This is a genomic window from Malonomonas rubra DSM 5091 (assembly GCF_900142125.1).
In the GTDB taxonomy this organism is placed as follows: domain Bacteria; phylum Desulfobacterota; class Desulfuromonadia; order Desulfuromonadales; family Geopsychrobacteraceae; genus Malonomonas; species Malonomonas rubra.
Genome location: NZ_FQZT01000001.1, coordinates 402029 through 622975, shown reverse-complemented (window position 1 = coordinate 622975; position 220947 = coordinate 402029). Strand labels below are relative to the sequence as shown.

Here is a 220947-nt window from a genome sequence, read left to right as displayed (position 1 = left end):
TGATCTCAACTCCCGCCGCGGCAAGGTCAACGGTGTTGAACCACAGGCAAACAGCCAGATCATTCGCGCCGAAGTGCCGATGGCTGAAGTGCTGCGCTACGCACCGGAACTGCGTTCCATGACTTCGGACCGGGGGATGTTCTCGATGGAGTTCAGCAAGTACGAGGAAGTTCCTTCGCATCAGACTGCCAAGATTCTGGCGGAGATGGCGGAAGACGCTTAAAATAAAAAAGATCAACGGGGGCGCCTGCAGGCGCCCCCGGCTTTATCGGTTCAGGAGAAAAATTGAATGGCGGATCGGGACGAACTGTCGACGGAAAATGTTGAAAAGACAACTGCAGAGACCCCGGAGGAAACAGCATCAAATATTGCCGAAAACGGGGATATTGCCGGGGATGGTGTCGGCAGCGGGGAAATCCGCGCTGTGCAGAAACAACAACGTTCGGGAAATGCTGCTTTGCTGCTTGGACTGTTGCTGCTAGTCGCCCTGATTGGCGGGGCCTATTTCCTAGTGCAGAGCAATGTCAGCAGTCGAACTCCTCAGTTGAGTGGGGACGGGCCGAAGCGCTACAGTATCGACAAAGTTGAAGAAGAGGTCGTTGATGTCCCGGCTGTGGCTGCTGTTGAGGTTGTCTCGGTTGAGAAACAGCCTGCAGCGGCAAAAGAGCCGAAAAAGGAAGCGAAACCTGAGCCCGTTGCTAAGCCGGTTGTAGCGACAAAACCTGCCACTGAAAAACCTCAGGAAAAAGCTGTGGTCGCCGGTCCTCTGTACCGGGTCCATGTCGGTCCTTTCCTGTATGTTAACGATACGAAAAGGGCTGAAGAAAAGTTACGGAAGCTTGGCTATCAGAGTGAAAAGATCGATGGCCGTGGTAGCGTGACTATGTACCGTTTATTGGAAGGGCGCTATCCAGCGGATGAAGCACGAGCCAAGCTGCCTCAAGTGAAGATGCTGGCAGGGGATGCTTTTTTGCTGCCGGAAGGCGGCAACTTGGCAATTTATGTTGGTTCCTTCAGTGATCAAAAGAGGGCCGAAGAATATCAGAAGTTTTTGCTGAAAAAGGGCTTGAATGTCACGACTGTTGCCAGTGACATCGAAATGAATGGTAAAATGTTTATCGTCGGTGAGGCCGTTCAGGCACAGGCTCGAAAAATAGCAGCCAAACTGACCGATGCCGGTTTTAAAGCTGTGGTGGTGAGCAAATAAGATCAATGCCGTTTTGGGGCGAGAACGGATTGCCGTGACAGAGAAACAACAAGGGCCGGAAAAGGTCCAAATGAAAATACCGGCCGAAGTGGCCAAGATCATGAGTAAGTGGGGCGGGCACAGTGTGCGTCTCGCCGCCGCTCGTGGTGCGTTGCCGATGTCCGGCCCCAACCTAGTCACCGTGCTCTTCATCTTCTACCATGGCGACAATGAAGAACTGAAAAAAGAATCTCTGAGCACCCTGAAGACCCTCCCTGCACAAATTCTTCTCTCTGCACTTGAAAACAGGGATCTGCATTTTTCCATCATTGATCTGATTGCTCGTTGCCGTTTCCGTGATTCGGCTGTGATGGAGAAAGTCCTCTCGCATCCAATGACTGGCCTCCGGACCTATCTTTTCGTCGCCAAGAAGAGCTCAGGCGATGTTCTCGATATGCTTTCGCATAATGATAGGCTGCTGGCGAAGGCGGCCGACCTGCGTCAGGCGATCATAGACAACCCCCATGCCGACAAAGTCATGAAGCTGCGTCTCGGCTGGGTTGAGCCTGAGGCGGAACCGGAACCAGCACCGAAACCGGAACCAAAAGCCAAGGAGGAGGCGAAAGAGGGAGAGAACGAGGAGGAAGGGGACGAAGAAGAGGACAAGGAAGACCTTTCCAAGTATCAGCAGCTGCAGGAGATGGTGGTCGCCGAGAAAATCAAAATGGCGCTGACCGGAGACAAAGAGTGGCGTACATTACTGATCCGCGAGTCCAATAAACTGGTCAGTTCGGCGGTTCTGAAGAATCCCCGGATTACCGATGGCGAGGTGCTCGCCGTAGCCAAGAGCCGGACATCAAGTGAGGAGCTGATCCGAATTATCCTGCTCAATAAGGATTGGGTGAAACTGTACGATATGAAAAAGGCTCTGGTTGAGCATCCACGCACGCCGGTACAGAAAGCGATGCGCTTTATGAATTTCCTTTCTGAAAAGGATATCAGAGAGCTTTCCAAAAGTCGCAACGTTTCCCAAGTGATTGTTAATAACGCGCGCCGTATGCTGATGAGCAAAAAGCGCTGACAAGAGAGGGATGATGATGCAGGAGCATAATTTTCGGATCGGGGTACTGACCTTGTCAGATAAAGGGTCTCGCGGTGAGCGGGAAGACGAAAGCGGTCGTTTGATTGGCGAGATGATTGCTCCATTCGGTAGCGTCGCCCGCTACCAGATTGTGCCGGACGAAGAGAGCAGAATCGTCATGCTGCTGACCAGCTGGTCCGATGAGTTGAAACTGAATCTGATCTTGACAACAGGTGGTACCGGCCTGAGCGAGCGCGATGTCACACCGCAGGCAACCGAGCAGGTGCTCGATTATCAGGTGCCGGGGATGGCGGAAGCTATGCGCAGCACCAGTATGCAGAAAACACCCCATGCCATGATTTCTCGGGCGCTTGTCGGTGTCCGCGGGAAAACCCTGATCGTCAACCTTCCTGGCAGCCCGAAGGGGGTGAAAGAAAACCTGGAGGTTCTGTTGCCGGCATTGCCGCATGCGCTGGCGAAACTGGCCGGCGATGATTCAGACTGTGCTGAGCCGGTTCGTTAACTAAGAAAAAAGTATTAGCTGCTGACGAGAGCTCCCTGCATCTGGTATTATTTCTGTGTTGCCTTGCGGCCTTAACCTAAATGGAAACGTGAAATGAAAACAGTATCAGAAAACAGGTCTATTCTGCTGGTTGATGATGTCGAACTCTTCCTTGAGTTGGAAAGGACCTTTTTTCACCGCGAAGGTTTCGACTTGCTCGTGGCCGTCAACCCACAGGAGATCATGCAGCTGGTTCTTAAGCGCAGACCGGATCTTGTGTTCATGGATACGGAGGTTGCTGAGAAACGTGGTGATGAGATCTGCCGCTGGATGAAGCAGGATGACAGCCTGTGCCGGATCCCGGTTATCATGGTGGTCGATTCCGGTGACAGCGTCACCGAGTCTCTTTGCCGGCAGGCGGGCTGTGATGCTGTTATCCATCGGCCGGTTCGCCGTCAGCAACTGTTATCAGCAGCACGTACTTTTCTTGAGTTGGCGGATCGCCAGATGGGGCGGGTGGATGCCCGCTTGCAAGTAGAGTTCAGCCACGATACGCAGCGTGGAACCAACTACACGGTTAATCTCAGTCCCGGTGGCTTGTTTCTGGCAACGGATGCAATTCTGCCTGTCGATACCCCTCTGTCATTGAAAGTCAAGTTTCCTTCGGCAGGAACAAGTTTGACCTGCCGGGGTCGTGTCGCCTGGTTGAACCGGTCAGAGCAGGGGCGGAAGCAGCCTCATTTGCCCAGTGGTATAGGGATTGAGTTTTCAGGGCTTGACCATGAACAGCGTGGTGTCGTTGAACGCTATCTGGCTGGGGCTGCCTGAGATCTATTTCCCCTCTCTTTTATGCGCTTTTTCAGTGACTGAAAATCTCTGTACACAATTGCTGTGGATAGCTTTGTGAAAAACTGTCGGTACTGCTTTCTCGGGTCCGGAGTTGCGTGATTGTCTCCGCTTTGCCCAAAAAACATGCAAAAATCGTTGAGAAGTTTTGGCGAAAAAAGCAACCTGAAAATGCTCTGAAATGAAATTTTTTCGACCGCCCTGTTTGACCTCTGCATACGTCTGTGGTATCTCCATTTTTCGATTCCAATAGCACTTTTTTCAAAGGATTTCTTCCATGCGTTTTACTCCGGCGACAGAGTTGACCACTCGCTATAAATCCCTGCAAAAACGACTGCAACAACACCAACTGGATGCTGCGCTTCTGGTTCAAAACAGCGACCTGTTCTATTTCACCGGATCGGTTCAGCAGGGGTTTTATTATCTGCCGGCTGAAGGGGAACCGGTTTACCTGGTGCGTAAAGATTTTGGCCGGGCACGTATGGAATGTGGTCTGCAGCATGTGCTGCCGCTGGCGAGCAGCAAGCAGTTATTTGCTATTTTGCGCGAACAGGGGATTGCTCTGCCGCAGAAGATCGCGATGGAACTGGATGTCCTGCCGGTGCGTCAGTACAAGCATTATCAGAAATTACTGGCACCGGCAGATATTGTTGATGCCTCACCGCTGGTCAGAGAGGTCCGTGCAATCAAAAGTGATTACGAAATCAGTATTATGAAAGATTGTGCGTTGATCATGGATAAAGTTTTTCAGCGCGCAAAAGACGTGATAGCAGTCGGCAGAACCGACTGGGAAGTGCTGGCCGAACTGGAGCAGTACGCAAAAGGTGAAGGCCATCAGGGGCTGATCCGCTTTCGCGGTTTCAACGGCGAAGCTGGATTCGGCCATCTTTTTTCCGGCTCCGATGGCGCTGTGCCGACATATTCCGATACGCCGCTTGGTGGCCTGGGGCCGAATCCTGCTGTCGGGCAGGGTGCAAGTTATAAGAAAATAGCTGCTGGAGAGCCGATTATTCTCGACCTGGTGATCGCTTATGAAGGCTACATGGTCGATCAGACCCGCACTTTTTCCATCGGGAAATTGCCCGATCAGCTCAGCGAAGCATATATGGCGATGCTGAAGGTGCAGGAGAAAATGAGTGAAGTTGCCAAACCGGGAGTTGCCTGGGGAACGGTTTACCAGCAGTGCCTGCAGTTAGCCACCGATATGGGGTACAAAGATCATTTTATGGGAGCTTCAGGAGCGCAGGTCAGCTTTATCGGCCATGGTATTGGCATTGAACTGGACGAGTGTCCCTTTATTGCCCGTGGTTTTGATCAGCACCCTCTGGAGGAGAATATGACCTTCGCTTTCGAGCCGAAGGTGGTTTTCCCGGGGCTTGGCGCGCTGGGGGTAGAGAATAGCTGGCGTGTTGCCGCGGAAGGGGTCAAGCGGCTGACCTACAGCGACGAGACCTTGCTTGAACTTTAACGTGCCGCAGAGTAAACAACGCGCATGGCGCGCTTGACCCGGGCTGCCAGCCGGATCGGGTTGATCGGTTTGGGAACAAAGTCGAAGAAGCCCATGTCGAGCAGCTCGTATTCCGCTTCCGGCGTGGCTTTGGCCGACAGTGCGATCACTGGAGTATCGGCGATGTTGCTGTTGCTACGCAGCACTCGAAAGAATTCCATGCCGCCCATGCGGGGCATCAGAACATCAGTAAGGATAACATGAGGACGCAGCTGCAGGGCTGTTTTTAACCCTTCTGCGCCGTTCTCGGCTTTGTAGATGGTGTAGCCCTCTTTTTTCAGCGCCGCTTCGGCAGCGTTGAGGACGATCTCCTGGTCGTCGATTATCAGTACGCTCCAGTGCCGGTCTTTTTCCTCTTTGCCAGACACATCGACCATGTAGCTTGTCCGCAGGCCGGCTTTGATCTCTTCCGGTGAGGTGACGCAGGCAGCGACATTCAGCCCGGTTTTAAAGGCGATATCGTCCTGAAGCTCGATATCAAGAGGGTTGACCATAGCCAGGTGAAGGGTTTTCCCGTCGATTTTCAGCGGAAAAATCAATTTGCTAAGAACGGTTTCTGGATCGATGAGATTTAGAACGTCGGGTGAGAAACGGAATCGGGCGAGCCCTTTGGCATAGCGAAAGCCGAACTGTTTGGCCAGAGCGCGGGCAATGTCCTCCTCGAGCAGGACATCCATGTCTTCCAGCACCTGACCGAGCCGTCGGCTACTGCCTTTCTGCATTGCCAGAGCTTTGTCTAACGTTGCCTGGTCTATAATCCCCATGCCGACCAGAGTTTCACCCAGCCTTTTTCTCGCCATAGGCCTCAGGCTCCTTTGTTCTTCCAGAAAAACAAACTGAAATTATCAAGATATTATTTATTATTGTTAATAAAAAGGCAATTGTTTTCTCGGCTTGGCAGAGGATGACGGGAAAACTGCTACTCTCTCTGCTAAACTTCCAGTGACTCTTAACTCCTTTGTTGACCTGAGGTGAGCCGGATGCGAATCAAACTTAAAGAATATCAGCAGTACCCTTGGTATCTGAAACCTTTTTTCTGGAAACAGAAGCGGACATACGGACAACTGTTGAAACCTGCTTTAGCTTGGGCGCGTGAGCCGAAACTCTTTGCCGCTGTTGCGGCTCTTTATGGAGTACTTGACCGTCGTAGCTCACCGGTCAACCCGATATTGCGCTCGATGATCACGGTGCGGGTGTCGCAGTTGAACTGGTGTAATTTCTGAACCGATATCAACGCGTCCGTGCTGGCGCGTCGATGTGGTTCGATGGAAAAAGTTCAGGCTTTGGAATATTGGCGCCAGAGCGACTTGTTCAGCGATCAGGAAAAAGCGGTGCTTGAGTATACCGAAGCGATGACCCTCTCAGAAAGCCAGGTCAGCGACGAAATGGTCGCTACTTTGCGCAACTGGTTTGACGATGATGGCATCGTCGAGCTGACCGGATTGATCGGTTTTCAGAACCTGTCGAGCAAGTTCAACAGTGCTCTTGGTTTGCCGGCTCAGGGGTTCAGTCAGATTGCGTTGCCTGAAGACTGATGATTGCGAGTGAAGATCCGCTCCAGGCTCTCGTACTGGCTTTCGTTGTTGCACATGTGCCGCTCGATTGCCTTCAGCCTGGCGCGGACTTCGTCTTCCATCTGCTTACGCAGTTCAGCCAGCAGTACACGGTTTTCCCGTTCAAGCTGCTCACGATCCTTCTCGTTTATGCCTGATTCCAACCTTAGGCGTTGCTGGAAAAATTCGTTCTGTCGCTGGCGGAAATTATCGTCGATGTAGAAAACTTCCGGCACCAGTGACGAGAAGCTGGAGACCGCGACCACGTCTTTGCCAATAGAGCGATAGGACGCCAATACCTCGTTGCCCATGTCGTAGTAATTCTTAACCGGCATATACATCCGTTGCAGGTACTGCAGCACTTTTTCCGTCTTTTTGTGGTGACCACCGATGATCACGGAGGCGCCGATTTCGCCACGCCGCGAACCTTTTATCCAAGGGGCGCCAGTGATGCCGAAATCGTTCAGTACCGGCAGGTTGACCAGTACCGACAGGGTGTTGATTGCCAGGGCGAAACCGGCCGATGGCCCGCCGACGTTGTAGGAAGCCGAGAGCATCTGATGATGTACAGAGTAACCGTCGAGGAATTCACCCAGCAGGCGTGAGATGTTGACCTCCGGCAGCAGTGACTGCAGATAGCTTTCCACCAGAGTCATCGCTTCACGCGAACTCTGATGGGTCATCTGCACTGCCAGATCCATCTCCGCACTGGCGGCTGTATTGGAAGAGACTGCACCGGTGACGACGATTTTTTCCGGGAACATGCGATAGACCAGCGCCGATGCGATCGGCAGGATGACGCCGTTGACATCGTTGGCGCCGACACCAACGACAAAGCCGACCTGGGGCTCTTCCGAAAGTTCGGTTTCGAGAAATTCATCAAGCTGCTGTTTGCCTTTGCGAAGAGGACTGTTGGCCAGCTGTTGCAGCGCGTTCTGCAGGTGCCAGCGGGTGATCGGGAAGTCGTTGTCATCCTCGATTTCCGTCAGCTTGGCGACCACTTCATCCAGTCGTTCGAGCAGCTCCTCTTCCCCCCGTCGGGCACTTGTCGTCAGGCTGGAGTCGGGAATCATCCCTTCCAGCAGGCCGAGCAGGATTTTGTAGTTAAAGCGCACAAAACGAGCCTTTTCTTCGCTGCTGAAAGCACTAATCTCTTTTGCTTTGTGGATGACTTCCAATTCGGTAGTGCGCAGTGACCGCACTTTTTCAGCATAGGCGGTGTAGTCGGCGGGGGTTTCGCACAGGGCGTTTGCCTGGCGGGTGATCTCCTCTGCCGTGAGATTTTCCTCCAGCGGGATCCCCTCCAGTTCCTGGGCAACGATGTCGGCACAGTCGTCTTCGCGCAGATGCCCGGTGACGTTGAGCACCTTAAGTCGTTTCGAACGGATCAGAGCCGGATCGATGATGTCGAGCCGGTTCGTGGTGAGCACAGTGAAAACCCGGTGCAGGGGCGTTTCTCCATCGATGATCGAGAGGAACTTGTTGGTGATCTTGTCGTAAGGGCTGCCCCCCTGTTGTGAACGGCGTGGCGCCACTGCGTCGCCTTCATCGAAGAAAACCATCGCCGGGGAAATCATTTTGGCGATGTCGTAAATCCGCTCCAGGTTGGCGACCATCCCTTCCAACGGGTTGTTAACATCGGTCAGGTCGGTCAGGTTTGCGCAGATATCCTGCACATCGTGGTTGTCTCCCAGCCAGGCGCGAACCATGAAAGTTTTCCCTGAACCTGGAGGGCCGGTCAGCACAACCCCTTTTTCGTCGTTGATGTTGTAGAACAGGGCATTGTTGGCCATTTCTGAAAATTCGTTCTTGATTCCGCCGATGTACTCTTTCCAGGCAATGCCACGGTCCATCTGCGCGACCACCTTGTTGTAGATCGAACCGTGAACATTGCGCGCGACCGCCTTCAATGCGTCACGTACCAGCAGCTGGTCATCCAGATATTTCGGTTGGAAGTTGCCTTTGATCGTGATCAGGGAGTCGACCAGGCGACGTACGTAAGCCGGCGTAATCCGCAAACTGCGTTGATGGAAAATCGGGTAGAGCTTTTCCACTGCACGGTCGAGGGCTTCTTCTGGCAGGTGCGGTGGGCGCGGCTCGGTTGGATCTTTCGGGTGGTTTTTTCGGCGCAGTTCCAGGCAGACGACTTCGCGCAGATTGGCCGGATCTTCCCAGATGTCGTTGACATCGATGATCAGGCCACGTTCAACAAAGCGTCGATAGATTGCCGGGTCGAGCTGTTCCGGTTGATCTGTGGTGGCGATCAGGATGCAGTCGCGGCGGCCATGAGCGATTTCGTCGAGGATGATGTTGGCCGTGTCGACCAGTGTCGATTGCTGTGATTTGACCGAGCTGCGTTCGTCCGGCACGCCGAACGCGGAGTGGGCTTCCTCCATGTGGCGCAGGCAGAGTCGTCGCGGATGTCCCATCGCTTTACGCAGGTAGTTGCCCGGTTCGCCGGCCAGCGCTGTCTGATAGTCGTTGGGAGTGATCATGGCATAATCGACCCGTACACCTTCTTCGTCCAGGGTCGACAGGGCTGCGCTGATACGGTTGCGAAAGATATAACGGATCAGTGGCAGGCGTGACAGCAGGCGCAGGGTTGCTCTTTTCCGGCGGTGCTCGATACGCACTGCAAGTTCAGGGTCGACCTCAGCCAGGCTGCGCCAGAACGGCTGATTGGCCATCACTTCATCTTTTTTCGCTTTCAGATCGACCACCGGCGTGACTTCGGAAGAGAAGAATGTTTCTTCGATCGCCTGTTTGATGGTCGCGCTTTTTCCGCTGCCGGAATTGCCGATTACCAGCACCAGCGGTGCGCGCGGCACTTCCGGATCATCGGAATATTCCTTCATGATGAAGGCGTGATAGAGCTTGTCAAAGGTTTCTGCTAGCGAGTGCGGGACAAAGGTGTCGATGGTCTCTTTTTCCAGCAGGTAGGTCAGGTACTGGTGGTCTTGCTGATCCAGCTCCCTGGAAAGAATTCTGTTCCAGGCTGCGGTTGCATCCTGCGAACCGGCTGCCTCGAAGCGGTTGTGCCAGTCGTTCAGTTTGGCGGGGTCCTGCAGCAGGTCGAATTCGCGCTCCTGTTCGTTGACCAGATTGCGCAGAAACAGGAACAGGCGTTTGGCCAGCGAGCGGGATGGCGTATACTGGTGCAAGCGCCTCAACACAAAACGGCGGGTTTCGTTGCTCCAGCTGGAGACCAGCGCTTCAATCTGCCTGATCCGTTCTTCCGACAGGCTGACGTAGATCGGTGCTCTGGTTTTACGGCTTTGGGGCATAAGGAAGTCCTCTGGGGTCTTCTTCCGCCGCTTGCGGCATCGAGGTGACCGCCGATGGTAAGGTCACAGGAACTGCCGTCGCAGTGTTGTTAAGGACGAAAGTGTTTTGCCCTTGTTGATTTTTCTCGTACGCGGCCGCCCACTTCTGCTGATTGAGAAAATCAAAGAGTGACGGGTCGTTTGCGCTGCTGATGCCGAGCGACTGGCGCATCTGCTGGATCGATTCACTGTAGGCGGCGTAAAGCTTGCGGGTTCGGCTTGCTTCGAGGTCGGCGGCATAGTTTTCCGCTTCAGCAATCAGTTCACGGCGTTTCTTCTCCTCACTGGCAGCGGCCAGCTTTTCACCGTAGCGGGTATCGCGCAGGACAAAAGATATCACCTCGATGCCGTATTTCTCTTCCAGGGTCAGGCCGCCTTCGTTGATCGGGGTATCTTTCAGGGTGCGGTAGATTTGTTCCTTTATCCGTACCCGGTCGGAAATCAGTTCGTTGATAGTTTCTCCCTGCATCACGTCTTTCACAATGCCGTCAAAATCGGTCTGCAGCAGGGTTAGGGGGGAGCGATTTTCAATCCCCCAGCGGTGCAGATCGCGAATCCGGTAGGTGAGCATGGCACTGGTCCAGAGAGCAACGTTTCCCCTCGACATGATCCTTTTCGGTTCGATCGAATTGCCGAGGTGCAGCTCCTGGTTCATCAATGGCACTTCAAGCTCCAGTTTGGTGAAGATCGGCAGGCGGATATGCCAACCGACACGGCTGACCGCTTTCCGTTCGCCGCTCAGTGTCTCGAGGATAAAGGCATAATTTTGCCGAACTTTGTAAAAGGTTTTGCTGGCGTAAACCATGGCGATAGCGCTGTAGCAGAGAACGAAGATAAAAATCGTCACGATGATCCGCTTGAAAAGTGCTTTCAGACGGGCGCGGTGCAGCATGCTCGATTGGGCTTCCTGGGTCACAACTAGCCTCCTATGGCGCAGGGCGTTCGTAGTGCCGTCAGTTTTGCGGTTTCAGGGCAGGTTTCTAATGATAGCAGGAATCGAGATGAAATCCAGATTAAAATAGAAAGGTGTTTTACTATTTTCTTTTGGGCTTGTTCGCCGTGCAAATTGCTGAAAGCTAAGCTTTTGAAGTTTTCAAAGTTTTTATTGGATATGCCATTTAAAAACTGATGTACAAGTGTGCTTTTGCAGACCATGAAGAATATTTGAAAAAACTAAACATTGTTTTATAGGCTGGCGAAAATGTCATCTATGCCACTGAGGGCTTTAACGGCTCCACAGGAAAAAGAAAAGTGAGGAGCACCTATCTGTGGTTCTCTCGGGTTGATGCGGATGACGGTCGTCTGGTTGCTGTGTCCGAGTCGCTCGCTTAAATTGCGAATGGTCGGGACGGCGGAACCTGCTCCCATTTCGATGACGACCAATTTGCCGTCGCTGTTTTTCTGCAGAAACGCGTCAAAGTTGTCCTCTTGATCGGAAGTACGTTGATGCAGCCAGGAGTAATCGCCGAACATCAGGATATTGGGGCGGGCCACGCGCCTGCAGCGAGGGCACTCAGGCGCACTTTCTGCGCGCATGACCGACTCATCGATGCTTATCGTCTCGTTGTTAGGCCAGATATCTCTGCAGCAGGGGACAGTGCATTGCAAATGATGGATTGAGCCGTGGACTTCAAGGATGCGGTTTTCCGCGTATCCGGCTTTCTGGAACTGGCCATCGACATTCGATGTGACGACAAAATGATCGAGATCGAACTCTTTGATCCAGTCCTGCAGAATGTGAAAACCACGGTGTGGCACCGTAGCACGGTAAAGGTTGGTGCGGTGGCCATAAAAACCCCAACCGAAGAGTGGATCGCGTTCGAAATGTTCAGGGTTGGCGGCCTGAACAAAGCTCAACCCCAGTCTTTCGTACATCGGGTAGGCATTCCAGAAACCCTGGTTACCGCGAAAATCGGGGAGGCCCGAATCAACCCCCATTCCAGCTCCGGCAGTGATCACCATGGCGGTTGCGTTGCTGATCGCTTCGGCTGCTTCGGTAAATGGGGCGTCGGACATCAGGGCCTCCTGTTTGTTGTTTTATGACTCAAATGGCAACACTGACCGGAGTCGGGTTGAGAATTTTCACCAGCACCTGTGGATCGATTTCGACCAGCAGGCCGCGTTTACCACCGTTGATGCAGAGCGATTCCAGCGACAGGATCGACTCTTCAACGTAGACCGGCAACTGCTGTTTTGTGCCGAAGGGGGAGATGCCGCCAGTCTGGTAGCCGGTCAGCCGATCAGCTTTTTCCGCCGAGCAGGGGGAGATCTGTTTCACTTTCAACTGCCGCGCCAGGTGCTTTTGAGAAACTTCACAACTGCCGTGCATCAGGATAATCAGCGGTTGACCTTTCTCGTCTTCCATCACAAGTGTTTTTATCACGCTGTATTCATCAACACCCAATTCGCGGGCACTGACTTTCGTGCCGCCCTTTTCCTCGTAGTTGTAGAGACGAGGGACGAACTTGACTTTATGTTTTTTCAACTCCCTGATTGCCTGCGTCGCCGGTATTTTGTCTCTCGATTTTGCCATCAGAATACCCTGAGAGCGAGAGTGATGATTACCAGTAGAAGGCTTAGAACCGTCGTCGCAATCAACAGCCAGGCCAGTCCATTGAAAAACGAGTCAGTTTTGCGCTGGGAACGGATCGTGGTCGGAATTAGCCAGCCGAAGGCAGCACCACTGACCAGCCCACCGATGTGAGCTGCATTGTCGGCGCCGATGACGAATCCGAAAACCAGGGCGATGACAATCCACTGAAAAAGAAAGTTGCGGCGTTGAATGCCGATGCTGCCACCGACGCGATGGTAGTAACTGACTGCAAAACCGAAAATGCCGAACAGGGCGCCGGAAGCGCCGACGACGACAACCCGTGGGTGGATGATCAGTCCTGCCAGGGTGGCAAAAATTGCGGTAATCGTGTAGATGACAAAAAAGCGTTGCCAGCCCACCTCCGACTCGATCAGCGGTCCGATCTGGTAGAGGACAACCATATTGAATCCAAGGTGAATAATGCCACCGTGCATGTAGGCGTAAGATATGCAGCGCCACAGCTCACCATTTAGCGCCCAGGGCCAGAATTGTCCACCCCAGTTGGCGAGGAGCTCGATAGGGGGATTGAGGAACAGGGTCATGCCGTATCCAAGCACTGTGCCGTGCAAAACCATCAGGGTAAACATGGCCAGGTTGGCGTAGATGAGGATTTGTACCAGCGAGTGACCGCGCAATGAGCGGGTGATGAAAAAATTTTGACGTTGGTAGGCGTTCAAGTTGTGGCTCCTGTGGCTGAACTGGAAAGAAGAGATAATTGATAAATTAACGCAGAAAAAATCTTCCGGCAAGATTATGTCGGCAGAAATTTGTGGCATAATCAGCCCGCTCGATGATTCTATTTAAAAGGAGACATAATGAAGCGATTGCTTTTTGGGACCAAAGGCTATCAATGGTTCGAGCTGCTGACTGTTGCCGTGTTGACTTTGCTGGTTGCTGTTTCGGTTGTTTTGACCCTGACTCATGCCGGCTACGAGCTGTTTCACAGCATTGGGGCAGGAGTACACAAGTTTGGGCATGATCAGTTCGTGACAGTGTTCGGAGCTTTCATGACGGTACTGATCGCGTTGGAATTCAATCATACGGTGTTGCCGGAAATTTCCAGCGGTACGCCGATCGTCAAAGTGCGTGCGGTTATTCTGGTGGCTTTGTTGGCACTGGCACGGAAGATGGTGCTGGTCGATTATCACAAGGAAGACTGGGCTTCGTTGTTCGGTCTGGCTGCTCTGGTACTGGCGGCGACGGTCGCTTACTGGGTCGTACGCAAGGATGAACTGGAAGGAAAAGCATCCAAAGAACATTGACCTGAAAAAGCAAAGGGCCCGTATGGGCGGGCCCTTTGCGGGGAGGGTTGTTTTCTATTGCGCTTTTTTCAGGTACTTGTAGTAGTCGGAGTCGGTCGAAATAACCAGTTTGCCATTTTTCTGAATCGACTTTTTGTACGATTCCAAAGTACGCAGGAAAGCGTAGAATTCCTTGTCCTGATTGTAGGCATTGGCGTAAATCGCAGCAGCTTCAGCGTCTGCGGCACCGCGGACTTCTAATACTTTACGGTAGGCGCCAGAACTGATTTCCTTTAGCTCGCGTTGCATCTGACCGAGAATTTCAGCTTTTTCGCCTTCACCCTCGGAGCGATACTGGGCGGCAACTTTTTTCCGCTCGTTGATCATCCGCTCGTAAACTCGGGTACGAACCTGCTCGACGTAATTGATCCGTTTGATCTGCACGTCTATCAGTTCGATGCCGTACTCAGGAGTGCTGGCGCGAGCTTTTTCCAAAATTCCGGTCAGGATATCTTCGCGGCCGACCAGCTGGTCTGCCGGGATGGTGACACCGTCAACCTCGAACTTTTCAACATTGCCCTCTTGGGCTTTGTAGTCTTTGCCGCGCACCAATTCGACTAGCAGACGGCCAGATACTGCATCGCGCACCACCGAGTCGATGATGTCATCAAGGCGACTTTGCGCGCCCCGTTCGGTAGCGACGCTGGTGTAGAACAGCAATGGGTCTTTGATCCGCCAGCGAGCAGTAGTATCGACCCAGATGAATTTTTTGTCTTTGGTCGGAATCTGATTCGGGTCGCCGTCCCATTTAAGGATACGCCGTTCGAAGCGGATGACTTTCTGCACGAAAGGAATTTTAAAATGCAGACCTGGATAAATGACATCACCGACAGGTTTACCGAACTGGGTGACAATTGCCTGTTCAGCTTCGTTAACGACATAGAGCCCGCCGCGGCCGAGGAGGACGGCGGCAAAAATCAGAAAGACCAGAAATGGTGTTTTTTTCATTTCACGCCTCCTTCCATCGCTTTTCGCAAGGGAAGCAGCGGCAGCAGCCCGCCGTTTTTATCGTCCATGATGTAAGTCTCCTCCAGTCTCGGTAGGATTTCTTCCATGGTTTCCAGGTGGATGCGACGGCGAGTGACCTCGGGCGCTTTTTTATACTCTGTGAGCAGTGCGATGAAGCGGTTGGTCTCACCCTGAGCCTTGTTGATCCGCTCAACGGCGTAACCTTCCGCTTCCTGCAGGGCGCGTTTTGCTTCACCGCGGGCACGTGGTACTTCGCGGTTGAATTGCTCACGGGCCTGGAAAATCAGACTCTCTTTTTGCTGCTCAGCCTCGTTAACCTCGTTAAAGGCATCTTTGACCGGATCGGGCGGAGTGACATCCTGAAATTTGACGGTGACGATACGTACGCCGATATCGTATTGGTTCAGTGTGTTTTGAAGATCCACCTCAATCTCCCCGGCCAGCGCTGCACGCTCGGTGGTCAGGACCTGGGTGACGTTGGCGTTACCGATCGCTTTGCGTACCATCGCTTCGCAGATGTCGCGGATGGTGCCGACCGGGTCCTGAATCTTGAAGATGTATTTGAAGGGATCGGAAATCTGGAACTGCACGATCCATTCGACGTCAGAAACGTTCAGGTCGCCGGTGAGGGTCAGTGATTCTTCTTCCAAACCGCGCTTACTGAAGCTGGAGCGAACTCCGGGGGTGACGGTGCGGTAGCCGAACTCTTCCTTCAGCACGCGCCCGGTCTGTACCAGGTAGACCTGCTCAATGCCGAAGGGGAGTTTGAAATGCAGCCCCGGATCGGAGAATCCAGCGAACTCGCCGAAACGGAGTACGACACCGGTCTCCTCGGTATCGACTTCATAAAAGCTGCTGTAGCCGCCAATCACAAGCAAAAAGATGATGATTACGACCGGTAGGAAGCCGCGTTGCGGGTTAAACTTTTTTTTGATCTGGTCTGTGATTTCGATGACCTTCTTTTCCAGATCATCGGGAGATGGTCCTTGTCCCCAATCCTGCATCTTAACCTCTTTCGGTATGAAGTTGATGGTGCTGCCAAGTGCAAGTCGGCGTTGTGTTGTCAATTAAGCATATAACAGATTTGCCTGCAGGCGAAATAGCAGCTGGTCTAAAACAGGTTCTTCAGCCAGCCTAAAGCGACAAATGTCCCAAGGGCGGAGCCAATGGACGAAAACAGGAATACCAGCAGCACGCGCGCCAGCCGGTTATGCCACCAGCCTTTCAGTGTCACCAGATCGTCGCCGACATGCTCCATGTCGCGGACCGTTGGTGGGGCGACAATCGCCTGCACGAAACCGGTCACGAAGCCGGCGCCGATGGTCGGGTTAAGCGAGGTCAGCGGGGCGGCAACAAATGCACTGATAATGGTGATCGGGTGCCCCCAGGCGATGAGCGCACCGATTGCTGAGAGCAGCCCGTTGGCCAGCACCCAGGCAGTGGCAACGTCGGCCAGTTGATCCCGGTTGCCGAAAAAGAAGCCGCCGATAAAGAGAACAATGACAATACTTGGGATCAGCCATGGGATCATCTTCGATACTGCGGTTTTTTCTGGAATGGTTGTGATCTCTTCGATCCTCTCCGGCTCAATCTCCTCGCCCTGCAGGTGACGGACAATTCCAGGCAGGTGAGCCGCACCGACAACGGCAAGAACCTTTTCGCCGGGAGCGTTGCGGATGCAAAAAGCCATGTGCTCGTCTCGTTCGTCGACGAGGATCTGTTTGACCGATGGCAGCAGCTTGCCCATTTCATCCAGCATGCTGGAGAGGGTATCACTTTCGCGCAGCTTGGCTAGCTCCGCTTCATCCAATTCCTGCTTCTCGAAGATGCTGCCGAGCAGCGCCGCCATCACCTTCATCTTGTTCCAAAGGCCGGTTTTGCGCCAGACCCGCAGCAAGGTGGTGCGGATGTTACGATCGACCAGTTCTACTTCCATGCCTCGTTCTTCGGCGGTCTGCGCTGCCGCTGCCAGCTCAGCCCCTGGTTTGACACCGGTCTGCAGGCCCATTCGTTTCTGGTAGGAAGAGAGCGCCAGGTTCGCCAGCAGAAAGGGCAGCTGTTTCTTTTTGATGACGTCTTTCAGGTCGAGGTTTTCCCAACCTTTTTGGTTGATCAACGCTTGGTAGCGCTGGTGGTCGAGTTCAACACAGACTGCATCGGGCAGGTACTCGTCGATGGTACCTATAACGGTGTCGACCGATTCTTGGGAAATATGGGCCGTGCCGATCAGGATAATTTCCTTATCATCGACATAGAGTTTTGTGTAATCGTTCTGTTTATCCGGCATCCGGGGATATCCCTCCAGTAGAGTGATTTTTACAGCGCGCAAGTTTAGCATAGGGTTTTGCGGGACGCACGCAAAAGAAAAGGCGCTTCTTGCGAAAGCGCCTTTTTAAGGATTTGCGACTCTCCACTCTGCCGTGGGTCATTGGACTCACATCGAGTTCCAATGAGGTGGGACCATTTGTAAACCCATTAGGCGTCCCGCTACGAGGCGGGCAGGCACACCGGGCTTCTTAAAATGATCCCGAAAATAAAGTATTCCGAGTGGACGTTCTGACCTCACCTGCAGGGCAGAGAGTCGAAGCAAATTGTTGAAGCCATTATAAAGAAATCTTCGCAGATGGTCAGTAAAAAAGAGGAATGAAAAATATTAATTCAGTCAGATGTTTTTTTGTTGAAAAGCTGGTATTATTACCGCTTAAGTAATTGTTTGTCTGGAAGTTGATCTGAACAATAACCAATCATTGAAGGGAGGAGCCTCCGATGTCCAAGCAACTCGAAGTTTACAAATGCCCGATCTGTGGAAATATCGTCGAAGTTATGCATGCTGGCCCTGGCGCGCTGGTGTGCTGCGGCAAAAATATGGATCTGCTGACTGAAAACACCACCGATGCAGCGACAGAAAAACATGTTCCTGTGATCGAAATGGGTGATGGCACGATCACTGTTAAGGTTGGCAGTGTTGCCCATCCGATGGAAGATGCTCACTATATTGAGTGGGTTGAGTTGATCGCGGATGGTGAAGTTTACCGTAAGTATCTGAAGCCGGGTGAGGCGCCTGAAGCAACTTTTAACCTCAGCGCAACTGCGGTGACCGCACGCGAATATTGCAACCTGCATGGGCATTGGGCAGCTAAGGCCTGAGGCTGAAATATTGTTAAACCGAGACGGGCTGTCATTTTTGGCAGCCCGTTTTCGTTTGTGAAGAAAATAAATGACCTTTGTTGTCAACCAATCGCAGCATGGAACGTTTTAAATTGGTAGAAACAGATTTGAGTGAAACGGTGCATGGACAATTTTCTGAAAGCGGTTGAAAAAAAAGCCTACCGAATTGCCTTGCTGGGCTGTGGTCAACCGGAAGATGCTTTGGATATTGTCCAGGAATCGATGATTCGGCTGGTTGCAAAATACAGTGGCAAGCCGGAAGCAGAGTGGAAGCCGCTTTTTTACCGAATCCTGAATAATCAGATTAAGGATTATCAGCGAAGAAGGATAGTTCGTTCGCGGCTCTTTAGCTGGCTGGGCAACGACGATGACGATGACGACCCTCTGCAGAATATGGCAGATCCCGCCGAGTCGGGTGCTGAACATCAGTTGCAGGTCGATGGCGCCTTTGCCGAGCTTGAAACTTCGTTGAAACAGCTGCCTTTCCGTCAGCGGCAGGTTTTTTTACTGCGGAGCTGGGAGGAGTTGAGCGTTGCCGAGACTGCAAAGGTCATGGGCTGTTCTGAAGGCTCGGTAAAAACACATTATTCACGTGCTTTGTCTCGTTTGCGAGAAAAGCTTGGAGAACATTGGCCATGATAGAAAAAGATGATAAATTGATCGAGAAAATTCGTCAGGAATTGGATCGGTCGCTAGAGACTCTGGGCACGAAGACCTGTGTCCGGTTAGCTCAGGCGCGTCATCAGGCCATTACTCAGCCTCGGAAGCGCAGCCTGCCCAAGTTGTATTGGGGGGCAGTTCCGGCAGGTGTTGCAATGCTGCTTATGTTGGCTCTGAATCTTCCCGATCTGCAGAAGGAGGCCTCGTCTGAGCTACAGCTTGGCGATCTCAGTATCCTGACAGCGACAGAACCTCTCGAATTTTATCAGGAAGAGATCGAGTTTTATGAATGGTTGTCTGAAGAGTTTGCGATTGAAGAGGGGGGGGCTGATGGTGGTCGTTCTTCTGTTTCTGTCGGCGACTCCACTTTTGGCACAACAGGACGGCTTGCAGGAGCAGCCCAGTCTCGAACTGCTAGATTTTCTGGGGGAGTTTAGCGATGGTGAGAATGGTTGGGTCGATCCCTTCGAAGTTGTTCCCGAGAATTACGGGGCGCTCAGTGAGCCTGAAGCTGAGGAGCAGGAAGATGAAAAATAATCTTGTGCTTCCGATGGTTCTTGCCGCTCTGCTCTGTGGCTTGATGCTTCTTCCTCTGCAGGTATATGCAGGCCAGTTTGCAGATTTGTCGAACGACCAACAGCAACTTTTACAGCAATATGCTGAAGGCTGGGAGTCCCTGCCGGCGCAAAGACAACAACAACTGCAGAAGGGGGCTGACAGTTGGCTTTCGATGACCCCTCAGCAGCGAGTTAAAGCGCAAGAGCGCCTGCAGCAGTGGCAGAAGCTGGACTCGCAGCAACAGAAGCAGATTCGTTATCGTTTTGAGCTGTATAAAGCTCTTTCACCATCGCAGAAACAAAAACTGCGTGCAGCGAACAAGCAGTACCAGTCGCTTCCGTTTGAGACGCAGAAAAAGCTGAAGCAGCGGTGGCAGAAGTTGACGCCGGAGCAAAAATTTCAAATAACTGAACAACTGAAAGCTGGTGCTAGATCCATTGGTGACACCAGTACCAATTCTGGCAGTGGTGGTTCCAGTGGTGGTTCCAGTGGTGGTTCCAGTGGTGGTTCCAGTGGTGGTTCCAGTGGTGGTTCCAGTGGCGGTTCCGGTGGCGGTTCCGGTGGCCGAAACTAATAATTGAGTAAAGAAAAAAGAGCTGTCGAATGGCAGCTCTTTTTTTGTTTGTTCTTTTGTTCTAGAAATAAAAAGAACTCTTTCTAAAAAAAGGGCCCCGAATCTCTTCGGAGCCCTCTGCTGATAGTTTCTTTGCTTTAACTTTACAGAACTGCTTTTAGGTACTCGCCGGTAATGGCTTGCTTCTGCTTGGCGAGTTCCTTCGGATCGACCTCAACGAATTTCTCGTCCGGGGTGACTTTGAATAGCGGTTGGCCCTTCTGGACGATGGTGCCGTCGCCACCTTCGATGAGGATCTTATCGATGGTGCCGGAGAAGGGTGCCGGAACCTTGTTGAACATCTTCATAACCTCAAGGATGAACAGTGGCTGCCCCTTGTCGAAATGCATGCCTTCAGTAACGAACGGTGGCATGCCCGGTGCTTCCTGGGCGTAGTACATACCACCACCTGGGGTGACGATCTCGTCGGCTTTGGTGGCCGGTGGCGGCACCAGGACTTTCTTCATCGCTGCCTGCAATTCCGGATCATGCAAGTAGTCCGGGATGGTCACTTCCAGGTCCTCTTCAACCTTGAGGTCATAGAAGTCTGTTTTTTCAGCCACCATGCAGAGAAGGCCGAGCAGTTCGTTGCCGATTTCATAGCCGACATGAGCAGCCTGAATTTTGGCCCAGGTGTCTGCATCGTAACCACCCTGTGGTTTGGCTTTGCCGAGGATGTCGTTCAGTTTGACGAACTCTTCTTTCTCGAAACCGAACTTCTCTCGCAACTGAGCGTAGAACTCGAGAGCGTTGTTGAGCAGGTCGCGGTCGTGAGTCCAGATGACCTCAGCAGCCGGAGCGTCTTCGCGCCAGGTCATGTTTAGGTACTCGTAGGTTTCTTCGAGGATGACGAGCGGGTTGCGTAGCCAGACCACCTTTCCATTCTTGATCTCGAAGTTCTTCTTATTCAGGCTCAGCCAGCCGGAGAGCAGGTGCGGATCGTTCAGCAGCTTCTCCATTGGACGGGTCAGCAGGGTGCCTTTTCTGTCGAGGGTTTCTGAAACGGCTTTGGCTGCGTCGGCATCGTCAGCGTACTGCTTGGCATAGTGCTTCTTCATCGACAGGAAAGCAAAAACGATGTCGAGTTTCAGAGCCTCTTCCTTCAGCTTGCCAACCAGAGTCAGGTAAGGAACGACAAAGCGGGTGGTCGGCTTGGCCATGACGTTGTTGCCGATGAACCAGTTGCACAGACCGTAGTGGAACTCCAGGTTGGTCGCCAGGTTGCTGCCGCGCAGGACGGTCCGGCGCAGGACGGTCGACAGGTGATTGTAGCTGTCGATGCGATCCTCACCCTTGGTCAACAGCAGGGCAATGTTGGAGTCGTATGCACCCGCTAAGTGGTAGCGCATGAACTGGTTGGTGTCCGGGTTGGGGATGCAGATTCCCTGGTCATCACGGATTTCGCCTTCGATCGGCTTCGACCAGTAACGGATGTAACCACCGGCACTCGGCGAGAGCGAGCAGTCGGTTGCATTGAGACGAGCCTCGGCGGCGGCACCAAAGCGGGGGATACGCTCAGGCTTCGGCAGCCGCTCTTTGTGCATGGCGAGCAGTGCCATTGCCTCGACCAGCGACTCGACGATGAAGAAATCGTTCTTGTCGTCCGGGTTGACGAACTTGAGGCTGTAGACCAACTCGGTGACACGGTGCTCAACCTGAATCCGGGTGTTGACCTCCATGAAGTAGTGGCGGTCGCCGTCAACAATACACTCGAAGGTTGATGCTGAGTCGAGGCCGACGGCAGCGCCGAAACGCTCCGACTGCTCTTCCATCGCCTTGAGAACCTTCAGGTCGGACTCGAGGGCTTTCTGCTGAGCCTTGTTCTTGGCTTTTTTCGCCTTCTCGATTTCGGCGGTCAGGGCTTCCTGGGTGACCGAGATTTCAAGCAGTTTTTGTTCGTGCATCTGCAGCGAACAGTCACGACCACCAAGGGCGATCGCCCATTTGCCGTTACCGAGCAGCTGGATTTCGTTGTGGCGGGTCTGCTCGATGTTCAACTCGATCAAGACGTTCTTGTTGTCGCCGACGCCGTTAGCCTTAACTTCGTTGAGGATCTCGCGCACCAGGCCGGGAGCGTCAGCAGCCGCTTCAGCAACCTGTTTGTCGCTCGGCTGCTTGTTCATCAGCAGGGAGGCGCCGAGAATACGCTGACCCTTGCCGCCACCGCCGCCGATTGCCTTCAGGCGGATGCGGGCGCCAGGGTAGTTTTTGAACATGTCGGCACACTCAGCTTCGACCTGGGCACAGAGCTCTTCGATGGAGAAGAGGTCGATACCTTTATCGTAGGAGGCAAAGAGGACGACGTCGGCCAATTCTTCCAGCGACATTTTGCCATCGTCATCGACACTCAGGTCTTCAGCCTTGGCCAAGGCCAGCAGTTGGTCACGAGTTTTGTGCTTTTTCAGCAGGGTGCGGGCGGTGACGTTGTCGATACCTGGGGTAACGGAAACGTTTACTTCGAGTGCAGTTCGTTTTGCTTCGTCTTTTTTACCTGCAGCGCGTTGGGTGCCGGAGCAGGGACCGATGAACTTAAGACCAGCATCCTCAATGGCGGCAACAAATTCGTCATCCTCCGCCATGAAACCGTAACCGGCGAAAACCGAGTCGTAGCCGTTGTCGTGAGCAGTGTCGATGATCTGCTGAATCCGCTCAACCCGTTCTTCTTTCGAAGCTCCCGAATAGTCCGGTACCCGGTGAACACGGCTGTTATCTGTCAGCTGCTTCAGCTCCGGTGAGAGGGCGTTCGGGTAAACGATTGAGTCCTTCTCCGAAAGCAGAATGCCATAGTGGGTGATGCCCATCTCTTCGTAGACATCCATCGCTTCTTTGCGGATCGGGCCGCGACAGACGATAAGTGGTTTTAGGTCTTCGCAGCCGAAGGAGCGGACCCATTCGGACGATGCCTGACCGAGGCGGCGGTCCTTGTGAATCAAGGGGTTGTTTGCATAAAGGTCTGTATTTTGTTCCATGGTTTCAATCTCCACGTTTAATTGTGTTGTGCGATTCTTCATCGGTTCGACTCAACTCTTTAATGGAACTCGCGCTGAACGTCCTGCCATGCGGATGGCTGGTAATGGCGCAGGAAGAAGTTGAGGTTTTCGCCGAGGACCTTGCGCAGATCGGTCGGCATGACCAGTGAGGAGATCGAGCCGAGGGCCAGACCTTCTTTCGGGTTCATCAGTTCTTTTTCGTAGCGGGTGTTCAGGGCAGCTTCTTCGTTCTTCAGCCACTCGGCAACCGCCTTCTCAGCATCTTTGGTTGCTGCATCGCCTTCCATGCCGGCCTTGGTACGCTCCTGAACCGCTTCGGCGATCTTCTTCTTGACCGAACCGCGCAGGCCGCGCAGTTCATTTTTGTAAACGAACTCTTTACCGGCCGGGCCCATAACCGCTAGGCGTGTGGTCGGCAGGGCGAGAACAAGATCGGCGCCGGTCGGGTAGTTGTTGTAGGAGGCGTAAGCGCCGCCGTAAGCGTTGCGCAGGATCAGCAGGATGCGTGGGGTACGGACGTCGACGATGGAGTCGAGCATCGAGCGACCGGCCTGAACGATGCCGCGGGCTTCCTGCTCGCGGCCCGGCAGGAAACCGGTGGTGTCTTCCATGAAGATCAATGGAATGTTGTAGATGTTACAGAAGCGGACGAAGCGGGCGATCTTAACTGCTGAGTCGCAGTCGATCTGACCGGAGGCGACAGCCGAGTTGTTGGCGACGAAACCGACGACGTTGCCGCCGAGGCGACCGAATGCGGTAATCGCTTCACGGGCACGGGTCGGCTGAACCTCGAAGTAATCGCCGTGGTCACAGATCTGTTGGATGATGATGGAAACGTCGAACGGGGTGTTGAAGCCGGTCGGCGAGTTGAAGGCTTTCTTTAGCAGCGTGTTGATTTCCCAGGTCTTGCGGTCGAGAGGATCGCTGGTTTCCTGGAACGGCGCCATGCTGTAGTTGTTGTCCGGCAGGTAGCTGAGTAGGCGAACCGCGGTGCGCAGGGCAGCGGTTTCGTCGGCAACGGCCAGATCGGTGACACCTGATGCGCTGTGGACCAGTGGGCCACCCAGTTCTTCCGGGGTGATGTCCTCACCCAGAACTGACTTGACAACGCCCGGACCGGTCAGGCCGAAGAAGGTGTCTTCCGGTTGGATGACGAAGGAGCCCTGACGTGGCAGGTAGGAGCCGCCACCGGCGTTGAAGCCGAACATACACATAACGGTTGGAACCACACCGCTGATTTTGCGTAGGGCGGTGAAGGCTTCGGCGTATCCGTCGAGGCCACCGACACCGGCGGGAACAAAAGCTCCAGCGGAGTCGTTCATGCCGATCAGTGGAATCCCTTTTTCACCAGCCATTTGCATGATCTTGGCCAGCTTCATACCGTTGGTGGCGTCGATGGAACCGGCGCGTACGGTGAAATCATGGCCGTAGAGAGCCACGTCGCGGCCGCCAATGTTGAGAATGCCAGTGACCAGCGAAGCGCCGTCAAGGTTTTTGCCCCAGTTCTGGAAGAGGATGTTCGGGTCGTTGTCGGTGAGGACCTTGATCCGCTCCCAGACGGTCATCCGCTGCTTGAAGTGCTGCTTCTCGATCTGGCCGACGGCAACCGATTTGATCGGTCGCTCGATCAGGTCGTGACCTTCTTTCATAACCTCTTCGTAGCCACCAGTCTGGCCGGCGATTTCACCCGGAATAGTGAATTCTACTTCTTCCGCTGCTGCAAGAGGGTTCTGCAATGAGGGTTTAATCGTAGTCTTTGACATCTCGGACAATCCTTTGCGTCGATTGGAATTAGGCCCGGCTCGGTGAGAAAGCTCTAGAATGAGCCGGATGACTTTTTGATAACAGGTTGACTATTTAAAAAGTAATGATTAATAAAATTCAATTTCAGGCAAACTTAAAACGCTGTTTTTTGCACAGGTAAACAAACAAAAATATGGCTAAATTGTCAAGAGAAATTTTATTTAGGATAAAAAATTACAGGTTTAGTTTAGACTGTTTTGTGTGGTTGTTAGGTGGTTCTAATTCGAGTGTGGGTTTGTCGGCATTTATGGCTAGGAAAATTTCATGTCTCGGTGGTTTTTTTGCTCGTATCTTCTTGAAAATGTTAGAGATCTTTTCCTTTCTTTTGAGAACTTTAAAATTTTATCGAAGAACTGATCTGACCATTTTACCAATAAGTTTTTCTCTGCCTTTTGCTGGGTGCCCGTCGTTAAAAAAATTCTATTTTAAATAAAAGGTCTCGCTTTCTATGCTCTTTGTGTAGATAGACAATGTTTTGCTGACGTGCATTTTTGCTTTCCATTGATGTGGTTTCTTTAGCTCTTAGTCTGCCCTTTTTGTTTTTGTATGTCTCTTCTGCGGAACAGGGTTTTTTTGCTGAGAAAGTGAACGTAGTAACAGGTTAGTCCGGCGAGAACACCACCTGCATGCGTGCTGACGATCGGTTGACCGATATCCCCGAGGTGGAGTTGGTGTAAAAAGACATTGCCGCTTAAAACTTCCCAGCCGGTTTTCAGTAAGAGGAGGGCGAGCAGGAGTCCACCCGTTTTTTTCTCTTTCCCATGCAGAAATTCCAGTGAGCTGATTGCCATCAAGCCGTGAGCAGGCCCGGAAAGGCCGCAAAGGCCGAGTTGGGATATCTGCGGTGAGATGAATATGGGCAGTAGCAGGCTGCCAGCGGCGACGGACAGAATGAAGAAAACTCTGCTTCTGCGACTTTCTTCGCGTAATCCATGATAGAGCATAATAAAGGCGGCTCCATCGATCAGCAGGTGGTAGCGGCTGACATGAACGAAGGGCCAACTGATGACGCGCCACCAATCACCGTCGATGATGCTTTGTGGGTGAAAAACCAGTTTGGTCGCCGGGGCATTGCCGAGCAGTAGGTCAAGATTTGCCAGGATCAGTAATGCCAGCAGGGCGCGGATTTCAACCTGCTTGCTCTCGGATGGTTTTTCCGTGGATAAGATCGGGTTGTTTATAGATAACTGTTCGCTGGCCATGCCTGCCTCCATTTAGAGTCGGGCAGGGCAAAAAGCCCTGCCCTTGATTGCTCGTTATTTCTTTTTCCGGTTCATCCAAGCCAGTAGTGGGATTGTCAACAGGCCGACTGGTCCGGAACCGGAGCCAAAGTTAATGCCGGGTGAGGGGCGGTTGTTGAAGCTACCCGCACCGTTATTCGAACTTTGGTCGATGCGGTGATTCTGTACAGGCGCAGCGGCTTTTTGCTGCTGGGCTATGCGCTCCTTCTGTACCCGATCAGCGTTGCGTCTCTGAATGCCCTGGTTTTCCAGCACGTCAACGGTCACCACCAGCATTGAGGTGTAATCAGTCACCAGTGAGTAGTTCAGACCGTAATCGATTACCTTGTTTTTCAGTGTTTCGATTTCCCCTTTTTCACGAACCTCTTCCATTGTTTGATCGATCTTTGCCAGCGCCCAGAGTCGTTCCAGTTCGGGGTTGTCGGTCGCAGTTTGTGGCAGGTTCGCGGTGGTTTTCCAGCTGTGTGGCTGACCGGAGATCTTCGCCTTCATTTTGATGGTCACTTCACCGTCGCTGTTGTAGCGACCGAACTGGACCAGCTGTTGTCCTGCATAGAGATTGCCGATCTTCTCCGGGGTCAGGTCGGTGACCCGTTCGCCGGAGATGTCGATTTCAACATCGTGCAGGGCCTGGTGGAGAACTTTCGCTTTGGCTTGCAGCAGTCGGCCGCTGATGTCATCGGCATCGGAAATGTTCATGGCGAAGCCGCCGGAATCACGTGCCAGTCGGTCGAGCAGCGGCTGGTTGGCGCTGTTGCCGATGACGAAGGTGAATAAGCGGATATCGTACTTTTGCAGTAGGCGAAGGAAGTCTTTGTGGGCGGTGTTGCCAACATTGGCGACGCCGTCGGTGACCAGGATGATGCTGGACGTGCGGTCCTCATCCAGCTTGCGGTAAGCGGATTCCAGTCCGGCGAACAGGTTGGTGCCGCCACCGGCCTGAATGTTTTTCAGCGCGCTGATCCATTGCTGGACGTTTTCTGTTGTGGCGTTGATGTAGCCGGAGGTCAGTTCCTGTGCACTGTTATTGAAAGTGATGATGCGGAAGCGGTCGTTGGCACGCATCTGGCCCAGCACTCTGTTGACGCCGTCTGTCAAGGTCGAAATTTTGTGCCCTCCCATGCTGCCGGAGTTGTCGAGGACGAAAGTCCAGTCGGTGCCCTCAGAAATCGGTTGTAGGTCAGCGGCCGGAGTGACCACCAGCATGAAGGTGCCTTCGCTGTTTTTATCTGCCTTGTATGGGACCAGTTCAATGCGCGCCGGGACACTGTCGTCGAGGCGGTAGTAGAAGACGATATCTTTATTCAGTTGCGAACCTTCCGGGCGATCAATGGTCACGTCGATAATGTCACCGGCATTTTCTTCACTCATACCGCCGCTACGTTGGATGATCGCTTCCTGGTCCAGTCCAGGCAGGCGTACGTCTTTCACCGGGAAGGCCGATTTCAGTTGCAGGTGAAAGTGGAATGGCCCGGAAACTTTATCGTCGGTCGACCAGAACGAAATTCGTTCTTCATCGACATTGCCCTCGGCCTGCGGGTAGATGTAGCGGCCGATGTTGAGGTCGATTTCCAGCGGTTGGTAGTAAACCAGGCGTACGCGCACATCGCTTTGAGCCGGGATGTTGCCAACCTTCACGTCGTAACTTCTGTAATCATTTTTTTCCGCCAGTGCGGTCTGGTTGCCCTGGGCTTTCTGTTCTTCGTAGATCTGTCGGGCACGTTGCTTTTCCACTACTTCGCCGAGGATTTCCTGCCCGGCGATCCAGAGGGATAATTCCGACAGGCTTGACTGTTTCGGGAGTGGGAAAGAGTAGATGACTTCGGTCGCTGTGCCGCTGCTGTTGGCGAAGGTCTGGTCGACTTCGGTGCGAACGAAGCCGTTGTTGATGGTGACATCGACCTTGTGGCTGCTGATCGCCAGGGCGGCGCTGTCGTTTGCACCGACCGGCTTGAGCAGTCCTGCCGCCATGGCATTGCCGGCGAGTAGCATCAGGGTGAGAAGGAAGATAAGTTTGGCTGCAATCTGTTTGGGTCTCATTTTTTGTCTCCTTTCGGTTGTTGTTTTTCTCCTCTCTTTACAGCTGCTGTGCCAGATTGCGATCTGTCTTCTAAGTTGCTGATACTGCTTTTTTTTGTGTTGATGAAGGATGCCTTGGTGTTTTGTGTTTGTTTGATTTGTCTGGCATGAAATGTACTACTGCTATACATTGTGTGTATGTCTAATTGTCTGAGTTTGACGGTAGAGGATCGCCAGTTCTTCCAGTTGGTCAGTCAAGCGGCGTTCAGCAACCCGTTCAGTGATGAGCGGGATGAGCTGGACCGGTTGCTGGCAGGAATAACCGGCGCAAGTAAAGAAACCTTGCTTCTGGCAGCGGTCGAGTCAGTTCGGGAACGGGTCGGACATCTTCAGGCTGGCGGCAGGGCTAGTTTGTCCCTTTATCGTGGAGAGGATCGTCGCTGCCTGGAATTGGGACTGTTGTTTGAGCAGTTTCATGTCTACCTGTCTGCTTTCGATGAGCTGATTCAGCAGCAGGCGGATGCTGGTGACGAACCCTGTGCAGTTCCTTTTTCGGCGGAGCTGCTGACGCGTTTGCGTGAGTACGGTTTCAAAGCGCAGGAAGCAAGGCACTATCTGGCGTTTTTCTATCAGCTGCGGCGGGCCTTTTTCTTTATCGATAAGCTGGTCGGGCAGAGTCCTTCCATGAGACGTTTGCGCTGCGCTCTGTGGAATAATGTTTTTACCCACGATATCCAGCGCTACGAAGTCAGTCTGTGGAACCGGATGGAAGATTTTTCCACCCTGTTGCTTGGCGAGACCGGCACCGGTAAAGGCGCAGCTGCTGCGGCGATCGGCCGATCTGGCTACATTCCTTTCGATGAAAAACGGGGACGTTTTGCGGAGAGTTTTACCCGTAACTATATTTCCATCAACCTGTCACAGTTTCCTGAGTCGCTGATCGAATCGGAGTTGTTTGGCCATAAAAAGGGCGCCTTTACCGGGGCCGTCGATCAGCATCATGGTGTGCTCGCACGCTGTGTCCCCCACGGTGCCATCTTCCTCGATGAAATCGGCGATGTTTCGGTGCCGGTGCAGATCAAGCTGCTCAAAGTGTTACAGGAGAGAACGTTCAGCCCGGTGGGCAGCCACGAGCTGAAAACCTTTCGCGGTCGGATTATCGCGGCAACCAACCGTTCATTGACCGAATTACGTCGCGACGGGGACTTTCGCGATGACTTCTATTATCGCCTCTGCTCCGATGTTATCGAGGTGCCGACTCTGCGGCAGCAGATGGCGGAAGATGAAAAGTCTCTCGATCTGCTGCTTGAACAGCTGTTGCTGCGGATTCTTGGACGTGTTGAGCCGGGACAAGTCAGCGATGTCGGGCAGACTTTGCGACAAGGATTGCCTGCTGACTATCCCTGGCCTGGAAATGTCCGTGAGCTGGAACAATCGCTGCGGCGGGTGCTGTTGAATGGACACTATGCTGGCGATCCGGCTGCAGCAGGCAGGGAAGTGAACCTGCATGACATGGTTGACACTGGCGAGTTCAGTGCGCAGGAGCTGTTGACGCAATATTGTTGCCAGCTGTACAGGCGATTTGGAACCTACGAAGAAGTCGCGCGACGGGCCCGGCTCGACCGGCGCACGGTGAAAAAATATATTCAGAGCTGATTTCTACATCTGCAGGAAGTGCTTTTGTGGGGCGAGGTCGTATTGGTCTCGCCTTCGCTGTCTTTTGTTGTTAAATTGTTTCTTGATCTTGTTCTTTTATGAGTGTAACATATTGAAATATATAGCTTAATTATTCTCTTCTTGGTTTCATTAAAAAGGTTTTTTGAACTTTTTTTCGGTGATTGCTAAGGGCTTGAAATGATTGTTTGACGATTTTCTCTTTTGCAATCAGCTTGCTGTTTTATTTGCCTATCAGAAAGCCATGAAATGAAAATGCGTAGAAAAGTAAAACTTTTGCTTATTGCTCTGTCGTTGTGCTGTTCTGCTGCCGCGTCTGCTGCCATAACAGGTGATTGTGTTGATTGTCACACCATGCACGACAGCCAGGATGGCAGTGTTATCGCCTCAGGCGGCCCGGTTGGCAAACTGCTGACAAGCGACTGTGTCGGTTGTCACTCCAGTACGACCAGTTCCACGATTGTGACAGTTGGCTCATCCCGGGTGCCGATTGTCTATAATCAGGCAGCCCCAACAAAGCCTCTTGCCGGTGGTAATTTTCACTGGGTGGTCGAAAATGGTGATAACCACGGGCACAATGTTTTCGGTATCGTTGGCCAGGATAGCACCTTGTCTATGGCCCCAGGGGGGGATCCCGGGTTTGCATCACTCGACAATTGCGCTGTTTGCCATGCCGCTCTCGAAAAAGGGTGCGAGAGCTGCCATTGGCCGAGGCACCATGCGACTGGTGATGCTGATGGCATCGCCGGGCAGGCGGATGGCTGGTATCGCTTTCTCGGGAGCGCAATGGATGCTGCTGATCCGACCGATACTGGAACCACTGCTGTGGGTAAGCCCGGTGTGATCGGAGTAGAAGATGCCGACTGGGAGCAGAATCCATCTTCGATTGCTCATAATGTTTACAAAGGTGCGACCAACTATAGTGATGGGGACTCCTATTACCCTTACGAAAACAGTATCGGTTCTCTTTGTACCGGCTGCCATGAAAATTTCCACAACAGTATGATCGTTGGTCCGCTGGGAGTTTGGATTCGCCACCCCTCTGATGTCGTTCTGCCGAATTCAGGTGAGTACGCTGACTACACGACCTATGACCCACTGGCGCCGGTGGCGAAACAGACTCTTGATGGATCTGTTCCATCGACAATTACTCATGACAGTGACGTGGTCACTTGCCTCTCCTGTCATCGTGCGCATGGCTCACCCTATCCGGATATGCTGCGCTGGGATTATGAAAATGAGTGTGTCAGTGGAGGTGATGCCGCTGCCTGTGGTTGCCTGGTTTGTCATACCGCCAAAGACGGCATTTAAAAAGATCTGCAATAAACACAAAAGCGGGATGGACTCTGCCGTTCATCCCGCTTTTTTTATGCTCAGCCCCCCCCCCCCCCCCCGGAATTGTTTAAAGCAGTTTTTCCAGCGGCAGTAATTTCCAGAACCCGAGCTTGATCCGCTTCCAAAGTGGAGCACGGCGATCTGGAGTTTCGGTAGCGCTGTGCCAACTGTTTTCCGGCTGGATATCGCGTTCGATCTGTTTTTCGACGATGCCTGCCAGCTGCATGTTGTCGATAATAACTCCGACTTCTGTGTTCAGGTTGGCGGAGCGAGGATCGAGATTGAATGTGCCGATGTAAAGCTGTTTGCCATCAATCACCAGGGTTTTGGCGTGGATGGCGAAAATCGGCGCCTGTTTTTCCAGTTTGGCGTAGCGCTCGATCAACTCTTTCTGAATAGCCGGCTGTGGTTTGAATTCGAAAATTTCGATGCCTGCTTCAAACAGATCTTTGCGCTGTTTGCTGTAACCGCTGAAAGCCTGCAGATTGTCGGTGGAAAGCAGTGAGTTTGTGCTGATGCGCACCTGCACGCCGCAGGAAATCAATTCCCTGAACAGCTCAAGTCCGCCCTCCGGCAATACCAGGTAGGGCGACTGAATGGTGATCCGTTTCTGTGCGCCACGTAATGCATCGGCCAGTTCGCCGGTAGTGCGACCGCCGCCGCCAAGGCCCTGCTTACCGCTGTTTTTGCCCGGAACGTCGCTGATGAATGCAGGCTGATCCCAAACCAGGTTGTCGATCAGATATTTGAATTTATCCGGCAAGTCTGCAAGAGCCTGTTTCACTTCCGGGGCAAAATTATCCTTGTCCAATGCATAGTCATGCAGCTCTCGGTAAATTTCTTTGATTCTTTTGGGTCCCGGCTGCGTGGAATCCTTCAGTAGTTTTTCCACCGGATGGGCCAGTTCGTTCTGCCAGAATTTTTCAAAGCTGGTTTGAATTTCTCCGGCAACCGGTCCAATCAGCAGGATGTCGCGGTCGCGGAAATTATATTTCTGGTCGTAATCGAAATATTCGTCGGCCATGTTGCGGCCGCCGGTGATGCAGACCTGCCCATCGACGATGAAGGTTTTGTCGTGCATCCGCTGGTTGATGCCGCGAAAATTGGTGAAGATGTTCAGCACCCGTTTCGGTTTCGAGGTGCCGACTTTGTGCTGCGGATTGTAAATACAGATATCGATCTTCGGGTGAGCTGCCAGCGCGAGCAGAAAATCGTCTGGAGCGTCGATCATCAGGTCATCGACCAGCACACGCACCTGTACGCCACGCTCGGCCGCGCGCAACAGGCTCTCGGTGGCCAGTGTGCCGATGTTGTCGTTGCTCCAGATGAAATACTGTACTTCGATGCTCTGTTCAGCACGATCGGCCAGCCATGCCCGTGCCAGTAGTGCCTCCTCCCCCTTTTCGAGCACATAGGCGCCGGACTGCTGCGGATACGCAGACAGTAGCGGAGTGAGAAGTTGTTGCAGCTCACTGCAATAGGCGTGAGGCGGCAGATTGATAAGCAGCAGAAATAGAAAGGTCGATAGCGGGCGCAGGAGCATCATCTTCTCTTTTTCGGCCGGCGAGGTTTGTTGCTGCCGGCATTTTTTCTCGGTGAGCGTTGGTCAAACAGTTCGCCGGCAGCATCCTCCCGGTTACAAAGACGTAGCGCCTCAAGGATGTCTTTTTTGGCATCCGGCTTGTGATACAGCAGCAGGGCTTTCTGCAGCCGCTTCTCTTTGGTCGAGCGCGGGACGTGCAGGTTCCTGCCGCTGAACGGATCTTTGCCGGTGTGGTAGATGCAGGTCGATAAGCTGCCCGGCGTGGGGGTGAAATCCTGCACCTGTTCCACCTGCAGGTTGTGTCGCTTTAGGTAGAGGGCGACGTCGACCATGTCCTCCAAGGTGCAACCGGGGTGGTTGCTGATCAGGTAAGGGACGATTGCCTGGCGCAATCCGAGCTGCTTGCTGCGCCGGCGGAATTTTTCCAGGAAATCGGTGAACAGTTTCACACCCGGTTTGCGCATGATGTCGGTCACCCGGTCGCTGGTCGATTCTGGAGCGACTTTCAGCAGTCCGCTGACGTGGTGCTGCAGCAGATCGTCGAAATAATTCTGCTGGTATTGCAATAAGTCGTAGCGGATACCGGAGGCGACAAAGACGTGCTTGATTTTCTGTCGTTGCCTGATTTTTCGCAGCAGGCGCACGGCACGCTGATCGCCAGTATTCAGGTTCTTGCACACATCCGGGAACAGGCAGCTCTCGCGGCGGCAACTCTTTTCCGCTTCCGGGTTGCCACAGCCGAGGCCGTACATGTTTGCGGTCGGGCCACCGACATCGCTCAGTGTGCCGCGGAAATCCTTCTGTTCGGCCAGTCGGTCGATCTCCTGCAGGATTGACTGTTCGGAGCGTGACTGGATTGTTTTGCCCTGATGATGGGTAATGGCGCAGAAGGCGCAGCCGCCAAAACAGCCGCGGTGACTGGTGATCGAGTTGCGGATCTGTTCAAAGGCCGGGATCTTTTCGGTGTGGTTTGGGTGCGGTCGCCGGGTGAAGGGCAGGGCATAAACCCGGTCGAGCTCGGTTTCCGTCAGGGGTAACGCGGGTGGATTGATCAACAGGGTACGGGTTCCGTGGGCCTGTGTCAGGGGTTTGCCGGAAAACGGGTTCAGCTGCTCGCTTGCCAGTTTGAACATGCGGTTGTAGCTATCAGTGTTTTCGCTAACGTCTTCAAAACTCGGCAGTTCGACAGCATCGGGTGGTGAGGTGTTGCAGAACAAAGCAGTCCCACGGACATCCGTGATCTGCTTGATGTCTTCGCCAGCTGCCAGCCTGCGGGTGATTTCCAGCAGCGCAGTTTCCGCCATGCCGTAGAGCAGCAGATCGGCTTTACTGTCGGCCAGGACCGAGCGGCGCACTTTATCGTCCCAATAGTCATAATGGGCCAGCCTGCGCAAACTGGCTTCGATCCCGCCAATAACTGTCGGCAGCCCTTTAAACGCTCCTTTGGCCGCAGCAGTGTAGGCGATAACGGCTCGATTGGGCCGTTTTCCGGCGCCGCCGCCCGGTGTGTAGGCATCGTCGCGACGGATCTTTTTTGCCGCCGTGTAGTGATTGACCATCGAGTCCATGGCCCCGGCAGAGATTGCGGCAAACAGGCGCGGTCGGCCCATCTCTAGAAAACTGTCCTGGTTTTTCCAGTCGGGCTGGGCGAGGATGCCGACTCGGTAGCCCTCTGCTTCCAGCAGGCGCGCCAGCAGCGGTGTGCCGAACGCCGGGTGGTCGATGTAGGCATCGCCGGTGACGAACAGGACGTCAAGTTCGTCCCAGTTTCGGGCCTGCATCTCCTTGCGACTGGTCGGCAGGTGGCTGTTGTTTGCAGTTGGTTTTGGCACGTTTGGTAGAGATCCTTCGGCTGAAAAAAGTTATCTCTGTTCAATAGCATATTTGTTTTAGCGAATCCACGCTGCAGCATGGCTAATATTTAAATATCAATATAAACAGGATGTTGGCTTCCGGGTGATATATGACCTGATTGGTGACATTTTGCTTGACATATGGATATTAAGGTGTAAATTCTTACCATGTTAGATATTAATTTGTTGCCGAAATCTTGAACTCGAAATCGGGATGATGAATGTTTAGAAACGTTTTCAGTATGTATTACGACGGTTTTCGTTCCATGGTTGTGGGGCGAACGCTGTGGAAGCTAATTTTTATCAAACTGTTCATCATGTTTGCAATTCTGAAAACCTTCTTTTTCCCGAACTTTCTTGCCACAAATTTTTCCACCGATGCGGAAAGAGCTGATCATGTCCTGCAGAACCTGACACAGGTGCAGGACCGTGCGGACGTGAACAAGCCCTGAAGTCAATCGGTCTTTAACGAATCATTTTTCTCCGGCCGCAGTGCGGCTCAAACATCAACATGGGAGGCAGAGTGTGATTGAGCAAATCGACGTAAGCCAGGTCAACTGGGCACGGGCGACATTTGCCCTGACGGCGATGTATCACTGGATCTTCGTGCCCCTGACCCTGGGGCTATCCTTCCTCTGTGCGTTTTTCGAATCGATTTACGTGCGCACGGGGAACGAAGAGTGGAAACGTTTGACCAAATTCTGGATGACTTTATTCGGGATCAATTTCGCGATCGGTGTTGCGACCGGGATCATCCTTGAGTTCGAATTCGGAACCAACTGGTCGAATTATTCCTGGATGGTCGGCGATATCTTCGGCGCGCCGCTGGCGATTGAAGGCATTTTTGCATTCTTCCTCGAAGCGACATTCTTTGCTGTCATGTTTTTCGGCTGGGATCGGGTGACGAAAAAATTCCACCTGTTCTCGACCTGGATGGTTGCGGTCGGTTCCAACTTGTCGGCGCTCTGGATTCTTGTTGCTAACGGCTGGATGCAGAACCCGGTCGGCATGAAGTTCAACGTTGATATGGCGCGGTTTGAAATGCAGGACCTCTGGGCGGTGATCTCCTCCCCGGTTGCGATCGGCCATTTTACTCACGCCACCAGTTCCGGTTTTCTGCTTGCCTCGCTTTTCGTCGTCGCGATTTCAAGCTGGTACCTGATCCGTAAAGAACACATTCTCTTCGCCAAGCGTTCAATTGCCGTTGCCGCTGTTTTCGGGTTGTTCAGTTCGTTGTTCGTTGCTTTCTCCGGTGATGAGCACGCCTACGTGACTGCCAGCACTCAACCGATGAAGCTGGCGGCGATGGAGGCTCTTTGGGAAGGAGAGACTGGCGCCGGACTGGTTGTTGCCGGTGTGCCGAACCCGATGAAAGAACTGGATAACGACGAGGAGGCTTTCATTTTTGATATCCAGGTTCCGGGTGTGTTGTCGGTTCTCGCGACCCGTTCGATGGATGGGTTTGTTCCCGGGATTAAAGACCTGGCTTACGGGAACAGTGAACAGAATATTGTCGGGGTTGACGAGAAGATTACCCGCGGTCAGGCTGCAATCAGCAGCTTGGCAGCGTACAAGGCGGCGAAGAAAGCTGGCGATGAGCCGGGTGCGGCAACTGCTTTGACCGAGTTTGACAAGAACCGCGATTTCCTCGGTTACGGTTACCTGCAATCGGTTGATCAGGCGGTGCCGCCGGTTTCTCTGGTTTTCTATGCTTTCCGCGTCATGGTCGGCCTGGGAACCTTCTTTATTGTGTTGTTCCTGGCTTACCTCTACTTTGCCTATAAAAACAAACTTGAGAGCATGTGGGGGCTGCACGTCGCCGGTATCGTTTCGGTTTTCCTCGGTTATATCGCTCAGCAGGCAGGCTGGATTGTCAGCGAGGTGGGACGTCAGCCGTGGGCGATTCAGGATATGTTGCCGGTTACGGTTGCGCGGTCCAATCTGGATACCGGAACTGTCGTTGTGACCTTCTTTATGTTCCTACTCCTTTTTACTGCTCTGCTGATCGCAGAATTAAAGATTATGGCCAAGCAGATTTCGCTCGGTCCCAAAGGAGGTGACGTATGATTGGCAGCCTTGATTGGTCGACCCTGCAGCAGCTCTGGTGGCTGATTGTTTCTGTTGTCGGTTCCCTGTTTGTTTTCCTGACCTTCGTCCAGGGCGGGCAGACACTGCTTCTGACCCTGACTGACGATGAAGACGAAAAAACCCTGATGGTCAATTCCCTCGGCCGGAAATGGGAGCTGACGTTCACCACGCTGGTTCTGTTCGGTGGTGCTTTCTACGCCTCTTTCCCACTGTTTTATGCGTCCAGCTTCGGTGGTGCTTACTGGGTCTGGATTGCGATTCTGTTTACTTTCATTATTCAGGCGGTCAGTTACGAGTACCGTCGTAAGCCGAATAACTTTCTCGGTCAGGCGGTGTACGAAAAGTTCATGTTCATCAACGGTTCGATCGGTGTGCTGCTGATCGGCGCTGCTGTTGGAACCTTCTTTACCGGTTCCAACTTCGTGCTCAACGATTACAACCTGGTGCAGTGGACCAATCCACTGCGTGGTTTGGAAGCCGCATTCAACGTTTTCAACCTCAGCTTTGGCCTGTTCCTGGTTTTCCTGGCACGGGTTCTCGGCGCACTCTATCTGGCCAACAACCTCGACCACGACAGCCTGGTCGAGCGGCTTAAGAAGTCGAGTTTCAACAATCTGCTCTGCGCGCTGCCGTTTCTGCTTTACCTGCTCTACAGCTTCGTCACCATGGATGGCTACGCTGTTGATCCGGCCAACGGTATGGTCGGCATGGAGCCGGGCAAATACCTGAATAATCTGCTTGAAATGCCGCTGGTACTGATTATGCTGCTGGCTGGCTTGGTTCTGGTGGTTGCCGGTGTTGTGATCAATCGCTTTACCGCATCGGTCAGGGGTATCTGGTTCGCCGGTCTCGGTACCGTGTTGACCTGCTTGGCAATCTTTTCTATGGCCGGCTATAACAACACCTCTTTCTATCCGTCTAAAGTTGACCTCGCCAGCAGCCTGACGATCTACAATGCATCGAGCAGTCATTACACCCTGACAATGATGTCCTACGTGGCTCTTGGCGTGCCCTTTGTTCTGGCTTACATCGCCTGGGTCTGGCGTCAGATGGACAGTAAAAAGCTGAGCATTGATGAACTTGCTGCTGATGATAAGAGCTACTGATCAGATGAAGGAGATTTAGATTATGCTGTTAATTCTATGGATAATTATGCTGACTGCCTCTTACTTTGCGTCAGTCAAGATTTTGGAAAAGATTGACCTGCTGTAAACCTATATATTTGAAAAAAATAAAAAAAGGGCGCCGCGTTGATTAGCTACGCGGCGCCCTTAATTGTTTCTGAATCTAAAAATCAGCAGCCGTAGCTGGGAACAATGGCAAAGCCTTGTCCGTGGGCGTTGCTGATGTAGTCGATTTTACAATCTTTGGTGTACGGCAAAATATGATCGGCAATAGCCAGGTCGATGCCATTTACTTCTACAGTGCTTTCTTCTTCTTTTAGTTCGTCCAGAACTAATCCCAGGCTGGGACCACCTCAGCCAAAGCCTTCAAATACGACCCGCAGCGATTTACCCGGATTTTCCGCCAGGATCTGCTTGAAATTCTCGCAGGCGGTATCAGTTATTGTGAGCATAGTACTTTCCTCCTCTGCTTAAAATGTTGGGAGCATTGTGAAATACATATATATGAAAGTCAACTTTTATTTTGCATAGAATTCTCGGACAATCATCAAGTTTAATTATTGACTGCATTCAAACGGAGTCTTCTCACTCCAGTTACGAGTACGAGCAATCCACCGTAAGGCTTGGCCGGCCTGAGCAGCAGTCATTTATATGGGTGCATTTGCGAGCATCGGAGAAAGGGTTGGTTAATGCTTGCTAAAAAAAGGAATGTTAGGATAGTATCAACCATTGCTAATATCATAGTTGCTGCCACATTTACTGTCGACATCGATACTTTATGAAAAAAATTCAGCTTTTTGTCCTGACGCTTCTTTTTTTGCTGCTGGCGACGCCGCTACTGGCTTTCGATCTTGCGGAATCACTACAGATTCATGGTTTTGTTTCGCAAGGTTACATGAGCAGCAGCAACAACAATTTTCTCACCGAAAGCCGCAGTGGCAGCTATGAATTTACAGATCTTGGCCTGAACCTCAACTGGATGGCTCTGGATAATTTGCGTCTCGGCGGTCAGGCTTTCTACCGGAACCTTGGTAATTACTCCGAAGATAATATAACCCTTGACTGGGCGCTGGTTGATTATCAGCCCTCTGATTGGCTTGGTGTGCGGCTTGGTAAAGTTAAAATGCCGCTTGGCCTCTATAACGAAACCCGTGATAGCGATTTTCTGCAGCCGATGATTTTTCTGCCGCAGAGCATTTATGATGAAAGTCGGCGTGATACCAACCTGGCCTACATTGGCGGAGGATTGTACGGTAACCTTCCAGTCGGATCCTGGGGCGATATCGACTACCACGTCTTCACTGGTGAATCGACCTATCCTGACGATAGTATTCTGACGCAGAGCACGAATAACTCTATCAGCGAGAGCATTCGCAAAAACAAAACAAATCCACTTCTGCCTGACAGCTTCGAGTCGAGCGAGCGCAAAAGTGACGGCCTTTACGGCGGCGCTATTGTTTTTAACAGCGCAGCGCATGATTTGCGTCTCGGTTTCAGTCTTTTTCGTTCGAAAAACAACGTGTATGTCAACGGCTCTTCGACACCGCTGATGGAGAATACAGTCAAGCGGAAGTTTGTTTTCTCCCTTGAATATCTGTGGCGCGACTGGATGTTTGTTTCAGAGTACGGAGAGACTGACAGGAAAACCTCTCAGGCGGGCAAGGTAACCATGGATGGTCCTTCGCAATCCTGGTACGTAATGCTCAGCTATGCGCCTTTTGAGCGCTGGACTTTTACTGTTCTTTACGATGAGTTCTATCGTTTGAAATACGACCGCGATGGGAGTACCAAGCCGCAGTCGCCTTCTTATACCGCCTGGCGGAAAGATCTTGGGGGCGCGATTCGCTACGAAATTAACGATGACTGGGTGCTCAAGGCGGAATATCACTATATCGATGGTAGCGCCATGCAGCTTAATGTCGTTAATCCGGACAAGGCTTACCCCGATCGTTACTGGAGCTATTTCGCAGCTAAATTATCTTACAGTTTTTGATTCAGAGGTCGACTTTGCTGGTGAGATTCTTCGTCATATTCCTGCTTTGTTTTGCGCTGCTGAGGCCTGATGTCTCCGCTGCGCCCGCGCAGGAGTTTGTTGTTGTCGTGCATAAAGACAGGCAGCTTGGTGCTGTGACTGCCCACGACGTCAGACGGATGTTCCTCGGCAAAATCAGCAAGTGGCCGGATGGGCAGAGAGTGCTGCCGGTTTACAACACCAAGGATGGTGCACACAAGGGATTCAGCCGCAGCCTGCTGAATAAGTCGGCTGCACAGCTGAAAACCTATTGGCGCAAGCGTCTGTTCAGTGGGCAGAGCATGATGCCATACATGGCTGACAACAGTGCCGAGGTGGTTGCTTATTTGACAGAGCATCCCAACGCGATCAGCTATCTGCCGCTGGATGCCGTAGTTGAGCCACTTAAACCACTGAGTGTTGGTAAATAATGGCAAGGTTCAGCAGTATTCGCTCGAAAATCTGGCTCTGTGTTCTGACCGCTCTCGGTGGGTTTTTCGTTTCAGTCGTTGTCGGTTTTTACGTCAATATTTCTCAATATTCTCACCTGTCCCACCTGCAGACCAGTTACTGGCCGTTAGTGAGTGGTAGCGAAAAGCTGCACGATATTATCAAGCGTCAGAATAATCGCTATGAAGATGCTTTCCTGTTTGGCGAGCAGGACCTGGCGCAACAGTCGATTGCCATGCAGGTCTCTTTTGTCGATCTGCTCGATGACCTGATGATCTGGGTGCAGAGCATTGATAACAGCCCGGTGACAGTGAAAAACCTGCTGATGCTCAAGCGCGACTATATTCGTGTGATGCGACTGGCGGTTGAACTGCGTCCGACAATCGTTATTGAAGATCTGTCCCTGGAGCAGCAGCGAAGAATACAGGAATTTGGCCAACTGCAGCACGATTTACAGGCACGGGTCGAAGAGATCTCCCTGGTTCTGAATAACGAGATGATCAAGGTGATTGAGGGTGATAAAAAGCGAGTTCTTTCCCACCTTATGGTTTTGGGCGTGCTGTTCCTGCTGGGGTTCGCAGCAGCCATTCTGACCGTAAACCGGGTGGCCAGTACCCTGCTCGTGGCACCATTGTCGCGGGTGCTGGCGAACGTCCGCCGCCTCGAGTCTGGCTACGAACTGGAACCGCCGACTCTAACCGCTGACAACGACGAGATCGCTCAACTGGCTATCGCCTTCTGGGGCATGGGCGAAAAGCTCAAACGCACCACGGTTTCCAAGCGCTATGTCGACAATATCATCAGCAACATGTCGGGCGGCCTTGTCGTCCTCAAGCCGGACCTGACGATCGACAAAGTCAGCCAACAGACGTTGAAGCTATTCGGATACAGCGAAGATGAGTTGATCGGCCAGCCCGCCGATCTGTTGAGTGCACTGGATGATGATTCGATTTTGAGCCCGGAGCGACTTGAAGAACTGCTCAACGTCGGCCTGGTCAAACAGGCGGAGATGACATGTGTCGGCCGCGATGGCTTGACTTTCCCAGCTCATTTCTCCGGCTCCGCCATGTACGGCGAAGATGGTGAGCTGATCGGCATCATTGGGATCCTCAATGATATTACCGAGCTGAAGAAGGCACAGAACGAACTGATCCAGATGGCCCACCATGACTCTTTAACCGGGCTGCCGAACCGTAATCTGCTGTTCGACCGGCTGGAGCGAACGCTTCAGGATGCCAAACGGCACAACCGTACCTTTGCGCTGCTGTATCTCGACCTTGATAGATTCAAGGAGATTAACGACACCATGGGCCATGATGTGGGTGATATGGTTCTCAAGGAGGTCAGTAACCGGCTGCTGCAACTTCTTCGTGCTGACGATACCGTTGCCCGCATGGGGGGTGACGAGTTTCTGATTATTCTCAATGCGCTGCAATCTCCGGAGGACGCCGGCGTCCTGGCAAAAAAAGTGGTGGAAGGGCTTTGCGAGCCTTTCTCTTTCGGTACGATCGAGCATCGTCTTGGTGTCAGCGCCGGTATCAGTATCTTTCCGCAAGATGGAACCGCCATTGAGACCCTGATTAAAAAGAGCGACTCTGCCATGTATGTTTCCAAAAATAGTGGTGGCAGTTGTTTTAACTTCAGCTGATTCTTCTTCTCATCCTTTTCACTTTCCTGTCACAAGCCCCGGATTCGTTGTCCGGGGCTTTTTTTATCTGTTTTTATTTTTTCGCCTTTTCAAAACAGTGCAACTTTAGTTGCGGCTGCAACCTGGGTAGCATCCGCTGCGCGATTGCCGTTTTTTAGTGGTTTGTACCTATTTTCCTCTTAGTGGTGCAACTTTAGTTGCGTAGTTGTGTTTTCTGTGTCTATTCCCTACTTGGCAGCTATTGTTATTGAAAACAGTAGGTTATGAATTTTGTATAAGTTGGCATTGCCCTTGCCTATAAAAGAAATCGAAATTGATCAGCACGACAAGTTGTTTCGAGCAGATGGCTAAAGCCCAATGTTTGTTTGCCAGTTCGAATGATTTTAAGACAACTGAGATCGGCTACCCGGGAGGGGATAGCCGATCCCAAAGATTGGTTAAGAAAGGAGGCTAAGTTTTTCCCGGAGGCATCATCACTCTGATGATCGACAAAACTTAAGTTTCGCAAAAATGTCTAACGCACGTAACTGATGAAGGAGAATGAAGAATGAAATTGAAAAAAGTTGCCACATTTATCGCAGGTATGACTCTGGTTGCCGGTATGGCTAACGCTGGTACCATCGATGGTTGGGACGAGTCGACTTACGCAGTTCCAGCAGGCCCGTACACCGAGTACGAAACTTACGGCACTGCCATCTACAATGCTGACGGCCTCAGCAACGGTGTCATGATCTGGAAAGAGTCCGACGTTCAGAATCCGGGTATGAAGGTTGTTCACAATGATGACGTTGACGGTTCCAACTGCCTGATGGTGACCGGCTACAATCCTTACGATCTGTCCGACAAGCAGTGCTCCGACGATCTGAAATCTTCCAAGCGCTGGAAGATCAAGCACTACACCAACGGTAACATCGATGTGAAACTGAATGTTACTCCGGGTTCGACCAAGACCGTTTACCGTTCCTACCAGAAGATCACTGACGGCACCGATGTTAAGTGGGCCGGTTTCACCGCACAACTCGGTTACATGGATGGTGGCACTTTCGTTCCTTCGACTGCTGGCGACGGCCTCGGTTTCGTAGATCGCAAGAACAACTTCATCACCAGTACCTCCAGCGCTGTTCAGCCTGACGTCGTTCTCTCGGCGAACTTCGCTCAAGGCCTGGCTGGCCCGGCTGACAAGTACCACCCGGAACCGGGCTACTTTGACCCGTTTGCACGTTTCGTTTTCGAACTGAACGCAACTGAAGATAGCCTGGCAACCGGCGCCCAGTCGACCAACTACACCGACCTGGTCGGTCCTTGGAACAACACCGATTCCGTTCCTTTCGCATACTTCTACGATGATGACCAGGATCCGAACACCGATAACCTGCTGATGGCTAACTGCGAAGGCCCGTACACCGTCATCAACGAAGAGACTGAAGAAATCATCTGTGATGGTGAGTGGGTAACCTACCGCAGCCAGGAAGGCCTGGACGCAAACGGCGCTCCTTACGAGTCTGACGGTGTGAGAAAAGTTGTCTCCGCTGCGACCGTTGCTGCATGGCAAGCTGACCAGTGGTACAACACCGGTTCCATTGATGACCTGGCGAACCTTGGTCTGAACTACTCCCTGGCCATCGACTCGAACTACGACAAAGACAACTTCGTCATCCGCTTTACTCCGATTCCGGCTGAGTAAAGCAATGAAGAAAAACAATCGTTAATTCGCGGCAGAACTAACGATGGAAAAACCGCGGGGCATCGGGCTCCGCGGTTTTTTTTATTTGACGAGTTGTGTCGTTTTTTTCGATCAAATATTCTGCAAGCGCTTCGGGTTCCTTTGGCAGTGAGCGAGTATTTGAAACTTATGTAGATTTTCATTTGACTGTATGTGGTCACAGATATTAAAAATAGGGGTCATTTTCCATTTTACATTGATATTTAATTCTTAAACGTTGAGAGCTATGCATAAACTGGAAGATAAAAGAGAAGATACGACTGCCAAGAAGGTGAAAAGGCCCCGGCCGCGCAAGCCGAGTGGCCCTGTCGGAGTGGCTGCGACTTTTGACAGTAAGGGGCTGAATAACTTTTTCGTCAACTACCTGACAACCATGCTCGTGATCGAAGGGCTGATCTTTTTCGTTTGCTTCGTTAATCACCTTGCAACAGAGGGTTCCGAGTTTCCCTGGAAACCTTACCTGTTTGCCACCTTCATCACCCCAATCGCTATCACCTTCGTTTTCGGTCTGATCATCCTGACATTTAACAGGTATTTTTTCCGTGATGCTGTCGAACCGACACCGCCCGGTGGGATGGATTATTCCACCATCAGTTGGCGTAAGGGAGACCGGTTGGGGGCTTTCTTTCATATCGTTCATCGTTTGCCCTTTCTGTTCAGCCTGCTGCTGCTGATTGCGGCAACGGCCATCGCTTACAAGATGGACGCCATTGCCCTGTACGCGGCCCAGGCTGGTGCAGCGACGGCAGAATACCTGTTTATCTCACTGGTCGCGATTCTGGTCGTCATCGCCCTGGGTTTGGCAATCTGGATGATTCTCAGTTATCGTCTGCGGCAAAAGAAGCTGGCCACCAGCCATGAATATAAAATGCAGCTGATGGACCAGTTCGGTATGGTGCTTATGGACGATGGGACCATGCTCAACAAAGAGGGAGAGGTTGTCTACCAGCAGGAAGAATACACCGCTCTTGGCTACGACGATGACTCGCAGCAGGATGTCCAGTTGATCGAGGAGATCAAAAAAGACTGATTTTTACCCAGCCAGATAACTAAAAGCCTGCCCTGTCAACGGGTGGGCTTTTTTTGTCATGAAATTGTTACCATAATGGTAGACATTGTTCTTGTCGAAACAAAAATAACAGCTATACTGATTGTGATTCGTTACATGGCTGGTCGATGTTTTTTTCAAACAAAGGAGGTTTTATGACGCTGCAACAAAAGTTTCTTTGCTGTTCGATTGTGATTTTCTCGCTTGCCCTCGCCGGCGTTGTTTTCGCTGCTGGAAATCAGCCTTTACCCGGAGAGCGCCTGAGTAAAACCTGTGCCAGCTGCCACGGTACCGACGGAGCGTCCCCAGGCAAACTGATTCCCATTATCGGTGGCCAGAAGAAGGGCTATCTGCAGACTGTGATGAAGGAATATGCCAGTGGCGTACGCCCCGGCAGCGTCATGGCGAACTTGGCGAAAGGCTACGATGCCAAGGAGCAGAAGCAGATTGCGGAATTCTTTTTTACCAAGCCATGGGTCAATACTCCCCACGCTGCAGCGTCCACGGCAAAGGCTACCCTGGTGAAGAGTTGTCAAGGCTGCCATGGCAAGAACGGTGAGGGTAAAGGCAATTTCCCGCGTATTGGCGGTCAGCACCCTGAATACCTGTTGGAAGCGCTGCTTGAGTACAAAAACGGTGAGCGCAAAGCCGGCACCATGATGCTGGTGAAAGGGATCGATGAAGCAACTTTGAAGCAGATGGCCGATTACTACTCGAGTCTGAAATAGGGGAGGGCGCGATGAAACGCAGGGATTTTATCAAATACGGAACTATCGGGCTTGGCGTCGTTACTCTGTGCGGGCCGAACGCCTTTGCCTCCAGTCACGGCGGGCATAAGCGGGTTGTTGTGATCGGTGGTGGCTACGGCGGGGCAACGGCAGCCAAGTACCTGAAAATGGGGAACCCGGCGCTGGACGTTGTTTTGGTGGAAAAGGAGCAGAATTTTGTCTCCTGCCCGATCAGTAACTGGGTGATCGCTGGAATGAAGAAGATGGATGATATCACCATCGGCTACCAGGGACTGGAGGCGCGCGGTATCAAAGTTGTGCATGACGAGATCATCGGTATCGACGCCAAGGCAGGATATGTTCAGGGCAAAAAAGGCAAGCTGGAGTACGACCGGCTGATTGTTTCACCCGGCATCGATTTCCGCTACGATGGTATCGAAGGCTTTGATGCGGCGGCGAAAAAGCTGATGCCGCACGCTTACAAAGCTGGTCCGCAGACCGTACAGCTGCAGCAGGAACTGGCCGCCCTTCCTGCCGGTGGGACGGTGTTGATGCGTGTGCCTGATGGTTTCTATCGCTGTCCGCCGGGGCCTTACGAGCGTGCCAGCCTGATTGCGGATTACCTGAAGAAAAACAAAAAAGGCTCCAAGCTGGTTATCCTTGATCCGCATAAAAAGATCGCCTCGAAAGGTAAGCTGTTCAAGCAGGCGTGGGATGACTACTATACCGATGTTATCGATTTCCGTACCGAGCAGGTGATCGCCTCGGTTAGCGCGGCGAATAAATCTGTATCGACCTATGAAGAGGAATTCAAGGCGGACATTATCAACTTTATCCCCGATCAGAAAGCCGGAGACCTCGCCTTTGCACTCGGGTTGGTACCGGAGAAGAAGCACTGGGCACCGGTCAAGCCGATTACCCTGGAATCGACCCTGGTGCCGGGTGTACATGTTATCGGTGACGCCACTGACCCGAAAACCAGTGGGCCGATGCCGAAATCCGGTTTTGTCGCCAGCTCGATGGGTAAAGTCGCTGCAGCCGCAGTTATTGCTGAACTGGCCGGTAAAACAGCGCCGATGCCATCCTTTGCCAACACCTGCTACAGCATGGTCAACGCAACCGAGGCAATTTACGTCACCGGTGTTTACAAGCACGATGCTGCCGCTGGAGAAAATATCAAAATCGCTGAAGCTTCGAAAACTTCATCTGGCCGCTCAGAACGTTACGGCCGGCACGCAGAAGACTGGGCCGCGGGGATCTGGTCGGATATGCTGACCTGATCGCTGAGTGCACACCACGAAAGCCCCTGTCTGTTTGGACGGGGGCTTTTTTACGGCATATACGGTTGCATTTCCGTCAAATACTGCCAGTACATTTTCGGCATGAACTGTTGGCGTAACTTTGGGTTGTGCCGGCCTGGGTTGCTGATGTTGTGGTAAAAGCAGCGCCACAGATCGGCAACTTTTTGCTCGTTGTCGTGCAAAGTCAATTCTTCAGAGATGGCAATATTCTCCACCACCGACCACTTTCTTTTCTCCCCCCAGATGCCGAGTTTGCGTTTTTCATCAACAATCAACCAGCGCTGATCACCGAGTCGCTTGGCGAAGTGGCTGCCGAGCAGAGGAACGACGTTGCAGCGCGGGCTGGTGCGAGCCAGGTAGCTGCCGTCGGTTAACTGCTGAAAACGCAGCAGTCCGAGCAGGCGATGGCGTTCGCGGTTGCTCTTCTGGGCGACAAAATGGACCCAGCCGACAGGATGTTCGGCCAGATGATTCATGATGCTGGCTCCCTCACGCAAAGCGCGCCGGGTCACTGCCAACAGGTCACTTTCAACCCCCTCTTCTTCGCTGTAGAACGCTTGGGCGAAAGTGATCATGAAGCCTCTTCCCAATTTCGATTCCAGCCCTGAAGCGACCTTTGCTGCCCATTCGGGGTCGTTGTGAATACGTTGTTCCTGGTCAAAAAGATCGGCCGTGCCAGGTTGTGTGCGGCGCTGGATATCACTGACATCGATCCGCTCTTTGATCGCGCGACCGAGCAGGCAGAGGAATCCGCACAGGGAACCGTCGTAGGTCAGGATCATCACAGCTCTCCAGTGATGGCTGAAGTCGCTGTTTCGACCCTGGTTTCGAAATTGAAGCTGAGTTGTCGGTTCGCCTGTTTTCGTGTTTCCGAGGTCAGCGCCCGGCGGATGAAATCTTCTTGCTGGGGGACATCTCCGAGGTAGTGACGGCCATCGTGCAGGAAATAGCGCGCGCGTTTCATGACGATGCCGAGTTTTTTCAGGTCGTTCGCCTGTAACCGCGTATGGCGGCGGGCCTTGAGGATGCGCAGGGTTGAGCGCACGCCGATGCCGGGAACCCGCAGCAGTTCCTCCTTGCTGGCCCGGTTGATGTCGAGGGGGAAGTGCTGTAGGTGCCGCAGCGCCCAGGCGGCTTTTGGGTCGAGATCGGTCTCAAGCTGCGGATGCGCCGGATCGATAATTTCATCCAAACGGAAATCGTAAAAACGCAGCAGCCAGTCGGCCTGGTAAAGCCGGTGTTCACGCAGCAGCGGCGGGGTGGTCGAGACCGTTGGCAGGCGGTTGTCGGCATTGACCGGGATATAGGCCGAGTAATAAACCCGTTTCAAACCCGGGCCGCGATAGAGCAGGTCGGCACGCTGCAGAATGGTGAAATCGGTCTCCGGGGTGGCGCCGACAATCATCTGCGTGCTCATGCCGGCCGGGTTGATGCCGTCCTTTTTTTGCCGCCTGGCAGGCAGACGGTGGTCACCTGTCAACTGGTGGACATGGTGAAAAACCTGCAGAATCTCCCTCTCATCCTTTTCCGGGGCCAACTGGCGCAAGCTCTGTTCGCTTGGCAACTCGATGTTGGCGCTCATCCGGTCGGCCAACCTGGCCGCTTCAGCGAGCAACTCAGGACTGCAGCCGGGTATGATTTTCAGATGGATGTAACCGTGAAAGCGGTAATTTTGCCGCAGCAGGCGCAACGTCTGCAAAAGAGGCTGCATGCTGTCATCCGGATTGCTGAACACGGCCGAACTGAGGAAGAGGCCTTCGATATAGTTTCGACGATAAAATTCGCTGGTCAACTGTGCCAGTTCCTGCGGGGTAAAGCTGGTGCGTCGGTGATCGTTGGAGCGGCGATTGACACAGTAGGCGCAGTCGTAGCGGCAGTTGTTACTGTAGAGAACTTTGAGCAGCGAGATGCAGCGACCATCGGCTGACCAGGAATGACAGATGCCACTGTTGTGGGCTGCACCGAATCCTTCTCCGCTGTTCTGCCGGGTGCTGCCGCTGGACGCGCAGGCGGCATCGTAGCGAGCGGCTGTTGAGAGCAGTTGCAGTTTTTCCATCACATCAAGCGATTTATGCACGGCAGGCGCAGTCGTTGCTGGGATTTGCTTTGCAGGTAACATCAATTGCTCTCCGGTTCAGTTTCTGTTTATCCGTAGATAGCCGACAACTGTGACAATAAAAGACACAAGGCGGATCTTTACCGAGAAAATCATTCCATAAAACTGCGCAACTATAGTTGCGGGTGCAACTTTTTTCGATTCAGAGAAAGTTCATTTAAATCATATGTTTATCCTGATATGTCGGTGAACGAGAAACTTTGGTTGCTTTCGTCTGCTATTTCGGTACACTTCCTTTTTTTAGTGATTTCCCTGTAAAAACATATTGTTATGAATTTTTCCCGGTTGGCATTTCTTTTGCGACAGATACTGAGAAATCAAAAGCTGCTTGTTGAGGAAAAAATGTCGCTAAAACTCAAAATGATTTTGATTCTGAGCTTGATCAGCGTGGTCCTTGGAACCGCGGTCTGGCACGAAATGAGTTCTGCGTTCCGGGTGGAAAAGAAGGTCAATCTGTTTGTGCCCGCCACCGGCTACCTGCTCGGTATAGCTGAAGTGAATACCGGTTTGGCCAGGCAGGCGAAAGAGGCATTCGATTATCTGGTGACCGGTGATCTGACCGACCGGCAAGAGTTTAACCAGTTGACCGAAGAGGTCGAGCGCGGATTTGAGTTGTGGATCGACTCGGCACAAACTCAAAAGTTACTGGGGGTGCAGGGGGACCTGATCAGCGCTGGTGAGGCCGAGGAACTGCGTAAGATTTATTTTCGTTGGGTCGATTACGTGCTGGGCAGTTTCGATCTGATCGACATGGGACAACGTTCGCTTGCTCTGAAACAGTTTGAATATGGGTCCTGGGCGCTGCTGGAGCAGGAGATTTTCAGCAGCATCGATGCCGCGATGCAGAATGGCTTCAACGATGTGGAGGATGCCTATCACGAGTTGTTGCTGGCAATTGGTAACCGTGTCTGGAAGCCGGGCGACAACTCTGAAATTCTCGATACAACGCATGCGGCGATTCATAATGTTATTGCCGGTTGCCGGGTTAATTCTACCAGCAGTCGACAGTTTTCTGCCCTCGCCACTTATCTGCTTACGGGGAACAGGCAAAGTCTGCAACGCTACGAGGAACTGAAAGTCGAGGTCCGTGGTGCCATCAACGACTGGTTCCTGGCGGCTTTTGACCAGTCGCTTGGTTCCGAGCCGCAGTTGTCGATGTCGGTCTCCAGCGTCAGCAAGATTGTGACTTCGCTGGATGACTTGATGCGGGCCGAGGACGAGGCTGTGCGTATCAGGCAGGAGGGGATGCCACGCAAGGCCCTGTTGATGATGGTTCAAGGGTCGCTGGAGAACCCGCTCGGTGATCATCTGCCTCTGCTGGTTTTTTCCACCTTGAAATCGGGCAGTGAAGAGCTGCTGATGCTGGCGTCACGTGCCAGCCGGCAGGGGGTTATTCTGCTCAGCATCGCTTTTCTCTTCCTGTTGTTGCTGATCTTGCGCATGAGCCAGAAAATTCTGCTTTCGCTGCAGCTGCTCAAAGACGGTATGGACGCTGTCAGCCGGGGTGATCTGCAGCAACAAGTCGCCCTGGAAGGCAATGATGAGCTGGCGCAGCTGGCACGTCATTTTAACCAGATGTCGAATAACCTGCTAGCTTCACGTCAGGAGGTTGATGAACTGAATGCCGGGCTGGAGCAGCGGGTCGCAGAGCGCACGCGTGAACTGGCAAAAGCCAATCAGGAGCTGGATGCTTTTAACTCGGCGGTGTCACACGATTTACGCAACCCCCTGTCTCTGATCACCGGATATGCAGAGATGATGCTGGCGGAAGAATCCCCTCCTGAAGTTCAGGAAGAATACCTGAAGGCGATTATCTACGCGGGTGAGAAGATGGATAACATTATCGGCACGCTGATGGATCTGTCGCGTATGAGTTCGGCCGATCTGGAGCGATCCCGGGTTGATATGTCCGCTTTGGCTCAGGACATCTTTGAGCGATTCAAACAGCGGGAACCGAACAGGAAGGTCGAGGTTTCATTGGCGGGCAACCTGTCGGTCGATGCTGATTTCGATATGATGACGATTGTGTTGGAAAACCTGCTTGGCAACGCCTGGAAATATACCAATCAGACTCAACTGGCCAGTATCGAGCTTGGAGCAGCGAGCGACAGGGAAAAGTCGTATTTCTACGTTCGCGACAACGGGGCGGGGTTCGACATGAAAAACGCGGATATGCTGTTCAAGCCGTTCAAGCGATTGCACACACAATCTGAATTCGACGGTACCGGCGTCGGGCTTGCCACCGTGCAGCGGATTATCCAGTGTCACGGTGGCGATATCTGGGCCGAAAGTGAAGTCGGCAGTGGTTCGACGTTCTACTTCTCCTTCGGCTAAATCAGCTTAAGCGAAGTACGTGATCTCGATTTCCAGAGATGCGTAAACCCATCCTTGAGACTTAACTGGCGTTCTCCGGGCGTCAGTTAAGTCCTCCAATTGATTTACCCCTACAGTCTTTAACTCTTTTTACTCGTACTCGCTCGGCACCATGCACATGAACACCAGCGGGCTATCGCCGGTATTGCGGTACTGGTGTTTCTCGTGCGGCACCACCAGGACGAAATCTCCCTGTTTGATCGGGCGCGGAGTGTCGCCTTCCATCGCCACACCTTCACCGGCAATAACGTAGTTGAGATGTTCGCTCTCGTGAATATGGTGCGGCGTGTGCCCTCCTGGCTCCAGGGTGAAAACCCGGATCGAAAAATTCGGCGCCCCATCCGCTTTGCCGATTGGCAGCTGACGGCTCGCACCCTTGGCGCCTTCCATGGCAACCGCCATGCTTTCACATTCCTGCAGGTTGGTAATCTTCATCTTTCTTCTCCCTAGAGAAATAATTTATAGGCCGGGTCGTCGGTCTGTTCTTCGTAACGATAGCCGAGCTTGTTGAGGAATGGCTGCAGTTTCTTCTCTTCAGCCGATGGGATTTCCAGCCCGATCAGTACACGCCCGAACTGTCCACCCTGGTTGCGATAGTGAAACAACGAAATGTTCCAGTCGGCGCCCATATCGGCGAGAAATTGGGTCAGAGCACCGGGACGCTCCGGAAACCAGAAGCGGAACAGGCGTTCGCGGGTCGCTTCAGCAGAACGGCCGCCGATCATGTAGCGCAGGTGGGTTTTTGCCAATTCGTTGTTGGTCAGGTCGATGTTGCGAAAACCCTGCCCGGTCAAGCGCGCGGAAAAGTTATCCCGATCCTCTTCGCTGTTGACCGAGATCCCCAGGAAAAGCTGTGCTTCGCTGCGATCGGCGAGGCGGTAGCTGAATTCAGTGATGTTCGCTTCAGCCAGAACATGTTCGCAGAAGTAGCGCAGCGCGCCCGGTTTCTCCGGGATCGACACGGCAAACAGCGATTCGCGGCCTTCGCCGGTCAGGGTGCGTTCGGACACATAGCGCAGGCGCTCGAAGTTCATGTTTGCGCCGGAGTTGATGGCGATCAGCGTCTGGCCGTTGATTTTGTGCTTCTGCACGTACTGTTTCAGCCCGGCGGTGGCCAGCGCCCCGGCCGGTTCGACGATGGAGCGGGTTGCCTGATAGACTGATTTTATGGCCCCGCACAGCTCGTCGGTGCTGACGCGGATAATCTCGTCGACATGCTGACGGCAGAGGTCGAACGTGAGTTTGCCGATTTTGCGCACAGCAACACCATCAGCGAAAATACCGACAGAATCGAGGGTGATCCGTTTGCCTGCCTCCAGCGAACGGTACATGGCATCGCTGTCATAGGGTTCGACGCCGATTACCTTTACTTCCGGGCAGAGTGCTTTGAAGTAAGCGGCGATACCGGCGATCAGTCCGCCACCGCCGACCGGTACGAAAACCGCGTCGATTTTGCCGGCGCTCTGGCGCAGCAGCTCGTCGGCAACTGTTCCCTGGCCGGCAATCACCAGTTCATCATCGAACGGGTGGATGTAAGTCATGCCGGTTTCCGCGACCAGCTCCTGGCAGCGATCGGCAGCTTCGGAATAGTTATCACCGTGCAGGATGACTTTCGCTCCCAAACTTTTGACTGCGTCCACTTTGATCAGCGGGGTGGTGGCGGGCATAACGATCAGCACTTTCAGGCCGAGTTGACGGGCGGAATAGGCGACCCCCTGGGCGTGGTTGCCGGCCGAGGCCGCGATGACGCCGGCCTGTTTTTCCTGGTCAGAGAGGTGGGCGATTTTGTTGTATGCGCCGCGCAGTTTGAAAGAAAAGACCGGCTGCAGGTCTTCCCGTTTCAGCAGGATATTATTGTTCAGCTCACGTGAAAGCCCAATCGCAGGCTCCAAGGGAGTTTCGTGGGCGGCTTCGTAAACTTTTGAAGTTAGGATCTGACGGATCAGCTTCTGCATTATTGCTCCTTGCTGAGTCGTTGGCTGGCCGCTGTTCTGTTCATTGATTCAGACATTTGGAAAAGTCCCGAACTAATAGCATATATTGGCTTGAATGTCAGTTTATGATCTTCTATCCCGCTTGCTGAAATAAATATAACCAAAATGGTCATTGTTTTTCGGCGTGATTGTTTTTATAATGTTTGAAAGTGGAAAAGAGATTGTTTCTCCGTAGGTTTAAATAACCTGCTTACGTAAATGATGAACGCAGGGGGTGCTTATGAGGTTCATATTCGTACTGATTGCACTGTTCGTTTCGACAACCGCTATGGCTTGGTCGCTTTCAGATGGTGGCTGGCAAGGGAAGAGCGCTGTTACTTCGGCTTACATCATCACAACCCCGTCCGGCCAATCGTTCCTGATGGTGATGGATGGGAATGCGGGGCAGACGTGCCCGTTCTCATCTCTGCATCCGCAGATTGATCGTTCGATGAAATCTCCTGTGCAAAAGAAAAATTATCACAGCAAGGAGTTTCATGAGAAATTTAGGAAGTTCCACAAGGATGTGCGTCCGACCCCGGAACAGAGCCCGATGAAGGCCACCCCGTTGCCGGTCGCCGTTTAGACTTTTCGCTTATTAAAAAGAAACTATTTGAGCCCTGCCCCGTAGTGATCAATACTGCGGGGCAGATTCAGTTTCTGGTCGACGAAAGTTTGCCGCTTTCGATTCGATTATGTTTGTTTTCGGCAGTTTAGAGATACCTCAATGTACACAGTAATCGTGCACCCCGGAAGTGCGCACAAAGATGATTTTCTTTCCGTCGCTGTTCTGCTTTCGAATCTCGACGTTGATGCGGTTTACCGCCGGGAAGCGACCCCGCAGGACCTGGCCGACCCGATGACATATGTTGTCGATGTCGGCATGGAGTATAACGAGGATCTGCATAACTTCGATCATCATCAGGATCCGCTTCTGCCCTGTGCTTTTCACTTGGTTATGAAGCACTTTGGTCAGCACGAGCGGGCGATGTTGATGTTCGAGTGGTACAGCCACATGAGCATGATGGATGTGCGTGGACCTTACCGCACGGCGCAGCAGCTTGGCATCGATTCGAGTGTGCTGTTCGCTGCATCGTCTCCCATCGACGGTTATATTCTCTCCCGTTTCTCTACGTTGCAAGAGCTACGCAAAGGCGACCTTTTTTACGCCCTGATCAGGGACCTCGGCCGTGATTTATTGGCGATGATTGATCGGAAAATGACCCGACTGGAGCGGCTGAAGGCAGAAGCTCAGGTGGTTCCGGTGAAGCATCTGAAGGCGATTGTCAGTACCATTGCTGATGATCCGAAACTGTCGATGGATCGTTTCCTGCGCTTTCTCAACGATGAGCAGGTGGCGATGAGCATTACCCCGTCGACACGGGGTGAGGGCTGGGAATTGCTGCGGCTGGCCGACCACCACAGTGTCGATTTCCGCGCTGTCGCGGATAATCCGGAAATTCGCTTTGTTCACGCCAACGGTTTTGTTGCCAAAACCCAGACTCTCTTGCCGTTGGATCAGGCTCTGGCGTTGGCGATGCAAGCAGTCGTGGCCGATGCCGCTGTAGTTTAACGACCGATTTTACTCGCTGGGGTCCCCGTCTTTTGCTGTATGGCAGGCGAAGCAGCCGCAGTCGGTGTTGACCTGATTAGCGCTGCAATCATTGAGGTAGTCCCAACGTAACATGTCCGGGTAGTCGCTGGCGTGAGCCATGTGACAGGACATACAGACGACGGCATCCGACCCCGGTGTAACTGAGGCACTTGCTACATCAGGAACTGCTGTGGTACGTGCGACCGGAGCATCAAGATTGTATGCTGTGTAAAGTGCATATTCGCCGTCAGCTGGCAGGATAATGTCGGTCGGGTGGCGGATAAACGGTGAACTGGCAACACTGCCGATGCCGGTCGAGGCAGTTGTTTCTATGGTGTGAAAATTGCCGTGGCAGGTGGCGCAATACTGGCTGATGGTGCCATCTGGCGCTTTAACCCCGCCGGTGGCGTGACAGCTGGTGGTGCCACCGGAGCAGCCAAGCTTGATCGGCTCCGCCATGGCAAAGTACTCGTTATGGTCGTTGCTTGCTCTGGTGTATTGCCAATCGTCATCTTCCAGCCCGACGATGCCGGTGAGGAAACGGTAGCTGTTGCCTATCGTGTCAGCCGTTGTCAGTTTGCCATCTACATTGTTGTGATGCGCTCCCGTGATTCCCTCAGGAAAGCTATCTCCCGCATAGCGATAACCATGACAACCATTGGTGCCTGCACAGGTCAAGTTGCTGGTGTTAACGATCTGGTCTTCGTGAAAAGACTGCTGAATTCCGCCTGGCAGAGCAGAAACGGTACCATCCTCACCCGTTAATGCCGCAATATTGTGCCCCTTGTTGTCGTCGGCGCCAGACCCTTTCATGCCAGTGATAAAACCAAAGTTTCCACCTGCGAGATCGGTCGCTTCCGAATGCATGACTTGCGGAATCATATCCGAACCAGTATCGACCAGAGCGCTGGTACTACCTTGGGCATGACAGCCGAGGCAGCTTCCTTTCAGCAGGGCAGCATTGGGTGTAGCTGAATCATCGAAGTTCATGCTGGCACCGTTCTGGCTGTTGTGCATGGTGTGGCAGTCGACACAGCTGCCATTGATCGTCGCTTTTGCTTGGGAGAGAGTAATGAGCAGGCCGATTGCGGTAAGAAGGAAAAGTATGCCTGCCATTCTGGCGTTTCTGGGGAAAGCTGTTACTGCCATGTTCGTCCCTCCACGTGGAGCTGAGTGCGCAAGTCGGAATTGAATTCCAGAACACCAGTCGTCTACTGTGGATAATATGGCATTTGTCGTTCTGGTGCAATATAATTTTAATGAGCTTGGTATTGTGGCTCTGGATTGGCAGGAGGGGTTTGTTGCTGGCGGGCCCGGACATTGCCCGGACCCGCTAGCTGTTACTCGACACCGACAAATAGTTTGATGTATTGCAGGCGTTCGTAGTCGGATGGATTTTCACTGTTGATCTGGCTCATTTTGCCACGGAAGTCGGACAGCTCCTGAAACCCTTGTACCTGCATCCAGTCTTTGACTTCTGCTTCAATCTGACTGATCTGTTCAACCCCGTTGAGGTAGAGACTGGAACAGAGCTGGGTCACCTTGGCGCCGGCCAGCAGCGCTTTGATCACGTCTCGGCCGTTGTGGATGCCGGTGCTGGCACAGAGGTCGGCCGGAATTTTGCCGTTCAGCAGCGACAGCCAGCGCAGCGTGTAGTGAATCTCCTGCTGGGTGCTGTACGGGTTGCCGTGCACCAGCTCCAGCTTGTCGATATCGATATCGAATTTGTAGAAGCGGTTGAAGATGACCAGGGCATCGGCGCCGTGCCAGGTGATTTTGCCGACATCCTTGTTTTTGCCAAACCAGCCGACACTGTAGGCCGGGGCTTCGGCACGGTCGCGGGTGAGGCGATCAGCAATGTTGGCGAATGAGGTAAAGTAGGGGCCGACTTTCATCGCCACTGGAATTTTTACCCGACTCTTCACGCTGTGCAGGATGCGCAGGTGCTGGTCGACGATGGTCGGACCTTCCTCTTTTGCCAAAGTCGGCATCAGGCCGACGTTCAGTTCGATCGCATCGGCTCCGGCTTTCTCCAGTTGTCCGGCATATTCGGCCCAACGCTCGGTACTGATACAATTGAGGCTGGCGATGATCGGGATATCGAGCTCCTTTTTTGCATCCACGATCAGCTGCAGATAATCTTTCGGGCCGAGGTCCATGCCGTAGCCCTGAATGTAGTGGTAAGCTTCGCCGTAGCCTGAATAATCATCCGCATGTTTGCTCAGTTCACTTGTTTCGGCAGCAATCTGTTCTTCGAATAACGATTTAAGGACAACGGCGCCGGCACCGGCTTCGGCACAACGGCGAACACCATCCAGGGTTTTTGTTAGGCTGCTGCTGGCAACAATAAAGGGGTTGCGTAGCGGAATGCCCATATAAGTGGTCGATAGATCGGCCATGAACTCCTCCTTGTGAAAAATACCTTTGTCTCCATATTTTAACAGAGAATCAGAATTCTCCCATAACTGTTCTCTTTTGTAAGCTGTTATAATTACAGTCATGAAAAGACTTCATCAGTTTCAGCTTTGGGAGGGACCGCAGGCAGCAATGTACCGCGAATTGCTGGCACGTGAGGGGGTAGAGTGCCTGCTGAAGAATGATCAGCTTTTTTCTGCCATTGGCGAAATTCCTTTTGTCGAGTGTTATCCGGAACTCTGGGTTGTTGATGATGAAGTTTACCCTCGGGCACAGCTGCTGCTTGACGGTTGGTTGCGGCAGAGTCTATCGAATAAACAGGGATGGCGTTGCCCCGACTGTGGGGAGTTGTGTGACCCGCAGTTCGAACAATGCTGGAACTGCCTTTCCCCGCGTGATTAAGGGGAGGTGTTTTTTATCTCGTAGCTTGACCCCGCAGTTGGGTTTCTCTAGGATGAGTTTTCAATCTTACGTCCGAGGAGAATTTCGCTTATGAAAATCGTTGTCGACCACGCATTGTGTTGTGGCAGTGGTGAATGCATCAAAGTTTGCCCGGAGAAAGCAATCAGCCTTGTTGACGGCAAGGCTGTTATCGATATGAAACTCTGTGATCTTGACGGTATCTGTATCCCCGCCTGCCCGGTCAGCGCGATCGGTTATGACGAGGGCGAGCTTGGCGGTTGTGGGTTTTAGATCGATCGTAGCAAAAGTTTGTAAGGCATTTGAGGGCCGGTGAGCGCTAATAAGCTTGCCGGCTTTTCTATTTATGAGCAGAAGAACATCGATCTAAAAAATTTCACACGGAAAAATAATCGTTATCCATTTCGTTAAAATAGAAAGCCTTGTTCTTCTTGGCCGAGATTTGATTCATCTTCTGATGCTAGTAATTACGGTATGTTGTGCACAGTTAGCTGGTTTCTGTGCAAGTATTTGATCTGGTAAATGACCTTTGTGCTTACCGTATACGTTTTTATGCCAGGCAAACCCCCGTTCTAGTTGATATTGCAATGAAAAAATGAATTGACTCGAACCCCAGTTGTGATATATGAAAAAAAATAACACTAAAGGTATTTGCTGCTAATGCTGATACCGTCTCAACTGGAAGGAGTCTTGTAAATGGAAGCCCATAGTCACAACATCGCTGTTCCCTGCCGCTGCGGAGGCCAGGCAAAAATTTTTGGCCCCTGTGAGTTTGCCCCGTCCAGTCACTGGGGTGTCTACTGTTCGAAGAACGATTGCGATAAGATGGCATCTGCCGACAGTATGGAAGAAGCGATCGAGATCTGGAACGAAGAGCAGGCGATCGAGTTTCATTGATCACCAGTAACAGCTAGATGTCGAAGAAACGGGCGGCCGAATTGGTCGCCTTTTCTTTTGCCTGAATTGGCGCATGAATCGTGCTCACCCACTGCACCAGGTTTTTTACCGGAAAAGTCATAAAATCTTAAAATCGTCTTGACTTGCCCCGGCTTTTCCGGTTCAATCACTTTTCACATCGAAAAGCGATGAAGAGGAGTAGTAGGTAAGTTGTTCGTCTCAGAGAGCCGGCGGCCGCTGCAAGCCGGTACGAAGAACTGCTGAACTCGCCTTGGAGCTGCGGGAATGAAACTTAAAGGTTAGTTTCCGTCGTGAGCCTGCGTAAAAGGAAATGAAGGGTTTTGCAGCAGAATTGCAAAATCGAATCAGGGTGGTACCGCGAAGCATTCGAGCTCTCGCCCCTGTATTTAACGATACAGGAGCGGGAGCTTTTTTATTTTTCGCAAATAACCGAATTGCTGAAAGGGGGTGGTTCTTAAGTGGAATCCGACCTAAGTGACCTGGCACTGAACGACCGAAAAACTTTTACCACGAATAACAAGAACTGCCCCGGTATTGACCGATGGGCACCACGACAGAAGGGGATGAAACCATGAGTCAAAAAGAAGAAATTATTATTTTCGATACCACGTTGCGTGACGGCGAGCAGTCTCCAGGCGCAAGTATGAATATTGAGGAAAAACTCCGCATTGCTCACCAGTTGGAGCGGTTAAACGTCGATGTTATGGAGGCCGGTTTCCCGATCGCCTCCGAAGGCGATTTCGAGGCGGTCAAAAAGATTGCCCAGACCATCAAAAGGACGCAGATTGCCGGCCTTTCCCGTGCCAACGATAAAGATATCGACCGTGCCTGGGAGGCACTTAAGTATGCTGGCGATCGCGGCCGCATCCATACTTTTATCGCCACCAGCGATATTCACATGGAGCACAAATTGAAGATGAGCGAGCAGCAGGTCATCGATACCGCTGTTGCTGCGGTCAAGCGTGCTGCTGGTTACACGCCGAATGTTGAGTTCTCCTGCGAGGATGCTGCGCGCACCCGTCTGCCGTTCATGGCACAGGTGGTCAAGGCGGTTATTGAAGCGGGTGCAACGACGGTTAATATTCCGGATACCGTCGGTTACACGATTCCTTCAGAGTTCACCAAGATCATCAGTTACCTGAAAGAAAACGTGTCGAATATCGATGATGCGATTATCTCGGTTCACTGTCATAACGACCTGGGGCTCGCTGTTGCCAATTCTCTGGCAGCGGTTCAAGCCGGTGCACGGCAGGTGGAGTGTACTATCAATGGCATCGGTGAGCGGGCCGGTAACTGCTCGCTGGAAGAGGTCGTAATGAGTGTCCGGACCCGGCAGGACCTCCTGCCTTACAGCTGCGGTGTGGTCACCGAGCAGATCGTTCCGTCGAGCAAGCTTTTGACCACCATCACAGGTATCCAGGTGCAGCAGAACAAGGCGATCGTCGGTGCCAACGCATTTGCTCATGAGGCGGGTATCCATCAGCATGGCGTGCTGATGAATAAAGAAACTTACGAAATCATGACTCCCGAGTCGGTCGGCCTCAACGCCAATAAGCTGGTGCTTGGCAAGCACTCCGGTCGTCATGCTTTTATTGATCGTCTCAAAGAGCTCGGTTACGACCTCAACAAAGAAGAGATCGAGAAGGCGTTTGTTCGTTTCAAGTCGCTTGCCGACATGAAAAAAGAGATTTTCGATGAAGATCTCGATGCCATCGTAGCCGATGAGGTCTTGCGCGTCACGGAAACCTACAAACTGCTGCAGATGAATGTCAGTTCCGGCTCTTTTGCTGCTCCGACCGCGACCGTGCAGTTGGATGTCGAGGGCGAAGTGAAGAAAGCTGCGGTAATGGGCGACGGCCCGGTCGATGCCAGCTTCAAGGCGATCAAAGAGATCACCGGGACCGATTACCCCTTGCTCAACTTCTCGGTTGGTGCTATCACCGGCGGAACCGACGCGCAGGGTGAATGTGCGGTTCGCCTGAAGAATGCCGAAGGGCGAGAAGTGCTGGGTCAGGGTGCTCACCCGGACATTATCGTTGCCAGCGCCAAGGCCTATATCAATGCGTTGAATAAGATTGCCAGCATCGCCAAGCGTACGCGTGGCGATGTCTGAGATTTGTTATTGCTTCAAAAACAGGAGAACTGAAACTCATGGGTAAGACGTTAGCGGAAAAGATTTTTGATGCCCATCTCAAAGATGAGCCGTTCGAGGGGACCAAGGTCTTAAGCCTCGACCGGGTCCTCTGCCACGAGATCACCACCCCGGTGGCGATCGCCGATCTGGAGTGGCGGGGGAAGGACCGGGTGTTTGATAAGGACAAAATCAAGGTGGTTATTGATCATGTGACCCCGGCCAAGGATAGCAAGACAGCAACCCAGGCGTTGATTCTGCGCGAGTGGGCGCGTCGTCACGATATCCCCGATTTCTTCGATGTCGGCCGTAACGGCGTCTGCCATGCCATCTTCCCGGAGAAGGGCTACATCCGTCCCGGTTTCACCGTCATCATGGGTGACAGTCACACCTGTACCCACGGAGCCTTCGGTGCTTTCGCTGCCGGTGTCGGGACCACTGATTTGGAGGTCGGTATTCTCAAGGGGGTCTGCTCCTTCCGTGAGCCGAAATCTCTTCGCGTCAACCTGAACGGTTCGCTACCGCAAGGCGTTTTCGCCAAGGACGTCATTCTCTACGTCATTGGTCAACTCGGTGTGAATGGTGCTACCGATCGGGTCATCGAGTTCCGTGGGCCGATCGTTGACCAGATGAGCATGGAAGCGCGCATGACCTTGTGCAACATGGCGATTGAAGCGGGCGGTACTTCAGGTGTTTGCATGCCGGACATGACCACTGTTGAGTACCTCTGGCCGTTCATTCAGGACGAGTTTGCCAGCAAGGAAGCAGCACTGGAAGAATACAGCAAGTGGATCTCTGACGACGACGCCAGTTACGACAAGGTTGTCGACATCGATGTCTCCAGCATGGAGCCGATGGTCACTTTCGACTACAAACCGGACTGCGTCAAAACAGTGCCGGAAATGGCTGGCACCAAAGTCGATCAGATTTATATCGGCAGTTGCACCAACGGTCGGATCGAGGACCTGCGCGAAGCGGCTGCGGTCCTCAAAGGCAAGACAGTTGCTGATTCGGTGCGGGGTATCGTTTCCCCGGCGACACCGAAAATTTTCCAGGAAGCCTTGGCCGAAGGAATTATCCAGGTTTTCATGGATGCGGGGTTCTGCGTCACCAACCCGACCTGCGGCGCCTGTCTCGGCATGAGCAACGGCGTGCTGGCTGAGGGCGAAGTCTGCGCCTCGACGACCAACCGTAACTTCAGCGGTCGGATGGGCAAGGGCGGCATGGTTCACTTGATGAGCCCGGCCACCGCTGCGGCAACTGCAATCACTGGCGTCATCACCGACGCCCGTACGTTGTAATCGGAACGAGGAGAATAAACGATGCAGAAGAAATTTGGTGGATCGGCAATCTTTCTCGACCGGTCCGACATCAATACCGATGAAATTATCCCGGCCAAGTACCTCACTGAGGTGACTAAGGAGGCCCTGAAACCCTACATTTTGGAAGACCTGATGCTGGAAGGTTTCGACCCGAAAGGGGAGATACTGGCGAAGGCGACCGTTGTGGTCTCGCGCGAAAACTTCGGTTGCGGCTCCTCCCGCGAGCATGCTCCCTGGGTCTTCGAGGTCAACGACGTTCACACCGTTATTGCCGAAAGTTACGCCCGCATTTTCCGCCAGAACATGTTCAATGGTGGCATGCTGGCAATCGAACTACCGAAGGCTGATATCGATCAGCTGATGGCGCTGCAACAGCAGGGCGAAGTCGAAATCGCCGTCGATCTGAAGGCCCAAACCGTCACAGCCAAAGCTGGCAGTGAAGAGAAAAGCTTCAGCTTCGAAATCAGCAAGTTCGACAAGGCGCTGGTCGAATCCGGCGGTTGGGTCGAGTTTGCCGACGCGCGTTATTGATTGACGGCAATAGCTTTTTTTGTCATGAAAAGCCGGTGATTTATTTCATCGGCTTTTCTTTTTTGTGATGACGCCAGTAATATCGAGTCGGGTGGGAGGAGTTTATGTCGCTTTACAATATTTACACAATCTGCTTCTTGGTTTCGCTGCTTCTTGGAGCAGTTTGGTCATTCCTGGATAAAAATAAACCATCGAAAATTTTAGAGTTTATCGCCAAGTGGCTGGCCCGGTCATTAGTCCTGTTTGTTCTGCTGGTTATTATTGTAGGTTTTTTTGCTCTCGTTTCTGCCGGCTTGTCTGCTAAGTCCTGACGGGTTGCATTTCGATTTTACGATCCTGCACATTTCCACTCTTGTTACGTTGCAATCTCATTAGTCTCTGATATAGACTAGCGGTGCCTGGATGGTTTGTCCTGTGTGGACTCGTTTTGTCTTTATTATATTTCTACTCCGAAGGAGGTTTTATGAAGCGTTTCGCTCTGTTTGCTCTTTTCGTTCTTGTGGCTGCTGTTTTGACCAGCTGTGGACTTTATAATTCGAAGATGGCCTCCGATCCGGCAGACGTTGAGACCGTTGCTGTTGTGGAAGACGCAGCAACAGAGCAGGCCGAGGAAACTGCCGAGCCGGTCGTCGCTGCAACCGAAGAGGTCGTCGAGGAAGCGAAACCGGCGGAGCCGCAAATTTTTGAACCAGGCTCATTTGAAAGCCCAGACCGTTGTAAAAACTGTCACCGTGATATTTACAATGACTGGAAAGAGTCGATGCACGCACACGCCTGGACAGAAAAGTGGTATCAGCAGGATTTCATGATGGCGCATCATGAAACCGATGGCGCAACCGATTTGCTCTGTGGTGCCTGCCATGCGCCGATCGCCGCCCGTACCGGACAGCTGCCTCCTGCTGACGGCAGCATGTTTGACGAGACCGCCAAGCGCGGCATCTCCTGCGATTTCTGTCACACCGTCACCGGGCTCGACCAGATGTATAACATGGGACACGTTTCTGAGCCGGGCAACGAGAAAAAGGGTCCACGCGGCGATGGTCGTTCGCTCTATCACGGCGTCAAGTTCAACGAAAATCACACCAAGGCTGACTTTTGCGGATCCTGCCACATGGTCATCCACCCGGCCAACGGGACCCACATTATCGATACCTGGCAGGATTGGAAAACCAACTGGTATGGCGAGCAGAATATCACCTGTCAGGATTGCCACATGACGCCGACTCCGGGAGTGCAGGAGACTCCGGGGCGGGCAGCATTGCTCGGCAAGTGGCGCGACAACATGCCGTACCATGGTTTTGTTGGTGCCAGTTCCTATGTGCAGGACGCGATGGGCAACAAGAAGCAAGCCGAGATGGCGCGTGAGTACCTGAAGTCTGCGGCGGAAATGAAGTTGGCCGAGACCGTTGCCGGCGACGGTAACCTCGCCCTGACGGTCGAGGTTCACAATGTTGGAGCCGGGCACAAAATCCCGACCGGAACAACCTATATTCGCATCATGTGGCTGGAAGTCATCGTGACCGATGCGACTGGCAAAGTTGTTTACAGCTCCGGCCTTGTTGATGAGAAAAACCATGTCGATCCTGATGCCGTTTTCTTCCGCGTTCAGTTCCGCGATGCTGATGGCAACTTGACCGGTAAAAGCTGGCGGGCTCAGGGGATCGGGTATGATCGCCGCATTCCAGCCAAGGGGATGGATAGCGAGACTTACCAGATCGCTCTTCCTGCGAAAGGTGAGTATCAGGTGAGCACACGGCTGATGTACCGCTCATTCACCCAGGCAACGCTGGACGAAGCTGCTGAGCGGACCGGTGAGGAGTATCCTCCGGTTGAAAGTGTCGAGATGGCAGCCGCGCAGACCAGGGTTGTCTTCTGATTCGATTTTGCAAAGATAAAATTTAATTCGGCCGGGCTCTTTTGAGTCCGGCTTTTTTCATTGTCGACGATACCGGCGAAACAAAAAATTTGACAAAAAAACAGCCCCTTCCTATAGTCTTGTTCGCCTGAGTCGGGGGCGGTTCCGGCGCAACAAAATCGGTTGTGAGCAAACTGAAAAGCGGTTTGTTTTTATAAATATTTATCAGGAGAGATGAGAATGGGAGCGACCTACAAAGTAGCAGTTCTGCCCGGTGACGGTATCGGGCCTGAAGTTATGGCCGAAGCACTCAAGGTGCTCGATGCCATCGAAAAAAAATACGATGTCAGCTTCGAGCGGACGACCGCAAATGTCGGTGGCGCTGGTATCGATAACGAAGGCAAGGCGCTGCCCGACAGCACTGTTGAAATCTGTAAAGCATCCGACGCCATCCTGTTCGGTAGCGTTGGTGGGCCCAAGTGGGAAAGCCTGCCGCCGGATGAGCAACCGGAGCGCGGCGCGCTACTGCCGCTGCGTAAAATCTTCGGCCTGTTCTGCAACCTGCGGCCGGCGATCATTTTTCCGGCCCTGACTGGTGCGTCCAGCCTGAAGGAAGAAGTTATTGAGGGCGGGTTCGACCTGCTGGTCGTGCGTGAGCTGACCGGTGGCATCTACTTCGCTGAGCCTAAGGGTATCGAAGGCGAAGGTGCTGCCCGTACCGGTTTCGACACCATGAAGTATTCTGACGCCGAAGTTGAGCGCATCACTCACGTTGCTTTTGAGGCGGCCCGCAAACGCGGCAAGAAGGTTTGTTCCATCGACAAGGCGAACGTGCTGTCGACTTCGGTGCTCTGGCGCGAAGTGGTTGAGCGCGTTGCCAAAGAGTACCCGGATGTTGAGTTGTCCCACATGTACGTTGACAACGCTGCCATGCAGTTGGTCAAGTGGCCGAAGCAGTTCGACGTGATGCTTTGTGGCAACATGTTCGGTGATATCATCTCCGACGAGGCGGCCATGCTGACCGGCTCTCTCGGCATGCTGCCATCTGCGTCGCTGGCGGAAGGTTCCTTCGGCATGTACGAGCCGTCCGGTGGCAGCGCCCCGGATATCGCTGGTCAGGGTATCGCCAACCCGATCGCCCAGATCCTCTCGGCATCGATGATGCTGCGTTACTCCTTCGGCATGATCGAAGCGGCAGACGCCATCGACGCTGCTGTTGAGAAAACCCTGAACGACGGCTATCGTACCGGTGATATCTACCAGGGGACTGCTAGTGAGAAGAAGGTCAACACCGCCGAAATCGGTGATGCCATTATCGCTCGCCTGTAAATAGTCAAATAGGCCGAGCGGAAAATTCGTTCGATTTTTACCTGAGGCAGGGGGCGGTTACCGCCCCCTGTTTTGTTTTGCTGAAACGTGCCTTATGCCAACAGCGGAAAAAACATATCCCGGTGTTTACTGCGACGGCGACAGCTGGCTGCATCGGTTCGATGCGCGCTTGAAGCTGCTGCTGTTGTTGGTTGTGGTAGTCAGCCTGTTTTCAGCCAGTTCCGGCTGGCGCCTGTTGCCGCTGCTGCTGCTCTGGTTACTGGCGGCACGCGGCTGCTCTCGGGGGTGGCGGAATGGTTTGCGTGTGGTCGCTATGCTGCGCTGGTTGTTGCTGTTCACGCTGCTGATGCATCTTTTCTTTACCCCCGGTCGTACCCTGTTCGGCACCAGTTGGTTGTCTCTGGATGGTTTGCTGCGAGGTTTACTGATCGACGGTCAACTGTTACTGGCGGTATTATTTTCCATGCTGCTGGCGTGGACTACCCGGCCGGAACGATTGGCCTGGGCGTTGACCTCTTTACTGTCTCCGCTGCAACGTTTGCGCGTGCCGGTGCGTGAAGCTGGTGGTATGCTGGTTCTGGTCCTGCAATTTTTTCCGTTGATCCGTGAAGAAGTTGCCGTTTTGCAGCCCGAGGCGCCAGCGGAAAAAGGTTTGGCGGGGATAAAAGCGCGGGCAGGGCTGGTTGCGCCGCTGTTGTTGCGCCTTGTCGACCGGGCCGATCAATTGGCTGTCGAGATGACTGCGACTGAAAACAATCAGCCGGGTGTCTCGGTTCATGATCGTCGACTGACCCGTTTTGACTGGTTGCTGTTCGCCGCAGGGGCCATTTTTCTTATTGTGCTTTGGACGCTGTAATATGGCAAGAATCAAGCTGACGATAGAATATGATGGCACCGACTATGTCGGCTGGCAGGTGCAACCGAATGGAGTTTCTGTGCAGCAGCAGGTCGAATCGGCTTTGCAGCAACTGCTCGGTAGTCCTGTTCGCGTGCACTCATCCGGTCGCACCGATGCCGGAGTACATGCTCTGGGTATGGTCTGTCATCTCGATACGCAGCGAGACTTGCCGCTGTCAGCCTGGCGGGATGGGCTGAACCGGTTCCTGCCCATAGCGATCGCTGTTCGCCAGGCAGAGTTTGCCGCCGATGATTTTCATGCCCGCTATTCGGCCAAGGGTAAACGTTATCGTTACACTTTGTTGCGCGATGATGTACGTTCGCCGTTGCAACGCCGGACCAGTTGGCAGGTTCGGCAATCTCTCGATCTTCAGTTGATGACGTTGGCGGCGCAGACGTTTGTCGGTGTCCATGATTTCGCCGCCTTTCGCACCAGTGGTTGTGCTGCAGAGACAACGCAGCGGGAAGTTTTTGCTGTTGAGATGATCGAAGAGGGCAGGCTGTTGCATATCGATATCAGCGGTTCCGGTTTTTTGAAGAACATGGTGCGCATGATGGTCGGTACCCTGGTCGAGGTCGGGCGCGGTAAGCGGCCGCCGGAAGACGTGGCTAAGTTGTTGAAAAACGACCGACAAATCAAGCCTGCCCTGACGGCTCCGGCACAGGGATTGTGTCTGCTTGAGGTGTGGTATTAAGCGCTTGAAATAGTGTTGAAATTTTCTGCGATTCAGGCTGCAGAATTCCCTTGACAGCAGCAGGTCTTTCGGATAGGTTTACCGCTTTGTGAGCCCCACAACCCCTAAAGTACGTAAAATCTGGAGAGGAACGCGATGAGCACTCAAATCGCTAAAGAGCAAGATATTAACAGAGAATGGTATGTAGTCGACCTGGAGGACGTAGTTCTCGGTCGTGCTGCAACTGAGATTGCCCGTGTTCTGCGTGGCAAGCATAAGCCGATTTACTCCCCGAGTGTTGACACTGGTGATTTCGTTGTTGTGCTGAATGCCGACAAAGTCAAACTGACCGGCAACAAGCTGGCTGACAAGAAATACTACCATCACACTGGCTACCCAGGCGGTATCCGTGAGATCAACGCTGAGAAGCTGCTGGCCAAGAAGCCTGAAATGGTTCTGCAGTCCGCAGTCAAGGGAATGCTGCCCAAGAATCCCCTGGGTCGCAAGATGTTTAAGAAACTCAAGGTCTACGCCGGTGGCGAACATCCTCATGCCGCCCAGCAGCCTAAAGAACTGAAGATTTAGGAGATAGCTAGATGGCTGAGCAGAAGTTTTACGCAACTGGTAAAAAGAAAACCTCGATTGCCCGCGTCTGGATGAAGCCGGGTAATGGTGAGATTGTTGTCAACAAGCGCAGCATCGATGAGTACTTCGGTCGCGCAACCTCGAAGATGGTGGTTCGCCAACCGCTCGAGCTGACCGACAACGTGGGCAAGTACGACATTTACGTCAACGTTTGTGGCGGTGGTGCTTCCGGTCAGGCTGGTGCGATCAAGCACGGCATTACTCGTGCCCTGCTCGAGATCGACCCTGAGCTGCGCGGTACCTTGAAAAAAGCTGGTTTCATTACCCGCGACAGCCGCGTCAAGGAACGTAAAAAATACGGTCGCCGCGGTGCACGCCGGAGCTTCCAGTTCTCCAAACGTTAAACGCGACGGACTGTTTCGACAGTCGCATTGTTCGATCAAAGAGGGAAGCCGTTACCGGTTTCCCTCTTTTTTTATCTGTTGTCGACAATGTTCTTTGCTGGCGTTATTATGCCTATCACTTTTTCTGTAAATCCCTTTTTGACATAGACAGGAGGCAGCTATGTTGAGGGTTGCTGTAGTTGGTGCCAGTGGTTACACCGGCGTTGAGTTGATCCGGCTGCTGGTCGGTCATCCTGAAATTGAAATATCCTCTGTTACCTCCCGGCAGCACGAGGGTTTGCTGATCAGCCAAGTGTTCCCTTCTCTGGCCGGGTTCTGCGATCTGATCTGCGAGCCGGTCGATATTGCTGCAATTGCAGCCAAGTCCGATCTGGTGTTCACCGCGTTGCCGCATAAGTCGGCGATGGAAGTTATTCCCGGATTTCTCGAGGCGGGTTGCAAAGTTGTGGACCTGTCGGCCGATTACCGGCTGAAGGATCAGGCAGTTTACGAGCAGTGGTACCAGGAACACAGTAGCCCGGAGTTGCTCGCTGAGGCTGTTTATGGCCTGCCGGAGCTTTTCCGTTCCGAGCTGGCAGGTGCGCGACTCGTGGCGAATCCTGGCTGTTATCCGACCAGTGTCGCTCTTGGCCTGGCGCCTTTGCTGAAAAACGATCTGATCGACCCGGCAACCTTGATCATCGACAGTAAGTCGGGCACGAGTGGCGCCGGGCGTTCTGCCAAGCAGGGCAGTCTTTACTGTGAGGTCAATGAAGGGTTTAAGGCCTACGGTGTTGCTGCCCATCGGCACACTCCCGAGATCGAGCAGACTCTTTCGACCTTGGCTGGATGTGATGTCGCTGTGAACTTCACCCCGCATCTGCTGCCGATCAACCGCGGCATCCTCTCCACCATGTACGCGACACTGCGTAAAGATCAAACGAGCGAGGACTTGATCAACCTCTACCGGCAGACTTACGCCGACGAGCATTTCGTGCGGGTCACGCCAGGTGGTGAGCTACCAAATGTCGCTTATGTTCGCGGGACTAACTTCTGTGATGTCGGCTTGGTCAGTGATCAGCGTACCGGGCGGGTGGTCGTGGTTTCGGCCATCGATAACTTGGTGAAAGGTGCTGCCGGGCAGGCTATTCAGAATATGAACCTGATCTGTGGTTTTACGGAGCAGCTTGGACTGGGAATCGTGCCGCTTTTCCCCTAGTGTTTTTTAACGAATAATCGTAATATTATCAGTTAATTTTATTCGTGTACGAAAAGCGGAGGAACCCCTATGCTGACTAGCGGCCATACTGTTGGCGACTACCGGATTGTCAAGCCGCTCGAAGAAAATCAGCTTTTCACCACCTATCAGGTGACCGGCCCGGTTGTCGAGACGGCCAAGCTGTTGCTGCTCGATGTTGAGCAGCTGGTTGATAAAAAGTCGCGCCAAGCTTTTATTGCCCAGGCGCAGCGTCTCTGTGGTCAGTCATTTCCCGGTATCTGCAGCCTGCTGGCAGCTGACAGCAATGATGAATACAGTTACTGTGTTTATCCGCTGGCAAAAGGCACCTCTGTAAACGAGTGGCTGGAAAAAGGTTTTTCGCTTCGCGAGTCTCTGGAGCTGGTGCGGGCGACCGCCAATTCGCTCAGCCCGGCGCACGAATCGGGTCTCTGGCATGGTGCGCTCTCACCGGCAACCATCCTTCTTGATCAGCAAGGTGTTTATTTAGACCAGTTTGCCCTTGCCAGCCTGCTGCAGCTTGATTTCAACTCGGGGATAGATCCCCGCTACAGCAGCCCGGAGTTGGTGCGCGGTGAGCCGTTGAGCCCTGCGGCGGATCTTTATAGCCTGGGAATCCTGCTTTGTCGGCTGCTGACAGGCAGTGAGCCGTTTGTTGGTGACGAGCCCTTTGCGACTGCCATGTTGCACCTGCAGCAGCAGGCAGAGCCGTTGCCGACAGAGTTGGCCTTGCTGCAGCCGTTACTTGATAACCTGCTGCTGCCGGTTCCCGGAGATCGCTGGAATGCCGATCGACTGATCGCTGAAATTGATCAATTGCTGCAACTGCCGGAAATCGATCTTCTTTCTTGCCCGCAGCCTGCGACCGAGAATGAATCGGTCGAGCAACCAGCAGAGGACAAAGATTTGCTGGCGCCGCAGGAGGAGATCGAGCAGACAGTGATTGAAGCGGTCTCCGAACAGTCGGATATGGCCGCCCGGATAGAACAGCGCCTGCAGCAAAGGGCCGAGGCATTGCAGCAAAGCGCAGATTTGACGCCTGACAATAAACGGGCCAGCAGCGCACGGATGTCAGCTATCGGCCAACAAAGTTATCGGAAGTCGCAAAATATGAATTCATATCAGACGCAGAAAACTGGCGGTCTCAGCCGATTTGTCCTGCTCGTTGCTCTTGGTATTGCAGTTGGAGTTGCGATCTATCTGCTGCTCTTCTCTCCGCAGAATAAACAGGCACAAGTAGATGGTGCCGAGCAACAGGCGTTGCTGGATGGTTTACAGCAGGGTAGCCTACAGCTTGCCGTTGGCGATACCACCACTGCAGAGCAGACCTTTGTCGCTCTCGCGCAGGACTATCCCATGGCTCCGCAGCCTTATAACAATCTGGCTGCGATCGCTGCTTCGAGTGGAAACCTGGAGCAGGCTCGCGAATTGTTGGAGCGGGCGATGGCGACGGACCAGGCGTATGCCACTGTTTACCGCAACCTGGGAACGGTTTATTCCGAAATGGCACGCGATTCCTATGGTCGTGCACTGCAGTTGGAAAAAGGCGAGCAGGTCGTCAGCCTGCAGCTGTTCGGTGGTGATCAGCTGATGACATTCAATGCAACTGCAACAACGACGGAAAAGGGAGAGCCGGCAGAAGAATCTCAAATTGTCGCAGCTGTTAAGCCCGAGGTTGTGCCACCGGCACCGGTGGTTGATGAACAATCTTCTGCTGTTACCGAGGTTCCAGAAGAAGAACCGGAACCGGTAGTTGAACAGGCTGAAACCGTTGTTGTCGAATCGATTGATGTTGCCGCAGAAGAGGTTGTGGCCGTATCGCGAGAGTCTGCTGAGGAGTTTCTTCAGCGTTGGGCGCTGGCCTGGTCGAATCAGGATGTTTCCTCCTATCTGGCTTTTTACTCCGACCAATTTTTACCCTCTTCCGGTATCGGCCTGGAGGAGTGGGAGCTGCAACGGCAGACGCGCCTGACTCGACCGAAGACGATTGAAGTGACCCTGAGCGATTTTTCTCTGCTCCGTGAGAGCGGCGATCAACAGCAGATTGAAGTGACCCAGGAGTATCGCAGCGATCGTTATCAGGATCGGACACGTAAGCGTTTTGACCTGGTACAGACTGAAGACAGCTGGTTGATTGTCCGTGAACGATCTCTGGGGAGAGCGCGTTAATGATCAAGCGGTTTTCCATCACGCTTCTGATTCTTATCTTACTCGGTTTTACCGGGGTGAAGGTTGGTGCGCTTTGGTCGGACAAGTCCCTGCCGCCGGATGAGTCTGTTGAGCTTCCTGTCGTCAGCGTCGTCGATGAGCAGCAACGCTGGATCGATTCACTAGATGCACAGCAAGGAGCTCTGCTGCAGCGCCTCGAGAGTCGCTTGCAGCGCAACCAGGATGATTTTGAGGCCAGATTGTTGAAAGCGCTGCTGTATTTCCAGACCGGTCGGCTGGAAACGGCGATCAGCGAGTTACAACAGTTGACCGAAAATGCTCCGAAGTTTCAGCTTGCTCACCTGGTTCTGGGTGACCTGCTGCTGGCCCGCTTCGATCAGGTTGGGTCGATCGGCGCAAGTTCGCTGTTACAGGACATCGGCAGCGATAAGGAAGCACGTATTGAACAATTGCGCCGTGAAGCTCGTGCCCGCTTGAAAGGCTATCTTTCCCTTGTCCAGGGGGTTGAGGTTCCATCGGCTCTTTTGACCTTAAGCAATCAGACCGAATATGCGCTGGTTGTCGATAAAAGCCGGAACCGTCTTTATATCTATCGCAACATAGGTCCCGGGCTGCCGCCGGAACTGGTGGATGATTTCTACATTGTGCTGGGGAAAAAGAGTGGTGACAAGTATCACGAAGGCGACCTGCGAACACCGAACGGGGTCTATTTTGTCACCAGCTACCTGCCGGATGAAAAGTTGCCGCCGCTTTATGGGAGCGGAGCTTTTCCGGTCAATTATCCGAACGAGTTTGACCGACGCCTGCGCAAGACCGGCAACGGCATCTGGTTGCACGGCACCGACAAATCCCTTTACAGCCGGCCGCCCCTCGACAGTGAAGGCTGTGTGGTGTTGACCAACGAAGAGTTCACCCGCATCGAGCAATATGTCGAAATCGGCCGGACGCCAGTGATTATCAGCGAAGAGGTGCAGTGGTGTGACAGCCGCGAGTGGCTTGATCTCAATATCGAAATCCAGGCGACCCTTGAGCGTTGGCGGCAGAGCTGGGAGGAGACGGATATCGAGAACTACCTGTCCATGTATTCCGATTCCTTCTGGACTGGTCATCATGACATCGATAGTTGGCAACGCTATAAAAGACAGGTTTTTGCCGGGAAAACCTTTCAGAAAATTGATTTGAGCGATATTTCTCTGCTCGGCTATCCGAAAGTGGCTGATGCCAAACCGATGGTAGTGGCCAACTTTCGGCAAGGCTATCGCTCCAATAATTACAACGGTGAAATGCGAAAGCGATTGTATATGATTAAGGACCAGGGGCGCTGGAAGGTACTTTACGAAGGTCGCCAGTAGGGTCCAACGAGGAGGAGTGTGATATGCGTAGCCCGATGTTATTGGTTGTCCTGGCTTTGTTGTTTGCCACAGGCAACAGCAGCGCAGCCAGTTTTAACATCCGCAATGATGGCACGGTTCTGGACCGTGAAAGTGGCCTGATCTGGCAGCAGCAGAGTTCGGAGAAGATGCCCTGGCTGGAAGCAGTCCGCTACTGCAACCAGCTGGAACTGGCCGATTCACGGGGCTGGCGTCTGCCCTTTCGTGACGAGTTGGTATCGCTGGTCAACAACGTCGGTGCTGGACAGTATCTCGATAATTCTGCTTTTGCTGATATGGCTGCCGAAGTCTACTGGTCCCTCAGCCGCGAGGAGCAGCAGCCGGACCAGGTCTGGGGTGTCAGCTTTGCCGACGGCAAGGCCTACATGTTTGATCGTCACGATTTCAGCTTCAGTGCCCGTTGCCTGATTGAAACGGCCGAAGCAGTCTATCTGCCGTTACTCAATAAGTGGCGGGGGGCCTGGTCGGCGCAGGATGTCGAAGGTTATCTTTCCTGTTACGGCCAGGAGTTTGCTCCAGAAAAAGGGACGCGGGAAGAATGGGCCGAACAACGTCGTAACCGCCTGCTGAAACCGAAGTCGATCGAGGTGACGGTATCGAATATCAAGGTGCTGTCGGAGCAAGGCAACCGGGCAGAGATCCGTTTCCGCCAGAGATACAAGTCGGACAATTATGCCGATGAAGTTGTCAAGGTGCTGACTCTCGGACTCGAGCGGGGCGAACTGGTGATTGTTGCTGAGCGGACCATCTCGAAAGTGAAATAGTTTTTTCTGCAGAAATGCTGACGAAAGGCTGGATCCCGTGGGATTCAGCCTTTTTTTGTGCTCTGGCTCTGTTGCTGCTGTAGCTCCGGTGACCAGCCGACGCAGGTGTTGCGCCCCAGTTTTTTGGCTGCGTAGAGCGCCGTGTCAGCGAGGTTCATCAAATCGTAGATGTCACTGCTGTCACCGGGGAAGTGAGAAATGCCGATAGAAATTGTCAGGCGCTGGCCTGGTTGGCTCTGGTCGGCCCCGGGGAAGAACTCTTTTTCAATGCAGACACGCAGCTTCTCGGCGACCGAAAGGCTGCTTTCTTTATCGCTTTTCGGTAGTAGCAGGACAAATTCTTCACCACCGAAACGTGCGACCAGGTCGACGCCGCGGGTGTTCTGCATCAGCAGCGTGGCAACCTTTTTCAGCACGATGTCGCCCTTCAGGTGACCATGAAAATCGTTGTAGCGTTTGAAATGATCGATGTCGATCATCAGGATGCTGAAGGGGTTGTGCTGGCGGCGTGACTGGGCCAGTTCTCGTAAGAGGAATTCCTGGAACTGGCGTCGGTTGGCCAAGCCGGTCAACTCGTCTGTTGCTGAGAGAGTTTTGGTTTTTTCGTACAGACGGGCGTTTTCGATGGCGATCGCGGCCTGACTGGCAATCGCCTGGGCAATCTGTTGTGAGGTGCTGCTGAACCCGTTGACTTCATTCTGGTGCAGATTCAGGACGCCGATCAGGCGATTCTGCACTGTCAGTGGCACCGAAAGCAGTGAGCCGGAGCTGATAACCTCATTGCCGTACAGCGGCTTGTTCGCTTCCTTGTCGATGTCAGCTATATAACAGGTTTGCTGCTGTAGGGCGGCGCGGCCTGCATGCCCCTCTCCCAGTTCGGCACGAATCGATTTCAGGTCGATGCCGTACAGCCCCTGTATTTTGACTGCCGTCAGCTTGTCGTCTGCCGGTTTGAAAATATAGAGCACGCAGAGGGAGCAATCGAGCGTGTCTTTCAACGCCTGGATAATGCGTTCGTAGAGCAACTGTTGATCAAGAGATGAGACCAGCGATTGGGCAATCTTGAACAAGCCGGAAAACTGCTGGTTCTGCTCTTTCAGGCTGACAGAGCGGCTCTCCAGCTCAAGGTTACTTTTCCGCAGGTGACGGTTGTGTTCTTTGAGTTCCTCATGTTGTTTAAGCTGCTCGTTCAGATCGGTAATCTGCTGTTTTTGTCCACTGATACGGTCGAGCAGGTGGTTGCAGGCGTGGCAGAGCATGGTCAACTGTGAATGGTTATGCTTTTCAATCGGCACCCGGTAGTCGTCGTCACCTTGACTGACTTTTTCATGGGTTGTGACAAGTGCCTGCAACGGGCTGAAAAGGCGGATCAACAGAGAGCGGAACAGGGTGATGCAGACCAATAAACTGAGGCCGATGATTGCCAATAAATAGATACGGTGCTTGCTGATCAACAGGTCGATGGCCGAAAGCGATTGACTGGTTGCCAGCAGGAAGACACTGTCGTGACCGAGCGGGAGTGCCGTGTAGTTGATCAAGGTTGCCTGCGGATATTCGCTGAACGCTGCGTGGGACGTGCCGGAAAGGATTTTGTTCAGAATCGGTTCCGAGAGTGCCGGTAACTCGATCTCTGTACCACTGCTTTTTGCCAGTAACCGCCCTTGGCGATCAAGCAGCATAAAGTTCCCCTCATACCGCTCGGCCAGTAAGTCGAGATGTTGTGAGTCTAATGGGTGTTGAAGAAAGAGAAAAAAGTTTTCCGTTAACCGCCTGGCCGCTGCCAGCATCAAACCTTGACCGGGGGCCGGCAGAACGCTGATATAGGTGGAGTGGTTGTGCAGGCTTTTCTCCAGCAGAATGCGTTGGCTTTGTGGCAGGTCGGGATCATCAAAACGGATCAGGCTGACGTGAAAATGTTGATCGTATGGCGCCAGAGCTTTTTCGATGATTGTGGAGGCCTCTTGCGGAGGTTCGATCTGCGCTTCGCTGTTGAAAACGAGCAGGTGCTCAATGTTTTTAAAATCTGCGTAGGCCTGCTGCTGAATATGTTGCAGTCGTTGTTTGCTGATGTCGATCAGGCCGCCATGCAACAGCATGCTGGAACCGAAAGATATTGCCATCGCCAGTGTCAACAGGAGCAGGATGTAGGGCAGCAGCACCTTCTTCAATAAAGAAAGATTCGCGTAGCGGATTTTTTCAAACACGATATCTCTCCATTACAGCTGGTTTGTTTTGACCAGTTCCACGAAAGCTTTTGCCACTTCCGGATCAAACTGAGTCCCGCTGTTGGCTTCAATCTCGCTGATTGCAACACTGGTCGGCATGGCGTTGCGGTAAGGGCGATCTGATGTCATGGCGTCGAAGCTGTCCGCAACCGCCAGAATGCGCGATTCCAGCAGGAGGTGCTGGCCAGTGATACCGAGTGGGTAACCGCTGCCATCGAAGCGTTCGTGATGCTGACCGATAACTTCCCGCACCCGCGCCATGAAATGGATTGGTTCAAGGATCCGCATGCCGATCAGGGGGTGCTGACGGAGACGGTCGACATCATCCAGTGACAGGGTTTCGACTTTGTGCAGCAAGGAATCATCGATGCCGATCTTGCCGATATCGTGCAGAATTGCGGCCTGTTCCAGGTCGCGGAAGGCGCTTTCGTTCAGGTTGAGCTTATGGGCGAGGGCAACCGAGTAGCGGGTGACCCGTTCTGAATGGCCGCGGGTGTAAGGATCGCTCGCTTCGATGGCAGAAACCAAGGCCTGAACCGTGCTTAAATAAGTACTCTGCTGCTCTTCGTAAAGGCGGGCGTTTTTGATTGCGACGCTCGCCTGTGCAGCAATCGTCGAGAGAATTTCAAGATCCTCTTCATAGAAAAGAGATTCATCCCTCCGGTTGGCGATGGTGATGGTGCCGATGACCTCATCCTGGGTAAACAGCGGCGCACAGATGACAGTGTCGCGAGCGAAGCCGAGCTTACTCATACGGGAGAACTCGCGTGCGTCCTCGATCCGTTTGATCAGCAGCGGTTCGCGATTTTCGATCACCCAGTGAGAGACACCTCCCTGGATCAGCTTGATACTCATTTCCGGGTCGAAGAAGCCGATCGGAACGCCGATGACATCTCCGATGCGCAGAGTGTTGTTGACTTTGTCGTAAAGCAGGATGTAGCCAACGTCTGCGTGCAGTGATTCCAGTGCCTTTTCCAGTAGCAGGTGAAACAGGTTTTTTAGTTCCATGGTCGAATTAATGACCAGTCCCATTTCGTACAGAGTTGACAGCCGGTTGACCGCTTTGGCCAGGGTTGTGTTGCGGTCTTCGAGGTTGGCTGCCAGGTCTGAGATGCGGAAGTTGGCGTCCTCGACTTCGTGGACCCGCTCTTCAAGTGTACTGTTCAGGTTTTCTATCTCGTTGAGGCGCTCTTCCAGTGTCATATGCATGCTGTCGATTTTGTCTTTATGCCGTAATTTTTCCTGATCGGCAGCGCGTTCTCGTTCAGACAAGACTGTAGTATTCAGCAGATGCTTCAACCCCTCAACCATCCGGTTGAATTTGTTGGAGAGAAGTGCCATTTCGCGCGAACTGTGGATGCTGGTTGAGGCAGCGTCAAAGTTACCCTGTTCCAAGTGGGTCATGGCGGCAGTCAGTTTGCGGATAGGAGTGTCGACATAATAGAGAACGAATCCGACCAAGCAGATGATCATGACCAGCAGCAAAGAGACAGACGTGAAAAAGCTGGCTTGCTTCCCCTGTTGCTGTAACGACAGCAGGGATTCGAGGCCGAGGTGGGCGCTGAAAATTCCGAGCAGCTCCTTCTCGGCTGGATGGCACTGCCTGCATTCGGCAGTGTTGCGAATCGGCAGGGTGGTGACGAAGTGAGTTCCATCGGTTTCTGCCAGCCCGAAATCGCTGGGATTGTTGCGGAAAGTTATCAGGTCGATGACAGGAACAGTGCGGCCTATCTCGGTTTCGTTGGCGGAGAAAAGGATGCGCCCGCTCTGGTCGAAAATTCGCGGCTCATGGACGGTTGGCTCTGTGGCTATTTTCTGTAACGCCACAATGACATCCTGGTTCCGTCCGGAGAGCATGGCGCTGGTCAGGCTGTTATGGATAGTGCGCGCCAGAATGCGGCTGTTCTGGCCTACCATCTGTTTGACCATCAAACTCTGGGTCTGCACATTATGCCAGGTTGCGACGGTTACGGCAGCAATAGTGATCAGGATCGTGATCCCGAGGATTTTGATTTTAAGCGAATTCATAAAGGCAGTGACAATCCAAAATCAAACAACTGGAAGGGAGCTATAAGCAACATTATAAGTGTTGATAATACGTTATTTATATCGCAAAAAACATCATTTTTAACGCATCGTCCAAGCCAGCGGAGCTGCGACCGAAAGCGATTGACATCGGTTTTTGATTATGATTTTCTAGGTCGCTGGTTTTTAACGTTCGGATCATTAGAATGCAGCTGACAGATTTCGATTTTTTACTCCCGGAAGAGCTGATTGCTCAACAACCTGCTGCGCGGCGCGATGCGTCGCGTTTGATGTCTTTAGAGCGGCAAACCGGGCAGGTGACCTGTGGTGATTTCAGCGATTTGCCGAGTTTTTTTCGCCCCGGCGACCTGCTGGTCTTAAACGACACCCAGGTGATTCCTGCGCGACTGCTCGGGCAGAAACTGACCGGTGGCAAAATTGAGATTTTCCTCGTCCGGCGGGATATGCAGGCAGAAACCGAGGACTGGTTCTGCCTGACGAAAAGCTCGCGTGCGCCGAAGCCGGGCGCCGAGGTTTTGCTGGGTGACAAATTGCGGGCAACCGTGCTGGAAGAAGCGGAAGAGCCCTATCGCCGGGTGCGCTTTGAGTGCGATGGCGATTTTATGCAGCAGGTCGAAGCGATCGGCCATCTGCCGCTGCCGCCATACATCAAGCGTGAGGATGATCAGAACGACCGCTCCCGCTATCAGACCGTGTTCGCGCGGGAAAAAGGGGCTGTTGCAGCGCCAACCGCCGGGTTGCATTTTACCCCGGAGGTGCTCGACAAATTGCGGGCAGGTGGCGTCGAGATTCATTCGCTGACCCTGCATGTCGGCCTCGGCACCTTTTTGCCGGTGCGGGTCGATGATGTCACTGAGCACAAGATGCACAGCGAGTTTTATAACGTGCCGCAAGAAACTGCAGACGCTGTCAATAAGGCAAAACTGGAGGGGCGACGGGTCTTCGCTCTCGGTACTACCAGTGCACGGACTTTGGAAACTGCAGCGACCGATGAAGGGATGTTGCAGGCCGGTTGTGGGGAAAGTGATATTTTTATCTATCCCGGCTATCGCTTTAAAATTATCGATGCACTGATCACCAATTTTCACCTGCCGAAATCGACCCTGCTGATGCTGGTGTCGGCTTTCGCCGGGCGTGAGTTTATACTTTCAGCCTATCGTCGTGCCGTTGAAGAGCGTTTCCGCTTTTTCAGTTACGGCGATTGCATGCTGATTTATTAAAAGTGAAGGAGCGGCAGGAACTTTGTCCGCATTCAAATACGATCTTTTAAAACAGGACGAAGGCTCGCAGGCCCGGCGCGGCCGCATTACCACTGCGCGTGGTGTCATCGAGACGCCGGTGTTTATGCCGGTCGGGACTGCCGGAACGGTAAAGGGGTTGCTGCCGGAAGCGCTCAAGGAGATCGGCGCACAGATCATTCTCGGCAACACCTATCATCTCTATTTGCGTCCCGGTCACAAGCTGATCCAACAGCTCGGCGGACTGCATAAGTTCATGAACTGGGACCGGCCGATTCTGACTGATAGCGGTGGTTTTCAGGTTTTCAGTCTCGGCGAACTGCGTAAGATTACGGAAGAGGGCGCGTCTTTTCAGTCGCATATCGATGGTAGCAAACACATGCTGACGCCGGAGCTGTCGATCGAGATCCAGCAGGCGCTCGGGGCCGACATCATCATGGTGTTCGACGAATGCATCCCGCACCCGGCCGAACGCAAATACGTGGCCGACTCGACCAACCTGTCAGCGCGCTGGGCCAAACGCTGCCGCGAGGCGATGCCGGCAGGGTCAAGCGATTCGGCGCTGTTCGGGATCGTGCAGGGCGGAATGCACACAGACCTACGCAAACAGAGCGCGGAGCAGTTGCAGGAGATCGGCTTTGAGGGCTACGCTCTCGGCGGCTTGTCGGTCGGTGAAGAAACTTCACTGATGTACGAGATGATGGAATTTAGCCTGCCGCTGCTGCCAGCTGACAAGCCGCGCTACGTCATGGGCGTCGGCACACCGGAGAATTTGGTCGAAGGGGTGGCGCGCGGTTGTGATATGTTCGATTGCGTTATGCCGACGCGCAACGCCCGCAACGGCAACCTGTTCTCCAGTTTCGGCAAGATCAGCATCAAACAGGCGCAGTATCGTGATGACGAGACGCCGATCGATCCGGATTGCGATTGCTACGTTTGCCGCAATTATAGCCGGGCTTATCTGCGACATTTGTTCATGAGCAGAGAAATTCTTTCATCAGTACTTAACACGCACCACAATCTTTACTATTATCAGCAGCTCATGGCTGGAATCCGGACCGCTCTCGAAGAAGGGCGGTTTCATGAGTTCCGCGCAGAGTTTTATCGAAAAAGAAACCAATAAACGTTTTTTTAAACAATCACTGTCTTTTTTGGCACTGAACAAGCAAAGGGAGGAACCCGAATTATGGTATCTGAAGCTTACGCAATGGCAGGTGGAGCAGCTCAAGGTGGTCAGCAAGGTTACGAAGGCCTGATCATGCTGGTCGCGATGTTCGCGATTTTCTACTTCCTGTTGATCCGTCCGCAGCAGAAGCGGGCCAAGCAACACAAGGAGTTGATCGGTAATTTGAAGCAAGGTGACACCATCGTTACTGCTGGTGGTATTCACGGCAAGGTTGCTTCGGTTGAAGAGACCACCGTGACCATCGAAGTTGCCACCGGTGTAAAAATCAAGATGAACCGTTCGTCCGTCACCGAGGTCAAGCAGTAGCCTTTTGCCCGATCGGACGATACACAGAATGGTCTTTTGACCAAAGCCGACAATTGATGTCTAAAGGGAGAAACGACTCAGATGTCTAATAGTCTAAAACTCAGGGGTGGCCTGGTAGTCTTCTGCCTGCTCCTGTCACTCTTCGCCATGGCTCCGACCTTGATGCGGGATAGCCTTCCGCAGTGGTGGCTCGACACCTTTGACCCGATCCATCTCGGCCTCGATTTGCAGGGCGGGATGCATCTGGTGCTGGGAGTTGATGTCGACAAGGCGGTCGAGAGCCGGATCGATACCGTCATCGATCAGACCGAAACCCAGTTGCGCGAGAAGGACATCATCTTCAAGCGGATCGAGCGTCGTCAGGGCGACCGTATGGTCGTGTTGATTTACGATGAAGAGGAGGGTGTCAAGGTCGATAACCTGATGGCCGAGAGCTATCCTTCGCTGGAAGCGGAAACGATCACCGGTGTCGGTGGCTACATCGAAAAACACTACCGCCTGGGTGATAACGAGATCGCCAACGTCAAGGATTACGCCGTGCGCCAGGCGCTCGAAACCATGCGTAACCGGGTCGATCAGTTCGGTGTCAGTGAGCCGACCCTGCAGCGACAGAGTGGCAACCGCATCCTGATCCAGCTGCCGGGTGTTAAAGATCCGGACCGGGCGATCTCCCTGCTCGGCAAGACTGCACGTCTTGAGTTTAAAATTGTCGCGGAAGATGTCAACGTGCAGGATGCCATCGCCGGCAAGCTGACCGATGGCACGCAGCTGCTCTACGAGCGCAACACCAACCGTGCCACCGGTGCTGTCACTGAGACCCCGCTGGTGGTTTATGACAAGACGGTGTTGACCGGTGACCTGCTTTCGGACGCCAACGTTCGCATCGATACCCGTTTCAACGAGCCTTATGTTGCCATCGACTTCAACGCTGTTGGGGCCAAGCGCTTCGATCAGATTACCGCTGCCAACGTTGGCAATCGGATGGCGATCGTGTTGGACGACACGGTTTATTCTGCCCCGGTCATTCGTGAGCGGATCGCTGGTGGTAGCGCCCAGATCTCCGGTGCTTTCTCTTCGCAGGAAGCGACCGACCTGGCGATCGTGCTGCGTGCTGGCTCTCTGCCAGCACCGGTCAAGATCCTGGAAAACCGGACCGTCGGCCCGTCCCTCGGTCAGGATTCCATCGATAAAGGGATCAAGTCGATCCTGATCGGTGGCCTGCTGGTCATCGTTGCCATCGCGGTCTACTATCAACTCTCCGGTGTTGTTGCCATTACTGCGCTGGTGCTGAACCTGGTGTTCATTTCGGCGATGCTGTCGATGTTCGGCGCAACCCTGACCCTGCCCGGTCTGGCCGGTATCGTTCTCACCGTCGGTATGGCGGTTGATGCCAACGTGCTGATCTTCGAGCGTGTCCGTGAAGAGTTGCGGCTCGGCAAAGCCCCGAAGCTGGCACTGGAGGCAGGTTACGGAAAAGCATTTTTGACCATCATCGATGCCAACCTGACAACCTTACTGGCAGCCCTGGTTCTGTTCCAGTTTGGGACCGGTCCTGTGCGTGGTTTTGCCGTGACCCTGTCGATCGGTATCATCGCATCGCTGTTCACCGCGATCTTCGTGTCGCGCGTCATTTTCGACTTTTTCCTGCAAGGCCGCAACGTCAAGCGGCTGAGTATTTAAGGAGGCTTTTGCGGCATGCAGCTGATCAAGCCTGATACAAATATCGATTTTGTTGGCAAGCGTAAACTGGCGCTGATTGTCTCTGCGGTTCTGATCCTGATCGGACTCGCCTCTCTGACCATCAAAGGCGGTCCCGATTACGGTATCGACTTCGCTGGTGGTACCCTGGTGCAGGTGCAGTTTACCGAAGACACAGATCCGGCAGCGATAAAGAGTGCTCTCTCCGGGATCGATCTGGGCAGTCTGGTGGTGCAGTCGTTCGGTGATAACCAGAATGAGTTCCTGATCCGGGTTGAGAATACCTCGGCTGAATTACAAGGTTTGTCGGCGCAGATTCAGTCTGCGCTGGAGGCAACCTATAACGAGGGCAGTGTCGACATCCGCCGGGTGGAGATGGTTGGCCCGCAGGTCGGTAAAGATCTGCGCGGCAAGGGGTTGAAGGCAATCTTCTACGCCATGCTCGGTATTCTGGTTTATATCTCCTGGCGTTTCGAGTTCCGTTTTGCCGTCGGCGCTATTATCGCTCTTTGTCACGATGTGTTGATCACCCTCGGGGCATTCAGCGTTTTCGGCAAAGAGATCGACCTGCCGATCATCGCGGCGTTTCTGGCGATTATCGGTTACTCGCTGAACGATACCATCATCGTTTATGACCGTATCCGCGAGAATCTCGGCAAACACCACAAGGAGAGCTTCACCTTCATTGTTAACCGCAGCATCAACGAGACCCTGTCACGGACACTGCTGACATCCGGAACTACTCTGTTGGTTGTCCTGACACTGTTTATTCTCGGTGGGGGTGTTATTCACAACTTCGCTTTTGCTATGCTGGTAGGTGTGTTGATCGGTACTTATTCATCGATATTCGTCGCCAGTCCGGTACTGATCCTCTGGGAACAGCGCAAGAAAGCGGCGGCGACCGAGGAGTAAACCACAGCGAGTGGAGGTGTGTGGATGAAAAAAGAGACGATCCTACTGGTTGTTATCTCTTTGATTGTCGGCGGCCTGATTGCCGTGATTATCACCAACATGCAGGACCGTAAAGCCCAGAATGTTTCGACTGGTGCCCCGGCTTCGGCTCCGGCGGTCAATCACCAGCAGCAGATCACTATGCTGGAAGGGATTGTCGCCAAGGAACCGTCTAATCGAAATGCCTGGGTACAGTTGGGACACAGCTTCTTCGACGCTGATCAGCCGATGAAAGCTATCGAAGCTTACGCGAAAGCGTTGGAGCTGCAGGGTGATGATCCGAACGTGCTGACCGACCAGGGTGTCATGTATCGTCGCCTTGGCTGGTTCGACAAGGCGATCAAGAACTTCGAGGCCGCCAACAAGCTCAATCCGAATCATCAGCAGAGCCTGTATAACCTGGGGATCGTCTATCGCTATGACCTGCAGGACTTTCCAAGTGCTATCAAGGTCTGGGAGAAGTTCATCTCCATCAATCCCGCTGGCCCGGGAGCTGCCCAGGTGAGGGCGGAATTGGAGTTTCTCAAAAAGCATGAATCGCTGCCGATGCCCAGCCCGATTCCACAGCCCCAATAAGCAAGTTTACGGGCCGGAGATAACTCCGGCCCGTTTTTTGTTCTGTTCTCCATTATTCCCATCTGCTAGCATTCGGTCGGACGAACTTCCCGCAAGGATAAGATGAAACCGGTCAGTGAAAAAAAATGGCTTCTGCGAACTGATGCCCCGGGCAACGCTCAGGTTCTGCACCTGGCGCAGCAACTCGGTGTGCTGCCGCTGACGGCGCGGGCGCTTCTGCTGCGCGGCGTAGAGACGGCGGAGCAGGGAGAGATCTTTCTGCGCGCGCGCCTTGCCGCCTTGCCTGATCCTGATTTGTTGCCCGATATGGTGATTGCCTGCGGTCGTATTGAACAGGCGCTGCTGCGCGGTGAAAAAATTGCCGTTCACGGCGATTACGATGTCGACGGTATCACCGGTTGCAGTTTGCTGGTGGAGACCTTGCGTAAACTTGGCGGTCGGGTCGAATATCACATCCCACTCCGAATGAAAGACGGCTACGGTCTCTCCGCTGATGCTATTCGCAAGTCAGCCGAAAATGGCTGTGAGCTGATTATCTCCGTCGATTGTGGTGTATCCGCCCACGCCGAAGCTGACCTGGTGTCCGAGCTGGGGCTTGATCTGATCATCACTGATCACCACCAGCCGCCGGAAGAACTGCCGATTTGCCTCGCTCTGATTAATCCGCACCTGGCGAATAACAAGTTTCCCTGGAAAGAGCTGGCCGGGGTTGGCGTCGCTTTCTTTCTGCTGGTCGGACTGCGCCGCCGCTTGCGGGAGAACGGTTATTTCAATGATCGGCCCGAACCTGATCTGCGCAATGGACTCGATCTTGTCGCTCTCGGTACCATCGCTGATATTGTCCCGCTCGGTGGCGTCAACCGAATTCTGGTACGGGCCGGACTGCAACTGCTCGAGCAGGGAGTGCGGCCGGGGATCGCGGCGCTGAAAAAGGTTGCCGAGGTCAAGCAGGTCAGCTGCGGTGTGGTCGGCTTTCGACTCGCGCCAAGGTTGAATGCTGCCGGGCGATTAGAAGATGCCGCCCTCGGTGTCAAGTTACTGCTTGGTGATGAGCCTGACCTGCAGGGCTTGGCTGAATTGCTTGATTGCTTCAATAGTGAACGGCAACAGATCGAACAGCGGACTCTGGAGCAGGCGATCACCGCCCTGGGAAAGCTGCCGGAGCACATGCACAGTATTGTGCTGGCGGATGACCGCTGGCACTCCGGGGTGATTGGCATCGTCGCCAGTCGGCTGGTCGAACGTTATCACCGGCCGACGGCGCTGATCGCCATCGAGAACGGGCAGGGCAAAGGCTCCTGCCGTTCGATTAAGGGCTTCAATATTTATCAGGGGTTACAGAAAAGCGCAGAGCCGCTCAGTGGTTTTGGTGGTCACGCGATGGCTGCGGGTCTGTCGCTGGTCGAAGAGAACCTGGACGCGTTTCGCCAGCAGTTTGAGCAGGTAGCGCAAGCGGAGCTTTCTACCGAGGACCTGGTGCCGAGTTTAGCGCACGATGGTGAATGCTCCCTGGCGGAGCTGACGCAACAGCAGGTGGTCGAGCTGGATGGTTTGTCACCCTGTGGTGCGGGGAACCCGCAGCCTGCATTCGTTTGTCGCAGCTGCCGGGTGCTGTCGCCGCGCGTGCTCGGCGAGAAACACCTGAAGTTCGATGTAGAGCAGGAGGGCTGCCGTATCGGCTGTATTGCCTTCGGTATGGCAGAGAAGTACGATCAGCTTGCCGGTCAGGTCGATCTGTTGTTTCGGCCCAGTATCAATAGTTGGCGCGGACAAAATTCTGTCCAATTACAGGTGGTTGATTTCAGACCTGCCGGTTAAACTTTTAAAAAATCAATTGAAGGAGACATAACAATGAGCTTTATCAATCTTATCTTCGCAATCTTTTTACCGCCGGTTGGTGCATTTTTACAGGTCGGTTTGAGTAAACACTTCTTCATCAACATTCTGCTGACTCTGCTGGGCGGCCTGCCCGGAATGGTTCATGCGATCTGGTTGGTTGCTTCACAGAAAAAGGGTTAAGTTTTAGCTGATGTCATCCTTTGTGGAGCGATATTTTTCTTCTCCTGATGCTTCGGAGCGCTACGGTCGTCTGCAGTTTGATGAGCCGTTGGCAAAGCACAACAGCTGGAAAATCGGTGGCCCCGCCGATCTGCTGGTAGAACCGGAGACTGTTGAGCAAGTTGCGGCTGTCTTGGCTCTGGCAAACACTGAAGAAATTCCATTGGTGGTGATCGGGCAGGGAACCAACCTGTTGTTCGATGATGCCGGGGTGCGCGGCATTGTGCTGAAAATCGGGGCGGCGATGGGGACTATCGTTATCGATGGGCAGCGCATTGTCGCCGGGGCTGGTGCCTGGGTGCCGCAGCTCGCTCGATTGTCGATGCGGGCTGGTCTGACCGGACTTGAACACACTATCGGCATCCCCGGCACGGTTGGCGGGCTGGTGATGATGAACGGTGGCAGCCAGCGTAAAGGAATTGGCGAGAATGTTGTTCGGGTTACCGTCGTTGAGGCTGATGGCAGCATTCGCCAGTTGAGCCGGGAGGACTGTGCGTTTTCCTATCGCCACAGCGCTTTGCAGGGCAGCGGCTGCGTTGTTGTTGAAGCTGAACTTGAATGCCCTCAGGCCGATGTTGCTGAGGTGCGCCAGAATATGCTCGACGACCTGCGCACCCGTCGGCAGAAATTTCCCCGTAAAATGCCGAACTGTGGCTCGGTTTTTCTAAGTACCGCTGAAATGCATGCCAGCGTTGGTCCGCCAGGGAAGATCATCGAAGAAGCCGGACTTAAAGGAGTCCAGATCGGCAAAGCGCAAGTTTCTCCGCAGCACGCCAATTTTATCGTCAACCTGGGGGGAGCCTGTTCGGCCGATGTCCTGCGGTTGATCGCTGAGGTGAGGAAGACCGTTTATCAACGGATCGGGTTTGAATTGAAGTGCGAAGTACGCTACGTCAGCCCAAAAGGAAAGTTGATGCCGGCGCACCTGAAAGCTGAGCAGGAAAATCCCAGCGCAACAAACAACGCCCCGAATTAGTGATTCGAAGCGTTGTTTGTTGTTTAGATATGCAACAGGGCCTGCCGCCCGAAAGCTTTTTTCAGGTTTCGGACTCTGCTGACAGCAGTACTGACAACATCGACATGGTTCCACCGTCGAAGCCCTCAACCGGAAAACTCACCGCGTCTTCTGGCGCTTTCAGTGCGGCCAGATACAGCAGCGGGAGATAGTGGTCCGGGGTTGGGGCTGACAGCTGTGCCATTTCTCCCCGGCCAAGATAGTTCGCCAGTTCTTCAGTATTGTCGCTGAGCAACCTGCTTTTGTTCCATGCTTCAAAGTCAACGGCCCAGCTCTGAGGCTCTTTCTCCTGATTCCGCCAGTCGAAGTTCTGCAGGTTGTGAACGATATTTCCACTGCCGACAATCAATACCCCTTCTTTACGTAGAGACGTTAGTTTCTGGCCGATTCGAAAATGCTCCTCCGGGCTTTTCCGCAAGTCGAGGCTCAGCTGTATGACGGGAACCTGGGCGTGCGGGTAGAGGTGGCGGAGTACCGCCCAGGTTCCATGATCAAGACCCCACTGGTGGTCCGCTTCGAACTTGTCAGGCAGTAGCAGGTCCGCGACATGTTCGGCCAGTTCCGGGTTGCCAGTGGCAGGATATTCGACTTGAAACAGCTCGTCCGGGAAACCGTAAAAATCGTGTATTGTTCTCGGCGTCTTCATCGCTGTGACCCGCATTTCCGGAATATACCAGTGGGCGGAAATGGTCAGAATTGCTTTCGGCAGAGGGAGGTTTTGACCAATTTCCGCCCAGCCGCGGACATAGCGATTGTCACCGATGGTCAGCATCGGGTTGCCGTGGCCGATGAAAACAGCCGGCATTGATGCAGGTACGTGGTTCTTCATTGTGGGTTCCTTTGCGTTATCGACAGATCAGCTGGCTTGCTTGATAAATTGAACGTCAAGCTCAATCTGTACGTCTTCCCCGACCAGTACTCCGCCGGTTTCAAGTGCCGCATTCCAGGTCAGGCCAAAATCTTTGCGGTTGATTGTGGTGATCGCTTTGGCGGCTTTTCTCATGTTGCCCCAAGGGTCTTTTGCTTCTGCTGTTGGACCGGTTACTGCCAACGTCACCTCTTTGGTTACGCCATGGATGGTCAGATCACCAACCAGCTTGAATCCCTCTTTCGTGACATCGGTTACCCGTTTCGAAGTAAAGGTCAGGTTCGGATAGTTTGCGACATCAAAAAAATCCGCACTGCGGAGATGATCATCCCTCTTTTTGATGCCGGTATCGATGCTGGCCGCAGCGATCGTTACTTCAACTTTTGAATTTTCCATTTTGCTTTCATCGATGGAGACAGTTCCCTGTAAATCACGGAAGCTGCCGCGCACATCCGAAATCATCATGTGTTTGACTTTAAAGCCCACTGATGAGTGTGCGGGGTCGATCGACCAGCTGGTTGTTGCGGCAATGCTCGAGGTGCTGAACAGCAAACTTGCGATAATGGGAAGAGAAAGTGATTTCATGATTCTGCCCTTTCTACAAAGGTGAGTTTTATGGTCGATTCGGGAAGGAGTGAACGACTTCCCAAATCTTGCTTATGAGTCTACTTTACTGTTTCATCTAGTTTAGATAAACTTGCTGGAAAGAAACTCACTGTTCTTTTTTTAGGGATAATGGATGGATCGCTTTCGAGAAATGGAAACCTTTATGGCGGTTGTCGATGCCGGAAGTTTTGTCGCTGCTGCTGAAAAAATGCGGATTTCAAAATCAGTTGTCTCGCGAGTTATTCAGGAACTGGAAGCTCGTTTGGGGGGGCGTTTGCTCAACCGGACGACCCGACGGCTTTCTTTGACCGATGTTGGACAAGCCTATTACCAGCGCTGCAAACATATTCTTGAAGAAGTTGAAGTGGCGGAAAATGCTGTCGGCAAAGATCGCGAGACCGTTATCGGGATATTGAAGGTCAGTGCGCCGCTGACATTCGGAACCCTGCACTTGGCGCAGCATTGGGGAGCATTTCTCAAACGTCACCCGTTACTTGAGCTCGATATCAATTTGCTCGACAGGCGGGTTGACCTGGTAGGCGAAGGCTACGATCTGGCGATTCGTATTGTTCCGCAGCAGGAGGATTCATCCTTGGTATCGCGCAAGCTGGCCAGTTCCCGAATGGTGACCTGCGCGGCTCCAGAGTACCTGGAAAAGTATGGCACACCACAAACGTTGAATGAGCTGTCCAGGCATGAGCTGATTGGCTACAGCTATCTGCCGACGGGTGATGTCTGGAAGTTTTCGTCGAGCGGAACCAGTGAAGGGATAAGAATCAATCCCCGGTTACGGGTGAATAACGGCGATACCTGCCGGGCCATTGCTTTACAAGGGCTCGGAATTACTGTGCAGCCAAGCTTTATTGTCCAAGAGGACCTTATGCAGGGGCGATTGGTTGAAATTCTACCGGAATGGCAGGTCGAAGAGCGTGGTATTTACGCCGTTTACCCGACACGCCAACACCTTTCAGGCAAGGTTCGGGCGTTGGTCGATTACCTGGCGGATAAATTCAAAGATGCGACGTGGAATACCCTGATGTAGGGCTACTCAGATCCTAGGAACGCCAAAAAAATCACTATTAGCATTACTCGCAGAAGCTGTCGATATTTTTAACAAACAGAGCATTAACTGTTTGTTTTAGAGTAACTAATTGAAAATAGAGGCGTGGTTGATCTGGTTTGGTTTTTGCATCGTTCGAAAAGAAAGTAGCACTCCCGACTCGTTCCAGAAATGAAAAGTATTTTGCTGATAAGTAAGCTTTTCAAGTTTTTGAAGGAGGCCGCCGTGAAATTGTTGTTTTTGGGAATTCTTCTCGTTGTTGCAGTGCCATTTAGTCTCTCTGCTGCAACCTTCACCTTCACCGATGACGCTGATTGGGATCTGGGGCTTTATAGTAGCACCAATAGCGGTCCTCCTGGATCAGACGATCAGCTACAGCTTGATCCAAACATCGTGACTCCATTCAATCATATCTGGGTTGCGCTTTCCGGTCGGGATGGAATCGTCCGAATCAATACCGATCACGAAGAGGCTGACGGGGTTGTAACCTTGGCGGATAGTGCTGCTGGTAACGGAGCGGTCTATGGTGAGTACCTTTCGCGGCCAAATGGCATGCAAGGCAATCCCTCTAGAACAACCGTTGATCAGAATGGCGATGTCTGGGTCGGAAACAGGAATGAGGCAGGCTATGTCGCTGGGGTCGGATATCAGGGATCGGTCGTCAAAATTTCCGCCAACCCGGTAGATTCCACATCCTCATCGACTGGAGAATGGAACGGTTCAACCTTCGACCGGCTCGACTGGACAAATACCGGTGGGGTTGATAGCTATGGTGGAACGACCACGGCAACAGACAGTGCTATTTCTCAATATGTTAGAACCGATGGTACAAATGTGAGGACCATGGCGATTGACGCGGACAATAACCTTTGGGCCGGAGGCTATGGTAACAAAATTCACAACCTTATTGATGGAGATACAGGGGCCAAGTTAGATGTCAACGATGCTGTTGCAGGTGACCAGACCAGCATCAACTTGAGCCCTGGTGGTTATGGTGGACTGGTCGATGGCAATGGCGTTCTGTGGTCTTCAGGATGGAGCACTCCCTATATCGCTAGATATGATCCGGCGACCGGAATAAAAACTAATGTTTATGCCCAATACCCTTCTTACGGATTGGGTATAGATAGCGAGGGCAATATCTGGAACAGCCACTACAATTACAATTCTATTTCAAAGATTTCCAGCGATGGAACTCTGATCGGAACCTATAGTACTTTCGGTTCCTTGTCCAGAGGGGTTGCTGTAACTTCAGATGATGATGTCTGGGTCGCAAACAGTGGTAGTAATACCGTGACCAGATTGAATAACGACGGAACCTGGGCTGCCACGATAAGTGTAGGTGCCTATCCGACAGGTGTGTCGGTCGACAGTAATGGTAAGGTTTGGGTAACCAACTATAATGGCAACAGCGTGATGCGGATCGATCCGAATACCAACCAAGTTGATCTGACTATTGAACTTGGTGCCGGAGCGAATCCGTATAACTATAGCGATATGACCGGAACCGTTGTCACTGGCACAACCAACCCAACCGGTACTTGGCGTTATGTTCAAGATGGCGGGCAGTTCGGGTTGGAGTGGGATCAGATTTTTTGGACTGAGTTGATTCCTGATGGTTCAGGGTTAACAATTCAAGCACGTGCTGCTGATTCAATGGCGGATCTTGATACTATGGCTTACACCACTTACAGTTTGAGTGGTGACCTGATCGGGTTGTTAGGTCGTTATCTTGAAGTTAAGGCGATCTTTACCCGTGATGGAGCCGATGGTTTAAGTCCGATTCTGTATGATTTGTCTTTTACCTCAATAGATGGGAATCAGCCCGTTCCTGAGCCGAGCACGTATATTCTGTTCGGGATAGGTATGTTAGCTTTAGCTGGCACCAGATACCGGAGAAAGAAAAAATAAACGAACAGTTTTCTTTGAAAAAAGCAGGGGTGCTGCCCCTGCTTTTTTTGTCTATAATCTTTTTTTAGCTTAAGTAGCAAATCCCCGAAGCTTGAGGAGATTTTTATGCGTTATTTGATTGTTGCCGTTTTCTGGTTTCTGTTCATTTCAATCGCTCATGCCCTTCCTGTAGATCTTTACTTTACCCCCCAGCCGAGAATGGAAATTCCGAAAAATGTTGCAGGGGCAGGGTTGGAAACGCTCAAGAAGTACGAAATTGAAATGGCCTACCGGATAACAGAATCGAAAAAAAATCTTTTCCTGAATCACCAGCTCGGCTCTATTCTTTTTCATCAAGGACGGGTAGAAGAAGCGAAAAATGTTTGGAGGCGTTCTGCTGAACAGGAACCGAACCTGGCACCGTCAGAATTTATGGTCGATCTGGAAACGATTTACAGCTTATTTGCCCAAGGTAAAGGTTCTGAAGCACAAAAAAAGCTGTCAGCTTTTGAAGAGAAATATTCCCAAAATCCATTTTTTTATCTTGAGCAGGGTGAAAAGGCGATGCAAAGCGGGAACCTAGACGCTGCAAAAGACGCTTATGGAAAAGCCGTTAAATTAAGGCCTGAGTTGTTTGTAACGCATTTGAATTATGCAAGATATCTCGATTTTTCAGGGGATACGGTTTCAGCCGATACTTATTTCCAAAAGGCTGTCAGGTTAGCACCTAAGAATATCGTGCCGGTAAAAAACTATGCTGTTTTTCTGTATAAGCAGGATCGCATTTTGGATGCATTAGAGCACTACAGAAAAGTTTATGCACTTGATCCGCTAGAGCCGCTGCCTGAATTACAGCTGGCACAGCTGAGCTTGAAAATAAAAGATCAAATAGGCGCACGTTATTGGTATAAAGCTGCGCTTTCCTCTGCAAAAGAGAATATTAATGCTATTAAAGTTGCTCTCGGGGATGTGCAGTTGCGACTGGGGCTTTACGATGAAGCCCAGGAGAGTATCAGGGCGGTTTTGGAAAAGGAGAAGCAGCTGCCCCTTTTGATAGCGATGGGCACAATTGCTGAAAACCAGAATGATCTGCAACAGGCGGAAAATTACTATCGAGAGGCTGCCAGCTTCGAGCCGGATAGTATTATCGCCAATAATAACTTGGCGATGCTTTTGATACGGATGAACAAAAATCCCGAGGAGGCGCTGCAGCTAGCAGAAAAGGCATACCAGGCAAAACCGGACAATCCTATTATTCAAGGAACCTATGGCTGCGCCCTGTTTTATAATGGTGCTTTGAAAGAGGCCAAGAAGGTTCTTTCCACAGTGGTTAAAATGAGTCCCGCCGATGCCTGGGCGCGTTATAGTTTAGGAATGATTCTGGCTAAAGAAAAGAATCCAATGGCGAAGATGCACTTGGAAGCGGTACAAATTCTCGAAACAAAGTTTCCTTTTAAGGATGATGTGAAAAAAACTCTGCAAATGCTGTAGGAAAGCAAGTTGTTAAGAAAGCCACCCCGGATTGAGGTGGCTTTCTTGGTAAGGAATGTTTTTACAGTCCCGCCTCTTTCGCCAGTTGCTCCCACAGCGGCAGACTGCGTTCAATCATGTCGTCATCCACACAGTAAGCGATGCGGAAAAATCCGGGTGCGCCGAAGCCGGAGCCGGGAACCAGCAGAATGCGGTATTTCTGCGCCAGCCTGATGAATTCCATTTCGTCGCTCATCGGTGATTTCGGGAACAGGTAGAAGCCACCTCCCGGCTTGATCATCTCGAAGCCGAGCTCAGTCAGCTTGTCGTAGAGCATGTCCCGTTTGCGGCGGTAGATTTCACTGTCGACGCTGCTGCGCTGCAGGTTAGTGACCAGCCGTTGCATCATTGCCGGGGCGTTGACGAAGCCGAGCACCCGGTTGCAGAAGATTGCGCCCTGCATGAACAGGTTGATGTCGTCCATTGCCGGGCTGGCGGCGAGATAGCCGATCCGCTCGCCCGGCAGCGCCAGGTCTTTCGAGTGCGAAGTGACGATGACAGCGTTGTCGATGCAGTTGAAGATGCAGGGCACTTCTTCACCGTAGCTGATCTTGGCGTAAGGTTCGTCGGAGATGACGGTGATGGCGTTGCCGAACTCCTGCTCTTTCTGTTTAAGCATCTCACCCAGATTCTTGAGAGTCGCTTCCGGGTAGATGACGCCGGTCGGATTGTTCGGCGAGTTGACAATAATCGCTTTGGTGCGCGCGGTAATGGCAGCGCCAATCGCTTCGATATCCGGCTGGAAATCATCTTTGCAGGCGACGGTGACCGGGATTCCCTGATGGTTGTCGATGTAGAATTTGTACTCGACGAAAAATGGGGTGAGGATGATGACTTCATCACCCGGGTTGAGCAAGGTCTTCAGCACGACGTTCATCGCCGCGCCAGCGCCACAGGTCATCACGATATGCTCGGCACCGACCGGTTGGTCGCACTGCTCAGCGATCACTTCGGCAACGGCGGCACGGGTGTCGTCGTAGCCGGCATTATTCATGTAGCGGTGCATGCCCGGTTCCGGGTTTTCCGCGATTCGCTTCAGTTCGGCGTGCAACTCCTTCGGCGGTTCGATGGTCGGGTTGCCGAGGGTGAAATCAAAAACCTGGTCGGCGCCGTACTGCTCACGCAGAGCCGCGCCCTCTTCGAACATTTTGCGAATCCAGGAAGCGCGCTCGATACATTCATTGACTTTTGCAGCGATGGTCATTCAATCTATCCTTTCAAAACATGCGGGGTGATCCAATTTGAGAGTGCGCAGTTTAGCTGCCCGTTTACATTGGGGTCAAGGAGGTTCGTTTCACATTATGCAAGCAACACGAAAATCGAGATTTGTCGGTTCTCTGCTCGGTTGCACCTGCGGTGATGTGCTTGGCTCTGCTGTAGAAATGCAGACGCGAGAGCAGATCCTGCAGCACTATCCAGATCTGTTGCGTGACTTTCAACCGGCAGAGCGCAGCATCGGTTTCGGTTGTTACACCGACGACACGGAAATGACCCTGGCGCTGGCGCGCTCGATTTTACGCTATCGTGGGGTGGACGGCGCCGAGTGCGCTGCCGCTTATGCCGAAGCTTTTACACCGGAGCGTGGTTACGGCCGCAGTGCCATAAAAATACTGGAGGCTTTGCAGCAGGGAGCTGACTGGCGCACCTCCGGAACTCTGCTGTTCGCCGATGGCTCTTTCGGCAATGGTGGAGCTATGCGTATCGCCCCGGTCGGTCTGCTCTATGGCCACGGCGATTACCTGCTGCTGTACGAAAAAGTGAAAGCGGCGATCTGGATGACCCACACCCACGCCGAGGCGATCGATGCCGCGCTGCTGCAGGCGCGAGCCATTGGCCTGTTGCTGACGGCAGGGCAGGTTCCCGATTGGCGACAGATTATAGGGCAGCTGCTCTGGTATGTTCCTGAATCGATTCTGAATAGCAGTTTACAGCAGCTGTCCGGTCTGCTGGAGCGGGATGCATCGGCGGATGAGGTAGTGAGCACGTTTGGTTGCGGAGTGCGCAGTGCCGACTCCTGGCCAGCGGCATTGTGGGCCGCGCTGCGTTACATCGACAACCCGCAGGCGGCGATCGTGCAGGCGGTCAACCTGGGGGGAGATACTGACACCATCGGTGCTATGACCGGTGCTCTGGTCGGCGCCTTGCACGGTGATGAGTGGATTCCGCGGAGCTGGTTCGATCAATTGGAAAATGGCGGAAATGGTCGCGATGAATTGATCGCTGTTGCTGAAAGGCTGGCAGCTATTTCAGTACGCTGAACCAAAGTTTTGTCGCTTTTAAATAACGCCGAATGCGTTGATTTTGCATTGTCTTTAGGCTACATTCCTGCATTCATCAATCCCTTTGATTAGAGATAATACTATGGCAAAAGAAGAGTTGAACAAATTACGCGAACAGATCGATGGTATCGATAATCAGATCCTTGATTTGCTGAATAAGCGCGCGGAAATTGTCATTGGCGTTGGTAAGGCAAAGGAGAGTTCCGATGGAACCTTCTACGTACCGAGCCGCGAGAAAGCAATCTACGAGCGCCTGACCGCGCAGAACGCCGGGCCTTTTCCCAACGATGCCGTGGTCAAGGTCTTCCGCGAGATTATTTCCGCTTCGCTGAACATGGAACTGCCAATGCAAGTGGCGTTTCTTGGTCCGCAATCGACCTTTACCCATATGGCGGCGATGCAACAGTTCGGCCTCTCGGCGCAACTGGTACCGCTGAAAAGCATCCCTGCTGTATTCGAAGAGGTGGAACGAGGTCGTGCCCACTATGGCGTTGTGCCGGTGGAAAACTCGACGGAAGGGGTAGTCAATCACACCCTCGATATGTTCAGCGGCTCCGACCTGCAGGTGATCGCTGAGATCATGCTGGAAATCTCCCATAATCTGCTCTCAAAAACCGGCAACATCGAGCAGATCAGCAAGGTGGTCTCCCACCCGCAGGCGCTGGCCCAGTGCCGTCACTGGTTTGAGCAGAACCTGCCCGACGTGCCGCTGGTTGACGTCGCCAGCACTGCCGCAGCTGCCCAGATGGCCGCAGAAGATGAGTCTGCAGCGGCCATCGCCAGTGAGGCTGCTGTTGTTCAGTACGGTTTGAAGGTGGTCAAGGCAAAGATCGAGGATAACCCGAATAATTTCACTCGTTTTCTTATCATCGGCACAAAGACTCCTGAGAAGAGTGGCAACGACAAAACCTCGATCATGTTCAGTATCAAGGACGAGCCGGGGATTCTCTACCGCATGCTGGAGCCGTTCAGCAAGCGGCAGATCAACTTGTCGAAGATCGAAAGCCGACCGATGAAGCATAAGGCTTGGGAATATATCTTCTTCCTCGACCTGATCGGTCATATTGATGATCAGCCGATTTCGGAAGCGGTTGAAGAACTACGTGACTATTGTCATTTCCTCAAGGTTCTCGGATCCTACCCGATCGCCCGGCAGGATAAAGTGAAAGGGGAGGGCAATAATGGCTGATGTACTGATTCCACGCCTGGCGATTATCGGTGTTGGTCTGATTGGCGGCTCCCTTTCTCTGGCTCTGAAAGAGGCGGGCGCGGTTGGCGAAGTTGTCGGTTGCGGCCGTGGCAAACCAAACCTGGAAAAAGCGCTTGAGCTTGGAGTGGTCGACCGCTACAGCCGTGATCCGCTGGACGCTGTAAAGGATGCTGATGTGATCTTCCTGGCAACGCCGGTGAAGACGCTGGCGACGGTGACGGAAGAACTGCTGCCCGCCTGTAAGCCGGGCGCGATCATCACCGATGGTGGCAGCGTGAAAGGGGCGGTTTCCGCAGCGATCGATCCACTGATGCCGGACAACGTCTATTTCGTGCCGGGCCATCCGATTGCCGGTACGGAAAAGAGTGGCGCTGAAGCAGCATTCCCGACTCTCTATCGCGGTAAACGTTGCATCCTCACACCGACGGAAAACACCAATGCAGATGCCTTGGCGCTGGTAGAAAAGATGTGGCAGATCGCCGGGAGTGAGGTGGTCAAAATGTCGCTGGAGAAGCATGACCGGGTGCTGGCTGCGATCAGCCATCTGCCGCACATGGTTGCTTACTCGCTGGTCAACGCGGTCGGTTCTTACGATCACTATGAAGAAAATATCCTTGAATATTCCGCCGGCGGTTTCCGCGATTTTACCCGCATTGCTTCCTCCGATCCGACCATGTGGCGCGATATTGCAGAAACCAACCGTGATGGACTGCTTGAGATGATGGAGCAGTTCGAGAAATTTTTCGCCGAGCTGAAGACTGATATTGCTGAAGGCAGTGGCGAGAAGTTGTTCGAATTTTTCCTTCGTTCGAAGCAGCTGCGGGATGCCATTCTTTAATAAAAATGAAATGAGATTCTGATGCATAAATACGAAACCAGAACCATCGCCCCCGTCACGTCCGTCAAAGGTGAAATCGTCGTGCCTGGCGACAAATCGATTTCCCACCGCTCGATTATGTTCGCTTCGCTGGCCAAGGGGGAAAGCCGGGTCGTCGGTCTGCTACGTGGTGAAGACTGCATGTCGACGCTGAAGATTTTTCAGGCGATGGGCGTTGAAGTCGAAGAGCGCGGCGAGGATGAGTTGATTATCCAGGGCCGCGGCATCGACGGTTTGCTCGAGCCGGACGATGTTCTTGATTGCGGTAACTCCGGCACCACCATGCGCCTGATGAGCGGTATCTTGGCCGCGCAACCTTTTTATTCAGTGATGACCGGCGACCAGTACCTGCGCAAGCGGCCGATGGGACGGGTGATCGATCCGCTGAGGGAGATGGGGGCGAAGATTCTTGGCCGCGATGGAAACAAGAAAGCGCCCTTGACCATTGACGGCGGCGGCCTCAAGCCGGCCGAGTATCATTCCCCAGTCTCCAGTGCCCAGGTCAAGTCGGCCCTGTTGCTGGCCGGGATGCAGATTGAAGGCACAACCACGGTCTACGAGCCACACCTGTCGCGCGATCACAGCGAGCGGATGCTGTGCTATTTCGGCGCCGAGGTCGAATCCTTCGACGGAGGCGCCCGGGTGACCGGCCCGGTGGTGCTGGAAGGGCGCGAGGTCTTTGTGCCGGGCGATATCTCCTCTGCTGCTTTTTTCCTTGTTGCCGGCCTGATTGTTCCCGATTCCGAGCTGTTGCTGAAAAATGTCGGCGTTAATCCGACCCGCAGCGGAATTATCGATATCCTGCAGCAGATGGGCGGTTCCATCGAATTGCTCAACCAGCGCGAACTCTCCGGTGAGCCTGTTGCCGACCTGTTGGTGAAGTCGAGTCAGCTGAAAGGGATTGAGATCGGCGGCGAGCTGGTTCCGCGCGCCATCGACGAATTCCCGGTGGTTAGCGTGGCCGCTGCTTTTGCTGAAGGTGTTACCACCATCCGTGATGCCAAAGAACTGCGAGTGAAGGAGACTGACCGCATCGCCGCGATGTGCGATACCTTGGGTAAAATAGGTGCGCAGATTGAACCTTTGGAAGATGGCATGCGCGTGACCGGCGGTAAATCGCTCAGCGGTGGTACGGTCAACTCTTTCGGCGATCACCGCATCGCCATGAGTATGGCGGTTGCCGCACTTCGTGCATCTGGTGAGGTGACGATTGAAGACACCGGCTGTACCTCAACCTCGTTTCCGAATTTTTGGGAATTGCTTGAGAATATACGCTCTTGATTTAGCCAGTGCAAAGAGAAGCGGCTGTTTGTGATACTGAGAACGCCGCCGGAACGAAATGTTCCGGCGGCGTTTATTTTTTTGTCTATCTGGATGGAAGAAGTCTTAGCGAATCTTGTCGAAGCAGCGTTGCACATGTTGTTCAGGTAAACGTCGGCCCCAGAGATTAAACAGGATCGTTGCCAGGATCGAAGCAGGAAGCGCGATTACCAGCGGATCAACCAGTGCCCATTTGCTGCCCATGGCGAGAGAATCGACACCGAACAGGGCGTTGCAGAGTTGTAGCGGTTTCGACTCCTTCAGGTGCACGAAGAATAACCAGAAAAAGCTGACCAATGTGCCGGAGACCAGTCCGGCATAGGCGGAAAGTTTGGTCATTCCTCTAAAATAGATCGCCCCGAAGTACATCGGCAGGAAGGCGGCAGCGCAGATGCCGAAGAAAATTGCTGTGCCGCGGGCAATGATTGCCGTTCCTCCTTCAAAGAAGTGCGGCAGCCCCCAGGCGAGAAAGTAGCTGAGCATGATGGCGAAAAGGATGCCGATCCGGGTCAGCAGTACCGAGTTGCCGCTGCGACCGAGAGCTTTTTCATAGATGTCGCGGCCAAGGGCGGTGCCCATGGCGTGAAACTGGGAACTTAAAGTACTCATTGCTGCCGATAACATAGTGATCATGAACAGTGCGGTAAACCACTGTGGCATGGAGGTGCTGATATACATGGGGATGATTTGAGCGACGTTCTTGTCGGCTGCCAGCAGGGAAATCTTACCGGCTGTTGCAGGGTTTTCATAGTAGAAGAACACGTTGCTTAAGGGGCCGACAATGAAGGGGACGCCAACCGCAACGAGGATAAAGATCCCACCGATCAAAACGGCACGGTTAAGCTCGCGGGAACTTTTGACCGTCATGAAGCGTACGATCAGCTGCGGCTGGGCCAGAACGCCGATACCGACACCGAGGATGATCGTGGTGACGACGATCAGCCAGTATTCGGAGCCGAGTTCCGGGAAGGCGGTCCAGCCGGTGTGACCTTTAGCGCCGAAGATCTTGACCGCGATCTCCTGCATGTCGGTCAAACGCTGGTGGGCTGTCGTGATGCCGCCGAGCTTGTAATAAGTGAATCCGAGCAAGATCATCAGGCCACTGAACATGATGCTCGCCTGGAATGCATCGGTGTACATCACGGCCTTAAGGCCGCCCATGATGACGTATAATGCAACAATCAGGGTCAAAAAGAAGAGGGCAACGTCGTAGTCGATTGCCATAATTTGCGAAATGAATTTACCGCCACCCATCAAAACGACACTGGCGTAAAGAGGCATTGCTGCGAAGATCAGGAGAGCCGTCATCCCTTGTATGCCGCGTGAATTGAAGCGCCGGCCGAGCAGCTCGGGAAAAGTGTGAGCATTGAGGTTGAGACCCATCAGGCGGGTACGGCGGCCGAAGAATACAAAAGCGATAAAGATGCCGACGATGATTGTCAGAAATGTCAACCACAAGACACTCATGCCGAATACGGCCGCAGCGCCGCCGAAACCGATGATCGCCGAAGTGCTGATAAAGGTTGCACCGTACGACATCGCCATGACAAAGGGATGAATTTCACGGCCCGCAAGCATGTAATCGGCAGCGCTGTTGGTGCCGCGATAGGCCTTGACCGTTAAAAAAGCGACGATCGACAGGTACACCAGCACCACGCTGGTCAGCAACGGAATACTCACAATCTACTCCTTAAATTACAGGGTCTCTTCGACTTTGTGTTCTTCTTGAATCCAGGCTTGCTTCTGGCGGTCCTCCTGTTCAGTGAGGTGACCGACGTTCCAGTTTTTCAGCCCATACCAGATGCAGAGTCCAGCACTGATCAGGGTCAAGGCGAGACCGGCCGGTACGCCGATACCTTCAAGTCCAAACATCGCATACTCCTTTTAATAGATATTTCAGAATGACTGTAAGGGGTCAGAAAAGAAACTAAATGCTATCGGAGGCTGTTTATACGGGAATTGAAAAAGTAAATCCAATCGATCTTTTTTGGAGAAGCGTTCGAAATAATCGAACGGTATTTCGCTGTGAAGGGAGTTTTGAGGGGCTCTCAGGTTTTCTCTGGCGTTTGCTTGTGGACTGAGGCTGCTAAGCTGAGGATTGCCCAGCAGCATTCGAGCTTGATTTTAGCGTACAGAAATCTGCTATAGTATTTTTCCTTCAAAAACAACCGGCATCGGCTGCAAAAGCTTATGCCGGTTTTACTTGTGTATAGGGGAATTGAAATTGGGTACCAAGCTGATTGTTGCGATTGATGGCCCGTCCGGGGCGGGAAAAAGTACGCTGAGTAAAGCATTGGCGAAACACACCGGCTATGTCAATATCGATACCGGGGCGATGTACCGTTCCGTGGCCTTGCTGGCCAATCGACAGCAGGTCGATGTTGCCGACGAACATGCCTTGCAGAGACTGTGTGATGGAATGACTATTGAGTTTGTTCGTGACACGGAGCAGGAACGAGTGATCGTCAATGGAGAAGATGTCTCGCAGCAGATCCGAACTCCGGAGGTCAGCTTGTTGACCTCCAAGGTTGCTGCACAACCGGTGGTGCGTGATGCCATGGTGCGACTGCAGCGCCAGATGGGCGAAGTGGGTGGCGTTGTGTTGGAAGGGCGTGATATTGGCACCGTGGTGTTTCCAAACGCCGATGTGAAGTTTTTTCTTTCTGCAACGGCTGAGGAGCGGGGCCGCCGCCGTTACGAGGAGCTGAAAGCGAAAGGCGTGGAGGTCGATCTGCAGCAGACTATAGCCGAAGTGGAACAACGCGATGCCGCTGACAGCGCCCGAGAGCACGCTCCTCTGAAACGGGCGGATGATGCCATTGATATTGATTCGACCCGCATGGGCATCGACGAAGTTCTCGATTTTATGCTGCAGGAAATTTCTGCGCGGGAAAAACGGGAGAGTTGAACATGGAGATTATCCTGGCGAAAAGTGCCGGTTTCTGTTTCGGCGTTAAGCGAGCGACGCAGATGGCCTTTGACGCTTCCTCGCAGCATGAACAGATTCACTCTCTTGGTCCGCTGATTCACTCGCCGCAGGTGGTCGAGCAGCTGGAGCAGCAGGGGGTGCGGGTCTGCAAACAGGTGGCCGAAATCCCGGGCGGCGCAGTGGTCGTACGCTCGCATGGGATAACTGCGGAAGAAATGCAGGAGATCGAGGATAAGCATCTTCAGGTGATCGATGCGACCTGCCCATTTGTGAAAAAAGCGCAGGATTACGCGGAAAAGCTGAGTGCCGATGGTTACCTGGTGGTGCTGGTCGGCGAGGCGGATCACCCGGAAGTGCAGGGGATTTTTTCCTACGCGAAAGGTGAGGCGGTGGTTGTCACCTGTGCCGATGATGTCAAGACATTGCCGGAAAACCGTAAGATCGGCATCGTTGCCCAGACCACGCAGCCGTTCGAAAACCTGAAGGAAATTGTTGATGCCTGTCTGATTAAGGCGAAGGAGCTGCGCGTTTACAACACTATCTGCGATGCGACCACTTTGCGCCAGCGTGAAGCGCGCCAGATTGCCGCTGAAGTCGACCTGATGCTGGTTGTCGGTGGCTTCAACAGTGCCAATACGTCCCGCCTTGCGCGGCTCTGCAAGGAGCAGCAGCCCTGTACGCATCATATAGAAACGGCGGCACAACTGGAGCAAAGCTGGTTTGTCAACAAGGAAAAAGTTGGCCTGACTGCTGGTGCTTCGACACCCGGCTGGATCATCGACGAAGTTGTTCAGAGACTGAAAAAAATTGCTGCTGCAGGTTAGCTTTCAACTGACGAAAAAAGTCGGATTAAAAAGAATAACTGCTTGAAAAATATTACTTTGTTTTTGTTTGAGGCTGTGTTATCTTCCGCAGTCTCGTAAAGAGTCCGCCGTCGAGAGGCGTCGGGAAATTCGTAAGGGGGTTTCAACCCAATGGTAGAAGACAAAGAACTGCAAGACGAAATGGAAGTAATGGAAGGACTCGAAGGCGAAGAAATGAGCTTCGAGGAACTGCTCAAGGATTATGAGCAGGGCGGCTTCGAATTGAAGCGCAATGATGTTGTCGAAGGCACGATCGTTCAGGTGAATCCTGATTCGGTTGTTGTCGATGTTGGCTACAAGTCGGAAGGGGTTATCCCGATCCGCGAGTTTGCTGATGAAAACGGCGAGATCAATGTAAAAGTTGGTGATGTTTACGACGTCCTGTTTGGTGGTGGCGAGAGCGACAGTGGTCTGATCGTTCTCTCGAAGGAGAAAGCCGATCGTCAGAAGATCTGGAATTCTCTGGAAGAAGGAGCTGTTGTCGAAGGTAAAATCATCAGCCGCATTAAAGGCGGTCTGTCGGTTGATATCGGCGTTAATGCATTCCTGCCCGGTTCTCAAGTTGACCTGCGCCCTGTCCGTAACCTGGACAAGGTGATCGGTGAGTCTTTTGAGTTCAAGATCATCAAGCTGAACAAGCGTCGCGGAAATATTGTTCTCTCCCGCCGTGTCCTGCTCGAAACCGAGCGTGAGTCGCAGCGTGGCGAGACCCTCAAGACTCTGGAAGAAAACCAGGTAGTCGAGGGCGTAGTCAAGAACCTGACCGATTACGGTGCATTTATCGACCTCGGCGGTATCGACGGTCTGCTGCACATCACTGATATGTCCTGGGGCCGGGTCAAGCACCCGTCCGATATTCTGGCAGTCGGTGACAAGATCAACGTCAAGGTTCTCAAGTTCGACAAAGAAAAAGAGCGTGTTTCTCTTGGTCTCAAGCAGATCGCTCCTGATCCATGGCTCGATGTTCAGGCCAAGTACCCGGTCGAGGGCAAGGTCACTGGTAAGGTTGTCAGCCTGACCGATTACGGCGCATTCATTGAGTTGGAAGAGGGCGTCGAAGGCCTGATCCACGTCTCTGAAATGAGCTGGACCAAGCGTGTTAAACACCCGAATAAAGTGCTCAATATCGGTGACGAAGTCGAGTCTGTTGTTCTGGCTCTCGACACCGAAAACCGCCGCATCTCCCTCGGCCTCAAGCAGGTTGAGCCGAACCCCTGGGATGTTATCGGTGAGAAGTTCCCGATCGGTACCATCATCGAAGGTCAAGTCAAGAACATCACTGACTTCGGTATCTTCGTTGGTGTTGACGAGGGCATCGACGGTCTTGTTCACATCTCCGACCTGTCCTGGACCAAGCGGATCAAGCATCCGTCGGAAGCCTATAAGAAAGGTGACCTGGTCAAGGCTGTTGTTCTCAATATCGACCGTGAGAACGAGCGTTTCTCCCTCGGCCTGAAGCAGCTCGCTTCCGATCCGTGGGAAACCGTTCCGACCCGCTATGCTCCGGGTACCATCGTCAGCGGTGTTGTGACTTCGGTGACTGATTTCGGCATCTTCCTTGAACTGGAAGAGGGTATCGAAGGTTTGGTCCACGTGTCCGAACTGAGCAAAGAGAAAATCGACGCACCGAAAGAATTTGCTGCTGTCGGTGATACTCTGGAAGCTGCCGTTCTGCAGGTTGATACCGTTGATCGCAAGATTGCTCTTTCGATCAAGAATATCGACGAGCAGAAGGAAAAAGCTGAAGTCAACGAGTTCATGGGGGCGCAGAAGAGTGCAACCTCGAATCTCGGCGACCTGCTCCAGGGCGCTATGGGCCGCAAGTCCGACGATTAATCCATAATGCGAGAAAACGGGGCTCCGGTGTGTGCCGGAGCCCTTTTTTTGTGTAAAGCTGATGAAAAAACGCCCCTTTTTATTGGCATCGATGACAATCAGCGCGATCTTTCTGTTCTTTCTGCTGGTTGTATTTACTGCCGGAATGTTGAGCGGTGGACGCAGCGTTGTTCCGGTCGGTGAAAAAATCGGCGTGCTGGAAGTTCGCGGCGCTATTTTCGATGCCCGGCAAATGACCGCACAGATTGATGAGTTTCGCGACAACAGCAGTGTGAAAGCCGTTGTCTTGCGGATCGATTCGCCTGGTGGCGGGGTTGCTCCCTCGCAGGAAATTTACGCTGAGCTGAAGCAGCTGGCCAAGGAAAAGCCCCTGATTGTCTCGATGGGGGCCGTGGCGGCGTCAGGGGGGTACTACCTGGCGATTGCCGGCGAACGCCTGTTTGCCAACCCTGGCAGTATCACCGGAAGTATCGGTGTAATCATGTCTTTCCCTGACTATCGGGAGTTGATGGACAAGGTCGGGGTTAAAAATGAAGTTGTCAAAAGCGGCCGCTTCAAAGATATCGGTTCTTCCTATCGCGAGTTTTCTGCGGCGGATCGTGAACTGCTGCAGGAGATGATCGATGATGTGCATGCACAGTTTGTCGATGCTATCAGCGAGGGACGCAATTTGCCGGTAGATCGTTTGCGCCCTTATGTCGATGGTCGGTTGTTCACCGGTCGGCAGGCAAAACAGATTGGTTTGATTGACGAACTGGGTACCTTTAATGATGCCGTCAAATATGCGGCCAAGGTGGCCGGGTTGGGAGCCGATCCCGATCTGGTTTATCCCGAGCCGGAGCGTTTGGATTTTATTGACAGGTTGATGCAGGGGGCGGCCAGCCGCTATTTGGGGATTAGTCTGAAAGAAAGAATGGCGATCGGTCCGCAGTATTTATGGAACAGCTATTAACAGAGAGCTGATTGAGAAAGTTTGGAAGGTGGAAGATGACAAAGAGTGAATTGATTGAGAGGCTTTCCGACGAGCACGACTTGCTTAACAAGAAAGATGCTGAGTCGATTATCAACCTGATTTTCGGGGGAATCGGTAATGCTCTTGCCGACGGTGACCGGGTTGAAATTCGTGGTTTTGGTTCTTTTTCTGTGCGTGAACGTGAAGCACGTGAAGCGAGAAATCCAAAGAGTGGTGAACTGGTGAAGATTCCTTCGCGCAAGACACCGTTCTTTAAAACCGGCAAAGAACTCCGTGAACGGGTTGATGAATAATCAGATTTAGTACGGAAAAAGCCCCGGACGAAAAATCCGGGGCTTTTTTATTGGCTTCGACAATTGGCTTCGACACCTGCGATGCGGGAACTGCAGCGTCCTACTCAGAAGATCCGGGGCAACTGCTATCAGCTGCTGCGAGATCGACGTTTCGGTTGCCAGTTTTACTCAACCGCAAAGACAAGGTCGATGCCAATTGTCAAAAACTATCCGGGATGCCGGTATGGCTCGGGACAAATGACCTGATTACCAATCTGGTCGTCGGGAGCGACTTCAGGCGTCCTGCTCATGGGCAGGCATGCTCACCATCGTTCCACGATCTGACAGGTCAAAACTGAACGTTGGTCAAGGCACCGCAACCGGCCCGTGCATCCCAGAAATCAAAGATCGCTTAAACGTAAATTGATCATAGCAATTTCAGCTTTCTTGTCAAGCAAAAAGCTAAAGTGCTATAAATAGATATATTCTAAAAAACAAATAGTTACGGCTTTTTTCTCTCATGAAATGGACTATTCATCGACTCGAAGCAACGGCTGAAAATGCCGATAAAAGGTTGGATCAATTTCTAGCAGATACAACTGCTGATATATCGCGCAGCTTCGCCAAGAAAATCATAGATCTGGGTGGCGTTCATGTGAACGGGCGTCGTGTCCGCAGTTGTTCGAATACTGTCAGGCCGGGGGATCGGATCGAGGCTTATGTTGATCATCTTCCGCCGACTCCCTACAGAATTGCCGATGATGATATCGTTTATCGTGACAAGTTTCTGCTGGTGTTGAACAAACCAGCCCATATCGACACCCAGCCGACCCATGCTCGTTATAAAGGAACCTTGTACGAAGCTGCCCAGTGGCTGTTGAAAGACCCATTTCGGCAGCATGTCAAGCCGGAACTGGGGATGATCCAGCGGCTCGATCGTGGTACCAGCGGCCTGATTGCTTTTTCTATTCACCAGCGTGCGCACAAAAAAATGACGGAAATTTTTGTGGAACACCGGGTAGAGAAGCGCTATCTTGCTCTGGTTGCTGGGACCCCAGAGAAAAATGAAGGGGAGATCCGATCATTTCTGGCGCGGACACGACAAGCTAACAAAGTGATGTCTGTCTCCAAAGGCGGCAAAGAAGCGATTACCCGGTATAGGGTTGAGAACAGCTGGACCGATGCGAGCCTGCTCGATATCGAGTTGCTTACCGGACGTTCTCATCAGATTCGTGCCCACATGTCGGAGCAGGGGCATCCCTTGCTAGGGGACGAGCGCTATGGCGGGCCGAAGAGTCTGTCCGGGATGGGATTTGACCGACCGCTGCTGCATGCTGCACGGCTGGTGTTTGAGCATCCGGTCAGCGGTGAAACACTCGATCTGCAGGCGCCGCTGCCGGCAGACATGGCGCAGGTTATTGCGGGATTGAAGAACAGATCATGACCTTTCCACAAATCGATCCGGTAATTTTCAGTATTGGACCATTGGCGGTCCGCTGGTACGGCATGATGTATCTGCTCGGTTTTGTTGGTGGCTATCTCATGATGAACCATGTCGCCAGGTTGCGCGAGTATCCGCTCGGTAAAGAGCAGGTTTCCGACTTGCTGTTTTACGGGGTTATTGGCGTCGTTGCCGGCGGTCGCATCGGCTATACCCTTTTTTATAATTCGAGCTACTACCTGCAGCATCCGCTGGAGATATTTTATGTCTGGGAAGGCGGCATGAGTTTCCATGGTGGTTTGCTCGGTGTGCTTGCGGTTTTGTTCTACTACTGCTGGAAGAAGCGGTATTCTCTGCTGATGATTGCCGATCTGGTGGTCGCAGCGGTCCCGATCGGGCTCGGTTTTGGTCGAATCGGCAACTTTATCAACGCAGAACTCTGGGGGCGCGAAACCGATCTGCCCTGGGGGGTGATCTTCCCTGCTGCCGGACCTCAACCGAGGCACCCGAGCCAGTTGTACGAAGCAGCACTGGAAGGGCTGGTATTACTGGTCGTTATTTATCTGCTGCATCGACTGAAAGCGCGTCCCGGTGTTGCCGGTTTCAGTTTTCTGGCACTGTACGGCCTTTTCCGTTTTCTGGCTGAATTCGTGCGTCAGCCGGATGCTCACCTTGGTTTTCTCTGGGGAGGCGCAACTATGGGGCAACTGTTGTCGTTACCGATGCTGCTCATCGGTAGTGCCGGGATTGTTTACTGCTTAAAAAGGGCACAACATGAGTCGGATTGATGGAATTATTTTCGATTGTGATGGCGTTCTGTTCGAAAGCCGCGATGCCAACCTGGCCTATTACAACCAGGTGTTGGAAAAATTTGCTTATCCGCTGGTCAGCCACGAGCAGAAGGAGCGTGCCCACCTCTGTCATACTGCATGTTCAGTTGATGTGTTTGCCGTACTGCTGAAAAAAGAGGATGTGAAGCCCGCTCTCGATTACGCGGCAACGCTCGACTTTCGCGATTTTATACCTTTTATGAAACCGGAGCCGCACCTGCCTGAGGTGCTAGAGCAGCTTGCTGCCGAGTATCCCCTGGCGGTCGCGACCAATCGAGGCACCAGCGTCGAGCCGATTCTCAGTCATTTCGGATTGGAAGCTTACTTTTCCGCCGTTGTTACCAGCAAGGATGTGGCAAAGCCGAAGCCGGCTCCAGATATGTTATTGCTGGCATCACAACGGCTTGGCTTTGCACCGGAAAACTGTCTGTTTATTGGGGATTCGGAGCTGGATCAGATGGCCGCGGCTGGAGCCAACGTCAGGTTTGTCGGTTATGGAGGTTTGGCTGGTGGCGAGGTTGCTGTCAATAGCCACCTGCAGCTTTTGGACTATCTGCCGAAAGGTTAAACAACAACGGGGAGCTATTCGGCTCCCCGTTGTTGTTTTAATGCAGATGTTTGATCATCTCCAGCACGTGACCTGAACCTTTTTTCAGGTACTGAACCTGATCCATCAGTTTGAAGATAATCTGGACACCTCGACCGCCTTCATCTGTGTCTTTGACCTTCTCTTTAGACAGCTGCTGGATGTCAAAGCCCTGACCGTGATCGAATACCCGGATGATCAAACTTTTATCGCTGGCGGAGATTGAAACCTTTACCTCTTTGGTCGGATCGCAGGCGTTAGCGTGGCAGATCGCGTTGGCCATCGCCTCTGTCAGAACCAGATTGAGGTGATAGGCAAGCTCCTCACGGTCCCCTTGGTAGTTGCCCAGGGTGTAGGCCAGGCTCTCACCTATTTTACCGATCATCCCCAGGTATCGGGTTTGGTTCGGTACCGTGATATCGATATCAATCTGGCTAGACATAGTCACTATCCATTCGCCGTCAATGCGAGCGCGTTCTTAGTAGCTTTCCATAGCTTCTTCCACTGTCGTGAAAATCTCGAAGACTCGATGCGGACGGGTCAGCTCAAACATTGAACGCACCTGTGGTTGCAGACAGCAGAGTTTCAGGCTGCCTTCCCGGGCGCTGGCATTTTTAAATCCGGAAACCAGGGCGCCGAGACCGGACGAATCGACAAAGCGGACATCGGAGAGGTCGATGATCAGGTTGCATTTTCCGTCATCGAACAGCTGCAGCATCTTCTCTTTCAGGTCGCCACTGTTGTGGGCATCCATGCGCTCTTCCTGGATTTCAATTTTTACGACTTCACCTTGCTCGACAATATTTAATTGCATGAACTTCTCCTTGGCTCATTGGCATCGTTGTTTTCTGAATTATACCTCATTTTAGCACCTTCATCACCACCAAGGTGATATCGTCTTTAAAATGACGCAATCCGGTAAAAATGCGCACTTGGTTCATGATCCGTTCAATAATCTCTTGCGATGTCAGATTGCCAGCTTCCTGCAACAGTTTGCCGAGCCGCTCCATGCCGAAAAACTCACCACTACTGTCTTCTGCCTCAATGATACCGTCGGTGTAAAGGAGCAGGATATCGCCTTTCCCCAAGGGTGTACTGTTTTGCTCGAAAGCGACATCCGGTTTGATACCGAAGATCAATCCTTCAGCGTCGAGCGGATCGACTTTCTGCTCTTTTTCTCGCCAGAGCAGTGGATGGTTGTGGCCAGCGCTGCTGTAGCTCAGGGTGCGCTTATCCGGGCAGTACTGGACATAGAACATGGTCACGAATAGATCTGAGCAGTCCATGTTGTCGAAGAAGAAACGATTGAGCGAGTGCAGCATATCAGAGGGTTGCCTCAGGCTGTCCGCACGGGCGTGGATGAATGTTCTCGTCTCGGCCATGATCAGGGCAGAGCCGATATTGTGCCCGGAGACATCGGCAATAATCAGGTCGAAGCAGCTGCCGTCGCGCGGTAGGTAGTCGAAATAATCGCCGCCAATCTGGTGGGCCGGGACACAAAGGCCTGCGACGCTGATTTCTTCCATTTCCGGCAATTCGGCAGGCAGTAAGCTGCTTTGAATGTTTTTGGCAATTTGCATCTCCCGTTCCTGCTCGTGGACTTCGAGCAAGCCCTGCAGCTGCTCGTCATTACGCCAAGCCAGGGCGATCTGTCCCGCGAGGTTTTCAAATAGCGCAACGAACTCGTTGGTGAAAATGCCTTTGACTGAACGGGAAAAGGCCGACAGAACCCCGACGGGCTCACCCTCGAGGATGATCGGTGTGTGGGCGAAGCAGGTGATTCCTTCGCGCAGGATGATCTCTGCTGAAGCCGGTTTGTCGAGGAAGTCGGTATCGTTGACAACAGCGGTGACGTTGGAGAGGAACGCCTGACCGATGTAGGTGTCCATGTTCAGGTTGCGTTCCGACTGGCCGAAATGGACGGATGACATCCCTTGCTGACTTTTTACTACCAGGGTCATGCTTTCTTCTTCGAGAAAACGGATAACGCAGAGATCGAATTTGAACTGGGCTGACAGCAGACTGAGGATTTCATCCAGTGTTTTCTGCAGGTCGGCGCCGCTGGCGACGATCTGCGCCGCATCGTAGAGAACGCTCAGCTGCTCGCGGCTGGCAGCGTGGCTGATGGTGACCGAGCCGAAAATGTCGAAGACATCTTCCATCCGGCTGCCTCGGGTCGACAGGTAGTTCTCCAGAATGATGCGCGCCGGTGCTGCACCGACATAACCGGCCAGAGTGCGCTCGGTAAAAGCTTTCAGGTTCGGAATCTCATGGTCAGCCAGCCCGCCGCGTGCATTGATTTCCCGGTTTTCAAGAAACCCGGTAATGGCTGTGTTCGCCTGTTTTTCACCGATAAATTTCGACATCAGGTCGACGAATTCCATGATCGTCGGTGCTTTACTGATCCGTTTCAGTTTGCCGGAAACAGCTTTGTCAGCCCGTAAGACATCGACGAATTTCTCTGCCTGTAGCGCCTCGCTATCGCTCGGGCGGCTAAAGAACGAGATGGTCAGATAGGCAGAAATATTGAACAGCAAGCTCCAGAAGAGAGAGTGGCTGAACATGTCGAAGCCGCGCAGGCCGAACAGCTCCAGTGGCTTCAGCAGCTCGATACCGTAAAGACCATCGTGGAGGATGCTGATGTCGAGCCAGCCGGAACGTACAAAGGAGGGGATCAGTAGCGTGTAAAACCAGAGCGCGAATCCGAGGATCAGGCCGGTGGTCGCGGCTCGGCGGTTGGCTCGTTTCCAGTAGAGGCCGCCGATGACGGCCGGGGCGAATTGGGTTGCTGCCATGAAAGAGATCAGCCCCATATTTACCAGCGCGTATGAGTCGCCGATGATCTTGAAATAGAAGTAGCCGAGAAAGACAACGCCGATGATGCCGAGTCGTTTCAGGTTGATCAGGATGCCGGAAAAGTCTTGCAGATGGATATTCAGCCGCAGGATGAGAGGCATGACCAGATGGTTATGGATCATCGTTGAAATGGTGACTGAAGAAACCATCACCATGCCGGCCGAAGCGGACAACCCGCCGAGAAAAACCAGCAGCGCCAGCCAGGGGTGGCCGGTGGACAGGGGCAGGGTGAGCACGAAGAAATCAGCCTGCGATGTGTCGCCACCGTTGAGAATGAGCCCGCCAAGGGCGATCGGGATGACGAACAGGTTGAGCAGAAACATGTAGGCAGGGAAGCCCCACATCGCTTTTTTGATCTGCGATTCGTCAGCGATCTCGGTCACCATGATGTGGAACTGCCTTGGCAGGAACATGATCGCCATCATTGATAGAAAAATCAGTGAAAACCATTTGGTGTAGGGCGTTCGTTCTGTGCCGAGCTGGAACAGGTCGTGCCGCTCCGGAAACTGGGCGAAGAAGCGGTGAAAGATATCAAGGAAACCGTCGAAGAGGCCGTAGGTGACGAAGATGCCGATAGCGAGAAATGCGATCAGTTTAATCAACGATTCCAGCGCGACCGCTGCAACCAGGCCTTCGTGCCGCTCAGATGAATCGAGATGGCGGGCGCCGAACAGCATGCCGAACAGGCCGAGCACCAGGGTGACAATGAACGCTGTATCGACCTCCGGGGGCAGTTGTGAGACCAGTGCTCCCAAGCCTTTTGGTGGTAATGCAAGCGGGTTGGACAGGATATCCAGTGTGCTCGCCACTGCTTTTAACTGCAAAGCAATGTAAGGCATGATGCCGAACATGGAGAACAGAGTGACGATGGCACCGAGCAGGGCTGAGCGGTCATAGCGGCTGGAGATAAAGTCGGCGATACTGACGATGTTCTGTTCTTTACTGATGCGGACCATCTTGCGCAGCACGAACCACCAAGTAAAAGCCATCAGGGTCGGGCCGAGGTAGATTGGCAGAAACTCAAGTCCGCTGGTGGCAGCTCGGCCGACGCTGCCGTAGAAGGTCCAGCTGGTGCAATAGATCGCCAGTGCCAGTGAATAAACGTGCGGGTTGGACAGGACGCTTTTCCCGCGTTTGCGTTGCCGGTCGGCATAAAAAGCGACGACAAACAGCAGGGCGATATAGAGCAGGGATATGAGCAGGACGACTTGTCCGGATATCATCGTGGCTGATTACTCCATCGTCTCGTCATCGCGGTAGCGGCTTTCCCGGTTCATCTGTCGTACAAACAACCAGGTGACACCGATCGATGCCGGCCAGCCGATATAGAAATAGAGCACCAGCGGCGGGATGCCAAAGATCATTTTCTGGTTGTTGAAAATGTGGATGAAGGGAAAATTGATCAAGATAACGCCGAGGATCAGACAGAGAATCCAGGCTTCTTTTGTGGAATCGCCTTGACGGTCTTTCATAGTCTCCCTCAGCAGCTCGGTCTCATTGGTAACACTGCCCTGTTATCCCGTTTTGTACGTCATCTGTCAACCGGCAGGGCAGCGCGGAAAAAACGTCTTGAGTTGATGTTTTTTGCCGTCGTTATTTTGAAATTTATCAGAGATTTCGCGCCTGTAAAGTAAATAAACAGTGCGGGAAAGGGTTTGACGATTTTTCACCGGTTGTGTTACTTATCAAGAATATCGAATAGTAAAGATCCGGGAAACCGGTTCCTCCCTTCGGACTGTCGCTGCGAATTGGACCCTATCGTTTCCATGACCAATATTATCTCCTTGATTTACAGTCGTTTTTTTCTTCTGCTGTTTGTCGGTATGCTGCCAGCTTGTGCATTACAGAAAGCGCCGCAGCCGCAGCCAGCTGGTTTCGACGGCTATCGTTCCGAATTGGCCGACCCGGAAGCTAAGGCTTTTTACGCTTACGTTGAATTTCGCATGCTGGCGGCCGAGAATCGCTGGGAAGAGGCCATCGCGGCACTACAGCGTGCTGTGACCTTCGATGAGCAGACACCCTACCTGCGGATGAATCTGGCAAAAGCACTGCTGCACAAAGATCAGACTGATGAATCTATTGTTTTGCTGCGGCAGATCCTGGAGCAGCAGCCGGATAACGTGGAAGGGCATGAGCTGCTCGGCGATCTGCTTGGCTATCAGGGGGACAACGAGGCAGCGGTTGAGCATTACCGGCAGGCATTGCAGGTTGATCCGGACAATGAAATGCTGCGCATGCGATTGGCAATGGCTTACGGTCGCCTGGGGCAGAATCTAAAAGCGATCGAGCTGCTGGAGAAAATGATCGCTGAACAGCCGGAAGCTAAACTCGCCCGGTTGTCGCTTGCACGCTTCTATCTGGAAATTAAAGAGACCGATAAAGCGAGTGCCGCGTTTCAGCAACTCGTAGAGCGTTATCCCGATTACCAGCAGGCAGTGCTTGAATTTGGTCAACTGCTGGAACGCCAGAAATTGTTTGCCGAAGCGTTTAGTCTTTACCGGCAGGCGATCAAGGAAAACCCGCGCCTTGTGATGATCCGCCAGCAGTTGGCGATGCTTTACCTGCGGCAGAACCGCAAAGCGGAGGCGTTGGAGCAGCTCCAGTCGGTGCGGCAACTGATGCCGGGAAATCTACAGGTGACCGGCCGCATCGGTCTGCTGCAGCTGGATATGGAGAATTGGGCGGTGGCAGAAGCGGATTTTCGCCAGCTGCTGGAAACGGGCGAAGGTGATGGGCGTAACAGGTATTATTTAGGGCTGGCTCTTCTCGGTCAGCAGAAATACCAGCAGGCGATCGAAGTGATGGCCCCCATCGATGACTCTTCACCGGTTTTTGCCGAGGCGGTGATTCAGCTGGCATATCTTTACCGCCAGTCAGGTGAGCTGGATAAAGCGATCGGCGGCTTGGAGCAGCTGCTGGCGCAGAATATTCAGCGGCCGGAAATCTATTTTTATCTCACCTCTTATTATGCCGATCACGAGCAGCTGGACAACGCCGCTGATGCCGTTTCCCGCGGGCTGAAACAGTTCCCGGATAATATCGATCTGCTTTATCAGTCTGCAGTCGTCCAGGAAAAGAAAGGCAATCGGAAGATGGCCTTGCAGCAGATGGAGCAGATCCTGGCTATCGATCCTGGGCATGCCGAGGCCCTCAATTTTATTGCTTATCACCACGCAGAAAAAGGAACCCGGCTGGAGCTTGCTCTGTCTCAGGCAAAACAGGCGCTCACCAGTAAAAAAACAGGCTATATTGTCGATACCCTGGGTTGGATTTATTTCAAGATGGGGCGTTATCAGGAGAGCAGGCAGCAGCTTGAAGAAGCGACCAGCCTGTTGCCGGAGGACCCTGTGATTCTGGAACACCTCGGCGATCTTTACCGGGCTCTGATGCTTTGGGAGGACGCAGCGGCTGCGTACAGGAAATCTCTGGAGCTTGACCCTCTGGCGGTGGGGGTTGAGGAAAAGCTGGAAGCACTCCCACTGGAGATGGATAAGTGAGACACCTGTTTGCGCTATTCCTGCTGCTGCTGATATCAGCCTGTGCGAAACCGCCACAGCAGATCTGGACCGATCTTCCGAGTAGCGACGAATTGCTGCAACGGATCGAGCAAACGACTGGACAGGTCAATTCTCTTGATGCGGCAGCAAGCGTTGCATTAACCACGGCAGGCAAATTCTTTTCCAGCCAGCAGTTTCTTTTGCTGGAGAGGCCGGAGCGGTTGCGGACAGATATTCTCACCGGTTTCGGGCAGTTGATCCTGCAGTTGACATCAGATGGTGAACAGTTGTCGGTGTTTGTGAATACCAAGGTGCCCGGGCGCTTTTATCGGGGGGAGGCCAGCCCGGATAATCTGGCCCGTTTTACCCGGATTCCACTGCAGCCTCGTGAATTGGTGAAAATTCTGCTGTACTCTCCGCCGATGATTCAGTATCAGCGGCAAGAGGTCAAGCCTGGTGAAAATAATGGCCTGTTGCTGTTGCTGGAAAACAGCGACATGCGGCAGGAAGTTTTGTTCGACGCCGAGTTGCGTGTGATCGGTTGCCGCTATTACAGCGGCAATAATCTTTTTTTGCAGGTTGATTATCAGCGTCTGGATGAAGAGAAACAGTTTCCCCGAACGATCCGTGTGGAGTTGCCGGAACAGCAGAGTCGTGCGACGGTGAAGTTTTCTGATTTAAAATTAAACCTTGAAATCCCTGCCGACAAGTTCCATTTGCAGCCGCCGGACGGTATTCCGGTGGAACCTTTGCCCTGAGGTTTACACTGATGAAAAGATTTTGTTTGCTGAGGTACGTTTTACTCTTTGCTGTTTTGTTGCTGGCTGGCTGCAACAACAATGAACAGGCTAGCCTGCCCGGTGTCGAAGAGTCGCTGACGCCGGAATATGGTGACACATTCATTGAAGCGTCGATCGGTGATGCCAGCGTGCTGCTGCCGGTTCTCGCCTCCGACTCGGCCTCCAGTTCGATCAATAGCATGTTGTACAACGGTCTGGTCCGTTACAACAAAGATCTGGTCATTGAAGGAGAGTTGGCAGAGTCTTGGGAGATTTCCCCAGACAATCTGAGTATTGTTTTCAAATTGCGCAAAAATGTGAAATGGCACGACGGTGAGCCTTTCACCTCGGCTGATGTCAAGTTCAACTACGAGCTTTATGTCGATCCGAAGACGCCGACCGCCTATGCCGAATCCTTCCGCCAGGTGACCCGCGTTGAAGCGCCCGATCCTTACACTTTTATCGCCTATTACGACAAGCCGTATGCGCCGGCGCTGATCAGTTGGGGCATGCCGATCCACCCGAAACATCTGCTCGAAGGGCAGGATGTCACCAAGAGTCCACTAGCGCGCAACCCGGTCGGCACAGGACCTTACACCCTGGTGGAGTGGCAGGCCGGGGAAAAAATTGTTCTCGAATCTAACCCTGATTATTTCGAGGGCCAGCCTTACATCAAACGGGTGGTTTACCGCATCATTCCCGATCAGGCAACGCAGTTCCTCGAGCTACAGACCGGCAGTCTCGACTTCATGGGGCTTTCTCCATTGCAGTATGATCGTCAGACCGATACCCCGGCGTTCCGCCGTCTGTACAACAAGTACCGGTATCTTGCCTTCGGTTACACCTATCTCGGCTACAATCTGCGGCGGCCACTGTTTCAGGACAAGCGGGTGAGGCAGGCGCTCTCCTTTGCGATCAATAAGCAGGAGATTATCGACGGGGTGCTGCTCGGTTACGGAGTCGCTGCGACTGGCCCCTACAAACCGGATACCTGGGTTTATAATCCGGATGTGCCGCGTTACGATTACAACCCGGATAAGGCGCGTGCGCTGTTGGCTGAGGCCGGCTGGGAAGACAGCGACGGCGATGGCATTCTTGATAAAGACGGGCAGAAGTTCTCTTTCGCTATCGTCACCAATCAGGGCAACGACCTGCGTTCGAAGACCGGTGAAATCATCCAGCGTCGCTTTAAGGAGATCGGGGTCGATGTGAAGCTGCGGATTATCGAGTGGGCGACCTTTCTCAAGGAGTTCATCAACCCCGGTAACTTCGACGCCACCATTCTTGGCTGGACCGGCGGGCCGGAACCCGATTCCTACAACGTCTGGCACTCGAGTAAGACTGGGCCGCAGCAGTTGAACTTCATCGGTTTTAAAAACGCCGAGGTCGACCTGGCGCTGGAAAAGGGCCGGCGAGTGTTTGATCTGCAGCAGCGCAAAGCTTTTTATGATAAATTTCAGGAAGTTCTGGCCGAAGAGCAGCCGTACACTTTCCTTTATATTTCAGAAGCATTGCCCGCTGTTTCCAAGCGCTTTCGTGGTGTTGAAGCAGCACCTGCTGGAATCAGGTATAATTTCAACCAGTGGTTTGTGCCGAAATCTGAACAGAAATATACACGCTGATACCGGGATAGTTTGATGCTGCAATATCTTGCCAAACGTCTGCTGCTGCTGATTCCTTTGCTGATCGGGATTACTCTGATTTCTTTTGTCGTCATCCATCTGGCGCCGGGAGAGCCGACCGACATCCAGACGCAGATGAACCCGCAGGCCAGCGCTGAACTGCAGGACCGGTTGCGGGTGCAGTACGGGCTGGATCAGCCGCTCTATGTGCAGTACGGCAGATGGTTGTCGCGGTTGGTGCAACTCGATTTCGGTGAGTCCTTCGCTACCGACCGGCGACCGGTACTCGACAAGGTGCTGGAACGGCTGCCGGTGACCATCCTGCTGAATGTGCTGTCGATTGTGTTGATCCTGGCGATATCGGTGCCTCTCGGGATTGTTTCCGCGGTCAAGAGGAACTCCGGTTTTGATCGTACGACCACGGTGCTGGTTTTTACCGGTTTTGCCATGCCATCTTTCTGGCTGGCATTGTTGATGATGGATTGGTTCGGTGTGCGCCTGGGAGTGTTGCCGATCTCCGGCCTGAAATCGCTCGGTTACGAATATTTGAACTGGGGAGGGCAGATTCTTGACCGCATCTCGCATCTGATCCTGCCTGTGTTCATCTCCGCGATCGGTGGCTTGGCCGGGTTTTCCCGTTACATGCGCTCCAATATGCTGGAAGTGGTACGACAGGATTATATCCTCACGGCACGGGCCAAAGGTTTGTCCGAGCGGGTGGTCATCTACAAGCATGCGCTGCGCAACGCTTTGTTGCCGGTGATTACCATCCTCGGACTTTCGGTGCCGGGGTTGATCGGTGGCAGCGTGATCTTCGAAACTATCTTTGCTATCCCCGGTATGGGCAAGCTGTTTTATGACGGTGTGATGATGCGCGATTATCCGCTGATTATGGGGATTCTGGTGATGGGTGCAGTGCTGACTTTACTCGGCAACCTGTTGGCGGATATTTCTTATGCGCTGGCTGATCCACGTATTCGACAGAGTGGACAGCAGGAGGGCTGAATTTGTTAACGTATGATTTAAAGGGGGAGTTATGAAATTAAAAACCAACCGGTTGGGCGAGATGTTGCTTGAAGCCGGTATGATCGATCAGTTCCAGCTGGAATCAGCGCTGTCGATGCAGCGCAACCTGGGTGGACGTATCGGCAGCGCCATAGTCAAGCTCGGCTATCTGCCGGAAGAAACGATTATGGAGTTTCTCGAGTCGCAGTCCAAGTTTTCCCGTGTCTCGCTGCAGGATTTGGAAATTCCTCTCAGTGTTATCAGTGTTTTGCCTGCAGACAAGCTTAAGCATCTGCTGGTGGCGCCGATTGAGCTGCGACAGAGTGGGCATGAAAAAACACTGCGCATTGCCATGACCGACCCGACCAACCAGAAATTGATTTCCGATCTGCAGTTTGCTACCGGTTGCCGCATTCTGCCTGTGCTGGCCTCGGAGGATGAAATCCGCAGTGCGCTGGAAAATAATCTGCCGGTCGAGCCACCGCAGCCTCCGCCCTCAGAGCCGGTACGGCAGCAGGCGACGCATGATCCAAACATGGTCGATTTCAGCGACCTGCCGGGAGAAGATCCGCGTCTCGACCGGTTGCTGGAAATTCTGAAACAAAAAGGTGTGCTCAGTGCCATCGATGTGGAACGGGTGAAGTTCGATTGATGCTAAGTCGTAGAAGCGCATTCATACGTGATGTCGTCTGGCAGCGCCTGCGGCATAACAGGATGGCCTTGGCTGGTGGCGTGATTGTCCTGCTGATGTTTCTTCTCGCCGCAATTGCATCACTGGTCAGTAGCGATCCGTCTGCCATCGATGTCAGCCAGAGCTTGTTGCCACCGAGCTGGGCGCATCCCCTTGGTACAGACGATCTGGGGCGGGATGTGCTGGTGCGGATGTTGTACGGCGCACGTATCTCCCTGCTGGTCGGTTTCGTCGCTGTCGGTATTTCCTGCCTGATCGGTATCTTCTTCGGTTCGCTGGCTGGCTATTATGGTGGCTGGATCGATTCGCTGATTATGCGCTTTGTTGATATCATGCTCTGCTTCCCGACCTTTTTCCTAATTCTGGCGGTCATCGCATTTCTCGATCCCTCAATCTGGAACATCATGATCGTTATCGGCTTGACCAGCTGGATGGGGGTGGCGCGTCTGATCCGTGCCGAGTTCCTCAGCTTGCGCCAACGCGATTTCGTCCTCGCCGCGCAGGCTTTAGGTGCTTCCGATTTCCGTCTAATTTTCCGCCATATTCTGCCGAATGCCATGTCTCCGGTGCTGGTCTCGGCCACCCTTGGTGTCGCTGGGGCTATTCTGACCGAGAGCGCATTGTCGTTCCTCGGTATTGGCGTGCAGCCGCCGACACCGTCCTGGGGCAACATGTTGATCGTTGGCAAGCAGACTTTGGGGAGCGCCTGGTGGCTGTCGGTTTTTCCTGGGCTGGCGATTCTGATCACCGTGCTCGGGTACAATCTGCTTGGTGAGGGCATCCGTGACGCGCTCGATCCGAGGTTGAAAGAATGACGGCGGACGTGTTGCTGGAGAGACGTTTCGCTGCTTTGGCTGATGGTGATTTTGCTACCGTATACGCGACTTACCACCAAGAATCCCCTTTCATTCAGCAGTTTTCCAGTCGGGGCGAATATGTTCGCTTCGCCAAAGCAAATCTGAGCGCGATTCAGGTGAAGAACTGGCAGGTGCTGAGCTGTCGCGAACTGGATGATAGACAGCAGGAACATCTGTTGGTGATAGAACTTTCTGTCGACGGTTACAGCCAGTTTTTTTACGAACTGGCACTGCTGGTCGATACGGAGGGTGGTTGGCGCTACCACTCTGCGCAGAAACTGGGAGCCGAGGATTATTCGGGTCCGCCCGATCAGATCGATTTCGAGCATTTCGATCGGGTTACTGAAAAAATCCGCTACTGATCTGTTATGCCTGAACTTCCAGAAGTAGAAACCACCTGTCGTGGTATTGCCCCGCTGATCACCGATTGTCAGATTGCCGAGTTGGTGTTGCGCACCGACAAACTGCGCTGGCCACTCGACCGCAGTTTATGCGTGTCTCTGCCTGGGCAAACCATCCGAAAAGTTGAACGCCGCGCCAAGTATCTTTTGCTGCATTGCAATGCCGGGGCGCTGATTCTTCACCTTGGTATGTCGGGCAGCCTGCGTGTGATCGCTGCCGACAGCACCGAAAACAAGCATGATCATGTCGACCTGATTTTCACCAACGGTAGCTGTCTGCGGTTCAACGATCCGCGCAAGTTCGGAGCACTGCTCTGGTGTAATGAGCCGAAAGCGCATCCACTTCTGGTAAAGCTGGGGCCCGAGCCGCTTTCCGCTGGGTTCGATGGCGAATATTTGTGGCAGGCATCGAGGCAGCGCAAAACAGCAATCAAGCCTTTTATCATGGATCAGAAACTGGTGGTTGGGGTTGGAAATATCTATGCTAGTGAATCTTTGTTTCGGGCCGGTATCCGACCCCAGACAGCAGCCGGTAAAGTCAGCCGTGCGCGCTATCAAAAACTGTCTGCTGCAATCAAGGAGATCCTGACAGAGGCAATCGCCGCTGGTGGAACCACTATTGCGGACTTCAAGCAGGCGGATGGCAAGCCTGGCTATTTCGCTCAGCAATTACAGGTTTACGGTCGGGACGGGGAGCCATGCCCACAATGCGGCCAGCCGATCAGCAGCGTCAAGCTGGGGCAGCGGTCGACGTGTTTTTGTCGCAATTGCCAGAAATAAACAATTTCTTAGGCTATACTTAATAACTATTCGTCGTTTCGCTAACGCCCTGACATTGTTTGATTAATGGAGAGACGAAGTGGACAAAAGAAGTCGTCTTCTGATTGTTGATGATGAGTACACTACTCTGCAGATGGTTACAGAAACGCTGAAAACGGATTATGACGTTATCATAGCCCAGGACGGTAATGAAGCTGTACGCAAATGTCGCGAAGAAGAACCAGACCTGATCCTGATGGATGTGATGATGCCAAATAAGGATGGCTATGAAGCCTGCTGGGAAATCAAAAGTGACCCCCAGTTCAGCGATCTTCCGGTTATTTTTCTGACCGCGGCGGATGATCTTAAGAATGAAATTCAGGGATTGGAAGCCGGTGGAATCGATTATTTGACCAAGCCGGTCAATCTGGTTCTGCTTAGCATGCGGGTGGCGAACCATCTGGAGATGAAGAAGAAGGCAGACTTGGTCAAGGCTCAGCGCGATCTGCTGCAGGTGCAGAAGCTGAAACTGGAAGCTGCCTTGGAGCGGATCAAAACTTTGGAAGGAATTATCCCGATCTGCCAGTACTGTAAGAGTATCCGCAACGATCAGGATAGCTGGCAGCGGCTGGAAGAGTATATCGAAAGTAATACCGATGCCCGTTTCAGCCATGGTATTTGCGATACCTGCAAAGAAGAGCATGTTTTGAAAAACAGGAAGAACTGAGCGGTAAAATGGAACAGTTTCCTTTTGTCTTTCCCTATCGTGTCGGTGTTGCCGATATTAACTATGGTGGCCATGTTGCCAATTCGGCGGTGCTGAACATTTTCCAGGATGCGCGCATCGCTTTTTTCGCCAGCCTCGGCCCCTACAGTGAACTCGACCTCGGAGGCTGCGGTATCATCATGCCGGAGGCTCATGTCTACTACCGCAATGAGATGTTCTTGCATGATGAGCTTCAGGTCGCTGTGCGCTGCAAAGATCTGAAGCGTTCCAGCTTTCTGCTGGAATACCGGATTGAGCGTTGTGGAGCAGTAACGGCCGAAGGAGAGACACCAATCGTCTGCTTCGATTACGCTAAACGCAAACCTTGTCGGATTCCTGAAGAATTCAAACAGAAAATCACCGAATCTATGGCGGCTTAAGTTTGCCGACCTGACTGTTTCGCAAATCATTGTCCTGCCAGTATGTCTGTTCCGTAAAAACCGGGCTTTCTCCTTGACGAAACAAGCCGCCAAGGGGTATTGTGCGCAGCAAAAAATTTGACCTTTTTGAGGATTGTAAATATGGAAGAACTGAACGAATTATTGCAACAACGCCGGGCAAAAATTGATACATTTCGTGAGTCCAGCCTCAATCCTTTCGCCAACGATTTTAAAGTAACTCACACCACCGCACAGATTGTCGATATGCACGCAGCAGACGACAAAGAAAAGCTGGAAGAGTGCGAGCAGGAATATCGTATTGGTGGCCGGGTGATGGCACGTCGTGATTTCGGCAAAGCTGCGTTCCTGCAATTGCAGGATGTCGGTGGTCGATTGCAGGTTTACGTGGCGAAAAACCAGGTTGGTGAGGAGGCGTTCGAGCAATTCAAGAAGTTTGATATCGGTGATATCATCGGTGTTTGCGGGACTCCCTTTCGGACCAAAACTGATGAACTGTCGCTACGTGCCAGTGAGATCCGCCTGTTGACAAAGTCTCTGCTGCCGCTGCCGGAGAAGTGGCACGGTCTGACCGATGTTGAGACCCGTTATCGTCAGCGTTACCTCGACCTGATCACCAATCTCGATGTACGGGAAACCTTCCGCAAGCGAAGCGAGATTGTCAGCCTGATCCGTAGTTTCATGATCGATAACGACTATCTTGAAGTGGAAACGCCGATGATGCATCCGGTGGCCGGTGGCGCAACTGCCAAGCCTTTTGTGACGCATCACAATACCCTGAAAATGGACCTGTTCCTGCGTATTGCTCCGGAGCTTTATCTCAAGCGCCTGGTGGTTGGCGGTTTCGACCGGGTCTTTGAGATCAACAGAAACTTCCGTAACGAGGGGATCTCGATTCAGCACAACCCGGAATTCACCATGATGGAGTTCTACCGTGCTTACGCCACCTATCACGATCTGATGGATTTCACTGAAGAGCTGATCTGTCATGTCGCCGATAAGGTTTGCGGTGGGTTGGTGATTCCTTACGGTGATAAAGAGGTCGACCTGACGCCACCATGGGATCGCCTGACTCTGAAGGAATCGATCGTTAAGTACGGCAAGGTTGAGATGACCGTTCTCGAAGATCATCAACAGGCCCTTAACTTCGCCAAATCGGTCGGCATCGAAATCGAAGGTCAGATCGGTCACGGCAAGCTGCTGACGGAGATCTTTGATGAAGTGGTTGAGCCGAACCTCTGGCAGCCGACCTTCATTACCGAATATCCGACCGAGGTTTCGCCGCTGTCGCGTAAAAATGACGAGCGCCCCGAGGTTGTCGATCGCTTTGAGCTGTTTGTTGTCGGTCGTGAACTGGCCAACGCCTTCTCCGAGCTGAATGACCCGATCGATCAGAAAGAACGTTTTGTCCAGCAGCTTGCGGAAAAAGCTGCCGGCGATGAAGAGGCACACGAGATGGATGAAGATTACATCCGTGCCCTTGAGTACGGTCTGCCGCCGACAGCAGGCGAGGGAATCGGCATCGACCGGCTGGTGATGCTACTGACTAACTCGGCGTCGATCCGCGACGTCATCCTGTTTCCGCAACTACGACCGGAAGCCGGTTAACGCCGGCCGAAACGGATACTTAATGGCGTACGAGTGGTTTATCAGCCTCCGCTACCTGCGGGCAAAGCGGAAGCAGACCTTTATCTCGGTCATCTCATTTATCTCCATCGCCGGGGTCACTCTCGGCGTTGCTGCATTGATCTTAGTGCTGGCGGTCATGACCGGTTTTACCGATGGTGTCCGTCAGCAAATTCTCGGCAATGTTCCTCATGTTCTGGTGCAACGTTACGGTGAAGGGCTGTCCAACCCGGACGAAATTGTCGCTGCGGCCGAGCAGGTTGAGCATGTGGTGTCGGCAACGCCGTTCGTTTCGAAAGAAGCGATGCTGCTGTCGCAGGGAAACGTTGCTGCGGTCAGTATCAAAGGGGTTGGTGCGCGGCATAAAGTCTTCGCTCAGGATCTGCTGACAGCTGACGGGCGTCCTCTGGTCGAGAGCTTTTTCGATGAAGAGCTTGATCGACCGGGGATCATCATCGGCATCGATACCGCGACCAGTATCGGTGTTTCGGTTGGTGATTCGATCAATGTCATCCCGCCGATGTTCAGTATCACCCCGTTCGGCATGGTGCCGAAAATGAAACCCTTCCGTGTGGCGGGAATCTTCGAAAAGCAGAGTAGCCTGGTCGACAGTTTTTATGCCTATATTCCGCTGCCGGTCGCGCAGAAGTTTTTCGACTCGGTCGGTGAAGTCAGTGGTGTTGAATTGGAAGTCGAGCGCTTTGATCAGGCACCACAGGTTGCCGCAGAGCTTGCCGAGGCTTACACGTTTCCCTACCTGGTTCGCCCCTGGCAAAGTTTGTACGGCTCTTTTCTCTCTGCATTGAAGCTGGAGAAACTGGGCCTTTTCATCGTTCTCGGCATCATCGTGCTGGTAGCGGCATTCAATATCGCGACGACGCTGATCATGGTGGTGATGGAGAAAAGTCGTGACATCGCTATTTTGCGGGCGATGGGGGCGAACGCGCGTAGCATCATGAAAATTTTCGTGCTGGAAGGTTTTATCATCGGTACTGTCGGCACCGGGCTGGGTACGGCACTCGGCGTCTTTCTGGCGCATTACGCTGATGCGATCATCAAGTTTCTCGAACGCACATTCCAGATCCGTATTTTCGACCAAAGGGTTTACGGTATGGAGCACTTTCCTTCGGACATCGTGCTGACCGATGTGGTTGCCGTGATGGTGATGGCAATGTCTATCTCGCTGCTGGCAACGATTTATCCGGCGTGGCGGGCATCACGCCTCGATCCGGCTGAGGCGTTGCGCTATGAGTAGCCCGGCGTTGATCGAAATCTGTAATCTGCAGAAGCGTTTTTCTACCCCTGGTGGGGAAATTCATGTGCTGCGCCAGGTTGACGCGCAGATTTCCGCCGGTGAGCGGGTCGCCGTTGTTGGAACCTCAGGAGCCGGGAAGACTACTTTGATGCATATCCTCGGGGGGCTGGATCGGCCGAGTGACGGTGAAGTTCGTTTTTCCGGCGAAGATATCTTCGCGTTGCGTGGGGTTGCGCTGGACGAATTTCGTAATCGTACTGTCGGCTTTGTTTTTCAGTTTCATCAGCTGTTGCCGGAATTTACTGCGCTGGAAAATGTAATGATGCCCCTTCTGATTGGTGGTGTTGGTCGGACGGAGGCCGCAGAGAAAGCGACAGAGTTGTTGGGTGAAGTAGGACTTGAGCAGCGCTTGAACCACAAGCCGGGGGCGCTTTCCGGTGGCGAACAGCAACGCGTTGCCATCGCTCGTGCCCTGGTACGACAGCCACAAATTTTGTTGGCCGATGAGCCGACTGGCAATCTCGACAGTGGAACATCCGATGAAATTTTGCAACTTCTCAACCGCATGCATCGAACTCGCGGGTTAACGATGCTCATTGTCACCCACAACCGGGAGCTTGCCGCCAGCCTCGATCGCATATTGCGTATGGAAGATGGCCGTTTGGTCGATGATCAGCTTAACTGATTTCACAATGGATTTACGAACCGGCCGACTCGGGAATTCCGGTTGAACTCATAATGACGTTTTTTTATAATCGCCATTTGGTTTTCTCATAACTGAGGGATGTTGATGTTCAAAAAACTACTGATAACTTTCTGCCTGGTGCTGTTGTCAACAATCGCCGCAGCGGAGGATTTCAAGGTCTCTGCCGTTGAAATCGAGGGAAATCTCCGGATCGAAACGTCGACCATTCTGGCGGCAACACCGATTCGGCCAGGCGATCAGGTTTCAATGGAAGATATCGATGCTGCAATGGCTAACCTCTTCTCTCTCGGACGGTTTGAGGACATCTCTGCACGCTTAACCGAAGTGCAAGGGGCGAAGGTCCTTACTTTCGTTGTCAGTGAGCTGCCATTGGTGCGCACCATCCGGTTCGATGGTCGAGACGAGATTACCGAAGAAACGCTGCGTTCGCGAGTGGTTCAGCCTGTTCCGGCAATGTACAGCCAGGCCAAGGTGCGAGAAAGTATTGTCGCGCTAAAAAACGCTTATGCTGAAGATGGCTATCATGCGGCAAATATTAAGGCGGAACTGGAAACCGACGAACGGAACGAGGCGGTCCTGGTTTTCAATATTGTCGAGGGCGACAAAGTTCTGATTGATGAAATTCGTTTCAGCGGTAACACAGTTATCGAAGCCGATGATCTTAAAGATGTTATGGAAAACCGGGAACGCTGGTGGCTTTCCTGGTTGACCGATCGTGGTGCTTACAATCCGGATGCGTTGGAATTGGATGTCGAGCGGATCAAGGCGGCTTATAAAGATAAAGGCTATATGGACATCAAGGTTCGTCAGCCGAAGGTGTCGCTGATCGATAAAGATCGCTATTTCTTGATTGAGATTGAAGTCGACGAGGGAGATCAGTACAAAGTTGGTACTCTAGGCGTCAAGGGGGATTTGCTGAAATCGGAAGAGGAGTTGTTGGAGAATATCAGCCTGGGGAATGGCGATGTTTTCAATCGTTCCGAACTGCATCGCAGCATCGAGCTTTTGACAGATATCTACGCTGAGGAAGGGTACGCCAACGTCAACGTTGCGCCGCTGAGCAACAAGGACAAGCAGTCTCTGACCATCGATCTGATGTTCGATATCGAGCAGGGAGAGAAGATCTACATCGAGCGAGTCAATGTGCGCGGCAACACCCGCACCCGGGACAAGGTGGTACGGCGTGAGGTGCCGATCGTCGAAGGAGAGACCTACAGCGCCAGCAAAATCAAGGAGGCAAACCGCCGCGTCCGTAACCTCGGTTATTTCGATGAGGTCAACGTGACCAAGGCCCCCGGCAGCGCTGAAAATCAAGCGGTTCTGAATGTCGATGTCAAAGAAAAACCGACCGGAACTTTCTCGATCGGTGCTGGATATTCTTCAGTTGATAGCTTCATTGCTCAGGGTTCCATCACCCAGGATAACTTTCTTGGCCTGGGCTTGAAATTGAGGCTTTCAGCCGCCTTAAGTGGGAGCTCTAATACTTTTTCTTTAGGTGTGACTGATCCATATTTCCTCGATACGGAATGGACTGTTGGCGGGGAAGTTTATAAAACTGAGCGTGAGTATGATGATTACGATGAGAACCGAACCGGTGGAGCACTCAAGGCCGGCCATCGCATCGCGGAATATACCAAGGGCTATCTGACCTATCGCTTTGAACAGAGTGAAATTCTCAATATTGACGAAAGTGTCACCAGTGCTATCGTTTTGGATGCCGAGGGAACTTCGACCCATTCCTCGTTGACAGGCGAAATTGTACGTAACAGCACCGATTATCATCTGGATCCCAGCACCGGCGGTATTTCCAGCATCTCTTTGCAGTATGCCGGCATCGGCGGGACGGAGAATTTCCTTAAGACAATTCTGGAACATCGACATTTCTGGCCATTGTTCTGGGGAACTGTGTTTTCGTTGCATGGTGAAACAGGATCCGTTTTTGAGACACAAAGCGATGGCTTGCCATTGGGTGAAAAGTTTTTTCTCGGCGGTATTCGCAACATGCGAGGTTTTGAGACCCGCGAGGTTGGCCCGCAGGATGAGGGGACATACATCGGCGGTGAAACCATGGCTTATTTTAACTTTGAATTTATTTTTCCCATTTCCAAAAGCATGGGCCTGAAAGGCTTGTTGTTTTACGATATTGGCAACGCCTGGCTGAAACATGAAGATTATGGTTCGGACTGGCGCCACAGTGCTGGAGCCGGTATCCGCTGGAACAGCCCGTTGGGGCCGCTCCGTTTCGAGTGGGGTTACAACCTTGATCCCCGCGATGATGAAGATCAGTCTGTTTTTGAATTTACGATTGGTAAACCTTTTTAAGCGACTTAAAACAGGAGAAAAAGAATGAAGAAAATTATCGTTGCTCTGGTTTCGTTGATGCTATTTGCTGTTCCGGCCATGGCTGAAATGAAAATAGCTTACGTTGATCTGCAGAAAGCATTGAACTTGTCAATGGCAGGTGTGGCTGCAAAGAATGAAATCGCTGCACAGGTAAAAAAATATGAGGACGAATTTAAAGCCAAGCAGGACGATCTGCAAAAGATGAAGGACGAACTTGAGAAGCAGGCGGTGCTTTTGTCCGACAGTGCCAAGGCGCAAAAAGAACGCGAATTCCAGCAGAACATCAAAGAACTGCAGCGTTTCCAGAAGGACGTCAAAGAGGAACTGCAGCAGCGTGATGCCGATGCGACTAAGAAAATTCTGAACCGGTTGTTTGAAATCCTGCAGACGCTTGGAAAAGACGGTGGCTACCAGATGATCCTGGAGAAAAATGAGGGAGCGGTTATTTACGCCGATAAAAGTGTTGACCTGACCGACGAGCTGATCAAAGCGTTTGACGCAGCCCAATAATCATGAGTGCGACTTTACAGCAACTGGCCGAACTGATCGGTGCAGAATTGCAGGGTGACCCGACGTTGGAGATACGTCGGGTTTTCCCGATCGACCAGGCGCAAGCGGGCGATATCACTTTTGTTGCCAATCCCAAGTATCTGTCGAAGCTGAAAGATTGTCAGGCTTCGGCGGTGATTGTTGCTCCTGGGCTTGAAGCGCCAGATATGAACCTGCTAGTTACTGAGAACCCTTATCTGGCATTCGCAAAGATTCTGACTTTTCTGCAGGGTGAGAGCACTGCTCCGAAGGGTATCATGCAGGGTGCGCATGTTGCCGAAACTGCAGAGTTGGGCGACGGTGTTTCAGTTTATCCAGGTGCTGTTATTGGCGAAAATGTGAAAGTTGGTGCAGGGACGGTGCTGCATCCGGGGGTTGTTGTTTATGCTGATGTGGTGATCGGTGAAAACTGCCTGTTGCACGCTGGTGCCATCGTACGGGAAGGTTGTCGTTTGGGCAATCGGGTTATCCTGCAGCCTTCTGCGGTTATCGGTGCAGATGGTTTCGGTTTTGCCCCGGACGGCAGTAGCTATTACAAAATTCCGCAGGTCGGAATTGTTGTTTTGGAAGACGATGTCGAGATCGGTGCTTGCAGCTGTGTTGATCGTGCTGCCATGGGTGTCACCCGCATCGGTCGCGGCACCAAGTTTGATAACCTTGTGCAGATCGGTCACAATGCAGACATCGGTGAAGATTGCCTTCTAGTGTCCCATTGTGGTGTCGCAGGTAGCAGTAAAGTTGGTAATCACTGTACTTTTGGCGGTCAGACAGCAGTCGCCGGCCATGTGACGGTAGGTGATAATGTGACTCTTGGTGGTCGTACTGGGGTTACCGGTAACGTTGATTCTAATCAATTACTTAGCGGCCTGCCGCCGGTTCCTCACAAGGAATGGTTGAAAATGACGATGTCTTTGCCGAAAGTCCCGGAAATGCGCAAAGAATTGCAAAAATTGAAGAAACGCCTGGCTGAGCTTGAAGCCCAGGTGAAGGAGGATTAAAAATGCTGAAGATGAATACGACTGAAATCATGTCTGTTTTGCCCCACCGCTATCCTTTTCTGCTGGTAGACAGCTTGGAGGAGATGGAAGAGGGAAAGCGGGTTTTCGGTTACAAGAACGTCACGATCAACGAACCGTTTTTTCAGGGGCACTTCCCGGAGCACCCGATTATGCCGGGTGTGCTGATTGTTGAGGCTATGGCACAGGTTGGCGGTGCTTATGTTTCAGTTGTCGATGAGGTTGGTGACGACAAGGTGACTTACTTCGTCGGTATTGAAAAAGCACGTTTCCGCAAGCCGGTTCTGCCGGGAGATGTCCTGCGTATGGAACTTGACCTGGTGTCGAAACGCCGGGGAATCTACCAGTTCGAGGGGAAGGCTTATGTTGGCGATACCCTCGTCGCTCAAGCGGAGCTGAAAGCAACTTTCGCGGATAAATAAACAGGATTGGAGTACTCCATGATTCATCCGACAGCAATTATTGCACCCGGAGCTAAACTCGATTCGACCGTAAGCGTTGGCCCTTATGCAGTTATTGGCGAAAATGTTTCGATTGGCGCCGGTACGACCGTTGGGCCGCATGCCGTGATCGAAGGTCGGACCGAAATCGGTGAAGAGAATCAGATTTTTCAGTTTGCTTCTGTCGGCGCCGTTCCGCAAGACCTGAAATTTCATGGGGAAGAATCGACACTGCAGATCGGTGATCGCAACAAAATTCGCGAGTTTGTTACTATTCATCTGGGAACTGAAGATGGTGGCGGTGTAACAACTGTTGGCAGTGACAACCTGCTTATGGCCTATTCCCACGTTGCTCACGACTGCATTGTCAAAGATCACGTTATCCTTGCTAATGGAGCAACTTTGGCCGGTCATGTCGAGGTTGATGAGTTTGCTATTTTAGGAGGTTTGTCAGCAGTTCATCAGTTTACTCGCATCGGCTGTCATGTTATGGCTAGCGGTGGTTCGATGATTGCGCAGGATGTTGCTCCTTACTCCATAGTTCAGGGCGATCGTGCGACAACTGTCGGTGTCAATTTGACCGGTCTGAAACGACGAGGTTACAGCTCCGAGGCGCTGTCCAACATCAAAAAGATGTACAAGCTGGTGTTCCGCTCAAATCTGAAACTGGAAGAGGCGATTGTCCAAATCGAAGCCGATTTGAACACCGATGCCGATGAAGTGGCAACTTATGTCGCCTTCTTGAAAAAGAGTACACGCGGACTGGCGCGCTAGCTTCAGGGCACTGCATTATTAAGTGAAAAAGCGAGAGCCGGTTCGGGTCTCGCCTTTTCTTTTTGTGGCGAAGAAATATGGCAGTGGATCAGCCTTTGAAAGATAAGAAAGTGATGATTGTTGCCGGTGAATCCTCTGGGGATTTGCACGGGAGCAATTTACTTAAATCTGCAGCTAAAGATTATCCGCATTTGAAATTTTTTGGAGTCGGTGGAGAACGGATGCGGGCGACAGGCTGTGAGATTATTTTCCCGTCCGATGACTTGTCGGTTATGGGACTGGTTGAGGTTTTCGGCCAGCTGCCACGTCTGTTTGCGCGTTTTCGTCAGCTGAAACAGCTTATGCAGGGGAAACAACGTCCCGACCTTTTGGTGCTGATCGACTTTCCCGATTTTAACCTGCGTCTTGCCAAGGTGGCAAAGAACCTTGGTGTTCCAGTGCTTTACTACATTAGCCCGAAAGTCTGGGCATGGCGTAAAGGGCGGGCTAAAATTATCGCCGAACGGGTCGATCGGATTGCATTGATTTTCCCCTTCGAACCGGAAATCTATCGGCCTTTTGGATTGCAGGCTGATTATGTTGGGAATCCGCTGCTGGACGAATTTGTCGCTAACGAGCCGGAAGGCACTTTGCGTTCGCAGCTGAACGTTTCAGCACGAGATAAAATTGTCGGGATTTTCCCAGGTAGCCGGCAAAGTGAGATCAAATACATCTTTCCGACTTTGCTCGAAACTGCCAGAAAGCTTGCCGAACTTAAACCGCAGGTGAAGTTTTTGTTGCCTGTCGCTCCATCATTGTCGTTTGAATATTTTGATCGGGAGATTGCTGCTTCAGGTTTGCCGGTGACTGTCGTGAATGAAAATATTTATGAAGTTGCTGCTGCTTGTGACGCTGTGCTGACTGTGTCGGGAACTGTCACGCTGCAGATTGCTTTGGCAGGCACCCCGATGGTCATTCTTTATAAGGTTTCTCCACTTAGTTACGAGATCGGTAGAAGGTTGATCAATGTCGATCATGTTGGTTTGCCGAATATTGTGGCAGGAAAAACAGTTGTCCGCGAGTTGCTGCAAAACGACGCGACACCTGAACGGCTTTGTCGCGAAACGATACGCATCCTTGATGACGCTGCTTATCGGCAGGACCTGCTTGACGGATTGAGCTTGGTGCAAAAGAAAATGGGCGAGCCCGGTTGCTCAGAACGGGTGGCTCGGATAGTGGCGGAATTGGTCGCGCAAAGAGGGAAATAATTTAAGTGGCAAAGCAATCAGTGCAGGTTTATCGTCGCCTGCTGGTTTATTCTAAACCCTATGCTCGCCGTATCGTATTTGCGATGCTTGCATCACTTGGTGTGGCCGGAACCGATGTGGCTGTTGCCAAGTTGGTGCAACCACTGGTCGATTATGTTCTGGCGGCAGAAGATATGGTGCTGGTCAACCTGGTCCCCTTGGTTGTGGTCGGCCTGGCATTGCTGAAAGGGATTTCGAGGTATGTTCAAGAGTACTTCATAAAAACGGCCGGCCAGCTGGTCGTGCAGGATCTGCGCAATGATCTTTACAGCCACTCGGTTGAACTTTCCATGGGATATTTTTCTCGCACCCCCTCTGGAACTCTTGTTTCACGTATTATCAACGATGTCGGCATGTTGCAGAAGTCAGCTGTCGATGAAATCGTCGTGGTGGTGCGCGAAACTCTGACCTTGGTCGGTTTGGTCGGACTGCTGTTTTACAACGACTGGCGTTTGGCGGTCCTCGCTTTTACCGTCTTGCCACTGGCAATTTTTCCTGCAAGCCACATCGGCCGCCAAATTAAAAAATATGTCCGCAAAAGTCTGGCAAATATCGGCGTGCTCACCAGTATCCTGCATGAATCGTTTAGTGGCATCAAAGTGGTGAAAGCTTTTGGTGCTGAAGAGGCTGAAAAAAAGAAATTCTTCGATGAGAACAAGACTTATTATCGGCGAATTAAGAAGATTATCAAATACGATGTAGCGACTGCGCCGATCATGGAAGTGCTGGCCTCTTTCGGTGCTGCAGGTGTGCTCTGGTACGGTATCCAGCGGGTTATGTCGGGGGCTATCACGCAAGGGGAATTGTTATCCTTTATCGCGGCAATGGGGATGATGTACGGGCCAGTCAAACGCCTGGTGAAAACCAACAACGTTATCCAGAAGGCCATCGGAGCGGCTGAACGTGTTTTTGATTTACTTGATCTTCAGGCTGATATCGTCGATGCGGTCGATGCCGAAAAATTACCACTTAGTAAAGGCTATGTTCAGTTTGACCGGGTCGATTTCGGCTACGATGATGAACTGGTATTGAAGAACTTTTCTGTTAGCGTGGAGCCGGGGCAAGTGGTCGCACTGGTCGGACCAAGTGGGGCGGGCAAGTCAACGTTAATTGGTTTGCTGGCGCGCTTTTACGAACCGACACGAGGGAAAATACAGATCGATGGTCAGGATATCTGTGCAGTGACCCAGAACAGCCTCAAAGAGCAACTGGCTCTGGTTGATCAAGAGACCTTCCTGTTTCACGATAGTCTGCTGAATAATATTCGTTATGGCCGGCCGGGTGCTAGTGAAGAAGAGGTCTACGAGGCTGCCAGAATGGCCTATGCAGATGAGTTCATCCAGGAAATGCCGGAAGGCTATGAGACGGTAATTGGTGACCGAGGTGTTCGTCTGTCGGGCGGCCAGCGGCAACGAATCTGTATTGCCCGGGCAATACTGCGAGATGCGCCGATTTTGCTGCTGGATGAGGCCACTAGTGCACTGGACACCGAAAGCGAAGCTGTTGTTCAGCGGGCGCTTTCCAACCTGATGCGAAACAGAACGACTTTTATTATTGCTCACCGTCTTTCGACTGTTATGAATGCCGATCGAATCCTGGTGTTGGAAGCTGGGCAACTCAAGGAGCAGGGTACCCACCAGCAATTACTTGCGCATAACGGTTTATACAAGCGGTTGTACAATATGCAGTTCCAGGAGCAGAACTGATGGGTTTTTCAGATCGTTTGCTGCTCAAACTGGCTCCGCCTTTGGCATCGTTGATTATCCGTTTATTGTACCAGATGAACCGGGTTGAGTTTGTTGGTGAGGAGCATCCAAAGGCAATCTGGAATGCAGGCAAACACCTGATTCTCGCTTTCTGGCACGATCAACTGCTGCTGATGGCGATGGGGTATCGTGGGCCGGGGAGCAAGATACTGATCAGTTCTTCGAAAGATGGTGAGTTGATTGCACGTGTGATGAATTTTTTCGGGCAACAGGCGGTTCGCGGGTCCTCTTCGCGAGGAGCCAAAGCTGCCTTCAAAGAGATGGTTGCTTTGGCCAAGGAAGATGTTGATCTGGTGATCACTCCTGATGGTCCGAAGGGACCGCGCCACGAGCTGAAAGACGGTGTTGTGCAACTCGCGAGGCTCGGAGGGCGACCGGTGGTGCCGATGGCCTTTGCCTGTAGCCGTGGTCATCGCTTTGCATCCTGGGACAAGTTTATTCTCCCTTATCCCTTTGGACGCGTCGTCTATGCTTTTGGCGAGCCGGTGATTTTTGAGCGTGATGAGGGCGTGGATGCTTTTCGTGATCGCTTGATCGCTGCAATGGAAGAGAATCAGTTGCGTGCTAAAGCGTGTTTGGAGGCTCACGGTGTATCTGCTGTATAACGCTCTATTGGTGCTGGTCAGCTTGGTGCTGGTACCCTATTACCTGCTGCGAGGTTTGCGTTATGGCAAGAGTCGGCGTGGTATCAGGGAGCGTTTGGGGCGTTTTTCTCCTGAACAACTGGAATGGCTGCAGGGGAAAAGGATTTTCTGGGTGCATGCCGTTTCGGTTGGCGAAACCCGAGCCGCAGTACCGTTGCTGAAGCAATTGAAACAGAAATATCCAGAACATAAAATCCTGGTGACAAATGTGACAGAAACTGGCCACGCTGTCGCAAAAGGTTTGAGTGAAGTCGATTTTTGTCTGTTTTTTCCCTTCGATTTTTCCTGGGTTGTTCGCAGGGTTTTTCAGCAGGTCAAGCCGGAGTTGGTTGCCATTGTTGAAACGGAAATCTGGCCAAACTTTGTCCGGCAAGCAAATTTGCTGAATATCCCGCTGGTGCTGGTTAATGGCCGTTTGTCCGATCGCTCTTATCCTCGTTACCGTTTTTTCCGGCCTCTATTACGGCCTCTGCTGGAGTGCTTTTCTGCGTTTTGCATGCAGTCACAGGTTGATGCGGAACGGATCAGCCAGTTAGGTGCGGAAACTCGGAGGGTTGAAAATACCGGGAATTTGAAGTACGACCATGAATTGAAAGAGTTAACTGGTGATGATCTGGCAAGGTTGAGACAGGAATATCGCTTGCCGGAAAACTTACCGATTCTTGTTGCCGGCAGCACTCACGCTGGGGAAGAGAAACTTTTGATTTCTCTTTATCGCGAACTGCTCGATGAAAACAGGGAGCTGCTTCTGGTTGTTATCCCGCGGCACCCAGAGCGTTGTCGCGAGGTGCAGGTACTGGTGGATGAGCAAAGGATAGAAAGTCGTTTACGTAGCGCGTTGAGTGAAGATCAGACTGCGTTTGCCAGCGGTCAGGTATTGCTGATAGACACCTTGGGAGAAGTGCTCAATCTCTACGCGGTAGCTGATCTGGTTTTTGTCGGAGGCAGCCTGGTTCCGGTCGGTGGTCACAACCTGCTGGAAGCCTCGCTGTTGTCCAAACCAGTACTATTCGGCAGGCATGTTCAGAATTTCCGCGAAATCTCGGAAAAGTTGATCCGTGCCGGTGCTGGAGTCAAAGTCAATAGCGCTCAGGAGTTAGGCCAACAAGTTCGAAAACTTTTCGATGACCCGATCCGCTGTCGTGCCATGGGACAAGCCGGTCGCTCGCTGATTGCAGAAAATACCGGTGCAACCGAGAGAACTCTGCGACGAATTTCATATTACATTGATTGAATTATGAAGACGTTACTGGCTTTTCACCGTCGCATAGCGACATACGGGGCAAAATCAATCTCCGAGCGAGTTTTGTTTTTTTTGCTTTTGCCAGCGGCCTGGCTTTATGGCGTGATCGGTTTGTTGCGCAACCTGTGTTACGATTTAGGGATATTGAGTAGTTACCGTGCTTCGGTTCCGGTGATTTCTGTCGGCAACCTTGCTGCAGGTGGGACCGGAAAAACGCCAGTGGTTGATTGGCTGGTGAAAGAATTTATCGCCCTCGGTAAGTCGCCAGCGGTTGTCAGCCGTGGTTATGGTGGATCCTTTGCTGGTAAAGTCGGGATCGTTTCTTTATCTGGAGAGATTCGATTGACGGCCAAAGAAGCAGGAGATGAGCCGGTACTGTTGGCGCGACGTAATCCGCAGGCGAATGTATTTATTTCACGGTGTCGAGCTGACGGAGTGCAGGAAGCAATCAACGCTGGAGCTGATGTCATCATTCTCGATGATGGTTTTCAGCATCGTGCTGTGCAAAGAGATGTAGATCTGGTGCTACTTGATGCTACGAATCCGTACGGTAATGAATGGCCGCTGCCAGCGGGGTTTCTGCGTGAATTTCCCGTTGTATTGAAACGGGCGGATCTGTTGCTGTTGACACGCAGTTCGGGGAATGAAATCTCGCCATTTGCCGGCAAGAAGGTTTTTCACAGTCAACACAGTTTAGCGGAAATGGCAGTTTCACTGGATGGGGAAGAGGTAGCACTGAAAACTATGAGACAAAAGAAACTGTTTGCCTTTGCCGGTATTGCTAACCCCGAAAGCTTTTTCGCTGGTTTGGAAAACGCGGGGATACCGATAATTGATACCTTGGCTTTGGGAGATCACTGCGATTTTGATTGTGAAACGATTGCGAAGATACATACGGCGGCGAAAAACTGTGATGCGCTGCTGACCACAGAAAAAGATGCGGTGAAACTGGCTGCCGAAGACTTCCCACTGCCCTGCTATCAGGTGCCATTGTCGCTGGCTTTTTCGGCTGAAGAAGAGTTTAAAAGCGAAATCTTTAACAAGGTTATGGAGTAGATACAATGAGTGTTCGACCAGAGTTGATGGAAATCCTTGCCTGTCCGAAGTGTAAGCAAAAGGTTGAACTGGCTCAAGATAGCCAGTCGATCACTTGTGAGGCGTGCCGTTTGCGTTTTCCGATTCGTGATGACATCCCGGTGATGTTGATCGACGAAGCTGCTGCCTTGGAGCCTTAAGCAGCGTGGCAGCTAAACGGCTAGGACAGCTTCCGTTGAAACGGATCATGGTTCGTGGCGTCAACTGGATCGGCGATGCAGTCATGACGACACCGGCGCTGGCAACGTTGCGCAGTCATTATCCGGATGCTGAGATCGTAATGGTTGCCAATCCTTTGGTCGCCGAGCTTTTTGCCGCTCACCCCAGCGTCGATCGGGTGATGGTTTTTGACAAAAAACGGCGGCACCAAGGAACTTCCGGATTCTGGCAAATGGCATCAGAGCTGCGGAAGCAACGTTTCGATGCTGCTGTGTTGCTGCAGAATGCCATTGAGGCAGCGTTACTTTCAGTGTTGGCGTTGATTCCGCGAAGAGCCGGTTACACGACAGATGGCCGCCGATTGCTGCTTAATCACCCGATCAGCGTAAGTGATGCTGACAAACGCTTGCATCACACCGATTACTATCTGCAGCTTCTTTCCCGCTTGGGAATCGAGGGTGGTGACAGGAAACTGAAGCTTGCCTGCACGAGTGAAGAGCTCGATTGGGCTAAAGAGGTGCTTGCAGAAGAGAACGTTATCGCAATCAATCCGGGGGCCGCTTACGGTTCAGCCAAACGCTGGCTACCGGAGCGTTTTGCTGCAGTTGGAGACGAACTGGCAAAATCTTATGACGCTCGCATTGTACTGACCGGCGGGCCGGGTGAAGTGGAAATCGGCAATGACATCGCTGCTACGATGGCTTGCAACCCATTGAATATGGTTGGCAAAACCTCAGTCCGACAAATGATGGCGCTATTGGCTTCAAGCCGTTTGCTGGTGACCAACGACTCCGGACCAATGCATGTGGCATCTGCTTTTGATATTCCGATTGTGGCAGTGTTCGGTTCAACAGATCACACCACGACCTGTCCGGCATCTGAAAAAGTCGTCATTGTACGAAAGGAGACAGATTGTGCTCCCTGCTTGTTACGGCAGTGCCCGATCGACCATCGTTGCATGACGGCGATTCAAGCTGATGATGTGTTACAGGCTGCATACCAGCTGCTGGACGATCAACCATGAAAGTGTTGATCGTTAAAGTCAGCGCGCTGGGTGATGTGGTGCATGCCCTGCCAGTGCTGGCACATATCAGGGCCGTTCATCCGGATGCCGAGATCGATTGGCTGGTCGAAGAAGCCTTTAGTCCGATTCTGGAAGGCCACCCGCTGATTCAACGCGTTATCAGGCTTCGCACCAAGCGTTGGCGTAAGCAGCCGATATCCTCGATTTTGAAGGAAGTCAGCAACTTTATCCGCGAACTGCGCAGCAGACGTTACGACTTGGTTTTCGATTTGCAGGGGAACAGTAAGAGCGGAGTTTGTACCTTGCTGGCCAGAGGTCAGGATAAATACGGATTTGACAGAGCGAATGTGCGAGAATGGCCGAACCTGCTGGCAACGCGGCATCATGTTCCTCTGGGGGAAAAAGATCACCATATCGCCCAACGGGCTCTGGCTGTGGTGCGCGCTGCTCTGCCATCAGAAAATATAGTTGCGTCCGCTGGGCCTCTGCACGTCGAAGATGCCTCACGGCAAAGAATCGCTGAGCAACTAAAACAGTTTAATATCAGTGGACCTTTGGTTGTCTGTGTGTATGGTACGACTTGGCAGACAAAGCTTTGGGCGCTTGAGTCGTGGAAAGAACTTGTAAAACGCTTATACCAAGAACAGGGGATTCGGCCTGTTTTAACTTGGGGAAATGAAGAGGAAAAAGAAGCAGTAGAGGCGATTGCTGAGGCTTCAGATGAGACTTCTATTGTTTGGCCTCGTGGTTCGTTGCAGGATCTGGTAGCGCTACTTGAGCAGAGTGAGTTGGTCGTGGGATGCGACACCGGTCCTGTTCACATTGCAGCAGCAGTCGGTACCCCAACGGTTTCTCTCTACCGTGTGACCGATGCCACGCGTAACGGACCGGTGGGGGAAATTCACCAGCGTTTACAGGCACCGCTGGAGTGCTCTCCCTGTTTAAGGAAACACTGCGATGATGATGCCGCCTGTAGCTGTTCTATTTCTGTCGATGACGTTTATACTGCAATTGTCGGCCAATTAAAGAAATAAGGTATGGGAAGAGTTATGCAGGATAAGATCCAACACCATTTTGATCGACACCTGGAAACACTCCACTGGGCAAAGGAAAATCTCAGCAGCGATATTCAACGCTGTGTCGAGATGCTTTGTGACGCTTTGCGGCAAGGCAAAAAAATTTTGATCATGGGCAATGGCGGAAGTGCCGCTGATTCGCAGCACTTTGCCGCAGAACTTGTTGGTCGATTTCTGAAAAACAGGGCGGCTTTGCCGGCAATCGCGCTAACGACTGATACTTCTATCCTGACGGCAGTTGGCAATGATTTTGGCTTTGATCAAATTTTTTCCCGTCAGGTTGAGGCACTGGCCGAAGGTGGGGATGTGGTGATTGGCATTTCTACCAGCGGAAATTCGGAAAACGTACGGATTGCTCTGGAGCAGGCTCGTCAGCGAAAGTGCCTTACGGTTGCACTGCTTGGCCGTGACGGCGGAGAAATCGCTGAACTCGCCGATTTGCCCTTAACAGTAAAGGTCCAGGAAACGCCTTTTATCCAGGAAACCCACCTGACTGTCATCCATTTGTTGTGCGATTTGGTTGAGCAGGAACTATTTAGGGCTTAAAGGTTTTGTGGGGGTGGTGGGTATGAAAACTAGTTGGACATTTCTCGGTGAAGAAACAGAATATAACGACTTTGGCTCATTGATGAGAACCGCTGAACTTGACGGGGAGTGTATATCTAAAGATCCGATCAGTTTGGTGAAAAAACTGACGATTCAGAATACTACCTACTATATTAAAGAGTACACTCGAAATGGCAAGGGTGTACGTCACTACTTGGGTCGAGGTCGACTTCAAGGTGAGTGGGAAAATCTGTTTTATTTTTCTCAGCTCGGCATCCCTATTCCTCGTATTGTTGCTTACGGGCAACAGACTCACTTGGGTTTGCTTAAAGTTGGTTTTCTTGTCACTGCAGAAGTGCCTCAGGCCTGGGACCTGAGAGCCCTGTCTATAGCTCGACCACAGTTGTTCAGCAAGGGGCGTTGGTTGGAGGCTGTTATACGGCAAACTGCTGATTATACACGTCGTCTTCATCAGCATGGCTTTGTTCATAGAGATTTAAAGTGGCGAAATGTTCTTGTCTCTGCTGTTGATCACGAGTCACCTAAGGTCTATTTTTTTGATTGCCCTTTAGGGCGTGAATGGTTTGGGTGGCTAAAGCAACGTGGGGCGATTAAGGATCTGGCATGCCTTGATACCATCGGAAAAAAAGTTCTTTCTCGCAGCAGGCGCTTGTATTTTTTTCTCCAGTACAGAAACGTTAAGCGATTGTCTGTAAAAGACAAGGAAATGATTTGCCGGCTTCTTAACTTTTTCCCTGACTGAGTGGTTTGCTTTTTCTGATAATCTTCGAAGTTTCGAGAGTTTTAGAAAATAAAATGGTATGAAACTCGCTTTTTCCCTTTTCAAATATTTCCCTTACGGGGGGTTGCAGCGTGATTGTGTAAAAATTGCTGAGGAAGCTATATCGCGCGGTCATAGTGTTGATATTTTTGCTCTGCAGGCCGAAGGCAATGTCCCTTCAGGGATTAACCTTCATGTTTTGCCACAACGAGCCAGCCGTAATTATAAACGCTATGAAACATTTGCTGATCAGTTTCAGCTAATTGCAGACGAGGGTGGTTACGATGGGCTTGTTGGCTTCAATAAGATGCCTGGCCTCGATATTTATTATGCTGCTGATCCTTGTTTTGCAGCAAAAGCTGCCGAGCGAAGTTTTTTTTATCGCTGGGCAGGGCGCACTCGCAGCTTTCTTTCCAGTGAACGGAAGGTATTCGGGCCCGATTCGAATACTGAGATCCTCTTGATTTCTCCACGTGAGGAAGACATTTTTTCCCAAATATATGGAACAGATGCTTCCAGGATGCATCAACTGCCTCCTGGAATCCAAAAGGACAGGCAAGCTGGAGAAGATTATCCGCTGCTGAGAGAACAGAAGCGGAGTCAGTTAGGGCTCCAAGATAAAAAAATGTTGCTGATGGTTGGCTCTGGATTCAAGACAAAAGGGTTAGATCGTAGTTTGAGAGCTGTGGCGTCATTGCCTGAACGTTTGCGTGAGCAGGTAATGCTCTATGTGGTTGGGAAGGATAATGTCAAGCCATTCCAGCGGCAGGCAAATTCTTTAGGAATTGAGAAGCAGTTTGTTTTTATGGGGGGGCGTGACGATGTCGCGGACCTGCTGTTTGCTGCAGATTTGTTGCTGCATCCAGCGTACCGTGAAAATACAGGAACCGTACTTTTAGAGGCAGTTGCTGCTACGTTGCCTCTTCTTGTGTCGGACGTGTGTGGATATAGTTTTCATGTGAAGGCGGCACAATGTGGGGAAGTTTTGACAGAGCCCTTTTCTCAGGATGAAATGAATGCAAAGTTAAGGCTGATGCTTGAGCAACCCAAACGCGAACTATGGCAAGAAAATGCTCGCAGATACATCAAGTTTAACGATATTTTCAGTATGCCGCAGCGGGCTGTGGATGTTATTGAGCGGGTACTGTCATGATCCTTCTTCCTGAGGAGTGGAAAGAACGATGGAAGAACAAAGATCTTTTTGAACAGGTCCTCGGACTGCAGGGAGAAGAGTATCGAAATATGGATGGCCGCAAGACTTTGCGGTTTGAGATGGACGGCAAAGGGTATTTTGCGAAGCTCTATCCTGGAATCGGTTGGCCACGTATATTTAAAAGTCTGTTGAAGCTGCAGAAACCACCTGTTTTGTCTGCCGCCAACGAATGTCAGGCGATTCATAAATTAGAAGAACTCGGGGTTGAAACCATGACCTTGATTGGTTACGGAGATCGTGGGAGGAACCCTGCCCGACGTCAGTCGTTTATCATCACCGAGGAACTGATCAATACTGAGAGTCTTGAAGATTTTACCCGCGATTGGTTAGTGAATCCACCTGCTGCGCAGTTGAAGCGAACTCTGATTGAACGGTTGGCGACCATATCACGGCTTTTGCACGATAACGGTGTGAATCATAGGGATTACTACTTGTGCCATTTTTTGCTGGATGTTTCTTTCCGCAGTAAAGGTTGTGACCCGGATCAGTTGCATCTGTACCTAATAGACCTTCACCGTGTGCAGTTTAGAAAAAGTTTGCCTTTTCATTGGAGGCTTAAAGATTTGTCTGCACTCTATTTCTCAAGTATGGAGATCGGTCTCACACAAAGAGATTTTTACCGTTTTATTCGTGGTTATACTCAACAACCACTTCCTCAAGCCATAAAGCAGCATCGGCGGTTGTGGGATAAAGTCGAATATCGAGGGGGGAAGCTGTTGAAACGTTTTTACCGGAAGTATAAATCGTGAGTCGGGTATTCAACTTATTACAGGAAAATCGCTGTTTGCTTTTTGTTTCATTCCTGTCGCTGTTGCTGAAGTTGCTTTTTCTCATTCAGGGCGAAGTGGTCAATTCTGATGCGGGTACATATGTTGCTGCTGCCGATTGGCACAGTCAAGGATTGTTTCAGGAAGGGCTGAGACATTATCGGATGCCGCTCTATCCTCTACTTTTGGCCGGAACGCATATTGTTGTCCCTGACTGGATATTAGCCGGTAGGTTTGTGTCTATCAGCTCATTGTTGCTCTGTCTTTTCCCTCTTTATGGAATTACGAAACGCCTTTTCTGCCGTTCTGCTGCTTTGTGGGCCGCGTGCTTATTTGCAGTGCTGCCGGTTTTTAACGAATCAGCCATGGACATTAAACGTGATCCCCTGTTTTTATTTTTTACTCTTTGCGGGCTTTGGCTGTTGGTTGTTTTTGCGCAGGAAAACAGGTTTCGCTTTTTCTCCGGCTTTTTAGCTTTTGCCACTTTGGCAACGCTGACACGCATCGAGGGCTGTTTGTTGTTTTTTATTGCTCCGATTTCTCTTCTGTTGTCTCTTAGAAACAATACCGTTGGCAGAAGAAAAAAAATTGTCGGGGGAGCGATCTCTGCTGCAGTAGTAGTGGCGTCTGTGCTTGTGGCGAGTGCTGCCGGAGTCACCAAGAACCTGCGAATCAATGAGCTTTCCATATGGTTTGATGGGTTACTCAGCTTTAAGTTTTTTAAAAGCTATCAGGATTTATTGCAGGCGTTGAAAGAGCTGCAAATGACTCTTCCGGGTGCCAGATATTCTAATAACCTGCTTGAGGTGACGCGCCACTACGCGCCTCTGGTTTATTGTCTTGGTTTGCTAGAAACTCTTCTAAAGGCTATTTTCCCAACATCTCTTTTGGCGCTTTGGGCGCTGCGTTGGAGAAATTCAGACGAGAAGAAAATGACCCGAGAGCGTTGGCTGATAATGCTGATCTGGGTCGGATTTGCCTTGCTGAATCTCCTTTTTCTATTTAAGCGAAACTTTATTCAGGAACGCTATTTCTGGATACCGATTGTTTTGACTTTGCCCTGGGTTGGCTATGGTATCAATTTGTGGTGGCAACGAAGGCGGAAAAAAATAGTTTCTACATTTGCAGTTGTGTTGATTTTGTTGTCCCCTCTGGCGAAGTCGGTTGCCGTTGCAGTGGAGCCAGAAGACAAATCATTGATTAAAGCTGCCCATTGGCTGCGCCAGTATGATCAAGAGCGCAAAGCGAAGATTTTGTATAATGACCGTCGGTTGCCGTTGTATGCAAATCGAATAAGCGAAGTAGTATATGTTAGGGAATATAAAACAGCTGAAGATCTTACTTCGCTTAGGAGAGCAATTAATAAGTTTGACTTTGCGATTTTATATTTTTCTAGAAAAAAGATTGAAGGAATTGACTTTCAAGGATTTGATGTTTTTAAGAAGTTTCAAGGGGATGAAAAAGTTGTTTTTTTTCTAACTATTAATCAGTGATACAGTCTGGATATAGTTCTGCGGAGGCTTATGATCGCCTCCGCAGCGCTAAAAGATAGCTTTTATCCTAAATTATGCTTTAAGTTGTTGTCCTCCAGAAAACATTTCATATCTTGATAGTGCTGTGCATATTTTTTCTCGAAACCAGAGAAATAGCCTGCATCCAGAAACTTCTCTACCGCAGAAACAAGTTCATTTTTCTTGATCGCCTCTTTGTCCTCAGCATAAATACATGGCAGGTCAAAGGCCTCACTGAACGATAGACAGCGTGAACAATTTGCAAAAAACATCGTTGGATTGCCGTGCGCAAGGTGAAACATATTCCCATGCAGGCGCCAGCCTATTGCCCCATAAGCGTTGTCAACGAGATCCTGATAAGGTGTGATGTTGAATTCGTATAACGTTTTGATCTTTTGTTTGAAAAAAGGAAAACGTCTTCTTGCACAGTAAAGATCATTTTTCTTTTGAGCTGCAAGAATAGGGCGCTTACCGTGCCCAATCAGTTCGTCAATTATAATACCGATGTTTCTATCATGTCCTTTGCGAGCAGTGATAACAACTTCATCGGTTGTTTTTTTGTTTAAAGTCCAGGTTGGGTTCAAACTACGATAAAGTGTAGGACAGCCAGTCATCTTGACATTCCTGATTCCGGCCTTTTTTAAGGTTTCATATGTTCGCGGGTCGCGGGCACTGGATTCATTGCATTTACTGTGTATTTCATTTAGTAGCCCAATTGTTTCAGTATCAAATTTAAAACTTTCTTCTTCTCCGCGGTGTTGAGTGGTCCCCACTCCAAGCGGGATGAATGGGATATTGATTTTCTTTAACTCGTCAATAGATATCATCCAGCGTCCAGGTTTGCTGATATGTCTATACCAGAGGTTTGTTCCAACTATTACGGCTGCATCGCAAGAATTTATTTTCTCAATGTCACCTGAGTTCAAGGGTCGACGTGGATCAATATCAATGCTTCTCTTTTTGTCGTAAGCTAATAAGCGCTTTACGCTATTCTCAATAAAATAATCACCTACATTGCTTGTTGATACTTTGGGATTGATAAACGCAATAGCTTGTTGCATGTCGATTCATATCCTTAAGCTGGGTGTCGCCTTTAGTGACACCGTATTCTACCATCTGTATTGACAGTGGAGTCTACTTCCGCACCAGAATATCTTCCAGCACCAGATACGGCAGATCGGACCCGTAAAACATATTCAGCGCATCGGTTGGTGAACAGACCATTGGCTCACCGCGGCGATTCAGTGAGGTGTTAAGTACCACGCCGTTGCCGGTCAGCTTTTCCAGTTCTTCGATCAGAGCATAGTAGCGCGGGTTGGTCTCTTTGTTGACCACCTGCGCACGTGAGGTGCCGTCTTCATGAATAACCTCGGGGATGCGGTCGTTCCAGGCCGGGTTGGCCTTGAAGGTGAATGTCATGTACGGCGCCGGGTGTTTGGTCTGTAGCAGGTCTTCGGCAACGGTATCGAGAACGCTGGGGCAAAATGGACGCCAACGCTCGCGATATTTTATCTGTTCATTAATGCGATCAGCCACGCCGGGAACGCTTGGGCAGCCGAGTATACTACGACAGCCAAGGGCGCGCGGGCCGAACTCCATGCGACCGTGGAACCAGGCGACAGGATTTCCTTCGGCCAGGATTTTTGCCACGGTTTCCGGGACCTTGTCGATCTTCTCCCACGTTGGCTTCTCGGAGTGGGCTTCGCAGGCTGCGATGCATTCTTCGTTGCTATATTTAGGGCCGAGGTAAACGTGCTGCAGTGGCTCAACCTCAATTCCGGCCAGGTGAGCCGCGTAGGACGCTGCGCCAAGTGCGGTGCCGGCATCTGAAGCCGCAGGCTGAACGAACAATTCCTTCACGTAAGGCAGATCGATGATGTACTGGTTCAGCTTTACGTTCAGGGCGCTGCCGCCGGCAAAACAGAGCTGACCGGTCTCTTCGAGGATGTCTTTCAGGTAGTAGTCAATCATCTCTAGGGAAAGCTTTTCGAACAGACGCTGAATGCAGGCCGCGTAATCAATATATGGCTCGTCAGCATTGTCGCCCTGGCGTTTTGGCCCGAGCCAGTCGACAAGCTTTTTGCTGAAGTAATACCCCTTACCGTTTTCCTTGTAGCGCCGCCAGCCAACAGTGTTGACCAGCTCTGTATTGACCTTCAGCTCGCCGTTTTCGAACTTGGCCAGACGCGAGAAATCATATTTCTCCGGATCGCCGTATGGTGCCATCCCCATAACTTTGAATTCGCCGTCCAGCATCTCGAAGCCGAGGTATTCAGTCATGGCACCGTACAGTCCGCCGAGAGAGTCTGGGTCGTAGAATTCCTTGATCTTGTGGATCTTGCCGTTTTCGCCGTAACCGAAGAAAGTGGTTGCGTACTCCCCTTTGCCATCGATACCGAGGATGGCAGTTTTCCCCTTGAAACCGCTCAGGTGATATGCGCTGCTGGCGTGGGTCATATGGTGCTCAACAGGCACGAAAGAGATGAGGTCCCAATTGACACCGAGTTTTTCCAGCATGCCGCGGACATTGGCAACATTACGGTGGTAGCGACGGTTGCCGTTGAAGAGAGCGGTTAAAGCACGATCTGGAGCATACCAGTAGCGTTTGGCGTAGTGCCAGCGATCAGGTCGGTCCAGGCCGATTTTTGCATAAGGGAAAGCAACGATATCGATGTCGCGAGGTTTGAGACCTGCGTATTCAAGGCAGAACTTGGTCGCCTCAAGCGGCATGCGGTTTTTCGCGTGTTTGTCACGGATGAAGCGCTCTTCTTCTGCAGCAGCAACCAGCTTGTCGTCTACATAGAGTGCGGCGGATGGATCATGGGTCAGGGCGCCGGACAGGCCGAGGATAACTTTTGCCATATATGAAAAATCTCCGTAGAAATATTGATGTTGCAGTGCTTTTAACAACTCAGACTAACAAAGAACAGCAGTGCTTTGAAGCAATTTGTCTCTGGCTCGCGCATCAGAGTGAGCCAGAGACCCCTTTTACCGACCGCCTAACTGTTGCGTTCGAAAACAGCCAGATGAAGGCTGTGAAGCAGCGGCAATTGGGCATAGTCCTGCTTCAGGGAAAAACCATGATCTGAAAAGTGTTTCTGGAGATGACTCAAAGCGATTCGGTTCTGATACGAAATCTTTTTCTGCAGTTTTTCTTTCATCGAACGCCTGAAGCTGGTTACAGACATCGGGCTGAGGTAGGAAATCAGCACATAGCGATCTGATACCCGGCAGAGCTGACCGATGATGCGATCACGAAGCTCAGCGGTCGACAGATGATGGATGAAGCGGAAGCAGAGGCATGCATCGAAGCTTTTATCTTCATATGGAATCTGCTCGAGGTCGGCTTTTTCAATTTTCACTTTGCTGCCGACAGCTTCAACCGTTTCCTGTGCAGCCTTAAGAGCTCCTTCGCCGAGATCGACCCCGGTCACTGTGTAACCTTTTTGTTCCAACAGTAGACTGGCGCGGCCAACGCCGCAGGGGGCGTCGAGGAAGGTTTTAACACCTGTTATCTCGCCAAGCGCTCTCTCGATAAGGGCCATCTCTTTCTTGTGCTTATTGGCCTTGCGGTGCTGGTACTTATCAGCTTTTTCAGTTGTATGCTTGATACGCTGTCTGTATTCGGAGCCGTTATTTGCATCCTGCGTCATGGTTCTGGTCCTCTGTGCGCGAAATCGGTATTTTGGGGGTGAAAAACGTATTTTTTTCAGGGGGATGGATTGTCCCTGTTCTGACTGTTATTGTCAAGGGCAGCCATTGGGAATCACGGTATTAACTGGGCAGGTTCTGCACGAACCAACTCTGGAGCCGAAGGTCACACTGCCAGTTGGCTAGAAAACGGTGACGATCACTTTGGTAGCGGCGCAAAAACGTGTCGCGTGAACGGTATTCTCTCATCGCGTCAAGATCGATAACCCAGGGTTGCTGCTGGTGAATCAGGAAGTTGGTTGCTTTGCAGTCGCCGTGGTGAATGCCGAGTTTATGCAGTTGCTTGAAAAGAGTGACCAGGTTTGCTGCTGCCGAGTCTTTTTCATCGAGTTGGTCCCGGGCGAAATAGCTTTGTGCGTCCGGGGCGCTCAAGTTCTCACACACAAAATAAGCGCCTAGGCGCAAAGGACCCAGCCTTTTCTCAATTACGGCAACTGCTTTTGGTGTTTTGATATCGGAAATTTTTAAGCGGTGTGAATTTCCCCATGAACGCCAGGCCCGTGTCGGGCGAAGGCATCGTTTCAAACCGTGCCAGAAGCTTTTGTAGTTATAACGCTTGATGACCCAGTCCCCATCAGGATGGGGAATCCGGACAACCGTTGCGCTGTTACCGTCCTTGAGGATTTCGCCTCGTTCGATAAGGGAATCCGGATCTTTCAGCAGCTCAGTGATTCTTTCTGTGTCGCAGTCGCGGCGATAAATAGCAATCTGTCCGGGATTATCCTGTCGAATGAACTCGCTGCAGGTGCGGTAACTCTTTTTTACGTAAGTCTGCCTGCGTCTGGTACGAACGACGGAAAGCTGCTCTGTCAGTTGCGTGATAACCTGATGGGAATTGAGCCCACGGGGGTAAGTGTAGGAATCAAGCACATTGGCGATGAGATCGTCAGAATCCGGGGGCAGTTGCGCAAAAAAAAGAGCAAGGTTGCTCAGGCTGGCAGTTAGGTCAAGCGGGGTTCCCAGCTGTGAGCTGTCAACCGCATCGCCATCAATCGTGTACCAGGTATCATCACTGAATAAAAAATTACCCAGGTGTAGATCTTTTTGCTGTAAACCAGACTGATGGTGCTGCGCCAACAGGGAAAGCAACGTCTGCAGCAGTTCTGTCTTCTGGGTGTCGTCAGCTGCTTGCTGCCAAAGCTGCAGTGCTGTTTGTGGAGATGGCAGTTCCGCAAAAATAAGGACTGGGTTCTGGTTTTCAGCTGTGCCTGCAAAGAGGAGTGGTGGCGTAGAAATGCCTGTCTCCCGCAGTGCGTCGATGCCCTTTTTCTCTCTATTGAAGTGCCGTTTGCCATGTCCTGGATCAAGAAAGATTTTCGCGACAACGGGCTGGTCCTGCCATTCTCCCTTGCAGACCATGCGTTTTCCCGGGAGATCCCTTAGCGGAGCTACGCAGGTCAGGGTATCATTGCTGGCGAGCTTGAGAACCCTGGGCCATGATTTAATTTCGTAAGACATGATCAGCTTTATCGGCGCTTTTTATCGATGCGTTGGCTTATTTTTCTCCAGAGCTTTTTCCCATCGGCATTCAGCTTGTTTGTGCCAAGGTAGTCGTGCATGAATCGCAACATGTCCCGTCGACTGACCGATTTCGATCTTCGCGCCAAAGCGGTGAGGTCTCTGACGTGGCGGCCGAAACTTAAAGGGCGAGAGCGGGTTTTTTCGAGATCTATCAGACAGGCCGGTTCCGTTTCAGGGTTCTGCGGAACAAAAATGTGTTTAGGGAACAGACAGCGATGTTCGAGCCCTTGCAGGTGCAGCTGCGCGACAAGTTTGGCAACGCATGTGATGACTGGTTTACGCTGGCAAAGCGCTGCACCTTTTGTCCATTCCGCAATAATATCTTCGAGAGGGCGATAACCTTCCAGGTATTCGGTGACCAGGATCGCCTGCAGATCACCGTCCTGCTGCCGGGTAGCGAAATAGACGGCCTTCAACGCTGGGATCTGGAGGGCTTCATACTTACGGATAAAATCGTATTCCTTGACAAATGTCGGAATACCACGAAGCGGGTGGCGCAAAGTGCGGCTGCGGTAATTGCTCTGTCGCTTGATGACTATACGGTGGGGTTGACCATTGTCCGCATCGAGATTGTGGATGCAGACCTTGCTCCAGCCATCCTGTCCGCGACCGTAGTTGCCTTCATCGACCGTCGGTATGTCCAGGGCCCAGAAATCCTCAAAGCTGCTGAGTTGGTTCGAGCCGAGCAGTGTTTGCCAGTCCGGATTAAGGTAGTATGTTTGTTCGTTCATTGTCTGCGTAACCCTGGTAGAGGTCTGCCAGCCGTAAAAAAAGGTGTTTTGACCGGGTTGGGTTTATAGTATTCTGTTCAGTCTTTTAAAGAAGCCATTATTAGGGAAAACGCTTATGAAGAAAACCTATTTTCCGATCAGTCTGGAAAAAATATCAACATACTCACTGACATCCCGCGACAACAAGGTGAACGTGGACGAACATTTCGCCGCACCGCCGAATGCGGATGCATCGTTTGCCGAATTTTGGCACAGTCTGCCCGATCTGCTCGGTGCGGAATCGCTGCGCGGTGTCGTCAAGGCGATTGTCAACGCGAAGAAGAAAAATCGTCCCGTGGTGCTGGCGATGGGCGGGCACGTTATCAAGTGCGGTCTCCAGCCGGTGCTGAAGAAGCTGATCGAAAGCGGCATCATTACTGCCGTAGCAACGAACGGCTCGGTGACCATTCATGATTACGAGGTCTCTCTGGCTGGTGCCACATCAGAGGATGTGGGCGCTGTGCTGCAGTCGGGTGATTTCGGTTTCTCCCGTGAAACCGGGCAGGGGATGAACGCCGCGCTGGCGGACGGGCGGACAAAAGGCTGGGGCTTCGGTGAGTCGATCGGCCGGGCGATCATTGAAAATGATCATCCCTATAAAAAATTCAGTCTGCTGGCCTGTTGTGTCGAAAATGAGATTCCGATCACCGTGCATGTGGCTGTCGGCACCGACATTATCCACCAGCACCCGCAGGCGGACGGGGCGACCATCGGCGAGCTGTCGATGCAGGATTTTCGTCTGCTCAGTTCCGTCGTCGCCGATCTTGGTGATGGTGGTGTTTGGTTGAACGTCGGTTCGGCGGTGCTGCTGCCGGAAGTGTTCCTCAAGGCGCTATCGATTGTCCAGAATCTGGGCCATAAGGTCGATGACTTCACCACCGCTAACTTTGATATGATTCAGCATTATCGGCCGCTGCAAAATGTGGTGAAACGGCCGACTTCGGGGCAGGGACGGGGCTACACCATTACCGGGCATCATGAGATCAACATCCCGTTGCTTGCCCATGCCGTGCTGAATGAACTGCGAGAAAGCGAATAAATGACAGCGCAACTGATCGAAAAGATTTTAAAGGAAATTGCCGCCAGTAAGCTGCTTGTCGTCGGTGACCTGATTCTCGATAACTACATCTGGGGTAAAACCAGCCGTATTTCTCCCGAAGCGCCGGTGCAGGTGGTTGAAGTCGAGCGTGATGAGCTGCGGCTCGGTGGAGCCGGGAACGTTGTCAACAACCTGCAGGCGCTCGGCTGCCGGGTTGCTGTCGCTTCGGTTGTCGGTGATGACGACGATGGACGGAAACTGCTTGAGCTTTTTGAGCGCCAGGGAGTCGATGTCGCCGGTGTTTTACAGGCAAAGCAGCGGACGACCAGCCGTAAGAGCCGGGTGCTGGCCAGTCAGCAGCAGATGCTGCGTATCGATCGGGAATCAACCGAGGAAATCTCTGCTGGGGAGCAGTCGCAGCTGTTTGCCTTTATCAAGCAGCAACTGCCCGAGGTTGGGGCGGTTCTTCTGTCCGACTACCTGAAAGGTGTTCTGGCTCCGGAATTGCTGCAGCAGATCATCGAACTTTGCCGCAAGCAGAACATTCCGGTCATCGTCGACCCGAAAGGGACCGACTTCAGCCGTTATCGTGGCGCAACCCTGTTGACGCCAAATCGAAGAGAAGCCGAGGTCGCGACCGGAGTCGTCATCCGGGATCAAGCCAGCCTGCTTCAGGCAGGCGAGAAACTGTTGAACGAGCAACAGCTTGATGCCCTGGTTTTGACGCGGAGTGAGGAAGGCATGAGTCTGTTTACAGAGACTGGTGTCGAGCATCTGCCGACCGAAGCGCGTGAAGTGTTTGATGTCTCCGGTGCTGGTGATACCGTTGTCGCACTGATTGGTGCAGCGCTCGGTGTCGGTGCAGAGTTAAATGATGCGGCCCAGTTGGCCAACCTGGCAGCCGGAATCGTGGTTGGTAAGTTGGGGACCTCGACGGTTACAGCGCCGGAAATTATCAACAGCTACTCCCGTCGGCACAGCCTGGCCGATGGGAAAATTCTGCCGCGTAAGGAACTGGCATCCCTGCTTGATCCACTGCGCAGCAACGGCAAGAAAATTGTTTTCACCAACGGCTGCTTCGATCTGCTGCACGCAGGGCACGTGAAATATTTGCAGCAGGCTCGTCAGCTAGGAGACCTGCTAGTATTGGGGCTCAACTCCGATAGCTCGATCCGACGGCTCAAGGGAGAGAAGCGTCCGCTACTCGAAGAGTCGGAGCGGGCGCAGATTCTGGCAGCGCTCGACTGCATCGATTATCTGAGTATTTTTGACGAAGATACCCCGCTGGAGTTGCTGCAGCTGGTGCGCCCGCAGATCCTGGTCAAGGGGGGCGATTACCTGCCGGATGAAGTTGTTGGTAAAGAGCTGGTCGAGAGCTACGGTGGCCGCGTTGAGTTGATTCAGTTTGTCGACGGCAAATCGACTACCAATATCATCGACAAAGTTCTCAGCAGGTACCGGGATGGCGAGTAAGCGCGCGGTCTTTCTCGATCGCGACGGGACGATCAATGTCGAAAAAGATTACCTGATTGACCCTGCAGAATTCGAGTTCATCCCCGGGGTGCCGGAAGCGTTGCAGAAATTACAGCAGGCCGGGTTTTTGCTGGTTGTGGTCAGCAACCAGTCCGGAGTTGCGCGTGGTTATTTCGGGCTGGATGATGTTGATCGGTTGCATGCGCACATGAAAGTCTTGCTGAAAGAGTACGGTGTGGTTCTGGCCGGTGTCTATATCTGCCCCCACCATCCAACATCCGGAGTTGGCAAGTATAAAATTGAGTGTGACTGCCGCAAGGGAGAGCCGGGGATGCTTCTACAGGCCGCTCGTGAACTGGATATCGATCTGCCAAAATCCTTTATGGTTGGTGATAAAGATGCCGATTTTCAGGCCGGATCTGCCGCCGGCTGTTCATCGATTCTTGTACGAACTGGGCACGGTGAGAAATGGGTGCAGAAAGCGCATGAGAATAATGTCCCGGCTGTGGCCGATCTGCCTGCAGCTGTAGAGAAAATTCTGCAAGCTTAACGAACCTCCGGCAAATCCTCCCAGCGGGTTGTGTAAGCCCTCGATAAATGGGCTTGATTCATGAACCAGTTTTCTTCTTCTCTTTGCCCTCCGAAACGAATTTTGCTGCCTTTTTGGTTGATCTGATCGATTGTCGACATTAATCGCCTTTGCTGTTCTTGCTCGGGAGTGCTGGCGAATAAGGAAAATTGACTCTCTTCTTTCAGGCAAAGATCTCCCAGCATGACGCCGGTTTTGGCGTAGCGGTAGCCGTCTTTCCAGATTGAATCGAACAGCTGCGTTGCTGTTTTAGTGATGGCCATGGAGTCCGAGGTCGGCGTGGAAAGTTTGGCCGTTGCCGAGTTTGAGTAGGTCGGATCGCCGGGACAGTACATGCTGGTCCGGGCATACACGTTTATGATGCGGCAAAGTTTTTCTTCGCCGCGTAACCGTTCAGCCACTCTGGCGGCAAATTCACAGATTGTTTCCCGTAGCGGGGCATAATCGGTCATCTTCTCCGCAAAAGATCTGGAACACATCAATTGTTGGCGTGCCGCCGGGACATCCTCAAAAGAAAAACGTACAATGCCGTTGAGCTCATCAATAATTTTCACCAAGACGATGGAGAAGCGTTTGAGTGCTGTGCTTTTGTCCATCTGGGCGAGTTGCAATGCGCTTCTGATCCCGAGGAGTTTCAGCTTCTGCGCGCTTTTTCTGCCAACGCCCCAGACCTCATCCACCGGTGTAATCTCCAGAAGTTTTTTCTGTCGTTGTTCAGCCATCAGATCAACGCTCCCTCTCGTCGCTGGATATTTTTTCGCCGCGTAGTTGGCCAACTTCGCCAGTGTTTTTGTCGGTGCTATGCCGATGCAGACCGGAACCCCGATGTTCTGCTGGATGGTCTGCCGGATTCTATGTCCGTACGCTTCCCACGAGTCAGGAATCCGAAGACCTGTCAGGTTGAGAAAGGCTTCATCAATAGAATAAACCTCCAGCTCCGGTGCAAGGCTTTCCAGTGTCGACATGACCCGCGATGATATGTCGCCGTAAAGAGCATAATTGGAAGAGAAAACTCTGATGCCGTGTTTTTTGACCAGATCGGCGATCTGAAAAGCAGGCACCGCCATTTTGATGCCGAGGGCTTTTGTCTCCTGGCTTCTGGCAACAACACAGCCGTCATTGTTGGAAAGGACTATGATCGGGGTGTTTCTCAGCGAGGGATCAAACAAGCGTTCGCAACTGGCGTAAAAATTATTGCAGTCGACCAGGGCGTAAACTGTTTTCATAATTTCCTGAGGGAGTGGATAACTGTTGTTGCCACGCCGAATATCTCGATATCGGTTTCTTCCGGTATGTCGATCGGCTTGTATTTATCATTCATCGGAACCAGTCGCAGCCTGGGGCGAGTTTCCAGCCTTTTAACCGTCAGTTCTCCATTAAAGGCAGCAATGATGATATCGCCATGTTTAGCTGTCAGTGAGCGATCAACGACCAGCACATCACCAGGGAAAATTCCAGCATCCAGCATAGAATCACCCTGTGCCCGGACAAAATATGTCGCAGCCGGGTGCTTAACGCAAAGTTCGTTCAAGTCGAGACGCGCTTCACAAAAATCGGTTGCGGGGCTAGGGAAGCCGGCAGCAACAGCTTCAGAGAAGAGGGGGAGTTTTGAATCTTTTGGTTTTGAGTCTGACATTGGGTTCCAGCAGCAAATATTGCGTTATTTACCCCGTGCTGAAATAAGAAAAGCCCGGTCATTACTGAGCAGCGACCGGGCTTTCTTTTTTGAGTGGTACCGAAGGCCGGAATCGAACCGGCACGCCCGGAGGGCATCGGTTTTTGAGACCGACGTGTCTACCAATTCCACCACTTCGGCACGAGCTTGACGATTATATTCATCCCCACCCGTTTGTCAAGTCTCTATCCTTGCCTGGAGAGTTTTCTGCAGCTGCTTCCATTTTGTTCCGCGTGGGAGTGGTTGACCGTCCAGGCTGCTGATCGGCAGGATGTCGGTCAGGGCATTGCAGATGAAGGCTTCGTCGGCTGTAACCAGGGCGCTGCGCGGGATTTTTTGCTCGCAGACGAGATAGCCCAATTCGATGGCCGCATCGATGACTTGGCGACGCATGGTCCCTGCGAGGACGAGGCTGCCGAGCGGTGGAGTTATCAGCTTCTGGTCGCTGATGACGAACAGGTTACTGGTACTGCCTTCCAGCAGGTTGTTTTCGGTATCAGTAAAAAGGGCCTCACGTGCGCCTTTTTTCTGTGCATAGTTGGCAGCGTAGAGGCAGTCGGTGTAGTTGCCCCGTTTCATCTGTGGTAAATGGTTGAGCGGGTTGACGCGGCAGTTCGGGGCGGTGATGCAGGTTGCGCCTTTTTCCCGTTCCACCTCATCGATTTCGCAGAAAGGGACAGCGGTCAACAGGAACCAGCTGTGCTGCGGATCGGGGAAGGCCAGCCCCTGATGCTTGCCGCGGCCGATGGTCAGTCGGATGCGACTGGCTTTTGCTGTCAATCCGTTTGCTAATTGTTGTAGCGAGGTTTCGATACGGACTCGGTCACAGGGCATATCGATCAGTTTGGCCGACAACTCCAGGCGATCGAGATGTTCCCGCTGCAGCAGTATTTTGTTGCCGCGTGCTTTCAGCGTTTCGAACAGAGTGTCGCCAAAAAGAAAGGCTCCATCAGTAACCGACAGATTGGCATCTTCGTGCGGGATGAATTTTCCGTTTAGGCAGACCAGCATGTCAATCCATCGCCTCCTGCAGGACTTTGCGCAGCGCTTCGCCTTTGGCCATGCACTCAAGCCATTCTTTTTCCGGGATCGAATCGGCGACGATACCTGCGCCGGTCTGGTAGCTCAACTGCTTGCCGATACGCTGAAATGTGCGGATCAGGATGTTCAGATCCATGTTGCCGCAGGCGCTGATGTAGCCGGCGCTGCCAGTGTAGCAGCCCCGGCCGACCGGTTCCAGTTCGTCGATGATTTCCATGCAGCGTTTTTTCGGCACCCCGGTGATTGTGCCGCCAGGGAAGGTCGCACGCAGCAAATCGATGGGGCCGCAATCGGAGCGCAACTCGCCGCGCACGTTGGAGACGATGTGGGTGACATGCGAGTAGCGCTCCAGCACCATCAGTTCATCGACCTTTACGCTACCGGAGGTACAGACTTTGCCCAAATCGTTGCGTTCCAGGTCAAGCAGCATAATGTGTTCGGCTCGCTCTTTCGGATGCCCCAGCAGTTCTTCGCCCAACAGCTGATCTTCCGGCGGGGTGTAACCGCGTGGCCGTGTGCCGGCAATCGGCCGGGTTTCGGCAAGATTGCCAAGCAAAGAGACCAATCGTTCGGGCGAGCTGGAGATGATATCCAATTCGGGAAAGTGCAGCAGGCAGGCGAACGGCGATGGGTTGACCCTGCGCAGCTGCCGGTAAAGCTCCGTCGAGTCGCCTTCGATCCGTCCATCGAAACGGCAGGAGAGATTGACCTGGTAGATATCACCGGCGGCGATATAGTCTTTGCCTTGCTGGACCATTTGCTCGAACCTGGCCTGGCTGATGATCGCCTGTGGCTGTTCGAGAATTTTCAGCCGGCCGTTGTTTGCAGCGACTTGGATGTTACGTATCTGTTCTGCAATTTGTTCAAGGTCGACAGCTGCATCAAGGGATGCCAGAGTCAACTGTTTATGCTGATGGTTGTAGACGGCAGTTGTATCGACCCAATAAATGTCAATATCGGCAACCAGCAGGTCACGTTCGGCACGGCTGGGAAGATTTTCGATCTGCTGCGCCAAATCGTAGCCGAAATAACCGAAGAAGCCCCCGGGGAAAGGTGTCGTTTCGCTCGGTTGAACCCATCGCTGTTGCAGGATATCGGCAAGTCGGGTCAGCGGATCACCGGTCAGTTTTGTCCGTTGATCCTTTTCACAGTGGTAGAGCTTGCCTGCAAGGAGCTGATAACGCTCCCGGCTGCGTAACGGCAAGATCGAATAACGCCCGGTTTTCGGTAACGGGTTCAGCGATTCGAGCAGTCCCGGACCTTGAGGGCAGAGCTGCTGATAAGCGGTTAGTGGATCGAAATCTGCGAGCGGGAAAGAGATCGATTTTACGGTCATTTTTACCTATTCACGTTCTCGATAAATGTCAGCAACCGGTAACTTAGATAATTGGTTGTCTGCTGTCAACTCAGCTTGCCTTCGTCAGGCAGTTTTGTTAAAAATAACAATTCATTTACACATGAAGTTCAAGGAGATAAATAAAATTATGGGACTGATGACCGGAAAACGGGGAATTATTTTTGGCCTGGCCAACGATAAAAGTATCGCTTGGGGGATTGCCCAGCAGCTGCGTGCTGCCGGTGCCGACCTGGCTTTTACCTATTTGAACGAGCAGCTGGAAAAGCGAGTGCGTCCGCTCGCCGAGAGCCTGGATGCCGAAATTATCCTGCCGTGTGACGTGCAGGACGAAGCGCAGATGCAGGGTGTTTTCGATGCACTGAAGGAAAAGTGGGGCGAGATCGATTTCGTCGTTCACGCCGTTGCTTTTGCCAACCGTGAAGATCTGAAGCAGCCGTTTAGCCAGACCAGCCGTGAAGGTTTCCAGCTGGCTCTCGATATCAGCGCTTATTCGCTGGTTTCGATGACCCGCTGCGCGCTGCCAGTGCTAAAAGAAGGCAGCAGCATCGTTACCATGACCTACCTCGGTTCGGTCCGTTCGGTGCCACAGTACAACGTCATGGGTGTCGCCAAAGCCGCGCTCGAATCCTCGGTCCGTTACCTTGCTGCCGAGCTGGGTGAAAAGGGGATCCGCGTCAACGCCGTTTCCGCCGGTCCGATCAAGACTCTGGCGGCCTCAGGTATCTCCAATTTCAAGGAGAAGTTGCGTTTCGCCGAGGAGGGCGCACCGCTCAAGCGCCTGGTCTCTCAGGACGAAGTTGGCAAAGCCAGCCTTTATCTGCTGTCTGATCTTGCCAGCGGCGTTACTGGTGAAATTCACTATGTCGATGCCGGTTTCAGCACCGCAGCCGGTTAAATACAATTCGATCAGATTAATATAAAAAATGATGTTAAAAGGCTCCCTGCTATCAGAGAGCCTTTTTTTGTTTCAGCTGACGCAGGAACAACCAGCTGGCCGGTGGCAGCGTCACGCTGAAGGCAACCGTCAGCCAGAAAAAGGTCTGCTGTACGCCGACCTGATCTGCCAGCATGCCGATCAGGGGACCAGTGCAGACGAAAGCCAGCCTGAAGCAGAGCGATTGCAGTGAAAGAATCCCGGCCCGGTTGGCCGACGGAATCTCCTGCTGGGCATGGTTTAACAACATTGGTCCGCGCAAACCACGCATGCAGGTCAGCAGGTAGTAGAAGAGAAAGCCCCACACTCCTCCCGTCGCTCCCAGGCCCAGGTAGCCGCCGATGACCAGAGCGGTAAAAAGGAGCACCATCTTTGTGTCGCCCAGTTTCAAGTGGAAACGGTGGCTGACCAGCGCGAACAGCGCGACACTTAAATTGGCACCTGCCCAGATTGGCCCGAACCAGCCGATCGGCACACCACCATCCTGCATGTAGGGCTGAATCAACCAGACCGGGTAATAAGAGGTGAGACCGAGGAGTAGACTGAGCAGAATGGTGTAGCGCAGCTTCTTGTTTTCGATCAGCGCATAACGGGTCGAGCGCCAGGCTTCCTTGATGTGGCTGGTCGGATGTTCGATCTGTCGGGCCGGTTCGACCAGGCTGCGGGTGAGAAAGAATGCCAGCAGCCAGACGCCGATCTGGATGAAGAAGGGGAGCAGCGGAGCGGCCGCGTAGAGTAGCCCGGCGAAGATCGCACCGCAGGATTCACCGATCTGGCCGCTGCCACTCATCCTTCCCTGGTGGCGGGCGTAGTGAGCTTCTTCTTCCGTGCCCTTCACGCTTTCAAACAGCAGCGCGCTGTCGGAACCGCTGATGAAGGAAAGCGAGGTGCCGAGGAAAATTTCCGCGATCAGGACGCCGGTGAACGAATCTGCAATGGTGTAGAGCCCCCAGCCGATCACTCCGAGTAGTGAGGCGTAATTCAGCGCCTTGCGGTAGCCGATCCGGTCGCTCAGGTAGCCGGACGGGTATTCCATCACCACCATGGCCACCGAAAAAATCCCCTGTAGCAGCAGGATCTGCGTCAGGCTCAAACCGACCTGGTCCTTCCAGAACAAGGTAATGATCGCCATCGGAAACAGGCTCATCTTCAGGAAAGAGAAGGCGTACAGTTTTTTGATGTTGCTCTGCAGATTCGGCATGGGCGGCAGCATAGCGGTATTTGTCGCTCCGCTCCAGCGATAAGCGTTGGAAATGAAAAGGTAGGTTGTGTTATTATCATAAATTATTAATCTTCGTGCTTTTGTCGTGTGGAGACTTTGGGGTAATGAATAAGCGGGAGCTGCAATGGCTCCTTTTTTTCGGAGAATGAGTGAAATGGATATATCCGCAACGATTGCAGAGATGAAAAAAGATCCGGCATTTGCCGAGAACGTCGGTATGGTATTGGTGCATAACGGCACCGTACGTGGCTGGTCGCGCGGTGACCGGGCAACCGTGACAAAGATCGAGGTTGCAGCCGATCTGGAAAAGATCGAGCAAATCCGGCAGGAGACCGAGCAACTCGAGGGCATTTATAAAGTGGTGATCGAAGCCCATGGCGGTATCAAAGAACCGGGTGACGACCTGCTGTTTCTGATCGTTGCCGGTGATATTCGCGAGAACGTCAAGCCGGCGCTGGCGACCCTGCTTGACCGGGTCAAGTCGGAAGCGATCACGAAAAAAGAAATCAAAGCTTAAAATAAATGATCGAAGGCAAAACCAGTGGCCTCAAGGCCAGTCAGATTCATGCGCTGGAGCGAATTTACCGGCGCAAGATCCCGGCCGGAGAATTAATCACCGGCGAACTGGCGCGCTACCTGACCGAACTCTCCCGCGAAATCCAGCGGCAGCTCGGCGTTATTATCGATCGCGGCGGGGTCGTCGAGTACGTCATCGTCGGCGATGACCGTGAAATCGTTATCCCCGATCTGTCGAAGTACAGTCTCGGTCGCAGTGGCTTGCGCGGGCTGCGCTGTATTCACACCCACCTGAAGCAGGAACCCCTAAGTCGCGACGACCTGACCGACCTCGAACTGCTGCGCCTTGATGCGATTGTTGCTCTCGGTGTACGTGAGGACGGCCTGCCGGGCAAGATTGAGTACGCTCACCTGTTGCCGGATAGCGAAACAGCCAAAATCGAACGGATCGGTTTGAATGATTTTTATCAGCTCGATCTCGATTTCTCTGCCTTTATCCAGGCCCTTGACCAGGAGATGGAACGGGTCGCGGAAGAAACCGTCGATCTGGATGATGGTCGCGAGCGGGCGTTGCTGATCTCGGTGGGCAGGGGCTCGCGGCAGCAAGTGGAAGATTCGATGGATGAGCTGGATGAACTGGCGCGGACCGCCAACCTAGCCGTTATCGATAAAGTGATCCAGCGACCGCGCAAGCTCAATCCCCGTTTCCTTGTTGGTGAGGGTAAACTACGCGAAATTATCATCAGTGCGCTTCAGCGCCGCGCGACCCTGCTGGTGTTCGACCAGGACCTGACGCCGAACCAGGTGCGTTCGATCACCGAGGTGACTGAAATCAAGGTCATTGACCGCACCCAGCTGATTCTCGATATCTTCGCCAACCGCGCCCAGTCGCGTGACGGGAAGGTGCAGGTTGAGCTGGCGCAGCTTAAATACATTCTGCCGCGCCTGACCGGCAAGGGGACGGCGATGTCGCGGTTGATGGGCGGTATTGGTGGCCGCGGTCCGGGTGAAACCAAACTGGAAATTGATCGGCGGCGTATTCGCGATAAGATACGACGTCTCGAAAAACAGCTTGATGGCCTCGGTCGTGGACGCCTGCAGCGACGCCAGAAACGGGTTCGTGCCGGGGTGCCGATCATCTCCATTGTCGGTTACACAAACGCTGGCAAATCGACGCTGCTTAATGCCATGACGCAGAGCGAGGTGTTCACTGAAGACCTGTTGTTCGCGACCCTCGACACTTCGACCCGACGGTTGCGTTTTCCACTGGAGCGGGAGGTGATTATCACCGACACAGTCGGTTTTATCCGTGATCTGCCGAAAAGTTTGATGGGTGCCTTCAAAGCGACACTGGAAGAGTTGGAAGACGCTGATCTGTTGCTGCATCTGGTTGATCTTTCAAACCCCAGATTTAACGAACAGATCGAGTCGGTCGATAAGATTTTGGAAAGTCTCGATTTGGGCACCCGGCAGAGGCTGTTGGTGTTCAACAAGATCGACCAGGTTGACCCGGCTGATGTGCCGCATCTGTGCCGACGTTACGACGCGATTCCGATCAGCGCGTTCGATCGCAGCAGCTTCAAGCCGCTGCTGGAGGAGATGCAGCGTCGTTTCTGGCCGGAAGAGGATTTTCATGAAGAGGGGTCTGCTTGACTTTGAGCATGGGTATACATTAGTCTGCCCGCGGCACGAAAAGTGGATTTGTTTGAAAAATAAGAGATATTGGTGTTTTTTATGTTGAGATTTTTTCTTGTTACTCTGCTGTTGTTCGGCCTGGGTGGTTGCTTTACTCCGGCGCCGAAACAGGTGGACATATTACCTGGTGCTGCGCCGGAAACTGCACAGACCGAAGAATCCGTTACAGGTGAAATTACTCCTGCGCAGGTTGATGCTGCCGTCGAAGAGGCTGTCGAGGTTCTGAACCAACAGCCCTTGGTTCTCCCGATTGAACCACCAGCTGTTGTTATTGAAGAGACGATCGATATCCCGGTTCTGCCGTACTGGGGCGACTTCCCGTTAAGCGATCACCCGCGTGTCGACAAGCTGTATAAGCTTTACACCGGCAATGCCCGTAAGACCTTTGGCAACTGGCTGAAGCGCGCAGGGCTTTACATCCCAATGATTCAAAAAGTTTTCGAGGAAGAGGAAGTGCCCCTCGATTTAGCGTATCTGGCCATGATCGAGTCCGGTTTCAACGTCCGTGCTTACAGTTGGGCACATGCGGCGGGGCCCTGGCAGTTTATAGAAAGCACGGCAAAACTGTATGACATGAAAAACGACTGGTGGCAGGATCAGCGGTGTGACATCGAAAAGGCGACCCATGCTGCCGCTCAGCATCTTAAATATTTGCACCAGCGCTTTGATGGTGATTGGTATCTGGCTGTTGCTGCCTACAATGCCGGCGGCGGCAAGGTGCGTAAAGCGATCAGAAAAAAAGGAAGCCGTGACTACTGGGATCTGGTCGACGGCAAGGTACTGCGAGAAGAGACGAAGAATTACATTCCCAAGCTGATCGCTGCTCTTAAGGTTGTCAAGGATCTGGATGCCGCAGGCTTTGGCGATCTGGAAGTGCATGAGCCGATCGAGTACGAAACGGTCAGCATTCCCAGCAGCACCGACCTCGACGTTGTTGCCCGCTTCTGTGATGTTGACTATGCAACGATTAAAGCTCTGAACCCGCAGCTCAAACGCTGGAGTACTCCCCCCGGCTGCAAAAATTATCAGTTGAAGGTTCCGGCCGGAACGGCCGAACAATTCAACCTGCTTTATGCCGAGCTGCCGAAAGATCAGCGGGCTCGTTATCACCGCCATCAGATAAAATCTGGCGATACCCTCGGTAAACTGGCGCGGACATACCGTATCCAGATCGATGATATCATCACCCTCAATAACATTGAAAACCCACGTGCACTGAAAATCGGTCAGAATCTGATTCTGCCGCTGCAGGAAAATTTCACCAGCCTGCCGGTCGATTCTCTGGCTGACAATTATCAGCGCAGCTACCGTAAAACCTATACTGTCCGCTCCGGTGACAGCCTGTGGAAGATTGCCAAGCGTTTCGGTGTCAGCGAAAAGGAGCTGCGCGTCTGGAACCGGCTTGGCTGGAGCAATATGCTGAAACCTGGGCAGAAACTGGCCGTATCCAAACCGCGCGGGCGGACCAAGGTTGCATCACGCAAAGTCGGCCCGGCCAAAAAGGTGGTTTACAGTGTCCGGCCGGGTGACAGCTTGTGGAAAATCGGTCGACAGTTTGATGTTGAGCTCGATATGATCCGCCTGTGGAACGATCTTTCGCACGGGCAAGTTCTGCGACCGGGCCAGAAGCTGACGCTGATGGTACCGACCAGTGGTCAGGGCTGATCGCAGGTTGCTGATCGGCCGCTGTTCTCTTTGACTTTTGTTGCGCAGATTGTTAAAGTTCAGCGCCGAAATGACCTGCGATTTTATTGATCAATCTGTGGGGTGATTGACCCTGCCGCTAAAGGAAAAATTTCATGTTAAATACCCTTGTTTCACTGGCAATATCGGCACTCTGTGCTGCGTTGACTTTCAAGTTTCTGACCACCAGCATGCCGATCGTTGTCTGTGTCGCTATCGTTGGTTTTTTCCTGCCATTTATTCTGATTGTTCGTGTGGTGATGAAAAAGGTTGAGGCCACCATGATGGGCGCACAGCAGGATGTTATGGCCAACCGCACTGAAAAGGCGATCGCCACCCTGAAAGAGGGGATGAAGTACGGGGCCTGGCAGTTCTACATCAAGCAGCAGATTCACTCGCAGATTGGCAGCATTCTTTACATGAAGCGTGATTTCAACGAAGCCGTTCCCTATCTGGAGAAAGGCTTCATGCGCAACTGGGTCAGTATGGGCATGCTCGCCATTACCTATATGAAAAAAAACAAGACCTCCAAAATGATCGAAACTTTCGATAAAGCAGTTTCCGGCTCTGCTAAAGAGCCGATGATTTATGCGCTCTACGCGTATTGCCTGGAAAAAATCGGCGAGCGACAGAAGGCGATCGGGGTTTTGCAGAAGGGGCTGAAAAAAACTGCTAATGATGAGCGCCTGCAGGAAAATATCGAGCTGCTGGAAGCCGGCAAGAAAATGAAGATGAAAGGCTTCGGTGACGTCTGGTACCAGTTTCATCTGGAAAAACAGGGTGCGCTGATCAAAAAACAGACCAAAGCGATGACCGGGCGCCGCAAGCAGGTGGTTCGTTAAGAAAAATGAGGACATGATGGCGAAGAAGAAAAAGAGCTCCGCCGGATCAAAGCAGAATAAAGAGTTTAGCAGTAACCCCTTCAGTAATCTGAAGGGGTTTGCTGTTTCTGCGGAAAAGGAAAAACCGGTGAGTGAAAAGAAGGTTCGGCCTGAAAATAAGCAACCGACTTACGGTTCATTCGCCGATGAGATGGAAATGCTCGGGGTGAAAAGGCTGGATCATGATGAAGAGTTTGAATATTCGCCTGATCCAGACGATCTGTTAACAGCGCCGGAAAACGCCGATGAAGCTGAATTGACTGAAGATGAGCAGTTTCTGCAGGCAATGGGAACTTTGCAGGTCGATTTCAGAGATAGCCTGCCGGAGTCCGCATCAGCGTCGCCTGCGAATGCTTCTGCCAGCAGGATACGACAGCTGAAACAGGGGAAACTGAAGCCAGAAGCTTCCCTCGATTTACATGGCTGCAAACGGGGTGAGGTTGCTGAACGAATCATTTTTTTTCTCCAGCGTGCAGAACATCAAGGCTGGGAAACCCTGTTGCTGATTACCGGGCGTGGTTTGCATTCGGCCGATGGCGAACCGATACTGCGCAACGAGGCGGAAAAATTTCTTCAGTCTGAAGCTAAAAGGTGGGTCGCCGAGTGGTGCCGTGCCCCGAAACATTATGGTGGTAATGGTGCACTGGTACTTTTCTTAAAAAAACGACAGGAGTGAGTTTTTTGTCAACCAATCTCTTCCTTCGCCGTTTGTAACAACAGATGACAAAATTCGAATCTGTTTGAATCTACAAAAGGAGCGAAAAATGAAAAGATCTCTGCGTAAAAGCTGGTTGGTTTGGACCCTGCTGGCCTTGTTTGTTATCAGCCCGATAACCCTTGATTTATCTCAAGGAATTTTTTCCCTGCAAACCGCTGATGCTAAAGGCGGCGGTGGTAGCGGTGGCAGCGGTGGCAGCGGTGGCAGCGGCGGTAGCGGCGGTAGCGGTGGTAGCGGCGGTAGCGGCGGTAGCGGCGGTAGCGGCGGTAGCGGCGACGGAGGTGGCGCGGAGAACGGAGGGAGTGCTTTAGGCTCTGGCGATGCTACCGGTGATGGGGCCGACGGAGATATGGCACAGAACAGAAATCAGCATCAGCACCAACATCACTACAGATACAACTATGAAAAACAGGATCCGGTCGAACCGACTGAACCTACTGAAAGCGAAGAAACTGATGAGCAGATCGAGAACGTTGATACTCCGACAGAATCTTGATCTGATTTATTAAACAGAAATTGCAGATATTAAGAGGCACCCCTTGCCGGCAGGTTAGGGGTGCCTTTTTTTGTTCTTCTGTAGCTAGCTAGTGAAATGGGTTGAATGTGTGTTTTTATTGTTGATTGACGAGGTGCAAAAACCTATTATGAATAATCAATCGTTTTGCTTTGTTTAAGCTGATTTCCAGCGAACCTGTAACTTAGAGGAGCGCTCTATGGCACAGATTTTCAAAAATAACTCACTCTCCATTGGCCGTACCCCGCTGGTGCGACTCAACCGGGTCGTCAGTCAGCAGGGCGGGAATGTCTATGGCAAGGTGGAAGGGCGCAACCCGGCCTATTCCGTCAAATGCCGCATAGGCGCTGCAATGATCTGGGACGCACTGAAAAAGGGGACCCTGAAACCGGGGATGGAGATCGTCGAGCCGACCAGTGGGAACACCGGCATCGCTCTGGCTTTTGTCGCTGCTGCCAACAACATACCGATCACTCTGACCATGCCGGAAACAATGAGTCTTGAACGACGCAAGGTTCTGAAGGCTTTCGGGGCCAACCTGTTATTGACTTCGGGTGTGAAGGGTATGGCTGGTGCGGTCGCTGAAGCGGAACAAATGGCAGAAGAGAATCCGGAAAAATACCTGTTGCTGCATCAGTTCAAAAATCCGGCGAATCCGGAAATTCATGTACAAACAACGGGTCCGGAAATCTGGGAAGATACCGATGGCCAGGTGGATGTTTTGGTTGCTGGTGTCGGGACTGGTGGAACAATTTCCGGTATCTCACGATACTTCAAGAAGGTCCGCAATAAACAGATCATTTCGGTTGCGGTTGAACCCGAGGCGAGTCCTGTGATCAGCCAGCATCTGGCGGGAGAGATGTTGCAGCCGGGGCCACACCAGATTCAAGGTATCGGTGCCGGCTTCATCCCTGACACCCTCGATCTTGATATGGTCGATCGCGTAGAGACTGTCAGCAATGAAGAGGCGATCGATTTTGCCCGGCGCTTGGCGAAAGAAGAAGGGCTGCTCTCCGGTATTTCCTGTGGCGGAGCTGTCGCTGCGGCAGATCGTTTAAGCCGAGAACCAGAGTTTGCAGGGAAAAATATCGTCGTCATTTTGCCCGATTCGGGAGAACGATACCTTTCCAGTGCCCTGTTCGAAGGCATTGTCTGACAGCATTCTGTCGTCGGGGTGTTGTTGTGAAGACGCTTTTACGCAACACCTCGACAAAAACAGCTTCAGTTGTGTTATCCTCTGGCGCACGAAAAATCGAGCGGTACATTCATGTTCCATGAGGTTATGTAATGTTTAATGTCTCCACTGATGAAAACTCTTCTTTGGCCGCATTTGCGGGAACTTTGAATCAAATTTTGGAACAGGCTTCGGAATTGGCTTCCGAGCTTGGTGATGATTTTGCCCGCTATGTCATCGATTTCGATCAGGTTTGTCAGCGACTGGGCGAGGGGCGCTTCCACCTGGCTGTCCTCGGCCAGTTTAAAAGGGGTAAAAGCACCTTGCTGAATGCCCTGCTCGGCGACGACTTGCTGCCGACAGATATCTTGCCGGTGACGGCGATCCCGACCTTTATCAAGTCCGGTGATGAGGTTGGTGCTGCTGTTTACTTTCTCAATCGTGAAAAGCCAGAACGTTTTTCCGCTGATGGTGAAAAATCGTTGGCTGCCTTTCTCAGTGAATATGTCACAGAGGCAGGTAACCCGCATAATCGGTTGTTGGTCCGGCGAGTTGAGATCAGCCATCCGGCCCAATTGCTTAAGCAGGGGGTGGTGCTGGTCGATACCCCCGGGGTCGGCTCGACCCTGAAACACAACACTGAGGTTGCTCACCAGATTTTGCCAGAGTGTGATGCGGCGCTCTTCCTGGTTTCGCCCGATCCGCCAATTACTGAAATGGAATTGGAATACCTGGAACAAATCAAGCAGCAGTTGCCGCGCACTTTTTACCTGTTGAATAAAGTTGATTTCCTCGATCCTCAGGAACAGAAAAGTTCGCTCCTCTTTCTTTCAGACCAGCTCCGCCGGTTTTATGATTCAGCTCCACAAGTGATGCCAATTTCCGCGCGCAAGGGATTGCAGGCGCGCTTGGCTGGCGATATGGATGGCTGGAACAAAAGTGGGATGCAGCTGGTTGAACGTAACCTGATCGACTTTTTTGCGCGAGAAAAGCAACAGGTTTTGCTGCAAGCTCTGGGGCAGCGGACAGGTGATCTGCTGAACGATATGGAAATGCAACTGAAGCTTTGCCTCTCTGCGTTACAACTGCCGGTTGCCGAACTGCAGGAAAAACTGGATCAGTTCCGCAGTACGCTGCCGGATGTAGAGCGGGAACAATTGGCTGCTGAAGATATCCTGGCGGGTGACCTTAAACGGGTCGTGGAGAAACTCTCCTCTGCAACGGAAGGGGTGCGCGAACGGGCTAAACAGAAGATTCTGCAGCAGGTAGAAGGACTGCTCGAATCGGTCGAAGACGCTGAGGAGATGGAGCGGCGTGTGCAACAGACTGTCGCTGGTGAAATCGAGCAGTTTTTCGCCCCGGCGATGCAGCGCACTGCTGAACTGGTTCAGCAGGAGGCTTCTGCCGTTTTGACCGCTAACCAGAAACAGAGCGATAAATTGATCGAGCAGGTGCGCCGCACGGCTGCTGAGTTGTTCGATATTCCCTACCATGCCCCGGTTGGCAGTAAGTCTTACCGGCAACTTGAGGCTCCGGCTTGGAGCAGCGATCTGTTTATCTCCGATATGGATCCTTTAGGGCAGACGTTGTCGCGCAAACTGTTCAGCAAGAAATTCCGTCGCCGGCGTACGGTAAAGCGTTTACGCGAAGAGAGCCGCAAGCTGGTCAATCAGAACGTCGCGCAGATCCACTCGGCGCTGCATAAAAGTCTGGAGAAAAGCTTTCGTGCTTTTGGCGCGGAGTTGCGAGAACAGCTGGAAAAAACCATCAGTGCGACCCGCAAGGCGATGGAGCTGGCACTCCAGCGCAGTGAAGCCCACTCACAAGCGCACGCGGCACGCGAACTGTTGCTGCAGCAATCAATGCAAAAGTTACTGCGGCTAAAAGAATCCTTGACTCAGTAATTTTTGTTTACCATTCCAGGTACGAACAACCCCCGAAGCGAGTTATCACTCCGGGGGTTGTTTTTAAGCGTCCTCAGGCATTTCTTTTTTTGCAACGGTTTTTCTTGGTCGGCCCGGTCTGCGCTTTGGTTTTTCTTCAGTCTGAGCTTCTGACTTTTCCTCAGACGTTTTTTCTGCCGGCTTTTTCCGCGGGCGCCCCGGCCTTCGTTTCGGCTTCTCCTCTGTGGCGGGAGTCTCTGTGTTTTCCGCAGGCTTATCAGCGCTTTCAGATTTAGCGGCGGTGGTTCTACTGCTTGTGCGCCGGGTGCGTGGCTTCGGCTTTTCCTCAGCAGGCGCTTCGCTTGCTGTCGCTTCAGCAGGTTCTTTCACGGTTTTCTTGCGCGGGCGCCCCGGTCGCCGTTTCGGTTTTTCCTCAACAGCTGTAGTTTCTGCCTTTTCAGGTGCTGCGGTAGTTTTTTGTACTATGGGCTCAGCTGTTTTTTTGACTGCCTGACCAGTGCCTGGTTTCGGTTTGGCATCCGGAGTCGTTTCTTCTGGGCTGTCCACCTTTTTTTCTGCCGGTTTTTTGCGTGGGCGGCCCGGTCGACGTTTCGGTTTTTCCTCTTCTGTTGCCGGTTGCTCAACTGCTTCCTGTGCAGCTTCTGTCGCCGGCTTCTCCTCGGTTTTTTTACTGCTGCGGCGTGGCCTGCGTTTCGGCGTTTCTTCTGCCGCAGTTTCTGAGACTTCTGTCTTTACTTCTGTTTCGCCGTTTGTTTCTTGAGCAGGTTCTTTTTTTCGGGCCGGTCGGCGGCTTCTACGCTTCGGTTTTTCCCCTGTTTCAGTTGAAGTCGAAGCCGATTTCTCATCAGCCTTAGCAGGACTTGTTTCTGTGGCCAGTTGCTCGCTCTTCTGCTCAAATGCTTCTGCCTCTTGAGGCTGAGTTTCGGCAGCAGGAGTATCGGGGCTTTCAGTCTCCGAGCTTTGATCGCTGCTCTGCTCGGCTTCCGTTTCCGGTTTTCGGTCGGTCTTTTTCCGGCGGCGACGGCGACGGCGGCGGCTTTTCTTTTCTTCCGCTTTTGGCTCGGTCGTATCATCACCCTCTTGGTTTTCCGGATTTTCAACCGTCTCCTTTTCTCCGTTTTCGGCAGGGACATCCTGTTGTGCAGCGGCCAGAGCGCTTTCGATCTGGTTGGCATGAGTGACCGGAGCGATTTCGCGATCGTTCTCGATGCTCTTTTCGCGTCTGTGCAGTTCCATGTCGAGCTGGCCCGGCATCATCCCGGCACGGCCAAAAATGGTGACTTGCAGATTCAGTTTCTGTTCCAGTTCAACGAGGGATTGCCGCTTACGGTTGAGCAGATCGTTGGCAACATCGAGTGGAACCCAGGCTTCGATGTGACCAATGTGGCCTTTGGATGCAGCGGCGTGAATCTGGCGCAGCAGGCCGACGGCCTGGTTTTCTGCACTTTTGATTCGGCCTTTGCCCTGGCAGTGCGGACATTCGAGGTACGAGCCAACGCTCAGGGTCGGTTTCAAACGCTGCCGACTCATTTCCATTAAACCGAACTGGCTGATCCGGCCGACCGAGACTTTAGCTTTGTCGTCTCGTAATGCCTTGCGTAGTTCCTGCTCGACCTCACGGATGTGTTTGCGGTCGCGCATGTCGATAAAATCGATCACCACCAGTCCACCAAGGTCGCGCAGACGAAGCTGACGACCGACTTCGGCAGCCGCTTCCAGGTTGGTTTTTACGGCAGTTGCCTCAATGCCGCTTTCGCTCGACATTTTGCCCGAGTTGACGTCGATAGCAACCAGCGCCTCGGTCTGGTCGATGACGATGGAACCGCCGGAGGGCAGGGGGATCTGGTTTTTCGACAGGGTTTCGATCTGCTCCTCGATCTGGTAGCGGGAGAAGATCGGTCGTTTTTCCCGGTGCTGTTTCACCAGGTGGCTGAGTTCAGGCATGACCAGAGAAAAGAAGTCTTTTGTTTCCTGAAAAACTTTCTGGTCATCAATCAGCACTTCGTCCATTTCAGTGCTGAAGTAATCGCGGATAGAGCGGATCACCAGGTTCGATTCCTGATACAGCTGGGCTGGCGCCTTGATCTGATCTTTGCGGGCAATAATTCCTTCAAACAGGCGCACCAGGTAATCGAAGTCGCGCTTCAGCTCGTCCTTCTCCTTGCCGATGCCGGCGGTACGGACGATGTAGCCCATCCGTTCGGGGAGATTGAGTTCCGCCATGGTACGCTTGAGCTTCTTGCGTTCGGGTTCGTCTTGAATTTTGCGCGAGACACCCTTTGTCGTGCTGTCCGGCATCAATACCATGTAACGGCCGGGGATCGACAGGTTGGTGGTCAGTGCCGCACCTTTGCTGCCCCGTTCTTCCTTGACGATCTGGACGAGGATTTCCTGGCCACGATGCAGGATGTCTGCAATCCGAGGACGGCCACTGGCATTTTCATCTTTCGGGGGATAAAGGTTGGGATGGATTTCGCCGATCTGCAGGAAACCGAGTTTTTCTGCTCCGTAATCGACAAAAGCGGCTTGCAGCCCGGATTCGACCCGAACCACCACCGCTTTATAGATATTTCCTTTGGTTTGTTCCTGTCCAGCGATCTCGATATCGAGTTCACTCAACAGCCCATCGACAACAATCGCAACCCGGTTTTCTTCCGGATGCGATGCGTTGATCAGCATCTTCTTACTCATTATTTTTTAAACCTTTCCGGCCGCATACATCAGCGGGTCTGACGGGACTTCGGCCTGCCGACCTCTCCGCTTTTGCGGGGTCGTTTGCCAGAAATCCACTTTAATTTTCGGATAGGGTCAGGGCGTGCCCGGCGCTATCAAACTGATACTTTCCTATGCTCAACGGTCTCTACGCCTGATGGCGGAGACCCGTTTCAGCTTAAATCTTGGTATGGAACTATAGCAGATATGAGATATCTGTAAATCATATTTGAGTACTTTACTCGTTTTTTGCTGTTTTTCGCCCCACTTTGTTTCTCCGGTAAAAATCAACCGGGGAAGAATGTTTTTTCTGCATTCGTTATCTGCGCGAAGACAGGAAACTTGAGTGATATCCGCTATACTTTAAACAAACCAGCTAATCGGAAAGGGGATAGTCTATGGCAAATCGTGACTTCTGGACTCCACAACAAGAAGCAAAACTTCTCGCCTGGCATCAGATTCAGCAGATTGCTGATGCGAAAAAGCCGGCGCCTTGTTTCACCGTCGCTCGAGATTTTGGGTGCCAGGCATATCCACTGGCGGAAGAGTTGGTCAAACGCCTGAATGCCCGGGTTGCCGGAGAACCCTGGGTGGTGATAGGGCGGGAAATTCTGGATGAAGTTGCGAGGTTGTCAGGTTTTTCGGTCGAACAGATTGAAAAATCACAGGATACGCCCAATTCATTGAAGGCGATCTTTTCCATGTTCCTCGACAGTAGTTTGGCTGAGGAGACAGAAGTTTTTGCCCATATGCGCAATGTCATTCGCAGCTTTGCCAAGCGGGGCAATTGCGTTCTCGTTGGCCGTGGTGCTGTTTTTGCTGCGGCCGGTTTGCCGAACTGCATTCATCTGAGGCTGGTAGCGCCTTACGAGTTCCGGGTGAATAAAATTATGAAATCACATGGCTTGAGCGAAGCAGAGGCGAAAGATTTTATTGAGTTGCATCAAAAACAACGGGCCGATTTTATCAAGCGTTTTTCGGGTCACGAGCAACCGGACGATCCGGTTCTTTATCACATGGTTTTGAATAATGGTTTGTTCAGCATCGTGGAAATGGCTGAAATGATCGAAGAGCATATGATTAAATTGTAGAACGAACGGGGCCGGTCCTGCGATCGGCCCCGTTTTTTTAGGGCTGGAAAAAACAGAATTCCGGCTGGTTGAGAATTCGTTGACTCAGTTCTTCCGCAGTCAGTGGTGGGCTGAAATAGAACCCCTGCACCTCGTCACAATCGTTTTGCTGTAGAAATTTCAATTCTTCTTTCTGCTCCACTCCCTCGGCGACAACCTTCATTCCGATGATGTGACCCATGACGATAATCGCTTTAGCGATAGCGGCATCGTCGGGGTGGGTGTCGACTTTCTGGATAAAAGATTTGTCGACCTTGATCCGGTCGATGGGGAACTCACGCAGGTAACTGAGAGAACTGTAGCCGGTGCCGAAGTCATCGATCGCCAGACGAACCCCCATCTGCTTTAATTTGTTCAGCAGGTGCTGGGCTTTTTCTACGTTTTCCATCAGGATACTTTCAGTGATCTCCAGTTCCAGCGATTCCGCTGGCAGGCCGGTCTCCTGCAATGTTTGCCTGATCGCCGAAACCAGCTTCGGATCTTGAAATTGTTTGGCTGACAGATTGACGGCAACGCGCAACTTTTTGCCGCATTTCTGCTGAATGAAATAGGCCTGCTTGCACGCCTGGTGCAGTACCCAGCGACCAATGGAAAGTATCAGGCCGGTTTCTTCCGCCAGCGGTATGAATCGGTTTGGCTGGATTTCCCCTAGATCGCTGTGGTTCCAGCGCAGCATTGCTTCAATTCCGACCATCCCGCCGTTACGCAAATCGATCTGTGGCTGAAATTTCAGATAGAATTCGTTTTGTTTCAGGGCTTTGCGCAGATCGTTGGCCAGTAATAACTGCTCTAGCGACTGAGAATTCATTTCGGCGGCGTAGAAGAAAAAGGTGTTGCGGCCGTTTTCCTTGGCCATGTACATGGCGGTGTCGGCGTTTTTGATCAGAGTTTCCGATTCGTCGCCATCTTCCGGGAACATGCTGATCCCGATACTGGTCGAGGTATAAAGCTCCTTGCCTTTAAGGATGATCGGTTTACTCAGCCCTTCCAGAATTTTGCAAGCGATCAGGGCGGCATCCTCACGGTCGTTGATTTCGTCGATCAAAACCACGAACTCATCTCCGCCCAGCCGGCAGATACTGTCACAATGACGCAGCAGCTCCCGCAGCCGGTCGGCGACAATCTGCAGCATTTTATCCCCGGTGTCATGGCCGAAGGTGTCGTTGACCCGTTTGAAATGATCCAGATCGAAGAATAGCAGGCAGATTTTGCTCCCGCTGCGTTTGGCTCTGGCCACCATCTGTTCAAGGCGATCGTACATCAGCACCCTGTTCGGTAAACCGGTCAAGCTGTCGAAGTAGGCCAACCGCTCGATTTTCTCCTCATCCTGTTTGTGCTGTGTGATGTCTTCAAAAATTGAGGCGAAATAGCCGCCGGTTGATGGCGCGACCGAAATGCGGAAGGTCCGTTTCGATTCCGGTTCCTCCATTTCAAAACTGGCCGATTTGCCACATTCGCAGGCCTCTTGAAATTGCTTGATCGCTGGTGGCTTTCCATTAATCAACGGAAAGATCTCGCTTGCATTTTTACCGACCAGCTGGTCCCGTGACAAGCCGAGGATGCGTTCGCAGGAGGAGTTGACATCAAGAAACTCGTAATCACATGGCAGGCCGCGAACATCGTAGATCAGGCGGTGTTGGGCAACACCTTCGTGCATGGTGGAAAAAAGGGTGCGGTAGCGTTCTTCGCTGGCACGTAGCTTGGCTTCTGCCACCTCCCGTTCGGTGATGTCGGTGAACACCAGGATGGCGTGGGTCAGCTCGCCCTCCTGGTTTTTGATCGGGGTACCGATGGCGTGAAAGTGGCGCCCGTTGGCGAGAAAATCGGGGTTCTCAACAACGCTGCCGCTACTGAACACCTGCTGGAATATGCAGTCGTCTTCCGACGGGTCGAGGGAGCAGATCTGTGAGCAGCAGTCGTTGCCCAACGAAATGTCTTGTCCGTTAAACAGCAGCTGCATGCTCTGCTTGTTGAAGGTTTTCAGTTTCCTGTTTTTGTCGAAAACCAGAATGGCCGTACCGGCAGAATTGAAAATTGCTTGCAGCTCATCTCGTGCCAGAGCGAGGCTGACATTTGTTTCCTGCAGGTGTTCCAGGACCTGGGTGAAGGATTCGGAGACGATACCGATCGGATCGACGCTGATCAGGGTTTCGTCGTCAAGTTCCTCCGGTTTGAGCGGCAGGGTGCCAATAACGTTCAGCAATTGGTCGGTTTTTTCCCGGATATAGAGACGCAGTTCCTGATCCTGTTCGAGGATCTTGATTTTTTCTGCCTCCAGCTGCTGAATCCGGCTTTCTAGGTATTGCAGCTGGTCGCTCATTTTTGAATTGCCCCGTCAGTTTTGCAAATTGAAATCCGGAATTGTTTACCCTGATCTGCAAGGGATACCTGGTAGCCCATGTTACTGACCGCTTCAGCGATCCGGTTGATCGAGTCATGGTTGTCGGTGATGATATCGAGCTGCAGCTTTCCGTCGCGTAACTCATTTTTGCGTTGATTGATTTCGCGCAGAGCGGTCAGCAGGGAGGAGGGGCAAATCTGCCCGCAGACGTCGATGACAACAATTTCTTTTTCAGTTTCTGTCATTCTTTCCTCGTGCGTCAGGCTTTTAGAACGAAACGGGTCAATAATTTACTGCCACACCATGCTCCCGGCAACAACCCGAGGGTAAACAGAATACTCTGCAGGGAAAGCAGCGGCAGACCGCCGAGCAGGTGCCAGACATTACAGGATGGTGCCATCCGCGCTGCTGCACCCATCAGAAGACCGCCGAGCAGCGCAGAGATGATCTGGGCTTTCGGCAGTTTTAAGCTGATGTGGAATTTCCCCATCAGAATTGCAGAGGCCGCCGAGCCGCCAACAATGCCAATAATCAATGGAAACTGAGCCAGCGAGAGCCCATCCCAGGCTGGGCCAGCCCCGGCAGACAGGGTGTGATGCGCCAGCGGAGAGTAGTAGCGAAACCCCTGGGCGTGAAAATATTCGAGTGTGGCAAAGTGTTCCGGCGCGGCGAGGTTTTCGAGAAACGCACCAATTTTGGCATAGCTCGTGGTGAGACCGAGGGGCATGCCAATCAGTGCGAAGGAGAAAAAAACGATGCCCGCGAGCATCACCGCTGCAGTCCGTGGTTGCAGATAGCCTTTAACGATGCTCGGGCGCTTCATCATTCCCTGGCGTTGCCAGAAGATCAGCAGGATGCTGAAGATCGTGACAAGCGGTAGAATGGTCAATGGTTTCGGCAGAGACAGCAATTGTGGCAGGGTCGCGACATCGGCCAGGCGGGTTGAGGCAGAGAACTGCTTCCACGCTGGATGGAACTCGGCAAAAATGGTACTGCCGGCGATCAGGCCGGACAAAGCGAAAAAGGCCGAACCGTTGCCGGAGCCCAGCTTGTACAGGGTGCCGACTGCACAACCACCCGCCAGCACCATGCCGACACCGAACAGTACCCCTCCGAACAGGTTGGCGAGTGAGGGAAGACCATAAAGGGAGGAAGGAAGCTGGTAGTTGAGCAGGCCGATCAGTCGGGCTGCTTCGAACAGCAGCATGCTGATGGTGATCAGCAGCAGCAGTGAACGCAGCAGTGGGCTGCTGCGGAACAGAAACAGGTCGCGAAACATCCCGGCGATGCAGAAATCGGAGCGGTGCATAATAACACCGCTGCATAAGCCGAGAAGCAGGCTGATTATGATGATGACTGGTTGATTTGGCATGAGCAATTTTATTTACGAGTAGGCAACTAGGACATTGTAAACAAAGAATTAGCAAAATACTATTAGAAATTTTAATGTTTGTCTTTTGTCCTTCAGCGTAGCTTCTTTCCGTAAGAACTTTGTGCTATAACCGGCGCCATGCTGCAATTAAGAGAAATTACAAAATATTTCGCTGATCGTGCAATCTTCTCCGGTATCGATTGGCATATCCGCCCATCCGACCGGATTGGTCTGTGCGGCGAGAACGGCGCGGGGAAATCGACCCTGCTGAAAATGCTCGCAGGCCTGGTCGATTCCGACGGCGGCACCTTGCAGATCGCTAAAGGAACCACTTTCGGTTACCTGCCGCAGGACGGTCTGGAGCACAGCGGGCGTTCGTTGTTCGATGAAGTTCACAGTGCCTTGGAAGAACTGCGGAAGATGGAAGTCGAAATGCGTCTGCTGGAGGAGAACCTTTCCGGCGATCATACGGATGCAGAAATGGAGCACTACGCCGAGCTGCAGCAGCTGTTTGAGGAGCGGGGTGGCTATCGGATGGAATCTGAGGTCGGCCGGGTGCTGACCGGTCTTGGTTTTTCCACCGATGATTTCAGCAAACCCTGCGAGCATTTTTCCGGTGGCTGGCAAATGCGCATTGCTCTAGCCAAATTGTTGCTGCAGCGTCCCAATCTGCTGCTGCTGGATGAGCCGACCAACCACCTTGACCTGCCGGCACGCGACTGGCTGGAAGACTACTTGCTGGCATATCCGTATGCTGTTGTGCTGGTCTCCCACGACCGCTTTTTTCTCGATAAGGTCGTCACCCGGATTGTAGAAATCTGGAACGGCGACCTGACAGAGTACCCCGGTAACTATTCGAAATATATCGTCGCCCGTGATGAGCGGGTTGCAGCGCTCAAAGCGGCCAAACAGCAACAGGATGAAGAAATCGTCCGTACGGAGTCGTTCATCAATCGCTTCCGTTATCAGGCGAACAAGGCTTCGCAGGTGCAGAGCCGGGTCAAACAACTGGAAAAAATCGAACGGATTTCATTGCCACCGGAGCGAAAAAAGATCGCTTTCAGTTTTCCCGCACCGCCCAAAGGGGGGCGCATGGCGATGGAACTGCTGGGGGCTTCGCAACATTACGGTGAGCTGAAGGTGCTGCAAAAAGTCGACGTGCAGGTGGAACAGGGTGAGCGGGTGGCTCTGGTCGGCCCGAATGGTGCCGGCAAGTCAACCCTGATGCGTCTGCTGGCGGGAGTGGAAGCACCGATCGGCGGCGAGCGCAAAGAGGGGCACAATCTGCACTTGGCATATTTCGCCCAGGATCAGGCAGCAGAGTTGACAGCGACGCGTGATGTTTATGAAGAACTCTCCGCAGATTCGCCAGTGGCCATGGTGCCGAAGCTGCGCAACATCCTTGGTGCCTTTCTCTTTTCCGGTGATGACATCGAAAAGAAAGTCAAGGTGCTTTCCGGTGGTGAACGCAACCGGCTGGCGCTGGCCAAGTTGTTGCTGCGCCCGGCCAACCTGCTGCTGCTGGATGAGCCGACCAACCATCTCGATCTGCAGTCGAAGCAGGTGCTGCTTGATGCCCTGAAGGGCTATCAGGGCACCATCGTTTTTGTTTCTCACGATCGTTATTTTGTCGACCAGCTGGCAACCCGGGTGCTGGAAGTTGGTGGCGGCAAGGTAGAGTCTTATCTTGGCAATTACGAAGATTTCCTTTGCGCCAAAGAACGGCTGGGTGATTCCAGCCATAGCAGCGTACGGGTTGAACAACAGGTTGAAAAGAGTGATGACGAACAGCCTCTCGATAAAGAGGCTCGCCGACAGGCTCATGCTGCACGCAAAGAGCAGCAGCGCCGAGAAAAGAAGCTGCAAAAACAGCTAACTGAAGTTGAACAACTGATCGAACAATTGGAAGAGCAGGTCGCTGAATTGGAACAGGTCATGGCTGACCCCGACCTCTACCAGGATCAGGAACGATGGCGTCAGGTCAGCGGTGAACATATCGAGCTGAAAGAGCGATTGGAGAGCGCTTATCAGGAATGGGAAACGTTGCAGGAGTCAGTATGATCGATCAGGCTCCGTTCATTGTCTTGTTGATTTCACCCTCACCCGGTGTCGGCAAAAGTACGCTGGGGAAAAACCTGCCGGTATACCTCAAGGGGCTGAAGGAAGATTTGCCGGTCGCCTATTTGACCGATGAACGTGCCGGCGTTAAGGAGATGTTCGCTCTGCCCGGGCAGAGGGTTGTGTCCTTGCTGTCCTCCGAGCATTTTGCCGATCAGCTGAGCTTGGGCGAGTATGGAATCGAGTATGCCTTCCTCGAAAGGGTCTCTCAGGACTTCTCCGCCTTTTTTACCGAAACAAAGTATCCCGGAGTGGTTCTGGTCGATCTGGCCATAGATCACCCAGCGGTCACCGAGTTGTTGAGCGTTGCCGATTTATTGCTGATGCCGGTAAAAAATCCTGCTGATCTGGGGAAGGTCGTCAGATTACGCAAACAGTTGGCTGTGACCACAGGCAATAGCGATCCGTTGTGGCTGCTGCCGAGCGAGTTGGGTGGCGGTGGTGATTATCAGGCTGCGGCACAGTCTCTTGACTTTCTCCGCTTCGCAGCGGATGAGCGTGACTTGCAGGTATTGGAATTGACCTACCAGAACGATCAGCGCGTCGCGCAGCAGGCCTGCGGTGGAACGAGATCGGTGCTAACGCGTTTGCCGCAAAGCCCGGTGCACTACCAGTTGCAGCAGCTGGCCGAGTTTGTTTTGCAGCAACTGGGGAGCGAACAGCAGCTGCAACGCCGGCTCGCAGGATTGGCAAAGCAAAAACGCCTGCCCAAGCGGGCTGCCCTGGTGTCTCTGAACTGCCCGCTATGCGGCAGAGCGGTCGCTTTGCAAGATGCTCATTACCTGGAGTCGATTCCGACGCGGAAACGTTTTTTGCTGCATGCCGATTGCATGCTCGGTGCGCTGAAAAATATTTCCGGCAAGGATTTCCTCTCTTCGTTCGGCCTGGCGTTACTGTTCCCAGCCAGCTACTTGGGCGGGAAGGCTGATCAAGCGAAATTGTTACTGCTTGATCGTGAGTTGGGTCTGCTGGAGGGGGAAGAGGTCGGCAGTGAAAACTGTCCACAGCTTGGGGAGTTTTTTCATGCTGTGACCGGGCGTTACCTGCCCGAGCTCTACCAGGATTTTCTCCTGATCAGCCCTGCAAGGCCGGTAGAAGAACTGCTTTCTGCAGACTGGTATCGATCTTTCTGCCGGTTGCGGCGGGATTTGCGCCAAGCCTGGGATGAGGAAAAAATTGTCTGATTTATCATGTTATATTGACAGTCTTACATGGATGTCCTTAAATTATCTGATAGTTCTATCCCCCATTGAGGTGTTCGCGTAATGATTTTCCTGCCGCGTGGCGTTTCTGTCAGGCAAAAAGTTAACCCTGCCCGGATCAATATTCCGGAAGCGATGGAAAAATTGCGGGTCGGGACCTTTACCGGTTACTTGCGTTTCGATGCACCACAAGGCTGCGGCGTCATCATTTTTGAGACCGGCAAACTGGTTAGTGCTTTTTTCGTTGATAGTGATGGGAAGCAGCGATTGATCGCTTACGATGCCATCTCAAAAATCTTTGAAATTTCTATCCTCGGTGATGCGTCGTTGAATATCTATAAATTGACGCCGCAGTTGGCTCTTGAAATTCATTCACTGCTGCACGGCAAGTACATCTATAAAGAACAGGATCTGAAGCTGATCGATGTTCGGGCTCTGCTCAATAAAATCAGTGCAGAAAATTTAACCGGTTGTTTGCGCGTTTATACCGACGAGCGGTCGGCGTTGATTTTTTATGACGAAGGCCACGCCCTCGGATTTTTCCACGATGGCAGTGCTGAATTGCAGACCACGGCGGACCTTTCTTCGTCTGTTGCGCGTTTGCCTGGTGCCAAGGTTGACTTGCTGTCGACGGGCAATGCTGGCATGGTACTGGCGGACCTGATGGCCTCGGCGGATCTGGGGCCGATCTGGCAACGCCTCCGCAAGTCACTGTTGCAGGAGCGTAGCCAGCGAGAAGAGGCGGCGATCCGGACAAAAGAAGAAGAGCTGGAAGACAGGCGTCAGCAGCTTTTGACGAAGATGAAGACCATTGCCGGCAAGTATGTTGGCAAGTTTGGTGTGGCCCAGGTTGAAAAGGCATTTGCCAATATCAGTAGTGAGTTGCGCAAGAGCGAGGTGAATGCTTATTTTGTTTCTATGGAGCGTTTGGCTCAGTTGGTCGCAAAGCCGGAGAAAATTGCTTTGATGATCGACGAAATGAAGCGTGATTTTAACTGATAAGGTAATATTGCTGGCGCTTTTTGGTCGTTTGAGGCTAAAAGTCGCCACGCCCTGTTATACTCTTCATTTCCGATAGCTTTTTTATTGACCACCGCAAATGGTTTGCCCTATACCTAGTCGGGCTAACCAAACATTGTTTTTTTAAAACTTACATTTAGAGGAGGTTTCTGCATGAAGAAATTCACTGTACTGCTCTCGACAGCTGCTCTGTTATTGAGCCTTGCAACGGCTGGCTTTGCTGCCGATACGATTAAACTGGGTGTTGCCGGTCCTCATAGTGGAGACCTTGCTCCCTACGGTATCCCTTCGATGAAGGCTGCACAACTTGTTGTGAAAAAGATCAACGCCGCTGGCGGTGTTCTCGGCAAGCAGGTTGAACTGCTGATCCAGGATGACCAGTGCAAGCCTGAAATGGCAACCAACGCAGCAACCAAGCTGGTGACCGATGGTGCTCATGTTGTTCTTGGCCATATTTGTTCCGGTGCGACCAAGGCTGCTCTCGGCATTTACAATGATGCCAAAGTTCCAGTTATGTCTCCTTCCGCGACCAACCCGGCGCTGACCCAGAGTGGCGACTACCCGAACTTCTTCCGTACTATTGCTTCCGACGACATGCAGGCACGGATGGCAGTTGATTTCACCATCAACGATCTCGGCATGAAGAAAGTTGCCGTGCTGCATGACAAAGGTGACTACGGTAAAGGTTTTGCTGAGTTTGCCAAGAAGTTCCTCGAAGAGTCCGGCAAGGCTGAAGTGGTTCTGTTCGAAGGTGTAACCCCGGGTGCCATGGACTACTCTTCCATCATCCAGAAGGTTCGTCGTGAAAAAGCAGAAGCCCTGATCTGGGGTGGTTACCACCCGGAAGCGTCCAAGATCGTTGCCCAGATGAAGCGTAAGCGGATGAAGGCAGCTTTTGTTTCCGATGACGGTGTCAAAGACGACAGCTTCCTCAAGGTTGCCGGCAAGTCTGCTGAAGGCGCTTACATGACCGGTCCCCGCGATCTGTCTGGCAATGCTCTGAACAAAGCTGCTAATGATGAGTTTAAGGCTGAATACGGTGCTGATCCGGGCGCATTCTTCCAGGAAGGATACTCGGCAGCCCTGGCTCTGCTGAATGCGATTGAAAAAGCCGGCACCACCGATTACGACAAGGTTGTCGCGGCACTGCGCACTGAATATGTCGAAACTCCGGTCGGTAAGATCAAGTTCGACGCAAGAGGTGATGCAGAAGGCGTCGGCTTCTCGGTTTACACTGTTGAAAACGGTGCTTTTAAAGAGCTCAAATAATAATAAGCAGATACGGCGACAACCCTGATTATCAGGCGCTGTGTTTTGATCCCCTTCAGGGGGCTGGTGCTGCACCAGCCCCCTGAAGCTTTGTTTACGCTATACTGATTGCACTAAAAATTTGTGACTTTTTGCCGAACTGAACACTGGTTTGGTACGGCCAACTCAAGCGACACGGTTTTTCTATGGATTATTTTCTCGAGCTCTTCCTCGGTGGCCTGACCCGGGGCAGTATTTATGCCCTGATCGCTCTGGGCTACACCATGGTTTATGGCATTATTCAGCTGATCAACTTCGCCCACGGCGAAATCTACATGATCGGTGCCTTTGTTGCCCTGATTGTCGCCGGCATCCTGACGATTTACGGTTTTGCCGGGATTTCAGTACTGGTTCTTGCGGCAATCGCGGCGATTATCTGGGCTTGTGCTTACGGCTATACGCTGGAAAAAATTGCTTATCGGCCATTGCGTGGGGCGCCGCGACTGTCGCCGCTGATTAGCGCGATCGGTATGTCGATTTTCCTGCAGAACTATGTCCTGCTGGCCCAGACTTCCGACTTCCTGCCGTTCCCCAACCTGATTCCCGATTTCGAGTTCATGGAGCCGGTCGCTCATATCATCGGTTCGCCGGAACTGGTTATTCTGATCACCACCTTCGTCACCATGATACTGCTGACTTTGCTGATCAAGAAAACCAAGGTTGGTAAAGCGATGCGCGCTACCCAGCAGGATATGAGCATGGCTCGGCTGGTCGGTATCAACGTCGACCGTATCATCTCGCTGACCTTTATTATCGGTTCGGCACTGGCTGCAATTGGTGGTGTCTTGGTCGCTTCCTATATCGGCCAGGTAAACTTTTACATCGGTTTCCTTGCCGGGGTTAAGGCCTTTACCGCGGCTGTCCTTGGCGGGATCGGCTCGATCCCGGGTGCGGTGCTCGGTGGATTGGTCCTCGGCTGGACCGAGAGCTTCGCTGCGGGATATGTTTCGAGTGATTACGAAGATGTGTTCGCCTTCGGTCTGTTGGTTCTGATTCTGATTTTGCGTCCGGCCGGTATTCTCGGCAAGGCCCGCAAACAGAAGGTTTAGGAGGCGGATATGTTGAAAGATTTCAAACAGTCGATTCTGATTTCCATCTGGTTCGTCTTCCTGACCTTTCCGTTGATGGCAGTGCGCGTCAACACCACCGAGCAGATGGTCGAGTGGCGCTGGATGACCATTCTCTGGGTAGCCATCGGTTCTTTTGTTTTGTCGTATGCCTGGCGTTACTTTCTGGCGAAAAAGCAGCTGAAAAAGAAAGATGACGAAGAAGGGGGTAAGCACAGCAAGTTGCAACTGCTGATGGAAGACATGAACTTCCGTTATAAGGCGATGGGCGTACTGCTGGTATTGGCCTTGGTTTTCCCACTGGTATTTGATACCTACCAGAACACCATCATGATTTCGGCGCTGATCTATGTTGTTCTCGGCCTCGGCCTGAATATCTCGGTCGGCCTGGCCGGGTTGCTTGACCTCGGCTACGTTGCGTTCTTTGCCGTAGGTGCTTACTCCTACGCACTGCTAAATTACCATTTCGATCTCGGGTTCTGGACCATTCTGCCGGTTGGCGGCATCCTCGGTTGCCTGTTCGGTGTCGTGCTCGGATTCCCGATTCTGCGTTTGCGTGGTGACTACTTGGCGATCGTCACCCTCGGTTTCGGTATGATCATCAAGGTTGTGCTGGAAAATTGGAGTTCTTTCTCCTTCGGGCCGAGTGGTATCGCCAACATCGATAAACCAGGTCTGTTCGGCATGGATATGAATATCGACAGCTCGACGATCTATATCTACTACATCATGATCGCGCTGGTGGTGTTCACCATACTGATTACCAACCGCTTGAAGAATAGCCGTATCGGTCGTGCCTGGATCGCCCTGCGCGAAGATGAGATTGCCTGTGTGGCGATGGGCATAGACATGGCGCGCACCAAGCTGTCGGCATACGCTCTGGGTGCTTTCTGGGCCGGCATGGTCGGAGTTCTTTTCGCTGCGAAGACCACTTTTATCAACCCTGCCAGCTTTACCTTCATGGAATCTGCGATCATCCTCTCGATTGTCGTTCTCGGCGGTATGGGTTCGATTCTCGGGGTTATCCTCGGCGCATTTATCCTGATTCTGCTGCCGGAATACCTGCGGGCCTTCTCCGAATACCGGATGCTGGCGTTTGGTGCGGCGATGGTGCTGATGATGATTTTCCGCCCGCAGGGGATTATCAGCGGTATCCGGACCAAGTATGAATATAAAGAACTGAAGGAAGAGACTGACAATGGCTGAAAAACATAAACTCCTCGAAGTTAAAGGGCTGACCATGGATTTCGGTGGTCTGCGTGCCGTCGACAGTGTTTCCCTGGAAGTTCACGAAGGTGAAATCGCGGCGTTGATCGGGCCGAACGGGGCCGGCAAAACCACCTTTTTCAACTGTGTCACCGGTATCTATAATCCGACCAAGGGAGATATCCTGCTGCACCCGAAAGGCTTGCCGACCCGGCGCCTGAACGGTTTGAAGCCGAATAAGGTGACGGAGATGGGGCTGGCGCGGACTTTTCAGAATATCCGCCTGTTCTCCGACATGACGGTGCTGGAAAACGTCATGATTGGCCGCCATTGTCGGACCAGTGCCGGAATTTTCCGCTCGATCATCCGCGACAAAAGTGTACGTCGGGAAGAGCAGGAAATTGTTGAGTCGAGCTACCAGTTACTGAAAAAAGTCGGCTTGGCTGAGTTTGCCAACGAGTTTGCCAAGAATCTGCCCTACGGCGCCCAGCGCCGACTGGAGATCGCGCGTGCGATGGCCACCGAGCCTTTTCTGTTGCTGCTTGACGAACCGGCTGCAGGGATGAACCCGCAGGAAACAGCAGAGCTGGATCAACTGATCTGCCGCATCAGTGAAGAAGAGCGGATTGCGATTCTTCTGATCGAGCACGACATGAAGCTGGTGATGAATATCTCCAATCCGATTTACGTGATGGAGTACGGGAAAAAGATCGCCGAAGGAAGTCCTCAAGAGATCAAGGACAACCCGAAGGTTATCGAGGCGTACCTCGGGGAGGAGACGGAAGAAGATGCTTAAGATCAAAAATATTCAAACCTATTATGGCAATATCCAGGCACTTAAAGACGTTTCCCTTGAAGTCAAAGAGGGAGAGATCGTCACCCTGATCGGCGCCAACGGCGCCGGTAAAACGACCACCCTCATGTCGATCTGCGGCATCACACCACCACGCTCAGGCGAGATCACCCTCGACGGTGACCTGATCACCGGTATGAGCGCCGAGAAGATCGTGCAGCAGGGAATCGTCCAGGTGCCGGAAGGGAGGCGGATTTTCCCCGATATGACGGTCTTGGAAAACCTCGAAATGGGTGCTTTCCTGCGTAAGAACAAGCAGCTGGTGCAGCAGGACCTGAACTACGTTATGACCCTGTTCCCGATCCTCGAGAAACGGAAGAACCAGCTCGGTGGGACCCTCTCCGGTGGTGAGCAGCAGATGCTGGCCATCTCCCGCGCTTTGATGGCGCGCCCCCGAGTGCTGCTGCTAGATGAGCCGTCTCTCGGGCTTGCGCCTTTGATCATCAAACAGATTTTCGACATTCTCAAGCAGATCAACAAAGAGAACAATACCACGATCTTCCTGGTTGAGCAGAATGCGAACCAGGCGCTTAAACTTGCTGATCGTGGCTATGTTATGGAGAATGGGCGCATTACGCTGGTCGATGATGCTGACCGACTGCTGGAGAACGACGACGTGCGCAAAGCCTATCTTGGCATGTAGCTTCGCCCTTGTTTCTATTCTTCAAGGCGCCCATCAGCGGGCGCCTTTTTTCTTGCTAACACCTTGAAATAGCTGCTGGTCTGCGCTCGACACTCATGTTATGATTTGCATTTAATTTTCTCAGGAGCTGTATCTGCATGCGTAGGCTTTATTCGACAGTGACGAAAAAAGTGGCCATCGGTTACCTGGTGATCGTTTTTTTCAGCCTTTTGGCCATCGGTTTTGCCCTGTTTCGCCTGGATCAGCAGACGGCCCAGGCACAGAGCCTGGTCAGTGTCGACTTTCGTGCTTTCGAACTGGTGCGCGATCTGCAGCAGAACCTTCTGGCCCAGGATAATATTGAAAAGCAACTGTTGATTTTGCGCGACCCGGCTTTGAGTGAGCTGCGCATCAACCGGAATGAAGCGTTGTCAGGTTTCTCCCATGCCCTCAGCCAGCCACCCTTTGCTTCTCTGTATCCCCATCTGAACGGGCGTTTGCAGGAATATCGAGAGTTTGACGATAAATTGTCGGATGCTTTGCTCTGGCAGGACTGGGAAAGTGCACTGGCGGTGTCGAAGGAATCGACGGTCCCGATCCGCAGCCATTTGCTGAAACTGCTGGCGGAAACGCGACAACAGCAGCAGCTGCGAATCAACGAGGGGCTGGCCGACCTGTCGGAAAAAAGTGATGAAGCATACCGTCTGACTCTTTCCATTGCTTTGGTGGGGATATTTCTCTCGGCGCCGGTTTCGATTGTCGTTATTGCCAGTATCCGTCGCTCTGTGAATGCGTTGAAACAGGCGACGGTTGAGATTTCAGGCGGTAGTTTCGATCATCAGCCCGATCTGAGCGGCAATGACGAATTCGTTCAGTTGGCCAGTGATTTCGGCCGCATGGGGCGAAAACTGCGTGAACTTGAGCAACTGCGTCTCGACGCCAATCCTTTAACCCGTCTGCCCGGAAATCTGGCTATCGACCGTGAGCTTGATCGTCGAATCGGTGCCCGTGAACCTTTTTCGCACCTGTATATTGATCTGGATAATTTCAAAGCCTACAGCGATCGTTATGGCTACAATGCTGGGAGTGACGTTCTGGCGCGTGTTGGCGAGATGATTGAACGGGTTGTGCGACGGGATGGTGATCCGGAGGACCTGATAGGGCACATTGGCGGCGATGATTATGTTGTCGTGACCACGCCGGAACTGGGTGAACCGCTGTCGCAGCAGCTGATCGAGGAGTTCAACGAAATGGTGCCTTCCTTCTATACTGAAGAGGATCGCGCAAGTGGCTCCTTTGTCGGCAAAGATCGTTTCGGGATTGAACGTACTTTCCCGCTGATGACGGTTTCCATTGCTTTGATTCGATCGGATCATTACGATTATCCGTCACGCTTGGCGATCAGCCAGGACTGTGCAAGGTTGAAGGAATATTTAAAGGAGCAGCAGGGTAGCAACTATATGCTGGATCGACGGAAATAACAGATGAGATGGTTTTTATTGCTTGGGTTGCTCGTGCTTGGCGCTTGCAGCCATCTACCAATTGCTAAAAAAATGACGCCGCAGGAATCGACACACGGAGAAAAACAGCTTGTGCAGGCGGCGATCGATCAATATCGATTGAGCGGGGAAACTGAACTTCTGCAGCAGCTTGCTGAGCAGGAGGTCGACAGTTATTGGGGGCGTTACGCCGATGCTTTATTGAGGTTGTCGGCTGAGCTGGAGCTGCTCAAAGACCGGTCTGCCAAGGGTGAGGTTGACTGTGGTCAATTGGTCGCCGAGCAGGAGGCTTTGCAGCAGGAAAATGAACTGCTTAACCAGAAGATCGAGCAGCTGAAGAAACTCTTGATCGAGCTGGAACAGCGGCCACGATAAAAACTGCAGAGCTTTATGCCTTAAACGTTTCCTCTGCCCACTTCAGCGCTTCAATGTAGATTTCCTGCAGGGTGTTTTCTTTCAGCCGCAAACTGTCCGCAATGTAGCCGAGCACCCGCCACAGGCCCATTTCCTGGGCTAGAACCAGATCGAGCACTTTTCGTGGATGGCCCGGTTTGCCGAGGAGGGCGTCCTTTAAATCCTCCTCGAAGGGGATGTCGTTCAGGACATCGTTGAGTGAACGGTCGATGATGCCGTCGAGCATCGAAAAAAGCCCCATCAGAAACAGGTCGGGAGCCCGGCTGACCATACCGACGTGCGGTGCCAGCAACTCGCAGGATTTCCCGCGCGCCAGTGAGTTGATCACCAACTGGTTCGGTTTGTCTGATGCCATCCCGGTCATCGAAATCAGCGAGACCCATTTGCGCAGCTCTTTACCTCCGAGCAATGCCAGCGCCTGCTTGATCGAATGGACCGGTTTCGGCAGACCGAAAGCGGCAGAATTGATCAGTTTCAACAGCTTGTACGCAACAGACATCTCGCCCTGAATTGTGTCCGCCAGTTTTTCGTAATCGATCTCCGGGGCGTTGACCTGTTGGAGAATCTGCACGTATTTCATTGTATTTGCGGGAATGTCTTTGCGGCTTAACACCGTAGGTTTGCTGAAAAAGTAGCCTTGGAAATAGTCGACGCCACTGTTCTGGAGCTGATGAAATGCTTCGTAGCTTTCCACCTTGGTGGCGAGAAGTTTGATCCCCCGCGGATGTAGTTCATCAGAAATATCCTGGCAATCCTCTAAACTGGTGCTTGTCGTATCGAATTTGACGATGTCAATGTAGTTCAGCAACGACTCGATATTGTCATCGAAGATAAAATCGTCCAATGCCAGGGTATAGCCAGCTGCCTTTAAGTGTCCGCAGGCGATGACAAGTTCAGGGTCGGGGACAAGCGGCTGCATGATTTCTATAACAACAGCCTGCGGTGGCAGGGCACTGATATAGCCACTTTTGATGGTGTGATGAGTAGCTTTCAAAAAGGCCCGGGAATCGTCGGTCATCTCCTCGATGCTGAAAAGCAAAAAACTGTTGGCGATGACTTCGGATGAGGCTTCATCCAGATTGCAGCCGGAAAAATAATTATCCAAGCTGTTGCGGAACAGCAGCTGGTAGCCGAAAATATTTTTTTCCCAATCGAAGATTGGCTGTCGGGCGATAAATCGTTCCATGTTTCCTCGAGAAGTTGGCGTTAGAGGACTTTAAGAATATTGCAGTTATCACATATCTTGTCAATTCTATAGTGGCTAATTGATTGCTTTTGAGGTGAGTGAAATGTACTACCTGGCTTACGGCTCTAACATGGCTGCTGCGCGGTTACAGCAGCGGATTCCTTCGGCTCGCCCCTTGGGGGTGGTGACATTAACCGGGCATCGTTTGACTTTCGATAACGCCAGTACAAAAGATGGTTCAGGCAAGTGCGATGCCTTACTAACAGATGACCCCGCTGACAAAGTGTTTGCCGTCCTGTATCGTTTTGATCCGCTTGAGAAACCGGTGCTGGATGGCTACGAGGGTGTCGGCGTGGAGTATCGGGATGCTTTCGTTGCTGTTGAAGCGCCGAATGGGGACGTTATTAAAGCGCTTATCTATTATGGTACCAACCCCAATCCACTTCTGAAGCCTTTCCATTGGTATAAAGAACATGTGCTGCGCGGGGCCTTGGAAAATGCTCTGCCTGACGAATACGTTTCTGCCATAAAATCTGTTGCTGCTGTCGATGATGCGGATGAGCAACGCGTGCAGCGGGAACTGGCTATTTACCGGAAGTAAAAATATAACCAAAATTGTTTTGATTTGATGTATGCTGCCTGAAATCAATTTTCAGGAGGCGTGAATGGCAGCAGAACCATCCGGAAAACCACACGTGCTGATCGTTGGCGGCGGTTTTGCCGGCCTGCATTGTGCCAAGGAATTAGCCAAGGCAGATGTCGACATCACTCTGGCCGACCGGCAGAATCATCATCTTTTTCAACCTTTGCTTTACCAGGTTGCTACCGCTGTCCTTTCGCCGGCCGATATTGCATCGCCGATTCGCCGCATTCTTCGTAACCAGAGCAATACACGCGTGGTGCTGGCCAAACTAACTGATGTCGATCTAGACAATCAACGGGGGTTTTTCCCAAATGCCGAACTCCCTTACGATTACCTGGTGCTGGCAACTGGTGCGACGCATTCTTATTTCGGTCGTGATGACTGGGCTGAACTGGCACCAGGCCTGAAGACTATTGATGACGCGTTGGAGATTCGTCGCCAAGTGCTGTTGGCCTACGAGGCGGCTGAATGGGAGGCGGATGAGCAATCGCGCCAAGCGAAGCTGACTTTTGTCGTTGTTGGTGGTGGGCCGACCGGAGTCGAGCTAGCGGGTGCGCTGAAAGAAATTGCTCTGCAGGCGATTCCGAAAGATTTTCGTCATATCGATACCACGACCGCTCAGGTTATGTTGGTTGAGGCCGGTGACAGGCTACTGGCGGCCTTGCCGGAGAAGTTGGGCCGCCGCGCCCAGCGCGATCTGGAAAAGATGGGTGTGCAGGTGAAGTTAAACAGTGCAGTGACCGAAATCTGTGCTGGTTCGGTACATATTGGCGAGCAGGTGGTGCCGGTGGAAAACGTGATCTGGGCGGCCGGAGTCCGTGGTTCGAAGATTGCCGAAAAGTTCGATGCTGAGCTGGATCGGTCCGGTCGGATCAAGGTGGCAAATGACCTGTCTCTGCCGAAGCATCCCAACGTTTTTGTCGCCGGTGACCTGGCCCACATTGTCGATCCGAAAACCGGCGCGCCGGTGCCGGGCGTTGCTCCTGCCGCGATGCAGATGGGCCGACATGTGGCGAACCAGATCAAGCGTGAGCTGAAAAAGTCGAACTCCGCCCGCCAGCTGTTTCGCTATCGCGATAAGGGCGGCATGGCCACCATCGGTCGCAATCGCGCGGTGGCAACCATTGCCGGATTGAATTTCAGTGGGATTTTTGCCTGGTGGGTCTGGAGCCTGGTGCATATCATTCCGCTAATCGATTTTCGCAGCAAACTCTCGGTTATCTTCTCCTGGGTCTGGAGCTATTTCTCTTTGAGCAAAAATGCCCGTTTGATCACCGGCCGAAGAAAAATGCAGGTAAAGTCGGCGTTGGGCAGGGTAGCCGAAGACTAAGTCGTATCAGCTTTGCAAGTAGTCCTCCCGTACAGGTGAGAACACTTCTATCGCGATCGAATCTTCCAGTGCAGTTGCCCGGTGTTCGACATCTCCGCCGATACACCAGCTGTCGCCGGGTTCCACGTTGAATGTTTCATTGCCGATAGTCAGCTTCATCCGTCCGCTGACCAGGTACCCGGTCTGTTCGTGGGGGTGGCAGTGAGGCGGGAGCTCCGCACCTTTTTCCAGGCGGAACTCGCTCATCAGGGTTTTATTGCCGTGAATCAAAGTTTTCATTTCGATTTTATCGAGAACCTGTTGGTAGTTGTCAGCAGAAGCTTTTGCGAACATGTGTGAACTCCTTTTGCGGGGATAATTGTCAGGATTATTTCCTTTTTTCTGTAAATTCGTCAACGCCGCCTTTTTTGCTAAAGATCTTGTCGGTAGTCGTTGATAAGCATTTACCAGCCCTGTTTTTTCTCAGGAGTAGACCATGTCGATCGATTCCGTTGTCAGCATCGCTAATCAATATAACATCAGAGATCTCTCCGCTGTTGTCCAGGTTGCAGCTGCAAAGCGCGGGCTCGACCAGCAGGAATTGCGAGGACAGGCTGCTCTCAAACTACTGGAATCTGCCGCCATCCCGATCGATCCCAACATGGGGCAAAATATCGATATCTACGCCTGATTCTCATCTCACGCGAAAAAGCTCTTTTTAACTTCCGTCGCCTCCGTTATCATTTTGTTTTTTTCAACTGTGCGGCGGAGGAGAATCATGTCAATGAAAGAGGAATGTCAGGCCCGTATCGCTTGCTTGCAGGAGAGATTGCAGCAGGCTGAGCTGGACGGCGCTTTTATTCTTTACCCGATCGATATTTACTACTATAGCGCAACCCGTCAAAACGCTGCCCTCTGGGTTCCGACGCAAGGCGACCCGATGCTGATGGTGCGCAAAAGTCTTGCCCGTGCTGAACAGGAAAGTGGCCTTGATCAGTTGCGCCCCTTTCCACGCAGCAAAGATTTCGCTTCACTCTTCGATGGAAACAAGAAGATCGGTATGACATTCGATGTGCTGCCGGTCGACCAGTACAACTTCTATCAAAAGATGCTGCCGCAGGCTGAGTTTGTTGATATCAGTATGATCAACCGCGAATTGCGTTCGGTGAAATCTGACTGGGAGCTGGAGCGAATGCGTCACGGTGGTGTCCAGCTCAGTCGTGCTTTTGCTACCATCGCGGATCTATTAAAGCCGGGAATGCGCGAGATCGATCTGGCGGCCGAGTTCGAGTCGGTATTGCGGAAAATTGGCGGTGAAGGCCTGGTGCGGATGCGTGCTTTCAACCAGGAGATGTTCATGGGCCTGGTGGTTTCCGGCCGCAGTGGCAGCAAGGGCGGTTTTTTTGATGGGGCGGTGACTGGCCAGGGGATGTCGAATGCTGTGCCTTTCGGTGCATCGACCAAAACCATCGAGCCGGGCCAACCGGTGCTGATCGATTATGCAGGTGTTTTCGATGGTTATATCGTCGATATGACACGGATGTTTGTTTGTGGCGAGCTGGATGCACAGCTGCAGAATGCTTTCGATGTTTCCTGCCGGATTCAGGATTGTGTTGCCGCTGAGCTGAAGCCGGGTGCGATCTGCTCTGAACTGTTCGAACGATCGCTGAAAATGGCGGAAGAAGCTGGACTTGATGGCTGCTACATGGGCCCGCCGGGGGAGCAGGCAAGATTCGTAGGCCACGGGGTCGGCTTGGAACTGGATGAGTTCCCGGTGCTGGCCCAGGGGTTCGATATGCCGCTGATTGCCGGGCAGACGATCGCCATTGAGCCGAAGTTTGTTTTTCCAAAGCAGGGGCCGATCGGGATTGAAAATACCTATGTTGTGACGCAGCAGGGCGGTGAGAAGATCAGTGTTTTGTCCGATGCGCTGATTTCTGTTTGAGATATAAACGGGGCCGGAAATTCCGGCCCCGTTGTTGTTTTATGCTGAAATGTTTAATTCTTCCTCGGAAATTTTCCCGAGGCTGCCATCGTCGCGGGGGTAGATTGTTGTGCTGCGGCCATCATCATCTATCGCAGTCAGTCCGACCGGGGCCTGGGCATCAAGGGTGAAGTTGAGGTAATCATCCCCGTCTTGTGGATTGCGTTCAATGCGTAGATTGCTGATCGCTGCCAGGGATTCAAACAGGTCCTGAGTCGCTTCGCGCAGCGCTTCCATCTGTTCAACCAATTGCTGCAGTTCGCCGACACCCTGGTTGAACATTTCTTCTGTAGCCTCTTCAGGATCCTCACTACCACTTGCCGGGGTCAGTTGCATAACCGCAGATTGTTGAATGGTCCGGCTGATCTGGAGCAGTGTGCTGTCACTTTGCACAATGGCACTGATGTCGTTCTGCGGGGTTATGGCTGCCTCTTCTGCCGAGACAGTTCCTTCGGCCGGGGTTTCCGCTGCCGGGACAGCAGCTTCCTGACCGGGTTCTTCCGTCAGCTGTTCTGCTGCCGGGGTAAAGCTGGCCAACGCAGATGTCTGCGAAGCAGAGATCGACAGTGATTCGCTGCTGCTGCGGTTGAGGCTGAATTCACCGGTGCGAAGATTGATCGAAATGTCGAGGCTATGAGTCTGTACCGCTTCGATCTGGAAACGACTGCTGATTCCGGTAGCCGCCATGCTGCCATCACCTGAGGCCAGGTAGCCGAGCTGCTCCTGTTGCATCTCCAGGCTGAAGGAGCGACTGCTGGTAAAAGAGTAGTTGACCTGCTCAACATCTTCGTCGCGCATGGCATCGGTCAGACTGCGGGAAAAATGTTTTGCCAGCTGAGGCGGCATCCCCAGTCCTTTAAAGAGTTTGCGCAGGTCGGTGTCGATGCGACGCAGGCCGCCTTGTTTCAGCTCCCTTTCGCCATCATCCCGATCAACTTTATCTGCATCCCCGAACATTTTTTCCAGGGTGCGACTGAGCTTTGTGAATGCTTTGAAGCTCTTGTCGTCGGAGTATTCCCGGCCGGCAGACAGTTTTTCCAGCGAAGTACGCAGCGCGGTTTCGGTTTTTGATTCGCTTTGTTCTGGCCGCTGAAAGGTTTGTGGGGCCTGTTGGGGACGGGTGCTTTCCTGTTTCAGGTCGGGCAGGGGGGCACGTTGGATCACTGGGATGATCTGATTGATTTCCTCACTCATTGGCAGCTCCTGATCGCTTTTTCATTTATGGACAGGCAAAGACAGGTTTGCGTGGCCTTTCAATCTCGTCGCTCATAGGAGAGTTTAGTCGATAAGGCGACTATCTCTACCTTTCGACCAGAAGTGCCAATGAATTTAACGCTTTTTTATGCGCCCATGAGATTTTAAGCCTGAGAATTCAATTCTGAAACCTGATCATTCAGTGTCCAGAAATCGTACAGGTAGCCGATGCCGAAAACTGCGCCGGTGAGAAAATAGATGATGCCACTGATCCACTTGCCCATATACATGCGGTGTATACCGAAAATGCCGAGGAAGGTATGCAGCACCCAAGCGACCGTGTAGTCGAGGGGGCCGGAATTGTACTTTTCATCCGCCTGTGCGTCCATGCCCGGGATCAGGAAAAGATCGATCAGCCAGCCGATGCCGAGCAGCCCGAGGGTGAAAAAGTAGATGGTGCCGGAAACCGGTTTGCCGTAATAGAACCGATGCGAGCCGGTAAAGCCGAAAATCCAGAGGATGTAGCCGATGCTTTTCAGATGAGTGTCGTTTCCGTTCATGGTTGCTGTTCTCCCGGGTCGGAAAATATTCGTATGGTTGCTGCCAAACTCTAAAAAACTGCTATAAATTTAATTTGTTGCCCTTCTCTGCGGCGGACTGCTGTTTGCTGCAGTGACTACTATAGCTGAGATCGCCTGTTGGTTGAAACCTATCACGTTTCAGGAGGTTGCTTTATGCAGAAGTTGATCCGTATCGAGCCGGAGAAGTGTATCGGCTGCAAAACCTGTGAGCTGGCCTGTTCATTCAAGAATACCGGCGAGTTCGCTCCCGCCAGAACACGCATCTACAACGAAATCTTCATGGACGAGGCCAAGTTTATTACCGTTACCTGCATGCAGTGTGACGAACCTTGGTGCGAAAAGGCCTGCCCTAAAGGGGCGATCAGCAAAGAGATGCCCTCTGGCGTGGTTTATGTCGATGAAAATCGATGCGTCGGTTGTCGTACCTGCGTCAGCGCCTGTCCTTTCGGCATGATCAAGTATGTCGCTACTACCGGCAAGGTTGATAAATGCAACCTGTGCAATGGAGATATGCCGGAATGTGTTGCTTTCTGTCCAACCGGTTGTTTAACGCTGGATGAAGAGGATAAGCCGCTGCGGCAGAAGATTCTGCGTTTCGTCAACACCATGAAAGACGGACAGATGGAGGCTTAAGATGAAGGGATGGCATGGGAAACTATTACGCGTCGATCTGTCCGCTGGCACCTGCAATGTTGAAGCGTTGAATGAGGAATGGGCTGAAAAGTTCCTCGGTGGCCGTGGACTGGGTACGAAATACTTTGTCGAAGAAGTCGATCCGGGAGTGGATCCACTCTCCGCCGAGAACAAGCTGATCATGGCCGCAGGCCCGTTGACTGGAACCTATGGAGCTGCCAATGGTCGTTACATGGTGATTACCAAGTCGCCGCTTTCCGGCACTATGGCTTGCTCCAACTCGGGCGGGGAATTTCCGAGCCAGTTACGCTACGCCGGTTACGACATGATCATTTTTGAGGGGAAGTCGGAACATCCGGTCTACCTGCAGATTCATAATGATCAGGTGCAGCTGGTCGGGGCGATGCACTTGTGGGGCAAAACCAGCCGCGAAACCGAGGCGGCAATCAAGGCTGAATTTCATGGTGACGCCAAGGTTGCCTGTATCGCACCGGGTGGTGAAAGTCAGGTGCTTTTCGCCAACATCATCAATGAAGAACATCGTGCAGCCGGCCGTAGTGGTGTTGGTGCGGTGATGGGCAGCAAAAACCTCAAGGCGGTTGCTGTTCGAGGTACCGGCAGCGTTAAAGTTGCCGATGCCAAAGCTTTCCGTGATGCGGCGATGGGGGCCTACGGTCTGTTGAAGCAGAACCCGGTTACCAGCCAGGGGCTGCCGGCTCTTGGAACACCCGTGCTGGTCAACGTGATGAACCAGTTCGGTGCCCTGCCGACCAACAATTTCAAGCAAAGTACATTTGACGGCGCTGAAGCGATCTCTGGTGAAACCTTGGCCTCAACCTATCTCCGGCGTAACAAGGGTTGCCTGGGCTGCGCCATCGGTTGCGGCCGGGTGACCAGCCTGAAAGGCAGCCGCTTCGATGGTGTCGGTGAAGGGCCGGAATATGAAACCCTCTGGTCACTCGGCGCGACCTGTGGTGTCGACGATCTGGCCGCGGTGACCAAGGCTAACTACATTTGCAACGAGTACGGTCTGGATACCATCACCATGGGTGGCACTATCGCCTGTGCCATGGAACTGGCCGAGAAGGGGCTGGTTACTGAAGAAGAAATCGGCATGCCGCTGAGCTTTGGTGATGCCGACGCGCTGGTCAAGCTGACTGAGCTGACTGGTAAGGGGGAAGGGTTCGGCAAGAAATTGGCCCTCGGTTCCTACCGGCTGGCGGAAAGTTACGGTGCGCCTGAACTTTCCATGTCGGTCAAAAAACTTGAGTTCCCGGCCTACGATCCACGCGGAGTTCAGGGGATGGCGCTGGAATACGCCACCAGTAACCGGGGCGCTTGTCACGTGCGGGGCTACCTGATTTCGCCGGAAATTCTTGGCCTGCCGGAAAAAACCAATCCGCAGGAAACAGAAGGCAAGGCGACCTGGCTGAAGATCTTCCAGGACTTCACTGCCGTGGTCGATTCTTCCGGCACCTGCCTGTTTACCACCTTTGCCCTGGGCGTTCCCGAGTTCGCTGCTTTTTGTAGTGCGGCGACCGGTCTCGGCTATAGCGACGAGGTCCTGCTGGAGCTGGGGGACAGGATTTATAACCTTGAAAGAGTGTTCAACCTGAAGGCGGGGGTTGACCCGGCGCAGGATACTCTACCGAAACGTTTGCTGGAAGAAGGCATACCGGATGGACCTCTTAAGGGGGAAGTGGCTCGCCTTGACGAGATGCTTCCGGCCTATTACCAGGAACGTGGTTGGAGCGCAGGAGGGGTGCCGACCGACGAGAAACTGCAGGCACTTGGATTAGCCTGATCATCACGGGGCGGCCGCATTGGTCGCCCCTATTTCTGCAAGAGGCTCGATATGCCAGAGTATTATGATTTTGTTGTCCTCGGCAACAGCGCGGCAGGCCTGCAGGCGCTACGCACCCTGCGCAAGCATGAGCGCAATAAAACCATCGCTATCATCGATCGCGAAGATTGTCCGGCCTATTCGCGGGTGCTGACTCCCTACTATGTTGGCGGCCATATCGGTCGTGATGGAATCAATATCGTTGATCATGCTTTTTATCAGAAACTTGGCGTGACGACACTGTTCGGGCAGGTGGCTGTTGCGTTGAACCCGGATGGGCCTTTTATTGAACTCTCCGATGGAGAAAAGGTCGGTTTCGGGAAATTGCTTTTGGCCATCGGCGCTGAAGCAAGAACCCTGAGTGTCAATTCGGAAAAAACGACGGTGCTGCGCCATGCCGCGGATGCTGAAAAAATCATCTCCTTGTTGCAGGGAGCGAAGGCGGTCACCGCGATTGGTGCCGGACTGGTCAGCCTGCCGCTCTTGTCGCATGCGGATGACGGTATGGAAAAGCACCTGATTGTCGGTTCCAACCGGATTTTCAGCCGCGTGGTCGATGCCGAGGCGGCGGCAATTCTGGAGACAGCGCTGACGGCGAAGGGACTGCAGCTGTTCAAAGAGAATGATGTTACCGATATCGCCGAAGGCGAGCGTTTGACCCTGTCGCTGAAGTCGGGGGATCAATTGCAGTCGGATCTGTTGATTGTCGGCAAGGGCGTGCAGCCGAACACCGATCTGGCAAAAAATGCCGGATTGCAGGTCAATGATGGCGTCTGTATTGATCGCTTCTGCCGTAGCAGCCATCCAGATATTTATGCTGCCGGTGATGTCGCGGAAGGGGCCGATTTCATCAGCGGCGAGGCGACCATTCAGGGCAACTGGATGACGGCGGTGGAACAGGGCGAAAACGCGGCGCTGAACATGCTCGGGCTGGAGACTGCCTACGAGGGCAGTCTGAAGAATAACATCACCGAGATTTTCGGGATTGATGTTGCCGCCGTTGGCTATTGTCAGGATGACGCACCCGCGACTGCGTGTAACTACAATGCTGCGACCAGGCGTTTCCGCAAGGTTTTTCTCGATGAGCAAAAGCGGGTGATCGGTGCGACGATGATTGGTGAAACCAACGATTCCGGCCTGTATTACCAGCTGGTGAAGACGCGCAGCTTTTATCCGGGAGAACAGCTGCTTGCCGGGACCGCCAACTACGCGCAAGTCCAGTTGCGCCTGGCCTGTTGAGGGGGCTAAATGGTTCAGATTCAGTTCTACAGTCTGCTACGCCTGCTGCTGAAACAGGAGAAACTGGAACTTCCTGCGGTGGAGAACGAGACGGTCGGGCAACTGCTCGACCGTGCTCAGCAGAGTATCGACACGCCTTTTCTGGATAAAATGCTCGATTGTGACGGGCAGCTGCATGCCGGTACCATCATTTTGATTAATCGATATAACATCCGTCATCTCGATATGCTCGATAGTAAAGTTTCTGACGGTGATGTGGTTGCCTTTTTCCCTCCGGGGGCAGGCGGCTGATGGAAAATCGTTACTCCCGGCAATTGCTGCATTGGGGCCAGGAAAAGCAACAGAAAATAGAAACGGCGGTGATGCTGGTGGCTGGAGTCGGGGGGCTCGGTGCAACTGTCGCTCAATTGCTGGTGCGGGCCGGTGTTGGCAAGATTTACCTGGTGGATGATGGTTTTGTTGATGCGCCCGACCTGAACCGGCAGCTGCTTTACAGTGAAGAGGATATCGGTAGTTCAAAACTGATGCTGGCCTGCGACCGTTTACGGCGGATTAACAGTAGTGTTGAGATAAACCCTTTGTCTGGTAGCATCGATAGCGATTTTTCATTGCCAGCCGATGTGCAGATAGTTGCCGATTGCCTGGATAATTACCTGAGCCGTTTTCAGTTAGAGGCAGCCATCCCTGATGAAACTTATCTGGTCCACGCTGGGCTGCAGGGGGAGGAAGGACAGGTTCTTACATTGCAGAAAGGACGGTCGCAGCTTTTGCGACAGTTTTATGCCGGGGCGGAACAACCGGATGGGCCTATCCCGGTAACTGGCGATACCGCAACTGTGATCGCCGGGTTGATGTGCAACGAACTGTTTGCCCTGATAGATGGACAGCCGAAATTGTTGAATCGTTGCCTCGTGGTCAGCCTGAGCGATTTTCACATCTCATTTCTCGATATCTGATCCAACCAATCGATACACATAGATCGGTGATTTGTAGAGATCGCGCAGCCTGATAACCTGCTCCGGTTCGACGCCGGGCAGAGCGAAAGTGTTGCTGATCAGTATTTCGACCTGAGGCTTCTCTTTTTCAATTTTCTCAGCCAGTTTGCTCATCCCGCCTGGATAAAGGTAGCACACCAGGAGGGTCGATGGCGGCAACTCGACGCTGATAAAATTCTGTCTCCGCAGGTTGAGATTGTCCAGCCGTTTGATCTTTTTCAGACACCAGGAAACAAACCATGGAATCGGCGAGATTTCATATCCGATCACCTGCCGATGCGGATGCTTTTCTGCTAGTGCGAGGGCAAGGGTACCCCAACCGGAACCGAGTTCGATGATTGTCCCAAAAGAAGATCGATCTGCTGCCTGCAAAATTGTTCGCTTCGCTTTGTTGGAACTCGGCACCGGGGTAATGCCGCTGCGCAAGGAACTCCAGACAAGCGAAAGGCAGACAGCAAAGGATGCAAACAGGATGATAAATTCGAAATTATTCATGGGGTCTATGGTCTTCTTTGTCGAACCACTGAATGTTTGATTTTGCTGCTTGAAAGGCTACCTCACTCCCTGAATGAAACTTTTACCATTTTTTTTCTCAATCAGCCAGAGTCCAAGTTAAAACAGGCTGTTAGATTGTATTGCCTCGCGCGCTTAGCGCACTCTTAACGAAAATGAGTCCGCTTTTGTGAGTAGTCCGTTAGGCAGGCTCTGAACGTCCATTTTTTCTTGACAGTAATTGGCCTTCTGTATACTGTATACAACTTCATGGAACCCATGTTTTGTGTCTGATTTTTGGAGACTGGTCCTAAAAAAACGATCTCAGTTTTTTTTCAGGCCACTAGTAATACTAGCATTAACACTTTAAGGAGAGAGAAGAATGGCAAAGATTATCTGGTCCGAGATTGATGAAGCACCGGCGTTGGCAACTTACGCTTTCCTGCCGATCGTGCAGAAGTTCACCAAGGGTACCGGCGTTGAAGTCGAGACCAAGGATATTTCCCTGTCCGGCCGTATCCTGGCAAACTTCCCTGAGAACCTGAAGCCTGAGCAGAAGGTGGAAGACTGGTTGTCCTGGTTGGGCGATCTGGTACAGAAGCCGGAAGCCAACGTCATCAAGCTGCCGAACATCAGTGCTTCGATTCCTCAGCTGCAGGCTGCCATCAAGGAACTGCAGGAAAAGGGCTACGATGTTCCGACCTACCCGGAAGAAGCAACGACCGACGCTGAAAAAGAGCTGCAAGCTCGCTACGCAAAGTGCCTCGGTTCCGCTGTTAACCCGGTTCTGCGTGAAGGTAACTCCGACCGCCGCGCTGCTGCTTCGGTTAAGAAATTTGCTCAGAAAAATCCGCATCGCATGATGAAGCCGTGGCCGGCTCCGGGCACCTCCCAGTGTCGCGTTGCTCACATGGACAGTGGTGACTTCTACGAGACCGAAAAGTCCGTGACCATGGACGCTGCTGACACCGTCAAGATCCAGTTTGTTGACGAAGCTGGCAACGTCGAGGTGAAGAAAGAAGTTGCTCTGCAGGCTGGCGAAGTTTTCGATAGCTCGGTCATGAAGGTTGCTGAACTTCAGGAGTTCTACGCAGCTACCGAGAAAGAAGCCAGAGAGAAGGGCGTACTGCTCTCCCTGCACCTCAAAGCAACCATGATGAAGATTTCCGACCCGATCATGTTCGGTCATGCTGTCAAGGTGTACTTCAAGGACGCTCTTGAGAAGCATGCTGCGACCCTGAAAGAGATCGGTGCCAACCCGAATCTTGGTCTGGGCGACATCCTCAATAAGCTCGACAAGCTGCCGGCTGACAAAAAGGCTGAAATCGAAGCCGACATCAACGCCTGCTACGAAGGCCAGGCTGCCTTGGCCATGGTCGACTCCCGCAAAAACATCACCAACCTGCACGTCCCGAACGACGTCATCGTTGACGCTTCCATGCCGAACGTCGTGCGTGACGGTGGTTGCATGTGGAACAAGGCTGACGAGCTTCAGACCACCATCGCAATGGTTCCTGACCGCTGCTACGCCACCATGTACCGCGAGATCTGTGAAGACGCCAACAAGAACGGCCAGTTCGACCCGTCCACCATGGGTAGCGTTGCTAACGTCGGTCTGATGGCTCAGAAAGCTGAAGAGTACGGTTCCCACGATAAGACCTTCGAAGCACCGTCCAACGGTAAGTTCCAGGTTGTTGCTTCTAACGGTACTGTTCTGATGGAGCAGCCGGTTTCCACTGGTGACATCTACCGTTCCAGCCAGGCTAAAGACATTCCGATTCAGGACTGGGTCAAGCTGGCTGTTAACCGTGCTAAGGCATCGGGTGAGCCTTGTGTTTTCTGGCTTGACGAGAAGCGTGGCCACGATCAGCAGATCATTGCTAAGGTCAACAAGTATCTGCCGGATCATGACACCACCGGCCTCGACATCCAGATCATGGCACCTGTCGACGCAATGAAGTTCTCTCTCAAGCTGGTTCGTGAAGGCAAGAATGCCATCGCAGCGACCGGTAACGTTCTGCGGGATTACCTGACCGACCTGTTCCCGATCCTCGAACTGGGTACCTCGGCACGTATGCTGTCGATCGTTCCTCTGATCGCTGGTGGTGGCCTGTTTGAAACAGGTGCTGGTGGTTCGGCTCCGAAGCACGTTGAGCAGTTCCTCCGTGAAGGTCACATCCGTTGGGACTCCCTCGGTGAGTACTGCGCACTGGTTCCGTCTCTGGAGCAAGCAGCAGCTGCTGACAACAACCCGAAGGCCAAGATCCTTGCCGAGACCCTCGACGCCGGTATCGGTCAGTACCTTGAGAACCAGAAGCTGCCTTCCCGTAAGGTTAAAGAAATTGATAACCGCGGCGCTAGCTTCTTCTTGGCTCTCTACTGGGCAGAAGCTCTGGCCGCTCAGGATCAGGACGCAGAACTGAAGGCACGTTTCAGCGAGGTTGCTGCTGAACTGCGCAAGAACGCTGACAAGATCGATCAGGAGCTGATCGACTGCCAGGGTGAGGCTGTTGACTGTGGTGGTTACTTCAAGTTCGACCCGGTCAAGGCTGATGCCGCTATGCGTCCGAGTGCAACTCTGAACGCTATTATCGACGCTATGTAAAATTATGTAGCTGCGATGCTATAAAGCCCGTCGGGATAACCCGGCGGGCTTTTTTTATGCGCAGTTGTGGGGTGTGGCATTCCCTTGAAATTGATTGCGGTTGGGGCCTATCTTTCGGTAGTTGCCAGCTTCAAAGCCAAACCAAGAAAAACAGTGCCGGCCAGTTTATTCATTACTGTTTGAGTCCGGGGGGAACGATTCAGCCATTGGCCGAGGGTTCCTGCAAGTAGGGCAATTGTCCCGAAGACCAAAAAAGTGGCAACAATGAAAAGACTTCCAAGCAGGACCAGCTGAATCCATATTGGTCCGCGGGCCGGGTCCGCAAACTGTGGCAGAAAGGCGAGGAAAAAGATCGATACTTTCGGGTTTGTGATGTTCATGATAATGCCACGCCGATAAAGCTTCCAACGGCTTAGGTCGCCATTACCGTTTGTTGCAAGGTCATTCGCCGATGCACGAAACGACATCCATGCGAGATAAACCAGATACACGGCTCCAATATACTTCAGTAACGAAAAGGCCGTTGCAGAAGTCTGAAAAATAACCGCGACACCAAAAGCAACAGCTAAGGTATGGCCAACCAGTCCAGTGCAGAGACCGAACATGACAGCGATCCCTGCTCCTCGGCCACGCAGGGCTGATTGTGTGAGGACAAAAATATTATCCGGTCCCGGCGCCAGCCCGAGAAGCAGAGAGGCAGTAAAAAAAGTAATAAAGGTTTCCAGTGATATCATCATATTGTCTTTCCAGGTAATTTGAAATCAGGATGCCTGACACAATAAGCAGCAGTGAAAACAAAAGCAAGTTGCGATCGCCTTGGTATGCCTCTCTTCTTTAGAGAGGTGAAAAATATCTGTTCAATAATTCAAAGAGATTGGTTAGGATGTGGAAAGTTGAGAATTGTTTCATGTTGCTTGATGGAATGGGTTTCATTTGGATCTGCTTTTCGAAAATAAACCAGGCTTTTGCCTCTGTCGGGAAAAAGCTCTGCGGATGAACAGGGAAGGGTGTTCTGCTGCGGAGATCTGCTTTGAGCTCCAAATCAGTCCCAAAACACTCTCATCCTGGATTAAGGTTGGCGGGATTTCGGCTGGAGACCCCGATCTGGATCAAGTTTCATTGATAGACGGACTGACGGACAGGGAGCGTCGGGCTTAAGAGGATATAGAGAAACTGGCACAAAAAAAGGATACGTCATTTCCGACGTATCCTTTTGATTTTATTGGTGGAGCTAAGCGGGATCGAACCGCTGACCTCTTGAATGCCATTCAAGCGCTCTCCCAGCTGAGCTATAGCCCCGTTCAGGTGGGCGTTTTATAGCAAACCGACTTTGGAGTGTCAACAGGAAAGTTGTAGAACCTACGAGTTTCCCTTTTTCCTAATGATTTAAAGAGAAATGCCGATAAGACAGATATCCTTGGATCGATCGGAGGTTGCCATGAAAACGGTTTTGATCGGTAAAAAAACATCTCATGGGTATCATTCATTTATTAAATCCTTGCTGCAAACTCTCTGTGTCGATGTGTTTCCCATCTTGCTTTTGTTGGCGATTCTGGCTGGTGGCATGACGTTTGTTGCGGCGAAATTGAGCGAGCCACGCAGTGTTGAAATCGTTCAACTGGGCGCAAAACACTCCTGAAAATTAGAAGCATTTCCCATCTGTTCGAAAATATGGTCAATAATTAAAGACCGTGCTAAACTTCTGCGCTGAATTATCACTGATATTTATAACTGCCGAAGAGGGTTTTTATGAGTGGGCAACACGAATTGTTGCGTTCCCTTCCTGCTGTTGACCGGGTTTTGCGTGCTGATGTTCTGCAGGACCTTGTTTCCCGATTACCGCAAGAGATTCTGACTTCTTCAGCTCAACAGGCTGTCGCCGATTTGCGCAAACGCATCCTGGCGGGTGCCGAGGTTTCAGCCGAGCAGTTGGATCCGGTATCGGTTGCAAATGCCGCAGTGGCTTTTTGCCAGCCCTATTTGCAGCCGTCTTTACGTAAAGTGATTAACGCTACCGGCACGCTGTTGCACACGAACCTTGGCCGGGCTCCTCTGTCTAAAGAAGCGCTTGATACGATTCAGACTATTTCCGAGGGCTACTCAACACTGGAAATCGATATGGATACCGGTCAGCGTGGGCACCGCTACAGTCATGTTCGTCGCCTGCTCACTCATCTGACCGGGGCTGAAGATGCTTTGGTTGTGAACAACAATGCCGGGGCTGTACTGTTGGCGTTAACCGCTCTTGGCAAGGGGAGTGAAGCGATTGTTTCGCGTGGCGAACTGGTGGAGATCGGCGGGGCTTTTCGTATCCCTGAGGTGATGGAAGCAGGCGGCTTGAAATTACGTGAAGTTGGTTCTTCCAACCGTACGCATTTGCGTGATTACGAAGGCGCGATCAGCGAAGAAACCAAAATTCTGCTGAAAGTCCATACCAGCAATTACCGCATTATAGGTTTTACCAGTGATGTTCCGGCGGCCGAATTGAAGCCTTTGGCCGAGAAAAAAAATCTGATTCTGATGGAAGACCTCGGTAGTGGCATGCTGATTGATCTGACCAAATTCGGTTTGCCATACGAGCCGACTGTTGCAGAGACAGTCAAAGCTGGTGTCGATGTCATTACTTTCAGCGGCGACAAGTTGCTTGGAGGTCCGCAGGCCGGGATTGTTGTCGGTCGGAAAGATTTGTTGCAGAAAATCGGCAAGCATCCGCTGGCCCGCGCTCTACGCATCGACAAGTTAACCCTAGCAGCGCTCGAGAGTACTTTGCGTCTTTATTTGCAGCCTGAGCAGGTGGTCGAAAGGCTGCCGATTATGCGTATGTTCAATGCAACACCGGAAGAGCAGCAGACGCGGTGCCAGCGTTTGCTCGATCGTTTGCAGGCAGAAGGGTTGCCGATCAGTTTACAGCTGGTGGAAGATTTTGCCCAAGTAGGCGGAGGGTCCATGCCGCAGATTCAACTTCCCGGCTGGGGGGTTGAAATCAAACCGGATACTGCCTCGGTTGATGCATTGGGCAGACGGTTGCGGAACTTTATTCCAGCAGTTGTTCCACGCGTGCAGAATGATTCACTGCTGATCAATATGCGTGCTGTGGCGGAAGAGGAAGAGCTTTTGCTGGCACAACTGCTGATTGCCGCTATCCGCGGGGAGGCCTGAATTGGCGGAACTTGGAAATTTTATTGTCGGTACCGCCGGCCATGTTGACCATGGTAAAACTGCCCTGATCGGTGCCTTGACAGGAACCGAGACCGACCGCCTGGCGGAGGAGAAAAAGCGCGGTATTTCTATTGAGCTTGGTTTCGCTCGCCTCGATCTGGGAAACGGCCAGATCGCCGGTGTGGTCGATGTTCCTGGTCACGAGAAATTCATCCCGCAGATGCTCAGTGGTATTGCTGGGATCGATCTGGTCCTACTGGTGGTCGATGCCAACGAAGGCGTTATGCCGCAGACCCGTGAGCACCTGCAGATTATGGAGTTGCTGCAGGTCAAGCGTGGCATTCTTGTGCTGTCGAAATGCGATCTTGTCGAGCCGGACTGGCTTGATATTGTCGAAGAGGAAATCCGTGAGCAAGTTGCCGGGACCTTTCTTGACAAGGCTCCCTGCTGCCGGGTTTCGTCGATTACTGGTGAAGGTCTCGATAGTTTGCTGGAGACGATCCGTGAGCAGCTGCAGCGCGTGCCTGGGCGGGAAACCACCGGTGCTGTACGCTTACCCGTCGATCGTTGCTTCTCTATCAGTGGTTTCGGGACGGTTGTCACCGGGACATTGAATAGCGGTAAAATTGTTGTTGGTGACAGCCTTGAACTCCTCCCGGCAGGAGTTCAGGCCCGCATCCGGGAAATCCAGGTGCATGGTAAGCCTGCACAGGAAGCGTTAGCCGGTCAACGGGTTGCGCTTAATCTTTCCGGTGTTTCACGCGAGCAGGTACCGCATGGCTCTGTCATCGGTTCTCCTGGTCTGTTTCGTGCCAGTCAGCGGATTGATGTCCGCATGCAGTTGTTGAAAGAGGCACCCCGCCCGGTGAAGTTCCGCGATCCGCTGCATTTCCATCTTGGTACCGCGCGCACTGTCGCCCGGGCCATTCTGCTTGATCGAGATGAGCTGGCACCGGGAGAGGAAGCATTCGTCCAACTTACTTTTGACCAACCGTTACTGTCACATCGTGGTGACCGTTTTATTATCCGCTCCTATTCGCCGATGCTGACCATCGGCGGCGGTATGGTTGTCGATGTCGAACCGCAGAAACATAAGCGCTTCCGGGATGATGTCATTAAGCGCTTGGAAGATCTTTCTTCCGGGAACCTTGGCTTCTGGCTGCAGAAACTTGATCAACTCGAAATTTCCCGCCTGAAAGACATGGAAAAACATACGGGTACGGGGCGCGAAGAACTGCGTAGTGGCTTGGAAAAGTTGGCTGAAATGGGACAGGTGGAAGCTCTTGCTGACCAGTGGGTCGTCAGTGAGCGGGTGCGAAGCTGGATGCAGCAATTGCCTCAACAGGTCGCAACTTACCAGGCTGACAATCATTTGAGCCACGGGATTCCACGCGCTACCTTGCAGGCTAAAATCGCATCGAAACTGGCGCCGAAGGGTTTTGAAATTCTTTTGCAACGCTCGGTCGAAACTGGCGAAATTGCTGTTTCGGGAGACTTGGTGATGACGCCCGGATGGCAACCGCAGCCAACCGATAAAGATATACAGACGCTCGACAAGATTGAACAGCATTATCGTCAGCGTGGCTTTCAGGTGAAAAATCAGAACGAGGTGATCAGCCAGATCGGTTTGGATGGGATTGATACTGAGCTTTATTTTTCTTACCTGGTTCTGGAAAAGAAACTGGTGCGCTTGAACCCGGAGAGTTACTTGCACGCTGAGCATTATGCGCAGGCATTGCAGGTTCTTAAAGGCATGTTCAAACAGCAGGATTCCTTCACCCTTGCCCAGTTCCGTGACCGGCTGGACAGTAACCGCAAGTTGATCCAGGCGTTGCTGGAGTATTTCGACGGTTGCAAGTATACCCGCCGAACCGGTGAGGAACGGGTTGCCTGGAATTTGCCGGAATAAGACATTCAACGTGATACGGCCAACAGCGATCATTCCTTGACCGTTTTGGCCTTTTGAAAGGAGCCCGGATGTCGGAGCAAAAACCACGGCTGACGTCTTTGTCGCGCAGCTCAGGTTGAGCGGCCAAGATAGGTCCTGAGACCCTGGCCCAGGTACTGGGGCAGTTGCCGAAACATAATCATCCCGACCTGCTCTCGCAGGAGATCCCCTTTGCCGATGCGGCCATATATCGCCTGAACGAAAACCAAGCGATGGTGCAGTCGGTCGATTTCTTCACCCCGGTGGTGGATGACCCCTATAAGTACGGCCAGATTGCGGCCTCCAACTCTCTGTCGGATGTTTTTGCCGTCGGTGCCAAGCCACTGACCGCGATGAACGTCATCGGCTTTCCCCTCTGCCAGCTTGGCCCTGATGTGTTGCTGCAGATTCTGCAGGGTGGGGCTGAGCGTGTGCAGCAGGCGGGCGCATTAATTGTTGGTGGCCATTCTGTGGAGGACGACGAGCCGAAGTACGGCTTGAGCGTCACCGGTATGGTCGATCCGAACAAGATGTTTTCTCCCTGTAACTGTCGTGTTGGCGACCGGCTGGTCCTGACCAAGCCGCTTGGTACGGGGATTATTGCCACTGCATTGAAGGGTGAAGTGCTGACCGAGGACGAAGTGCAGGAAGCGGTTGAGGGAATGATCATGCTCAACAATACTGCTGCACAGGTGATGACAGAGCTGGGAGTTACCGCTTGTACAGATATCACCGGTTTTGGTTTGGTCGGGCACGGACTGGAATTGGCAGAAGCCAGCAATGTCGGCCTGCAGATTTATCCTTCGCAGTTGCCGGCGTATCCGCAGGCGCGGGAGATGGCCGAGATCGGCTTGCTGCCGGAGGGGGCATACCGCAATCGCGATTATTATTTCGAGCGAGTCGATGGTGCCCGAGAATGCAACCAGTTCGCGCTCGATCTTTTGAGCGATCCTCAGACATCGGGTGGCTTGCTGATTGCCGTTTCCAAAGATAAGCTTGGGTTGTTGCTTCAGCGTTTGCAAGCCGAACAGGTACCCGCTTTCACCATCGGGGAAGTTGTTGCCGAACACTGTGGACGGATTCTTTTGGCCGACTGATATGGCTGTTTTGTTGTTTAGGTTTAGTCTGAAAAATCAAGAGGATTGCTGTGTTTTTAAACCCCGCCTCTAGCCCAGGTAGCGGGGCAGATTCTTCAGTGTCTGCAGAGCCGATGTGGCGTCAGTAAGTGTATTTGGCAAAAGGTGATTTGGCCGATGCTGCCAAGGCGTCGGCCAGCGTGTTGATACCATTTGCTTTGAGCAGCGGTATCATCTTCAGCAGAACTTCTGCAGTCACGATGGCATCCCCGAGCGCTGTGTGACGGCCGACGATGGTAACGTTGAGGCGTTCGGCCAACCCTTCCAGTGAATGACTGTCCTGATTTGGGTGGATGATTGACGACAGCAGCAGAGTGTCGATGACCGGATTCTCGAATTTGATTCCGGTACTTTCTTCTTTGAGCTGCAGAAAGCGCATGTCAAAGGCCGCATTATGAGCGACCAGCACCGAGTTCTCGGCAAACTTGTGGAAATGTGGCAAGACCTTGTCGATAGTCGGTTGTCCCGGTAACAATTCCGGCTGGATCCCATGAATTTCGACCGATGTCTGCGGCACAGGCCGTAGCGGGTCGACCAGTTGATCGATCGCTTCATGGTAAAGCATGCGGCCGTTGACGATGCGGATAGCGCCTATCTGGATGATCTCATCCCCTTCCGAAGGGTGCAGACCGGTTGTTTCGGTATCAAAAACCACGTAGGTCAATTTCTCCAGTGCCAACTCTCCAAGATGCTGCAGGTCTTCCTGCTGGAAAAGGTTAAACTCGTAGGAAACCGGGCGGTGCTCCAGCTCGACCGGCATCGCCAGGTGGGTTTCCTCCTGCCATTGCGGGAACTCGAACAGGACGCCGTTGCAAGCACCAGACGCGTGTGACAAGGGTTGAATCCTGCCTGACATCTGCTTGATAAGATCACTGAATGTCAGCAGGCTGCCCTGTGAATCAGAACTGAAAGGGGTCTGTTTCCAGTCTATCAATAATTGTGGATCGAGATAGGTTTCCGGCCAGGCGATAACCAGCTCGGCTTTTTGTTCCTCGTTGAGTGTCAGGGTTATCAGCAATTCCTGAATTTCACTGTTCAGCAACAGTGTGCTGACCAGTTGTGATATCGCCTGGACGATCGAGTAACTGTCGAGTTGCAGCCAGATCGAGTCAGCTGCCTGCGTGGTGACACCGAGGAAAAAACGATCATAAATATTTTTGCTGATGACCTCCAGCAGGCTTTCACCGAGAACATTTTCAGTCCGCTGCAGAGAATGCATGTGGCTGACATAATTTGCCCTGGCCAGCGTGATCTGTTCCTGCAGCCGCCTTGAGGCCTCGTCGATATTCTGCCTGTAGCTGTGCAGCTGATCTGCTGTCAGGTTCGGTTGGTTGAGAATCGTAGTGATGGAAGCCCGGATCTCCTGCAGGGCACTATGCTGATCGTCGGTCAGTGACTGGATCAGCATGTCGCGACGCGCGTCAGACTCGATTTGCGCGGTCATATCTTCCAGCGTCAGGACAAATCCGGAGATATGTTTCGCCCCTTCCTGTTCAACAAAGAAGGGAGCCATGTTGACCCTGAGGCAAAGTCCACTGCGCAAGGTTGTCATGAAATTGTTGACAAGGCCTTTGCGGCCGGACTGATGGCAACGTTGCAGCATCTGCAGGGCGTGGATAATCGGGCCGCGGTCGAGAATACTGAAAATCGAACGACTGAGGCCGAGGATTCCGCTGACCTCTTCCTGGTTTTGTTGTTGATCTGTTTCCAGTACTTGTTGCGCCTGCTGGTTATAGAGCAGAATCTGGCCGTCTGTGTTGCAGACGATGACTCCGTGTGGCAGTTCCGACATCAAAGCTGCTAACCGGGTACGCTCTTCTTCCAGTTTTCGATTTGCATCGGCGATCTGTTCATCGACGTCCCGCTGCAGTTTGGCGAAGGCCTCGCCTGACTGGTTGATGATATCGGTCAGGTAATGAATCTCTTTTGCCGCCTGCTTGATTTCGATTCTATGATCTGGATTGACGGCTGAAATCAGCTGTGTGCTCTCGCCCAGTTTCAGAATCGGAATAACGTAATTGTGGAACAGGAAGCTGACCAGTAGGCTGAGGATGGCACAGAGAATCAGTCCACCGACAAAAGGGAAGGGGAGCAGTTTTTCGGAAATTTTTGCGATTGATGCCTGCTCTTCCGGGCTCAGGCTGTACCAGGCGCCGGAGAAACTGAGGAAGATAACGCTAAAGACGACAAAAATTATTGCGCTCAGGAATATCCAGTATTTAACCGCAGGCTTCATGTCGATTCCAAAAAATATTGCGTCACAAAAAAAGTCGAATGGAGACGAAAACCTCAAGATAATAACGCAGTTTTACTTTTGATTGATACCCTTTTGGTAAAAATTCTCTCTGCAAGCATATGTTAGCTGGATCTGTAGAAAGTGTGCCACAGAAGTGGGAGTAGACAAGTATAAAATGAATTCGGGCCGCCCGAATTTCGGACGGCCCGCTATGTTTTTTAGGCGGTAAGTCTTTGCAGCGCTTCGAGGTATTTCTCCCCGGTTTTGCGCACGATTTCTTCCGGCAGTTTTGGGGGCGGAGCGACTTTGCCCCAGTCAAGTGTTTCCAGGTAGTCGCGCAAGAACTGTTTGTCGAAACTCGGCTGCGCGCTGCCGGGGTTGTATTGATCTTTAGGCCAGAAGCGGGAAGAGTCAGGAGTAAGGGCTTCGTCGATCCAGATCAGTTGGTCGCCCATCATGCCGAACTCGAACTTGGTGTCAGCAATGATGATCCCTTTGGTGTCGGCCAATGCCCGTGCCCGCTCGTAAATCGCGATGCTGATGTCGCTGACTTTCTGGGTCAGCTCAAGTCCACAGATTTCTGCCGCTTGCTCGAAGGAGATGTTCTCGTCGTGCTCCCCCAGTTCAGCTTTGGTCGACGGAGTGAACAGAGTCCGGGGCAGCTTGTCGCTCTGTTTGAGCCCTTCAGGCAGTTTGATGCCGCACACCGAGCCCTGCTGCTGGTACTCTTTCCAGCCGCTGCCAGAAATGTAACCGCGAACGATGCACTCGATCGCCAGAGGGTTGGCCTTTTTAGTCAGCATGCTGCGGCCTTCGAGTTGATCACGGTACTGGTGGCAGACTTTCGGAAAGTCGCTCACTTCTGTAGAGATCAAATGATGCGGAACCAGATCGCTCATCTGGTCGAACCAGAATTTGGAGATCTCGGTCAGGACATACCCTTTCTGCGGGATGCCTTCGTCCATGATAACATCAAACGCCGAAATTCGGTCGGAAGCTACGAGTAGCAAATGCTCGCCGAGGTCATAAATATCACGGACTTTTCCGCGATTGACGAGCTTCAACTCGGGACAGTTCGTTTGCGTGATGATCGGTGTCATTTATTGGTTGCTCCCTTTATTAAAAGAGTTGGCAAGCTCCGGGATCAGCACTTCGATTTCAGCCGATTCCAGCAGCTCTTTCACTTTGTCGGCGACAGCATTTTCTTTTTTGGCTGCCAGAAGCTGATCTCTGAGTTGAGCCAATCCGGCAGTCTCAAGGCTAGCAAAATCTGCTGGTTTTGACTCTTTAAGGCTGGCGACCAGAAACTTGTTGTCGATTTCATAAACCTTGCTTGCAATTGGCGTGTCTGCAGTCAGCGAGAATGCCTCCTCCGCCAATTCATCGGCTTTACCGATTTTCGGAATAAAACTGCCGAAACTGCGTGGGAATTCACCCGATTCTTCGACGCTGATGTTCTCTTCTGCAGCAGCTTTACGCAGGCTCTTCATTTCCTGTGCTTTCGCCAGCAGGCGGTCAGCGAGTTCTTTGGCGAAGGTTTGTGCTTGCTCCACGCGGTATGCCGCTTCAACCTGAGCCTTGACTTCGCTCAGTTCTGGCAACCGGCTTGGTTGCTGCTCTTTCAGGCCGATCAGGAAGATACCCTGGGTGGTTTGAACCGGACGAGCGAGTTCTCCTGATTTCAGATCGAAAGCGGCCTGGACGATGGCAGGGACTTTGCCGATGCCGTCGATAGCGCCATTACGGTCAAACAGCCCGGTTTCTTTGATGCCGAGGTCGTTGGCTTTCGCTGCGGCATCCAGATCGCCGGATTTACGATTTATATTGTAGGCGTCCATCGCTTTTTCGTAAGCAAGCTGCCGCGCTTTTTCGATTTTCAGGCCGGCTTTGACGTCGTCGATGACATCAACCAGCGGTTTGACGCCAGCTTCACTCGCCTCTTCAACCTTGATGATGTGGTAACCGAAAGGGGTTTCGACAATATCGCTCAATTCGCCCGGCTTCAGGGCGAAGGCTGCTGCCTCAAAAGCTTTAACCATGATGCCGCGACCGAAGGTACCAAGATCACCGCCGTTTTCCGCAGTCCCTTTATCATCCGAGTGGGCTTTTGCCAGCTCCGCGAAGTCTGCTCCTTCCTGCAGCTGTTTCAGCAGGTCGGCAGCCAGTTCTTTGCGCTTGCCTCTGATTTCGTCGGTGGCGTCTTCGCTGACGCGTAGCAGAATGTGCGCGGCTTTGACCTCTTCCTTTGTCTCGTACAGGTCGAGGTGACGGCGGTAAAAACGGTCCAGTTCGTCGTCGCTGAAGTTGGCGACTTCAGCTTCGTAACGGGCCGGGTCGAACTGCAGGTAACGCAGGGAAACCTTCTCTTCGATGCGGAACAGTTCCTTGTTGGCAGCGAAGAACTCGGCCAGGCCGTCATCGGTCACCTTCACCTTGCTTTCGACCAGTGCCGGGGTCAGCCAGCAATAGTTCAGGTTGATTTTGTCGTTTTCTTTGTGAAAGGCTTCTTTGAGTTCCTCTTCGGAAACGGTGACGCCTGCCTGTAGCCGGGTGCGGACCTTTTCGGTCAGCAGCTGCCGCTCTTGTGCAGCTTCAAACTGCTCCGGGGTCATGCGCTGATAGTTGAGAACCTGCAGGTAGCGGTTGCGGTTGAATACGCCATTTTCCTTAAACGCATCGTACTGGGCGATGGCGGCAACCAGTTCTTCTTTGCTGACATCAAGCCCAAGCTTGTTTGCTTCTTCTATCAGCAGGACTTCCTGCACCAACTGCTGCATCGCCTGCAGCGGCAGGTTCAGTTGCTTTTCAACCTCTGCGTTGAAGTTCCCCTGGTAAATGCTTTGGTACAGGTTGTACAGATTGCTGTAGCTACTCTGAAAAGCAGTGTAACTGATGTCGTTGCCGTTAACGCGGGCGGCAACATCACTTGGTGCGCCACTACCGCCATCGGTGGGTGCGGTCAGCATAGTGTAGCCGATGACGAAACTGAGAATAATCAAGCCGAAAGCGATTTTGATCAGGATCGATTTCTGCTTGTTTCTGACAAAGTCGAGCATTGCAGGGAACTCCTTGATTTTCTTGATGTGAATGGTTGTAAAACAGCCCAGCATGTTAGTCGGTAATCTGCGTGAAAGCAATCATTTTTTCCCCGATAAGCCCTTGCTTAATGATGATCTGTTTGCTAGAGTTAGCCAGTTTTTCGCAAGCTTGTTGAAACCACAGAATTACGCCGTTTGCGGCTTATTTACAGGATGGAAAATGGTGAATATTTTTAACGCGATCTGGGGGATGTTTTCCAACGATCTGGCTATCGATCTGGGGACCGCGAATACTCTCGTCTACATGAAGGGGAAGGGGATCGTTGTCAGTGAGCCTTCCGTGGTCGCTGTCAAAACAGGAGCCGCCGGGCAACGCAAAGTTCTGGCGGTTGGTAAAGACGCCAAAGAGATGCTCGGCCGCACCCCTGGAAGTATTGTTGCTATCCGTCCGATGAAAGATGGCGTTATCGCAGATTTCGATTACACCGAAGAAATGCTACGCTATTTTATTCGCAAGGTGCATAACCGGAAAAACCTGGTACGTCCACGCATCGTTATCTGTGTTCCTTCCGGTATCACCCAGGTTGAAAAGCGCGCCGTGCGCGAGTCGGCCGAGTCGGCCGGTGCCCGCGAGGTCTACCTGATCGAGGAACCGATGGCGGCAGCAATCGGTGCTGGTTTGCCGATTACCGAAGCCTCAGGCAACATGATTGTTGATATTGGTGGCGGCACCACCGAGGTTGCGGTTATCTCACTGGCTGGCATCGTTTACTCGCAGAGCGTGCGCATCGGCGGCGATAAGCTCGATGAAGCGATTGTTCAGTACATGAAGCGCAAATACAATCTGCTGATCGGTGAGCGCACCGCCGAAACTGTTAAAATTGGCATCGGTAATGTCATGAGTGCCGGGGAAGAGGTCAAGACCATGGAAGTCAAAGGTCGCGATCTGGTCAGCGGCATTCCGAAAACGCTGGAAATCAACTCCGATGAGATTCGCGAGGCGATGTCTGAGCCGGTCAACACTATTGTTGAAGCTGTACGTATTGCGCTGGAGCGTACACCGCCGGAATTGGCTGCCGACATCGTTGACAAGGGGATAGTGCTGGCTGGTGGCGGTGCTTACCTGAAGAATCTCGATATCCTGCTGCGTGAAGAAACCGGTTTGCCGGTTGTTGCTGCAGAAGACCCGCTTTCCTGCGTTGTGCTTGGCTCCGGTGCGGTACTCGATCAACTCGACCTGCTTCGCCAGGTCGCGGTTTCTTCCTGATCGTTTTGTCGATAAAAAGATTTGAAGGTACACTTAAAAGGGGATGGGCGTTAGGGCCCACCCCCTTTCTTCTTGTATTCGTTGCCTCAATGGCAGCCTAGAGGTAGGCATGCGAGATCTGCTGAAACGCTATCGCAATCTATTTCTGGCAGTAGCTTTGCTGCTGTCGATTCTGCTGCTCTATTCCTACAATCTGCGCCAGCGTACGGCGACGACCTTTTTTGAGCGTGCTGTTCTAACCTTTGCCGCCCCCTTCCAGGCTGCTATCGATGGTGCTGCTGATGTTGTCAACGACTGGTGGCAGCACTATTTCTGGCTGGTTCAAACAGAACAGCGCAACAGCATGCTGGAACAGGAAAACCGGCAGCTTCGCGCTGAATTGCAGCAGGTCGAAGAGTTCCGACTGCAGAATGAGCGATTACGGCAACTGCTTGCTTTTGTCGATGATCTCGATCGCCCGGCGCTGCCTGCACAGGTCATCGGCGAGGACGTCAGCAGCTGGGCACGAACCATCACGATCGACAAGGGGACCCGGGCGGGATTGCGAGCCGGGTTTCCGGTTGTAGCCGCAGAGGGTGTGGTAGGCCGGGTTATCAAGGTTGCACCGAACAGTTCCCGGGTGTTGCTTGTGACCGATGCTTCGTCCGCTATCGCGGCATTGGTTCAACGTACCCGAACGCGTGGTGTCGCGCGAGGGCAGGGCGCAAAGCTGACTCTGGATTATGCTTTGCGCGAAGCTGATATTCAGATCGATGACCTGCTGGTGACTTCCGGCATGGGTGGTGTTTTCCCCAAAGGTCTTCCTTTGGCGCGGGTCGTTTCTGCAGAAAAAGACGAATTCGGGCTGTTCCAGCGGGTTGAGCTTGTGCCGACCGTCGATTTTTCGCACCTCGAAGAGGTCATGGTGGTGCTGGGAGAAGATCGATGAGAGGTTTCCTCCTCTACCTCTTCCTCGGCATGCTGGCTGTTCTGCTTCGAACCAGCGTTTTCCCACTGTTCTTCTCTCCGGGATTCTGTCCGGACCTGTTGCTCGGATTGATCATTTATCTCGGCCTGAGTGAAAATATGTTGCGCGCAGTTTTGCTGGCCCTGCTGCTTGGTGGGATGCAGGATAGCTTCAGCGGCAGCAGTCTTGGTCTTTCTGTTTTCGTTTGTCTGTCGATTTTGTTGCTGGTGCGGCTTCTTTCAGAACATTTGAACGTTGAAAGTCCTCCCTTGCTGATTCTGCTGATTCTCGGTGGAACTTTTGTGCAACAATTTTTGCTCGCTACCTGCCTGGTTCTGTTTGCCGATGCCGGGGCGGTGCTGCAGATCATGCTGCCAACGTTGGCAGAGCAGCTGCTCACCAATCTGGTTGCCTATACTTTGCTGCTCATATTGATTCTGCGCCTTCAACACCTGTTTGGTTACCGCGCCGGTTTGGCCGGTTTGATCTACCAGAGTAAACGCCATGGGACTTGATGCCAAATGGGCCGAGCTTCCCTCGGTGCAACGTCGCTTTCTGCTTTTTACTGCCGCTGTGGCTATCATCTTTCTTCTGCTTTGCCTGCGTTTATGGTATCTGCAGATCATCAACTACGAAGAATTCCAGGATCGCTCCACGCGTAATCGGACGCGGATGCTCTCTCTCGAAGCTCCACGCGGACCGGTTTTTGATCGAAACGGGCACCTGCTGGTCGGCAATCGTCCTTCGTTTCAGATTTCAGTCATGCGGCAGGATGTTGAAAATAAAGATGCTCTGCTGCTGCGCTTGTCGAAGCTGCTTGAAATCGACCTCGAAGTGCTGGAGAAGCGCTGGCAAGATGGACGTCGATACCCGATTTACCGCCCTGTGCCGTTGGCTCACGATGTCAGTCGTGAACTTATGGAACGAGTGCAGGAGCATAGCGTTGAGTTGCCGGGGGTCCTGACCGAAGTACGACCGGTACGCGATTACCTGGAAAAGGGATCTGCTGCCCATCTGGTCGGGTATCTGGGAGAAATTACTGACAGTGAGCTGCGCAGCGAAGAATTTGAGGGCTATCAGGCAGGTGATTTCGTCGGTAAGATCGCCTTGGAGCGTTCCTACGAAACCTATCTAAAAGGGATCAAGGGAAAACGGCTGGTCGAAGTAGATGTCAAGGGCAAGCTGTTGCGTCAACTGCAGGCAGAGCGAGCTCTCCCTGGAAATAAAGTTTACCTGACACTCGATCGTGAATTGCAGCGAGCTGCCGACGAGGCTTTCGGTGACCAGTCAGGCGCAGCCGTGGCGATCGATGTTAAAAGTGGTGACATTCTGGCGATGGTGAGTCGGCCAACCTTCGATCCGGCGTTGTTTGCCCGTGGTATTGCCAGTGATGAGTGGACCGCACTGCTCAATGATAAGCGTCATCCGCTGCAGAACAAGGTGGTGGCCGGGCAATATCCTCCGGGCTCGACGTTCAAAATGGTGGTAGCGCTCGCCGCGATGCGAGAAGGGATCGCCGGCAGCCAGCGCACTATCAACTGCGACGGCGATTTCGAGTTAGGCGGTATGCGTTTTCGTTGCTGGAAAAAGGCTGGCCACGGTCCGACCGATCTGAAAAAAGCCCTGCGTGAAAGTTGCGATGTCTGGTTTTATCAGGTCGGGCTTGAGCTCGGTATTGATAAGCTGTCGGCGGCCGCGAAAGAGTTCGGCCTCGGGGCACCAGTGGGTTACCCGCTACCGGGGGAGAAGCGTGGCATTATGCCGTCGCGCGAATGGAAACGCGCTCGTTATAATCTGCCCTGGTATGCCGGCGAAACGGTCAACGCTTCGATTGGCCAGGGATTTGTTCTCAGCACACCGCTACAGCTTGCTGTGATGACAGCGGCACTTGCCAACGGTGGCAAAGTTCTCAAGCCGCAGCTTATCGATCGGATCGAGGACTGGCAGGGGAACCTGCTGATGGAAACAGGCATCGATATCGTGCGGCAAATCTCCTACTCGGCATCAGCCTGGAGAGAGATCAGACGAGGCATGGTGGCGGTGGTGAACGAGTTGCGTGGCACCGGTCAGGTCGCGAAACTGGAGCAGGTGGTGGTGGCCGGGAAAACCGGGACATCTCAGGTGGTGCGGCGCAAGTCGGACGAGGAAGAAGAAGAGGATGATAATGGCGATGTGCCTTATCGTTTTCGGCCGCATGCGTTGTTTGTCTCCTACGCCCCCGCGGAGGACCCGCAGATTGCCGTCGCCGTGGTCGTTGAACATGGGCAGCACGGCGGCAGTGCCGCAGGTCCGATTGCCAAGACGATCATGGAAAGATATTTTGCCGACCCACAGACAGAAACCGAGGAGGAATGATGTTTGATCGACGTCTGGTGGTCAACTTCGATTGGATTCTTCTACTGGCAGTCTGTGTGCTGGCGGGTATTGGCATCCTCAATCTCTACAGTGCGACCGCCAACTGGCATCAGAGCACCGCACCGATTTATATGAAGCAATTGATCTGGCTTGGTGGTGGCCTGTTACTGGTTTCCTTGATCTGCTGTTTCGATTACCGCCATCTGGAGCATTTCGCATTCTTGGGCTATATCGTTACTCTCGGCATGCTGGTGTTCGTGCTGGTGATGGGGAAAACCTCAATGGGGGCGACGCGCTGGATCAATCTTGGTTTTTTTAACCTGCAGCCGAGCGAAGTTATTAAAATCATAATGATTATTCTTCTGGCGCGGATTTTCGGGCGAACCGCCCAGCCGGAAGGATTTACGCTGTCCGAATTGTGGCAACCGGCGCTCTTGCTGCTGCTGCCGGTCGGGATGATTTTGAAACAGCCCGATTTGGGGACCGCCCTGATGCTGGTTTTTATTTCGGTCTCAATGCTGATCTTTGCCGGATTGCGGCGCTCGACCTTCTGGTCGCTCTTTCTGCTCGGATTGGTGACAGCGGTTGTCGGCTGGTTCGGACTGCACGATTACCAACGCGCTAGGATTCAGACATTCCTTAATCCGGAAGCTGATCCCCTTGGCAGCGGATATCACATCATCCAGTCGAAAATCGCGGTTGGCAGCGGCGGTTTTTTCGGTAAAGGATTTCTGCAGGGAACCCAGTCGCAACTTTCTTTTCTTCCCGAGCGCCACACCGATTTTGCTTTTTCCGTTTTTGCCGAAGAGTGGGGTTTCTTCGGCTGCAGCCTGTTGCTCTTCGGCTACATGTTCCTGATTCTCTGGGGCCTCTACATCGCCCGGCGGGCCGCTGATCGTTTCGGAATGTTTCTCGCCATCGGCGTTACGGCGATGATCTTCTGGCACATTGTCGTCAACCTCGGCATGGTCATCGGCCTGTTGCCGGTCGTAGGCGTGCCGTTGCCACTATTTTCCTACGGTGGCACCAGTATGGTGACGACGATGATTGGTGTTGGCCTGCTGATGAACGTTAGTATGCGTCGTTTTATGTTCTAGTTGTCGTTCTGATTTTTTGTTTGCTGCTCTGGTATCGCCGGTGAATCAGTGGCAGGGCCGACATCAACAGCATCAGGGCAAAACCTGTCAGGAAGGTTGGGGAAATCTCTCCGCGGATCAGTTCGAGCAGTGAACTGGAAAAGGTGATAAAGGCGATGGTGCCCGGCAGCATGAAAATGAAGCTGGCAACCAGGTAGTGACTGAACTTCACCTTGGTCAAGCCGAAAGCGTAGTTCAGTAAATTGAACGGGAAAAGGGGGATCAGTCGGGTGAAAGCGACCATCTTCCAGCCGTGCAGTTCAACTTTCTCATCCAGTTGTCGCCAGCGCGGGCTGTTCAGCTTGCTTTCGATCCAGTCCCGTGCCAGGTAGCGTGAAACCAGAAATGCCAACCCGGCGCCAACCGTGGCCGAGGTGATGGTGTAAATAACGCCCCAGATCGGGCCGAACAGGATCGCCCCAGCGATACCGATCGGCAGCCCTGGTAGAAGCAGCACCGGGGCAAGACAGAAAATAGCCATGTAGACCAGCGGGGCGATCAGCCCGTATCCGGCAATCAACTCACGTAATCTTTCCTGTTCCAGGTACTCCATCGCTCCGGTCGTTCGAACCGCCACAATCGCTGCAACAACCAGAGCCAACAGGGCAACCTTGCCCCAAGCGCCAGAGTTCGATGCATTGTCGGCCGTGAAAGTCCGTTCTCGTGTGACCGCAGCGTGATGCTGTTTCTGTATCTGCCGCTTGACCTTAATCCGGTTCCAGTAGGTCATTGGCGCTTTGGACACTTTACTTTTGTCGTTGAGCGCTGCCGCCGGTTCGAGAACCATATCGAGGATGTGGCTGGTCGGCCGATGGTCGGACAGTTTGTGTGAGCAGGCAGCGCAATAAGTCAGGGTCCGGTCGGTGCTTTCACTGGCCCGTTTTTCGGTCCAACTTTTTGCGAGCTCCGGAGCCATTGCCCCAACAGCGCCGCCTTCCCCGCAGCACAGGGTGGTTTGCCGATGATGCTTACTTTCTTCGATCGTCAGCCCCTGCTTTCTTGCGAGGTCGCGAACAGCGTCCTGCATACCGACTGAAAAACGGGCTACACAGGGGTCGTGGATGTTGATTTTTGTGGACTCTGCCATCTCCACTGCCGGAAGATTCATCTCTGCCAGTTGCTCGTAGACTGTGAGTGTGCGGAAGTCCGGGGCGTATTCTGTGAAAACCTGATAGCAGTTGGGGCAGGCGACCAGTACGGTTTTGATGCCCTGCTGCTGGAGGTAGGCTTTCATCTCGCCGAACATGGCATAGAAGTAATCTTCCCGTCCCAAGTCGTGAGATGGCTTGGTGCAACAATCGAGGACGATACCGATCGTCGGAAGTCTCTGTTGCAGCAGTTCGAAAGTTTTCAGTGTCTGCTGCGGTCGGCTTCCGGTCAGAGCGCAGCCGGGGAAGAAGATGGTGTCGCAATCCGCCGGCAGGCTGTACCAGCTGTAACTTTTCGAGGTGCCCCGGCGTTCGTAATTCAGCAACCCTTTGTGCTCCGGGTAATCGGCAGCTCCACGATCGACAGTTTCCCGACGCATCTCCAGGAACATTGTTTCCGGGTTGAGTTGGTGTGGGCAGACCGCAGCGCAAAGACCGCAGAGGCTGCACTCAAACGCGAGACCGAGGTGAAAGCTGCTATCTGCCGAGTAGTTGTCCGCCATTTTCTTCGGGTCACCATATTTTTCCAAAAAAGCGCATTCACGCACGCAAAGACCGCATTGAGTGCAATCACTGGAGATCGAATTGAGCTGCTTTTGTAATGGAGCGCGCAGGCGTGTAGATGGTATGGCGTCGGCAGACATTAAATTCCTTTTTGGCAAGTTTTTTCAGCGTATTCTGCTGATGGCCGGGGGAAATAGCAAATTGATAATATTGATGTTGGCGAACAGCTTTATCGGTTTTCTGGATGGGGATTTTCTTTAGACATTCGCTGTAGCCAGAAGTCGTTATCATCCACGGGGTCGAAGAAGCGGATATAGCCGTATTTGACTATCTTTCGCTGGCTGATGAGTTCGCTGTCCTGCTCCCGGAAGAGGCGATCGACCAAAAGAAAAGTGCCGAGAAGAGGACCATGTCTTTTGACCGCTTGCAGGCCGTACCCCGAGCAGGTGGGATACATGGGGCAGCGGGGCCCGT

General features: G+C 52.5%; 200 protein-coding genes, 2 tRNA genes, 1 other RNA gene, 1 pseudogene and 1 other annotated feature (1 of these 205 running past the window's edge). Of the genes and pseudogenes, 143 read left to right on the top strand and 61 right to left on the bottom strand.

Going from position 1 to position 220947, the window contains the following annotated elements:
- From fusA to BUB13_RS02775, 6 genes and pseudogenes are all read left to right on the top strand, one after another.
- Window positions 1-223 (top strand): annotated as a pseudogene (gene fusA, locus BUB13_RS02805) (elongation factor G); the annotation flags it as partial.
- Window positions 224-289: 66 nt separating this feature from the next.
- Window positions 290-1207, top strand: coding sequence for an SPOR domain-containing protein (locus BUB13_RS02800; protein ID WP_072905298.1), 918 nt, complete (start codon window positions 290-292; stop codon window positions 1205-1207).
- A 70-nt stretch (window positions 1208-1277) separates the two neighbouring features.
- On the top strand, window positions 1278-2267 hold the full coding sequence (locus tag BUB13_RS02795; protein WP_072905296.1) for a hypothetical protein: 990 nt from the start codon (window positions 1278-1280) through the stop codon (window positions 2265-2267).
- Window positions 2268-2283: 16 nt separating this feature from the next.
- Window positions 2284-2790 carry a MogA/MoaB family molybdenum cofactor biosynthesis protein gene (locus BUB13_RS02790; protein ID WP_072905376.1) on the top strand — a complete coding sequence of 169 codons (507 nt, stop codon included), beginning with the start codon at window positions 2284-2286 and terminating at the stop codon, window positions 2788-2790.
- A gap of 93 nt (window positions 2791-2883) precedes the next feature.
- Window positions 2884-3597: a TIGR02266 family protein gene (locus tag BUB13_RS02785; protein ID WP_072905294.1), complete on the top strand. Its 714-nt coding sequence runs from the start codon at window positions 2884-2886 to the stop codon at window positions 3595-3597.
- 295 nt (window positions 3598-3892) lie between these two features.
- The gene (locus tag BUB13_RS02775; protein ID WP_072905290.1) at window positions 3893-5083 is read left to right on the top strand and encodes a M24 family metallopeptidase; all 1191 of its coding nucleotides are present in this window, start codon (window positions 3893-3895) and stop codon (window positions 5081-5083) included.
- On the opposite strand, the gene BUB13_RS02770 is transcribed toward BUB13_RS02775, so the two are convergent.
- Window positions 5080-5922 (bottom strand): response regulator, encoded by an 843-nt coding sequence (locus BUB13_RS02770; RefSeq protein ID WP_072905288.1) that lies wholly within the window; start codon window positions 5920-5922, stop codon window positions 5080-5082. The two genes, BUB13_RS02775 and BUB13_RS02770, sit on opposite strands and share 4 nt — an antisense overlap.
- Window positions 5923-6102: 180 nt before the next feature.
- Between BUB13_RS02770 and BUB13_RS19465 the strand changes: the two genes are divergently transcribed.
- Window positions 6103-6657: a carboxymuconolactone decarboxylase family protein gene (locus BUB13_RS19465; protein ID WP_084091684.1), complete on the top strand. Its 555-nt coding sequence runs from the start codon at window positions 6103-6105 to the stop codon at window positions 6655-6657.
- Here BUB13_RS19465 and BUB13_RS02760 read toward each other — a convergent pair.
- The 5 genes from BUB13_RS02760 to BUB13_RS02740 all read right to left on the bottom strand — a co-directional run bounded on the left by BUB13_RS02760 (window position 6633) and on the right by BUB13_RS02740 (window position 13268).
- Window positions 6633-9959, bottom strand: a complete 3327-nt coding sequence (locus BUB13_RS02760; RefSeq protein WP_072905286.1) for an AAA family ATPase — start codon at window positions 9957-9959, stop codon at window positions 6633-6635. The two genes, BUB13_RS19465 and BUB13_RS02760, sit on opposite strands and share 25 nt — an antisense overlap.
- Complete coding sequence (locus BUB13_RS02755; RefSeq protein ID WP_072905284.1) at window positions 9943-10914, bottom strand: SPFH domain-containing protein; 972 nt, start codon at window positions 10912-10914, stop codon at window positions 9943-9945. The genes BUB13_RS02760 and BUB13_RS02755 overlap by 17 nt, the downstream gene beginning before the upstream one ends.
- Window positions 10915-11183: 269 nt before the next feature.
- Complete coding sequence (locus BUB13_RS02750) at window positions 11184-12014, bottom strand: SIR2 family NAD-dependent protein deacylase (protein ID WP_072905282.1); 831 nt, start codon at window positions 12012-12014, stop codon at window positions 11184-11186.
- 28 nt (window positions 12015-12042) lie between these two features.
- Window positions 12043-12531 carry an aminoacyl-tRNA deacylase gene (locus BUB13_RS02745; protein ID WP_072905280.1) on the bottom strand — a complete coding sequence of 163 codons (489 nt, stop codon included), beginning with the start codon at window positions 12529-12531 and terminating at the stop codon, window positions 12043-12045.
- A complete protein-coding gene (locus BUB13_RS02740) occupies window positions 12531-13268 on the bottom strand; it encodes a rhomboid family intramembrane serine protease (RefSeq protein ID WP_072905278.1) in 738 nt (245 codons plus the stop codon). The genes BUB13_RS02745 and BUB13_RS02740 overlap by 1 nt, the downstream gene beginning before the upstream one ends.
- 138 nt (window positions 13269-13406) lie before the next feature.
- On the opposite strand from BUB13_RS02740, the gene BUB13_RS02735 reads away from it, so the two are divergent.
- Entirely contained in the window at window positions 13407-13853 is a 447-nt protein-coding gene (locus BUB13_RS02735) for a phosphate-starvation-inducible PsiE family protein (protein ID WP_072905276.1), read from the top strand.
- Between the two features lie 54 nt (window positions 13854-13907).
- On the opposite strand, the gene hflC is transcribed toward BUB13_RS02735, so the two are convergent.
- From hflC to ssrS, 4 genes are all read right to left on the bottom strand, one after another.
- Window positions 13908-14840, bottom strand: coding sequence for a protease modulator HflC (gene hflC / locus BUB13_RS02730; RefSeq protein WP_072905274.1), 933 nt, complete (start codon window positions 14838-14840; stop codon window positions 13908-13910).
- Window positions 14837-15865 carry an FtsH protease activity modulator HflK gene (hflK, locus tag BUB13_RS02725; RefSeq protein WP_072905272.1) on the bottom strand — a complete coding sequence of 343 codons (1029 nt, stop codon included), beginning with the start codon at window positions 15863-15865 and terminating at the stop codon, window positions 14837-14839. The genes hflC and hflK overlap by 4 nt, the downstream gene beginning before the upstream one ends.
- A gap of 107 nt (window positions 15866-15972) precedes the next feature.
- Complete coding sequence (locus tag BUB13_RS02720) at window positions 15973-17148, bottom strand: TraB/GumN family protein (RefSeq protein WP_072905270.1); 1176 nt, start codon at window positions 17146-17148, stop codon at window positions 15973-15975.
- Window positions 17149-17264: 116 nt separating this feature from the next.
- Window positions 17265-17444: non-coding RNA, 6S RNA (ssrS, locus tag BUB13_RS02715), on the bottom strand.
- Between the two features lie 183 nt (window positions 17445-17627).
- On the opposite strand from ssrS, the gene BUB13_RS02710 reads away from it, so the two are divergent.
- The 4 genes from BUB13_RS02710 to BUB13_RS02695 all read left to right on the top strand — a co-directional run bounded on the left by BUB13_RS02710 (window position 17628) and on the right by BUB13_RS02695 (window position 19821).
- The gene (locus BUB13_RS02710; RefSeq protein WP_072905268.1) at window positions 17628-18008 is read left to right on the top strand and encodes a desulfoferrodoxin; all 381 of its coding nucleotides are present in this window, start codon (window positions 17628-17630) and stop codon (window positions 18006-18008) included.
- A gap of 144 nt (window positions 18009-18152) precedes the next feature.
- Window positions 18153-18668 (top strand): RNA polymerase sigma factor, encoded by a 516-nt coding sequence (locus BUB13_RS02705; RefSeq protein ID WP_208610109.1) that lies wholly within the window; start codon window positions 18153-18155, stop codon window positions 18666-18668.
- Complete coding sequence (locus BUB13_RS02700) at window positions 18665-19126, top strand: DUF3619 family protein (RefSeq protein WP_072905264.1); 462 nt, start codon at window positions 18665-18667, stop codon at window positions 19124-19126. Before BUB13_RS02705 ends, BUB13_RS02700 begins: the two co-directional genes overlap by 4 nt.
- An 89-nt stretch (window positions 19127-19215) precedes the next feature.
- The gene (locus BUB13_RS02695) at window positions 19216-19821 is read left to right on the top strand and encodes a DUF3106 domain-containing protein (RefSeq protein ID WP_072905262.1); all 606 of its coding nucleotides are present in this window, start codon (window positions 19216-19218) and stop codon (window positions 19819-19821) included.
- Between the two features lie 143 nt (window positions 19822-19964).
- Here BUB13_RS02695 and BUB13_RS02690 read toward each other — a convergent pair whose 3' ends face one another.
- The 4 genes from BUB13_RS02690 to BUB13_RS02675 form a co-directional block, all read right to left on the bottom strand.
- Entirely contained in the window at window positions 19965-22829 is a 2865-nt protein-coding gene (locus BUB13_RS02690; RefSeq protein WP_072905260.1) for a biotin/lipoyl-containing protein, read from the bottom strand.
- 59 nt (window positions 22830-22888) lie between these two features.
- Complete coding sequence (locus tag BUB13_RS02685) at window positions 22889-24613, bottom strand: acyl-CoA carboxylase subunit beta (RefSeq protein WP_072905258.1); 1725 nt, start codon at window positions 24611-24613, stop codon at window positions 22889-22891.
- A gap of 555 nt (window positions 24614-25168) precedes the next feature.
- Window positions 25169-25855, bottom strand: coding sequence for a rhombosortase (gene rrtA, locus BUB13_RS02680; RefSeq protein ID WP_072905256.1), 687 nt, complete (start codon window positions 25853-25855; stop codon window positions 25169-25171).
- 54 nt (window positions 25856-25909) lie between these two features.
- Window positions 25910-27934 (bottom strand): VIT domain-containing protein, encoded by a 2025-nt coding sequence (locus BUB13_RS02675; RefSeq protein ID WP_072905254.1) that lies wholly within the window; start codon window positions 27932-27934, stop codon window positions 25910-25912.
- 177 nt (window positions 27935-28111) lie between these two features.
- On the opposite strand from BUB13_RS02675, the gene BUB13_RS02670 reads away from it, so the two are divergent.
- Together BUB13_RS02670 and BUB13_RS02665 are read left to right on the top strand one after the other, a co-directional pair.
- Entirely contained in the window at window positions 28112-29569 is a 1458-nt protein-coding gene (locus BUB13_RS02670) for a sigma-54-dependent transcriptional regulator (RefSeq protein WP_072905252.1), read from the top strand.
- A gap of 273 nt (window positions 29570-29842) precedes the next feature.
- Window positions 29843-30898 (top strand): cytochrome c3 family protein, encoded by a 1056-nt coding sequence (locus tag BUB13_RS02665; protein WP_161947612.1) that lies wholly within the window; start codon window positions 29843-29845, stop codon window positions 30896-30898.
- Window positions 30899-30989: 91 nt separating this feature from the next.
- On the opposite strand, the gene BUB13_RS02660 is transcribed toward BUB13_RS02665, so the two are convergent.
- The gene (locus BUB13_RS02660) at window positions 30990-32465 is read right to left on the bottom strand and encodes a phospholipase D-like domain-containing protein (protein WP_072905248.1); all 1476 of its coding nucleotides are present in this window, start codon (window positions 32463-32465) and stop codon (window positions 30990-30992) included.
- Window positions 32465-34297, bottom strand: coding sequence for a YgiQ family radical SAM protein (locus BUB13_RS02655; protein WP_279625951.1), 1833 nt, complete (start codon window positions 34295-34297; stop codon window positions 32465-32467). The genes BUB13_RS02660 and BUB13_RS02655 overlap by 1 nt, the downstream gene beginning before the upstream one ends.
- A 242-nt stretch (window positions 34298-34539) precedes the next feature.
- On the opposite strand from BUB13_RS02655, the gene BUB13_RS02650 reads away from it, so the two are divergent.
- The 3 genes from BUB13_RS02650 (at window position 34540) to cydB (ending at window position 37512) form a co-directional block, all read left to right on the top strand.
- On the top strand, window positions 34540-34770 hold the full coding sequence (locus tag BUB13_RS02650) for a DUF4492 domain-containing protein (protein WP_072905246.1): 231 nt from the start codon (window positions 34540-34542) through the stop codon (window positions 34768-34770).
- Window positions 34771-34843: 73 nt separating this feature from the next.
- Window positions 34844-36385 carry a cytochrome ubiquinol oxidase subunit I gene (locus BUB13_RS02645; RefSeq protein ID WP_072905244.1) on the top strand — a complete coding sequence of 514 codons (1542 nt, stop codon included), beginning with the start codon at window positions 34844-34846 and terminating at the stop codon, window positions 36383-36385.
- The gene (cydB, locus tag BUB13_RS02640) at window positions 36382-37512 is read left to right on the top strand and encodes a cytochrome d ubiquinol oxidase subunit II (protein WP_072905242.1); all 1131 of its coding nucleotides are present in this window, start codon (window positions 36382-36384) and stop codon (window positions 37510-37512) included. The genes BUB13_RS02645 and cydB overlap by 4 nt, the downstream gene beginning before the upstream one ends.
- Before the next feature lie 188 nt (window positions 37513-37700).
- Here the strand turns inward: cydB and BUB13_RS19430 are convergent, their stop codons facing one another.
- The gene (locus BUB13_RS19430) at window positions 37701-37982 is read right to left on the bottom strand and encodes an iron-sulfur cluster biosynthesis family protein (RefSeq protein WP_341860469.1); all 282 of its coding nucleotides are present in this window, start codon (window positions 37980-37982) and stop codon (window positions 37701-37703) included.
- Window positions 37983-38308: 326 nt separating this feature from the next.
- Here BUB13_RS19430 and BUB13_RS02630 point away from each other — a divergent pair, with 326 nt between their 5' ends.
- From BUB13_RS02630 to BUB13_RS02600, 7 genes are all read left to right on the top strand, one after another.
- Complete coding sequence (locus BUB13_RS02630; RefSeq protein WP_072905240.1) at window positions 38309-39523, top strand: hypothetical protein; 1215 nt, start codon at window positions 38309-38311, stop codon at window positions 39521-39523.
- 20 nt (window positions 39524-39543) lie between these two features.
- On the top strand, window positions 39544-39972 hold the full coding sequence (locus tag BUB13_RS02625) for a type 2 periplasmic-binding domain-containing protein (RefSeq protein WP_139249287.1): 429 nt from the start codon (window positions 39544-39546) through the stop codon (window positions 39970-39972).
- A complete protein-coding gene (locus BUB13_RS02620; RefSeq protein WP_072905236.1) occupies window positions 39972-41639 on the top strand; it encodes a diguanylate cyclase domain-containing protein in 1668 nt (555 codons plus the stop codon). Before BUB13_RS02625 ends, BUB13_RS02620 begins: the two co-directional genes overlap by 1 nt.
- A gap of 547 nt (window positions 41640-42186) precedes the next feature.
- The gene (locus BUB13_RS02615) at window positions 42187-43323 is read left to right on the top strand and encodes a choice-of-anchor F family protein (RefSeq protein ID WP_072905234.1); all 1137 of its coding nucleotides are present in this window, start codon (window positions 42187-42189) and stop codon (window positions 43321-43323) included.
- 265 nt (window positions 43324-43588) lie between these two features.
- A complete protein-coding gene (locus BUB13_RS02610) occupies window positions 43589-44392 on the top strand; it encodes a hypothetical protein (RefSeq protein ID WP_072905232.1) in 804 nt (267 codons plus the stop codon).
- A 173-nt stretch (window positions 44393-44565) separates the two neighbouring features.
- Window positions 44566-45138 (top strand): c-type cytochrome, encoded by a 573-nt coding sequence (locus BUB13_RS02605; protein ID WP_072905230.1) that lies wholly within the window; start codon window positions 44566-44568, stop codon window positions 45136-45138.
- 11 nt (window positions 45139-45149) lie between these two features.
- Window positions 45150-46418 (top strand): NAD(P)/FAD-dependent oxidoreductase, encoded by a 1269-nt coding sequence (locus BUB13_RS02600; protein ID WP_072905228.1) that lies wholly within the window; start codon window positions 45150-45152, stop codon window positions 46416-46418.
- A gap of 50 nt (window positions 46419-46468) precedes the next feature.
- On the opposite strand, the gene BUB13_RS02595 is transcribed toward BUB13_RS02600, so the two are convergent.
- Both BUB13_RS02595 and BUB13_RS02590 read right to left on the bottom strand, forming a co-directional pair.
- Window positions 46469-47221, bottom strand: coding sequence for a TIGR03915 family putative DNA repair protein (locus BUB13_RS02595; RefSeq protein WP_072905226.1), 753 nt, complete (start codon window positions 47219-47221; stop codon window positions 46469-46471).
- A complete protein-coding gene (locus tag BUB13_RS02590; RefSeq protein ID WP_072905224.1) occupies window positions 47221-48558 on the bottom strand; it encodes a putative DNA modification/repair radical SAM protein in 1338 nt (445 codons plus the stop codon). Before BUB13_RS02590 ends, BUB13_RS02595 begins: the two co-directional genes overlap by 1 nt.
- Before the next feature lie 339 nt (window positions 48559-48897).
- On the opposite strand from BUB13_RS02590, the gene BUB13_RS02585 reads away from it, so the two are divergent.
- Window positions 48898-50889 carry a sensor histidine kinase gene (locus BUB13_RS02585; RefSeq protein ID WP_161947611.1) on the top strand — a complete coding sequence of 664 codons (1992 nt, stop codon included), beginning with the start codon at window positions 48898-48900 and terminating at the stop codon, window positions 50887-50889.
- Between the two features lie 129 nt (window positions 50890-51018).
- Here BUB13_RS02585 and BUB13_RS02580 read toward each other — a convergent pair whose 3' ends face one another.
- Window positions 51019-51363: a cupin domain-containing protein gene (locus tag BUB13_RS02580; RefSeq protein ID WP_072905220.1), complete on the bottom strand. Its 345-nt coding sequence runs from the start codon at window positions 51361-51363 to the stop codon at window positions 51019-51021.
- An 11-nt stretch (window positions 51364-51374) separates the two neighbouring features.
- Window positions 51375-52883 carry a threonine ammonia-lyase, biosynthetic gene (gene ilvA / locus BUB13_RS02575; RefSeq protein WP_072905218.1) on the bottom strand — a complete coding sequence of 503 codons (1509 nt, stop codon included), beginning with the start codon at window positions 52881-52883 and terminating at the stop codon, window positions 51375-51377.
- Window positions 52884-53142: 259 nt separating this feature from the next.
- Here ilvA and BUB13_RS02570 point away from each other — a divergent pair, with 259 nt between their 5' ends.
- A complete protein-coding gene (locus BUB13_RS02570) occupies window positions 53143-53487 on the top strand; it encodes a hypothetical protein (RefSeq protein WP_072905216.1) in 345 nt (114 codons plus the stop codon).
- 141 nt (window positions 53488-53628) lie between these two features.
- On the top strand, window positions 53629-54474 hold the full coding sequence (locus BUB13_RS02565; protein ID WP_072905215.1) for an MYG1 family protein: 846 nt from the start codon (window positions 53629-53631) through the stop codon (window positions 54472-54474).
- 9 nt (window positions 54475-54483) lie between these two features.
- Here BUB13_RS02565 and BUB13_RS02560 read toward each other — a convergent pair whose 3' ends face one another.
- Both BUB13_RS02560 and BUB13_RS02555 read right to left on the bottom strand, forming a co-directional pair.
- Window positions 54484-55644 (bottom strand): cytochrome c3 family protein, encoded by a 1161-nt coding sequence (locus BUB13_RS02560; protein ID WP_072905213.1) that lies wholly within the window; start codon window positions 55642-55644, stop codon window positions 54484-54486.
- 191 nt (window positions 55645-55835) lie between these two features.
- Window positions 55836-56894, bottom strand: a complete 1059-nt coding sequence (locus BUB13_RS02555; RefSeq protein ID WP_072905211.1) for a dihydroorotate dehydrogenase-like protein — start codon at window positions 56892-56894, stop codon at window positions 55836-55838.
- 148 nt (window positions 56895-57042) lie between these two features.
- Between BUB13_RS02555 and BUB13_RS02550 the strand changes: the two genes are divergently transcribed.
- The 18 genes from BUB13_RS02550 (at window position 57043) to BUB13_RS02470 (ending at window position 73516) form a co-directional block, all read left to right on the top strand.
- Window positions 57043-57312: a putative signal transducing protein gene (locus BUB13_RS02550; RefSeq protein WP_161947610.1), complete on the top strand. Its 270-nt coding sequence runs from the start codon at window positions 57043-57045 to the stop codon at window positions 57310-57312.
- Between the two features lie 90 nt (window positions 57313-57402).
- The gene (locus BUB13_RS02545) at window positions 57403-57603 is read left to right on the top strand and encodes an indolepyruvate ferredoxin oxidoreductase subunit alpha (protein ID WP_072905207.1); all 201 of its coding nucleotides are present in this window, start codon (window positions 57403-57405) and stop codon (window positions 57601-57603) included.
- A 423-nt stretch (window positions 57604-58026) separates the two neighbouring features.
- Entirely contained in the window at window positions 58027-58227 is a 201-nt protein-coding gene (locus BUB13_RS02540; RefSeq protein ID WP_072905205.1) for a hypothetical protein, read from the top strand.
- Window positions 58228-58406: 179 nt separating this feature from the next.
- Window positions 58407-58633, top strand: a binding site (T-box leader).
- A 186-nt stretch (window positions 58634-58819) separates the two neighbouring features.
- Window positions 58820-60361, top strand: a complete 1542-nt coding sequence (locus tag BUB13_RS02535) for a 2-isopropylmalate synthase (protein ID WP_072905203.1) — start codon at window positions 58820-58822, stop codon at window positions 60359-60361.
- A 38-nt stretch (window positions 60362-60399) separates the two neighbouring features.
- On the top strand, window positions 60400-61680 hold the full coding sequence (locus BUB13_RS02530) for a 3-isopropylmalate dehydratase large subunit (RefSeq protein ID WP_072905201.1): 1281 nt from the start codon (window positions 60400-60402) through the stop codon (window positions 61678-61680).
- A gap of 21 nt (window positions 61681-61701) precedes the next feature.
- Complete coding sequence (leuD, locus tag BUB13_RS02525) at window positions 61702-62232, top strand: 3-isopropylmalate dehydratase small subunit (RefSeq protein ID WP_072905199.1); 531 nt, start codon at window positions 61702-61704, stop codon at window positions 62230-62232.
- Window positions 62202-62300 (top strand): hypothetical protein, encoded by a 99-nt coding sequence (locus BUB13_RS19575; protein WP_161947609.1) that lies wholly within the window; start codon window positions 62202-62204, stop codon window positions 62298-62300. The genes leuD and BUB13_RS19575 overlap by 31 nt, the downstream gene beginning before the upstream one ends.
- A gap of 36 nt (window positions 62301-62336) precedes the next feature.
- On the top strand, window positions 62337-62543 hold the full coding sequence (locus BUB13_RS02520; RefSeq protein ID WP_072905197.1) for a hypothetical protein: 207 nt from the start codon (window positions 62337-62339) through the stop codon (window positions 62541-62543).
- Between the two features lie 152 nt (window positions 62544-62695).
- Window positions 62696-64108 carry a multiheme c-type cytochrome gene (locus BUB13_RS02515; RefSeq protein ID WP_208610108.1) on the top strand — a complete coding sequence of 471 codons (1413 nt, stop codon included), beginning with the start codon at window positions 62696-62698 and terminating at the stop codon, window positions 64106-64108.
- Between the two features lie 219 nt (window positions 64109-64327).
- Window positions 64328-65416, top strand: coding sequence for a 3-isopropylmalate dehydrogenase (gene leuB, locus BUB13_RS02510; RefSeq protein WP_072905195.1), 1089 nt, complete (start codon window positions 64328-64330; stop codon window positions 65414-65416).
- 94 nt (window positions 65417-65510) lie between these two features.
- Window positions 65511-66272 carry an energy-coupling factor transporter transmembrane component T family protein gene (locus BUB13_RS02505; RefSeq protein ID WP_072905193.1) on the top strand — a complete coding sequence of 254 codons (762 nt, stop codon included), beginning with the start codon at window positions 65511-65513 and terminating at the stop codon, window positions 66270-66272.
- A 1-nt stretch (window position 66273) separates the two neighbouring features.
- Window positions 66274-67008: a tRNA pseudouridine(38-40) synthase TruA gene (gene truA, locus BUB13_RS02500; protein ID WP_072905191.1), complete on the top strand. Its 735-nt coding sequence runs from the start codon at window positions 66274-66276 to the stop codon at window positions 67006-67008.
- Between the two features lie 135 nt (window positions 67009-67143).
- Complete coding sequence (gene rplM / locus BUB13_RS02495; protein WP_072905189.1) at window positions 67144-67572, top strand: 50S ribosomal protein L13; 429 nt, start codon at window positions 67144-67146, stop codon at window positions 67570-67572.
- Between the two features lie 11 nt (window positions 67573-67583).
- A complete protein-coding gene (gene rpsI / locus BUB13_RS02490; protein WP_072905187.1) occupies window positions 67584-67976 on the top strand; it encodes a 30S ribosomal protein S9 in 393 nt (130 codons plus the stop codon).
- 160 nt (window positions 67977-68136) lie between these two features.
- The gene (argC, locus tag BUB13_RS02485) at window positions 68137-69174 is read left to right on the top strand and encodes an N-acetyl-gamma-glutamyl-phosphate reductase (protein WP_072905185.1); all 1038 of its coding nucleotides are present in this window, start codon (window positions 68137-68139) and stop codon (window positions 69172-69174) included.
- Between the two features lie 69 nt (window positions 69175-69243).
- Window positions 69244-71361 (top strand): L,D-transpeptidase Cds6 family protein, encoded by a 2118-nt coding sequence (locus BUB13_RS02480; protein ID WP_072905183.1) that lies wholly within the window; start codon window positions 69244-69246, stop codon window positions 71359-71361.
- Window positions 71361-72713 carry a L,D-transpeptidase Cds6 family protein gene (locus BUB13_RS02475; RefSeq protein ID WP_084091674.1) on the top strand — a complete coding sequence of 451 codons (1353 nt, stop codon included), beginning with the start codon at window positions 71361-71363 and terminating at the stop codon, window positions 72711-72713. Before BUB13_RS02480 ends, BUB13_RS02475 begins: the two co-directional genes overlap by 1 nt.
- A gap of 23 nt (window positions 72714-72736) precedes the next feature.
- Complete coding sequence (locus tag BUB13_RS02470; RefSeq protein ID WP_072905181.1) at window positions 72737-73516, top strand: Lcl C-terminal domain-containing protein; 780 nt, start codon at window positions 72737-72739, stop codon at window positions 73514-73516.
- A 44-nt stretch (window positions 73517-73560) separates the two neighbouring features.
- On the opposite strand, the gene BUB13_RS02465 is transcribed toward BUB13_RS02470, so the two are convergent.
- Complete coding sequence (locus tag BUB13_RS02465; protein WP_072905179.1) at window positions 73561-75720, bottom strand: sensor domain-containing diguanylate cyclase; 2160 nt, start codon at window positions 75718-75720, stop codon at window positions 73561-73563.
- Window positions 75721-75732: 12 nt separating this feature from the next.
- The gene (locus tag BUB13_RS02460; protein ID WP_072905177.1) at window positions 75733-77769 is read right to left on the bottom strand and encodes an HD domain-containing phosphohydrolase; all 2037 of its coding nucleotides are present in this window, start codon (window positions 77767-77769) and stop codon (window positions 75733-75735) included.
- 203 nt (window positions 77770-77972) lie between these two features.
- On the opposite strand from BUB13_RS02460, the gene queA reads away from it, so the two are divergent.
- The 9 genes from queA to murB all read left to right on the top strand — a co-directional run bounded on the left by queA (window position 77973) and on the right by murB (window position 86776).
- Complete coding sequence (gene queA / locus BUB13_RS02455; RefSeq protein WP_072905175.1) at window positions 77973-79007, top strand: tRNA preQ1(34) S-adenosylmethionine ribosyltransferase-isomerase QueA; 1035 nt, start codon at window positions 77973-77975, stop codon at window positions 79005-79007.
- Window positions 79008-79029: 22 nt separating this feature from the next.
- A complete protein-coding gene (gene tgt / locus BUB13_RS02450; protein ID WP_072905173.1) occupies window positions 79030-80148 on the top strand; it encodes a tRNA guanosine(34) transglycosylase Tgt in 1119 nt (372 codons plus the stop codon).
- Between the two features lie 63 nt (window positions 80149-80211).
- Window positions 80212-80517 (top strand): preprotein translocase subunit YajC, encoded by a 306-nt coding sequence (yajC, locus tag BUB13_RS02445; RefSeq protein WP_072905171.1) that lies wholly within the window; start codon window positions 80212-80214, stop codon window positions 80515-80517.
- Between the two features lie 81 nt (window positions 80518-80598).
- Window positions 80599-82197: a protein translocase subunit SecD gene (gene secD / locus BUB13_RS02440; protein ID WP_072905169.1), complete on the top strand. Its 1599-nt coding sequence runs from the start codon at window positions 80599-80601 to the stop codon at window positions 82195-82197.
- Window positions 82198-82212: 15 nt separating this feature from the next.
- Window positions 82213-83127 (top strand): protein translocase subunit SecF, encoded by a 915-nt coding sequence (gene secF / locus BUB13_RS02435; protein ID WP_072905167.1) that lies wholly within the window; start codon window positions 82213-82215, stop codon window positions 83125-83127.
- 24 nt (window positions 83128-83151) lie between these two features.
- Window positions 83152-83742: a tetratricopeptide repeat protein gene (locus tag BUB13_RS02430; protein ID WP_072905165.1), complete on the top strand. Its 591-nt coding sequence runs from the start codon at window positions 83152-83154 to the stop codon at window positions 83740-83742.
- A 102-nt stretch (window positions 83743-83844) separates the two neighbouring features.
- A complete protein-coding gene (gene recJ / locus BUB13_RS02425; RefSeq protein WP_072905163.1) occupies window positions 83845-85560 on the top strand; it encodes a single-stranded-DNA-specific exonuclease RecJ in 1716 nt (571 codons plus the stop codon).
- A 33-nt stretch (window positions 85561-85593) separates the two neighbouring features.
- Window positions 85594-85761: a YqaE/Pmp3 family membrane protein gene (locus BUB13_RS02420; RefSeq protein ID WP_072905161.1), complete on the top strand. Its 168-nt coding sequence runs from the start codon at window positions 85594-85596 to the stop codon at window positions 85759-85761.
- 10 nt (window positions 85762-85771) lie between these two features.
- Window positions 85772-86776: a UDP-N-acetylmuramate dehydrogenase gene (murB, locus tag BUB13_RS02415; RefSeq protein ID WP_072905159.1), complete on the top strand. Its 1005-nt coding sequence runs from the start codon at window positions 85772-85774 to the stop codon at window positions 86774-86776.
- A 61-nt stretch (window positions 86777-86837) separates the two neighbouring features.
- Here the strand turns inward: murB and ygiD are convergent, their stop codons facing one another.
- A complete protein-coding gene (gene ygiD / locus BUB13_RS02410) occupies window positions 86838-87644 on the bottom strand; it encodes a 4,5-DOPA-extradiol-dioxygenase (RefSeq protein ID WP_208610107.1) in 807 nt (268 codons plus the stop codon).
- Between the two features lie 27 nt (window positions 87645-87671).
- Entirely contained in the window at window positions 87672-88268 is a 597-nt protein-coding gene (locus BUB13_RS02405; RefSeq protein WP_072905157.1) for a YceI family protein, read from the bottom strand.
- Between the two features lie 154 nt (window positions 88269-88422).
- Between BUB13_RS02405 and BUB13_RS02400 the strand changes: the two genes are divergently transcribed.
- From BUB13_RS02400 to BUB13_RS02390, 3 genes are all read left to right on the top strand, one after another.
- A complete protein-coding gene (locus BUB13_RS02400; protein ID WP_072905155.1) occupies window positions 88423-89331 on the top strand; it encodes a LysR family transcriptional regulator in 909 nt (302 codons plus the stop codon).
- Window positions 89332-89574: 243 nt separating this feature from the next.
- Window positions 89575-91260, top strand: a complete 1686-nt coding sequence (locus BUB13_RS02395; protein ID WP_161947608.1) for a PEP-CTERM sorting domain-containing protein — start codon at window positions 89575-89577, stop codon at window positions 91258-91260.
- A 105-nt stretch (window positions 91261-91365) separates the two neighbouring features.
- A complete protein-coding gene (locus BUB13_RS02390; protein WP_072905151.1) occupies window positions 91366-92730 on the top strand; it encodes a tetratricopeptide repeat protein in 1365 nt (454 codons plus the stop codon).
- 61 nt (window positions 92731-92791) lie between these two features.
- On the opposite strand, the gene BUB13_RS02385 is transcribed toward BUB13_RS02390, so the two are convergent.
- Window positions 92792-93973 (bottom strand): pyridoxal phosphate-dependent aminotransferase, encoded by a 1182-nt coding sequence (locus tag BUB13_RS02385; protein ID WP_072905149.1) that lies wholly within the window; start codon window positions 93971-93973, stop codon window positions 92792-92794.
- A gap of 97 nt (window positions 93974-94070) precedes the next feature.
- Between BUB13_RS02385 and BUB13_RS02380 the strand changes: the two genes are divergently transcribed.
- The 4 genes from BUB13_RS02380 to aroA all read left to right on the top strand — a co-directional run bounded on the left by BUB13_RS02380 (window position 94071) and on the right by aroA (window position 98416).
- Entirely contained in the window at window positions 94071-95027 is a 957-nt protein-coding gene (locus BUB13_RS02380) for an ADP-ribosylglycohydrolase family protein (RefSeq protein WP_072905147.1), read from the top strand.
- Between the two features lie 103 nt (window positions 95028-95130).
- On the top strand, window positions 95131-96237 hold the full coding sequence (pheA, locus tag BUB13_RS02375) for a prephenate dehydratase (RefSeq protein WP_072905145.1): 1107 nt from the start codon (window positions 95131-95133) through the stop codon (window positions 96235-96237).
- Entirely contained in the window at window positions 96230-97096 is an 867-nt protein-coding gene (locus BUB13_RS02370; RefSeq protein WP_072905143.1) for a prephenate dehydrogenase, read from the top strand. Before pheA ends, BUB13_RS02370 begins: the two co-directional genes overlap by 8 nt.
- Window positions 97097-97117: 21 nt before the next feature.
- Window positions 97118-98416: a 3-phosphoshikimate 1-carboxyvinyltransferase gene (aroA, locus tag BUB13_RS02365; protein WP_072905141.1), complete on the top strand. Its 1299-nt coding sequence runs from the start codon at window positions 97118-97120 to the stop codon at window positions 98414-98416.
- 105 nt (window positions 98417-98521) lie between these two features.
- Here aroA and BUB13_RS02360 read toward each other — a convergent pair whose 3' ends face one another.
- Together BUB13_RS02360 and BUB13_RS18880 are read right to left on the bottom strand one after the other, a co-directional pair.
- The gene (locus BUB13_RS02360; protein ID WP_072905139.1) at window positions 98522-100135 is read right to left on the bottom strand and encodes a sodium:solute symporter family protein; all 1614 of its coding nucleotides are present in this window, start codon (window positions 100133-100135) and stop codon (window positions 98522-98524) included.
- Window positions 100136-100150: 15 nt separating this feature from the next.
- Complete coding sequence (locus BUB13_RS18880) at window positions 100151-100327, bottom strand: symporter small accessory protein (RefSeq protein WP_153305026.1); 177 nt, start codon at window positions 100325-100327, stop codon at window positions 100151-100153.
- Window positions 100328-100679: 352 nt separating this feature from the next.
- Between BUB13_RS18880 and cmk the strand changes: the two genes are divergently transcribed.
- From cmk to BUB13_RS02320, 9 genes are all read left to right on the top strand, one after another.
- Entirely contained in the window at window positions 100680-101363 is a 684-nt protein-coding gene (gene cmk / locus BUB13_RS02355) for a (d)CMP kinase (RefSeq protein ID WP_072905133.1), read from the top strand.
- A gap of 2 nt (window positions 101364-101365) precedes the next feature.
- Window positions 101366-102208, top strand: coding sequence for a 4-hydroxy-3-methylbut-2-enyl diphosphate reductase (gene ispH / locus BUB13_RS02350; protein ID WP_072905132.1), 843 nt, complete (start codon window positions 101366-101368; stop codon window positions 102206-102208).
- Window positions 102209-102358: 150 nt separating this feature from the next.
- Window positions 102359-104083 carry a 30S ribosomal protein S1 gene (locus tag BUB13_RS02345; RefSeq protein ID WP_072905131.1) on the top strand — a complete coding sequence of 575 codons (1725 nt, stop codon included), beginning with the start codon at window positions 102359-102361 and terminating at the stop codon, window positions 104081-104083.
- Between the two features lie 61 nt (window positions 104084-104144).
- Complete coding sequence (sppA, locus tag BUB13_RS02340; RefSeq protein WP_072905130.1) at window positions 104145-105035, top strand: signal peptide peptidase SppA; 891 nt, start codon at window positions 104145-104147, stop codon at window positions 105033-105035.
- Between the two features lie 35 nt (window positions 105036-105070).
- Window positions 105071-105349, top strand: coding sequence for an integration host factor subunit beta (locus BUB13_RS02335; protein ID WP_072905129.1), 279 nt, complete (start codon window positions 105071-105073; stop codon window positions 105347-105349).
- 50 nt (window positions 105350-105399) lie between these two features.
- Entirely contained in the window at window positions 105400-105687 is a 288-nt protein-coding gene (locus BUB13_RS18740) for a hypothetical protein (protein ID WP_139249285.1), read from the top strand.
- Between the two features lie 161 nt (window positions 105688-105848).
- A complete protein-coding gene (locus BUB13_RS02330; RefSeq protein WP_072905128.1) occupies window positions 105849-106772 on the top strand; it encodes an RluA family pseudouridine synthase in 924 nt (307 codons plus the stop codon).
- A complete protein-coding gene (gene lgt, locus BUB13_RS02325; protein WP_072905127.1) occupies window positions 106769-107557 on the top strand; it encodes a prolipoprotein diacylglyceryl transferase in 789 nt (262 codons plus the stop codon). Before BUB13_RS02330 ends, lgt begins: the two co-directional genes overlap by 4 nt.
- A complete protein-coding gene (locus BUB13_RS02320) occupies window positions 107544-108167 on the top strand; it encodes an HAD family hydrolase (protein WP_072905126.1) in 624 nt (207 codons plus the stop codon). The genes lgt and BUB13_RS02320 overlap by 14 nt, the downstream gene beginning before the upstream one ends.
- Window positions 108168-108204: 37 nt before the next feature.
- Here the strand turns inward: BUB13_RS02320 and BUB13_RS02315 are convergent, their stop codons facing one another.
- The 4 genes from BUB13_RS02315 to BUB13_RS02300 all read right to left on the bottom strand — a co-directional run bounded on the left by BUB13_RS02315 (window position 108205) and on the right by BUB13_RS02300 (window position 112513).
- The gene (locus tag BUB13_RS02315; RefSeq protein WP_072905125.1) at window positions 108205-108627 is read right to left on the bottom strand and encodes an ATP-binding protein; all 423 of its coding nucleotides are present in this window, start codon (window positions 108625-108627) and stop codon (window positions 108205-108207) included.
- 36 nt (window positions 108628-108663) lie between these two features.
- Window positions 108664-108999, bottom strand: a complete 336-nt coding sequence (locus BUB13_RS02310; RefSeq protein WP_072905124.1) for an STAS domain-containing protein — start codon at window positions 108997-108999, stop codon at window positions 108664-108666.
- Window positions 109000-109045: 46 nt separating this feature from the next.
- A complete protein-coding gene (locus tag BUB13_RS19460; protein WP_425269173.1) occupies window positions 109046-110347 on the bottom strand; it encodes a PP2C family protein-serine/threonine phosphatase in 1302 nt (433 codons plus the stop codon).
- A 1926-nt stretch (window positions 110348-112273) separates the two neighbouring features.
- The gene (locus tag BUB13_RS02300) at window positions 112274-112513 is read right to left on the bottom strand and encodes a hypothetical protein (protein WP_072905122.1); all 240 of its coding nucleotides are present in this window, start codon (window positions 112511-112513) and stop codon (window positions 112274-112276) included.
- Between the two features lie 294 nt (window positions 112514-112807).
- On the opposite strand from BUB13_RS02300, the gene BUB13_RS02295 reads away from it, so the two are divergent.
- From BUB13_RS02295 to BUB13_RS02145, 31 genes are all read left to right on the top strand, one after another.
- Window positions 112808-114538 (top strand): tetratricopeptide repeat protein, encoded by a 1731-nt coding sequence (locus BUB13_RS02295; protein WP_072905121.1) that lies wholly within the window; start codon window positions 112808-112810, stop codon window positions 114536-114538.
- A complete protein-coding gene (locus BUB13_RS02290) occupies window positions 114535-115296 on the top strand; it encodes a LolA family protein (RefSeq protein ID WP_072905120.1) in 762 nt (253 codons plus the stop codon). Before BUB13_RS02295 ends, BUB13_RS02290 begins: the two co-directional genes overlap by 4 nt.
- A gap of 11 nt (window positions 115297-115307) precedes the next feature.
- On the top strand, window positions 115308-116939 hold the full coding sequence (locus BUB13_RS02285) for a peptide-binding protein (protein WP_072905119.1): 1632 nt from the start codon (window positions 115308-115310) through the stop codon (window positions 116937-116939).
- A 15-nt stretch (window positions 116940-116954) separates the two neighbouring features.
- A complete protein-coding gene (locus tag BUB13_RS02280) occupies window positions 116955-117944 on the top strand; it encodes an ABC transporter permease (RefSeq protein WP_072905118.1) in 990 nt (329 codons plus the stop codon).
- A 31-nt stretch (window positions 117945-117975) separates the two neighbouring features.
- Window positions 117976-118596 carry a cyclic di-GMP-binding domain-containing protein, MshE-related gene (locus BUB13_RS02275; RefSeq protein ID WP_072905117.1) on the top strand — a complete coding sequence of 207 codons (621 nt, stop codon included), beginning with the start codon at window positions 117976-117978 and terminating at the stop codon, window positions 118594-118596.
- Window positions 118596-119450, top strand: a complete 855-nt coding sequence (locus BUB13_RS02270; RefSeq protein WP_072905116.1) for an ABC transporter permease — start codon at window positions 118596-118598, stop codon at window positions 119448-119450. The genes BUB13_RS02275 and BUB13_RS02270 overlap by 1 nt, the downstream gene beginning before the upstream one ends.
- On the top strand, window positions 119447-119854 hold the full coding sequence (locus BUB13_RS02265; RefSeq protein ID WP_072905115.1) for a hypothetical protein: 408 nt from the start codon (window positions 119447-119449) through the stop codon (window positions 119852-119854). Before BUB13_RS02270 ends, BUB13_RS02265 begins: the two co-directional genes overlap by 4 nt.
- Window positions 119855-119860: 6 nt before the next feature.
- On the top strand, window positions 119861-120673 hold the full coding sequence (gene mutM / locus BUB13_RS02260; protein ID WP_072905114.1) for a bifunctional DNA-formamidopyrimidine glycosylase/DNA-(apurinic or apyrimidinic site) lyase: 813 nt from the start codon (window positions 119861-119863) through the stop codon (window positions 120671-120673).
- A 79-nt stretch (window positions 120674-120752) separates the two neighbouring features.
- Complete coding sequence (locus tag BUB13_RS02255) at window positions 120753-121379, top strand: response regulator (protein ID WP_072905113.1); 627 nt, start codon at window positions 120753-120755, stop codon at window positions 121377-121379.
- 8 nt (window positions 121380-121387) lie between these two features.
- Entirely contained in the window at window positions 121388-121798 is a 411-nt protein-coding gene (locus BUB13_RS02250) for an acyl-CoA thioesterase (RefSeq protein ID WP_072905112.1), read from the top strand.
- Between the two features lie 141 nt (window positions 121799-121939).
- Window positions 121940-123424 carry a lysine--tRNA ligase gene (gene lysS / locus BUB13_RS02245; RefSeq protein ID WP_072905111.1) on the top strand — a complete coding sequence of 495 codons (1485 nt, stop codon included), beginning with the start codon at window positions 121940-121942 and terminating at the stop codon, window positions 123422-123424.
- A 22-nt stretch (window positions 123425-123446) separates the two neighbouring features.
- Complete coding sequence (locus tag BUB13_RS02240) at window positions 123447-124697, top strand: lipoprotein-releasing ABC transporter permease subunit (protein ID WP_072905110.1); 1251 nt, start codon at window positions 123447-123449, stop codon at window positions 124695-124697.
- Entirely contained in the window at window positions 124690-125382 is a 693-nt protein-coding gene (locus tag BUB13_RS02235; protein WP_072905109.1) for an ABC transporter ATP-binding protein, read from the top strand. Before BUB13_RS02240 ends, BUB13_RS02235 begins: the two co-directional genes overlap by 8 nt.
- Before the next feature lie 105 nt (window positions 125383-125487).
- Entirely contained in the window at window positions 125488-127725 is a 2238-nt protein-coding gene (gene bamA, locus BUB13_RS02230; protein WP_161947607.1) for an outer membrane protein assembly factor BamA, read from the top strand.
- A 24-nt stretch (window positions 127726-127749) separates the two neighbouring features.
- Window positions 127750-128256: an OmpH/Skp family outer membrane protein gene (locus BUB13_RS02225; RefSeq protein ID WP_072905107.1), complete on the top strand. Its 507-nt coding sequence runs from the start codon at window positions 127750-127752 to the stop codon at window positions 128254-128256.
- A 2-nt stretch (window positions 128257-128258) separates the two neighbouring features.
- The gene (lpxD, locus tag BUB13_RS02220; RefSeq protein WP_072905106.1) at window positions 128259-129293 is read left to right on the top strand and encodes a UDP-3-O-(3-hydroxymyristoyl)glucosamine N-acyltransferase; all 1035 of its coding nucleotides are present in this window, start codon (window positions 128259-128261) and stop codon (window positions 129291-129293) included.
- Window positions 129294-129295: 2 nt separating this feature from the next.
- Window positions 129296-129733 carry a 3-hydroxyacyl-ACP dehydratase FabZ gene (gene fabZ, locus BUB13_RS02215; RefSeq protein WP_139249284.1) on the top strand — a complete coding sequence of 146 codons (438 nt, stop codon included), beginning with the start codon at window positions 129296-129298 and terminating at the stop codon, window positions 129731-129733.
- A gap of 18 nt (window positions 129734-129751) precedes the next feature.
- Entirely contained in the window at window positions 129752-130525 is a 774-nt protein-coding gene (gene lpxA, locus BUB13_RS02210) for an acyl-ACP--UDP-N-acetylglucosamine O-acyltransferase (RefSeq protein WP_072905105.1), read from the top strand.
- A gap of 95 nt (window positions 130526-130620) precedes the next feature.
- On the top strand, window positions 130621-131772 hold the full coding sequence (gene lpxB, locus BUB13_RS02205) for a lipid-A-disaccharide synthase (protein WP_244151826.1): 1152 nt from the start codon (window positions 130621-130623) through the stop codon (window positions 131770-131772).
- Between the two features lie 5 nt (window positions 131773-131777).
- The gene (locus tag BUB13_RS02200) at window positions 131778-133517 is read left to right on the top strand and encodes an ABC transporter ATP-binding protein (protein WP_139249283.1); all 1740 of its coding nucleotides are present in this window, start codon (window positions 131778-131780) and stop codon (window positions 133515-133517) included.
- A complete protein-coding gene (locus tag BUB13_RS02195) occupies window positions 133517-134182 on the top strand; it encodes a lysophospholipid acyltransferase family protein (RefSeq protein ID WP_072905103.1) in 666 nt (221 codons plus the stop codon). The genes BUB13_RS02200 and BUB13_RS02195 overlap by 1 nt, the downstream gene beginning before the upstream one ends.
- On the top strand, window positions 134166-135455 hold the full coding sequence (locus BUB13_RS02190; protein WP_072905102.1) for a 3-deoxy-D-manno-octulosonic acid transferase: 1290 nt from the start codon (window positions 134166-134168) through the stop codon (window positions 135453-135455). Before BUB13_RS02195 ends, BUB13_RS02190 begins: the two co-directional genes overlap by 17 nt.
- Window positions 135456-135458: 3 nt before the next feature.
- Complete coding sequence (gene lpxK, locus BUB13_RS02185; RefSeq protein ID WP_072905101.1) at window positions 135459-136520, top strand: tetraacyldisaccharide 4'-kinase; 1062 nt, start codon at window positions 135459-135461, stop codon at window positions 136518-136520.
- A 5-nt stretch (window positions 136521-136525) separates the two neighbouring features.
- Window positions 136526-136699 (top strand): Trm112 family protein, encoded by a 174-nt coding sequence (locus BUB13_RS02180; protein WP_072905100.1) that lies wholly within the window; start codon window positions 136526-136528, stop codon window positions 136697-136699.
- A 5-nt stretch (window positions 136700-136704) separates the two neighbouring features.
- On the top strand, window positions 136705-137742 hold the full coding sequence (waaF, locus tag BUB13_RS02175) for a lipopolysaccharide heptosyltransferase II (RefSeq protein ID WP_244151825.1): 1038 nt from the start codon (window positions 136705-136707) through the stop codon (window positions 137740-137742).
- Window positions 137739-138776, top strand: a complete 1038-nt coding sequence (gene waaC, locus BUB13_RS02170) for a lipopolysaccharide heptosyltransferase I (RefSeq protein ID WP_072905099.1) — start codon at window positions 137739-137741, stop codon at window positions 138774-138776. Before waaF ends, waaC begins: the two co-directional genes overlap by 4 nt.
- Before the next feature lie 15 nt (window positions 138777-138791).
- Window positions 138792-139364: a D-sedoheptulose 7-phosphate isomerase gene (gmhA, locus tag BUB13_RS02165; RefSeq protein ID WP_072905098.1), complete on the top strand. Its 573-nt coding sequence runs from the start codon at window positions 138792-138794 to the stop codon at window positions 139362-139364.
- A gap of 22 nt (window positions 139365-139386) precedes the next feature.
- Window positions 139387-140127 carry a lipopolysaccharide kinase InaA family protein gene (locus tag BUB13_RS02160; protein ID WP_072905097.1) on the top strand — a complete coding sequence of 247 codons (741 nt, stop codon included), beginning with the start codon at window positions 139387-139389 and terminating at the stop codon, window positions 140125-140127.
- A 58-nt stretch (window positions 140128-140185) separates the two neighbouring features.
- Window positions 140186-141298, top strand: coding sequence for a glycosyltransferase family 4 protein (locus tag BUB13_RS02155; protein ID WP_072905096.1), 1113 nt, complete (start codon window positions 140186-140188; stop codon window positions 141296-141298).
- Window positions 141295-142107, top strand: coding sequence for a lipopolysaccharide core heptose(I) kinase RfaP (gene rfaP / locus BUB13_RS02150; RefSeq protein ID WP_072905095.1), 813 nt, complete (start codon window positions 141295-141297; stop codon window positions 142105-142107). Before BUB13_RS02155 ends, rfaP begins: the two co-directional genes overlap by 4 nt.
- Entirely contained in the window at window positions 142104-143618 is a 1515-nt protein-coding gene (locus BUB13_RS02145; protein WP_139249282.1) for an ArnT family glycosyltransferase, read from the top strand. Before rfaP ends, BUB13_RS02145 begins: the two co-directional genes overlap by 4 nt.
- A 62-nt stretch (window positions 143619-143680) precedes the next feature.
- Here the strand turns inward: BUB13_RS02145 and BUB13_RS02140 are convergent, their stop codons facing one another.
- The 5 genes from BUB13_RS02140 to BUB13_RS02120 all read right to left on the bottom strand — a co-directional run bounded on the left by BUB13_RS02140 (window position 143681) and on the right by BUB13_RS02120 (window position 149599).
- A complete protein-coding gene (locus BUB13_RS02140) occupies window positions 143681-144697 on the bottom strand; it encodes a polysaccharide pyruvyl transferase family protein (RefSeq protein WP_072905093.1) in 1017 nt (338 codons plus the stop codon).
- 73 nt (window positions 144698-144770) lie between these two features.
- The gene (locus BUB13_RS02135; protein WP_072905092.1) at window positions 144771-146498 is read right to left on the bottom strand and encodes a carbamoyltransferase family protein; all 1728 of its coding nucleotides are present in this window, start codon (window positions 146496-146498) and stop codon (window positions 144771-144773) included.
- 137 nt (window positions 146499-146635) lie between these two features.
- Entirely contained in the window at window positions 146636-147289 is a 654-nt protein-coding gene (locus BUB13_RS02130) for a class I SAM-dependent methyltransferase (RefSeq protein WP_072905091.1), read from the bottom strand.
- Window positions 147290-147410: 121 nt separating this feature from the next.
- Window positions 147411-148805 (bottom strand): lipopolysaccharide kinase InaA family protein, encoded by a 1395-nt coding sequence (locus BUB13_RS02125; RefSeq protein ID WP_084091670.1) that lies wholly within the window; start codon window positions 148803-148805, stop codon window positions 147411-147413.
- 8 nt (window positions 148806-148813) lie between these two features.
- Window positions 148814-149599 (bottom strand): lipopolysaccharide kinase InaA family protein, encoded by a 786-nt coding sequence (locus BUB13_RS02120; protein WP_072905089.1) that lies wholly within the window; start codon window positions 149597-149599, stop codon window positions 148814-148816.
- A gap of 115 nt (window positions 149600-149714) precedes the next feature.
- On the opposite strand from BUB13_RS02120, the gene BUB13_RS02115 reads away from it, so the two are divergent.
- The 3 genes from BUB13_RS02115 to gmhB are packed head-to-tail and all read left to right on the top strand — an operon-like array spanning window position 149715 to window position 152700.
- Window positions 149715-150677, top strand: a complete 963-nt coding sequence (locus BUB13_RS02115; RefSeq protein WP_072905088.1) for a GSU2086 family protein — start codon at window positions 149715-149717, stop codon at window positions 150675-150677.
- A complete protein-coding gene (hldE, locus tag BUB13_RS02110) occupies window positions 150678-152150 on the top strand; it encodes a bifunctional D-glycero-beta-D-manno-heptose-7-phosphate kinase/D-glycero-beta-D-manno-heptose 1-phosphate adenylyltransferase HldE (RefSeq protein ID WP_072905087.1) in 1473 nt (490 codons plus the stop codon).
- The gene (gmhB, locus tag BUB13_RS02105; protein ID WP_072905086.1) at window positions 152140-152700 is read left to right on the top strand and encodes a D-glycero-beta-D-manno-heptose 1,7-bisphosphate 7-phosphatase; all 561 of its coding nucleotides are present in this window, start codon (window positions 152140-152142) and stop codon (window positions 152698-152700) included. Before hldE ends, gmhB begins: the two co-directional genes overlap by 11 nt.
- On the opposite strand, the gene umuC is transcribed toward gmhB, so the two are convergent.
- The 5 genes from umuC to BUB13_RS02080 all read right to left on the bottom strand — a co-directional run bounded on the left by umuC (window position 152697) and on the right by BUB13_RS02080 (window position 156791).
- Window positions 152697-153965: a translesion error-prone DNA polymerase V subunit UmuC gene (gene umuC, locus BUB13_RS02100; RefSeq protein ID WP_072905085.1), complete on the bottom strand. Its 1269-nt coding sequence runs from the start codon at window positions 153963-153965 to the stop codon at window positions 152697-152699. The two genes, gmhB and umuC, sit on opposite strands and share 4 nt — an antisense overlap.
- Window positions 153962-154375, bottom strand: coding sequence for a translesion error-prone DNA polymerase V autoproteolytic subunit (umuD, locus tag BUB13_RS02095; protein WP_072905084.1), 414 nt, complete (start codon window positions 154373-154375; stop codon window positions 153962-153964). Before umuD ends, umuC begins: the two co-directional genes overlap by 4 nt.
- 94 nt (window positions 154376-154469) lie before the next feature.
- Window positions 154470-154555: transfer RNA gene (locus BUB13_RS02090), tRNA-Leu, on the bottom strand.
- A gap of 36 nt (window positions 154556-154591) precedes the next feature.
- Window positions 154592-155425 carry an aminotransferase class IV gene (locus tag BUB13_RS02085; RefSeq protein ID WP_072905083.1) on the bottom strand — a complete coding sequence of 278 codons (834 nt, stop codon included), beginning with the start codon at window positions 155423-155425 and terminating at the stop codon, window positions 154592-154594.
- A 1-nt stretch (window position 155426) separates the two neighbouring features.
- Window positions 155427-156791 (bottom strand): anthranilate synthase component I family protein, encoded by a 1365-nt coding sequence (locus BUB13_RS02080; RefSeq protein ID WP_072905082.1) that lies wholly within the window; start codon window positions 156789-156791, stop codon window positions 155427-155429.
- Window positions 156792-156939: 148 nt separating this feature from the next.
- Here BUB13_RS02080 and BUB13_RS02075 point away from each other — a divergent pair, with 148 nt between their 5' ends.
- Window positions 156940-157707, top strand: coding sequence for an enoyl-ACP reductase FabI (locus BUB13_RS02075; RefSeq protein ID WP_072905081.1), 768 nt, complete (start codon window positions 156940-156942; stop codon window positions 157705-157707).
- Between the two features lie 52 nt (window positions 157708-157759).
- Here the strand turns inward: BUB13_RS02075 and BUB13_RS02070 are convergent, their stop codons facing one another.
- On the bottom strand, window positions 157760-158947 hold the full coding sequence (locus tag BUB13_RS02070) for an MFS transporter (protein WP_072905360.1): 1188 nt from the start codon (window positions 158945-158947) through the stop codon (window positions 157760-157762).
- A 175-nt stretch (window positions 158948-159122) separates the two neighbouring features.
- Here BUB13_RS02070 and BUB13_RS02065 point away from each other — a divergent pair, with 175 nt between their 5' ends.
- The 8 genes from BUB13_RS02065 to BUB13_RS02030 all read left to right on the top strand — a co-directional run bounded on the left by BUB13_RS02065 (window position 159123) and on the right by BUB13_RS02030 (window position 168053).
- Window positions 159123-159485 (top strand): molybdenum cofactor biosynthesis protein MoaE, encoded by a 363-nt coding sequence (locus BUB13_RS02065; protein ID WP_072905358.1) that lies wholly within the window; start codon window positions 159123-159125, stop codon window positions 159483-159485.
- A 5-nt stretch (window positions 159486-159490) separates the two neighbouring features.
- Entirely contained in the window at window positions 159491-161137 is a 1647-nt protein-coding gene (gene hflX / locus BUB13_RS02060; RefSeq protein ID WP_072905080.1) for a GTPase HflX, read from the top strand.
- Window positions 161138-161218: 81 nt separating this feature from the next.
- Window positions 161219-162844, top strand: coding sequence for a LysM peptidoglycan-binding domain-containing protein (locus BUB13_RS02055; protein ID WP_072905356.1), 1626 nt, complete (start codon window positions 161219-161221; stop codon window positions 162842-162844).
- Window positions 162845-162978: 134 nt separating this feature from the next.
- Entirely contained in the window at window positions 162979-163704 is a 726-nt protein-coding gene (locus BUB13_RS02050) for a tetratricopeptide repeat protein (RefSeq protein ID WP_072905079.1), read from the top strand.
- A gap of 16 nt (window positions 163705-163720) precedes the next feature.
- The gene (locus BUB13_RS02045) at window positions 163721-164419 is read left to right on the top strand and encodes a Smr/MutS family protein (RefSeq protein ID WP_072905078.1); all 699 of its coding nucleotides are present in this window, start codon (window positions 163721-163723) and stop codon (window positions 164417-164419) included.
- Window positions 164420-164507: 88 nt separating this feature from the next.
- Window positions 164508-164957, top strand: a complete 450-nt coding sequence (locus BUB13_RS19105) for a hypothetical protein (RefSeq protein ID WP_072905077.1) — start codon at window positions 164508-164510, stop codon at window positions 164955-164957.
- Window positions 164958-165174: 217 nt separating this feature from the next.
- Window positions 165175-166131: a cysteine synthase A gene (cysK, locus tag BUB13_RS02035; RefSeq protein ID WP_072905076.1), complete on the top strand. Its 957-nt coding sequence runs from the start codon at window positions 165175-165177 to the stop codon at window positions 166129-166131.
- A 131-nt stretch (window positions 166132-166262) separates the two neighbouring features.
- A complete protein-coding gene (locus tag BUB13_RS02030; protein WP_072905075.1) occupies window positions 166263-168053 on the top strand; it encodes a dynamin family protein in 1791 nt (596 codons plus the stop codon).
- Between the two features lie 63 nt (window positions 168054-168116).
- Here the strand turns inward: BUB13_RS02030 and BUB13_RS02025 are convergent, their stop codons facing one another.
- A complete protein-coding gene (locus BUB13_RS02025) occupies window positions 168117-170744 on the bottom strand; it encodes an Rne/Rng family ribonuclease (protein ID WP_072905074.1) in 2628 nt (875 codons plus the stop codon).
- A gap of 419 nt (window positions 170745-171163) precedes the next feature.
- On the opposite strand from BUB13_RS02025, the gene BUB13_RS02020 reads away from it, so the two are divergent.
- The gene (locus BUB13_RS02020; RefSeq protein WP_072905073.1) at window positions 171164-171856 is read left to right on the top strand and encodes a cytidylate kinase-like family protein; all 693 of its coding nucleotides are present in this window, start codon (window positions 171164-171166) and stop codon (window positions 171854-171856) included.
- Between the two features lie 37 nt (window positions 171857-171893).
- Here BUB13_RS02020 and BUB13_RS02015 read toward each other — a convergent pair whose 3' ends face one another.
- From BUB13_RS02015 to BUB13_RS02005, 3 genes are read right to left on the bottom strand one after another with little or no spacing between them, the layout of a single operon-like run.
- Complete coding sequence (locus BUB13_RS02015; RefSeq protein WP_072905072.1) at window positions 171894-174215, bottom strand: sensor domain-containing protein; 2322 nt, start codon at window positions 174213-174215, stop codon at window positions 171894-171896.
- Window positions 174212-174481: a sulfurtransferase TusA family protein gene (locus BUB13_RS02010; protein ID WP_072905071.1), complete on the bottom strand. Its 270-nt coding sequence runs from the start codon at window positions 174479-174481 to the stop codon at window positions 174212-174214. The genes BUB13_RS02015 and BUB13_RS02010 overlap by 4 nt, the downstream gene beginning before the upstream one ends.
- 14 nt (window positions 174482-174495) lie before the next feature.
- On the bottom strand, window positions 174496-175608 hold the full coding sequence (locus BUB13_RS02005; protein ID WP_072905070.1) for a YeeE/YedE family protein: 1113 nt from the start codon (window positions 175606-175608) through the stop codon (window positions 174496-174498).
- Window positions 175609-175746: 138 nt separating this feature from the next.
- Here BUB13_RS02005 and BUB13_RS02000 point away from each other — a divergent pair, with 138 nt between their 5' ends.
- The 10 genes from BUB13_RS02000 (at window position 175747) to BUB13_RS01955 (ending at window position 186878) form a co-directional block, all read left to right on the top strand.
- The gene (locus tag BUB13_RS02000) at window positions 175747-177669 is read left to right on the top strand and encodes an ABC-F family ATP-binding cassette domain-containing protein (protein ID WP_072905069.1); all 1923 of its coding nucleotides are present in this window, start codon (window positions 175747-175749) and stop codon (window positions 177667-177669) included.
- Window positions 177666-178910, top strand: coding sequence for a hypothetical protein (locus BUB13_RS01995; protein WP_072905068.1), 1245 nt, complete (start codon window positions 177666-177668; stop codon window positions 178908-178910). The genes BUB13_RS02000 and BUB13_RS01995 overlap by 4 nt, the downstream gene beginning before the upstream one ends.
- A gap of 81 nt (window positions 178911-178991) precedes the next feature.
- On the top strand, window positions 178992-179927 hold the full coding sequence (locus BUB13_RS01990; RefSeq protein WP_072905067.1) for a hypothetical protein: 936 nt from the start codon (window positions 178992-178994) through the stop codon (window positions 179925-179927).
- 174 nt (window positions 179928-180101) lie between these two features.
- Window positions 180102-181217, top strand: coding sequence for a branched-chain amino acid ABC transporter substrate-binding protein (locus tag BUB13_RS01985; protein ID WP_072905066.1), 1116 nt, complete (start codon window positions 180102-180104; stop codon window positions 181215-181217).
- Between the two features lie 185 nt (window positions 181218-181402).
- Window positions 181403-182305, top strand: a complete 903-nt coding sequence (locus tag BUB13_RS01980) for a branched-chain amino acid ABC transporter permease (protein WP_072905065.1) — start codon at window positions 181403-181405, stop codon at window positions 182303-182305.
- A gap of 9 nt (window positions 182306-182314) precedes the next feature.
- A complete protein-coding gene (locus BUB13_RS01975) occupies window positions 182315-183529 on the top strand; it encodes an ABC transporter permease subunit (RefSeq protein ID WP_072905064.1) in 1215 nt (404 codons plus the stop codon).
- Entirely contained in the window at window positions 183522-184325 is an 804-nt protein-coding gene (locus BUB13_RS01970) for an ABC transporter ATP-binding protein (RefSeq protein ID WP_072905063.1), read from the top strand. The genes BUB13_RS01975 and BUB13_RS01970 overlap by 8 nt, the downstream gene beginning before the upstream one ends.
- Entirely contained in the window at window positions 184318-185025 is a 708-nt protein-coding gene (locus tag BUB13_RS01965) for an ABC transporter ATP-binding protein (RefSeq protein ID WP_072905062.1), read from the top strand. Before BUB13_RS01970 ends, BUB13_RS01965 begins: the two co-directional genes overlap by 8 nt.
- A gap of 137 nt (window positions 185026-185162) precedes the next feature.
- Entirely contained in the window at window positions 185163-186485 is a 1323-nt protein-coding gene (locus tag BUB13_RS01960; RefSeq protein ID WP_072905061.1) for a sensor domain-containing diguanylate cyclase, read from the top strand.
- Window positions 186486-186488: 3 nt separating this feature from the next.
- Window positions 186489-186878 carry a hypothetical protein gene (locus BUB13_RS01955; RefSeq protein ID WP_072905060.1) on the top strand — a complete coding sequence of 130 codons (390 nt, stop codon included), beginning with the start codon at window positions 186489-186491 and terminating at the stop codon, window positions 186876-186878.
- Window positions 186879-186891: 13 nt separating this feature from the next.
- On the opposite strand, the gene BUB13_RS01950 is transcribed toward BUB13_RS01955, so the two are convergent.
- Window positions 186892-188103: an EAL and HDOD domain-containing protein gene (locus BUB13_RS01950; RefSeq protein WP_072905059.1), complete on the bottom strand. Its 1212-nt coding sequence runs from the start codon at window positions 188101-188103 to the stop codon at window positions 186892-186894.
- A gap of 103 nt (window positions 188104-188206) precedes the next feature.
- On the opposite strand from BUB13_RS01950, the gene BUB13_RS01945 reads away from it, so the two are divergent.
- Together BUB13_RS01945 and BUB13_RS01940 are read left to right on the top strand one after the other, a co-directional pair.
- Window positions 188207-188704, top strand: coding sequence for a gamma-glutamylcyclotransferase family protein (locus BUB13_RS01945; RefSeq protein ID WP_208610106.1), 498 nt, complete (start codon window positions 188207-188209; stop codon window positions 188702-188704).
- 64 nt (window positions 188705-188768) lie between these two features.
- Window positions 188769-190076: an NAD(P)/FAD-dependent oxidoreductase gene (locus BUB13_RS01940; RefSeq protein ID WP_072905058.1), complete on the top strand. Its 1308-nt coding sequence runs from the start codon at window positions 188769-188771 to the stop codon at window positions 190074-190076.
- Window positions 190077-190082: 6 nt separating this feature from the next.
- On the opposite strand, the gene BUB13_RS01935 is transcribed toward BUB13_RS01940, so the two are convergent.
- Entirely contained in the window at window positions 190083-190409 is a 327-nt protein-coding gene (locus tag BUB13_RS01935; RefSeq protein WP_072905057.1) for a cupin domain-containing protein, read from the bottom strand.
- Between the two features lie 142 nt (window positions 190410-190551).
- Between BUB13_RS01935 and BUB13_RS01930 the strand changes: the two genes are divergently transcribed.
- Window positions 190552-190746, top strand: coding sequence for a putative motility protein (locus BUB13_RS01930; protein WP_072905056.1), 195 nt, complete (start codon window positions 190552-190554; stop codon window positions 190744-190746).
- An 87-nt stretch (window positions 190747-190833) separates the two neighbouring features.
- On the top strand, window positions 190834-192000 hold the full coding sequence (locus BUB13_RS01925; protein WP_072905055.1) for a M24 family metallopeptidase: 1167 nt from the start codon (window positions 190834-190836) through the stop codon (window positions 191998-192000).
- A 39-nt stretch (window positions 192001-192039) separates the two neighbouring features.
- Here BUB13_RS01925 and BUB13_RS01920 read toward each other — a convergent pair whose 3' ends face one another.
- Both BUB13_RS01920 and BUB13_RS01915 read right to left on the bottom strand, forming a co-directional pair.
- Window positions 192040-193233, bottom strand: coding sequence for a hypothetical protein (locus tag BUB13_RS01920; protein WP_072905054.1), 1194 nt, complete (start codon window positions 193231-193233; stop codon window positions 192040-192042).
- A 164-nt stretch (window positions 193234-193397) separates the two neighbouring features.
- Window positions 193398-193793 carry an NINE protein gene (locus BUB13_RS01915; RefSeq protein ID WP_072905053.1) on the bottom strand — a complete coding sequence of 132 codons (396 nt, stop codon included), beginning with the start codon at window positions 193791-193793 and terminating at the stop codon, window positions 193398-193400.
- Between the two features lie 174 nt (window positions 193794-193967).
- Here BUB13_RS01915 and BUB13_RS01910 point away from each other — a divergent pair, with 174 nt between their 5' ends.
- Genes BUB13_RS01910 through BUB13_RS01890 form a run of 5 tightly spaced genes read left to right on the top strand, consistent with a single transcriptional unit; the run spans window position 193968 to window position 198485 of the window.
- Window positions 193968-194447: a 4Fe-4S dicluster domain-containing protein gene (locus tag BUB13_RS01910; RefSeq protein ID WP_072905052.1), complete on the top strand. Its 480-nt coding sequence runs from the start codon at window positions 193968-193970 to the stop codon at window positions 194445-194447.
- Between the two features lies 1 nt (window position 194448).
- Complete coding sequence (locus BUB13_RS01905; RefSeq protein ID WP_072905051.1) at window positions 194449-196251, top strand: aldehyde ferredoxin oxidoreductase family protein; 1803 nt, start codon at window positions 194449-194451, stop codon at window positions 196249-196251.
- 51 nt (window positions 196252-196302) lie between these two features.
- Window positions 196303-197529: an NAD(P)/FAD-dependent oxidoreductase gene (locus tag BUB13_RS01900; protein WP_072905050.1), complete on the top strand. Its 1227-nt coding sequence runs from the start codon at window positions 196303-196305 to the stop codon at window positions 197527-197529.
- Between the two features lie 9 nt (window positions 197530-197538).
- Window positions 197539-197820: a MoaD/ThiS family protein gene (locus BUB13_RS01895; RefSeq protein ID WP_072905049.1), complete on the top strand. Its 282-nt coding sequence runs from the start codon at window positions 197539-197541 to the stop codon at window positions 197818-197820.
- Complete coding sequence (locus BUB13_RS01890; protein WP_072905048.1) at window positions 197820-198485, top strand: HesA/MoeB/ThiF family protein; 666 nt, start codon at window positions 197820-197822, stop codon at window positions 198483-198485. The genes BUB13_RS01895 and BUB13_RS01890 overlap by 1 nt, the downstream gene beginning before the upstream one ends.
- Here BUB13_RS01890 and BUB13_RS01885 read toward each other — a convergent pair.
- Window positions 198468-199019, bottom strand: a complete 552-nt coding sequence (locus tag BUB13_RS01885; protein ID WP_072905047.1) for a class I SAM-dependent methyltransferase — start codon at window positions 199017-199019, stop codon at window positions 198468-198470. The two genes, BUB13_RS01890 and BUB13_RS01885, sit on opposite strands and share 18 nt — an antisense overlap.
- Window positions 199020-199398: 379 nt before the next feature.
- Between BUB13_RS01885 and BUB13_RS01880 the strand changes: the two genes are divergently transcribed.
- Entirely contained in the window at window positions 199399-201621 is a 2223-nt protein-coding gene (locus tag BUB13_RS01880; protein ID WP_072905046.1) for an NADP-dependent isocitrate dehydrogenase, read from the top strand.
- 107 nt (window positions 201622-201728) lie between these two features.
- Here BUB13_RS01880 and BUB13_RS01875 read toward each other — a convergent pair whose 3' ends face one another.
- Together BUB13_RS01875 and BUB13_RS01870 are read right to left on the bottom strand one after the other, a co-directional pair.
- Window positions 201729-202355 (bottom strand): LysE family translocator, encoded by a 627-nt coding sequence (locus BUB13_RS01875; RefSeq protein ID WP_072905352.1) that lies wholly within the window; start codon window positions 202353-202355, stop codon window positions 201729-201731.
- 489 nt (window positions 202356-202844) lie between these two features.
- Window positions 202845-202920 (bottom strand) — tRNA-Ala (locus BUB13_RS01870).
- Window positions 202921-203059: 139 nt separating this feature from the next.
- On the opposite strand from BUB13_RS01870, the gene BUB13_RS01865 reads away from it, so the two are divergent.
- The 4 genes from BUB13_RS01865 to selD all read left to right on the top strand — a co-directional run bounded on the left by BUB13_RS01865 (window position 203060) and on the right by selD (window position 207804).
- Complete coding sequence (locus tag BUB13_RS01865) at window positions 203060-203260, top strand: hypothetical protein (RefSeq protein WP_072905045.1); 201 nt, start codon at window positions 203060-203062, stop codon at window positions 203258-203260.
- A gap of 110 nt (window positions 203261-203370) precedes the next feature.
- Entirely contained in the window at window positions 203371-204780 is a 1410-nt protein-coding gene (gene selA, locus BUB13_RS01860; protein WP_072905044.1) for an L-seryl-tRNA(Sec) selenium transferase, read from the top strand.
- A 1-nt stretch (window position 204781) separates the two neighbouring features.
- Window positions 204782-206689, top strand: coding sequence for a selenocysteine-specific translation elongation factor (selB, locus tag BUB13_RS01855; RefSeq protein WP_072905043.1), 1908 nt, complete (start codon window positions 204782-204784; stop codon window positions 206687-206689).
- A 68-nt stretch (window positions 206690-206757) separates the two neighbouring features.
- Window positions 206758-207804 carry a selenide, water dikinase SelD gene (gene selD, locus BUB13_RS01850; RefSeq protein ID WP_084091666.1) on the top strand — a complete coding sequence of 349 codons (1047 nt, stop codon included), beginning with the start codon at window positions 206758-206760 and terminating at the stop codon, window positions 207802-207804.
- Between the two features lie 121 nt (window positions 207805-207925).
- Here the strand turns inward: selD and BUB13_RS01845 are convergent, their stop codons facing one another.
- From BUB13_RS01845 to BUB13_RS01835, 3 genes are all read right to left on the bottom strand, one after another.
- Complete coding sequence (locus BUB13_RS01845; RefSeq protein ID WP_084091664.1) at window positions 207926-210079, bottom strand: exonuclease domain-containing protein; 2154 nt, start codon at window positions 210077-210079, stop codon at window positions 207926-207928.
- A gap of 218 nt (window positions 210080-210297) precedes the next feature.
- Window positions 210298-211179, bottom strand: a complete 882-nt coding sequence (locus tag BUB13_RS01840) for a phosphoribosylaminoimidazolesuccinocarboxamide synthase (protein WP_072905041.1) — start codon at window positions 211177-211179, stop codon at window positions 210298-210300.
- Window positions 211180-213135 (bottom strand): SurA N-terminal domain-containing protein, encoded by a 1956-nt coding sequence (locus tag BUB13_RS01835; protein ID WP_161947605.1) that lies wholly within the window; start codon window positions 213133-213135, stop codon window positions 211180-211182.
- 202 nt (window positions 213136-213337) lie between these two features.
- On the opposite strand from BUB13_RS01835, the gene BUB13_RS01830 reads away from it, so the two are divergent.
- From BUB13_RS01830 to rodA, 5 genes are all read left to right on the top strand, one after another.
- Window positions 213338-214384 (top strand): rod shape-determining protein, encoded by a 1047-nt coding sequence (locus BUB13_RS01830; protein WP_072905338.1) that lies wholly within the window; start codon window positions 213338-213340, stop codon window positions 214382-214384.
- 109 nt (window positions 214385-214493) lie between these two features.
- Window positions 214494-215312: a rod shape-determining protein MreC gene (gene mreC, locus BUB13_RS01825; protein WP_072905039.1), complete on the top strand. Its 819-nt coding sequence runs from the start codon at window positions 214494-214496 to the stop codon at window positions 215310-215312.
- Window positions 215309-215845, top strand: a complete 537-nt coding sequence (gene mreD / locus BUB13_RS01820) for a rod shape-determining protein MreD (RefSeq protein WP_072905038.1) — start codon at window positions 215309-215311, stop codon at window positions 215843-215845. Before mreC ends, mreD begins: the two co-directional genes overlap by 4 nt.
- The gene (mrdA, locus tag BUB13_RS01815; RefSeq protein WP_072905037.1) at window positions 215835-217685 is read left to right on the top strand and encodes a penicillin-binding protein 2; all 1851 of its coding nucleotides are present in this window, start codon (window positions 215835-215837) and stop codon (window positions 217683-217685) included. The genes mreD and mrdA overlap by 11 nt, the downstream gene beginning before the upstream one ends.
- Complete coding sequence (gene rodA, locus BUB13_RS01810) at window positions 217685-218782, top strand: rod shape-determining protein RodA (RefSeq protein ID WP_072905036.1); 1098 nt, start codon at window positions 217685-217687, stop codon at window positions 218780-218782. The genes mrdA and rodA overlap by 1 nt, the downstream gene beginning before the upstream one ends.
- On the opposite strand, the gene BUB13_RS01805 is transcribed toward rodA, so the two are convergent.
- Together BUB13_RS01805 and yidD are read right to left on the bottom strand one after the other, a co-directional pair.
- Complete coding sequence (locus BUB13_RS01805) at window positions 218772-220613, bottom strand: VTT domain-containing protein (protein WP_139249280.1); 1842 nt, start codon at window positions 220611-220613, stop codon at window positions 218772-218774. The genes rodA and BUB13_RS01805 overlap by 11 nt on opposite strands.
- Before the next feature lie 89 nt (window positions 220614-220702).
- A protein-coding gene (yidD, locus tag BUB13_RS01800) for a membrane protein insertion efficiency factor YidD (RefSeq protein ID WP_072905034.1) crosses the window boundary here: on the bottom strand, window positions 220703-220947 show its 3' portion. 169 nt of this gene lie beyond the right edge of the window; the window shows 245 of its 414 coding nt (coding positions 170-414); the start codon falls outside the window, past its right edge; the stop codon is at window positions 220703-220705.

Bases quoted from the DNA above. Each gene is read 5' to 3' on its own strand.
- mreC (WP_072905039.1), top strand. From the start codon at position 214,494: ATGCGAGATCTGCTGAAACGCTATCGCAATCTATTTCTGGCAGTAGCT.
- BUB13_RS01805 (WP_139249280.1), bottom strand. From the start codon at position 220,613: ATGTCTGCCGACGCCATACCATCTACACGCCTGCGCGCTCCATTACAA.
- BUB13_RS02530 (WP_072905201.1), top strand. From the start codon at position 60,400: ATGGGTAAGACGTTAGCGGAAAAGATTTTTGATGCCCATCTCAAAGAT.
- BUB13_RS02405 (WP_072905157.1), bottom strand. From the start codon at position 88,268: ATGAAATCACTTTCTCTTCCCATTATCGCAAGTTTGCTGTTCAGCACC.
- BUB13_RS02125 (WP_084091670.1), bottom strand. From the start codon at position 148,805: ATGTCTTACGAAATTAAATCATGGCCCAGGGTTCTCAAGCTCGCCAGC.
- BUB13_RS01980 (WP_072905065.1), top strand. From the start codon at position 181,403: ATGGATTATTTTCTCGAGCTCTTCCTCGGTGGCCTGACCCGGGGCAGT.
- BUB13_RS02650 (WP_072905246.1), top strand. From the start codon at position 34,540: ATGTTTAGAAACGTTTTCAGTATGTATTACGACGGTTTTCGTTCCATG.
- BUB13_RS01895 (WP_072905049.1), top strand. From the start codon at position 197,539: ATGGTTCAGATTCAGTTCTACAGTCTGCTACGCCTGCTGCTGAAACAG.
- BUB13_RS02505 (WP_072905193.1), top strand. From the start codon at position 65,511: ATGCCAACAGCGGAAAAAACATATCCCGGTGTTTACTGCGACGGCGAC.
- lysS (WP_072905111.1), top strand. From the start codon at position 121,940: ATGGAAGAACTGAACGAATTATTGCAACAACGCCGGGCAAAAATTGAT.
- BUB13_RS02545 (WP_072905207.1), top strand. From the start codon at position 57,403: ATGAAAATCGTTGTCGACCACGCATTGTGTTGTGGCAGTGGTGAATGC.
- lpxA (WP_072905105.1), top strand. From the start codon at position 129,752: ATGATTCATCCGACAGCAATTATTGCACCCGGAGCTAAACTCGATTCG.
- BUB13_RS02570 (WP_072905216.1), top strand. From the start codon at position 53,143: ATGAGGTTCATATTCGTACTGATTGCACTGTTCGTTTCGACAACCGCT.
- BUB13_RS02610 (WP_072905232.1), top strand. From the start codon at position 43,589: ATGCATAAACTGGAAGATAAAAGAGAAGATACGACTGCCAAGAAGGTG.
- BUB13_RS02480 (WP_072905183.1), top strand. From the start codon at position 69,244: ATGCTGACTAGCGGCCATACTGTTGGCGACTACCGGATTGTCAAGCCG.
- BUB13_RS02565 (WP_072905215.1), top strand. From the start codon at position 53,629: ATGTACACAGTAATCGTGCACCCCGGAAGTGCGCACAAAGATGATTTT.
- BUB13_RS02180 (WP_072905100.1), top strand. From the start codon at position 136,526: ATGAGTGTTCGACCAGAGTTGATGGAAATCCTTGCCTGTCCGAAGTGT.
- rrtA (WP_072905256.1), bottom strand. From the start codon at position 25,855: ATGGCCAGCGAACAGTTATCTATAAACAACCCGATCTTATCCACGGAA.
- BUB13_RS02720 (WP_072905270.1), bottom strand. From the start codon at position 17,148: ATGCCGGATAAACAGAACGATTACACAAAACTCTATGTCGATGATAAG.
- secF (WP_072905167.1), top strand. From the start codon at position 82,213: ATGCAGCTGATCAAGCCTGATACAAATATCGATTTTGTTGGCAAGCGT.
- BUB13_RS02005 (WP_072905070.1), bottom strand. From the start codon at position 175,608: ATGCCAAATCAACCAGTCATCATCATAATCAGCCTGCTTCTCGGCTTA.
- BUB13_RS02065 (WP_072905358.1), top strand. From the start codon at position 159,123: ATGGATATATCCGCAACGATTGCAGAGATGAAAAAAGATCCGGCATTT.
- recJ (WP_072905163.1), top strand. From the start codon at position 83,845: ATGAAACCGGTCAGTGAAAAAAAATGGCTTCTGCGAACTGATGCCCCG.
- BUB13_RS02560 (WP_072905213.1), bottom strand. From the start codon at position 55,644: ATGGCAGTAACAGCTTTCCCCAGAAACGCCAGAATGGCAGGCATACTT.
- BUB13_RS02270 (WP_072905116.1), top strand. From the start codon at position 118,596: ATGCTAAGTCGTAGAAGCGCATTCATACGTGATGTCGTCTGGCAGCGC.
- BUB13_RS01990 (WP_072905067.1), top strand. From the start codon at position 178,992: ATGATTTTCCTGCCGCGTGGCGTTTCTGTCAGGCAAAAAGTTAACCCT.
- BUB13_RS02155 (WP_072905096.1), top strand. From the start codon at position 140,186: ATGAAACTCGCTTTTTCCCTTTTCAAATATTTCCCTTACGGGGGGTTG.
- bamA (WP_161947607.1), top strand. From the start codon at position 125,488: ATGTTCAAAAAACTACTGATAACTTTCTGCCTGGTGCTGTTGTCAACA.
- BUB13_RS19460 (WP_425269173.1), bottom strand. From the start codon at position 110,347: ATGGAAGATGTCTTCGACATTTTCGGCTCGGTCACCATCAGCCACGCT.
- BUB13_RS02785 (WP_072905294.1), top strand. From the start codon at position 2,884: ATGAAAACAGTATCAGAAAACAGGTCTATTCTGCTGGTTGATGATGTC.
- BUB13_RS02330 (WP_072905128.1), top strand. From the start codon at position 105,849: ATGAAATGGACTATTCATCGACTCGAAGCAACGGCTGAAAATGCCGAT.
- BUB13_RS01890 (WP_072905048.1), top strand. From the start codon at position 197,820: ATGGAAAATCGTTACTCCCGGCAATTGCTGCATTGGGGCCAGGAAAAG.
- BUB13_RS02280 (WP_072905118.1), top strand. From the start codon at position 116,955: ATGCTGCAATATCTTGCCAAACGTCTGCTGCTGCTGATTCCTTTGCTG.
- rpsI (WP_072905187.1), top strand. From the start codon at position 67,584: ATGGCTGAGCAGAAGTTTTACGCAACTGGTAAAAAGAAAACCTCGATT.
- BUB13_RS01960 (WP_072905061.1), top strand. From the start codon at position 185,163: ATGCGTAGGCTTTATTCGACAGTGACGAAAAAAGTGGCCATCGGTTAC.
- BUB13_RS02460 (WP_072905177.1), bottom strand. From the start codon at position 77,769: ATGAATTCGCTTAAAATCAAAATCCTCGGGATCACGATCCTGATCACT.
- BUB13_RS02135 (WP_072905092.1), bottom strand. From the start codon at position 146,498: ATGGCAAAAGTTATCCTCGGCCTGTCCGGCGCCCTGACCCATGATCCA.
- BUB13_RS02705 (WP_208610109.1), top strand. From the start codon at position 18,153: ATGGACAATTTTCTGAAAGCGGTTGAAAAAAAAGCCTACCGAATTGCC.
- BUB13_RS02430 (WP_072905165.1), top strand. From the start codon at position 83,152: ATGAAAAAAGAGACGATCCTACTGGTTGTTATCTCTTTGATTGTCGGC.
- aroA (WP_072905141.1), top strand. From the start codon at position 97,118: ATGCATAAATACGAAACCAGAACCATCGCCCCCGTCACGTCCGTCAAA.
- BUB13_RS02790 (WP_072905376.1), top strand. From the start codon at position 2,284: ATGCAGGAGCATAATTTTCGGATCGGGGTACTGACCTTGTCAGATAAA.
- BUB13_RS02085 (WP_072905083.1), bottom strand. From the start codon at position 155,425: ATGCTGGTCTGCCTAAACGGAAAATTCATCCCGCACGAAGATGCCAAT.
- BUB13_RS02120 (WP_072905089.1), bottom strand. From the start codon at position 149,599: ATGAACGAACAAACATACTACCTTAATCCGGACTGGCAAACACTGCTC.
- BUB13_RS02295 (WP_072905121.1), top strand. From the start codon at position 112,808: ATGACCAATATTATCTCCTTGATTTACAGTCGTTTTTTTCTTCTGCTG.
- BUB13_RS02300 (WP_072905122.1), bottom strand. From the start codon at position 112,513: ATGAAAGACCGTCAAGGCGATTCCACAAAAGAAGCCTGGATTCTCTGT.
- BUB13_RS01865 (WP_072905045.1), top strand. From the start codon at position 203,060: ATGAAAACGGTTTTGATCGGTAAAAAAACATCTCATGGGTATCATTCA.
- ispH (WP_072905132.1), top strand. From the start codon at position 101,366: ATGGAGATTATCCTGGCGAAAAGTGCCGGTTTCTGTTTCGGCGTTAAG.
- BUB13_RS02675 (WP_072905254.1), bottom strand. From the start codon at position 27,934: ATGAGACCCAAACAGATTGCAGCCAAACTTATCTTCCTTCTCACCCTG.
- BUB13_RS02630 (WP_072905240.1), top strand. From the start codon at position 38,309: ATGAAAAAAATTCAGCTTTTTGTCCTGACGCTTCTTTTTTTGCTGCTG.
- BUB13_RS02020 (WP_072905073.1), top strand. From the start codon at position 171,164: ATGGCAAATCGTGACTTCTGGACTCCACAACAAGAAGCAAAACTTCTC.
- BUB13_RS02000 (WP_072905069.1), top strand. From the start codon at position 175,747: ATGCTGCAATTAAGAGAAATTACAAAATATTTCGCTGATCGTGCAATC.
- BUB13_RS01840 (WP_072905041.1), bottom strand. From the start codon at position 211,179: ATGACACCGATCATCACGCAAACGAACTGTCCCGAGTTGAAGCTCGTC.
- BUB13_RS02015 (WP_072905072.1), bottom strand. From the start codon at position 174,215: ATGAGCGACCAGCTGCAATACCTAGAAAGCCGGATTCAGCAGCTGGAG.
- lpxD (WP_072905106.1), top strand. From the start codon at position 128,259: ATGAGTGCGACTTTACAGCAACTGGCCGAACTGATCGGTGCAGAATTG.
- sppA (WP_072905130.1), top strand. From the start codon at position 104,145: ATGAAAAAACGCCCCTTTTTATTGGCATCGATGACAATCAGCGCGATC.
- ygiD (WP_208610107.1), bottom strand. From the start codon at position 87,644: ATGAAGAACCACGTACCTGCATCAATGCCGGCTGTTTTCATCGGCCAC.
- hflX (WP_072905080.1), top strand. From the start codon at position 159,491: ATGATCGAAGGCAAAACCAGTGGCCTCAAGGCCAGTCAGATTCATGCG.
- BUB13_RS02615 (WP_072905234.1), top strand. From the start codon at position 42,187: ATGAAATTGAAAAAAGTTGCCACATTTATCGCAGGTATGACTCTGGTT.
- hflC (WP_072905274.1), bottom strand. From the start codon at position 14,840: ATGAAAAAAACACCATTTCTGGTCTTTCTGATTTTTGCCGCCGTCCTC.
- fabZ (WP_139249284.1), top strand. From the start codon at position 129,296: ATGCTGAAGATGAATACGACTGAAATCATGTCTGTTTTGCCCCACCGC.
- BUB13_RS01830 (WP_072905338.1), top strand. From the start codon at position 213,338: ATGGTGAATATTTTTAACGCGATCTGGGGGATGTTTTCCAACGATCTG.
- BUB13_RS02700 (WP_072905264.1), top strand. From the start codon at position 18,665: ATGATAGAAAAAGATGATAAATTGATCGAGAAAATTCGTCAGGAATTG.
- BUB13_RS01940 (WP_072905058.1), top strand. From the start codon at position 188,769: ATGGCAGCAGAACCATCCGGAAAACCACACGTGCTGATCGTTGGCGGC.
- BUB13_RS19105 (WP_072905077.1), top strand. From the start codon at position 164,508: ATGAAAAGATCTCTGCGTAAAAGCTGGTTGGTTTGGACCCTGCTGGCC.
- secD (WP_072905169.1), top strand. From the start codon at position 80,599: ATGTCTAATAGTCTAAAACTCAGGGGTGGCCTGGTAGTCTTCTGCCTG.
- BUB13_RS02660 (WP_072905248.1), bottom strand. From the start codon at position 32,465: ATGCTCCTGCGCCCGCTATCGACCTTTCTATTTCTGCTGCTTATCAAT.
- cydB (WP_072905242.1), top strand. From the start codon at position 36,382: ATGATTGGCAGCCTTGATTGGTCGACCCTGCAGCAGCTCTGGTGGCTG.
- BUB13_RS02370 (WP_072905143.1), top strand. From the start codon at position 96,230: ATGGCTGATGTACTGATTCCACGCCTGGCGATTATCGGTGTTGGTCTG.
- yajC (WP_072905171.1), top strand. From the start codon at position 80,212: ATGGTATCTGAAGCTTACGCAATGGCAGGTGGAGCAGCTCAAGGTGGT.
- BUB13_RS02605 (WP_072905230.1), top strand. From the start codon at position 44,566: ATGACGCTGCAACAAAAGTTTCTTTGCTGTTCGATTGTGATTTTCTCG.
- BUB13_RS01835 (WP_161947605.1), bottom strand. From the start codon at position 213,135: ATGCTCGACTTTGTCAGAAACAAGCAGAAATCGATCCTGATCAAAATC.
- BUB13_RS02515 (WP_208610108.1), top strand. From the start codon at position 62,696: ATGAAGCGTTTCGCTCTGTTTGCTCTTTTCGTTCTTGTGGCTGCTGTT.
- BUB13_RS02580 (WP_072905220.1), bottom strand. From the start codon at position 51,363: ATGAAGATTACCAACCTGCAGGAATGTGAAAGCATGGCGGTTGCCATG.
- mutM (WP_072905114.1), top strand. From the start codon at position 119,861: ATGCCTGAACTTCCAGAAGTAGAAACCACCTGTCGTGGTATTGCCCCG.
- BUB13_RS01900 (WP_072905050.1), top strand. From the start codon at position 196,303: ATGCCAGAGTATTATGATTTTGTTGTCCTCGGCAACAGCGCGGCAGGC.
- BUB13_RS02690 (WP_072905260.1), bottom strand. From the start codon at position 22,829: ATGGAACAAAATACAGACCTTTATGCAAACAACCCCTTGATTCACAAG.
- BUB13_RS02025 (WP_072905074.1), bottom strand. From the start codon at position 170,744: ATGAGTAAGAAGATGCTGATCAACGCATCGCATCCGGAAGAAAACCGG.
- BUB13_RS02475 (WP_084091674.1), top strand. From the start codon at position 71,361: ATGATCAAGCGGTTTTCCATCACGCTTCTGATTCTTATCTTACTCGGT.
- BUB13_RS02195 (WP_072905103.1), top strand. From the start codon at position 133,517: ATGGGTTTTTCAGATCGTTTGCTGCTCAAACTGGCTCCGCCTTTGGCA.
- BUB13_RS02315 (WP_072905125.1), bottom strand. From the start codon at position 108,627: ATGTCTAGCCAGATTGATATCGATATCACGGTACCGAACCAAACCCGA.
- BUB13_RS02775 (WP_072905290.1), top strand. From the start codon at position 3,893: ATGCGTTTTACTCCGGCGACAGAGTTGACCACTCGCTATAAATCCCTG.
- BUB13_RS01920 (WP_072905054.1), bottom strand. From the start codon at position 193,233: ATGAGTGAGGAAATCAATCAGATCATCCCAGTGATCCAACGTGCCCCC.
- BUB13_RS01950 (WP_072905059.1), bottom strand. From the start codon at position 188,103: ATGGAACGATTTATCGCCCGACAGCCAATCTTCGATTGGGAAAAAAAT.
- BUB13_RS01975 (WP_072905064.1), top strand. From the start codon at position 182,315: ATGTTGAAAGATTTCAAACAGTCGATTCTGATTTCCATCTGGTTCGTC.
- BUB13_RS02075 (WP_072905081.1), top strand. From the start codon at position 156,940: ATGGGACTGATGACCGGAAAACGGGGAATTATTTTTGGCCTGGCCAAC.
- BUB13_RS01995 (WP_072905068.1), top strand. From the start codon at position 177,666: ATGATCGATCAGGCTCCGTTCATTGTCTTGTTGATTTCACCCTCACCC.
- rodA (WP_072905036.1), top strand. From the start codon at position 217,685: ATGTTTGATCGACGTCTGGTGGTCAACTTCGATTGGATTCTTCTACTG.
- BUB13_RS02520 (WP_072905197.1), top strand. From the start codon at position 62,337: ATGTCGCTTTACAATATTTACACAATCTGCTTCTTGGTTTCGCTGCTT.
- lpxK (WP_072905101.1), top strand. From the start codon at position 135,459: ATGAAGACGTTACTGGCTTTTCACCGTCGCATAGCGACATACGGGGCA.
- murB (WP_072905159.1), top strand. From the start codon at position 85,772: ATGTCATCCTTTGTGGAGCGATATTTTTCTTCTCCTGATGCTTCGGAG.
- BUB13_RS02225 (WP_072905107.1), top strand. From the start codon at position 127,750: ATGAAGAAAATTATCGTTGCTCTGGTTTCGTTGATGCTATTTGCTGTT.
- BUB13_RS02760 (WP_072905286.1), bottom strand. From the start codon at position 9,959: ATGCCCCAAAGCCGTAAAACCAGAGCACCGATCTACGTCAGCCTGTCG.
- BUB13_RS01985 (WP_072905066.1), top strand. From the start codon at position 180,102: ATGAAGAAATTCACTGTACTGCTCTCGACAGCTGCTCTGTTATTGAGC.
- BUB13_RS02240 (WP_072905110.1), top strand. From the start codon at position 123,447: ATGGCGTACGAGTGGTTTATCAGCCTCCGCTACCTGCGGGCAAAGCGG.
- hflK (WP_072905272.1), bottom strand. From the start codon at position 15,865: ATGCAGGATTGGGGACAAGGACCATCTCCCGATGATCTGGAAAAGAAG.
- BUB13_RS02770 (WP_072905288.1), bottom strand. From the start codon at position 5,922: ATGGCGAGAAAAAGGCTGGGTGAAACTCTGGTCGGCATGGGGATTATA.
- BUB13_RS01970 (WP_072905063.1), top strand. From the start codon at position 183,522: ATGGCTGAAAAACATAAACTCCTCGAAGTTAAAGGGCTGACCATGGAT.
- BUB13_RS02345 (WP_072905131.1), top strand. From the start codon at position 102,359: ATGGTAGAAGACAAAGAACTGCAAGACGAAATGGAAGTAATGGAAGGA.
- truA (WP_072905191.1), top strand. From the start codon at position 66,274: ATGGCAAGAATCAAGCTGACGATAGAATATGATGGCACCGACTATGTC.
- BUB13_RS02750 (WP_072905282.1), bottom strand. From the start codon at position 12,014: ATGTCCGACGCCCCATTTACCGAAGCAGCCGAAGCGATCAGCAACGCA.
- BUB13_RS01880 (WP_072905046.1), top strand. From the start codon at position 199,399: ATGGCAAAGATTATCTGGTCCGAGATTGATGAAGCACCGGCGTTGGCA.
- BUB13_RS01915 (WP_072905053.1), bottom strand. From the start codon at position 193,793: ATGAACGGAAACGACACTCATCTGAAAAGCATCGGCTACATCCTCTGG.
- BUB13_RS02140 (WP_072905093.1), bottom strand. From the start codon at position 144,697: ATGCAACAAGCTATTGCGTTTATCAATCCCAAAGTATCAACAAGCAAT.
- BUB13_RS02050 (WP_072905079.1), top strand. From the start codon at position 162,979: ATGTTAAATACCCTTGTTTCACTGGCAATATCGGCACTCTGTGCTGCG.
- BUB13_RS02540 (WP_072905205.1), top strand. From the start codon at position 58,027: ATGGAAGCCCATAGTCACAACATCGCTGTTCCCTGCCGCTGCGGAGGC.
- BUB13_RS01845 (WP_084091664.1), bottom strand. From the start codon at position 210,079: ATGAAGCCTGCGGTTAAATACTGGATATTCCTGAGCGCAATAATTTTT.
- BUB13_RS02585 (WP_161947611.1), top strand. From the start codon at position 48,898: ATGTCGCTAAAACTCAAAATGATTTTGATTCTGAGCTTGATCAGCGTG.
- BUB13_RS02745 (WP_072905280.1), bottom strand. From the start codon at position 12,531: ATGGCAAAATCGAGAGACAAAATACCGGCGACGCAGGCAATCAGGGAG.
- rplM (WP_072905189.1), top strand. From the start codon at position 67,144: ATGAGCACTCAAATCGCTAAAGAGCAAGATATTAACAGAGAATGGTAT.
- BUB13_RS02070 (WP_072905360.1), bottom strand. From the start codon at position 158,947: ATGCCGAATCTGCAGAGCAACATCAAAAAACTGTACGCCTTCTCTTTC.
- queA (WP_072905175.1), top strand. From the start codon at position 77,973: ATGCAGCTGACAGATTTCGATTTTTTACTCCCGGAAGAGCTGATTGCT.
- BUB13_RS02010 (WP_072905071.1), bottom strand. From the start codon at position 174,481: ATGACAGAAACTGAAAAAGAAATTGTTGTCATCGACGTCTGCGGGCAG.
- BUB13_RS01955 (WP_072905060.1), top strand. From the start codon at position 186,489: ATGAGATGGTTTTTATTGCTTGGGTTGCTCGTGCTTGGCGCTTGCAGC.
- BUB13_RS02265 (WP_072905115.1), top strand. From the start codon at position 119,447: ATGACGGCGGACGTGTTGCTGGAGAGACGTTTCGCTGCTTTGGCTGAT.
- BUB13_RS02710 (WP_072905268.1), top strand. From the start codon at position 17,628: ATGTCCAAGCAACTCGAAGTTTACAAATGCCCGATCTGTGGAAATATC.
- gmhB (WP_072905086.1), top strand. From the start codon at position 152,140: ATGGCGAGTAAGCGCGCGGTCTTTCTCGATCGCGACGGGACGATCAAT.
- BUB13_RS02380 (WP_072905147.1), top strand. From the start codon at position 94,071: ATGCAAGCAACACGAAAATCGAGATTTGTCGGTTCTCTGCTCGGTTGC.
- BUB13_RS02160 (WP_072905097.1), top strand. From the start codon at position 139,387: ATGAAAACTAGTTGGACATTTCTCGGTGAAGAAACAGAATATAACGAC.
- BUB13_RS02030 (WP_072905075.1), top strand. From the start codon at position 166,263: ATGTTTAATGTCTCCACTGATGAAAACTCTTCTTTGGCCGCATTTGCG.
- umuC (WP_072905085.1), bottom strand. From the start codon at position 153,965: ATGAAAACAGTTTACGCCCTGGTCGACTGCAATAATTTTTACGCCAGT.
- BUB13_RS02385 (WP_072905149.1), bottom strand. From the start codon at position 93,973: ATGACCATCGCTGCAAAAGTCAATGAATGTATCGAGCGCGCTTCCTGG.
- lgt (WP_072905127.1), top strand. From the start codon at position 106,769: ATGACCTTTCCACAAATCGATCCGGTAATTTTCAGTATTGGACCATTG.
- BUB13_RS02695 (WP_072905262.1), top strand. From the start codon at position 19,216: ATGAAAAATAATCTTGTGCTTCCGATGGTTCTTGCCGCTCTGCTCTGT.
- BUB13_RS02685 (WP_072905258.1), bottom strand. From the start codon at position 24,613: ATGTCAAAGACTACGATTAAACCCTCATTGCAGAACCCTCTTGCAGCA.
- hldE (WP_072905087.1), top strand. From the start codon at position 150,678: ATGACAGCGCAACTGATCGAAAAGATTTTAAAGGAAATTGCCGCCAGT.
- BUB13_RS01945 (WP_208610106.1), top strand. From the start codon at position 188,207: ATGTACTACCTGGCTTACGGCTCTAACATGGCTGCTGCGCGGTTACAG.
- mreD (WP_072905038.1), top strand. From the start codon at position 215,309: ATGAGAGGTTTCCTCCTCTACCTCTTCCTCGGCATGCTGGCTGTTCTG.
- BUB13_RS01930 (WP_072905056.1), top strand. From the start codon at position 190,552: ATGTCGATCGATTCCGTTGTCAGCATCGCTAATCAATATAACATCAGA.
- BUB13_RS02670 (WP_072905252.1), top strand. From the start codon at position 28,112: ATGTCTAATTGTCTGAGTTTGACGGTAGAGGATCGCCAGTTCTTCCAG.
- leuD (WP_072905199.1), top strand. From the start codon at position 61,702: ATGCAGAAGAAATTTGGTGGATCGGCAATCTTTCTCGACCGGTCCGAC.
- BUB13_RS02055 (WP_072905356.1), top strand. From the start codon at position 161,219: ATGTTGAGATTTTTTCTTGTTACTCTGCTGTTGTTCGGCCTGGGTGGT.
- leuB (WP_072905195.1), top strand. From the start codon at position 64,328: ATGGGAGCGACCTACAAAGTAGCAGTTCTGCCCGGTGACGGTATCGGG.
- BUB13_RS01910 (WP_072905052.1), top strand. From the start codon at position 193,968: ATGCAGAAGTTGATCCGTATCGAGCCGGAGAAGTGTATCGGCTGCAAA.
- BUB13_RS02550 (WP_161947610.1), top strand. From the start codon at position 57,043: ATGTACCGCGAATTGCTGGCACGTGAGGGGGTAGAGTGCCTGCTGAAG.
- BUB13_RS02080 (WP_072905082.1), bottom strand. From the start codon at position 156,791: ATGACCGTAAAATCGATCTCTTTCCCGCTCGCAGATTTCGATCCACTA.
- BUB13_RS02600 (WP_072905228.1), top strand. From the start codon at position 45,150: ATGAAACGCAGGGATTTTATCAAATACGGAACTATCGGGCTTGGCGTC.
- BUB13_RS02735 (WP_072905276.1), top strand. From the start codon at position 13,407: ATGAAGCGATTGCTTTTTGGGACCAAAGGCTATCAATGGTTCGAGCTG.
- BUB13_RS02620 (WP_072905236.1), top strand. From the start codon at position 39,972: ATGGCAAGGTTCAGCAGTATTCGCTCGAAAATCTGGCTCTGTGTTCTG.
- BUB13_RS02555 (WP_072905211.1), bottom strand. From the start codon at position 56,894: ATGGCCGATCTATCGACCACTTATATGGGCATTCCGCTACGCAACCCC.
- BUB13_RS02795 (WP_072905296.1), top strand. From the start codon at position 1,278: ATGAAAATACCGGCCGAAGTGGCCAAGATCATGAGTAAGTGGGGCGGG.
- BUB13_RS01875 (WP_072905352.1), bottom strand. From the start codon at position 202,355: ATGATATCACTGGAAACCTTTATTACTTTTTTTACTGCCTCTCTGCTT.
- rfaP (WP_072905095.1), top strand. From the start codon at position 141,295: ATGATCCTTCTTCCTGAGGAGTGGAAAGAACGATGGAAGAACAAAGAT.
- argC (WP_072905185.1), top strand. From the start codon at position 68,137: ATGTTGAGGGTTGCTGTAGTTGGTGCCAGTGGTTACACCGGCGTTGAG.
- BUB13_RS01925 (WP_072905055.1), top strand. From the start codon at position 190,834: ATGTCAATGAAAGAGGAATGTCAGGCCCGTATCGCTTGCTTGCAGGAG.
- BUB13_RS02400 (WP_072905155.1), top strand. From the start codon at position 88,423: ATGGATCGCTTTCGAGAAATGGAAACCTTTATGGCGGTTGTCGATGCC.
- BUB13_RS01935 (WP_072905057.1), bottom strand. From the start codon at position 190,409: ATGTTCGCAAAAGCTTCTGCTGACAACTACCAACAGGTTCTCGATAAA.
- BUB13_RS18880 (WP_153305026.1), bottom strand. From the start codon at position 100,327: ATGTTTGGACTTGAAGGTATCGGCGTACCGGCCGGTCTCGCCTTGACC.
- BUB13_RS02115 (WP_072905088.1), top strand. From the start codon at position 149,715: ATGAAGAAAACCTATTTTCCGATCAGTCTGGAAAAAATATCAACATAC.
- BUB13_RS02390 (WP_072905151.1), top strand. From the start codon at position 91,366: ATGCGTTATTTGATTGTTGCCGTTTTCTGGTTTCTGTTCATTTCAATC.
- BUB13_RS02590 (WP_072905224.1), bottom strand. From the start codon at position 48,558: ATGTTACCTGCAAAGCAAATCCCAGCAACGACTGCGCCTGCCGTGCAT.
- BUB13_RS01965 (WP_072905062.1), top strand. From the start codon at position 184,318: ATGCTTAAGATCAAAAATATTCAAACCTATTATGGCAATATCCAGGCA.
- BUB13_RS02535 (WP_072905203.1), top strand. From the start codon at position 58,820: ATGAGTCAAAAAGAAGAAATTATTATTTTCGATACCACGTTGCGTGAC.
- selA (WP_072905044.1), top strand. From the start codon at position 203,371: ATGAGTGGGCAACACGAATTGTTGCGTTCCCTTCCTGCTGTTGACCGG.
- waaC (WP_072905099.1), top strand. From the start codon at position 137,739: ATGAAAGTGTTGATCGTTAAAGTCAGCGCGCTGGGTGATGTGGTGCAT.
- BUB13_RS02285 (WP_072905119.1), top strand. From the start codon at position 115,308: ATGAAAAGATTTTGTTTGCTGAGGTACGTTTTACTCTTTGCTGTTTTG.
- cysK (WP_072905076.1), top strand. From the start codon at position 165,175: ATGGCACAGATTTTCAAAAATAACTCACTCTCCATTGGCCGTACCCCG.
- BUB13_RS02130 (WP_072905091.1), bottom strand. From the start codon at position 147,289: ATGACGCAGGATGCAAATAACGGCTCCGAATACAGACAGCGTATCAAG.
- gmhA (WP_072905098.1), top strand. From the start codon at position 138,792: ATGCAGGATAAGATCCAACACCATTTTGATCGACACCTGGAAACACTC.
- BUB13_RS02045 (WP_072905078.1), top strand. From the start codon at position 163,721: ATGGCGAAGAAGAAAAAGAGCTCCGCCGGATCAAAGCAGAATAAAGAG.
- BUB13_RS02665 (WP_161947612.1), top strand. From the start codon at position 29,843: ATGCGTAGAAAAGTAAAACTTTTGCTTATTGCTCTGTCGTTGTGCTGT.
- BUB13_RS02250 (WP_072905112.1), top strand. From the start codon at position 121,388: ATGGAACAGTTTCCTTTTGTCTTTCCCTATCGTGTCGGTGTTGCCGAT.
- mrdA (WP_072905037.1), top strand. From the start codon at position 215,835: ATGGGACTTGATGCCAAATGGGCCGAGCTTCCCTCGGTGCAACGTCGC.
- BUB13_RS02420 (WP_072905161.1), top strand. From the start codon at position 85,594: ATGAGCTTTATCAATCTTATCTTCGCAATCTTTTTACCGCCGGTTGGT.
- BUB13_RS01905 (WP_072905051.1), top strand. From the start codon at position 194,449: ATGAAGGGATGGCATGGGAAACTATTACGCGTCGATCTGTCCGCTGGC.
- ilvA (WP_072905218.1), bottom strand. From the start codon at position 52,883: ATGCAGAAGCTGATCCGTCAGATCCTAACTTCAAAAGTTTACGAAGCC.
- pheA (WP_072905145.1), top strand. From the start codon at position 95,131: ATGGCAAAAGAAGAGTTGAACAAATTACGCGAACAGATCGATGGTATC.
- BUB13_RS01885 (WP_072905047.1), bottom strand. From the start codon at position 199,019: ATGAATAATTTCGAATTTATCATCCTGTTTGCATCCTTTGCTGTCTGC.
- BUB13_RS02235 (WP_072905109.1), top strand. From the start codon at position 124,690: ATGAGTAGCCCGGCGTTGATCGAAATCTGTAATCTGCAGAAGCGTTTT.
- BUB13_RS02595 (WP_072905226.1), bottom strand. From the start codon at position 47,221: ATGATCCTGACCTACGACGGTTCCCTGTGCGGATTCCTCTGCCTGCTC.
- BUB13_RS02310 (WP_072905124.1), bottom strand. From the start codon at position 108,999: ATGCAATTAAATATTGTCGAGCAAGGTGAAGTCGTAAAAATTGAAATC.
- umuD (WP_072905084.1), bottom strand. From the start codon at position 154,375: ATGTCAGACTCAAAACCAAAAGATTCAAAACTCCCCCTCTTCTCTGAA.
- BUB13_RS02470 (WP_072905181.1), top strand. From the start codon at position 72,737: ATGCGTAGCCCGATGTTATTGGTTGTCCTGGCTTTGTTGTTTGCCACA.
- BUB13_RS02800 (WP_072905298.1), top strand. From the start codon at position 290: ATGGCGGATCGGGACGAACTGTCGACGGAAAATGTTGAAAAGACAACT.
- BUB13_RS02335 (WP_072905129.1), top strand. From the start codon at position 105,071: ATGACAAAGAGTGAATTGATTGAGAGGCTTTCCGACGAGCACGACTTG.
- BUB13_RS02320 (WP_072905126.1), top strand. From the start codon at position 107,544: ATGAGTCGGATTGATGGAATTATTTTCGATTGTGATGGCGTTCTGTTC.
- BUB13_RS02275 (WP_072905117.1), top strand. From the start codon at position 117,976: ATGAAATTAAAAACCAACCGGTTGGGCGAGATGTTGCTTGAAGCCGGT.